Source organism: Pseudomonas sp. GL_090 (assembly GCF_057837765.1).
Map to the genome: position 1 here is coordinate 5,924,757 of NZ_CM174452.1, position 227,137 is coordinate 6,151,893.

The 227,137-nt window shown below is 60.7% G+C and carries 213 protein-coding genes, 1 other RNA gene, 2 pseudogenes and 1 riboswitch (2 of these 217 only partly in view); of the genes and pseudogenes, 91 read left to right on the plus strand and 125 right to left on the minus strand.

Features of this window, described 5'->3' with window-relative positions; all coding sequences use genetic code 11:
* Positions 1-434: the 5' portion of a substrate-binding periplasmic protein gene (locus AC3ITA_RS26800; protein WP_095944449.1), read on the minus strand. The gene continues 304 nt to the left of window position 1, outside the view; only the first 434 of its 738 coding nucleotides appear in the window; it begins with the start codon at positions 432-434; its stop codon lies off the left edge, out of view.
* Between the two features lie 257 nt (positions 435-691).
* Here AC3ITA_RS26800 and AC3ITA_RS26805 point away from each other — a divergent pair, with 257 nt between their 5' ends.
* Positions 692-1,144 carry a GNAT family N-acetyltransferase gene (locus AC3ITA_RS26805; protein ID WP_414929597.1) on the plus strand — a complete coding sequence of 151 codons (453 nt, stop codon included), beginning with the start codon at positions 692-694 and terminating at the stop codon, positions 1,142-1,144.
* Between the two features lie 108 nt (positions 1,145-1,252).
* Here the strand turns inward: AC3ITA_RS26805 and AC3ITA_RS26810 are convergent, their stop codons facing one another.
* From AC3ITA_RS26810 to AC3ITA_RS26820, 3 genes are read right to left on the minus strand one after another with little or no spacing between them, the layout of a single operon-like run.
* Positions 1,253-1,549, minus strand: coding sequence for a winged helix-turn-helix domain-containing protein (locus AC3ITA_RS26810; RefSeq protein ID WP_008050237.1), 297 nt, complete (start codon positions 1,547-1,549; stop codon positions 1,253-1,255).
* Positions 1,550-1,586: 37 nt separating this feature from the next.
* Complete coding sequence (locus AC3ITA_RS26815) at positions 1,587-2,075, minus strand: M48 metallopeptidase family protein (protein ID WP_046039320.1); 489 nt, start codon at positions 2,073-2,075, stop codon at positions 1,587-1,589.
* 45 nt (positions 2,076-2,120) lie between these two features.
* On the minus strand, positions 2,121-4,244 hold the full coding sequence (locus AC3ITA_RS26820) for a putative bifunctional diguanylate cyclase/phosphodiesterase (RefSeq protein WP_150672054.1): 2,124 nt from the start codon (positions 4,242-4,244) through the stop codon (positions 2,121-2,123).
* Positions 4,245-4,567: 323 nt separating this feature from the next.
* On the opposite strand from AC3ITA_RS26820, the gene AC3ITA_RS26825 reads away from it, so the two are divergent.
* The gene (locus AC3ITA_RS26825) at positions 4,568-5,233 is read left to right on the plus strand and encodes a polysaccharide lyase family 7 protein (protein WP_095944446.1); all 666 of its coding nucleotides are present in this window, start codon (positions 4,568-4,570) and stop codon (positions 5,231-5,233) included.
* 95 nt (positions 5,234-5,328) lie between these two features.
* On the opposite strand, the gene AC3ITA_RS26830 is transcribed toward AC3ITA_RS26825, so the two are convergent.
* The 7 genes from AC3ITA_RS26830 to tkt form a co-directional block, all read right to left on the minus strand.
* Positions 5,329-5,736 (minus strand): hypothetical protein, encoded by a 408-nt coding sequence (locus AC3ITA_RS26830; RefSeq protein ID WP_095944445.1) that lies wholly within the window; start codon positions 5,734-5,736, stop codon positions 5,329-5,331.
* Between the two features lie 228 nt (positions 5,737-5,964).
* Positions 5,965-7,029 (minus strand): class II fructose-bisphosphate aldolase, encoded by a 1,065-nt coding sequence (gene fba / locus AC3ITA_RS26835; protein ID WP_007981624.1) that lies wholly within the window; start codon positions 7,027-7,029, stop codon positions 5,965-5,967.
* Between the two features lie 261 nt (positions 7,030-7,290).
* Entirely contained in the window at positions 7,291-7,623 is a 333-nt protein-coding gene (locus tag AC3ITA_RS26840) for an MliC family protein (protein WP_095944444.1), read from the minus strand.
* Between the two features lie 56 nt (positions 7,624-7,679).
* The gene (locus AC3ITA_RS26845; protein ID WP_095944443.1) at positions 7,680-7,901 is read right to left on the minus strand and encodes a hypothetical protein; all 222 of its coding nucleotides are present in this window, start codon (positions 7,899-7,901) and stop codon (positions 7,680-7,682) included.
* 35 nt (positions 7,902-7,936) lie between these two features.
* Entirely contained in the window at positions 7,937-9,100 is a 1,164-nt protein-coding gene (locus tag AC3ITA_RS26850) for a phosphoglycerate kinase (protein WP_095944442.1), read from the minus strand.
* A 12-nt stretch (positions 9,101-9,112) separates the two neighbouring features.
* Complete coding sequence (gene epd / locus AC3ITA_RS26855) at positions 9,113-10,165, minus strand: erythrose-4-phosphate dehydrogenase (protein ID WP_095944441.1); 1,053 nt, start codon at positions 10,163-10,165, stop codon at positions 9,113-9,115.
* Positions 10,166-10,352: 187 nt separating this feature from the next.
* Positions 10,353-12,350 carry a transketolase gene (gene tkt / locus AC3ITA_RS26860; protein WP_095944440.1) on the minus strand — a complete coding sequence of 666 codons (1,998 nt, stop codon included), beginning with the start codon at positions 12,348-12,350 and terminating at the stop codon, positions 10,353-10,355.
* Between the two features lie 261 nt (positions 12,351-12,611).
* Here tkt and AC3ITA_RS26865 point away from each other — a divergent pair, with 261 nt between their 5' ends.
* The 4 genes from AC3ITA_RS26865 (at position 12,612) to AC3ITA_RS26880 (ending at position 17,267) form a co-directional block, all read left to right on the plus strand.
* Positions 12,612-13,607, plus strand: coding sequence for an ArsR/SmtB family transcription factor (locus tag AC3ITA_RS26865; protein WP_095944439.1), 996 nt, complete (start codon positions 12,612-12,614; stop codon positions 13,605-13,607).
* 18 nt (positions 13,608-13,625) lie between these two features.
* Positions 13,626-14,816, plus strand: a complete 1,191-nt coding sequence (metK, locus tag AC3ITA_RS26870; RefSeq protein WP_008050251.1) for a methionine adenosyltransferase — start codon at positions 13,626-13,628, stop codon at positions 14,814-14,816.
* A 279-nt stretch (positions 14,817-15,095) separates the two neighbouring features.
* Positions 15,096-16,775, plus strand: coding sequence for an NAD-dependent DNA ligase LigB (ligB, locus tag AC3ITA_RS26875; protein WP_095944438.1), 1,680 nt, complete (start codon positions 15,096-15,098; stop codon positions 16,773-16,775).
* Positions 16,776-16,871: 96 nt separating this feature from the next.
* Positions 16,872-17,267 (plus strand): DUF1090 domain-containing protein, encoded by a 396-nt coding sequence (locus tag AC3ITA_RS26880; RefSeq protein WP_095944437.1) that lies wholly within the window; start codon positions 16,872-16,874, stop codon positions 17,265-17,267.
* A gap of 62 nt (positions 17,268-17,329) precedes the next feature.
* Here the strand turns inward: AC3ITA_RS26880 and AC3ITA_RS26885 are convergent, their stop codons facing one another.
* Positions 17,330-17,779, minus strand: coding sequence for a c-type cytochrome (locus tag AC3ITA_RS26885; protein WP_489278835.1), 450 nt, complete (start codon positions 17,777-17,779; stop codon positions 17,330-17,332).
* 128 nt (positions 17,780-17,907) lie between these two features.
* Between AC3ITA_RS26885 and mltA the strand changes: the two genes are divergently transcribed.
* Entirely contained in the window at positions 17,908-19,092 is a 1,185-nt protein-coding gene (gene mltA / locus AC3ITA_RS26890) for a murein transglycosylase A (RefSeq protein ID WP_095944435.1), read from the plus strand.
* A gap of 116 nt (positions 19,093-19,208) precedes the next feature.
* Here the strand turns inward: mltA and AC3ITA_RS26895 are convergent, their stop codons facing one another.
* Both AC3ITA_RS26895 and AC3ITA_RS26900 read right to left on the minus strand, forming a co-directional pair.
* Positions 19,209-19,592, minus strand: coding sequence for an MAPEG family protein (locus AC3ITA_RS26895; protein ID WP_095944434.1), 384 nt, complete (start codon positions 19,590-19,592; stop codon positions 19,209-19,211).
* A gap of 31 nt (positions 19,593-19,623) precedes the next feature.
* A complete protein-coding gene (locus tag AC3ITA_RS26900; RefSeq protein ID WP_095944433.1) occupies positions 19,624-20,457 on the minus strand; it encodes an EamA family transporter in 834 nt (277 codons plus the stop codon).
* Between the two features lie 315 nt (positions 20,458-20,772).
* Between AC3ITA_RS26900 and AC3ITA_RS26905 the strand changes: the two genes are divergently transcribed.
* Entirely contained in the window at positions 20,773-21,942 is a 1,170-nt protein-coding gene (locus AC3ITA_RS26905) for an MFS transporter (protein ID WP_489278838.1), read from the plus strand.
* Between the two features lie 56 nt (positions 21,943-21,998).
* Here AC3ITA_RS26905 and AC3ITA_RS26910 read toward each other — a convergent pair whose 3' ends face one another.
* The 3 genes from AC3ITA_RS26910 to AC3ITA_RS26920 all read right to left on the minus strand — a co-directional run bounded on the left by AC3ITA_RS26910 (position 21,999) and on the right by AC3ITA_RS26920 (position 28,195).
* The gene (locus AC3ITA_RS26910; RefSeq protein WP_489278840.1) at positions 21,999-26,603 is read right to left on the minus strand and encodes a dermonecrotic toxin domain-containing protein; all 4,605 of its coding nucleotides are present in this window, start codon (positions 26,601-26,603) and stop codon (positions 21,999-22,001) included.
* A 141-nt stretch (positions 26,604-26,744) separates the two neighbouring features.
* Positions 26,745-27,614: a formate/nitrite transporter family protein gene (locus AC3ITA_RS26915; RefSeq protein WP_095944430.1), complete on the minus strand. Its 870-nt coding sequence runs from the start codon at positions 27,612-27,614 to the stop codon at positions 26,745-26,747.
* Positions 27,615-27,790: 176 nt separating this feature from the next.
* Positions 27,791-28,195, minus strand: a complete 405-nt coding sequence (locus AC3ITA_RS26920) for an acyl-CoA thioesterase (protein WP_095944429.1) — start codon at positions 28,193-28,195, stop codon at positions 27,791-27,793.
* A 198-nt stretch (positions 28,196-28,393) separates the two neighbouring features.
* A riboswitch (S-adenosyl-L-homocysteine riboswitch) is annotated at positions 28,394-28,496 on the plus strand.
* Positions 28,497-28,519: 23 nt separating this feature from the next.
* Here AC3ITA_RS26920 and ahcY point away from each other — a divergent pair.
* From ahcY to AC3ITA_RS26945, 5 genes and pseudogenes are all read left to right on the plus strand, one after another.
* Positions 28,520-29,929, plus strand: coding sequence for an adenosylhomocysteinase (ahcY, locus tag AC3ITA_RS26925; RefSeq protein WP_095944428.1), 1,410 nt, complete (start codon positions 28,520-28,522; stop codon positions 29,927-29,929).
* Positions 29,930-30,087: 158 nt separating this feature from the next.
* The gene (metF, locus tag AC3ITA_RS26930) at positions 30,088-30,933 is read left to right on the plus strand and encodes a methylenetetrahydrofolate reductase [NAD(P)H] (RefSeq protein ID WP_150672063.1); all 846 of its coding nucleotides are present in this window, start codon (positions 30,088-30,090) and stop codon (positions 30,931-30,933) included.
* 193 nt (positions 30,934-31,126) lie between these two features.
* On the plus strand, positions 31,127-31,942 hold the full coding sequence (locus AC3ITA_RS26935) for a substrate-binding periplasmic protein (protein ID WP_095944426.1): 816 nt from the start codon (positions 31,127-31,129) through the stop codon (positions 31,940-31,942).
* Between the two features lie 222 nt (positions 31,943-32,164).
* On the plus strand, positions 32,165-34,033 hold the full coding sequence (gene rhlE2 / locus AC3ITA_RS26940) for an RNA helicase RhlE2 (protein ID WP_095944425.1): 1,869 nt from the start codon (positions 32,165-32,167) through the stop codon (positions 34,031-34,033).
* Between the two features lie 91 nt (positions 34,034-34,124).
* Positions 34,125-34,217 (plus strand): annotated as a pseudogene (locus tag AC3ITA_RS26945) (outer membrane lipoprotein carrier protein LolA); the annotation flags it as partial.
* Here AC3ITA_RS26945 and AC3ITA_RS26950 read toward each other — a convergent pair.
* The 3 genes from AC3ITA_RS26950 to AC3ITA_RS26960 form a co-directional block, all read right to left on the minus strand.
* Positions 34,212-34,805, minus strand: a complete 594-nt coding sequence (locus tag AC3ITA_RS26950) for a YceI family protein (protein ID WP_150672064.1) — start codon at positions 34,803-34,805, stop codon at positions 34,212-34,214. The pseudogene AC3ITA_RS26945 and the gene AC3ITA_RS26950 sit on opposite strands and share 6 nt — an antisense overlap.
* 32 nt (positions 34,806-34,837) lie before the next feature.
* Complete coding sequence (locus tag AC3ITA_RS26955) at positions 34,838-35,389, minus strand: cytochrome b (RefSeq protein WP_095944423.1); 552 nt, start codon at positions 35,387-35,389, stop codon at positions 34,838-34,840.
* Positions 35,390-35,654: 265 nt separating this feature from the next.
* Positions 35,655-37,403, minus strand: a complete 1,749-nt coding sequence (locus AC3ITA_RS26960; RefSeq protein WP_095944422.1) for a flavin monoamine oxidase family protein — start codon at positions 37,401-37,403, stop codon at positions 35,655-35,657.
* 223 nt (positions 37,404-37,626) lie between these two features.
* Between AC3ITA_RS26960 and AC3ITA_RS26965 the strand changes: the two genes are divergently transcribed.
* Together AC3ITA_RS26965 and AC3ITA_RS26970 are read left to right on the plus strand one after the other, a co-directional pair.
* Complete coding sequence (locus AC3ITA_RS26965) at positions 37,627-39,033, plus strand: adenosylmethionine--8-amino-7-oxononanoate transaminase (RefSeq protein WP_095944421.1); 1,407 nt, start codon at positions 37,627-37,629, stop codon at positions 39,031-39,033.
* A gap of 149 nt (positions 39,034-39,182) precedes the next feature.
* Positions 39,183-39,902 (plus strand): 16S rRNA (uracil(1498)-N(3))-methyltransferase, encoded by a 720-nt coding sequence (locus AC3ITA_RS26970; RefSeq protein WP_489278845.1) that lies wholly within the window; start codon positions 39,183-39,185, stop codon positions 39,900-39,902.
* A gap of 122 nt (positions 39,903-40,024) precedes the next feature.
* Here AC3ITA_RS26970 and AC3ITA_RS26975 read toward each other — a convergent pair whose 3' ends face one another.
* From AC3ITA_RS26975 to AC3ITA_RS26985, 3 genes are read right to left on the minus strand one after another with little or no spacing between them, the layout of a single operon-like run.
* Complete coding sequence (locus tag AC3ITA_RS26975; RefSeq protein ID WP_095944419.1) at positions 40,025-40,927, minus strand: transporter substrate-binding domain-containing protein; 903 nt, start codon at positions 40,925-40,927, stop codon at positions 40,025-40,027.
* A 29-nt stretch (positions 40,928-40,956) separates the two neighbouring features.
* Positions 40,957-41,307, minus strand: coding sequence for a RidA family protein (locus AC3ITA_RS26980; RefSeq protein ID WP_095944418.1), 351 nt, complete (start codon positions 41,305-41,307; stop codon positions 40,957-40,959).
* A 27-nt stretch (positions 41,308-41,334) separates the two neighbouring features.
* Complete coding sequence (locus tag AC3ITA_RS26985) at positions 41,335-42,576, minus strand: D-amino acid dehydrogenase (RefSeq protein ID WP_095944417.1); 1,242 nt, start codon at positions 42,574-42,576, stop codon at positions 41,335-41,337.
* Positions 42,577-42,685: 109 nt separating this feature from the next.
* Here AC3ITA_RS26985 and AC3ITA_RS26990 point away from each other — a divergent pair, with 109 nt between their 5' ends.
* Positions 42,686-43,603 (plus strand): LysR family transcriptional regulator, encoded by a 918-nt coding sequence (locus tag AC3ITA_RS26990; RefSeq protein ID WP_150672068.1) that lies wholly within the window; start codon positions 42,686-42,688, stop codon positions 43,601-43,603.
* On the opposite strand, the gene trhA is transcribed toward AC3ITA_RS26990, so the two are convergent.
* Complete coding sequence (gene trhA / locus AC3ITA_RS26995; RefSeq protein ID WP_095944415.1) at positions 43,600-44,217, minus strand: PAQR family membrane homeostasis protein TrhA; 618 nt, start codon at positions 44,215-44,217, stop codon at positions 43,600-43,602. The genes AC3ITA_RS26990 and trhA overlap by 4 nt on opposite strands.
* Before the next feature lie 131 nt (positions 44,218-44,348).
* Here trhA and AC3ITA_RS27000 point away from each other — a divergent pair, with 131 nt between their 5' ends.
* Positions 44,349-45,263, plus strand: a complete 915-nt coding sequence (locus tag AC3ITA_RS27000) for a LysR family transcriptional regulator (protein ID WP_489278849.1) — start codon at positions 44,349-44,351, stop codon at positions 45,261-45,263.
* A 137-nt stretch (positions 45,264-45,400) separates the two neighbouring features.
* Here the strand turns inward: AC3ITA_RS27000 and madM are convergent, their stop codons facing one another.
* From madM to pilG, 15 genes are all read right to left on the minus strand, one after another.
* Positions 45,401-46,165 carry a malonate transporter subunit MadM gene (gene madM, locus AC3ITA_RS27005; protein WP_489278850.1) on the minus strand — a complete coding sequence of 255 codons (765 nt, stop codon included), beginning with the start codon at positions 46,163-46,165 and terminating at the stop codon, positions 45,401-45,403.
* A gap of 1 nt (position 46,166) precedes the next feature.
* Positions 46,167-46,583 carry a malonate transporter subunit MadL gene (gene madL / locus AC3ITA_RS27010; protein ID WP_095944412.1) on the minus strand — a complete coding sequence of 139 codons (417 nt, stop codon included), beginning with the start codon at positions 46,581-46,583 and terminating at the stop codon, positions 46,167-46,169.
* Between the two features lie 64 nt (positions 46,584-46,647).
* On the minus strand, positions 46,648-47,559 hold the full coding sequence (mdcH, locus tag AC3ITA_RS27015) for a malonate decarboxylase subunit epsilon (RefSeq protein WP_150672074.1): 912 nt from the start codon (positions 47,557-47,559) through the stop codon (positions 46,648-46,650).
* A complete protein-coding gene (locus AC3ITA_RS27020) occupies positions 47,556-48,176 on the minus strand; it encodes a malonate decarboxylase holo-ACP synthase (protein ID WP_489278853.1) in 621 nt (206 codons plus the stop codon). Before AC3ITA_RS27020 ends, mdcH begins: the two co-directional genes overlap by 4 nt.
* Positions 48,170-48,973: a biotin-independent malonate decarboxylase subunit gamma gene (gene mdcE, locus AC3ITA_RS27025; RefSeq protein WP_095944409.1), complete on the minus strand. Its 804-nt coding sequence runs from the start codon at positions 48,971-48,973 to the stop codon at positions 48,170-48,172. Before mdcE ends, AC3ITA_RS27020 begins: the two co-directional genes overlap by 7 nt.
* Positions 48,970-49,821 carry a biotin-independent malonate decarboxylase subunit beta gene (locus AC3ITA_RS27030; protein ID WP_489278855.1) on the minus strand — a complete coding sequence of 284 codons (852 nt, stop codon included), beginning with the start codon at positions 49,819-49,821 and terminating at the stop codon, positions 48,970-48,972. Before AC3ITA_RS27030 ends, mdcE begins: the two co-directional genes overlap by 4 nt.
* Complete coding sequence (locus AC3ITA_RS27035; protein ID WP_007975424.1) at positions 49,814-50,113, minus strand: malonate decarboxylase subunit delta; 300 nt, start codon at positions 50,111-50,113, stop codon at positions 49,814-49,816. Before AC3ITA_RS27035 ends, AC3ITA_RS27030 begins: the two co-directional genes overlap by 8 nt.
* Positions 50,113-50,988 (minus strand): triphosphoribosyl-dephospho-CoA synthase, encoded by an 876-nt coding sequence (locus AC3ITA_RS27040; protein ID WP_150672077.1) that lies wholly within the window; start codon positions 50,986-50,988, stop codon positions 50,113-50,115. Before AC3ITA_RS27040 ends, AC3ITA_RS27035 begins: the two co-directional genes overlap by 1 nt.
* Positions 50,988-52,658 (minus strand): malonate decarboxylase subunit alpha, encoded by a 1,671-nt coding sequence (gene mdcA, locus AC3ITA_RS27045; RefSeq protein WP_008001151.1) that lies wholly within the window; start codon positions 52,656-52,658, stop codon positions 50,988-50,990. The genes AC3ITA_RS27040 and mdcA overlap by 1 nt, the downstream gene beginning before the upstream one ends.
* Before the next feature lie 221 nt (positions 52,659-52,879).
* Positions 52,880-53,341, minus strand: a complete 462-nt coding sequence (locus AC3ITA_RS27050) for a chemotaxis protein CheW (RefSeq protein ID WP_489278857.1) — start codon at positions 53,339-53,341, stop codon at positions 52,880-52,882.
* Positions 53,334-59,369 carry an Hpt domain-containing protein gene (locus AC3ITA_RS27055; protein ID WP_489278859.1) on the minus strand — a complete coding sequence of 2,012 codons (6,036 nt, stop codon included), beginning with the start codon at positions 59,367-59,369 and terminating at the stop codon, positions 53,334-53,336. The genes AC3ITA_RS27050 and AC3ITA_RS27055 overlap by 8 nt, the downstream gene beginning before the upstream one ends.
* A gap of 37 nt (positions 59,370-59,406) precedes the next feature.
* Entirely contained in the window at positions 59,407-61,467 is a 2,061-nt protein-coding gene (locus tag AC3ITA_RS27060) for a methyl-accepting chemotaxis protein (protein WP_150672079.1), read from the minus strand.
* 154 nt (positions 61,468-61,621) lie between these two features.
* A complete protein-coding gene (locus AC3ITA_RS27065; RefSeq protein WP_095944403.1) occupies positions 61,622-62,161 on the minus strand; it encodes a chemotaxis protein CheW in 540 nt (179 codons plus the stop codon).
* 10 nt (positions 62,162-62,171) lie between these two features.
* Positions 62,172-62,537 carry a twitching motility response regulator PilH gene (gene pilH / locus AC3ITA_RS27070; protein WP_007897961.1) on the minus strand — a complete coding sequence of 122 codons (366 nt, stop codon included), beginning with the start codon at positions 62,535-62,537 and terminating at the stop codon, positions 62,172-62,174.
* A 57-nt stretch (positions 62,538-62,594) separates the two neighbouring features.
* Positions 62,595-62,999 carry a twitching motility response regulator PilG gene (pilG, locus tag AC3ITA_RS27075; RefSeq protein WP_095944402.1) on the minus strand — a complete coding sequence of 135 codons (405 nt, stop codon included), beginning with the start codon at positions 62,997-62,999 and terminating at the stop codon, positions 62,595-62,597.
* A gap of 359 nt (positions 63,000-63,358) precedes the next feature.
* On the opposite strand from pilG, the gene gshB reads away from it, so the two are divergent.
* The 7 genes from gshB (at position 63,359) to AC3ITA_RS27110 (ending at position 69,361) form a co-directional block, all read left to right on the plus strand.
* Positions 63,359-64,312, plus strand: coding sequence for a glutathione synthase (gene gshB / locus AC3ITA_RS27080; RefSeq protein ID WP_095944401.1), 954 nt, complete (start codon positions 63,359-63,361; stop codon positions 64,310-64,312).
* A 64-nt stretch (positions 64,313-64,376) separates the two neighbouring features.
* Complete coding sequence (locus AC3ITA_RS27085; protein ID WP_095944400.1) at positions 64,377-65,276, plus strand: energy transducer TonB; 900 nt, start codon at positions 64,377-64,379, stop codon at positions 65,274-65,276.
* A gap of 192 nt (positions 65,277-65,468) precedes the next feature.
* Positions 65,469-66,041, plus strand: coding sequence for a YqgE/AlgH family protein (locus AC3ITA_RS27090; protein WP_095944399.1), 573 nt, complete (start codon positions 65,469-65,471; stop codon positions 66,039-66,041).
* Positions 66,041-66,478, plus strand: a complete 438-nt coding sequence (gene ruvX, locus AC3ITA_RS27095; RefSeq protein WP_095944398.1) for a Holliday junction resolvase RuvX — start codon at positions 66,041-66,043, stop codon at positions 66,476-66,478. Before AC3ITA_RS27090 ends, ruvX begins: the two co-directional genes overlap by 1 nt.
* 79 nt (positions 66,479-66,557) lie before the next feature.
* On the plus strand, positions 66,558-67,061 hold the full coding sequence (gene pyrR, locus AC3ITA_RS27100; RefSeq protein WP_046039256.1) for a bifunctional pyr operon transcriptional regulator/uracil phosphoribosyltransferase PyrR: 504 nt from the start codon (positions 66,558-66,560) through the stop codon (positions 67,059-67,061).
* A 27-nt stretch (positions 67,062-67,088) separates the two neighbouring features.
* Positions 67,089-68,093 (plus strand): aspartate carbamoyltransferase catalytic subunit, encoded by a 1,005-nt coding sequence (locus AC3ITA_RS27105; protein WP_095944397.1) that lies wholly within the window; start codon positions 67,089-67,091, stop codon positions 68,091-68,093.
* Positions 68,090-69,361, plus strand: a complete 1,272-nt coding sequence (locus AC3ITA_RS27110) for a dihydroorotase (RefSeq protein WP_095944396.1) — start codon at positions 68,090-68,092, stop codon at positions 69,359-69,361. The genes AC3ITA_RS27105 and AC3ITA_RS27110 overlap by 4 nt, the downstream gene beginning before the upstream one ends.
* A 114-nt stretch (positions 69,362-69,475) precedes the next feature.
* On the opposite strand, the gene AC3ITA_RS27115 is transcribed toward AC3ITA_RS27110, so the two are convergent.
* Positions 69,476-69,904, minus strand: coding sequence for an NINE protein (locus AC3ITA_RS27115; RefSeq protein WP_095944395.1), 429 nt, complete (start codon positions 69,902-69,904; stop codon positions 69,476-69,478).
* A 251-nt stretch (positions 69,905-70,155) separates the two neighbouring features.
* On the opposite strand from AC3ITA_RS27115, the gene AC3ITA_RS27120 reads away from it, so the two are divergent.
* Positions 70,156-70,776 (plus strand): C40 family peptidase, encoded by a 621-nt coding sequence (locus tag AC3ITA_RS27120; protein ID WP_095944394.1) that lies wholly within the window; start codon positions 70,156-70,158, stop codon positions 70,774-70,776.
* 131 nt (positions 70,777-70,907) lie between these two features.
* On the opposite strand, the gene AC3ITA_RS27125 is transcribed toward AC3ITA_RS27120, so the two are convergent.
* A complete protein-coding gene (locus tag AC3ITA_RS27125) occupies positions 70,908-71,942 on the minus strand; it encodes a type IV pilus twitching motility protein PilT (RefSeq protein ID WP_150672082.1) in 1,035 nt (344 codons plus the stop codon).
* 56 nt (positions 71,943-71,998) lie between these two features.
* On the opposite strand from AC3ITA_RS27125, the gene AC3ITA_RS27130 reads away from it, so the two are divergent.
* The 10 genes from AC3ITA_RS27130 to AC3ITA_RS27175 all read left to right on the plus strand — a co-directional run bounded on the left by AC3ITA_RS27130 (position 71,999) and on the right by AC3ITA_RS27175 (position 78,978).
* Positions 71,999-72,685 carry a YggS family pyridoxal phosphate-dependent enzyme gene (locus tag AC3ITA_RS27130; RefSeq protein ID WP_150672083.1) on the plus strand — a complete coding sequence of 229 codons (687 nt, stop codon included), beginning with the start codon at positions 71,999-72,001 and terminating at the stop codon, positions 72,683-72,685.
* 34 nt (positions 72,686-72,719) lie between these two features.
* Positions 72,720-73,538, plus strand: coding sequence for a pyrroline-5-carboxylate reductase (gene proC, locus AC3ITA_RS27135; protein ID WP_489278865.1), 819 nt, complete (start codon positions 72,720-72,722; stop codon positions 73,536-73,538).
* A 10-nt stretch (positions 73,539-73,548) separates the two neighbouring features.
* Positions 73,549-74,139: a YggT family protein gene (locus AC3ITA_RS27140; RefSeq protein ID WP_056726488.1), complete on the plus strand. Its 591-nt coding sequence runs from the start codon at positions 73,549-73,551 to the stop codon at positions 74,137-74,139.
* A 4-nt stretch (positions 74,140-74,143) separates the two neighbouring features.
* Positions 74,144-74,440 carry a DUF167 domain-containing protein gene (locus AC3ITA_RS27145; RefSeq protein ID WP_008046477.1) on the plus strand — a complete coding sequence of 99 codons (297 nt, stop codon included), beginning with the start codon at positions 74,144-74,146 and terminating at the stop codon, positions 74,438-74,440.
* A gap of 181 nt (positions 74,441-74,621) precedes the next feature.
* Positions 74,622-75,761 carry a homoserine O-succinyltransferase MetX gene (gene metX / locus AC3ITA_RS27150; RefSeq protein ID WP_489278867.1) on the plus strand — a complete coding sequence of 380 codons (1,140 nt, stop codon included), beginning with the start codon at positions 74,622-74,624 and terminating at the stop codon, positions 75,759-75,761.
* A 7-nt stretch (positions 75,762-75,768) separates the two neighbouring features.
* Positions 75,769-76,389, plus strand: coding sequence for a methionine biosynthesis protein MetW (gene metW / locus AC3ITA_RS27155; RefSeq protein ID WP_095944388.1), 621 nt, complete (start codon positions 75,769-75,771; stop codon positions 76,387-76,389).
* A 26-nt stretch (positions 76,390-76,415) separates the two neighbouring features.
* On the plus strand, positions 76,416-76,850 hold the full coding sequence (locus AC3ITA_RS27160; protein ID WP_095944387.1) for a DUF4426 domain-containing protein: 435 nt from the start codon (positions 76,416-76,418) through the stop codon (positions 76,848-76,850).
* Positions 76,847-77,443 carry an RdgB/HAM1 family non-canonical purine NTP pyrophosphatase gene (rdgB, locus tag AC3ITA_RS27165; protein ID WP_008046485.1) on the plus strand — a complete coding sequence of 199 codons (597 nt, stop codon included), beginning with the start codon at positions 76,847-76,849 and terminating at the stop codon, positions 77,441-77,443. Before AC3ITA_RS27160 ends, rdgB begins: the two co-directional genes overlap by 4 nt.
* Positions 77,440-78,645 carry a radical SAM family heme chaperone HemW gene (gene hemW / locus AC3ITA_RS27170; RefSeq protein WP_095944386.1) on the plus strand — a complete coding sequence of 402 codons (1,206 nt, stop codon included), beginning with the start codon at positions 77,440-77,442 and terminating at the stop codon, positions 78,643-78,645. Before rdgB ends, hemW begins: the two co-directional genes overlap by 4 nt.
* Positions 78,646-78,654: 9 nt before the next feature.
* Positions 78,655-78,978 (plus strand): DUF3392 domain-containing protein, encoded by a 324-nt coding sequence (locus tag AC3ITA_RS27175; RefSeq protein ID WP_007987827.1) that lies wholly within the window; start codon positions 78,655-78,657, stop codon positions 78,976-78,978.
* Between the two features lie 133 nt (positions 78,979-79,111).
* Here the strand turns inward: AC3ITA_RS27175 and trmB are convergent, their stop codons facing one another.
* The 4 genes from trmB to AC3ITA_RS27195 form a co-directional block, all read right to left on the minus strand.
* A complete protein-coding gene (gene trmB, locus AC3ITA_RS27180) occupies positions 79,112-79,837 on the minus strand; it encodes a tRNA (guanosine(46)-N7)-methyltransferase TrmB (RefSeq protein ID WP_095944385.1) in 726 nt (241 codons plus the stop codon).
* 9 nt (positions 79,838-79,846) lie between these two features.
* A complete protein-coding gene (locus tag AC3ITA_RS27185) occupies positions 79,847-80,641 on the minus strand; it encodes a thiazole synthase (protein WP_007975390.1) in 795 nt (264 codons plus the stop codon).
* Positions 80,642-80,701: 60 nt separating this feature from the next.
* Entirely contained in the window at positions 80,702-80,902 is a 201-nt protein-coding gene (gene thiS, locus AC3ITA_RS27190; protein ID WP_167394879.1) for a sulfur carrier protein ThiS, read from the minus strand.
* Positions 80,903-80,992: 90 nt separating this feature from the next.
* Positions 80,993-81,364, minus strand: coding sequence for a DUF423 domain-containing protein (locus AC3ITA_RS27195; protein ID WP_095944384.1), 372 nt, complete (start codon positions 81,362-81,364; stop codon positions 80,993-80,995).
* Between the two features lie 74 nt (positions 81,365-81,438).
* On the opposite strand from AC3ITA_RS27195, the gene mtgA reads away from it, so the two are divergent.
* Positions 81,439-82,161: a monofunctional biosynthetic peptidoglycan transglycosylase gene (gene mtgA / locus AC3ITA_RS27200; RefSeq protein ID WP_095944383.1), complete on the plus strand. Its 723-nt coding sequence runs from the start codon at positions 81,439-81,441 to the stop codon at positions 82,159-82,161.
* Positions 82,162-82,350: 189 nt separating this feature from the next.
* On the opposite strand, the gene rpoH is transcribed toward mtgA, so the two are convergent.
* The 4 genes from rpoH to ftsY form a co-directional block, all read right to left on the minus strand.
* Positions 82,351-83,205, minus strand: coding sequence for an RNA polymerase sigma factor RpoH (rpoH, locus tag AC3ITA_RS27205; RefSeq protein ID WP_007975386.1), 855 nt, complete (start codon positions 83,203-83,205; stop codon positions 82,351-82,353).
* A 120-nt stretch (positions 83,206-83,325) separates the two neighbouring features.
* Positions 83,326-84,348, minus strand: a complete 1,023-nt coding sequence (gene ftsX / locus AC3ITA_RS27210) for a permease-like cell division protein FtsX (RefSeq protein WP_095945295.1) — start codon at positions 84,346-84,348, stop codon at positions 83,326-83,328.
* On the minus strand, positions 84,345-85,016 hold the full coding sequence (ftsE, locus tag AC3ITA_RS27215; RefSeq protein WP_007975383.1) for a cell division ATP-binding protein FtsE: 672 nt from the start codon (positions 85,014-85,016) through the stop codon (positions 84,345-84,347). The genes ftsX and ftsE overlap by 4 nt, the downstream gene beginning before the upstream one ends.
* A complete protein-coding gene (gene ftsY / locus AC3ITA_RS27220) occupies positions 85,013-86,515 on the minus strand; it encodes a signal recognition particle-docking protein FtsY (RefSeq protein ID WP_489278872.1) in 1,503 nt (500 codons plus the stop codon). Before ftsY ends, ftsE begins: the two co-directional genes overlap by 4 nt.
* 344 nt (positions 86,516-86,859) lie before the next feature.
* On the opposite strand from ftsY, the gene AC3ITA_RS27225 reads away from it, so the two are divergent.
* The 8 genes from AC3ITA_RS27225 to AC3ITA_RS27260 all read left to right on the plus strand — a co-directional run bounded on the left by AC3ITA_RS27225 (position 86,860) and on the right by AC3ITA_RS27260 (position 95,141).
* Positions 86,860-88,215, plus strand: coding sequence for a M16 family metallopeptidase (locus AC3ITA_RS27225; protein WP_489278873.1), 1,356 nt, complete (start codon positions 86,860-86,862; stop codon positions 88,213-88,215).
* Positions 88,208-89,698, plus strand: a complete 1,491-nt coding sequence (locus AC3ITA_RS27230) for a M16 family metallopeptidase (protein ID WP_489278875.1) — start codon at positions 88,208-88,210, stop codon at positions 89,696-89,698. The genes AC3ITA_RS27225 and AC3ITA_RS27230 overlap by 8 nt, the downstream gene beginning before the upstream one ends.
* The gene (rsmD, locus tag AC3ITA_RS27235) at positions 89,698-90,294 is read left to right on the plus strand and encodes a 16S rRNA (guanine(966)-N(2))-methyltransferase RsmD (protein WP_150672086.1); all 597 of its coding nucleotides are present in this window, start codon (positions 89,698-89,700) and stop codon (positions 90,292-90,294) included. The genes AC3ITA_RS27230 and rsmD overlap by 1 nt, the downstream gene beginning before the upstream one ends.
* Positions 90,295-90,419: 125 nt before the next feature.
* The gene (locus AC3ITA_RS27240) at positions 90,420-91,766 is read left to right on the plus strand and encodes a M16 family metallopeptidase (protein WP_489278876.1); all 1,347 of its coding nucleotides are present in this window, start codon (positions 90,420-90,422) and stop codon (positions 91,764-91,766) included.
* Positions 91,759-92,868 carry a M16 family metallopeptidase gene (locus AC3ITA_RS27245; RefSeq protein WP_489278878.1) on the plus strand — a complete coding sequence of 370 codons (1,110 nt, stop codon included), beginning with the start codon at positions 91,759-91,761 and terminating at the stop codon, positions 92,866-92,868. The genes AC3ITA_RS27240 and AC3ITA_RS27245 overlap by 8 nt, the downstream gene beginning before the upstream one ends.
* Positions 92,837-93,205 carry a hypothetical protein gene (locus AC3ITA_RS27250; protein WP_489278879.1) on the plus strand — a complete coding sequence of 123 codons (369 nt, stop codon included), beginning with the start codon at positions 92,837-92,839 and terminating at the stop codon, positions 93,203-93,205. Before AC3ITA_RS27245 ends, AC3ITA_RS27250 begins: the two co-directional genes overlap by 32 nt.
* Before the next feature lie 97 nt (positions 93,206-93,302).
* The gene (locus tag AC3ITA_RS27255) at positions 93,303-94,298 is read left to right on the plus strand and encodes a hydrolase (RefSeq protein ID WP_414929596.1); all 996 of its coding nucleotides are present in this window, start codon (positions 93,303-93,305) and stop codon (positions 94,296-94,298) included.
* Between the two features lie 3 nt (positions 94,299-94,301).
* Positions 94,302-95,141, plus strand: a complete 840-nt coding sequence (locus AC3ITA_RS27260) for a helix-turn-helix transcriptional regulator (protein ID WP_489278881.1) — start codon at positions 94,302-94,304, stop codon at positions 95,139-95,141.
* A 44-nt stretch (positions 95,142-95,185) separates the two neighbouring features.
* Here AC3ITA_RS27260 and AC3ITA_RS27265 read toward each other — a convergent pair whose 3' ends face one another.
* Both AC3ITA_RS27265 and AC3ITA_RS27270 read right to left on the minus strand, forming a co-directional pair.
* Positions 95,186-96,040 (minus strand): sulfurtransferase, encoded by an 855-nt coding sequence (locus tag AC3ITA_RS27265; protein WP_489278883.1) that lies wholly within the window; start codon positions 96,038-96,040, stop codon positions 95,186-95,188.
* Positions 96,041-96,072: 32 nt separating this feature from the next.
* Positions 96,073-96,744, minus strand: a complete 672-nt coding sequence (locus tag AC3ITA_RS27270) for a TetR/AcrR family transcriptional regulator (RefSeq protein ID WP_008048320.1) — start codon at positions 96,742-96,744, stop codon at positions 96,073-96,075.
* A 145-nt stretch (positions 96,745-96,889) separates the two neighbouring features.
* On the opposite strand from AC3ITA_RS27270, the gene AC3ITA_RS27275 reads away from it, so the two are divergent.
* The 5 genes from AC3ITA_RS27275 (at position 96,890) to AC3ITA_RS27295 (ending at position 101,674) form a co-directional block, all read left to right on the plus strand.
* Positions 96,890-98,320, plus strand: coding sequence for a coniferyl aldehyde dehydrogenase (locus AC3ITA_RS27275; protein ID WP_150672092.1), 1,431 nt, complete (start codon positions 96,890-96,892; stop codon positions 98,318-98,320).
* A 28-nt stretch (positions 98,321-98,348) separates the two neighbouring features.
* On the plus strand, positions 98,349-98,894 hold the full coding sequence (locus tag AC3ITA_RS27280) for a twin-arginine translocation pathway signal protein (protein WP_150672093.1): 546 nt from the start codon (positions 98,349-98,351) through the stop codon (positions 98,892-98,894).
* 140 nt (positions 98,895-99,034) lie between these two features.
* Positions 99,035-100,630: a GMC family oxidoreductase gene (locus AC3ITA_RS27285; RefSeq protein ID WP_150672094.1), complete on the plus strand. Its 1,596-nt coding sequence runs from the start codon at positions 99,035-99,037 to the stop codon at positions 100,628-100,630.
* Between the two features lie 115 nt (positions 100,631-100,745).
* Positions 100,746-101,225: a pantetheine-phosphate adenylyltransferase gene (gene coaD, locus AC3ITA_RS27290; RefSeq protein WP_046039203.1), complete on the plus strand. Its 480-nt coding sequence runs from the start codon at positions 100,746-100,748 to the stop codon at positions 101,223-101,225.
* Positions 101,226-101,422: 197 nt separating this feature from the next.
* Positions 101,423-101,674, plus strand: coding sequence for a YfhL family 4Fe-4S dicluster ferredoxin (locus AC3ITA_RS27295; RefSeq protein WP_003195146.1), 252 nt, complete (start codon positions 101,423-101,425; stop codon positions 101,672-101,674).
* Between the two features lie 149 nt (positions 101,675-101,823).
* Here AC3ITA_RS27295 and mutM read toward each other — a convergent pair whose 3' ends face one another.
* Entirely contained in the window at positions 101,824-102,636 is an 813-nt protein-coding gene (gene mutM / locus AC3ITA_RS27300; protein ID WP_223456647.1) for a bifunctional DNA-formamidopyrimidine glycosylase/DNA-(apurinic or apyrimidinic site) lyase, read from the minus strand.
* Positions 102,637-102,678: 42 nt separating this feature from the next.
* Positions 102,679-103,548 (minus strand): HDOD domain-containing protein, encoded by an 870-nt coding sequence (locus AC3ITA_RS27305; RefSeq protein ID WP_414929512.1) that lies wholly within the window; start codon positions 103,546-103,548, stop codon positions 102,679-102,681.
* A 153-nt stretch (positions 103,549-103,701) separates the two neighbouring features.
* Here AC3ITA_RS27305 and AC3ITA_RS27310 point away from each other — a divergent pair, with 153 nt between their 5' ends.
* From AC3ITA_RS27310 to ilvD, 4 genes are all read left to right on the plus strand, one after another.
* Complete coding sequence (locus tag AC3ITA_RS27310) at positions 103,702-104,898, plus strand: class I SAM-dependent rRNA methyltransferase (RefSeq protein WP_489278888.1); 1,197 nt, start codon at positions 103,702-103,704, stop codon at positions 104,896-104,898.
* A gap of 249 nt (positions 104,899-105,147) precedes the next feature.
* A complete protein-coding gene (locus AC3ITA_RS27315) occupies positions 105,148-106,344 on the plus strand; it encodes an MFS transporter (RefSeq protein ID WP_489278890.1) in 1,197 nt (398 codons plus the stop codon).
* A 196-nt stretch (positions 106,345-106,540) separates the two neighbouring features.
* A complete protein-coding gene (locus AC3ITA_RS27320) occupies positions 106,541-106,999 on the plus strand; it encodes an REP-associated tyrosine transposase (RefSeq protein WP_489278892.1) in 459 nt (152 codons plus the stop codon).
* Positions 107,000-107,361: 362 nt separating this feature from the next.
* Positions 107,362-109,203, plus strand: coding sequence for a dihydroxy-acid dehydratase (gene ilvD, locus AC3ITA_RS27325; protein WP_489278894.1), 1,842 nt, complete (start codon positions 107,362-107,364; stop codon positions 109,201-109,203).
* Between the two features lie 178 nt (positions 109,204-109,381).
* On the opposite strand, the gene AC3ITA_RS27330 is transcribed toward ilvD, so the two are convergent.
* Positions 109,382-110,437, minus strand: coding sequence for an HAD family hydrolase (locus tag AC3ITA_RS27330; protein ID WP_489278895.1), 1,056 nt, complete (start codon positions 110,435-110,437; stop codon positions 109,382-109,384).
* A gap of 242 nt (positions 110,438-110,679) precedes the next feature.
* Between AC3ITA_RS27330 and AC3ITA_RS27335 the strand changes: the two genes are divergently transcribed.
* On the plus strand, positions 110,680-112,071 hold the full coding sequence (locus tag AC3ITA_RS27335; RefSeq protein ID WP_150672101.1) for an L-cystine transporter: 1,392 nt from the start codon (positions 110,680-110,682) through the stop codon (positions 112,069-112,071).
* A 116-nt stretch (positions 112,072-112,187) separates the two neighbouring features.
* Here the strand turns inward: AC3ITA_RS27335 and AC3ITA_RS27340 are convergent, their stop codons facing one another.
* On the minus strand, positions 112,188-112,700 hold the full coding sequence (locus tag AC3ITA_RS27340; RefSeq protein WP_277532756.1) for a dihydrofolate reductase: 513 nt from the start codon (positions 112,698-112,700) through the stop codon (positions 112,188-112,190).
* An 85-nt stretch (positions 112,701-112,785) separates the two neighbouring features.
* On the opposite strand from AC3ITA_RS27340, the gene AC3ITA_RS27345 reads away from it, so the two are divergent.
* Positions 112,786-114,156: a DUF2868 domain-containing protein gene (locus AC3ITA_RS27345; RefSeq protein ID WP_489278897.1), complete on the plus strand. Its 1,371-nt coding sequence runs from the start codon at positions 112,786-112,788 to the stop codon at positions 114,154-114,156.
* Positions 114,149-115,513, plus strand: coding sequence for a GTPase/DUF3482 domain-containing protein (locus tag AC3ITA_RS27350; RefSeq protein WP_414929506.1), 1,365 nt, complete (start codon positions 114,149-114,151; stop codon positions 115,511-115,513). The genes AC3ITA_RS27345 and AC3ITA_RS27350 overlap by 8 nt, the downstream gene beginning before the upstream one ends.
* A 132-nt stretch (positions 115,514-115,645) precedes the next feature.
* Here AC3ITA_RS27350 and AC3ITA_RS27355 read toward each other — a convergent pair whose 3' ends face one another.
* The 7 genes from AC3ITA_RS27355 to AC3ITA_RS27385 form a co-directional block, all read right to left on the minus strand.
* Entirely contained in the window at positions 115,646-116,203 is a 558-nt protein-coding gene (locus tag AC3ITA_RS27355; RefSeq protein WP_414929505.1) for a phosphonate degradation HD-domain oxygenase, read from the minus strand.
* The gene (locus tag AC3ITA_RS27360) at positions 116,203-117,336 is read right to left on the minus strand and encodes a TIGR03364 family FAD-dependent oxidoreductase (protein ID WP_414929504.1); all 1,134 of its coding nucleotides are present in this window, start codon (positions 117,334-117,336) and stop codon (positions 116,203-116,205) included. The genes AC3ITA_RS27355 and AC3ITA_RS27360 overlap by 1 nt, the downstream gene beginning before the upstream one ends.
* A 113-nt stretch (positions 117,337-117,449) precedes the next feature.
* Entirely contained in the window at positions 117,450-118,475 is a 1,026-nt protein-coding gene (locus AC3ITA_RS27365) for a putative 2-aminoethylphosphonate ABC transporter substrate-binding protein (protein ID WP_095945321.1), read from the minus strand.
* Positions 118,476-118,514: 39 nt separating this feature from the next.
* Complete coding sequence (locus AC3ITA_RS27370; protein ID WP_095945322.1) at positions 118,515-120,239, minus strand: putative 2-aminoethylphosphonate ABC transporter permease subunit; 1,725 nt, start codon at positions 120,237-120,239, stop codon at positions 118,515-118,517.
* Positions 120,239-121,315, minus strand: coding sequence for a putative 2-aminoethylphosphonate ABC transporter ATP-binding protein (locus AC3ITA_RS27375; protein ID WP_489278900.1), 1,077 nt, complete (start codon positions 121,313-121,315; stop codon positions 120,239-120,241). The genes AC3ITA_RS27370 and AC3ITA_RS27375 overlap by 1 nt, the downstream gene beginning before the upstream one ends.
* A gap of 219 nt (positions 121,316-121,534) precedes the next feature.
* On the minus strand, positions 121,535-122,398 hold the full coding sequence (locus AC3ITA_RS27380) for a LysR family transcriptional regulator (protein WP_414929502.1): 864 nt from the start codon (positions 122,396-122,398) through the stop codon (positions 121,535-121,537).
* Between the two features lie 16 nt (positions 122,399-122,414).
* Positions 122,415-124,676, minus strand: coding sequence for a heavy metal translocating P-type ATPase (locus AC3ITA_RS27385; protein WP_489278902.1), 2,262 nt, complete (start codon positions 124,674-124,676; stop codon positions 122,415-122,417).
* A 93-nt stretch (positions 124,677-124,769) separates the two neighbouring features.
* On the opposite strand from AC3ITA_RS27385, the gene cadR reads away from it, so the two are divergent.
* On the plus strand, positions 124,770-125,219 hold the full coding sequence (gene cadR / locus AC3ITA_RS27390) for a Cd(II)/Pb(II)-responsive transcriptional regulator (protein ID WP_095945326.1): 450 nt from the start codon (positions 124,770-124,772) through the stop codon (positions 125,217-125,219).
* Positions 125,220-125,353: 134 nt separating this feature from the next.
* Here cadR and AC3ITA_RS27395 read toward each other — a convergent pair whose 3' ends face one another.
* The 3 genes from AC3ITA_RS27395 to AC3ITA_RS27405 all read right to left on the minus strand — a co-directional run bounded on the left by AC3ITA_RS27395 (position 125,354) and on the right by AC3ITA_RS27405 (position 128,061).
* Positions 125,354-126,325 carry a thymidylate synthase gene (locus AC3ITA_RS27395; RefSeq protein WP_095945327.1) on the minus strand — a complete coding sequence of 324 codons (972 nt, stop codon included), beginning with the start codon at positions 126,323-126,325 and terminating at the stop codon, positions 125,354-125,356.
* A 49-nt stretch (positions 126,326-126,374) separates the two neighbouring features.
* Positions 126,375-127,181, minus strand: coding sequence for a prolipoprotein diacylglyceryl transferase (gene lgt / locus AC3ITA_RS27400; RefSeq protein WP_095945328.1), 807 nt, complete (start codon positions 127,179-127,181; stop codon positions 126,375-126,377).
* A 97-nt stretch (positions 127,182-127,278) separates the two neighbouring features.
* The gene (locus AC3ITA_RS27405) at positions 127,279-128,061 is read right to left on the minus strand and encodes a sulfite exporter TauE/SafE family protein (RefSeq protein ID WP_095945329.1); all 783 of its coding nucleotides are present in this window, start codon (positions 128,059-128,061) and stop codon (positions 127,279-127,281) included.
* 133 nt (positions 128,062-128,194) lie between these two features.
* Here AC3ITA_RS27405 and AC3ITA_RS27410 point away from each other — a divergent pair, with 133 nt between their 5' ends.
* Entirely contained in the window at positions 128,195-128,941 is a 747-nt protein-coding gene (locus tag AC3ITA_RS27410; RefSeq protein WP_489278904.1) for an NRDE family protein, read from the plus strand.
* Between the two features lie 114 nt (positions 128,942-129,055).
* Here AC3ITA_RS27410 and ptsP read toward each other — a convergent pair whose 3' ends face one another.
* Positions 129,056-131,335 (minus strand): phosphoenolpyruvate--protein phosphotransferase, encoded by a 2,280-nt coding sequence (ptsP, locus tag AC3ITA_RS27415; RefSeq protein WP_095945331.1) that lies wholly within the window; start codon positions 131,333-131,335, stop codon positions 129,056-129,058.
* A gap of 22 nt (positions 131,336-131,357) precedes the next feature.
* Positions 131,358-131,837, minus strand: a complete 480-nt coding sequence (locus tag AC3ITA_RS27420) for an RNA pyrophosphohydrolase (protein WP_003229203.1) — start codon at positions 131,835-131,837, stop codon at positions 131,358-131,360.
* A gap of 143 nt (positions 131,838-131,980) precedes the next feature.
* Between AC3ITA_RS27420 and AC3ITA_RS27425 the strand changes: the two genes are divergently transcribed.
* Complete coding sequence (locus tag AC3ITA_RS27425; protein ID WP_095945332.1) at positions 131,981-132,637, plus strand: histidinol-phosphatase; 657 nt, start codon at positions 131,981-131,983, stop codon at positions 132,635-132,637.
* Between the two features lie 93 nt (positions 132,638-132,730).
* Here AC3ITA_RS27425 and AC3ITA_RS27430 read toward each other — a convergent pair whose 3' ends face one another.
* Together AC3ITA_RS27430 and ilvA are read right to left on the minus strand one after the other, a co-directional pair.
* Positions 132,731-133,156, minus strand: coding sequence for a DUF2269 domain-containing protein (locus tag AC3ITA_RS27430; RefSeq protein ID WP_095945333.1), 426 nt, complete (start codon positions 133,154-133,156; stop codon positions 132,731-132,733).
* Between the two features lie 41 nt (positions 133,157-133,197).
* Positions 133,198-134,712 (minus strand): threonine ammonia-lyase, biosynthetic, encoded by a 1,515-nt coding sequence (gene ilvA, locus AC3ITA_RS27435; protein WP_008048261.1) that lies wholly within the window; start codon positions 134,710-134,712, stop codon positions 133,198-133,200.
* Between the two features lie 267 nt (positions 134,713-134,979).
* Between ilvA and rpiA the strand changes: the two genes are divergently transcribed.
* Positions 134,980-135,654 carry a ribose-5-phosphate isomerase RpiA gene (gene rpiA / locus AC3ITA_RS27440; RefSeq protein WP_095945335.1) on the plus strand — a complete coding sequence of 225 codons (675 nt, stop codon included), beginning with the start codon at positions 134,980-134,982 and terminating at the stop codon, positions 135,652-135,654.
* Positions 135,655-135,801: 147 nt separating this feature from the next.
* Here the strand turns inward: rpiA and AC3ITA_RS27445 are convergent, their stop codons facing one another.
* From AC3ITA_RS27445 to AC3ITA_RS27460, 4 genes are all read right to left on the minus strand, one after another.
* Entirely contained in the window at positions 135,802-136,719 is a 918-nt protein-coding gene (locus AC3ITA_RS27445) for an SdiA-regulated domain-containing protein (protein ID WP_414929497.1), read from the minus strand.
* Between the two features lie 106 nt (positions 136,720-136,825).
* The gene (locus AC3ITA_RS27450; RefSeq protein WP_489278907.1) at positions 136,826-137,752 is read right to left on the minus strand and encodes an SdiA-regulated domain-containing protein; all 927 of its coding nucleotides are present in this window, start codon (positions 137,750-137,752) and stop codon (positions 136,826-136,828) included.
* A gap of 257 nt (positions 137,753-138,009) precedes the next feature.
* Positions 138,010-138,675: a fumarylacetoacetate hydrolase family protein gene (locus AC3ITA_RS27455; RefSeq protein WP_095945605.1), complete on the minus strand. Its 666-nt coding sequence runs from the start codon at positions 138,673-138,675 to the stop codon at positions 138,010-138,012.
* Between the two features lie 38 nt (positions 138,676-138,713).
* A complete protein-coding gene (locus AC3ITA_RS27460; RefSeq protein WP_095945604.1) occupies positions 138,714-140,108 on the minus strand; it encodes an FAD-binding oxidoreductase in 1,395 nt (464 codons plus the stop codon).
* A gap of 206 nt (positions 140,109-140,314) precedes the next feature.
* Between AC3ITA_RS27460 and serA the strand changes: the two genes are divergently transcribed.
* Positions 140,315-141,544, plus strand: a complete 1,230-nt coding sequence (serA, locus tag AC3ITA_RS27465; RefSeq protein WP_095945603.1) for a phosphoglycerate dehydrogenase — start codon at positions 140,315-140,317, stop codon at positions 141,542-141,544.
* 61 nt (positions 141,545-141,605) lie between these two features.
* Here serA and AC3ITA_RS27470 read toward each other — a convergent pair whose 3' ends face one another.
* Positions 141,606-142,031 (minus strand): DUF4399 domain-containing protein, encoded by a 426-nt coding sequence (locus tag AC3ITA_RS27470; RefSeq protein WP_095945602.1) that lies wholly within the window; start codon positions 142,029-142,031, stop codon positions 141,606-141,608.
* 135 nt (positions 142,032-142,166) lie between these two features.
* Between AC3ITA_RS27470 and AC3ITA_RS27475 the strand changes: the two genes are divergently transcribed.
* Positions 142,167-142,751 carry a transporter substrate-binding domain-containing protein gene (locus AC3ITA_RS27475; RefSeq protein WP_095945601.1) on the plus strand — a complete coding sequence of 195 codons (585 nt, stop codon included), beginning with the start codon at positions 142,167-142,169 and terminating at the stop codon, positions 142,749-142,751.
* A 142-nt stretch (positions 142,752-142,893) separates the two neighbouring features.
* On the opposite strand, the gene AC3ITA_RS27480 is transcribed toward AC3ITA_RS27475, so the two are convergent.
* Together AC3ITA_RS27480 and AC3ITA_RS27485 are read right to left on the minus strand one after the other, a co-directional pair.
* Positions 142,894-143,379, minus strand: coding sequence for a 2-thiouracil desulfurase family protein (locus AC3ITA_RS27480; RefSeq protein WP_095945600.1), 486 nt, complete (start codon positions 143,377-143,379; stop codon positions 142,894-142,896).
* Between the two features lie 2 nt (positions 143,380-143,381).
* Positions 143,382-144,014, minus strand: a complete 633-nt coding sequence (locus AC3ITA_RS27485; RefSeq protein ID WP_150672114.1) for a 2OG-Fe(II) oxygenase — start codon at positions 144,012-144,014, stop codon at positions 143,382-143,384.
* 108 nt (positions 144,015-144,122) lie between these two features.
* Here AC3ITA_RS27485 and AC3ITA_RS27490 point away from each other — a divergent pair, with 108 nt between their 5' ends.
* The gene (locus AC3ITA_RS27490; protein WP_150672115.1) at positions 144,123-144,875 is read left to right on the plus strand and encodes a DUF2059 domain-containing protein; all 753 of its coding nucleotides are present in this window, start codon (positions 144,123-144,125) and stop codon (positions 144,873-144,875) included.
* 49 nt (positions 144,876-144,924) lie between these two features.
* Here AC3ITA_RS27490 and bipL read toward each other — a convergent pair whose 3' ends face one another.
* Complete coding sequence (bipL, locus tag AC3ITA_RS27495) at positions 144,925-145,872, minus strand: phospholipase BipL (RefSeq protein WP_095945597.1); 948 nt, start codon at positions 145,870-145,872, stop codon at positions 144,925-144,927.
* Positions 145,873-145,968: 96 nt separating this feature from the next.
* On the opposite strand from bipL, the gene AC3ITA_RS27500 reads away from it, so the two are divergent.
* The gene (locus tag AC3ITA_RS27500) at positions 145,969-146,550 is read left to right on the plus strand and encodes a DUF6436 domain-containing protein (RefSeq protein ID WP_150672117.1); all 582 of its coding nucleotides are present in this window, start codon (positions 145,969-145,971) and stop codon (positions 146,548-146,550) included.
* Positions 146,551-146,660: 110 nt separating this feature from the next.
* The gene (locus AC3ITA_RS27505) at positions 146,661-149,060 is read left to right on the plus strand and encodes a penicillin acylase family protein (protein ID WP_414929493.1); all 2,400 of its coding nucleotides are present in this window, start codon (positions 146,661-146,663) and stop codon (positions 149,058-149,060) included.
* A gap of 126 nt (positions 149,061-149,186) precedes the next feature.
* On the opposite strand, the gene AC3ITA_RS27510 is transcribed toward AC3ITA_RS27505, so the two are convergent.
* A complete protein-coding gene (locus tag AC3ITA_RS27510) occupies positions 149,187-150,152 on the minus strand; it encodes a GlxA family transcriptional regulator (RefSeq protein WP_095945586.1) in 966 nt (321 codons plus the stop codon).
* A 290-nt stretch (positions 150,153-150,442) separates the two neighbouring features.
* Here AC3ITA_RS27510 and AC3ITA_RS27515 point away from each other — a divergent pair, with 290 nt between their 5' ends.
* Positions 150,443-151,084 (plus strand): HD domain-containing protein, encoded by a 642-nt coding sequence (locus AC3ITA_RS27515; protein WP_150672121.1) that lies wholly within the window; start codon positions 150,443-150,445, stop codon positions 151,082-151,084.
* A 142-nt stretch (positions 151,085-151,226) separates the two neighbouring features.
* On the opposite strand, the gene AC3ITA_RS27520 is transcribed toward AC3ITA_RS27515, so the two are convergent.
* The 7 genes from AC3ITA_RS27520 to AC3ITA_RS27550 form a co-directional block, all read right to left on the minus strand.
* The gene (locus AC3ITA_RS27520) at positions 151,227-152,117 is read right to left on the minus strand and encodes an ABC transporter permease subunit (protein ID WP_008048751.1); all 891 of its coding nucleotides are present in this window, start codon (positions 152,115-152,117) and stop codon (positions 151,227-151,229) included.
* Positions 152,114-152,995 (minus strand): ABC transporter permease subunit, encoded by an 882-nt coding sequence (locus tag AC3ITA_RS27525; protein ID WP_172435394.1) that lies wholly within the window; start codon positions 152,993-152,995, stop codon positions 152,114-152,116. The genes AC3ITA_RS27520 and AC3ITA_RS27525 overlap by 4 nt, the downstream gene beginning before the upstream one ends.
* Positions 152,996-153,030: 35 nt before the next feature.
* Positions 153,031-154,173, minus strand: a complete 1,143-nt coding sequence (locus tag AC3ITA_RS27530; RefSeq protein ID WP_150672122.1) for an ABC transporter ATP-binding protein — start codon at positions 154,171-154,173, stop codon at positions 153,031-153,033.
* A 73-nt stretch (positions 154,174-154,246) separates the two neighbouring features.
* Positions 154,247-155,344 (minus strand): polyamine ABC transporter substrate-binding protein, encoded by a 1,098-nt coding sequence (locus AC3ITA_RS27535; protein ID WP_095945583.1) that lies wholly within the window; start codon positions 155,342-155,344, stop codon positions 154,247-154,249.
* A 243-nt stretch (positions 155,345-155,587) separates the two neighbouring features.
* Complete coding sequence (locus AC3ITA_RS27540) at positions 155,588-156,700, minus strand: polyamine ABC transporter substrate-binding protein (RefSeq protein ID WP_056726423.1); 1,113 nt, start codon at positions 156,698-156,700, stop codon at positions 155,588-155,590.
* A 188-nt stretch (positions 156,701-156,888) separates the two neighbouring features.
* Positions 156,889-158,253, minus strand: coding sequence for an aspartate aminotransferase family protein (locus AC3ITA_RS27545; protein WP_095945580.1), 1,365 nt, complete (start codon positions 158,251-158,253; stop codon positions 156,889-156,891).
* Positions 158,254-158,312: 59 nt separating this feature from the next.
* Positions 158,313-159,671 (minus strand): glutamine synthetase family protein, encoded by a 1,359-nt coding sequence (locus AC3ITA_RS27550; protein WP_095945579.1) that lies wholly within the window; start codon positions 159,669-159,671, stop codon positions 158,313-158,315.
* Between the two features lie 667 nt (positions 159,672-160,338).
* On the opposite strand from AC3ITA_RS27550, the gene AC3ITA_RS27555 reads away from it, so the two are divergent.
* Entirely contained in the window at positions 160,339-161,715 is a 1,377-nt protein-coding gene (locus AC3ITA_RS27555) for a glutamine synthetase family protein (RefSeq protein ID WP_095081821.1), read from the plus strand.
* Positions 161,716-161,941: 226 nt separating this feature from the next.
* A complete protein-coding gene (locus tag AC3ITA_RS27560) occupies positions 161,942-162,580 on the plus strand; it encodes a TetR/AcrR family transcriptional regulator (protein ID WP_150672124.1) in 639 nt (212 codons plus the stop codon).
* Positions 162,581-162,757: 177 nt separating this feature from the next.
* On the opposite strand, the gene AC3ITA_RS27565 is transcribed toward AC3ITA_RS27560, so the two are convergent.
* The 9 genes from AC3ITA_RS27565 to AC3ITA_RS27605 form a co-directional block, all read right to left on the minus strand.
* Positions 162,758-162,973 carry a TOBE domain-containing protein gene (locus AC3ITA_RS27565; protein ID WP_007967989.1) on the minus strand — a complete coding sequence of 72 codons (216 nt, stop codon included), beginning with the start codon at positions 162,971-162,973 and terminating at the stop codon, positions 162,758-162,760.
* Positions 162,974-163,006: 33 nt separating this feature from the next.
* The gene (ssuB, locus tag AC3ITA_RS27570) at positions 163,007-163,813 is read right to left on the minus strand and encodes an aliphatic sulfonates ABC transporter ATP-binding protein (protein ID WP_414929492.1); all 807 of its coding nucleotides are present in this window, start codon (positions 163,811-163,813) and stop codon (positions 163,007-163,009) included.
* Positions 163,810-164,592, minus strand: coding sequence for an aliphatic sulfonate ABC transporter permease SsuC (gene ssuC / locus AC3ITA_RS27575; protein ID WP_489278915.1), 783 nt, complete (start codon positions 164,590-164,592; stop codon positions 163,810-163,812). Before ssuC ends, ssuB begins: the two co-directional genes overlap by 4 nt.
* 9 nt (positions 164,593-164,601) lie before the next feature.
* A complete protein-coding gene (ssuD, locus tag AC3ITA_RS27580) occupies positions 164,602-165,750 on the minus strand; it encodes an FMNH2-dependent alkanesulfonate monooxygenase (RefSeq protein ID WP_150671993.1) in 1,149 nt (382 codons plus the stop codon).
* 25 nt (positions 165,751-165,775) lie between these two features.
* Positions 165,776-166,756 (minus strand): sulfonate ABC transporter substrate-binding protein, encoded by a 981-nt coding sequence (locus tag AC3ITA_RS27585; protein WP_489278917.1) that lies wholly within the window; start codon positions 166,754-166,756, stop codon positions 165,776-165,778.
* 90 nt (positions 166,757-166,846) lie between these two features.
* Positions 166,847-167,440 carry an NADPH-dependent FMN reductase gene (gene ssuE / locus AC3ITA_RS27590; protein WP_007993145.1) on the minus strand — a complete coding sequence of 198 codons (594 nt, stop codon included), beginning with the start codon at positions 167,438-167,440 and terminating at the stop codon, positions 166,847-166,849.
* 326 nt (positions 167,441-167,766) lie between these two features.
* The gene (locus AC3ITA_RS27595; protein ID WP_095945572.1) at positions 167,767-168,405 is read right to left on the minus strand and encodes a peroxiredoxin; all 639 of its coding nucleotides are present in this window, start codon (positions 168,403-168,405) and stop codon (positions 167,767-167,769) included.
* 292 nt (positions 168,406-168,697) lie between these two features.
* Positions 168,698-170,041: an OprD family porin gene (locus AC3ITA_RS27600; protein ID WP_095945571.1), complete on the minus strand. Its 1,344-nt coding sequence runs from the start codon at positions 170,039-170,041 to the stop codon at positions 168,698-168,700.
* Positions 170,042-170,453: 412 nt separating this feature from the next.
* Entirely contained in the window at positions 170,454-171,785 is a 1,332-nt protein-coding gene (locus AC3ITA_RS27605; RefSeq protein WP_095945570.1) for an OprD family porin, read from the minus strand.
* A 364-nt stretch (positions 171,786-172,149) separates the two neighbouring features.
* Between AC3ITA_RS27605 and tauA the strand changes: the two genes are divergently transcribed.
* Complete coding sequence (gene tauA, locus AC3ITA_RS27610) at positions 172,150-173,139, plus strand: taurine ABC transporter substrate-binding protein (RefSeq protein ID WP_095945568.1); 990 nt, start codon at positions 172,150-172,152, stop codon at positions 173,137-173,139.
* A gap of 100 nt (positions 173,140-173,239) precedes the next feature.
* Here the strand turns inward: tauA and argA are convergent, their stop codons facing one another.
* Both argA and argE read right to left on the minus strand, forming a co-directional pair.
* Complete coding sequence (gene argA / locus AC3ITA_RS27615) at positions 173,240-174,538, minus strand: amino-acid N-acetyltransferase (protein WP_095945567.1); 1,299 nt, start codon at positions 174,536-174,538, stop codon at positions 173,240-173,242.
* Between the two features lie 245 nt (positions 174,539-174,783).
* The gene (argE, locus tag AC3ITA_RS27620; RefSeq protein WP_150671989.1) at positions 174,784-175,932 is read right to left on the minus strand and encodes an acetylornithine deacetylase; all 1,149 of its coding nucleotides are present in this window, start codon (positions 175,930-175,932) and stop codon (positions 174,784-174,786) included.
* 157 nt (positions 175,933-176,089) lie between these two features.
* Here argE and AC3ITA_RS27625 point away from each other — a divergent pair, with 157 nt between their 5' ends.
* Positions 176,090-177,457 carry a CYTH domain-containing protein gene (locus AC3ITA_RS27625; protein ID WP_489278921.1) on the plus strand — a complete coding sequence of 456 codons (1,368 nt, stop codon included), beginning with the start codon at positions 176,090-176,092 and terminating at the stop codon, positions 177,455-177,457.
* A gap of 111 nt (positions 177,458-177,568) precedes the next feature.
* On the opposite strand, the gene AC3ITA_RS27630 is transcribed toward AC3ITA_RS27625, so the two are convergent.
* Positions 177,569-178,033, minus strand: coding sequence for an Lrp/AsnC family transcriptional regulator (locus AC3ITA_RS27630; protein ID WP_095945564.1), 465 nt, complete (start codon positions 178,031-178,033; stop codon positions 177,569-177,571).
* A gap of 126 nt (positions 178,034-178,159) precedes the next feature.
* Here AC3ITA_RS27630 and AC3ITA_RS27635 point away from each other — a divergent pair, with 126 nt between their 5' ends.
* The 5 genes from AC3ITA_RS27635 to AC3ITA_RS27655 all read left to right on the plus strand — a co-directional run bounded on the left by AC3ITA_RS27635 (position 178,160) and on the right by AC3ITA_RS27655 (position 182,222).
* A complete protein-coding gene (locus AC3ITA_RS27635; RefSeq protein WP_095945563.1) occupies positions 178,160-178,498 on the plus strand; it encodes a hypothetical protein in 339 nt (112 codons plus the stop codon).
* A 90-nt stretch (positions 178,499-178,588) separates the two neighbouring features.
* The gene (gene tfpB / locus AC3ITA_RS27640) at positions 178,589-180,373 is read left to right on the plus strand and encodes a type IV pilus assembly ATPase TfpB (protein WP_095945562.1); all 1,785 of its coding nucleotides are present in this window, start codon (positions 178,589-178,591) and stop codon (positions 180,371-180,373) included.
* 84 nt (positions 180,374-180,457) lie between these two features.
* A complete protein-coding gene (locus tag AC3ITA_RS27645) occupies positions 180,458-181,378 on the plus strand; it encodes an SPFH domain-containing protein (RefSeq protein ID WP_007978923.1) in 921 nt (306 codons plus the stop codon).
* A gap of 8 nt (positions 181,379-181,386) precedes the next feature.
* A complete protein-coding gene (locus AC3ITA_RS27650; RefSeq protein WP_095945561.1) occupies positions 181,387-181,836 on the plus strand; it encodes an NfeD family protein in 450 nt (149 codons plus the stop codon).
* A gap of 68 nt (positions 181,837-181,904) precedes the next feature.
* Complete coding sequence (locus AC3ITA_RS27655) at positions 181,905-182,222, plus strand: DUF2388 domain-containing protein (RefSeq protein WP_056726402.1); 318 nt, start codon at positions 181,905-181,907, stop codon at positions 182,220-182,222.
* A 190-nt stretch (positions 182,223-182,412) separates the two neighbouring features.
* On the opposite strand, the gene gcvP is transcribed toward AC3ITA_RS27655, so the two are convergent.
* Complete coding sequence (gene gcvP / locus AC3ITA_RS27660) at positions 182,413-185,286, minus strand: aminomethyl-transferring glycine dehydrogenase (protein WP_095945560.1); 2,874 nt, start codon at positions 185,284-185,286, stop codon at positions 182,413-182,415.
* Between the two features lie 160 nt (positions 185,287-185,446).
* Here gcvP and AC3ITA_RS27665 point away from each other — a divergent pair, with 160 nt between their 5' ends.
* Positions 185,447-185,752: an IS3 family transposase gene (locus AC3ITA_RS27665; protein ID WP_008047186.1), complete on the plus strand. Its 306-nt coding sequence runs from the start codon at positions 185,447-185,449 to the stop codon at positions 185,750-185,752.
* Positions 185,749-186,585 (plus strand): IS3 family transposase, encoded by an 837-nt coding sequence (locus AC3ITA_RS27670; RefSeq protein ID WP_489277972.1) that lies wholly within the window; start codon positions 185,749-185,751, stop codon positions 186,583-186,585. The genes AC3ITA_RS27665 and AC3ITA_RS27670 overlap by 4 nt, the downstream gene beginning before the upstream one ends.
* Positions 186,586-186,777: 192 nt before the next feature.
* Here the strand turns inward: AC3ITA_RS27670 and gcvH are convergent, their stop codons facing one another.
* From gcvH to AC3ITA_RS27715, 9 genes and pseudogenes are all read right to left on the minus strand, one after another.
* Positions 186,778-187,161 carry a glycine cleavage system protein GcvH gene (gene gcvH / locus AC3ITA_RS27675; RefSeq protein ID WP_095945559.1) on the minus strand — a complete coding sequence of 128 codons (384 nt, stop codon included), beginning with the start codon at positions 187,159-187,161 and terminating at the stop codon, positions 186,778-186,780.
* Between the two features lie 49 nt (positions 187,162-187,210).
* Positions 187,211-188,293, minus strand: a complete 1,083-nt coding sequence (gene gcvT / locus AC3ITA_RS27680) for a glycine cleavage system aminomethyltransferase GcvT (RefSeq protein WP_414929705.1) — start codon at positions 188,291-188,293, stop codon at positions 187,211-187,213.
* 156 nt (positions 188,294-188,449) lie between these two features.
* Positions 188,450-190,066, minus strand: a complete 1,617-nt coding sequence (locus AC3ITA_RS27685) for an ABC transporter permease (protein WP_489278925.1) — start codon at positions 190,064-190,066, stop codon at positions 188,450-188,452.
* Positions 190,067-190,270: 204 nt separating this feature from the next.
* A complete protein-coding gene (locus tag AC3ITA_RS27690; protein ID WP_095945555.1) occupies positions 190,271-191,275 on the minus strand; it encodes an extracellular solute-binding protein in 1,005 nt (334 codons plus the stop codon).
* 221 nt (positions 191,276-191,496) lie between these two features.
* The gene (locus AC3ITA_RS27695; RefSeq protein ID WP_172435392.1) at positions 191,497-192,714 is read right to left on the minus strand and encodes a 2-octaprenyl-3-methyl-6-methoxy-1,4-benzoquinol hydroxylase; all 1,218 of its coding nucleotides are present in this window, start codon (positions 192,712-192,714) and stop codon (positions 191,497-191,499) included.
* 9 nt (positions 192,715-192,723) lie between these two features.
* Positions 192,724-192,810 (minus strand): annotated as a pseudogene (locus AC3ITA_RS27700) (tetrameric acyl-CoA thioesterase); the annotation flags it as partial.
* 58 nt (positions 192,811-192,868) lie between these two features.
* The gene (gene ubiH, locus AC3ITA_RS27705; RefSeq protein ID WP_095945553.1) at positions 192,869-194,056 is read right to left on the minus strand and encodes a 2-octaprenyl-6-methoxyphenyl hydroxylase; all 1,188 of its coding nucleotides are present in this window, start codon (positions 194,054-194,056) and stop codon (positions 192,869-192,871) included.
* Positions 194,053-195,387: a Xaa-Pro aminopeptidase gene (pepP, locus tag AC3ITA_RS27710; protein ID WP_489278928.1), complete on the minus strand. Its 1,335-nt coding sequence runs from the start codon at positions 195,385-195,387 to the stop codon at positions 194,053-194,055. Before pepP ends, ubiH begins: the two co-directional genes overlap by 4 nt.
* A 27-nt stretch (positions 195,388-195,414) precedes the next feature.
* Positions 195,415-195,972: a YecA/YgfB family protein gene (locus AC3ITA_RS27715; RefSeq protein WP_095945551.1), complete on the minus strand. Its 558-nt coding sequence runs from the start codon at positions 195,970-195,972 to the stop codon at positions 195,415-195,417.
* Positions 195,973-196,167: 195 nt separating this feature from the next.
* Here AC3ITA_RS27715 and AC3ITA_RS27720 point away from each other — a divergent pair, with 195 nt between their 5' ends.
* The 4 genes from AC3ITA_RS27720 to AC3ITA_RS27735 all read left to right on the plus strand — a co-directional run bounded on the left by AC3ITA_RS27720 (position 196,168) and on the right by AC3ITA_RS27735 (position 197,592).
* The gene (locus tag AC3ITA_RS27720; RefSeq protein ID WP_007982902.1) at positions 196,168-196,377 is read left to right on the plus strand and encodes a TIGR02449 family protein; all 210 of its coding nucleotides are present in this window, start codon (positions 196,168-196,170) and stop codon (positions 196,375-196,377) included.
* Positions 196,374-196,691 carry a cell division protein ZapA gene (locus AC3ITA_RS27725; RefSeq protein WP_007982900.1) on the plus strand — a complete coding sequence of 106 codons (318 nt, stop codon included), beginning with the start codon at positions 196,374-196,376 and terminating at the stop codon, positions 196,689-196,691. The genes AC3ITA_RS27720 and AC3ITA_RS27725 overlap by 4 nt, the downstream gene beginning before the upstream one ends.
* Before the next feature lie 30 nt (positions 196,692-196,721).
* Positions 196,722-196,900: non-coding RNA, 6S RNA (ssrS, locus tag AC3ITA_RS27730), on the plus strand.
* A gap of 86 nt (positions 196,901-196,986) precedes the next feature.
* Positions 196,987-197,592 carry a 5-formyltetrahydrofolate cyclo-ligase gene (locus AC3ITA_RS27735; RefSeq protein WP_008048703.1) on the plus strand — a complete coding sequence of 202 codons (606 nt, stop codon included), beginning with the start codon at positions 196,987-196,989 and terminating at the stop codon, positions 197,590-197,592.
* A gap of 35 nt (positions 197,593-197,627) precedes the next feature.
* Here AC3ITA_RS27735 and AC3ITA_RS27740 read toward each other — a convergent pair whose 3' ends face one another.
* A complete protein-coding gene (locus tag AC3ITA_RS27740) occupies positions 197,628-197,783 on the minus strand; it encodes a hypothetical protein (protein ID WP_007982896.1) in 156 nt (51 codons plus the stop codon).
* Positions 197,784-197,978: 195 nt separating this feature from the next.
* On the opposite strand from AC3ITA_RS27740, the gene AC3ITA_RS27745 reads away from it, so the two are divergent.
* A complete protein-coding gene (locus tag AC3ITA_RS27745; RefSeq protein ID WP_414929704.1) occupies positions 197,979-198,431 on the plus strand; it encodes an EVE domain-containing protein in 453 nt (150 codons plus the stop codon).
* A 124-nt stretch (positions 198,432-198,555) separates the two neighbouring features.
* Here AC3ITA_RS27745 and AC3ITA_RS27750 read toward each other — a convergent pair whose 3' ends face one another.
* Positions 198,556-198,963 carry a flagellar basal body-associated protein FliL gene (locus AC3ITA_RS27750; protein WP_414929703.1) on the minus strand — a complete coding sequence of 136 codons (408 nt, stop codon included), beginning with the start codon at positions 198,961-198,963 and terminating at the stop codon, positions 198,556-198,558.
* Between the two features lie 150 nt (positions 198,964-199,113).
* Between AC3ITA_RS27750 and AC3ITA_RS27755 the strand changes: the two genes are divergently transcribed.
* Positions 199,114-200,091: an NADPH:quinone oxidoreductase family protein gene (locus tag AC3ITA_RS27755; RefSeq protein WP_086792362.1), complete on the plus strand. Its 978-nt coding sequence runs from the start codon at positions 199,114-199,116 to the stop codon at positions 200,089-200,091.
* 47 nt (positions 200,092-200,138) lie between these two features.
* Here AC3ITA_RS27755 and AC3ITA_RS27760 read toward each other — a convergent pair whose 3' ends face one another.
* Positions 200,139-200,753, minus strand: a complete 615-nt coding sequence (locus AC3ITA_RS27760) for an energy transducer TonB (protein ID WP_414929702.1) — start codon at positions 200,751-200,753, stop codon at positions 200,139-200,141.
* A 326-nt stretch (positions 200,754-201,079) separates the two neighbouring features.
* On the opposite strand from AC3ITA_RS27760, the gene glpT reads away from it, so the two are divergent.
* Complete coding sequence (gene glpT / locus AC3ITA_RS27765) at positions 201,080-202,429, plus strand: glycerol-3-phosphate transporter (protein ID WP_150671981.1); 1,350 nt, start codon at positions 201,080-201,082, stop codon at positions 202,427-202,429.
* On the opposite strand, the gene AC3ITA_RS27770 is transcribed toward glpT, so the two are convergent.
* The 7 genes from AC3ITA_RS27770 to AC3ITA_RS27800 all read right to left on the minus strand — a co-directional run bounded on the left by AC3ITA_RS27770 (position 202,405) and on the right by AC3ITA_RS27800 (position 210,734).
* On the minus strand, positions 202,405-203,073 hold the full coding sequence (locus AC3ITA_RS27770; RefSeq protein ID WP_053163718.1) for a gamma-glutamylcyclotransferase: 669 nt from the start codon (positions 203,071-203,073) through the stop codon (positions 202,405-202,407). The genes glpT and AC3ITA_RS27770 overlap by 25 nt on opposite strands.
* Before the next feature lie 310 nt (positions 203,074-203,383).
* Positions 203,384-204,352: a CDP-6-deoxy-delta-3,4-glucoseen reductase gene (locus tag AC3ITA_RS27775; RefSeq protein ID WP_414929700.1), complete on the minus strand. Its 969-nt coding sequence runs from the start codon at positions 204,350-204,352 to the stop codon at positions 203,384-203,386.
* Positions 204,352-205,818, minus strand: a complete 1,467-nt coding sequence (gene ubiD, locus AC3ITA_RS27780; protein WP_008048693.1) for a 4-hydroxy-3-polyprenylbenzoate decarboxylase — start codon at positions 205,816-205,818, stop codon at positions 204,352-204,354. The genes AC3ITA_RS27775 and ubiD overlap by 1 nt, the downstream gene beginning before the upstream one ends.
* 69 nt (positions 205,819-205,887) lie before the next feature.
* Positions 205,888-207,873, minus strand: coding sequence for an acyltransferase family protein (locus AC3ITA_RS27785; protein ID WP_489278931.1), 1,986 nt, complete (start codon positions 207,871-207,873; stop codon positions 205,888-205,890).
* A gap of 196 nt (positions 207,874-208,069) precedes the next feature.
* On the minus strand, positions 208,070-209,329 hold the full coding sequence (gene rho / locus AC3ITA_RS27790) for a transcription termination factor Rho (protein WP_003206716.1): 1,260 nt from the start codon (positions 209,327-209,329) through the stop codon (positions 208,070-208,072).
* A 247-nt stretch (positions 209,330-209,576) separates the two neighbouring features.
* Positions 209,577-209,906 (minus strand): thioredoxin TrxA, encoded by a 330-nt coding sequence (trxA, locus tag AC3ITA_RS27795; protein ID WP_003206727.1) that lies wholly within the window; start codon positions 209,904-209,906, stop codon positions 209,577-209,579.
* A gap of 120 nt (positions 209,907-210,026) precedes the next feature.
* Positions 210,027-210,734 (minus strand): FadR/GntR family transcriptional regulator, encoded by a 708-nt coding sequence (locus tag AC3ITA_RS27800; RefSeq protein ID WP_150671978.1) that lies wholly within the window; start codon positions 210,732-210,734, stop codon positions 210,027-210,029.
* Between the two features lie 256 nt (positions 210,735-210,990).
* On the opposite strand from AC3ITA_RS27800, the gene AC3ITA_RS27805 reads away from it, so the two are divergent.
* From AC3ITA_RS27805 to ppx, 5 genes are all read left to right on the plus strand, one after another.
* Positions 210,991-211,776 (plus strand): transporter substrate-binding domain-containing protein, encoded by a 786-nt coding sequence (locus AC3ITA_RS27805; protein ID WP_095945541.1) that lies wholly within the window; start codon positions 210,991-210,993, stop codon positions 211,774-211,776.
* Positions 211,777-211,798: 22 nt separating this feature from the next.
* The gene (locus AC3ITA_RS27810) at positions 211,799-212,467 is read left to right on the plus strand and encodes an amino acid ABC transporter permease (RefSeq protein ID WP_095945540.1); all 669 of its coding nucleotides are present in this window, start codon (positions 211,799-211,801) and stop codon (positions 212,465-212,467) included.
* Positions 212,464-213,114, plus strand: coding sequence for an amino acid ABC transporter permease (locus AC3ITA_RS27815; RefSeq protein ID WP_095945539.1), 651 nt, complete (start codon positions 212,464-212,466; stop codon positions 213,112-213,114). The genes AC3ITA_RS27810 and AC3ITA_RS27815 overlap by 4 nt, the downstream gene beginning before the upstream one ends.
* Positions 213,101-213,838, plus strand: coding sequence for an amino acid ABC transporter ATP-binding protein (locus AC3ITA_RS27820; RefSeq protein WP_489278934.1), 738 nt, complete (start codon positions 213,101-213,103; stop codon positions 213,836-213,838). The genes AC3ITA_RS27815 and AC3ITA_RS27820 overlap by 14 nt, the downstream gene beginning before the upstream one ends.
* A gap of 126 nt (positions 213,839-213,964) precedes the next feature.
* Positions 213,965-215,467: an exopolyphosphatase gene (ppx, locus tag AC3ITA_RS27825; protein ID WP_095945537.1), complete on the plus strand. Its 1,503-nt coding sequence runs from the start codon at positions 213,965-213,967 to the stop codon at positions 215,465-215,467.
* Between the two features lie 155 nt (positions 215,468-215,622).
* On the opposite strand, the gene ppk1 is transcribed toward ppx, so the two are convergent.
* On the minus strand, positions 215,623-217,851 hold the full coding sequence (gene ppk1 / locus AC3ITA_RS27830; protein WP_150671974.1) for a polyphosphate kinase 1: 2,229 nt from the start codon (positions 217,849-217,851) through the stop codon (positions 215,623-215,625).
* An 18-nt stretch (positions 217,852-217,869) separates the two neighbouring features.
* Positions 217,870-218,883 carry a porphobilinogen synthase gene (gene hemB, locus AC3ITA_RS27835; RefSeq protein WP_414929697.1) on the minus strand — a complete coding sequence of 338 codons (1,014 nt, stop codon included), beginning with the start codon at positions 218,881-218,883 and terminating at the stop codon, positions 217,870-217,872.
* A 205-nt stretch (positions 218,884-219,088) separates the two neighbouring features.
* Between hemB and AC3ITA_RS27840 the strand changes: the two genes are divergently transcribed.
* A complete protein-coding gene (locus AC3ITA_RS27840; protein WP_095945534.1) occupies positions 219,089-219,721 on the plus strand; it encodes a DedA family protein in 633 nt (210 codons plus the stop codon).
* On the opposite strand, the gene AC3ITA_RS27845 is transcribed toward AC3ITA_RS27840, so the two are convergent.
* Complete coding sequence (locus tag AC3ITA_RS27845) at positions 219,702-220,937, minus strand: sterol desaturase family protein (RefSeq protein ID WP_095945533.1); 1,236 nt, start codon at positions 220,935-220,937, stop codon at positions 219,702-219,704. The genes AC3ITA_RS27840 and AC3ITA_RS27845 overlap by 20 nt on opposite strands.
* A 115-nt stretch (positions 220,938-221,052) precedes the next feature.
* Between AC3ITA_RS27845 and elbB the strand changes: the two genes are divergently transcribed.
* The gene (gene elbB, locus AC3ITA_RS27850; protein WP_095945532.1) at positions 221,053-221,721 is read left to right on the plus strand and encodes an isoprenoid biosynthesis glyoxalase ElbB; all 669 of its coding nucleotides are present in this window, start codon (positions 221,053-221,055) and stop codon (positions 221,719-221,721) included.
* Positions 221,722-221,829: 108 nt separating this feature from the next.
* Here elbB and AC3ITA_RS27855 read toward each other — a convergent pair whose 3' ends face one another.
* From AC3ITA_RS27855 to AC3ITA_RS27875, 5 genes are all read right to left on the minus strand, one after another.
* On the minus strand, positions 221,830-222,285 hold the full coding sequence (locus AC3ITA_RS27855) for a YaiI/YqxD family protein (protein WP_489278938.1): 456 nt from the start codon (positions 222,283-222,285) through the stop codon (positions 221,830-221,832).
* Between the two features lie 91 nt (positions 222,286-222,376).
* Positions 222,377-224,275, minus strand: a complete 1,899-nt coding sequence (locus AC3ITA_RS27860; protein WP_489278940.1) for an FTR1 family protein — start codon at positions 224,273-224,275, stop codon at positions 222,377-222,379.
* Between the two features lie 157 nt (positions 224,276-224,432).
* A complete protein-coding gene (gene rhtB / locus AC3ITA_RS27865; protein ID WP_489278942.1) occupies positions 224,433-225,065 on the minus strand; it encodes a homoserine/homoserine lactone efflux protein in 633 nt (210 codons plus the stop codon).
* Between the two features lie 225 nt (positions 225,066-225,290).
* Complete coding sequence (locus AC3ITA_RS27870) at positions 225,291-225,872, minus strand: mechanosensitive ion channel family protein (protein ID WP_008048654.1); 582 nt, start codon at positions 225,870-225,872, stop codon at positions 225,291-225,293.
* Positions 225,872-227,137: the 3' portion of an ATP-binding cassette domain-containing protein gene (locus AC3ITA_RS27875; protein ID WP_095946292.1), read on the minus strand. Its footprint extends 645 nt past the window's final position; 1,266 of the gene's 1,911 nt are visible here — the last part of the coding sequence; its start codon lies beyond the right edge, outside the window; its stop codon occupies positions 225,872-225,874. Before AC3ITA_RS27875 ends, AC3ITA_RS27870 begins: the two co-directional genes overlap by 1 nt.

A 227,137-nucleotide genomic window follows, 5' to 3' on the forward strand; every position in this document is an offset into this window, starting at 1 on the left:
TCGTTGTCGAACGGGGGCGAATAAGCGTATCCACGCACGACGGCAATCGGATAGGTGTGCAATTGCTGCAGGCTATTGAATTCGATGGGCGCGTCTTTGCGCTTGAGAAAGCGCACGCGATTGAGCAGGTACTCGCCGGAGAACTGGCCAAGCCGGGTCCGCTCCTCGGTGTACCAGGCGTTGACCAGCACGTCGTATCGGCCCTCGCCCAATCCCATCAAGGCCCGTGCCCAGGGCACCTGCTCGAAATCACTGGCATAACCGGCCCTGGCGAGCGCGGTACTGACAATGTCCGTGGCCAAACCACCGTTGACGAGCGTGGCATCGGTAAAGGGTGGCCAGGCATCAGCGACCAACCGCAGTTTTTCTGCCGCCGCTCCCTGAACCAGCAACAGCAACCCAATCAAGGCAAAAGCTCGATGCAACCGCGGCATGCCAGAAAATCCTTAGCGGGCGAGTTGCCCGGCGTGTTTTCAGCCAAAACCCCAAGGCCCCGTAACGGCAAGACCCGGGTACTCAACATCAGCTCATCGAAGCCATAGCACAGCGCTTCGATCCAGATTACACAAAGAAGACATCCACGCGAAAAATGAATGATGGCATTTTGGCCTTTGTCACAGATTCTTCCGCCATAAAGACTTCTGGCGTGAGTGCGCTTAGTATCGGAACGACGTTTTCAGGGAATCAAAACATGACAGTCGATTGGATCTGCAAACACCACAGCGACCTGGGCAAGGAGCAGCTGTACGCCATTTTGCAGTTGCGTGCGCAAGTGTTCGTCATCGAGCAAAAATGCATTTACCAGGATATTGATGGCCAGGACCTGGAAGGCGACACCTGCCACGTGATGGCTTGGGACGGTAACCAGCTGGTGGCCTATCTGCGCTTGCTTGACCCGCAATCACAGGGCGGCGACGTGGTGATCGGGCGGGTGATCACTGCCCCTCAGGCACGCGGCGCAGGCCTGGGGCACGAGTTGATGGAGCAGGCATTGAAACATATCGAAAAATACTGGCCCGGCCTGCCGGTCTACCTATCGGCCCAGGCGCATTTGCAGGGGTATTACAGGCGCTATGGCTTTGTCGTGGCGGGTGAGGAATATGTCGAGGATGGCATTCCACACATCGGGATGCGTCGTCCTTGAAGGCCCTATCGCGAGCAAGCTCGCTCCCACAGTTGATTTGAGTTGTGAACACAATCCAGTGTGGGAGCGAGCTTGCTCGCGATGGCGTCAGCTCAGGCAACGCAAATCTCAGGGATACTCCAACACCGCTTTGATCTGCCGCAGATTACGCTCGATCCAACCGCGATCAATCGCCCCCCACTCGCGAATCCGATAGCGCCCCGCATGGTTGCGCGCGCCTTCTTCCTGCTCGAACTCACAAATGATGTCCAGATCCGCCAACGCCGCGATGGTGTCCTGTGCCGTGCGTCGGGGCATGCCGGTGACCTCGGTCAGCGTCGGGACGCTGCTGGCCAGCCCGCTGTCGATCAGGTACGCCACGTACAACCGGCGGTAGAAGCTGCTCTTGGTCTTGCTCACGTCCATCTGATGCTCCATATAAAATCGCAGCCTGCGGCAGCGGCTACAGATCCCGCCACGTCAGGTACACCCGCACATCAAATTCCACCTGGTGATAACCCGGCAGCATGTGTTCGCACAGTTTGTAGAACGCCTTGTTGTGGTCCGATTCCTTGAAGTGCGCCAGCTCATGCACCACGATCATTTTCAGGAACTCGGAAGGTGCTTCCTTGAATAGTGAAGCAATGCGGATTTCCTTCTTGGACTTGAGCTTGCCGCCCTGCACCCGGGAAATCGTGGTGTGCAGGCCAAGGGCGCGGTGGGTCAGGTCCAGACGGTTGTCGAACAGCACCTTGTCGATGGCCGGAGCATTACGCAGGTACTCCTGCTTGAGGTCCAGGGCATAGGTGTACAGCGCCTTGTCGCTCTGCACCCCGTGCTTTTGCGGGTAACGCTGGCTCAGGTAATCGCCCAGCCGACCGTCGGCGATCAGCTGACGCACCTGATCCTGCAAGGTAGCGGGATAAGCCTGGAGATATTTCAACACGGTCATCGGGACGGCAATACAGGTCACTGAAAGGCCGCCAGTGTAGCGAATTCAGCGAGCCAGCGCGCTCCAGTCAAACGGCTGGACAAAGACCCCCGTGTCTTCGGCCATCATCGGCCGGGCCACCAGAAAACCTTGCACATACTCACAGCCGTTGGCTTGCAACCATTCATACTGCGCGAGGGTCTCCACCCCTTCGGCAATCACCAGCATCCCGAACTGCCTGCACAGGTCGATCACACTGCGCACCAGCGCCGCATCCTTTGCCGACTCCGGCAACCGGGCAATCAGATGGCGGTCGATCTTGAGGGTATCCAGCTCCAGGTCGCGCAAGTGGCTCAGGGAACAGGGGCCGGCCCCGAAATCATCCAATGCCACTCGTACGCCCAGATTGTGCAGCAGGCGCAATTGCTTGCGGGCTTCTTCGGGGTTGTGCATCAAGGCCTCTTCTGTGACCTCGACTTCCAGATGACGCGGTTGCAGGCCATGGCGCTCCAGCACCTGGCGCAACTCGGTGACCAGATTGGACAACCCGAACTGCGTACTGCTCAAGCTGACGCCGAGCACCAGGTCCTCGGCAAACAGGGACTCCCAGGCTTTGCGTTGCCCGGCGCCGCGATGGTAGATCCAACTGCCCAGGCGACTGATCAGCCGCGCCTCCTCCAGCAATGGCAAAAACAGTCCCGGAGGAACATCGCCGACGCTCGGGTGCTGCCAGCGCAACAAGGCTTCGAAGCCACGAATCCGCCCGTCGGCAATCGCAACCTGAGGCTGATACACCAGATTGAAATCCCGGTTCTCGATGGCCGTGCGCACACTTTCTTCCAGCATCAGCCGCGTGCGCGCCCGGCCATTCATTTCGTGATCGTAGAAGCGATATTGCTGGCGGCCGGCACGCTTGGCTTCATACATGGCGATATCGGCCGCCCGCAGCATTCCGTCGAGATTGGCGCCACAGTCAGGGAACGTGGCAATGCCGATGCTGGCACCCAGGACGATATCGAGGCCGTCGATCTGCTGACAGATCGACACTCGCTCGATCAGCTTCTCGGCAATCTTCGCCGCCTGCTCGGGGAACTCCAGATCCAGCAGCGCAGTGAATTCGTCACCGCCCATCCGCGCCAGGATGTCGAAGGGCCGCAGGCAGGCCTTCAACTGTTCGGAAACCCAGCGCAGCACCCGATCGCCGGCATCGTGCCCGAGGGAATCATTGACTCGCTTGAAGCCGTCGAGGTCCAGGTACATCAAGACCCAGGAGCTGTCCGAGCGCTCACCGCGCAACAGCAGGTTCTCTACGGTCTGGTAGAAACCCCGTCGATTGAGCAATCCGGTCAGCGGATCGGTGACCGCCTGAAATTCCAGTTGCTGATGCAGATGGCGCACCACCGACATGTCCAGTACGGTCACGACCATCGCATGTTGCTCGGCAGGCAATGGTGCGCAGGACAAGGCCACCGGCACCTGCTGGCCGGGCGCGGTTCGTAGCTGGGCATCGTGCAGGCGCAGGGTTTCGCCGCGTTTGTATCCGGCCAGTAACTCGGAATCGGCCCAGATCGGGATATGCGGTTTTTGCAGGTAGTCCAGAAACTCCTTGCCTTGCAGTTCCTGCACCGGGGCATTGAGCAACCGTGACATCGCCGGATTGGCAAAACGAATCAGGCCGTCCTCACCCAATACCAGAATGCCTTCGGCTGCGTTATCCAGCACCGACGCATTAAAGGCACGGGCGGCTTCCAGATCATGACTCAGGCGCTGCAAGGCCCGACGGTTACGCTGGTGCTCGAGCAACGCCTGGACCTTGGGCGTGAAGATCTGTGGGTCGAACGGCTTGAACAGGTAATCCACCGCACCACTGGCATAGCCCTTGATCACGGCGTCCTGGGACTGTTCGTTGGCGGTCAGGAAAATGATCGGCGTGAGACGGGTCCGCTGGCTACCGCGCATCAGGCGTGCCACTTCATAACCGTCCATGCCCGGCATCTGCACGTCCAGCAGCACCAGGTCGATATCGTGCTCAAGCAACAAGCCGAGGGCCTCGAAACCCGAGGTGGCAGTAATGACCCGCCAGCCTTGGCGCTGTAGCAACGCGCGCATGCTGATCAGGTTTTCAGGGTAATCGTCGACGACTAAAAGGGTTGAGCCGCCTTCTACTGGCGTTGATTGCGCGCATTCCATGCTGCTTCTCTAATTGCGGGGTGTCAGGCCGGTTTCTCGTGAAAACCGGACAAATACTGTGACTTCACTCTAGACCCGGTTCTGCGAAAGCAGAAGGTGTCAGTGAGCCATCAATTAATCATTGTGTCTTTTTACCGACTAACGGTCGAACGCTCAGTCCGATGAAAACCCGGAAGAAGGCATTTCGACAGGATGTTGACGTCAACCACCCGTCAGGCGGGCATTAACAAAATCCCCCGCTACGCTTATAAAGACCGCCCTAAAAGGTGCGGCCTAGAGCTTCTGGCACGCCCGTGCAGCATGACCCAAGTGGAAGAACCGACATGATCGAACTCGCAACCTGGAACCTCAGCGTTCCCGTTGGCAGCCCGCCGTACACCGTCGAAACCGCCAAGCTGGTGGACGGCTTCAAGGATCAATACTTCCACTCTGACACCGGCACATTGTTTTTCTGGGCGCCCGTGACCGGCTCCCGTACCGAAAACGCGATTTATCCGCGCACCGAATTACGTGAAACCTACAGCAACGGCACGTTGAAAAACTGGTACTACCCGGAGGCTGACAATTTGTTGTATGCCACTCTGGCAGTAAATCAGGTGCCGAGTTCCGGGAAGATCGTCATCGGCCAGATCCATGCCTATCAAAGCCAGAAACCTTTGGTGAAGGTCGAATACCAATACAAAACCAGCACAGGTACCGGCAATATCGTTGCCAAGGTCCGGATGCATCCCTATGACGATACAAGCCGGGTGATCATCGTGGCGACCGGGGTGAAACTCGACCAGGAGTTCAACTACCTCATTCACCTCAGCCCCGGTGGCGCCTTGGGCATCAGCGCCGCAGGTTATCAGTGGGATACGCAAATCAGCACAACCTGGCGCGACAAACCGCTGTACTTCAAGGCCGGGGTCTATGTGCAGGACAACACCGGGTACACCACTGAAGGCGGGAAAGTGACATTTAGCAAGCTGGATATTGATCACAACTAATAAAACGCGCGGTACGCAAACTCAAACTAACGAGTGATGCAAAAGCCAATAAACCGGCAGGCTCTATGAGTCTGCCGTACGGCATCAGACCAACATCATTCGCGAACCTTTAGGAATTCAAAATCACCCGAGGCCGAAAAAGCCCCTTCTTCAAAAAAACCGAATACTCCTTGAGGATACGGCTTGCCCCTCGTCAAACGAAACGTACCATCAGCATATTGATCACCAGGAATTTCATCAAACTCCAAATGCGCAAAAATAAGATCTCTGTTTCCTTTTAGTGGGTATTCTTTATTAATCTCAAGATTCCAGCTACCCACAGCCGCCATATAATACAAATGCCCGTCAATGGTCTTAGCCAATTTAATCCTGAAGGATTCTTCACCCATTGATAAATAGCTGTAGCCCGTAAGGCTCTCAAACTTTTCATCATGATCTGGATGTTTCAATTTAACATTCAGGTTACCCCAAGACTCGACACCATCTTTTTGTTCGATTTCCATTTTTTTCATCCGGTAAGTAAGCGAGCTCAAAGAGTAGGCTTCCACCAGCACTGGCACACCTGTAATATCTGACAGTTTTTTATATCAGTTTGAAATTACTATTACATCTTTAGCAACAAAACCCCACTCTCACCACAAACACTCGAGCGCAATAATTCCACAAGTAACACGCCCAAAAAAAAACCCGTCTCTCGACGGGCTTTTTTATGAAACTCAAACGCTAAAGGCTTAGTTGACCTTGGCGTTCAACTCACCTTTCAGATAACGCTGGTACATCCCTTCCAACGAGATCGCCTTGATCTTCGAAGCATTACCGGCAGTGCCGAAGGCTTCGTAGCGAGCGATGCACACGTCGCGCATGGCGGTGACGGTGGCGCCGAAGAATTTACGCGGGTCGAACTCGCTCGGGTTGGTGGCCATCAGGCGACGCATTGCGCCAGTGGATGCCAGGCGCAGGTCGGTGTCGATGTTGACCTTGCGCACGCCGTGCTTGATGCCTTCGACGATTTCTTCAACCGGTACGCCGTAGGTTTCCTTGATGTCGCCGCCGTACTGGTTGATGATCGCCAGCCACTCTTGCGGAACCGAAGACGAACCGTGCATTACCAGGTGAGTGTTCGGAATGCGCTTGTGGATTTCCTTGATGCGGTCGATGGCCAGCACGTCGCCGGTAGGCGGCTTGGTGAACTTGTAGGCGCCGTGGCTGGTGCCGATGGCGATGGCCAGGGCATCCACCTGAGTGCGCTTGACGAAGTCAGCGGCTTCTTCCGGGTCGGTCAGCATTTGGCTGTGATCCAGAACGCCTTCGGCGCCGATGCCGTCTTCTTCACCGGCCATGCCGGTTTCCAGCGAACCCAGGCAACCCAGTTCGCCTTCTACCGATACGCCGCAGGCGTGAGCCATGGCCACGGTCTGCTGGGTCACACGCACGTTGTAGTCGTAGTCGGTCGGGGTCTTGCCGTCTTCGCCCAGGGAACCGTCCATCATCACCGAGCTGAAGCCCAGTTGGATGGAGCGCTGGCAGACGTCAGGGCTGGTACCGTGGTCCTGGTGCATGCACACCGGGATGTGCGGGAACTCTTCGATGGCTGCCAGGATCAGGTGACGCAGGAACGGTGCGCCGGCGTATTTGCGAGCACCCGCCGAAGCCTGGACGATCACCGGGGAGTCAGTCTTGTCAGCGGCTTCCATGATGGCGCGCATCTGCTCAAGGTTGTTGACGTTGAAGGCTGGAACGCCGTAGCCGAACTCGGCTGCGTGGTCCAGCATCTGGCGCATGCTGATAAGTGCCATTGTGTATGTCTCTCCCGGTTGAGGGTCGTTAATCGTGCCAGCCTGCCGTAGCGGCGGCGGCTATTCAAGTTTTTGCAGATCGGGGGTTGGCCCGGGCTGCGGATTCGGGTGTTGCGAAAATCTCAAGAACTTACCCAGAACCCCTGTGGGAGCGAGCCTGCTCGCGATGGTGGCCCAGACAACGAGGACATTCAGGTACCCCGCGTTATCGTTAACGTCCATCGCGAGCAGGCTCGCTCCTACAGGTACGGCGTAGTCCGTTTATTGCGTCTTGCAACCACGGCCGATCAAATCATTGGTGGCGACCCAGTAAACCAGGCCTTCCTCACCTTTTATGTGAAACGCCAGCATGTCGTTGCTGTACAGCGAACCCGATGCACCCGGTTCCTGTTTCAAGCGGTAGACCTGATCGGCACCGCCCAGACGCACGTCGACTTCCCTGCGGCTGTCGTCGGTGTAGCGCCACAGCACTTTGGCCTGGCTGTCGCAGGTCCAGGTGGTCCAGTTATCCACAGGCGCGGACGACTGGAACAGGTCCAACTGAGCACAACCGGCCAACAACGCCAGCGCCGCAACGGCGATAAAACCTTTCATCCGTGTCCCTCGACTGACGGCGCACGCTGCCAGCCCTGAGTAATGAGTCAGACCCGTCAAGGGCAGCCATGTTCCTTGGCGGGTGCCTGAGTCTCGTATTTGTCCAGGCCTTCCGGCCCGGAACGCTTGTTGAGCACCGGGTTGGTTTCCGCCTGCCAGTCAGCCTGGTAGCAGCCTTTGTCCGACTCGGACGGCGCAGATTCCGGGGTGGCCTTCGGGCTACTCCCGCAAGCCACCAGCGAACCCGCGACGATCAACAGTGCTAACGTCTTGACCATTTCAACACTCCCTTGCCTGGTCGAACGGGCGACCCTCAGGCCTTGGCCCGGCTTTCCAGGACTTCAACGGCTGGCAGGACCTTGCCTTCGACGAATTCGAGGAACGCGCCACCGCCGGTAGAAATGTAGGAGATCTGCTCGGCCACGCCATACTTGTCGATGGCCGCCAGGGTGTCGCCACCGCCGGCAATGGAGAACGCGGCACTCTCCGCGATGGCCTGGGCCAACACTTTGGTGCCATTACCAAACTGATCGAATTCGAATACACCGACCGGACCGTTCCACAGGATGGTTTGCGACGACTTCAGCAGCTCGGCGAAATTCGCCGCGGTCTGCGGGCCGATATCCAGGATCATGTCGTCGGCGGCGACGTCAGCGATCAGCTTGACGGTCGCAGTGGCGCTTTCAGCGAATTCCTTGGCAACCACCACGTCCACTGGCAGCGGCACGCTGACCTTGGCGGCGATGGCGCGAGCGGTGTCCAGCAGGTCCGGCTCGTACAGGGATTTACCGACCGGGTGACCGGCAGCGGCCAGGAAGGTGTTGGCGATGCCGCCACCCACGATCAACTGGTTGCAGATCTGGCTCAGGCTGTTCAGCACGTCGAGTTTGGTCGACACCTTGGAGCCGGCAACAATGGCCGCCATTGGCTGGGCCGGGGCACCCAGGGCTTTGCCCAGTGCGTCCAGTTCAGCGGCCAGCAGCGGGCCGGCGGCAGCGACCTTGGCGAACTTGGCCACGCCGTGGGTCGAACCCTCGGCGCGGTGAGCGGTACCGAAGGCGTCCATCACGAACACGTCGCACAGGGCGGCGTATTGCTTGGCCAGCTCGTCAGCGTTCTTTTTCTCGCCCTTGTTGAAGCGCACGTTTTCGAACAGCACGATGTCGCCCGCTTTCACGTCGACGCCGCCCAGGTAGTCAGCTACCAGTGGCACTTCGCGGCCCAAGGCCTTGCTCAGGTAGTCAGCGACTGGCTTGAGGCTGTTCTCGGCCGAGAACTCGCCTTCGGTCGGACGGCCAAGGTGCGAGCAGACCATCACGGCCGCGCCTTTTTCCAGGGCCAGCTTGATGGTCGGCAGCGAGGCCAGGATACGCGCATCGCTGGTGACAACACCGTCCTTGACTGGGACGTTGAGGTCTTCGCGGATCAATACGCGCTTACCTTGCAGATCGAGGTCGGACATCTTCAACACGGTCATGGGTCGCACTTCCTACGGTTTTTTTGAAGTTGCTGTTTGCAGATAGTGTTCTGCAACGTCCAGCATTCGGTTGGCAAAACCCCATTCGTTGTCGAACCAGGCCAGGATGTTCACCAGCCGAGGGCCGGAAACGCGGGTCTGACTGGCATCGACGATCGCCGAATGTGGGTCATGGTTGAAATCACAGCTTGCGTGGGGTAGCTCGGTATAGGCCAGAAGGCCTTTGAGCGGGCCGCTGGTGGCGGCTTCGCGCAGTATCCGGTTGACCTCGGTGGCGTCGGTCGCGGTGGCGGTCTGCATCGTGATATCGAGGCAGGACACGTTGACCGTCGGCACCCGCACGGCTTTGGCCTGAATTCGGCCGGCAAGTTCCGGCAGCAGGCGCTCGATACCACGCGCCAGACCGGTGGACACCGGAATCACCGACTGGAACGCCGAGCGGGTGCGGCGCAGGTCTTCGTGGTGATAGGCATCGATGACCGGCTGATCGTTCATTGCCGAGTGAATGGTGGTGATCGACACGTAATCCAGACCAATGGCCTGATTCAGCAGGCGCAACAACGGCACGCCGCAGTTGGTGGTGCAGGACGCATTGGACACCAGTAACTCGTCGCCGGTCAGGCAATCCTGGTTCACGCCATAGACGATGGTCGCGTCGACGTCCGTCTCGCTGGCCATCGGCTGGGAAAAGAGCACGCGCGGGGCGCCAGCGTCGAGGAAACGCTGGCCGTCTGCGCGGGTGTGATAAGCGCCGGAACACTCCAGCACCAGATCGACGCCCAGGGACGCCCAATCGATGCCTTCGGGGGTGGCACTGCGCAGGACCTTCACGCAGTCGCCATTGATATGCAGACAATCGCCGTCGACTTTCACCTCACCGGGAAAACGCCCGTGGGTGGAGTCGAAACGTGTCAGGTATTCGATGCTGGCCATGTCCGCCAGATCGTTGATCGCGACAATCTCGAACCCGGCCTTCTCACCTCGCTCGAACAACGCACGCAAGACACAACGACCAATCCGGCCGTAGCCGTTGAGTGCAACTTTGTAGGGACGCGGTTGAGGCATGGGGTTCTCGATAGACGCAGGTAGATCGAAATCGCATTAACAACACAACCCTTGTAGGAGCGAGCCTGCTCGCGATTGCGGCTCAGGCAACGCGGGCATTCAGGCACCCCACGTTATCGTTGACGACCATCGCGAGCAGGCTCGCTCCTACAGGGGACAGCGGTGGTCGTGAGACCACCGCACGGTGCTAGTCTTCCAGCAGCTCTTCAGCCTGACCCAGGATGTTTTCCAGGGTGAAACCGAACTCTTCGAACAAGGCCGACGCAGGCGCCGACTCGCCGTAGGTGGTCATGCCGATCACGCGGCCTTCCAGGCCCACGTACTTGTACCAGTAGTCCGCGTGAGCGGCCTCGATGGCGATACGGGCGCTGACCTGCAACGGCAGTACCGATTGCTTGTAGCCGGCGTCCTGGGCATCGAACACGCTGGTGCACGGCATGGAAACCACGCGAACCTTGCGGCCCTGCTCGGTCAGCTTGTCGTAGGCTTGAACGGCCAGACCGACTTCCGAACCGGTAGCGATCAGGATCAGCTCAGGCTCGCCCGCGCAGTCCTTGAGTACATAACCACCACGGCTGATGTCGGCGATCTGGCCGGCATCACGGGTTTGGTGCTGCAGGTTCTGACGGGAGAAGATCAGGGCCGAAGGGCCGTCCTTGCGCTCCAGTGCGTACTTCCAGCTCACCGCCGATTCAACGGCGTCGGCTGGGCGCCAGGTATCGAGGTTCGGCGTGCAGCGCAGGCTGGCCAGTTGCTCGATTGGCTGGTGAGTCGGGCCGTCTTCGCCAAGACCGATGGAGTCGTGGGTGTAGACGTGGATCACACGCTGCTTCATCAGGGCCGACATGCGCACCGCGTTGCGGGCGTATTCCATGAACATCAGGAAGGTCGCGCCGTAAGGCACCAGGCCGCCGTGCAGGGCGACGCCGTTCATGATTGCAGTCATGCCGAACTCGCGCACGCCGTAATACATGTAGTTGCCGCTGGCGTCTTCGGCGGTGACGCCTTTGCAACCTTTCCACAGGGTCAGGTTGGAACCGGCCAGGTCAGCCGAACCGCCGAGGAACTCAGGCAGCAACGGGCCGAATGCGTTCAGGGCATTCTGGCTGGCTTTACGGCTGGCGATGGTTTCGCCCTTGGCGGCCACTTCGGCGATGTAGGCCGAGGCTTTTTCGCTGAAGTCAGCTGGCAGGTCACCGCTCAGACGACGCACCAGTTCGCTGGCTTCAGTCGGGAACGCAGCGGAGTAGGCAGCGAAACGCTGATCCCACTCGGCTTCCACGGCGCGACCTGCTTCCTTGGCGTCCCACTCGGCGTAGATATCGGCCGGAATTTCGAACGGGCCGTGGTTCCACTTCAGCGCCGCACGGGTCAGGGCGATTTCCGCGTCACCCAGTGGGGCGCCGTGGCAATCTTCCTTGCCTTGCTTGTTCGGCGAACCGAAACCGATGGTGGTCTTGCAGCAGATCAGGGTTGGCTGATCGCTTTTGCGTGCAGTGTCAATCGCAGTCTTGATCTCTTCCGGGTCGTGACCGTCGACATTGCGGATCACTTGCCAGTTGTAGGACTCAAAACGCTTCGGCGTGTCGTCGGTGAACCAGCCTTCGACTTCGCCATCGATGGAGATGCCGTTGTCATCGTAGAAGGCGATCAGCTTGCCCAGGCCCAAGGTACCGGCCAGGGAAGCGACTTCGTGGGAAATGCCTTCCATCATGCAGCCATCACCCAGGAACACATAGGTGTGGTGGTCGACGATGTTGTGGCCAGGACGGTTGAACTGCGCCGCCATGACTTTTTCAGCCAGGGCAAAACCCACGGCGTTGGCCAGGCCCTGGCCCAGTGGACCGGTGGTGGTTTCAACGCCCGGGGTGTAGCCGAGTTCCGGGTGGCCCGGCGTGCGGCTGTGCAGTTGACGGAACTGCTTGAGGTCGTCGATCGACAGGTCGTAGCCGGTCAGGTGCAGCAGCGAGTAGATCAACATCGAGCCGTGGCCGTTGGACAGCACGAAGCGGTCACGGTCGGCGAACGATGGATTGCTCGGGTTGTGCTTGAGGTAGTCGCGCCAAAGTACCTCGGCGATATCCGCCATACCCATCGGGGCACCGGGATGGCCGCTGTTGGCTTTTTGCACGGCATCCATGCTGAGGGCACGAATGGCGTTGGCACGCTCACGACGGCTAGGCATCGCTGTTCTCCTGGGGGCTTGAATAAAACGAAACGGAAAAAAGGCGAGCATTTTCCCTCACCGGGACGCCTCGGGGCAATGACAGATAGTCATCTGAAGGCGTTTTTCCAATGGATAACGACGGTTTCGCCTGGTGAAACCTTTCCGCCGTCCGTTTGTTGACTGAAGCTAACGTCCGGAAGTGCCATCTATCGAGCAATATCAAAACTTTTTGATATTGCTCTTGCGATGCCTTCGACCCGTGACTAGACTGCCGGCCTTATGAATTTACGCGTGCCATCCATTCAACATGACGATTGCGATGAGCTGGCAGCCTTGTGCAAGGCTGGCGGCGATCCCCTGCGGTTGAATGTCTTGCGCGCGCTGGCCAACGACTCGTTCGGTGTGCTGGAACTGGCGCAGATCTTCGGCATCGGCCAGTCAGGCATGAGCCACCACCTCAAGGTGCTGGCCCAGGCCGACCTGGTGGCGACGCGCCGCGAAGGCAATGCGATTTTCTACCGTCGCGCCCTGCCCCACACCGAACTGCTGGGCGGCAAACTGCACGCGGCCCTGCTCGAGGAAGTGGACAACCTGACGCTGCCGACTGACGTACAGTCGCGCATCGCACAGGTCCATGGGCAACGGGCGGCCGCCAGCCAGGACTTTTTCTCACGGGTGGCGGAGAAGTTTCGCGCCCAGCAAGACTTGATCGCCGGCCTGCCGCAATACCGCGAAAGCGTGGTGGCCCTGCTCGACAAGCTGAGCTTCGACAAAGACGCCACGGCCATTGAAGTGGGCCCCGGCGATGGCGCCTTCCTGCCGGAACTGGCGCGCCGCTTCGCGCAAGTCACGGCGCTGGATAACAGCAGCGCGATGCTCGAACTGGCACGCCAGGTCTGCGAACGCGACAAGCTGACTAACGTTAGCCTGCAATTGGCCGATGCATTGAACGGCGTCAGCCTCAAGGCCGATTGCGTTGTACTGAACATGGTGCTGCACCATTTTGCCGCGCCGGCCGATGCGCTCAAGCACATGGCCAATTTGCTGCAACCAGGCGGTAGCCTGTTAGTGACAGAGTTATGTAGCCACAACCAGAGTTGGGCCAAGGAGGCCTGCGGTGATCTCTGGCTGGGGTTTGAACAGGACGATCTGGCCCGTTGGGCCACCGCTGCGGGACTCGTTCCCGGGGAAAGCCTCTATGTAGGCTTACGTAATGGTTTCCAGATCCAGGTCCGCCACTTTCAGCGACCGGCTGGCGACACTCACCATCGGTAATTTCAGGAAAACATCGAGATGAGCGAATACTCCCTTTTCACCTCCGAGTCCGTGTCTGAAGGGCATCCGGACAAAATCGCCGACCAGATTTCTGATGCGGTGCTGGACGCCATCATTGCTGAAGACAAGTTCGCCCGTGTGGCGTGCGAGACTCTGGTGAAAACGGGCGTGGCGATCATCGCCGGCGAAGTCACCACTTCCGCCTGGGTTGATCTGGAGCAGATCGTTCGTGACGTGATCACCAACATCGGCTACACCAGCTCCGACGTCGGCTTCGACGGCGCGACCTGCGGCGTGATGAACATCATCGGCAAGCAGTCCCCCGACATCAACCAGGGTGTCGACCGTGCCAAGCCTGAAGATCAGGGCGCCGGCGACCAGGGCCTGATGTTCGGCTACGCCAGCAATGAAACCGACGTGCTGATGCCTGCACCGATCACTTTCTCGCACCAGCTTGTACAAAGGCAAGCCGAAGCCCGTAAATCCGGCCTGCTGCCTTGGCTGCGTCCGGACGCCAAGTCGCAAGTGACTTGCCGTTACGAAAACGGCAAGGTTGTCGGTATCGACGCCGTCGTTCTGTCGACCCAGCACAACCCCGAAGTGTCGTACAACGACCTGCGCGAAGGCGTGATGGAGCTGATCGTCAAGCACGTGCTGCCTGCCGAACTGCTGAGCAAGGACACCCAGTTCCACATCAACCCGACCGGCCAGTTCATTATCGGCGGCCCGGTGGGTGACTGCGGCCTGACCGGTCGCAAGATCATCGTCGACAGCTACGGCGGCATGGCCCGTCACGGCGGTGGCGCATTCTCCGGCAAGGATCCATCGAAGGTTGACCGTTCGGCGGCCTACGCCGGCCGTTACGTGGCCAAGAACATCGTCGCTGCCGGCCTGGCCGAGCGTTGCGAGATTCAGGTGTCCTACGCCATCGGCGTTGCCCAGCCGACGTCGATCTCGCTGAACACCTTCGGTACCGGCAAGATCAGCGACGACAAGATCGTCAAACTGGTCCGCGAAGTGTTCGACCTGCGTCCATACGCGATCACCACCATGCTCGACCTGCTGCACCCGATGTATCAGGAAACCGCTGCATACGGCCACTTCGGACGCACCCCGGCGACCAAGACCGTGGGTGACGACACCTTCACCACGTTCACCTGGGAAAAAACCGACCGCGCCGACGCCCTGCGTTCTGCTGCCGGCCTGTAAGACTTCCCCGCAACACCCGAAGCCCCGCACGGTTCGCGCCTTGCGGGGCTTTTTATTGCCTTGCTTGAGACCGCGTAGCTGCAATCGCGAGCAGGCTCGCTCCCACAGTTAATCTTTGGCGTGACTGATACCTGTGGGCAAACGCAAATCCCTGTGGGAGCGAGCCTGCTCGCGAAGAGGCCCGCCCAGTCACCAGAAACACTCGGTAAAAACCCCACCCGCTACGCCAACCGATACTGACCTAGCCTTCAAGCACCTCACCGAGCAAGGACGCTCAAGATGCTTCCCGACCTGCGCCTGTTTTTTGCCGCCCTACTGACCTTCGCCCTCCTGACCGCCAGCGCCGCCGAGTGCCCGGACTGGCCACCCGAACGCGCCCTGATTGAAGTCAACGAACTGCAAAAACAAATCGATCTCTGGGACGACAGCTATCACCGCCTGGGACGCTCACTGGTCGCCGACGAACTCTACGACCAGTCTCGCGCGCAACTCACCCAATGGCGCCACTGCTTCAACCTGAGCCCGTCCGCAGACCCCTTGCGCACTGCACGCGGCACCCTGCCCCACCCCATCGTCCACACTGGCCTGGGCAAACTGCACGATCGGCCCGCCGCGGAAAACTGGCTGCGTGGCCGGGTGGACGTCTGGGTCCAGCCTAAGATCGATGGCGTGGCGGTGACCCTGGTTTACCGCAATGGCCTGCTGGCCCAGGCCATCAGCCGCGGCGACGGCCAGAGCGGCCAGGACTGGACGGTTCCTGCACGGCAGATTCCGGCCATCCCGCAACGGCTATCGCAGGCCCGGGACTTGATCGTGCAAGGCGAACTGTATTGGCGCCTGGCCGATCATGTGCAGGCTCGGGCCGGTAGCCTCAATGCTCGTGGCTCGGTGGCCGGCCTGATGGCGCGCAAGGTCTTGAGCGCCGAGCAGGCCGCCAACATCGATTTGTTTGTATGGGACTGGCCCCAAGGGCCGGCGAGCGTGCCCGAGCGTGCCGCGGCGCTGACTGCGCTGGGCTTCCCGAGTACCACGGAATACAGCCAGCCAATCGCCTCCGTTATCGATGCCGAACACTGGCGCGAACACTGGTATCGCTCTCCTCTACCCTTTGCCAGCGACGGCGTGGTTCTGCGCCAGAACCAGCGCCCAGCCGCCGAACGCTGGCAGGCCAGGTCACCCTACTGGGCCATCGCCTGGAAGTACCCCTTCGCCCAGACACTGGCCGAAGTTCGCCAGGTTCACTTCAAAATCGGCCGGACCGGGCGGATCACTCCGGTACTTGAACTGACCCCGGTAAAGCTCGATGACCGGCAGATCAAACACGTCAGCGTCGGTTCGTTGCAGCGTTGGCAGGCGCTGGACATACGTCCGGGTGATCAGGTCGCCATCAGCCTGGCCGGGCTGACTATTCCCAGGCTCGATAGCGTTGTGTTGCGCAGCAGCGAACGCGCGGAGTTGAACGTGCCGCTGGCAGAGGACTTTCATTTATTGAGTTGCTGGCAACCGACTCCGGGCTGTGAAAGCCAGTTTCTCGCGCGCCTGACCTGGCTCAGTAGCAAGCAAGGCCTGGCGCTGCCCAATGTGGGTCCGGGGACTTGGGAAAAACTTCTTGCAACAGGTCGCCTGAACAGTCTGCTGGATTGGTTGACCCTCGATGCCCAAGAGCTTGCTACCATTGACGGTTTCGGCGAGCGCAGCGCGGCTCGTCTTGCCGACGGCTTCAACCAGGCCCGGCAACGACCGTTCGCGCACTGGCTCAAAGCCCTGGGATTACCGCCGACAGGCCAGGCGCATCTCGGCGACTCATGGCAGGTACTGGCGTTGCGAGACATCGAACAATGGCGGGCCGAGGCCGATATCGGGCCAGGGCGCGCGGCGCAACTGAACGCATTTTTCCGCGATCCACAGGTCCTGGCCTTGAGTGAAACGCTACGCGATGCGGGGATTGACGGCTTTTAGCTGTCGGCCCTGCGCCCACCGGGAACCCCAGGGGACCGCTGGGCTCCAACAAGCCATTGCCACACTGGCCTGCTTGATTTCCTACATGGAGCTTTTATGAAATTTCTTTCACCGCTCGCCCTGTTGAGCCTTTGCATCGCGCTGGCCACCCCGTTGATGGCGGACGAGGAAGCGCCAGGGCTGACCGGTTGCGCCGCCAAGAAGCAAGGCATCGTCAATCAGATCGAATTGGCCAAGGTCCACGGCAATGCCGAGCAGCAGGCCGGCCTGGAAAAGGCCCTGAGCGAAGTCGAAGCCAACTGCACCGACACCTCGCTGAAGAAGGAACGGGAAAACAAGGTGCTCGACGCCAAACACGAAGTCAGCAAGCGTCAGGCGGACCTCGACAAGGCCATGAGCAAAGGCGACCCCGACAAGATCAACAAGCGCAAAGACAAGCTCGCCGATGCCCGCAAGGAATTGCAGAACGCACTCGATGAGCTGGATAAGTAACGCAGCGGTTTTTTGTGGCGAGGGGGCTTGCCCCCTCGCCACAGGTCATGCGTAGCGCCGAATCAATGATCCCGAAACGCCTTATGACAAGCACTGCAAGCATCTTCGACTTTCTGCACCGCCGGCCCCAGGTTGCTGGCCTTGTAGGGTTGAACCTGGCTGGCGATCACCAATTCACCGGTGGCGCCTTCAAGGTCACGGGCCATTGCCTGAAAGCGTGCCTGTTGCTCCCAGACATCGCTCTTGGCGCTGGTGTGATCTTCCTCGCGCACTTGCGGAAAATGCTGCCACGGCTCACGGGACAACGCATCGAGCTTCACCGCGCCCTCGGCGAACTTCGGGCCATCGAACGCAATGCGTCCACGCAACATGCCGCCCAGGTCTTCGCCAGTCTTGAGCATCTGCTTGAAAATGGCCTTGCGCTGGCCGAGCGGCGAGTTGGGGTCGACACCGCCACAAGCGGACAACGTCAGGCAGGCCAGCAATACAACAGAAAGTCTTTTAAGAGTCATGGTGGCTTCAGGTCACGGGAAACGGCGGCCAGTATCCTCGCGTCATCGGCAAAGACCAATAGCCCTATTATCAACAAGGGTTGCTTGAGCACATGGAGCGCTCAGGCAACCGGCAAAGGAATCACTCCATGAACAGCCGTTTCAAGGCATGGCGTCACAGCCTGGCCTGGACCCTGCCGATGGTGGCCCTGCTCGCAGGCTGCACCGGTGGCGACAACCAACAACCGAAAACCCACGCCCTGGCCACCTATTCCAGTGCTACATGGGAAGCTCTGCCGACAGTATCCGACAGCGACCTGGTCGCCGGTTTCGGTTCGTGGCGCAGCGCCTGCACCCGGCTCAAGGCCGACCCGGTCTGGGGTGGCACCTGCGCAGCGGCTGCCAACGTGCCGCAAACCGCCAGCGACATTCGCGGTTTTCTCAGACAGAACCTGGATGTCTATGGCCTGCGCGCCGCCAACGACAACCCCAACGGCCTGATCACCGGCTACTACGAACCGGTCTATCCCGGAAGCCTGACCCAGACCGACGCTGCCAATGTCCCGGTCTATGGCGTCCCCGAGGACATGATCATCGTCGCCCTCGACAGCATTTACCCGGAACTCAAGGGCAAGCGCCTGCGCGGGCGACTCGAAGGTCGCGTGCTCAAGCCGTACGACGATGCGGCAGCCATCGAAACCAAAGGGGTCAAGGCGCCGGTCGTGGCCTGGCTGACCGATCCGATGAACCTGCAGTTCCTGCAAATCCAGGGTTCGGGTCGCATCCAGCTCGACAATGGTCGCCAGTTGCGCATTGCCTACGCCGATCAGAACGGCCATCCGTATCGACCGATCGGCCGCTGGCTGGTGGAACAGGGGGAGTTGAAAAAAGAAGACGTAACCATGGGCGCCATCAGCACCTGGGCCAAGGCCAATCCGTCGCGGATTCCCGAACTGCTCGGCAGCAACCCCAGCTATGTGTTCTTCACCCGCAACCCGGACAGCAACGAAGGTCCGCGCGGCTCGCTGAACGTACCGTTGACCGCCGGTTACAGCGCGGCGGTGGATCGCAAGGTGATTCCGCTGGGCAGTCTGTTGTGGCTGTCCACCACCAGACCGGATGGTACAGCCCTGGTTCGCCCCGTGGCAGCACAGGACACTGGCGGCGCCATTGCCGGCGAGGTTCGGGCGGATCTGTTCTGGGGCACCGGCGATGCGGCCGGGCAACTGGCCGGGGACATGAAACAGCAGGGCCAGATCTGGATGCTCTGGCCCAAAGGTGCTGCGCTACCGCAAGTGCCGCAGGTGGCGGATGCAGAGAAGACAAAACCCTGAGGACAGTGTTGTCCGTTAGATGGCTATCGCGAGCAGGCTCGCTCCTACATTGGAGCGCACACTCCTGTGGGAGCGAGCTTGCTCGCGAGGAGGCCGGCAAAGACACTGAAAACCTTTCAGACCGACACCACAAAAAAACTCACGATCAACGCCAGCCCCACGAACCACACCAGCGACCGCAGCGTCGCCCAGTCCGCCAGGTAGCAAATGATGTAGAGCAGGCGGCTGGTAATGAACAGCACGGCCAGTACATTGATCGTCACCAGTTCGGCATTGCCGGCCAGGTGCGCCACGATCACCGCCGCGGCGAACGCCGGGATCACTTCGAAACTATTCAACTGCGCCGCATGCGCCCGTCTGCCCAAGCCTTCCAGGGAGTCGAGAAAATCCCGAGGATCATGATTGTCTTTCAGTCTGAACCCGCCACTGATCTTCGCGACCCACGTACACACGTACGGCAGGAAAATCGCGATCAAAATGCACCATAGAGCAACCGTCATAAAGCAGTCCCTTCTTCAAGTTTCACAGCAGTCAGAATTTCATCACCAGTATGCCGATCAGCACCAGCCCACAGGCTAAGAGGCGCGGTCGGCCAAAAGGTTCTTTGAGGTAACGCATGCCAAACAGCACCACCAGAATCACGCTGATCTCGCGCAATGCCGCTGCCTCTGCAATCGAGCCCAATTGCATCGCCCACAGCACCAGAGCGTAGCTGAACAACACGCAGAACCCGACGGCCAGGCCCAGTCGCCACTGCTCACGCCAGAACAACATGAACGCGGGTCGTTTGCGCACCAATGCCAATAGCGGAAACGGCCAGGCGCTGAGCAAGGTGACCCAGACCAGGTAATCCAGTGGATGGGACCAGCGCCGCAATGCCTGACCGTCGATATAGGTGTAGCAACCGATGCACAGGCCGATCAGCGCCACCACCGGCAACATCGACCACGGCAAACGCGCACCGCCGCCGCCCTGCCAAAGCAAACAGAGCATGCCGAACGGAATCAGCAGGATGCCGAAAATCTGCTGATGGGTCAGCACTTCCCCGGCAAAGATCAGCGTCAGCGCCAGCACCACCAAGGGTGACAGGCCGCGCATCAATGGGTAGACCAGCCCGAGGTCGCCGACCCGATAAGCCTGGATCAGCAAATAGCGATAGAGCAACTCGAACGCCGCCGATGCCAGGATCCACGGCCAGATCTCCAGTGGCGGCACGCTCAGGAACGGCAGCATCAGCACGACAAAGAGCAGTGCCACGCTGTCCATGCAAGCCACCACCAACAGTCGCTCGGCACTGAACTTGATCAGGGTATTCCACGCCGCATGCAACAGCGCCGCCACCAACACCAACGCCGTCGCAAGCACGGCCGACTCCTTTTTTTGACCCCGCCCTTTGTAGGAGCGAGCTTGCTCGCGAAAAACGTGAGGACACCGCAGCCAACCAGTAAATACACGTCTTCGTTCACGTCCATCGCGAGCAAGCTCGCTCCTACAGGGGTCAGGTACAGAATTGATTCGCCATATTTCAGTGGCTGCTTATACTGCAAGCGACCACGCCGCACTCAGTTGCGCACAGACTAATTCCAATAAAAACTCTGCCCGGCCCGCTCTCCTCGAGAACGGTCGTCGGCCTGCGCATGCCTGATCACAGCGTCAAGACTACCGACAGAGACCTTGCGCATGCCACTCGCTTTGCTTGCCCTCGCTGTTGCCGCCTTCGGCATCGGCACAACCGAATTCGTCATCATGGGTCTTTTGCCCGATGTCGCCCGTGATCTCAGCGTGAGCATTCCCGATGCCGGATTGCTGATCACCGGCTACGCCCTGGGCGTGGTGTTCGGTGCACCGATCCTCGCGGTCGGCACCGCCAACATGCCGCGCAAGGCCACCCTGCTGGGCATGACGCTGATGTTCATCCTCGGCAACATGCTCTGCGCGCTGGCGCCGAACTATGCCACGCTGATGGCCGCGCGCCTGATCACGGCACTGTGCCACGGCGCATTTTTCGGCATCGGCTCGGTAGTGGCTGCCGGGTTGGTAGCCCCCAACAAACGGGCTCAAGCGATTGCCATGATGTTCACCGGCCTGACCCTGGCCAATGTGCTCGGCGTGCCACTGGGCACTGCACTCGGGCAGTACGCAGGCTGGCGCTCGACCTTCTGGGCGGTGTCGGTGATCGGGGTACTGGCGGCGATTGCGCAATGGGGCTGGCTGCCGAAAAACATTGCGATGGATAAGGCCAACCTCGCCAGCGAGTTCAAGGTACTGGGCAAGGCCAATGTACTGCTGGCCTTGGGCATGAGTGTGCTGGCCTCGACCAGCCTGTTCAGTGTGTTCACTTACATTGCGCCGATCCTGCAGGACATCACCGGCGTCAGCCCCCACGGCGTCACCATCATGCTGTTGTTGTTCGGCGTGGGCTTGACCGCCGGCAGCATGCTCGGTGGTCGCCTGGCGGACAGCCGCTTGCTGCCTTCGCTGGTGGGCATGGCGCTGGCGGTGATGGTGGTGCTGGCGGCGTTCACGCAAACCAGCCATTCGGTGATCCCGGCGGCAATCACACTGGTGCTTTGGGGGACGTTTGCCTTCGCGCTGTGCCCGATCCTGCAATTGCTGATCATCGATCAGGCCCACGAAGCGCCCAACCTGGGTTCGACCCTGAACCAGAGCGCCTTCAACCTGGGCAACGCGGCCGGCGCCTGGATCGGCGGGATGGTGGTAGCCAGCGGCGCCGACCTGGCGGACCTGCCCTGGACCGGCGCGCTGGTCAGCGGACTGACCGTACTGACCGCGCTGTATTTCATCTATCGACAACGCCGTGCGACCAGCCCGGTCAACGCACCCGGCTGAACCTGGTAACCCAGGCTCAGCCCCCGCGGGTCAAGACGACTACAGGATCGGGCTTTTCAGCTCACGGGGCCCTCAGTGAAAAACAGTTGTTGTGCCGATTTCGGGTCAAGGGTGGAGCGCATCAGGCTCAGCCGTCGTTCCAGATCACGGGCCTCGCCCAAACGTTGCTCGAAGCTAAGATAGGGATCGGCGTAACGGCGCAGATAGGCCCTGGAAAAGTCCACACCACTGCGGCTGACGGTGCCGACAGGATAGCGAAAGTGGGCGAACCAGATGATTTGCGGGGTCGTCACGGCGTCGCTGGAGGGGGCCACCTTGCTGATGTAGAAGCAGCGAAACAGTGGCGCCCTGCCTTCACCCGACACGATACCGGTGCCGGGTACTTCCTTGATTGATATGACGCCTTCGGCCAACAGGTCCTCGACCCCCGCCGCCGTCGGTTCACGGGCCAGCACCATACGTGCATATGCCTCACGGGCGAGGGTTTTCAGGTCGCTGGCCTGGTCAGTCATCTGCTGGTGCCACTGCTTGTCGATCGGGGCCTCGCCTGCAAAGTGCTCGCGCAATTGCAGCATGCTTTGCGCCAATGCCTCGAGCTCCCTCCTGATGGTGCGTGGCGCCAGGCGCAGATCGGCCTCCAGGGTCGGCAACCGCTCCCTGCAGCGCTCACCGAGTTGCTTGAGCTCGGCGGCCCTGAGGTAGTGCAAGGCACTCGATACGGGCGCCCCTGGTACACGCCGCAATGTCCAGTCCACCTGGCCGGACGTCGTGGTTTTTTCAAAGGTCGCGTAGACCCGCCGGCTGTAGGGATCGGTAAAGGTCAGAGCATCGCCAATGTCGGGATTGAGTGACTTTTCGCCGATTAACGCTCCCCATTCACGGCTTTGGACCCTGAGCGTTTGCCCGGCAAACTGCTTTTTCCGTGTTTCACCGGCACGCTGCGCATACTGCTTGAGGACATCCTTCAGGACATTTGCGCGCAGTTGCTGCAGGTATTTTCGAAAGTCATTGAATGCGGCCTGGTCAAAAAAATCGCCTGACGTTCCGCTCAGCCTGCCCAGCCGGACATCGGCCCATGCGAGTGCGTCGATCACGTCATTCATCACCCGAATCCGCGTCTCCAGTTCCGGGCGTTCTGCGCCCTGCAATCGCCGATAGGTCGAGAGTTTCACCTGGCAGAGCAGTGTGATCCGCGCCAACTGTTCCAGGGGTTGCCCTACCGTGGATTGCTTGAGGCAATACAACATTTTCGGGCGTAAACCGGCTTCCTGCCAGGCGACCATCGCCCTTTGGTCCACCCAGGGCGCGACGTCCAGTTCGCTGAGTTGAGCATCGCCGGTAACGGCCGTTCTGCGCATCTGCCCAAGCAGTAGATACGCTTGACGATGGAGACCGATGACCTGCTCATGAAGCTTGCCCAACTGAAACAAGGCGAGGCGGTTTTGTGAGGTGATGGATGTACGGGCAAAATCACTCAGGCTCAGGACGCTGATATCCTGTTGCGGCCCGCCCAACTCGGTATAACGCAATTGCCGTAACGCCGACTTGAGTACGATTTGCGCCCGCAGGCAACGGATCTGCCGGCCCAGGAATGCGCTGCGCATCGTCGAAAACCCGCTCACGACTTCAAACCGACGACGCTGTTCGAGCAACTCCGACAGTTGTTTCGCCCGGCCTCCCAAGGTTTCAACCCTGGCGAGCTCACTGCTGAGCTGCCTGATACCCGTTGCAGGGTTCTGAACTTTAGCGAGCGCTTCCTGCGTATTCACCTCCACCCAGGCCTGCCCGTCGAATTCGGCATAGAGCGCATCAAATCGCGTTTTCAGTTCAACGCCCGCCTGAGCCGTCGTCGACGCCTGCTCGCTCGAGCTTCCCCCGAGCAAACGCAGTCTCAGGTCCAGCATCCATCCCCCACGACCATTGGACTTGAGCCACGGACCTGGACGCCCATCGCTCTCTGCCGACGCAATCCGAACCCCTTCGGAGAACCTCGACACCTTGAACCAGTCATCCTCGACATGGACATACAACTGACCAAGGGCTTCATGCAACCCTGTGTTCAGGCCGCTGGTAATCGACTCGGCTCGTTGGGGTTCAGATACCGTAAAGGCGTTCAGGCTGGCCTCCTGAGAGGCCGTCAATCGACTGGAGGGCGTTATCCAGCCATAGTCGACCCGCGCGGTCGGCATGCACAAGGCGCGCGCGACGGACGTTTGCGGCGTCAGTACCTGGGGGTTGTCTGATGCGACGACGGGAACAACCGCTTCGCCCGGCACTACGTCTGCATCAATGATCCGGGCGCCCTGCGACGCTTCCTGAGTCTCGCTGGACGATGCTTCATCCAGAGCGCTTTCGATGTTGGTGCGCGAGTAATGCGCCATCACCAACGCCATGTTCATCAGGAAACCGGCCATGGCCACCTCCTTGCCTTCTGCCTTATTGCCGCGGACCACATTGATTTGCTGTTGAACATCCCAGGCCACCAACAACCAGCCCACCGCAGCTAGCGGCCCCGTGACAAACGGCATGACACTGTTCAGCCCCAGGTACAAACCCTCCTTGCGGCGCGCCCAGCGGTTTTCGCTGTTGGACACCGACTGCCGGTCCGCTTGCTCCATAAGCGCCTGGACCTGACTTTTATAAAGGTGATCACCGTAATCGCCTTCGACCTCCTCGCGTCCAAGCTGGGCCGGCTTGCTGGTCATGGCGTCGATCAACATCGTCAGGCCATCGATACTGTTGAAGTGAGGGTCCTGGAACCCGCCAGCCTGATAAGTCGCGCGACCGGTCTCGCTCATCCAGGCCAGAACCTGTTGCTGCAATTGGCCTGGTCGCTTGATGGCCTCGAACAATGCCTGATGACTGGCAAACGCCTGCAACTTCGTTGCGCTCATAGGGCAGTAGAGGATTTGCGGCCCCTGCTCGAAATCCCTGGGACCAATCACAAACATGTTGGTCACAGTGTCCGGTTCGCTCAGTGCACCCGCCTTGAAGGTCAACGGGCGCAACACGATAGCCTTCTGTGCCACGTTGCGATCCTCGGCCCGCTTGCTCATGACCGCTACCACCATCCGGTAAGCGGTGCGCGTAAAACCGGCCTGACCGCGAGCAAACAGTTCCAGGGCGAGCATGGGTAGCTCAATGCGCAATTGCTGGAGAAAGCGACGACGCCTCCAGCTCACTTCAATCTCGTCATCTTTGAGCGAGGAAGCAATAAGGGCGGGATAGTTCTGGCCGATGTCGACTTCGCTGATCCACTGCTTGATGGTCTCAGGCGTCATCCATGAGGGCACCGCACTGCCGTCCCTGCGCTTGAGGGTGATGGAGCTGCCCGGCAGCCCCCCCAGGTTTTCCAGGGCGACATTGAGCAAAGTGGTGATGATTCTCACCGGAAAACCGCCTGCCGCGGAAACACCCCTGACGGTATGAATAGTGACCACCACGTCATCGGGTTTCAGCGTCTCGGGCTGTGGATACTTGTCCATGAGCTTTTGCCGGGTGTAATCGAGAATCGATGGCAGGCCGTCGCTGAAGAACTTCCAGTCCGCCTGCTTGAACAGCGTGCCCAGCGCTTCGAAGTACTCGCTGAACAAGCCACGGACATCACGATTGGCCTGTTTCAGCCAAAGCGGCATGGCCGCGTACAGTCGTTGCAGGTCGCTATGTGGCTTGAGATCAAGGCTGTCAAAGTCACCGGTCGCCAACTCGTGAGCCCGGTCCAGCAAGGCTGCGCTCCAATAGGGCGAGCCACGGCCATGGGCGACCGCGTACTCCAGGTCGGCCAGTTGCTTGACCAGAAAGGTCAAGGCGAAACCGTCGAAAATGTTTGTATCGGGTTCAAACAGGCGCCATTGCATCAAGCTCTCGGGCGCCAGTCCGGTCATACGGTTGAATAACGCCGCTCCCAGCGCGGCCAGGGAAGCAAATACCTCGATACCCGCGGCCAGGGTAAACAGGACGACGTCGGTGGTGGCGCCCTGACTTGATACCAGCACCATGCCCCTGAGCAGCTCAAACTGCTTGCCGCCCTGCTCGCCCCAGTGATCGATCAGATAAGCACGGGTCGTTCCTGTGCGCAGGTTGTTATCCGGCGTTTGCAGGACGTCCGCTATCATCTGTTGCTGCTTGGCATCGAGCGTTGGTGTCTGGCGGGCCACGTCCCTGAGTGCATCCTTGAGCAGTGCAGCCAGAAGTTCGAAGCGAGTTTGCGCGGTTTCCGACAGTTCGCTCCAGTCCTCCAGCAACGCCTGCTGGCAAAGCTGGAGCAAACGGGCACCACAGTCATTGACGGCGGTCTGGGCATCGAAGTTCTTCAGGGCACCCGGCACCACAGGTTGCGCGTCGGGCTGATCCGTAATGACCTGGCCTTCACTGTAATCAACCAGCTTGTCATCGACGAAGCGGTTGATCAGTTCATCCGTCATGGAGGAGCGGCTGAACCGCGTTTTGCGGACCGCTTGATCGACATACTCGTATTGCGGTGACATCAATACCGGGGTGCTGTCGGTAATCACCAATTGCGGATAATTGCAGCGCAGAGTCTTCTGCAGATCTCGAGCGGCAACCACCTGCAATGAGGAGCGGGCGGCAAACAGCGTTTGAATCTTTCGAGCGACCGCCAACAGGGCAGTCAAATGTGGAGGGAGTGACGGTGTGGCCATTAATCGATTCCTTGATCGAGAAGCGGGCCCTGTACGCAGAGTGAAGAAAGTTCGCCAGTCAGCCCGTGCACCAGCGTGGCTCGCGCAGCAACTGCAAAGGTGGTAGCCGGTTACCACCCGTGCCGTACGAACATAGGCTCTTCATGGCGAATCAGTGCTTCGCTTCTTGTCCGAAGGGGCTGCTCCGCTTTCGCTGCGAATCTGCGCATGGCTGATCAGTGCGAAAATAAAACTGCCACCGATGATGTTCCCCGCCAGCGTCGGCCCGGCGAACACCAGCCAGAAATCACTCCACGGCAACTCGCCGGCAAACACCAGATACGACACCTCCAGCGAACCGACCACGATGTGGGTGAAATCCCCCAGCGCCATGAAGTAGGTGATGAGGATGATGATCCACATCTTGGCGCTCTCCATGGACGGGATCATCCAGACCATGGTGGCGATCATCCATCCGGAGATGATGCCCTTGGCGAACATCTGGCTGGCGTGGTTTTCCATGACCTTGCGGCCGATGTCGAGAAAGGCCACGTCAGTCTTGCTGTCGAAAATCGGCAGTTCCAGCATCACGTACGCCACCAGCAAGGTGCCGCAGAGGTTGCCGACCAATACCACCGTCCACAGCCGTAGCAACCGACCGAAGTTGGCCAGCGTCGGCCTGGTCATCACCGGCAGCACGGCGGTCAGGGTGTTTTCGGTGAACAGTTGCTGACGGGCGAGGATCACCGCGAGAAAACCGGCGCAATAACCGAAACTCGCGATCACCTTGAATCCTTCGCCATCCGGCAGGCGTGAATTGAGCAACCCCATGCCCATCAGCGACAGGCCCATGGTCAACCCCGCCGCCAGCGCCGACCACCATAACGCGGCAATGCTGCGGTCCAGCTCCTGATCGCCCTGTGTACGGATGATCTCGTGCAGCACCGCGGCGCGGGGCGGCTGGCTCTTTTCGACCTCGTGCTCTTCTTGCGCCGAAAGGTTCGGGGTCTTGCCGTCTTGTGCCGAGTTCATGGGATACGCAACCGGTGGCGGGCTATTTAGCTACGACACGCGGGGCTCACGGCTGTTCAGTACCCCAGACAAATCTTCGATGAATACAGAACCGCTTTCGCGAGCAGGCTCGCTCCCACAGGTAAAGCGCCGCCCATGTGGGAGCGAGCCTGCTCGCGATGGGGACACCACCGATCTCACTGACCGGCGTCATCATTCTTGAACTGGTCCTTGACGTACTTGATCTCGGTCCGGCCGTGAGGCGCCGGCAAGCCGTCTTCACCGAGGTTCACGAACACCATTTTTTCAACGGTGAGGATGCTCTTGCGGGTGATCTTGTTGCGCACTTCACACGTCAGGGTGATCGAGGTGCGGCCGAACTCGGTCGCCGTGATGCCCAGTTCGATGATGTCGCCCTGGCGCGAGGCGCTGACGAAGTTGATTTCGGAAATGTACTTGGTGACCACACGCTGGTTGCCCAACTGAACGATGGCGTAGATCGCCGCCTCTTCGTCGATCCAGCGCAGCAGGCTACCGCCGAACAGCGTGCCGTTGGGGTTGAGGTCTTCGGGTTTTACCCATTTGCGGGTGTGGAAATTCATGTTCACTCCTGAGCGTCTTGCCGAATGATGCTGACCATCATGGCAGAGCCCGCCCCAGAGCTCTATTGAGCATCATCTATGGTCTCGATTACCGTTCGGACATTGAACGACAGAAACGCTTTGGAAGATCAGCAGAGCCCGCTATAATCGCCACCGTTTCAAAACGGTCATCTTCAATTGCTACCGTTTTCCCGCCACCTGTCCGAGGGGCGCTGCAGCAGGTTTGACCTGTCAGGCTCGGATGGGGCGTTGCCTGGCCTTCACTGGCCGGACACTAAACGCACAACGGCGCCCATTCGCATACATTACGAATGGAGGCTCTTCATGAGCGCTGTTATCACGCCTGCAGATTTTACCGACTACAAAGTCGCCGACATGTCCCTGGCTGCCTGGGGCCGTCGCGAAACCATCATCGCCGAGTCCGAAATGCCGGCTCTGATGGGTCTGCGTCGCAAGTACTCCGAAGAGCAACCGCTCAAGGGCGCAAAAATCCTCGGCTGCATCCACATGACCATTCAGACTGCCGTGCTGATCGAAACCCTGGTTGCCCTGGGTGCCGAAGTGCGCTGGTCGTCCTGCAACATTTTCTCGACTCAGGACCAGGCTGCCGCTTCCATCGCCGCTGCCGGCATCCCGGTCTTCGCCTGGAAAGGCGAGACCGAGCAAGAGTACGAGTGGTGCCTGGAGCAGACCATCCTCAAGGATGGCCAGCCATGGGACGCCAACATGATCCTCGACGATGGCGGCGATCTGACCGAACTGCTGCACAAGAAATACCCAGCCGTTCTGGAACGCGTCCACGGCGTGACCGAAGAAACCACCACCGGCGTTCACCGCCTGCTGGACATGCTGGCCAAGGGCGAGCTGAAAATCCCGGCCATCAACGTCAACGACTCGGTGACCAAGAGCAAGAACGACAACAAGTACGGCTGCCGTCACAGCCTGAACGATGCGATCAAGCGCGGCACCGACCACCTGCTGTCCGGCAAGCAAGCGCTGGTCATCGGCTACGGCGACGTGGGCAAGGGTTCGGCCCAGTCCCTGCGTCAGGAAGGCATGATCGTTAAAGTGTCCGAAGTCGACCCGATCTGCGCCATGCAAGCCTGCATGGACGGTTTCGAACTGGTTTCGCCGTTCATCGATGGTATCAACACCGGTACCGAAGCGAGCATCGACAAAGCGCTGCTGGGCAAGATCGACCTGATCGTGACCACCACCGGCAACGTCAATGTTTGCGACGCGAACATGCTCAAGGCCCTGAAGAAGCGCGCTGTTGTCTGCAACATCGGTCACTTCGACAACGAAATCGACACCGCTTTCATGCGCAAGAACTGGGCATGGGAAGAAGTGAAGCCGCAGGTTCACAAGATCCACCGTACCGGCGCTGGCGATTTCGACCCACAGAATGACGACTACCTGATCCTGCTGGCCGAAGGCCGTCTGGTTAACCTGGGTAACGCCACCGGCCACCCGAGCCGCATCATGGACGGTTCGTTCGCCAACCAGGTTCTGGCGCAGATCTTCCTGTTCGGCCAGAAGTACGCCGACCTGTCGCCAGCCCAGAAAGCCGAGCGCCTGACTGTTGAAGTACTGCCGAAGAAACTCGACGAAGAAGTGGCCCTGGAAATGGTCCGCGGCTTCGGCGGCGTCGTGACTCAACTGACCAAGACCCAGGCCGACTACATCGGCGTGACCGTCGAAGGTCCGTTCAAGCCGCACGCTTACCGCTACTGATCGGCTGACGCCTCTCCTGTAGGAGCGAGCATGCTCGCGAGAAACGTCACGGCAACGCGTTTAACCAGAATGTACGCGTTATCGTTGACGTCCATCGCGAGCAGGCTCGCTCCTACAGGTGGTCGGCGCTTGCCTCACGCGTTTCCAAGGATATGACCATGTCCCAAGATCGTCGCTACAGCTTCGAGTTCTTCCCTACGAAGACCGATGCTGGGCAAGAAAAGCTGCTCGCCACTGCTCGCCAGCTGGCCGCCTACAACCCCGATTTCTTCTCCTGCACCTACGGCGCCGGCGGTTCGACCCGTGATCGCACGCTGAACACCGTGTTGCAGCTCGAAAGCGAAGTCAAAATCCCTGCCGCTCCGCACCTGTCTTGCGTGGGCGATAGCAAAGCTGACCTGCGCGGCCTGCTGGCCCAGTACAAAGCCGCCGGCATCACGCGTATCGTCGCCCTGCGCGGTGACCTGCCTTCAGGCATGGGCATGGCCAGTGGTGAAATGCGCCACGCCAATGACCTGGTTGAATTCATTCGCGAAGAAACCGGTGATCATTTCCACATCGAAGTCGCTGCTTACCCGGAAATGCATCCGCAAGCGCGCAATTTCGAAGACGATGTGGCCAACTTCGTGCGTAAGGCCAACGCTGGCGCCGACAGTGCGATCACCCAGTACTTCTTCAACGCCGACTGCTACTTCTACTTCGTCGAACGCGTGCGGGCGCTGGGCGTGAACATCCCGATCGTGCCGGGCATCATGCCGATCACCAACTACAGCAAGCTGGCGCGTTTCTCCGATGCCTGCGGTGCGGAAATCCCGCGCTGGATCCGCAAGCAACTGGAAGCCTACGGCGACGACACCCAAAGCATTCAGCGCTTTGGCGAACAGGTCATCACCGAGATGTGCGAACAACTGCTGCAGGGTGGCGCTCCAGGGCTGCACTTCTACACACTGAACCAGGCTGAAGCGAGCCTGGCGGTGTGGAATAACCTGAAGTTGCCGCGTTAAAAGTCGTTAAAGCACGATCAAAAGATCGCAGCCTGCGACAGCTCCTGCCACGGAATGTGTATTCCCTGCAGGAACTGTCGCAGGCTGCGATCTTTTGCTTTCAACGCACCATTAATGTGCGGCAATCCACGGAGTTAGAGCATCTGCGGTCAGTTTCTGGCTCTTTCCGGTTTCTCGTCGTAATCTCAAGCCCATGCCTTTGATCACGCAGTTAGTCGCCGTGCTTGTCTTCACTTGCCTGAGCTTCACCGCCCGGGGCGAGAAGCTGCGCATTGTCACGGAGCCGTGGGCGCCTTATGTGTACGAAGACAACGGCAAATCCCTGGGCCTGGACTACGAAACCACCGCCATTGTCTTCAAGCGCCTGGGCATCGAAGTGGAGTGGCAATTCCTGCCATGGAAACGCTGCCTGTCGATGCTTGAATCAGGCCAGGCCGACGGCGCGCTGGACATCTTTCACAGCGACGAACGCGAGGCGACCCTGCTCTACCCCAGCGAACCACTGTCTGAAGTCCAGTTCGTGATGTTCTACGCCAATGAACGGCCCCATCCGTTTCGCACCCTCGATGACCTGCAAGGCCTGACCATCGGCACCTCGCCGGGTTACCTGTACAGCAAGGATTTCAGCGATTCGACGCTGTTCACCCGCGAGCCGGCCCCCACCCATGAAGCCAACTTCGGAAAACTGGTACGCGGGCGGATTGACCTGCTGATCACCGACCGCCGGGTCGGCCAGCATTTGCTCGACGAGCTGGGAATCCGCGACAAGATCACCGAAAACCCCACGATCATCAGCCAGCAAAGCCAGTTTCTCGCGGTGCGACGCAATGCGGGCATGGACCTGCTGGTGCAGCGTTTCGGCGCCGAACTCAAGCGTTTCAAACGCGAGCCCGCCTACGCTGAACTGAGTGCCCGCTACGGCGCGGAACCGGCAGCCAGCGTGAAAACCGAAAAGGCCACGGCTGCCGCGGAAAAAACCGTTGAGCAGCAGGAAAGCGGCGCGCAGTGATTGCTCTGTTATACTCCGGCCTTCCCGCCAGGCTCACGCCCGGACGCTCGGAATCGTTATAGGCATCTCAACCCCGCTACTGCGCAGCTTTCAGCCCGCGCGAGCGCTTGTAGACGAGCCTTCGAGACCCAGCAGGACCGGACGGGATTGCGTCCTCTTAAACGCGATTCGCGCCAGGCAAGACTCCCATTGGGCCAAGCCCTAACTAGAACAGGATTACTCATGTCCTTTGCTTCCCTCGGTCTCTCCGAGGCTTTAGTCCGCGCCATCGAGGCAGCGGGCTATACCGAGCCTACTCCGGTGCAACAGCGGGCCATTCCCGCCGTGTTGCAAGGTCGCGACCTGATGGTCGCGGCGCAGACAGGTACTGGTAAAACCGGCGGTTTCGCCCTTCCGATCCTGGAGCGGTTGTTCCCCAACGGTCACCCGGACAAATCCCAGCGTCACGGCCCGCGCCAACCGCGCGTACTGGTCCTGACCCCGACTCGCGAACTCGCCGCGCAAGTGCATGAAAGCTTCAAGGTCTATGCCCGTGACCTGAAGTTCGTTAGCGCCTGCATCTTCGGCGGTGTCGGCATGAACCCGCAGGTTCAGGCCATGTCCCGTGGCGTAGATGTGCTGGTGGCCTGCCCTGGCCGCCTGCTCGACCTGGCCGGCCAAGGCAGTGTCGATCTGTCCCACGTGGAAATCCTCGTACTGGACGAAGCCGACCGCATGCTCGACATGGGCTTCGTCCATGACGTGAAGAAGGTCCTGGCCCGTCTGCCGGCCAAACGCCAGAACCTGCTGTTCTCGGCGACCTTCTCCAAGGACATCACCGACCTTGCCGGCAAGCTGCTGCACAACCCGGAACGCATCGAAGTCACGCCGCCGAACACCACGGTCGAGCGTATCGAACAGCGCGTATTCCGCCTGCCCGCCAGCCACAAGCGTGCCTTGCTGGCGCACCTGATCACAGCCGGCGCCTGGGAACAGGTACTGGTGTTCACCCGCACCAAGCACGGCGCCAATCGCCTGGCCGAGTACCTGGACAAGCACGGTCTGAGCGCCGTCGCGATCCACGGCAACAAGAGCCAGAACGCCCGCACCAAAGCCTTGGCCGACTTCAAGGCCGGTACCGTGCGCATCCTGGTGGCCACCGACATCGCCGCTCGCGGGCTGGACATCGACCAGTTGCCACACGTGGTCAACTTCGAGCTGCCGAACGTCGATGAAGACTACGTGCACCGCATCGGTCGTACCGGCCGTGCCGGTCGTTCGGGCGAGGCGATTTCGCTGGTAGCCCCGGACGAAGAAAAACTGCTGAAAAGCATCGAACGCATGACCAAGCAGAAAATCGCCGACGGCGACCTGATGGGCTTCGATGCCAGCACCATCGAGGCGGAAAAGCCTGAAGTGCGCGAGCGTCCGGACATGCGCAACCCGCGCAGTCCACGTGGCCCGCGCGGCGACGGTCCGAACGGCAGCGGTGGCGGCGGTGGTCGCAAGGACAAAGGCAAGGACAAGGGTAAGGAAAAACCGGCCGGCGAGCGTGGTGAGCGCCCTGCCCGTCAGCAAAAGCCACGTGAAGGCACTCCGGCTCGCGAACAGCGTCCGTCGCAACCTCCTCGTGCCGCCGCTGACCGTGCCCCGGACGAGTTCCTGGACGACGATATCGATAACTTCGGTAACCGCGTCGACTACGTGCCGCAGCAGAAACCGGCGCAAGGCCGTGGTCGCCGTCCGGGTGCTCCGGCACAAGGCACTGCGGCAGGTTCGGGCGCTCCACGCTCCGGCAAGCCACAAGGTCGCCAGAACGGTCCGCGCAACAGCGATGGCGCCAGCACCGGCACCCCACCGGCCAAACGTAGCGGTCCTCGCAGTGGCGCACCGCGCGACGGCCAGGCCCGCCGCGAAGATTCGCGCAATCGCCGGCCGGCCCGTGACGACCAGCCGCGTTCGGAACCTGCCGTGCAGAACCCGCGCGGTCCCGCACCGAAGATCATGCACAAGGAGTCGAAGGCTGACCGCTTCCCGACGCCTGAGCAACTGGATCAACTGCCAAGCCGTCCTCGTGGTGAAAAACCAGCACTGCTGACCCGCAATCGCTGAGTTATCGCTGAAATAAAAAATGCCCCTGATCGCGAGATCGGGGGCATTTTTTTATGGCTGATGAAATCCTGTAGGAGCGAGCCTGCTCGCGATGGTCGTCAACGATAACGCTGGAAGCCTGATGCTCCGCAGCGCTCTCAGGTTTTTCGCGAGCAGGCTCGCTCCTACAGTCTCAGCATTACTTCGCTTTAACACCTTCAAACGTGACGTATAGATCAACCGCGTCGGACTGTGGACCCAGGTCCATCATCTTGCCGAAGTCGGAACGCTTGATGCTGGTGGTGCCCTCGAAGCCTGCACGGTAGCCGCCCCATGGATCCTTGCCTTCACCCAGGAAAGTGGCCTTGACCACGACTGGCTTGGTTACGCCAGCAATCGTCAGGTCGCCACTCACGTCAGCAGTGTCTTTGCCAGCGGCGTTTTTGCCAGTGGATTTAACGCTGGTGGACTTGAAAGTAGCCTTGGGGAAATCAGCCACTTTCAGGAAGTCTTTGCTGGAAATGTGCTTGTCACGTTCAGCGTTGTTGGTGAAGACGCTGGCGGTGTTCACGTTGAACTCGATCTTGCTGTCTTCTGGCTTGGCAGCGTCGAAGCTGAACTTGCCGTCGAGGTCCTTGAAAGTACCGGTGATGTAGCTGTAGCCCAGGTGGCTGATCTTGAAGTTGACGAAGGCGTGCTGGCCTTCCTTGTCGACGGTGTAGTCAGCCGCCATCACATTGGCAGACAGAACAGCAGAACCGATTGCCAGAGCGGCGAGAGTCTTTTTCAACATGCTTTGTTTTCCTTGGGAGTCGAGGTTGAACTTCAGGCTTTGCGACCCAGCATTCGCTTGAGGGTCACATCATGGTCGATAAAGTGGTGCTTCAATGCTGCCAACGCATGGAGGCCGGAAAAAATTACCAGCACCCACGCCAGATAGAGGTGAATCGCACCGGCGTTATCTGCCTGGTCCGGCAGTCCGGAAACCAGGGCAGGCACTTCAAACCAGTCAAACACCGGAATCCCGGCACCTTCTGCGGTGGAAATCAGGTAACCGGCAATCATCACCGCGAACAGACAGAGATACAGAAAGGCATGGCCGAGCATGGCGCCCAGTCGCGTCATGCGGCTGTAGCTGGCCAGGGTTGGCGGCGGCGGGCTGATGAAGCGCCACAACACACGCAATACCATGACCCCCAGCAGGATCAAGCCAATGCTCTTGTGCAGATCCGGCCCGGCCTTGCGCCAAGGGTCGTAATAACCGAGGTCGACCATCCACAGCCCGAGGGCGAACAAACCGAACACGGCCACTGCCACGCCCCAGTGCATGAAGATGCTGACCCAGCCGTAGCGGGAGGTAGAGTTACGTAGCTGCATTGCCTAGATCCCTGTAAGTGCTGGCCCAAGACTATCGAGTTATCTATCGAATTAAAGCGGAAAATTTTGCTTTGAAATATCGAGAAATACGATCAAGAGTCTGAAACAGGCGAGTTAAGAAAAGATTAAAGGCCAATGTGTGTACAAAAATGTAGCCCAATTCAACAACACTTCTTACCAAAGGTTTATTCGTTTGTGTGCCCGGATTTCTCCGGGCATAAAAAAACGCGGCATTTACGCCGCGTTTTTTTGATCCCGGGGCTTACTACGCCTTGGTATCCGTTGCCGGGGTTGCAGCAGATTTGGCAGCCGGCTTCTTCGCCGGTTCGGCTTTTTTGGCCGGTGTCTTGGCCGGGGCTTTTTTCGCCTCGGTCCTGGCAGCCGGTTTCGCCGGAGCCTTCTTGGCCGGCTCGGCTTTTGCCGGGGTTGCTGGCTTCGGTGCTTCGACCGGAGCCGGTGCAACAGCCGGGGCGGGGGCCGGCACAGGAGCAGGTGCTACCGGCTCAGGTGCCTTGACTGGCTCTGGCTTCTTCTCGTCATCCGAGCCGCCGAACAGGTTGCTGAAGAAATTGCCTTTCTTCGCCACCACCGCGCCAGCGCCCGCCGCGGCGGCAGCCGGACCCACTTTCGCCGGTTCGAACGACTTGCCCGCCGCCAGGTCTTCAACCTGGCCGGCTGCACGTTGACCGGTACGCAGCGCGCCTTCCAGGGTGCCTGGGTACAGAGTGTCGGTGTGTTCCCCAGCGAAGGCTACGCGCTGAACAGGGCGTTCCCACAGGCGCCAGAACTTGCTGATCTGGCCCGGACCGAAGGCCAGGTAGGCGCCGCCAGTCGATGGGTCGGTGCTGTAGCGACGGATTTCATAACCAGTGAACGAGCCACGCGCCTGTGGATAGAACGCATGCAGGCGAATCAACACCTGATCGACCATCTGCTTGTCGCCGAATGCCTGCATCACCCGCGCGTTGTCGCCGGACAGGTTGATCACCACGTTGGCGCCACCCTTCAGGGCAGGCTCGATCCACAACATGCCCAGGCCGGTGTTGCTGTAGATCTCGCCAGACATGCGCGCCTTGGATTCCCATACCGGCGTCTTGAACTTCAGCATGATCTGGTCGCGCCAGCCGTAGTTGGTGCCCTTGATCGCCGCCAGGTGCTGGGCGTCCAGCGCCGGGGTCATCTGGATCTTGTTCAGAGCGCGCAGTGGCACGGCCAATACAACGTAGTCAGCCTTATAAGCGACACTGTCGACTTTGACGGTCACGCCGTCCTTGTCCTGAATGATCGACGAGACCGGGGAGCTGGTCTTGATGGTTTTCAGCTGTTTGACCAGGGCCTGGGCCAGTACCGGGCTGCCACCGACCAGGCGCGAAGCACGCAGGTCGCGATCGGAGACGCCACGGTAAACGCGGCTCTGCTGCGCGAAATACAGCAGCGACAAGCGCGAAGGTTCGTCGTAGCGGGTGCGGATCTGCTGGTTGATCAACTGGCGGGCAGTGGCCGGCAGGTTCTGCTTGTCGAGCCAGTTCGATACGTTCATCTGGTCCAGTGCGTGCAGCGTATTGTTGGCGGCTGGATTCTGCGGGTCGTCGATCGAGCGCGCCAGGTCGTCCACGGTCTTGTCGAAGCGTTTGAGCGCCTCGGCGGTGGCTGGCTGCTTGGTCGCCAGGTCGGCGGCGGAGAAATACTCGCCATCGATCAGGTAGCCTGGGGTCCGCACGAATTCAGGGGCCGGCGTGGTGCTCAGCTTGAAGGTCGATACGTACTTGTTCAGCACCGGCTGGGCCTTGTCGTTGCCGATCCACTCGCTGGTGGCCATGCCGGAACGGCCGCCCAGGCTCGACTTGGCTTCCAGCAGGGTGACCTGCCAGCCCTTGTTCTGCAGCTCATACGCGGCAGTCAGGCCCGACAGGCCACCGCCGATCACGATCGCGGTTTTATCCTTGGCCAGCGCAGACACGCTGAACAGCCCCAACATCACCAGCGCACAGGCGCGCAGCCAACCGACAGACATTCAGCGAACTCCGGAATCACACGAGGAAAACAACAGTTTTTGCGAGCCAGACGGCTCAAGAGCCGCGAAGGATACGTCAGCCTTCAGACACCTGCCAGCAACGTCTATCGGCCTGTACAAAGTAGCTCATTCGACACAATGGGTTGTCCCCGTGGCACGCATTGCATAGGCTTGCGCGATTGTTTGTCCGCGCAGTTCACGGACCGCCTCCAGGAGAGTGAAAATGGGCCTGAATAATCAGTGGATGCAACGCGATCTCGCCGTGTTGTGGCATCCCTGCACCCAGATGAAAGATCACGAACAACTGCCGCTGATCCCGATCAAGCGCGGGGAAGGCGTGTGGCTGGAAGACTTCGAAGGCAAGCGCTACCTCGATGCGGTCAGCTCCTGGTGGGTCAACGTGTTCGGCCATGCCAACCCGCGGATCAACCAGCGCATCAAGGACCAGGTCGACCAGCTCGAACATGTGATCCTTGCCGGCTTCAGTCATCAACCGGTGATCGAGTTATCCGAGCGCCTGGTGAAGATGACACCGGAAGGCCTGACCCGGTGCTTCTACGCCGATAACGGCTCGTCCTGCATCGAAGTCGCGCTGAAAATGAGCTTTCACTACTGGCTCAATCGCGGCACGCCTGCCAAGAAGCGCTTCGTCACCCTGACCAACAGCTACCACGGCGAAACCATGGCGGCGATGTCGGTGGGCGACGTGCCGCTGTTCACCGAGACCTACAAAGCGCTGTTGATGGACACCATCAAGGTGCCGAGCCCGGACTGCTACCTGCGCCCCGAGGGCATGAGCTGGGAAGAACATTCGCGCAACATGTTCGCCGCCATGGAGCAGACCCTGGCCGAAAACCACGACACGGTCGCGGCAGTGATCGTCGAGCCGCTGATCCAGGGCGCCGGCGGCATGCGCATGTACCACCCGGTATACCTCAAGCTGCTGCGAGAGGCCTGTGACCGCTATGGTGTGCACCTGATCCACGACGAAATCGCCGTCGGCTTCGGCCGCACCGGGACGATGTTCGCCTGCGAACAGGCCGGCATCCGCCCTGATTTCCTGTGCCTGTCCAAGGCCCTGACCGGTGGCTATCTGCCACTGGCGGCGTGCATGACCACAGACGAAGTCTATAGCGCGTTCTACGACGACTACCCGACCCTGCGCGCCTTCCTGCACTCCCACAGCTACACCGGCAACCCGCTGGCGTGCGCGGCGGCCCTGGCGACCCTGGATATTTTCGAAGAAGACAACGTCATCGAGAACAACAGGGCCTTGGCCCAGCGCATGGCTTCGTCCACGGCGCATCTGGTCGATCACCCGAATGTTTCCGAAGTGCGGCAGACCGGCATGGTGCTGGCCATCGAGATGGTCAAGGACAAGGCCACCAAGGAAGCTTACCCATGGCAGGAACGTCGTGGCCTGAAGGTGTTTCAGCACGCACTGGAGCGCGGTGCTTTACTGCGTCCATTGGGTAGCGTGGTGTATTTCCTGCCGCCGTATGTGATTACCCCGGAGCAGATCGACTTCCTCGCCGAAGTGGCCAGCGAAGGGATCGACATTGCGACCCGTGACAGTGTCAGCGTGGCAGTGCCGAAGGACTTCCATCCAGGCTTCCGTGATCCGGGCTGATGATGCGGTCAATGTGGGAGCGAGCTTGCTCGCGATAGCGGTCTTTCAGCCACCATCAATGGTGAATGTCAGATCGTCATCGCGAGCAAGCTCGCTCCCACAGAAGTCCCCACCGATCCATGACCAACACCCTTTTTCAGAGACCCAGCATGAGACTGTCCCGCTTCTTCATCGACGCCCCCCTGAGCATCGGCGAGCACGAGTTGCCCGAAGCCCAGGCCCATTACATCAGCCGCGTACTGCGCATGGTCGAGGGCGATGCGTTGCAGTTGTTCGACGGCTCGGGCCAGGAGTTTCGCGCCACACTGGTCGAGGTCGGCAAAAAGCGCGTCGTGGTGCAGATCGATGAAAGCTTCGCCGGGCAGGTCGAGTCGCCGCTGCAAATCCACCTCGGCCAGGGCCTGTCCCGGGGCGAACGCATGGACTGGGCGATCCAGAAAGCCACGGAGCTGGGCGTCACTGAAATCACCCCGATCTTCACCGAGCGCTGCGAAGTCCGGCTCAAGGACGAGCGCGCCGATAAACGCCTGCTGCACTGGCGCCAAGTGGCGATCAGCGCTTGCGAACAGTGCGGCCGCTCGCAAGTGCCGGTGATTCATCCGCCGCTGTTACTGGCTGACTGGCTGAAGCAAACACAAGCCGAGTTGAAGCTGGTGCTGCATCCGGTGGCTGAACCGCTGGTGAGCCATGCCAAACCTTCAAGTCTGGCATTCCTGATCGGTCCGGAGGGTGGTTTGTCCGATGCCGAAGTCGATCAGGCCAAGGCCAGCGGCTTCCACGCCGCCCGCCTCGGTCCACGGGTGCTGCGCACCGAAACCGCGCCGGTTGTTGCACTGGCCGTGGCCCAGCAGCTTTGGGGTGATTTCTAGGGCCTCATCGCGAGCAGGCTCGCTCCCACAGTAGATCTCCAGTGATCACAAAATTTGTGAGCACCACAGGTCCAATGTGGGAGCGAGCCTGCTCGCGAATGGCCACGACACGGTCTGGATGACTACTGCACCGGATCACTCACCGGTTTGGCAATGATCGCCTTGAGTTCGCTGGTCATCGGGAACTCAAGGTTCAAACCCTTCGGCGGGATCGGCTGCTCGAACCAGCGTTTGTAGATGCCATTGATCTCGCCCGAGCTGTACAGATCCGCCAACGCGCTGTTGACCAGCGCCAGGAACTGCGGATCGTCCTTGCGCACCATGCAGCTGTAGATCTCCCGCGATTGCTCCTCCCCGACCACCACCCACTTGTGCGGGTCATTGGCCTTGGCGCGCTCGCCGTAGAGCAGCGCGTCGTCCATGTAGAACGCCACCGCCCGGCCCGATTGCAGCATCTGGAAGGCTTCGCCGTGGTCCTTGGCGCTGATCACGAACATGTCGATCTTGTGATCGACGTTGTAGCTTTTCAGGAAGCGCTCGTTGGTGGTGCCGGCGGTGGTCACCACGTTCTTGCCGCGCAGGTCGGCAAAGCTCTTGATCCCGCTGTCCTTCGCGGTCAGCAACTGGCCTTTGACGTAGATGAAGCCATAGGAGAACGCCACCTGCTTCTGCCGTTCGGCGGTCACGCCGGTGGAGCCGCACTCCAGGTCCACGGTGCCGTTCTGCACCAGTGGAATGCGGGTCTGCGAGGTCACCAGGTTGTAGTTCACCTTCAAGTCTGGCAGCGCCAGTTGCTGCCGGATGCGCTCGACGATCTTGCCCGCCAGATCCACCGAGTAACCCATCGGCTTGCCGCTGTGATCACCCACGTAGGAGAACGGCACCGAAGCATCGCGATAACCCAGGGTGATGCTGTTGGCGCTGGCGATCTTGCTCAGGGTGCCGGTCAGCGGCGCCTCATTGGCCTGAACCTGGCTGCCGAGCAACAGGCCAAGCGTACAAGCGAGCAACGTGATTTTTTGCATTGTTATTCTCCGTTGTGGGTGTTGGTTTATCAGACGCGTGCAGCGATGACGGTGATTTCCACCAGCACTTGCGGGCGGGCCAGTTCGGCCTGCACGGTGGTGCGGCTCGGCGCCTGCCCGGGCGACAACCAGGCCGACCAGACCTCGTTCATCGCGTCGAAATCCTCGGTGATGTTTTTCAGATAAATGGTCGCACTGAGCAGATGATCCTTGTCGCTGCCCGCCTCGGCCAGCAAGGTATCGATTTTCGCCAGCACTTCGCGGGTCTGGCCGTCGGCATCCCGGGCATCGCCGGGCACCTGCCCGGAGAGAAACACCAGGTCGCCAAAGGTCACGGCGCCGGACAGGCGCGGGTTGCTATGCAGTCGGGTAATGGTCATTGCAGTGTCCTCTTCTGAAAACGGTGTTCAGGCGGCCCGGTGGTTGAAACCACGCAGGTCGATGGAAGGCCGGCGCTCGCCGATCAGCTCGCTGAGCAGGCGCCCGCTGCCGCATGCCAGGGTGAAACCCAGCGCGCCGTGGCCGAGGTTGAGCCACAGGTTGCGATACGCCGTCGCGCCCAGTAATGGCACGCCGCTGGGGGTGGCCGGGCGCATGCCGGCCCACTCGACGGCTTCGTCATAGGCGCCGGCATTTGGAAAGGTGTCATGGGCCTGACGCTTGATCAGCGCCAGGCGTTTGGGGTCCAGCGCAGGGTCGAAGCCGACAATGTCGACCATCGCCGCCACGCGCAATTGCTTGCCGATGCGCGCGTAGACGATCTTGCGATCGTAGTCGGTGATGCTCACGTCCGGCGCGCGGTGACCAGCGCCGATTGGTACGGTCAGGCTGTAGCCTTTGAGCGGATAAAGCGGCAGTTGCAGCCCGGGCAGCGCCAACAGCGGACTGCGGTGACCGGCAGCGATCACCAGCTGATCGACTGGCAGCACTTGCTCGCCCAGTTCGATGGCATTGACGCTGCCGTTGCCGTGGCGAATGCCGGTCACCGCTTGCCCGAGACGAAATTCGCAACGGCCAGACGCCTTCAGTCGTGCGGCCAATTGCTGGCAGAAACCGTGGCAATCGCCGACCTCTTCGTCCGGGGTGTAGATCGCCCCGACAAAGGGCGCATCGATCAGCGCCGGTTCCAGTTGCGCGCATTCGGCCGGCGACAACACCTGCTGTTGCTGCGGGTCGGCCAAGCCCTGGCGTGCATGCTCGAAGCTGCTGTTCTGGCGGAAAGTCACCAGTTTGCCATTGCGCCGCCACTGGAATCCCGCCAGTCCATCGTCCTCGCGCCAGGACCTCAAGGTGTCCTGGCTCAACAGCGCCAGGCGCAACAAGTGCGCGGCGTTCTCGCGGTTGACCGAGCGGCGGCAGGCGCCGAGGAACGACGCCATCCAGCGCCACTGGGCCGGGTCGAAGCGCGGGCGCAGCTTCAACGGTGAGTCGCCGCGCAGCATCCAGCCGATGGCTTGCAAAGGCACACCGGCGTCGGCCAGGGGCGCGACATAGCGATAGGACAACTGGCCGCCGTTGGCGAAGCTGGTTTCGCTGCCCAGCGAGTCCCGAGCCTCGACCACCGTCACCTCGAAGCCGTCGCGCACCAGCGCATAGGCCGTTGCCAGGCCAATCACGCCGCCACCGATGATGCACACACGCTGAGCCATGTCCGTCCCTAAAACCGTTGTGAAGACGAGGCCAAGGTTAGAACCAGGTGACAGACCTTGAACAATGCATAAAGATGGCAAACCCATAAACAAAGGTTATGGACTTGCCATGCGCCTTCGCCATATCGAGATTTTCCAGGCCATCCGCCAGACCGGTTCGATCAGCGCTGCCGCGCAATTGCTCCACGTCTCGCAGCCGGCGGTGAGCAAGGTGTTGCAGCACGCCGAGCAACAATTGGGTTTTCCGCTGTTCCTGCGGGTACGCGGCAAGTTGCAGGCGACGCCGGAAGCGCTGGAACTGGAGCGCGAAGTAGACAAGGTCAGCGAAAGCCTGCAAGGCGTGCGACGCCTGGCGCAGAGCCTGCGCCGCGAACCTGGCCACAGCCTGCGCATCGGTGCCACCCCGGCGCTGGCCCTGTCATTGCTGCCGCCGGCCATTCACGAATGGACCGGGCGTTACCCGGACATCGTTTGCGAACTCTCCAGCGCCCACAGTCGCGAACTGGTGCAGAACCTGTTGATGCGCGAAGTGGACGTCGCCCTGACCCTGCAATGCCCGGATCACCCGGGGCTCAAGGCCCAGGCGCTGGCGTCCGGCGTGCTGGTGGCGCTGGCGCCGAGGGGTTACTGGCCTCAGGAAGAGGTGGGTAAACCGTTGCCGCTGATGGCGCTGGCGGATGCGCCGCTGATCGGTTTATCCAGCGCCGATCCACTGGCCGCGCGGCTCGACAGTTACCTGGAAGCGGTCGAACCGCCACCCCGGGTACGCATCGCCGTGCAAACCTACTCACTGGCACGGGCGATGGTGGAATCCGGCGCCGGCCTGGCGGTGATCGATCCGTTCACCGCCCTTGGCGCCTCTCCCGCCACCACAACGATCCGCCCTCTGGCACCGCCGCTACCCATCACCCTGTACGCAGTGACCCGCGCCGCCGAACCACCGCCCCACACCTTGAACGACCTGTTGCAGGTGTTCAGCCGTCGAGCCCGGGAGCAGTTGGATCGCCTGGTCCCGGTACAGCCTTAAAGCACATAAAAGAATATCGCCACAAAGTGCAGCAAGCTCCCGGCGATCACGAACAGATGCCAGATCCCGTGGGCATGGCGCAGGCGATGATCGAGGGCAAAAAAGATAATCCCCACGGTGTACAACACCCCGCCCGATGCCAGCCAGGCAAACCCGGCGCCGCCCAGCGCCGCGAGCAACGGCTTGACCGCCACCAGCACAATCCAGCCCATCACCGCATAAATCACGATCGACAGAATCCGCGCTTCCGAACGCGGCTTGATCTCCTGCAGGATGCCGATCAGCGCCAGCCCCCAGACAATCCCGAACAACGTCCAGCCCCACGGCCCGCGCAGGGTCACCAGGCAGAACGGCGTGTAGCTGCCGGCGATCAACAGATAGATCGAAAAGTGATCGACCTTCTGCATGATCGCTTTCTTGCGCCCACGCACGCTGTGGTAAACGGTCGATGCGCTGTAAAGCACCAGCAAGGTAAAGGCGTAGATCGCCATGCTGACGATCTTCCACGGACTGCCGTCAAGACTGGCCAGCACAATCAGCCACACCCCGCCGATAAACGCCGCCACTGCCCCGACCAGATGCGTCCAGGCATTCAGTTTTTCCCCGTGATACATGCGTTGCTCACCTCGAATTTCATTGCCGCAGAGCGCAAGGCTCGGGCTTGAAGCGTAAAAGCGCAATGTTTCTGTACGACGGGCCCGGTGTAATTGGGCACAATCGAGTCATTCCAAAAAGAGTCCGCCCCATGCTGATCGATGAAGAGTTGACCCTGAAAAAACTCGAGGTGTTCCTGGCTTTCATGCGCACCGGCAACCTGGCGCGGGCCGCTGCCGAGTTGCAGACCAGCAACGTCAGCGTGCATCGGGCGATCCATTCCCTGGAAAGCGCCCTGCGCTGCCCGTTGTTCAAGCACGAAGGCCGCAGCCTGACGCCACTGGAAAGCGCTTATGTGCTGGAAGAGCGGGCGCAGAAGCTGATTCAGGATGTCGTCGAAAGCGTGCGCCTGACCCGTGAAGCCGCCGGGTTCTCCGCCGAGCGCTTCAAGCTGGGTTCACTCTATTCGCTGACAGTGAAGACCGTGCCACAGCTGATCATGGGTTTGAAGATCCGCCGCAGCGAACTCAACATCGACCTGATTCTGGGCTCCAATATCGACCTGCTCTACAAGCTCAAGAACATGGAAGTCGATGCGGCCCTGGTGTCGCTGGACGACAGCGTCGATGACCCGGATTTTGAGCAGATCCCGCTGTTTTCCGACGACATCTTCCTCGCCACACCCGCCGACTCGAAGTTTGCCCAGCGAACCGAAGTCGACCTGGCCGAGGTCCGCGACGAAACCTTCATCACCCTGACCCAGGGCTTCGCCACCCATCAGGACGGCAAACGGGTATTCGAGCAGGCAGGGTTCGAACCGAAGGTGGCGATGCAGGTCAACGACATCTTCACTTTGCTGAGCATGGTCAGTTCGGGTGTGGGTTATGCGTTGCTGCCGGGGCGGATTGCGGCGGTGTACGAGAACCGGGTGAAGCTGATCCCGTTGCAGGAAAAGTACCGCTTGCAGCAGCACATTGGCGTGGTGTTCCTGAAGGCCAAAGAGCGTGATCCGAATCTGCTGGCGTTGCTGGCGGAGTGTCGGATGTATGCCAATCGGCAGGTTTGAAACCGTGTCGCCGCCAATCGCCAGCAGGCTGGCTCCCACAGATGTTGTGTTGAACACAATATCTGTTCCAACAGATCACCCTGTGGGAGCTAGCCTGCTAGCGATGGCGTCAGTTCAGACAATTCAGAGTTTGAAACCTAGCCAACAATCCCGCGAACAATGAAGTACAACAACGAAGGCCCGAGCAAGCACCCAAGCCCGGTGTGGAAGGTCGCAGTCAGTGCGCCATAAGGCACCAAGCGTCTATCCGTCGCCGCCAAACCGGCGGTCACGCCACTCACGGTGCCGGCCAGCCCACCGAACACCATCGCCGAGCGCGGGTTGTCCAGGCCCATCCAGCGCGCCGCCATCGGCGTGCCGACCATCACCAGAATCGCCTTGATCAGGCCGGTGGCAATCGACAGCGCCATCACATCCGAGGTTGCACCGATTGCCGCACCAGTCACCGGGCCGACGATATAAGTCACGGCTCCCGCGCCAATGGTGGTCATGCTCACCGCATCGCGATAACCGAAAGCCCAGGCCATGCACGCGCCGACAATAAACGGCAGCACCGTGCCCAACAGCAGCGCGATCACACCGATCAAGCCGGCCTTTTTCGCTTCCGTGGCCTGCACCTCGAATGCCGTGGCGACGATGGCGAAGTCGCGCAGCATGGCGCCGCCCATCAACCCGATGCCGGAAAACAGCGTCAAGTCCGCCAGGCCTTTTTGCCCGCCGGTCATCGTGCCGCCGACCCAGGCCAGTACCAGGCCGATGACGATGGCGATTGCCGAACCGTGGATACGCCCGAAGGTCAGGCGTTTGGAGATCACCACTGACACCCACATGATCACGCCAACGAAGGCGAATGCAGTGACCAGACCGTTGTGTTCCAGACCGTTCTTGATGAGATCCCACATATCAGCGACCTCCTGCCGGTGCGACAACCGGTGTTACATCCACCGGTTCATCGGGCAAAGGTTCGCCTTTGTGGGTCCGGCTGATCAGGGCAATGGTGCAGCCGCAGAGCACCACCGAACCGATCGCCGCCAACACCGCCACCGGACCACCGTGCAGCGCCGTGACCACGTTCTGTTGCGCCGCCATCGCCACCACCACCGGGATGTACATCGCGCCCCAGAAGCCGACGCCCAGCTCGCAATCCCTGGTCATGCCGCCATGCTTGTGCATCCACAACCGTGCGCAGATCAACAGGATCATCGCGATCCCGACACCGCCGACGTTTGACTTCACTCCCAGTAACACACCGAGCATGTCGCCCATGATCACCCCTGCCAGCGTACAGATCGCCAACAGCGCCACACCGTAAATAATCATTGTTGTAGTCCTCAAAGTGCATCGTCGAATGTTGTTTTTGTTGTTCGAAGCCTGAGTCGGTCATTTAGGAGTGACGGCTTCCCTCCTCACGCATCAGCGCCTGCAAGGTATCGAGCCGGGCACCGTCGAAGGCAATCACGGTGCCCTGCTCGAACACCCGGCGCGCCAGCCCGGTCAGCACCGCACCGGGCGGCAGTTCGATCTGTAGACGTACGCCACGCTCGTAGGCGCTTTGTACCGTGCCGCGCCAATCGACGATGCGGCACATGTTGAAGGCCAGGTCGTCACGCAAGGCTTCAGGCTTGATCAGCGGACGCGCGCGACTGCCGCTCAGGTAGCCCATCTTTGGAGTGTGCAGCGGCACCTTGGCGAAGGCGTCGGCCAGTCGTTGCGCAGAGGCCTCAAGCAATGGGCAGTGGGAAGGCACGCTCACTGTCAGACGCTTGGCCAAGCCAGCTCCGCAACCCTTCGCCAACTCGGCCACCGCTTTCATCGCCGCGTCGCTACCGGCAATCACCAGCTGGTTATCGGCGTTGATATTGGCCAGATAAACCGGCATTTGCGCGCAGTGCACCCGGGCCAGCAATCCTTCCACCGTGGCCAGGTCCAGACCGATGATCGCGGTCATGCCGTAGCCCTGTGGATAAGCCTGTTGCATCAACTCACCGCGCAGGCTGACCAGATGCAACGCATCGCCGAAACCCAGCGCGCCAGCCACCACCGCTGCCGGATAAGCGCCGATCGACAAGCCGGCCACGTAGTCCGGGGCCATGGCCAGCTGGCGTGCAGCGGCGACGCCGGCGATCAGCAGGCAAAGCTGCACCGCCCTCGTCGACCGCAACGCCTCGGCAGAATCCAGCTGCGTCACATCTTCACTGAGCAGGTCGCTCGCCTCGATCAACGTTTCCCGAGGCAAACGCGCCAGCATTCCGGGTTGTTGCGCGCCCTGGCCGGGGAACACCAGCAAGCTGCTCACGCTGCTTGCTCCTGTGGATTCCACGGATCAGTAACCAGAGTGGCTTGAATGGCGTTTTTCAGCAGGACCCGCGACGAAGCACCGGCCCATTCGCGCAAGGCAACGGCGCCCGATGGTGTCTGCAATTGCAGGTCCACGCGACACACGGCTGTGTCGAGAACGGCCACCAACGCCTGGGCGTCGACACGACTCAACGGACGTGGCGTACGCAGGATCAGGTCGAGGTCGCTACCCTCGTGCAAAGCGTAAAACCCACTGGCCAGCTCGAACCCGGCGCTGCCGCTGACACCCCAGTTCCAACCACAGTCATCGAGGTGCGAGCGCAGTTGCGCCAAGGCCCGCAGCGCCGGGAAATCGCGCTGGCCTTGAACATGGCGGAGCTCTTCCGGCCGCACCCGCCGCGTGACGGCAGCGACTTCCATCACCGCCGCAAATCGCTGCTCGCGCAACGGCCCGCGCACGCCGACCGCCACCTGCCCCACCGCGCTCAAGGCGCGACGGACCACCACCGGCTGGCCGGCAATGATCGACTCGATCACCCAGGCCGGCGCGTCCGCAGGCAACTGCTGCGGGTTCATGCCCCACAGCAGGTCGTGAGCCAGAAACGTATTCACCACTGCGCTCTCAGCAATTGGCGAACCTTGCTCGACGCCGCACGATTGGCCGCCCCCAGGCGACCGCTTAGATCAGGGCCAGCGGCGGCCACATCGTCAATCGCCTGATGCAGGCACTCGATCACACGCGCCAGATCCGCCGCCGTCGGCTGCTCGATCCGGTCCACCGACAAGGTTTCCCACAGCAGCCCGAGGCTGGCGTAGCTGTCGATGTCATAGGCCATCGGCGGCACGCTGGCCGCCAGGGCTTCGAGCTCTTCGACGCTGCGCAAGGTCACCCGCGCCGCCGACGCCTTGCCCATGGCATGCACCATCACCCCCGGATCGCGCAGGGCGATCAAGCGGTTGGCCTGATAGCCGTGGGCCAGAAACGCCCCGGACATCGCCTTGCCCACCAGCAGTCCGATCACCGCATGGCCAGCGAGACGGGCACGGGCATAACTGTCCGCCGCAGCGGCCAGCGCCTGATGAATGCCGAGGGCTTCCTCCCGTCGACCGTAAGCCTGGCTCGGCACGTCGACGATGGCGACCAGGGCGCGTTTTTGTGCCTTGTTCTGATCGGCGGCGATGACTTCATCCACGGCCTTGGCCAGGCCCCAGCCTTCGAGCAAACCCACCTCGCCGTTGCGGGCACGGACGAAGCGGTTTTCCGGGTCGGCCACCACCGCGATGAATCGCACAGGCTGATCGCCCAGCGAACCGTCGGCGACCTTCAGCGAAGCCGGCAAACCCTCGACCGCTTTCGCCCCGGTACTCAAGGCGTTGAACCAGTTCAAGCCTCGCAGGGAATACGAACTCATGGGCGTTCTCCTTGGTACAGATCACGAACCACGGACGGCTCGATTTGCGGCTCGGCATCCAGACGCGCCAGGTGTTGCAGGAACAACTCTGCCTGACGGCTGCGCGGTTGTTCAGGCAAACCTTGCTGGAGTAACTCGCCGACTTGCTGGCGAATCTGCGCCACGTCGTCGGCAACATAGCGATCCACCAGGCCACTGGCGAAACGCTGCTCGCCACCGGTCAGGCCCCAGATGAAGGGCCGGTCGCGGGAGTCGTACTCCTCGAGTCCGGCTTCCTGTTCGATCACCTGTGGACCGTTCAGGCCCAGTCGTGCTTCCTGAGTCACCAACAGATAGCTGCACAACCCGGCGGCGATCGACATGCCGCCAAAGCAACCGACGCTGCCCGCCACCACACCGACCACGGGTTGGTACTGCTGCAAATCGACAATCGCCGCGTGGATGTCGGCAATGGCCGCCAGGCCGAGGTTGGCTTCCTGCAAGCGCACGCCGCCGGTTTCCAGCAGCAGCACGGCGCGGGTCGGGATGCCGTTGCGGTTGTCTTCGGCGGCCAGTTCCAGTGCGCCGGCAATTTTTGCTCCGCCGACTTCACCGAGGCTGCCGCCCTGGAACGCACCTTCGATGGCCGCGATCACCACCGGCAAACCATCGAGTTTGCCTTTGGCGATCACCACGCCGTCGTCGGCTTGTGGCACCACGCCCTGGCGCGACAGCCACGGCGACATGATCCGTTGAAAGGGGTCAAGCAGCTCGCGGAAGGTGCCGGCGTCGAGCAGGGCCTTGGCCCGTTGCCGGGCACCGAGTTCGACGAAGCTGTGCTTGTTGAGCAGGGATGCGCTGTCAGTCATGGCCGATCTCCTCGAAGCCCTGTTCCAGACGCAGGCGCACCACGCCGGGCGTCGCGCCGAAATCGTGGATATCGATATCCATGGCCGGTGGCGTCTGGCCGTCGAACATCCGCGCGAACAGATGCTGCCAGCGTTGTTCACTGCCATTGACCGAGGTCTGCACGTTGATCGTCAGCTTGCCGGCCTGACCCGGTTCGATCAGCACTTCCAGATCGCCCGAGCCGACACAACCCACCAGGGTGCGACCGCGTGGCGGCTGCCCGGCGGGGAATTCAAAGGATAAGGTTTCCATCAAAAAGCTCCCTGGATGAGGCCGTCGCCCGACGCGATACGGTCGATGAACAGACAGGCTGCGAGCAGGTCGGCAGCGCCGCCGGGCGAGGCATTCAACGCGATGAGTTGTTGGTCCAGCTCATGCAGGCGGCGACGTCCGCCGAGGCTGGCACTGCCACCTGCATCGAGCACCGCCCGGGCACCCAGTTGCATGGTGTTCAGGCCCTCTTCACCGGCGCGGTAAAGCACACAGGTGTCGGCCAGATTCGTCATGATCGCCAACAGCGCATCGAGCCGGGCGTTCTGTTCGCCATGGCCGGCGGCGCGGCTGCGCAGCAGTTGGGGCAGAGCACGTTGGGTCACCGCCGGAAAACCCAGTTGCGCTTCTTCACGGGCACCGCGAGCGCCGTAGCGCTGGGCGACTTGCGCACCGTGACTGAGCGGACGTGGCGCAAAACGGTCGTCGAGCAGGGCCAACCGCGCAGCACGTAACGCCACGCTATTGGCACTGCAGGATTGAGGTTCCAGTGCAGCGGCAGTGACCAACAGGCCCAAGGCCCAGATCGCCCCGCGATGGGTGTTCACCCCGCCAGTGGTGTCGAGCATCGCTTGCTCGCCTTCGCGACCGATGCGGCCCACGGCTTCGCGCAGGGGCAAGCCGATTTCGCCGAACTCGATGGCGGCTTCCGCCATTTCTTTAAAGGCCGGCCACAAGGACAGCGCTGAAGCGTGCATCAGCCCCAGGTGCAAATCGGTGTGGGCGCCATTGCCGCGACGGTCGACCAGTGCCGGTTTTGGCGACAGATCAGCCTCATCGATCAGTGCGTCCACCGCCAGGTCCGCCAGCCGTTCGGCCAGGCTCAGGCTTTTTGGTTGCAGGTTAAGTGCGTGCATTACCAGCTCCTGAACTTGGCGGGCGGGTTGTAGAGGCCACCGGACCACTCCACCAGATCGGCCACGCTTTTCGCCGCGAGCAACTCGCGAGTGGCGTCGGTGCGGCGGATGCCGAGGTCTTCGGGTAAGGCGATCAGGCCTTCGCGGCGCATGCGCGCGGTGTCTTTGGGGTTGTGGCGCAGGCCGATGGCGGTCACTCCGGCGACGGCGGCGATCATCGCTTGGCGTTCTTCCAGCGAGCGCGCCTTGTACAGGTAGGCGATGCCTTCTTCGGTCAACAGGTGGGTCACGTCGTCGCCGTAGACCATGATCGGCGCCAGTGGCATGCCGCTTTTCTTCGCCACATCAACCGCATCGAGGGTTTCAACAAACGTCGGTTTGCCGCCCTCCTGGAAGGTTTCGACCATCTGCACCACGAGTTTCTTGCCGCGTTCGAGCATCGGCTCTGCCACGTCGGTGTTGCGCATGTCCAGCCAGGCCGGTGTGCCGTGACGACGACCGCGCGGGTCGTGGCCCATGTTCGGTGCCCCGCCGAAACCGGCCAGTCGTCCGCGAGTCACGGTGGAAGAATGACCGTCGCCATCGACTTGCAGGGTGGCGCCGATGAACAGGTCCACCGCGTACTGCCCGGCCAGCTGGCTGAACATTCGGTTCGAACGCAGGGAGCCGTCGCGCCCGGTAAAGAACACATCCGGACGCGCCGCAATGTAGTTTTCCATCCCCAGCTCGGTGCCGAAGCAATGCACACTTTCGACCCAACCGCTTTCGATGGCGGGGATCAGGGTCGGGTGCGGGTTGAGCGTCCAGTTGCGGCAGATCTTGCCTTTGAGACCGAGAGACTCGCCGTAGGTCGGCAGGATCAGTTCGATGGCAGCGGTATTGAAACCGATGCCGTGATTGAGGGATTGCACGTTGTGTTTTTCGTAGATGCCGCGGATCGCCATCATTGCCATCAGTACGTGCACGGGCTTGATGTGCCGAGGATCGCGGGTGAACAGCGGTTCGATATAGAACGGCTTGTCGGCCACCACCACGAAATCGACCCAGGAGGCGGGAATGTCGACACGCGGCAGGTCGCTGACGTCGTCCACCAACTGGTTGACCTGAACGATGACGATGCCGTCGCTGAAGGCCGCCGGTTCGATCAGCGCCGGGGTGTCTTCGGTGCTCGGCCCGGTGTAGATGTTGCCGGCGCGGTCGGCCATGAACCCGGCCGATAGCACGACGTTGGGAATCAGGTCCACCACCAGCCGTGCGTAGAGTTCGATGTAGGTGTGGATCGCGCCGACTTCCAGCAGGCCGTCTTCGAGCAACTGGCTGATGCGCAGGCTCTGGGTACCGGCAAAAGAGAAGTCGAGCTTGCGGGCGATGCCGCGTTCGAACAGGTCCAGGTGCTCGGAGCGCCCGACGCTGGGCATGATCATGTGCAGGTCATGCAACTTCGCGGGGTCGGCCTTGGCCAGGGAGCGCGAAAGAAAATCCGCCTGCTTCTGGTTGTTGCCTTCGAGCACCACGCGGTCGCCAGGCAGGATCAACGCCTCCAGCGCCGCCACGATGTTGTCGGTGGGCAGTACCACACCGTCGGCCAGGCCTCGCACCAGCTCGAGACGCCGCTGCTTTTCGCTGCGCCGCCGCGTCCATCGCGAGTCGGGGGATATTGTTGTTGTCATGACCACTCCACGGGTTCGCTGTCGTGGAGCTACCTTAGGAGTGTTGGGTGTGGCGTATCAATCAAGCAGAGTGATGGATCGTTACGCTCAGGGTAATGGTTGTCAGAACTGACGCCTTCGCGAGCAGGCTCGCTCCCACAATGGATCTGTGTCGCACACAAAAACCCTGTGGGAGCGAGCCTGCTCGCGAAGGGGGCAGTGTAGTCACAGCAAAACCAGAGTCATTCGACTAACCCGGCATCTACCAACAACCCCTCCAGCGCCAACAGATCCGGCACCTTGGCCACCTGCTCGCCCACCTGTACCGCCGCCTGCTCCAGCGAACACAACGGCACATCCACGTAACTCAACTGACTATCGAGCTTGCAGGAGCGCGGAATCCCCTGCACCAGCAGCGCGATGAATTTCAGTTCGGGGCGCCCGCCCAGGGCGTTGAGAATGACGATCCGCGCGCGTTCGCCGATGACGATTTTCTGCCCGCAGGCCGACTCGAAACTCAGCAGCGGAATCTGCCGGTCGCGCCACGTCACCAGGCCCAGGTACCACGGCGGTGTGTCGAGGTCGAACGTCCCCGGCTGCTGGTAATCGATCAGCTCGGCAACGGCGACGTTGGGCAGGATCAGGTTGCGGTCGGCCAACGGCAGCAGCAGGCCGGTGAGGTTACTGGTGCGGTGCTCAAGCATGGGTCTTGCTCCACAAGGCAATGCTTTCGAGCAGCACCGATTCCTGGTACGGCTTGCCCAGGTAGTCGTTGACGCCGATGGCCATGGCGCGGTCGCGGTGTTTCTGCCCGGTGCGGGAAGTGATCATGATGATCGGCAGGTGTCGCAGACGTTCATCGTTGCGCACCTGGGTCGCGACTTCGAAGCCATCCATGCGCGGCATCTCGATGTCCAGCAGCATCAGGTCGGGCATGTGTTCTTCCAGCAGTAGCATGGCATCGACCCCGTCCTTGGCGGTCAGCACGTTCATGCCGTGGCGTTCGAGCAAGCGGCTGGTGACCTTGCGCACGGTGACCGAGTCGTCGACCACCATCACCAGCAGCGGCCGATGCGGTTCGGCCTCGACTTCTTGCCCCGCCGGACGCTGGGGTACACGGGCCTGCATGGCGCGGATCGGCGCCAGCAAATCCAGAATCAGCACCACCCGGCCGTCGCCGAGAATCGTCGCCCCGGACACCCCTTGTACCGCCGCGAACTGCGGCCCCAGGCTCTTGACCACGATCTCGCGGGTGCCGGCCATGGCATCCACCTGCACCGCGATGTGCCGTTCGTTGCACTGCACCAGCAGCACCGGCAACGGCAGGCTCTGCCCCAACAGTTTCGGGCGCGGGCTGGTTTTCAGCAACTCACCCAGATAGCACAGCTCGTAACGTTGTCCGGCGTATTCGTAGGTCGGCGAATCGAAACGGAAATACCCTTCGAGTTCATTGGGCAGGACGCGCACGATGCCGTCGATGGTATTGAGCGGGATCGCGTATTGGTCCTCACCGCACTGCACCATCAACGCCCGGTTGACCGATACGGTAAACGGAAGGCGAATGCGGAAATGCACGCCCTGCCCCGGCACCGAGTCGATGCTCATGGTGCCGCCCAGCTGCCGCACCTCTTCATGCACCACGTCCATACCGACGCCGCGCCCGGAGATCTGGGTGATTTTTTCAGCGGTGGAAAACCCCGGTTGCAGGATGAACTGCAACACGTCGTGATCACTGATGACGCTGTCAGGGGCGAGCAGGCCGCGCTTGATCGCCTTGCGCCGCACCACATCCAGCGGCACACCGGCTCCGTCGTCGCGGATGTCGAAGATGATGTCGCCCCCTTCGCGCAGCAGATCGAGGGTGATCTTGCCCTTGGCCGGTTTCCCCGCCGCCAGCCGCACCTCGACGGACTCCAGGCCATGGTCGACGGCGTTGCGCAGCATGTGTTCCAGCGGCGCGGCCATGCGTTCGAGAACGTTGCGATCCATCTCGCCTTCGGCGTTGTCGACGATGAAATCCACGTCCTTGCCCAGTTCGCCGGCCACCTGCCGGACGATGCGCTGCAAACGCGGGAGCATGCGTTCGAAGGGCACCATGCGCGTGCGCATCAGGCCTTCCTGCAGTTCGGTGTTGATGCGGCCCTGCTGTTGCAGCAGGTTTTCTGTGTCGTGATTGCGTCGCTCAAGGGTTTCCTTGAGGTCGAGCAAGTCAGAGGCCGATTCGAACAGCGCCCGGGACAATTGCTGCAACTGTGAGTGTCGGTCCATTTCCAACGGGTCGAATTCCTCGTAGTCCAGGCGTTCGGCATCGACTTGCTGGCGGCTGAGGATCCGCCCCTGGGTCTCGGTATCGAGGCGGCGCAACTGGTCGCGCATCCGCTCGATGGTGGTCTCCATCTCGTTCAGGGCGATGTGCGCATCGTTGACCTGCTGTTCGATCCGGCCACGGAAGATCGATGTTTCACCGGCCAGGTTGACCAGATCGTCGAGCAGCTCTGCCGAGACCTTGACCATGTCGGCACCGGCACCGGCATCGGAAGGCGGCGTCAGCGGCTCGGCCTTGGGCATGGCCGGCGCCGCAACCGGCGCGGGTGCTTCAGGCACGACCGGGTGGCTGAAGTTCTTGATCGCATAGATCAAACGGTCGGCCGGCGGCATCGGCTCACCGGCGCGGGCCGCATCGAGCATCTGCGCCAAGCGGTCATGGCTGCGCTGCAACAGCGCGAACAACGCCTCCGTCGGTTGCAGCACACCGGTGGACAGGCCTTCGTAGAGAAACTCCAGTTCATGGGCCAGATCGCCAATCGCGGCGATTTCCACCATGCGCGCACCGCCCTTGAGGGTGTGCAGGTCGCGCAGCAGGGTTTCCACTTCCTGACGACTCGACGGCTGGACCTGCCAGCGCTCCAGCGCCGCCCCGGAGCTTTCGATGATGTCAAAACCTTCCTCGAGGAAGATCTCCAGCAATTCCGGATCATGCGCAGCCGAATCGTTGTCGGTCGCCTGCCGGACGGACTCGGCGATACCCGCATGACCTTGACGGTAGGCACGAATGGCTTCGATCAGCTCACGGGAGTGGTCCAGCGGCTGGTTGAGCTGCAACTGTTCGAGGTACAACGCCAGTCGCTCATGGCACTGTTTGAGCAGCACCGCCAGTGAATCACTGAAGGCATAACGACGATCCACCAGGCCCTGGTAAAGGCTTTCCAGTTCATGGGCCAGATCGCCGACCGGCCCGACCTCGGCCATGCGCGCGCCACCTTCGAGGGTGTGCAAATCCCGTTGCAGGGACGACAGTGGCGCGGCGTTGTCCGAGTCGCGCAACCAGCGCTGCAAGGCCTGACCGGCGCTTTCAAGGATATCCACCGCTTCCTCAAGGAAGATCGCGACTATTTCATCGTCCAGCCCGCGCCCCTCTCCTGTAGGAGCGAGCTCGTCTCCGGGCGGCGTTCCGACGATGGTCTCACCGGCGCCGCGTTTATCCGATGACAACGCGTCATCGTTAACGTCCATCGCGAGCGAGCTCGCTCCTACAGGGGGTAGCGTGCGCTCAAGCTCTGCGGTGGCGCTACCCAATTCACGGATGCTCAGGCTGCGGCTGCCATCGCTGCGGATCAGGCCCATGGCCGACGGGTCGAGGCTCTCGTCGAGCAGCTCGCGCAAGGCCCTGATCCGCTGCGGCTGCGGGCTGACTTCCTGGCCGGCGGCCAGTTCGTCGAGCATGTTGATCAGCGCTTCATGGGCAGCCTGTGCCTCGTGGAAAAACCGCTCGCTGACCGCAAGGCTGCTTTCCTCCACGGCACCGTACAGATCGAGCAATGCTTCGCACAATTCATCCACCGGGTGCAGGTCGGCCAGATGGGCGCCTTCGCCGAGGGTGGTCAACTCGTCCAACAGCGCGCTGAGTTCCTGACGTTCGCCGGGGTGTTGCTGCCAACGCAGCAACAGGCTTTCGATGTCCAGCAGGATGTCCATGCCCTGGGCGAGGAAGTTGTTGATCAGTTGCGGATCGCGCTTGATCCGCAGCCCGGTGTTCGGTGTGCTCAGGAGATTTTCCAGGCGCTCGGCCAGCAGCGCCCTGGCGCGTTCGGTCAAACCCCGGGCACCGGGAACTTCCGCCAGTGGATCTTTCTTGAGCTGACGCAAGCCGAGGCGAAACAGCCCTTCTGCTTCCAGCAGCAATTCGACTTCATCCAGATCCAGCGCAATCAGGTGCGCCTTATATTCCCGGGCCAGTTGATCCAGCGGTGCGGCCAGCTCGGCAATCGGCAACACACCGGCCATATAAGCGCTGCCCTTGAGGGTGTGCAAGGCGCGCTGCAATTCGTCGCTGGCCTGCAACGGCACATGTTCGGCAGCCTGATCGAGGAAACGATTGAGGCTGCCCAAGTGGGTTTCGGCTTCTTTGCGGAAGATCTCCAGCAACAGCGGGTCAAGCGCCGCGACATCTTGCGTATCCTCATCGGACACAGGTTCATCGCCCTTGGCCAGGGCATGGGCGCGGGCGGCCAACTGATCGACATCGTTGCGTTGACGCTGGGCATTGGCGGCGTATTCAGCCACCAGCTCCGGCAGCAGATGCAGCACATCGCCGATCAGTTGCTGCACCGTAGCGCCCGGTTCCACGCTGCCTTCCAGAACACGATTGAGCAGGTTTTCCACGGCCCAGGCCAGCTCGCCCAGCACCAGAGCGCGCACCATGCGACCACTGCCCTTGAGGGTATGAAAGGCACGGCGCAGCTCACTCAGGGCCGAGTGGTTGTCAGGGTTGACCGACCAGCGCGGCAAGTACTCGCGCAGGATCTCCAGGACTTCTTCGGTCTCTTCGAGGAACACCTCGCGCAGTTCCTCGTCCACCGGCTCTTCGCCTGCCGGCGGCGGCAGCAGGCTGCCCGGGGTGTTCTGCGCGGGCGGGTTCAGGCTCGAAACCGGGCTGGCGAGCACATCGGCCAGGGTCTGGACGACCTGTGGATCATCCAGCTCCTGCATCATCTGCATGACCTGCGCTTCGCTCGGGTTGAGCACATCCTCCAGCACGGGCACATGCTGCTCACGGGGGAAAAACCCGAGGCTCGCCAGGCTTTTCTCCGCGACATCGAGCAGGTTTTCGCCCAGGGCCTGCGGGTCATCGCTGAGGCGCTCGAGGTAGTACTCGATGCTGGTGATCACGTCGGCCAGGCTGTCCAGTTCCTGCCAGCCCGGTTGACCCGGCTCGAGCAACAGGTGCTCGCGAATAAAGTGATTGCAGGTTTCGACCAGGCTCGCCGCCCGGCTCAAGGGAATCATCGCCAGCGCCCCGCGCACCTGGGTCAGCAAGGCCGGCAGCGCCTGCAAATGCTGGCGATCCCAATCGGCGTCGATGTAGTCGACGATCATGTCCTTGGCCTGCTGCAGACAGATGCGGGCCTCCTTGATCACGATCTGATGGATCTGCGTCAGGTCGGTGGTCGGCAGGCGGTTGTCGTCCTGGCTTTCCGGTTCAACAGTTCCGACCATGCCGGCCAGTGTCGCTTCGACGTACAACAGGGCCCCGGCAACGTCCATGAGGATCGCATCATTGGGTTCGCGCTGGCCCTGAGCGAGGCTGAGCACCACCGCCAGTTGATCGATGATCACCTTGCGCGGCTGGCCGAAACCCAGCACCGCCAAGGTGTCGGCGATTTGCCGCAGCGGCGCCAGCAGGCTGTCGAGGTCGGAGGTGTGCTGGCGGTCACTGCGCACGAACAGGTCCAGGCGCTCCTTGACCCGCACCAGTTCTTCGCACAGGGCAGCCAGCACCGAGCGCATGGCGTCACGGTCGGGACCGGCCAGCCGCGCGCGTTCTTCATCGACCATCGCGCTGTCGGGCAGCGCGTCGTCCAGTGAGTAGCGTTCTTTCATGGTCAGCATCTGCCCGGTGGGATGTTCGGCCTTTGCAATGTAGAACAGCAAACTCTTGAGCAGCTCCGGCGGGGCCGGTTGATTGATGCCGGGCATGCCCTGTTCGAGCAGGCGCTTGAGTTCCTTGTCGGCCTCCTTGAACAGGCTGCGCAAGGCCGGGCTGTTGGCGATCGCACCGTCCTGCATGCCTTCGACCAGCGCCGATGCCACCTGCCATAACGGGTTCAGGGGGGCGTTGGCGCACAGTGCTTCGAGGCGGGTAAAGACCTTGGCCAGGTAATCGAGGTTGGTGTCGTTGTTCTGTTCACGCAGGAACCCGACCAGCGCCATTTGCAGCATCTGCCGCAGCTTGCGCAGCACACTTGGCAATTCGGCCGGTTCCAGTTGCGCCAGCGTATGTGCGTCCAGCGCTGGCAACTCGGGCAATTGCGGGCTGAACAGGCTGGTTTCCGACAATAGGCTTTCGCCACGGGCGCTGCGCAGGTCGTTGATCAGTGGCAACACCACCAGTGGCAAGTCGCGGCGCGCGCCTTGCACCCGGTCGAGGTAGATCGGTAACTGCCCAAGGGCCTGCATCAACAGGTGCAACGCCTCGTCGCGATGGCTGACACGGTTGCCCTGCAGGGCCATGGCCAGTTGTTCCATTTCTTCGGCGAGCAGCGCCGCGCCGTAGAACTCGACCATCTGCAAACTGCCGTGGACCTGATGGATGCATGCCAGGCAATCATCCAGCGCTTGGGTCGCCTGCGGGTCATCGAGCAGGTTTTCAATCGCGTGATGAGCCTGTTTCAGCGTTTCGGCAATCTCGCCCTTGACCCACTCGAGGGCCACGTAGTCGTGCCGATCACCCATAACCACTCCAATCACAATTCAGATACCCATGGGCGGTTCAAGCCTTGTCCACAACCTGCGCCTTGGCATCCGGCAAGGTGAAACCGGACACCGAACGACGCAACTGACTGGCCATTTTCGCCAGGTTACCGATGCTGTCGGCCGTGGCGGTGGAACCCGACGACGTCTGCGAGGTGATCTGCTGGATCACGTTCATCGTCAGGGAAATCTGACCGGCCGACGACGTCTGCTGTTGCGCCGCATTGGAAATGCTCTGGATCAACGCCGCCAGTGTCTTGGACACGCCTTCGATTTCTTCCAGGGCCACACCGGCATCCTGCGCCAGACGAGCGCCGCGCACCACTTCGGTCGTCGTCTGTTCCATGGAAATGACTGCTTCGTTGGTGTCGGTCTGGATCGCCCGCACCAGGGTTTCGATCTGCCGGGTGGCGGCGGATGAGCGCTCGGCCAGGCGCTGCACTTCATCGGCGACCACGGCGAAACCGCGACCGGCATCACCGGCCATGGACGCCTGGATGGCCGCGTTGAGAGCCAGGATGTTGGTCTGATCGGCAATGTCATCGATCAGGCTGACAATGTCGCCGATTTCCTGTGAGGACTCGCCCAGGCGCTTGATGCGTTTGGCGGTGTCCTGAATCTGTTCGCGAATGTTGTCCATGCCGTGGATGGTGTTGTGCACCACCTCGTTGCCCTTGTTGGCGATCTCCACCGAGCGCTCGGCAACCGCCGAAGACTCCGCCGCGTTGGCCGATACCTGGTCGATGGACTCGGCCATGTCGTTGATCGCCATGGAGGCCTCGGAAATCTGCTGAGCCTGATGTTCCGACGCCTGGGCCAGGTGCATGGCGGTGGCCTGGGTTTCCTGCACGGCGGCGGCCACCTGGCCGGCGGTGAGGTTGATGGTCGCGACCAGATCGCGTAGTTGGTCGACGGAGTAATTGATCGAGTCGGCGATGGTGCCGGTAAAGTCTTCGGTCACCGAGGCGGTCACCGTGAGATCGCCGTCGGCCAGGTCTTCGATCTCGTCGAGCAGGCGCATGATAGCGTTCTGGTTACGCTCGTTTTTCTCCGCGGTTTCGCGCAACTGACGATTGGTTTCACGCACCATCACCATGCCGATCAGGATGATCGAAGTCAGCGCCAACAACCCCAGCACGTAACCGCCTATGGTGTCGGTGGTACGCCCGCCGACCATGTTTTCGAAACCGCTGGCCAGGTGTGAGGCTTCGTCGAGCAGGGTTTGCGACAGGCTGAAAATGTTCGAGGCCGATTCGCGGACCTTGAACAGCTCAGGCGAAGTTTCGAGGATCTCGTCCACCGAACCCGAGACGAACTCGAACAGCTCGGAGATTTCTGCGAGTCGCGCACGGGCATCGCGGTCTTCGACCTGGCTGACCTTGAGCGCAGGGTCGCCCTGGAGCATGCCGTTGAGCACCTTGCCGAACTGCGTCGCGTCACGTCCGAACGCATCGGCGGCCTGCTGTGAATTTTCGTCGCCGGCCAACACCGTGTTGACCGCACCGAGGATCCGTTCGGCCAGCAACGACTGGCGCTGGGCCATCGCCACCTGGGCCGCCGGGGCGCCCCGTTGCAGGAGTATCTCGACGACTTTCTCGTACTCGACCTGCAACTGCGGCACGGTTTCGGCCAGGGTCGCGGCGACTTGATGTAGCGACAGTACGGTTTGCTCGCTGGAAAGAATCGCATCGGTGTTTTTCAGCAGGCGTTCCCAGTCCTGTTGCACCGCGCGCATCTCCGGACGCACGGTGGCGGGGGCCGACGGCAGGCCGGTGGCCGGGTCGCCCTTCTTCAGATAACCCCAGCGCCGGGCAAAATCGTTGCGCGCATCGCTGAGCAACTTGAACGCGGCAGCCTTGCCGGCAGCGGCTTCGGTGGCGTTCTTGGCGATACGCTGGGACAGCACGCGCAGTTCGCCGGCGTGGCCGATGTACTGTTTGTCGTAGATAGCCTGAGTGTTGAGGTACGCGAAGTTGGCGAACAGCAGCATGATGAAGACGATCAGCGCGATGAACAGCACGATAATCTGCGACCGGCTGCGCGACCCTTCCATTGGCTTGCCTGCTTTTGCTTTTATCATCGGTCCTCGCCTGTTAACCAACACCCTGTAAAGCATACCAAGCCCCTTGTGGGAGCGAGCCTGCTCGCGATTCAGGCGCCGCGGTGTTTCAGGAATACCGCGTTATCGTTCAATCGCGAGCAGGCTCGCTCCCACAGGGTTCTCTGTTGTCCGGTTACACCGCCACATGCATGAAGCTTTGAGACTGCGTCAACGCAAACGGGCTGAACACCTGCCAGCACTGCTCGCGCTGAAACCGGCCTTTGACGAACGCCGCCACCGGCCCCTTCAACTCGTCTGCCGGCACCGGCTCCAGGCTGTCCTGGGCAAAGTGCTGGAGGCCGAAGACTTCATCGACCAGCAACCCGGCAAACACTTCTTCATGTTCCACCACCAACACCCGTCGCTGCCGGCGTGCCGCCGAAAGCTCGTACCCGAAGAAACCGCACAGGTCCATGACCGGCAGCAAACGCCCGCGCAGGTTGGCGACACCCTTGACCCAGGGCTTGACCCCCGGCAGCTGAGTGGAGCGCGGCTCGTGCAGGATTTCGCTCACTTCGCTCATGGGCGCGACATACCACTGTTCACCCAGGCGGAAACCGATGCCGCTCCAGCTGTCCCGCCGGGCCGGCTGGGACGGCAAGTCTGCCGCCAGCAACCGACAGCGCCGGTCGATTTGCAGCAGCAGTTCGAAAGCCGTCAGCGACTCGTTCATGGCCTGACGATCAACCGGCCAGCACGTTATTCAAGGTCTTGATCAGGGTGTCTTCATCGACCGGCTTGGTCAGGTAGTCCTTGGCGCCCTGGCGCGTACCCCAGACCTTGTCGGTTTCCTGATCCTTGGTGGTGATGATGATCACCGGGATGTGCCCGGTTTCCGGGTCCTTGGTCAGCTGGCGGGTGGCCTGGAAGCCGTTGAGGCCGGGCATGACGATGTCCATCAGCACCGCATCGGGCTTTTCCTGGCGGGCCAGGGCCACGCCGTCGGCACCGTTTTCAGCTTTCAACACTTCATGACCGTGCTTTTCCAGCATGCCAGTCAGTTTGTACATTTCGGTCGGCGAATCATCGACGATCAGAATACGTGCCATGGTCTTCCCCATTTTTGTCGACGCCGGGCCCGATGGCCGAGCGTCACTGTGCGTGTCCTACTGCGGCAAAACGGCGGCGAAGCCAGGAACATGGGCCTGGATCGCATCAAGCAATTCTTCCTTGCTGAACGGCTTGGTCAAAAACTGGTCGGAGCCGACGATGCGCCCCTTGGCCTTGTCGAACAGCCCGTCCTTGGACGACAGCAAAATCACCGGCGTGGACTTGAACGCGCTGTTGTTCTTGATCAGGGCGCAGGTCTGATAGCCATCCAGGCGCGGCATCATGATGTCGACAAAGATGATGCCGGGATGATTGTCGGCAATCTTGGCCAGGGCATCAAAACCGTCAATGGCCGTGATGACCTCACAACCCACGTTCTTGAGCAGCGTTTCGGCGGTGCGACGGATCGTCTTCGAGTCGTCGATCACCATGACCTTCAAGGCGCTGGGGTGCTGTTCCATAAAATGCTCTACCGTCGCCTTTGCGAAACAAATTGTCCGTTTGCCGGTTAACGCGGCTCGAAACCCTTGATGCTCAAGGGCCGGCACGACATGGCAGCCTTTTTAGCACAGTCTCCAGAACCAATCTATCGGACGACCTGCAAGGTGGTTTTTCCTTGACCGGGAACACACTCAGCGCCACTCTGACGCCACTTTTATACGGCACTGCTTCTATTAACTGTAGGAGCGAGCATGCTCGCGATGGACGTCAACGATGACGCGGGAAACCTGACACCCCGCGGTGCCCTTGAGTTCATCGCGAGCATGCTCGCTCCTACAGAAAAGCGGTTCTCGCTCCCCCAAATTTCGAGGAAAACCCAATGAGCGTTCGCGTCGGGATTGTCATGGACCCTATCGCCAGCATTTCCTATAAAAAGGATAGCTCGCTGGCCATGCTGCTGGCCGCGCAGAAGCGTGGCTGGGAGCTGTTCTACATGGAACAGCGCGACCTGTATCAGGGCGAAGGCCAGGCCCGGGCCCGGATGCGTCCGCTGCAGGTTTTCGCCAACCCGGAAAAGTGGTTCGAACTGGGCGCCGAAAGCGACGCGCTGCTGAGCGATCTGGACGTGATCCTGATGCGCAAGGATCCGCCATTCGACATGGAGTTCGTCTACTCCACCTATTTGCTGGAACAGGCCGAGCGCGCCGGCGTGCTGGTGGTCAACAAGCCGCAAAGCCTGCGTGACTGCAACGAGAAGCTGTTCGCCACGCTGTTCCCGCAGTGCACGCCGCCGACCATCGTCAGCCGCCGCCCGGACGTACTGCGCGAATTCGCCGACCACCATGGCGATGTGATTCTCAAGCCGCTGGACGGCATGGGCGGCTCTTCGATTTTCCGCCACACCGCCGGCCACCCGAACCTCTCGGTGATTCTCGAAACACTGACCTTGCATGGCCAGCAGCAAATAATGATCCAGGGCTACTTGCCGGCCATCGTCGATGGCGACAAGCGCATCCTGATGATTGACGGCGAGCCTGTGGATTATTGCCTGGCGCGGATTCCGGCCAAGGGCGAAACCCGCGGCAACCTCGCCGCCGGCGGCCGTGGCGAAGCCCGCCCGCTGACCGACAAGGACCGCTGGATCGCCGCGCAAGTCGGCCCGACCCTGCGTGAAAAAGGCCTGTTGTTCGTTGGCCTGGACGTGATCGGCGAGCACCTGACCGAAATCAACGTCACCAGCCCGACCTGCATTCGCGAGATCGATAATGCATTTGGCACCGACATCGGCGGCATGCTGATGGATGCCATCGATCAGAAGCTCAAGGCACGTTGATTAGCCAAACCAACATTGCGTTATCATGCGCGGCCTGTGAAAACGCGATGTTGGTTTCCTTGTCATGACCCTCCCGTCCGATCTGCCTGTCGAACTCGCCCACCGTGGCGTGCGCCCGGTCGATCGCCTCGGTTTTACCCTGTTTCTGGCAGCGCTGATCCACCTGGCCTTGCTGTTGGGTGTCGGATTTGCAGTGGTCGAGCCCAAGCAGATCAGCAAAACCCTGGAAATCACCCTCGCCACCTTCAAGAGCGAAAAGAAGCCCGAGAAAGCCGATTTCCTGGCTCAGGAGAATCAGCAAGGCAGCGGCACCCTGGATAAAAAGGCGATTCCCAAGACCACCGAGGTCGCGCCGTTCCAGGACAACAAGGTGCAAAAGGTCACGCCACCGCCGGCCGCCAAGCCTGAAACTCAGGAGGCCCCGCCCAAGGCTGCCGTGACCACCGTGGCACCGAAACCGAAAAAAGCCCCCGCCAAGACCGAGGAGCCCAAGACCGAGGTCAAGCCCCAGGTCCAGGCGCCGACCTTCGACAGTGAGCAACTGTCCAGCGACATTGCCAGCCTCGAAGCGGAACTGGCCGCCGAACAACAGCTGTACGCCAAGCGCCCGCGCATCCACCGCTTGAGCGCGGCATCGACCATGCGCGACAAGGGCGCCTGGTACAAGGACGAATGGCGCAAGAAAGTCGAGCGCATCGGCAACCTCAACTACCCCGACGAAGCGCGGCGCAAACAGATCTACGGCAACTTGCGCCTGATGGTGTCGATCAACCGCGACGGTTCGCTGTATGAAGTGCTGGTGCTGGAGTCTTCCGGGCAACCGCTGCTGGATCAGGCAGCGCAACGGATCGTCCGGCTGGCGGCGCCGTTTGCGCCGTTTACCGGAGACTTGTCGGATATCGACCGGCTGGAGATCATCCGCACCTGGAAATTTGCCCGCGGGGATCGACTCTCAAGCAATTGATTCACCGCAAATCCCCTGTGGGAGCGAGCCTGCTCGCGATTGAGATCTGTCTGACACTTGAATGCTGGATGTTCCGCCATCATCGCGAGCAGGCTCGCTCCCACATTTAATCTATGTCGTTGCTGATATTCGGGACACTTCCTGTGCATCCCCAGCTTGTCAGTTCGCCCCTCGAACGCCACACTAGCGGTCATGAAAAACGTCAGCCCCAGCTACCTCAAGCATCAATTCCTGATCGCCATGCCGCACATGGCCGACCCGAACTTTGCGCACACCTTGACCTACATCGTCGAGCACACGGCCAATGGCGCCATGGGGCTGGTGGTCAACCGTCCGCAAGATCTGAACCTGGCCGATATCCTTGAGCAATTGCGCCCGGAAATCGAACCGCCAGCGCTCTGCCAGCATGTGCCGATCTTCATCGGTGGTCCGGTGCAGACCGATCGCGGTTTCGTTCTTCACCCCAAAGGCCTGAGCTTCCAGGCGACCGTTGATCTGGAAGACGAGTTAGCCCTGTCGACTTCCCAGGACGTGCTGTTCGCCATCGCTGACGGCGTCGGCCCGGCAAAAAGCCTGATTGCCCTCGGCTACGCCGGTTGGGAGCCCGGCCAACTGGAGGCCGAACTGGCGCAGAACGCCTGGTTGAACTGCCCGTTCGACGCCGACATCCTGTTCAATACCAGCAGTGAGTTGCGCCTGGAAGCGGCAGCCAGGCACCTGGGCGTCAACCTCAGCCTGCTGACCAGCCAGGCGGGGCACGCCTGATGGCCCTGAAACTGATTCTGGGGTTTGACTACGGCACCAAACAGATCGGCGTTGCGGTCGGCCAGGTGATTACCGGTCAGGCCCGCGAGCTGTGCACCCTGAAGGCGCAGAACGGCATTCCCGACTGGAACCAGGTCGAAGCCCTCATCAAGGAGTGGAAACCCGATGCCGTGGTGGTCGGCCTGCCATTGAACATGGACGGGACGCCCAGCGACATGTGCGCCCGCGCGGAAAAGTTCGCCAGGCGCCTGAACGGCCGCTACAACCTGCCCTTCTATACCCACGATGAACGCCTGACCACCTTCGAGGCCAAGGGCGAACGCCTGGCTCGTGGCGGCCAGAAAGGCAGTTACCGCGATAACCCGGTCGATGCCATCGCCGCCGCCCTGCTGCTGCAAGGCTGGCTCGATGAAAACACCGCACTGTTTGAATCCTGAAGAGTCGCTGTGCGTCTCTCTTAGCTACAACCCGAGCCACTGCGCGCACAAGCCGGCTCGGGCCCAAGAAGGAGCAACCATGAGCCTGCCCAATCCCGCCGAACTGATCAGCCAGATGGCGACCCGACTTGACGCCTATCTGGTCAAACGAGGCATCAGCGACCCGCGCTTCATCGGCATCCGTACCGGCGGCGTCTGGGTGGCCCAGGCCCTGCTCAAGGAACTGGGTAGCAATGAGCCCCTCGGCACTCTCGACGTGTCCTTCTACCGCGACGATTTCAGCCAGAACGGCCTGCACCCGCAGGTTCGCCCTTCGGCGCTGCCGTTCGAGATCGAAGGCCAGCACCTGGTGCTGATCGACGACGTGCTGATGAGCGGCCGGACCATCCGCGCCGCCATGAACGAACTGTTCGACTACGGCCGCCCGGCCAGCGTGACGCTGGTGTGCCTGCTGGACCTGGACGCCGGCGAGCTGCCGATCCGCCCGAACGTGGTGGGCGCGACCCTGTCCCTGGCTGCCCATGAACGGGTGAAGCTGTCCGGCCCCGAGCTCGCGCTCGAACTGCAAGACCTCGCCCTTTAATTCGCCCTATTGAGAGTCCCCCTCGCGATGACGCCTCTAGAAACCAAGCGCCCGCTGCAGCTCAATGATCAGGGCCAGCTGCGCCATTTCCTCTCGCTCGACGGTTTGCGCCGCGAGCTGCTGACGGAAATCCTCGACACCGCCGACTCCTTCCTTGAAGTCGGTGCCCGGGCCGTGAAGAAAGTCCCGTTGCTGCGCGGCAAGACCGTGTGCAACGTGTTCTTCGAGAACTCGACACGCACCCGCACCACCTTCGAACTGGCGGCCCAGCGGCTCTCGGCGGACGTGATCACCCTCAATGTGTCGACATCGTCGGCGAGCAAGGGCGAAACCCTGCTCGACACCCTGCGCAACCTGGAAGCCATGGCCGCCGACATGTTCGTCGTGCGCCACGGTGATTCGGGTGCCGCACACTTCATCGCCGAGCATGTTTGCCCACAAGTGGCGATCATCAACGGCGGTGACGGCCGGCACGCGCACCCGACCCAGGGCATGCTCGACATGTTGACCATCCGCCGGCACAAGGGCGGTTTCGAAAACCTTTCGGTGGCCATCGTCGGCGACATCCTGCACTCGCGGGTCGCGCGCTCGAACATGCTGGCCCTGAAAACCCTCGGTTGCCCGGATATCCGCGTGATTGCGCCGAAAACCCTGCTGCCGATCGGTATCGAGCAATACGGCGTGAAGGTCTATACCGACATGACCGAAGGCCTGAAAGACGTAGACGTGGTGATCATGTTGCGCTTGCAGCGTGAACGCATGACCGGCGGCCTGTTGCCGAGCGAGGGCGAGTTCTACCGCCTGTTCGGCCTGACCACCGCGCGGCTGGCCGGCGCCAAGCCCGATGCCATCGTGATGCACCCGGGGCCGATCAACCGTGGAGTGGAAATCGAGTCTGCGGTGGCTGACGGCCCGCAATCGGTGATCCTCAACCAGGTGACCTACGGGATCGCCATTCGTATGGCGGTACTGTCCATGGCCATGAGCGGGCAGACTGCCCAGCGCCAATTCGAGCAGGAGAACGCCCAGTGAAGCTCAGCATTCTCGGCGCCCGCGTAATCGATCCGGCCAGCGGTCTGGATCAAGTGACCGATATCCACATTGAAGCCTGCAAAGTCGTCGCCCTTGGCGCGGCGCCAGCCGGTTTTGTCGCCGTCGACACCATCGACGCCAAAGGCCTGGTGGCCGCTCCCGGCCTGGTCGACCTCAACGTTGCCCTGCGCGAGCCGGGCTACAGCCGCAAAGGCTCGATTGTCAGCGAAACCCGCGCGGCGGCGGCTGGCGGCGTGACGAGCCTGTGCTGCCCGCCGAAGACCAAACCGGTGCTGGACACCTCGGCGGTGGCCGAACTGATCCTCGACCGCGCCCGCGAGGCCGGCAACACCAAAGTCTTCCCGATTGGCGCCCTGAGCAAAGGCCTGGACGGCGAACAGCTCGCCGAACTCGTGGCACTGCGCGATGCCGGTTGCGTGGCCTTCGGCAATGGTCTGGAGAGTTTCCGTAACACCCGCACCCTGTGCCGGGCGCTGGACTACGCAGCGACTTTCGACCTGACGGTGATTTTCAACTCCCAGGATCACGACCTGGCCGAGGGTGGCCTGGCTCACGAAGGGCCGACCGCCAGCTTCCTGGGCTTGCCGGGCATTCCGGAAAGTGCCGAGACCGTCGCCCTGGCCCGGGATCTGCTGCTGGTTGAACAGACCGGCGTGCGCGCGCACTTCAGCCAGCTCACCAGCGCACGCGGTGTGGAGCTGATCGCCCAGGCCCAGGCCCGGGGCCTGAAGGTGACCGCGGATGTCGCCCTGTACCAGTTGATCCTGACCGACGAAGCCCTGATCGACTTCAGTAGCCTGTATCACGTCCAGCCGCCGCTGCGCACCCGCGCCGACCGCGACGGCCTGCGCGCTGCGGTGAAATCCGGCGTGATCTCGGCCATTTCCAGCCATCACCAACCCCATGAGCGTGACGCCAAACTGGCACCGTTCGGCGCAACCGAGCCGGGCATCAGCAGTGTCGAACTGCTATTGCCGCTGGCAATGACCCTGGTCGAAGACGGCTTGCTGGACCTGCCGACACTGCTCCAGCGCCTGAGCGCCGGCCCTGCCGAGGCCTTGCGCCTGCCGGCAGGCAAACTGGCGGTGGGTGGCGCGGCGGATATCGTACTGTTCGACCCGGCGGCCTCGACCGTGGCGGGTGAAAGCTGGCTGTCCAAGGGCGAAAACTGCCCGTTCATTGGCCACAGCTTGCCGGGTGTGGTGCGTTACACCCTGGTGGATGGGCGCATTAGCCACCAGGCGTAAAACCGCATCGCCTGCCTTCGCGAGCAGGCTCGCTCCCACAGTGGATTTGTGGTGATTCACAAATCCATGGCTACACACCAACCCTGTGGGAGCGAGCCTGCTCGCGAAGGCGATTTAGAAGGCGCCTCTATTCTGAGCATTACGCACAGAAACCTGGTCATTCAACGTCCAGAAGTCATACAGCACCCCGAGAAAGAACAATCCGCCCGTCAGCAGGTACAGCAACCCGCTGATCCATTTCCCCTGATACATCCGGTGCACACCGAACACCCCGAGAAACGTCAGCAGGATCCACGCCACGTTGTATTCGATCGGGCCCGCGGTAAACCGCAGGTCAGCCTCGCGATCCATCGCAGGGATCAGGAAAAGGTCGATCAGCCAACCGATCCCCAGCAAGCCGAAGGTGAAAAACCAGATCGTCCCGGTCACCGGTTTGCCGTAATAGAAGCGGTGAGCGCCGGTAAAACCGAAAATCCACAGCAGGTAACCGATCACTTTGCTGTGGGTGTCTTGCTGCTGGACAGTCTGTTGATAGGGGTTCATGAATGACCTCGATTCGCACGATAGATAAATATTCTTTAAATCTTTGTGACTTTTTTACAGGCACCCGACGTATGGCAAGTGCTACCTTCACGCCTGTCAAAGCCTTGTAACACAAGACTCCTGTCCGACAATTGCGCCATTTTGCCGCTTTTTTGCCACCATTGCCCCCCTGATTGAATCGACCAACGGCCTCGGAAGCGACAAAAAAGCTGTTATAAAGTTGCGCGCTAACTTATTAAGAGCCTTGCCTAATGCGTTCATTTTTCAAGACATGGCTAACCATTTGCCTTTTGATGCCACTGGCCGCCCACGCCACCAATCGTGAGCAACGTCTTCCAAACGTTAATGGTTACACCCCGAAATCCCATGCCTCTGCTCCTTCGAGCAAAGACAAGAAATCCGCTAAATATGCTCCAAGCCTGGCCAGCAGCAAAAGCGGCCTGGTTCCGCCGATGGGCACCAAGGAAAGCAGCGACGTGCTGAGCCGCGCCGTGAACGTCCTTGGCACTCCCTATCGTTGGGGTGGCAGCAGCCCAAGCAAAGGCTTCGATTGCAGCGGCCTGGTGAAATACGCGTTCAACGACGCCACGTTCGACCTGCCACGCACCTCCAACGCCATGGCCAGCGGTCATGGGGAGAAAGTCGATCGCGACGATCTGAAGCCGGGCGACCTGATTTTCTTCAACATCAAGAGCCGTCGGGTCAATCACGTTGCCATTTACCTGGGCAACGACCGCTTCATCCACGCGCCACGCCGCGGCAAGTCGGTGTCCATCGACACCTTGAAGAAACCGTACTGGGAAAACCACTACGTGGTTGCCAAGCGGGTTCTGCCGAAAGAGCCGAATCAATTGCGGGTTGTTCAGCGCTGATTTAAGTGCCCTGAATCTGTATCGAACATGATGGCCCCATCGCGAGCAAGCTCGCTCCCACAGGATTGATGCAGTCCATATGGGAGCGGGCTTGCTCGCGAAAAGGCCCTTGAAAGCACCACAAATTCTCCTCAAAACCCATCCGGCGACCGCGCCTTCTCCCGCGCATGGTCACGACTGACCAACCCCTTGGTCACCAGGTCCTTCAAGCTCATATCCAGCGTCTGCATCCCCAACGACCCTCCCGACTGAATCGCCGAGTACATCTGCGCCACCTTGTCCTCGCGGATCAGATTGCGGATCGCCGATGTGCCCAGCATGATCTCGTGGGCGGCGATGCGTCCGCCGCCGATTTTCTTCACCAGGGTCTGGGACACCACCGCCAGCAGCGACTCGGAGAGCATCGAGCGCACCATCGACTTCTCGTCCCCCGGAAACACGTCGACTACCCGGTCGATGGTTTTTGCCGCCGACGTGGTGTGCAGCGTACCGAACACCAGATGGCCGGTTTCGGCCGCGGTCAATGCCAGGCGAATGGTCTCCAGGTCGCGCATCTCCCCCACAAGGATCACATCCGGGTCTTCCCGCAGTGCCGAACGCAAGGCGGTGGCGAAACTTCGGGTATCGCGATGGACTTCACGCTGATTGATCAGGCATTTGCGCGACTCGTGAACGAACTCGATGGGGTCTTCGATGGTAAGGATATGGTGATGACGATGGGTATTGAGGTAATCGATCATCGCCGCCAGCGTGGTGGATTTGCCGGAACCGGTCGGGCCGGTCACCAGCACGAGGCCACGAGGGGCGTCGGTCATCTTGCGGAACACATCCCCCATACCCAGCTCGTCCATGCTCTGCACTTTCGCCGGAATGGTGCGAAACACCGCACCCGCGCCACGGCTCTGGGTGAACACATTGACCCGAAAGCGCGCTACGCCGGGCACTTCAAAGGAAAAGTCGGTTTCCAGATGCTTTTCGAAATCCACCCGCTGGGTGTCATTCATGATGGCATGGATCAGCGCCTGCACCTGTCGGTGATCCAGGGCCGGCAGATTGATGCGCCGCACATCACCGTCGACGCGAATCATCGGTGGCAGGCCGGCGGACAGGTGCAGGTCGGACGCCCCCTGTTTGGCGCTGAATGCCAGCAGCTCAGTGATATCCATAGCGCCTCTCAATTCCAGTAGAATGCCGCGAACCTTCAGACCGCTGGCGCCTCTTGATGTCCACCATAGCAGACAACATTCTTCAGGTTAGTTCGCGCATACATGCCGCAACGCTTGCCGCTAACCGCGCCGAAAACAGCGTCCGGTTGCTGGCGGTGAGCAAGACCAAACCCGCTCAGGACCTGCGTGAAGCCTACGCTGCCGGCCTGCGCGACTTTGGCGAGAACTACCTGCAGGAAGCGCTGGGCAAACAGCTGGAACTGGCCGACCTGCCCTTGATCTGGCACTTCATCGGCCCCATTCAATCGAACAAGACTCGCGCTATCGCCGAGCACTTCGACTGGGTGCATTCCGTGGATCGTCTGAAAATCGCACAACGCCTGTCCGAACAACGTCCCGCCGATCTGCCGCCCCTGAACATTTGCATTCAGGTCAATGTCAGCGGTGAAGCCAGCAAATCCGGCTGCACCCCGGCCGACCTGCCGGCCCTGGCCAACGCCATCAGTAACCTGCCGCGCCTGAAACTGCGCGGGTTGATGGCAATCCCGGAGCCGACTGAAGACCGCGCCGCCCAGGATGCCGCTTTCGCGGCCGTGCAAAGCCTGCAAGCCAGCCTGAATCTGCCACTCGACACACTTTCCATGGGCATGAGCCACGACCTTGAGTCGGCCATTGCCCAAGGCGCCACTTGGGTCCGTATTGGTACAGCCCTGTTTGGCGCCCGTGACTACAGCCAGCCGTAAACATGGCTGACACACTTCTGAATAAGGACCTGACATGAGCAAGACACGTATTGCCTTTATCGGTGCCGGCAACATGGCCGCCAGCCTGATCGGCGGCCTGCGGGCCAAGGGTCTGGAAGCCGCGCAGATCCGCGCCAGCGATCCGGGCGAAGAAACCCGCGCCCGTGTGAGCGCTGAACACGGCATCGAAACCTTTGCCGACAACGCCCAGGCCATCGACGGTGCCGACGTGGTCGTCCTGGCGGTCAAACCCCAGGCGATGAAAGCCGTGTGCGAAGCCATTCGCCCAAGCCTCAAGCCCAATCAACTGGTGGTGTCGATTGCCGCGGGCATCACCTGCGCCAGCATGAACAACTGGCTCGGCGCCCAGCCGATCGTGCGCTGCATGCCCAACACCCCGGCGCTGGTGCGTCAGGGCGCGAGCGGCCTGTTCGCGACAGCCGAAGTGACCGCCGAACAGCGCCAGCAGGCCCAGGAGCTGCTGTCCGCGGTCGGCATCGCCCTTTGGCTGAATGAAGAGCAGCAACTGGATGCCGTCACCGCCGTTTCCGGCTCGGGCCCGGCGTATTTCTTCCTGCTGATCGAAGCCATGACCGCCGCTGGCGTGAAGCTCGGCCTGCCGGCGGACATCGCCGCGCAACTGACCTTGCAAACCGCCCTGGGCGCCGCCCACATGGCGGTCTCCAGCGACGTCGACGCCGCCGAGCTGCGCCGCCGCGTCACCTCGCCTGCGGGCACCACGGAAGCTGCAATCAAATCGTTCCAGGCCAATGGCTTTGAAGCCCTGGTCGAAAAGGCACTCGGCGCTGCCGCGCATCGCTCGGCCGAGATGGCCGAACAACTGGGTCAATAAGGAGCTTTTCATGATTGGATTGAACACCGCAGCGGTCTACGTGCTGCAAACCCTCGGCAGCCTGTACCTGCTGATCGTGCTGATGCGCTTCGTGCTGCAACTGGTGCGAGCGAACTTCTACAACCCGATCTGCCAGTTCATCGTCAAGGCCACTCAGCCACTGCTCAAGCCACTGCGCCGGATCATCCCGAGCGTGTTCGGCCTGGACATGTCCTCGCTGGTGCTCGCGATCCTGGTACAACTGGCGCTGATGGCCCTGACCCTGCTACTGACCTACGGCACCACCGGGAACCCGCTGCAACTGCTGATCTGGTCGATCATCGGCGTGACCGCGCTGTTCATGAAGATTTTCTTCTTTGCCCTGATCATCAGCGTGATCCTGTCCTGGGTCGCCCCGGGCAGCCATAACCCGGGCGCCGAGCTGGTGAACGACGTCTGCGAGCCGGCCCTGGCGCCGTTCCGCAAGTTCCTGCCGAACCTGGGCGGCCTGGATCTGTCGCCGATCTTTGCATTCCTGGCACTCAAGCTGTTCGACATGCTGGTGATCAACAACCTCGCCGCCATGACCATGATGCCGGAAATCCTCCGCGTGTTGATCTGACCCGGTGAGCTGGTTTCGCTGGGACGGTGACGACCTGATTCTGGAATGTCACCTGCAACCGGCAGCCCGTAGCGATGACTTCTGCGGGCTGCACGGCGATCGCCTGAAGATCCGCCTGACCGCGCCGCCGGTCGAGGGCAAGGCCAACGCGTATCTGATGGCGTTCCTGGCCAAGGCCTTCGGCGTGTCCAAGAGCCAGGTCAGTTTGATCAGCGGCGAGTTGAACCGGCAGAAACGGGTGCGAATCTGCTCGCCGAAGAAGCTGCCGGACTTGCCAGATCTGGTGCGTCCGGCAGGCTGATCGCGTCATCGTTCATCGCGAGCAGGCTCGCTCCCACATGGACCGCATCGATCCTGTGGGAGCGAGCCTGCTCGCGAATGGCGCACCTCGATCTTATTGAATGAAATCAGGCCCGGCCTTTGCTTGCCGCTAACCCCAGCGGTCTTTAGACTTACGCCTCATTTCAATGAGAGCAGGGTCGATGCCAGCTGCCTTTCCCCCCGATTCTGTTGGTCTGGTGACGCCGCAAGTGGCGCACTTCAGCGAACCCCTGGCGTTGGCCTGCGGTCGTTCGCTCCCGGCCTATGACCTGATTTACGAAACCTACGGCACCCTCAACGCCATGGCGAGCAACGCCGTGCTGATCTGCCACGCCCTGTCCGGCCACCACCACGCCGCCGGCTACCACAGCGTCGACGACCGCAAACCCGGTTGGTGGGACAGTTGCATCGGCCCCGGCAAGCCGATCGACACCAGCAAGTTCTTCGTGGTCAGCCTGAACAACCTCGGAGGCTGCAACGGCTCCACCGGCCCGAGCAGCATCAACCCGGACACCGGCAAGCCGTTCGGCGCCGACTTCCCGGTGTTGACCGTCGAGGATTGGGTGCACAGCCAGGCGCGTCTGGCGGATCGTCTCGGCATCGCCCGGTTCGCGGCCGTGATCGGCGGCAGCCTCGGCGGCATGCAGGCGATGCAATGGAGCATCACCTACCCCGACCGCATTCGTCACTGCCTGGCCATCGCTTCGGCGCCCAAGCTGTCGGCACAGAACATCGCGTTCAACGAAGTGGCGCGCCAGGCGATCCTCACCGACCCGGAATTCCACGGCGGTTCGTTCCAGGAACACAACGTGATTCCCAAGCGCGGCCTGATGCTGGCGCGGATGGTCGGGCACATCACCTACCTGTCCGACGATTCCATGGGCGAAAAATTCGGCCGCGGGCTCAAGAGCGAGAAGCTCAACTACGACTTCCACAGCGTCGAATTCCAGGTGGAAAGCTACCTGCGCTATCAGGGCGAAGAGTTCTCCGGGCGCTTCGATGCCAACACGTACCTGTTGATGACCAAAGCGCTCGACTACTTCGATCCGGCAGCGAACTTCGACGATAACCTGGCAAAAACCTTTGAAGGTGCAAAAGCCAAGTTCTGCGTAATGTCGTTCACCACCGACTGGCGCTTCTCCCCGGTCCGCTCGCGAGAACTGGTGGACGCACTGATGGCCGCACGCAAGGACGTCTGCTACCTCGAGATCGACGCCCCGCAAGGCCACGACGCCTTCCTGATTCCGATCCCGCGCTACCTGCAGGCATTCGGCAATTACATGAACCGCATTACGTTGTGAGAAAGCCATGAGAGCTGATCTGGAAATCATCCAGGAATGGATCCCCGCCGGCAGCCGCGTGCTCGACCTCGGGTGCGGCGATGGCGAACTGCTGACCTGGCTGCGCGACAACAAGCAAGTCACCGGTTATGGCCTGGAAAACGACGCCGACAACATCGCCGAGTGCGTGGCCAAGGGCATCAACGTCATCGAACAGGACCTGGACAAGGGCCTGGGCAACTTTGCCAGCAACAGTTTCGATGTCGTGGTCATGACCCAGGCGCTGCAAGCGGTGCACTACCCGGACAGGATCCTCGAGGAAATGCTGCGCGTCGGTCGCCAGTGCATCATCACTTTCCCGAATTTCGGTCACTGGCGCTGCCGCTGGTACCTGGCGAGCAAGGGCCGCATGCCGGTTTCCGAGTTTCTGCCGTACACCTGGTACAACACGCCGAACATTCACTTCTGTACCTTCGCCGACTTTGAAGCCTTGTGTCGCGAACGTGAAGCGAAGGTCATTGATCGGCTGGCCGTGGATCAACAACATCGGCACGGGTGGGCCAGCAAGCTATGGCCTAATCTGTTAGGTGAGATCGGCATCTACCGGGTCAGCAGCCCGGGACTTGCCGACCACAGGGTCGCAGTCTGATCCACCCTATTTCAAGGAGAACGATCATGGGTCGTCTAGCGTTGTTTCTACTCACTGCCTGCCTGAGCGTCACCGCCATGGCCGCCGACGCCATCAAGAGCGAACGCAAGGAAACCTTCGGTGACGTAACGGTGCACTACAACACCTTCAACTCCACCTATTTGCTACCGGACGTTGCCAAGGCCGCCCAACTGACCCGCAGCAAGGATCAGGGCGTGATCAACATTTCGGTGATCAAGGCCGGCACGCCGATGGCGGCCGAGGTCAGCGGCACCGTCAAAGACCTGACCAGCCAAAGCTACACACTGAACTTCAAACAGGTCACCGAGCAAGGAGCGATCTACTACATCGCCCAATACCCGGTACCCCAGCAGGAAATCCGCACCTTCGACATCAAGGTGCAGACCGGCGACAAGATCAACACCATCAATTTCAACCAAGAGCTCTTCCCTGGCCAATGATCAACTTCACGCAACTCGTATTGGCCAGCCATAACGCCGGCAAACTCAAGGAACTCCAGGCCATGCTCGGCGAGTCGGTGCATCTGCGCTCGATCGGCGAGTTCAGCAGCGTCGAGCCCGAGGAGACCGGCCTGTCGTTCGTCGAGAACGCCATCCTCAAGGCCCGCAATGCCGCGCGCATCTCCGGCCTGCCGGCGCTGGCCGACGATTCCGGGCTGGCGGTGGATTTCCTTGGCGGTGCGCCGGGCATCTACTCGGCGCGTTATGCCGATGGCAAGGGCGATGCGGCGAATAACGCCAAGCTGCTCGACGTGTTGAAAGACGTGCCTGAAGCCGAACGCGGCGCGCAGTTCGTATGCGTGCTGGCACTGGTGCGCCACGCCGATGATCCACTGCCGATCCTCTGCGAAGGTTTGTGGCACGGGCGAATCCTGACCCAGGCCAGCGGCGAGCACGGTTTTGGCTACGACCCGCTGTTCTGGGTGCCGGAGCGTAATTGCTCCAGCGCCGAGCTGAGCCCGAGCGACAAGAACCAGATCAGCCACCGCGCACGTGCAATGGATCTGCTGCGCCAGCGTCTGGGCTTGAAATGACCCGTGAATCATCCGCGTCGCCGCTGATCTTCGGCGGCGATGCTCAATCGCCTCGGGCGGCCCTGCCCGTGCTGCCGCCGCTGGCGCTGTATATCCACATCCCGTGGTGCGTGCGCAAATGCCCTTATTGCGACTTCAATTCTCACACTGCCAGCCCCGTGCTGCCTGAAGAAGAGTACGTCGACGCATTGCTGGCCGATCTCGATCAGGACCTGCACGCCGTTTATGGTCGTGAGCTGAGCTCGATTTTCTTTGGCGGCGGCACGCCAAGCCTGTTCAGCGCTGATTCGCTGGGTCGCTTGCTCAAAGGCGTCGAACAGCGCATTCCGTTTGCCAGCGACATCGAAATCACCTTGGAAGCCAATCCGGGGACGTTCGAGCAAGACAAGTTCGTGGCATACCGGAAACTGGGGATCAATCGCCTGTCGATCGGCATCCAGAGCTTCCAGCAAGAAAAGCTCGAGGCCCTGGGCCGCATCCACAATGGTGACGAAGCCGTACGTGCCGCCGGCATGGCGCGGCAGGCCGGGTTCGATAACTTCAACCTAGACTTGATGCATGGCTTGCCGAATCAGTCCCTGGACGATGCCTTGGCCGACCTGCGCACCGCCATCGCCCTGAAGCCGACACACCTGTCGTGGTATCAACTGACTCTGGAACCGAACACCGTGTTCTGGAACCAGCCGCCGACGCTGCCCGAAGACGACACGCTGTGGGATATTCAGGAGGCCGGGCAAGCGCTGCTGGCCGAACACGGTTACGTGCAATACGAAGTCTCGGCCTATGCCCTGCCCGGTCGCCCGGCGCGCCACAACCTCAATTACTGGAGTTTTGGCGACTTCATCGGCATCGGCGCCGGCGCCCACGGCAAGCTCAGCCATCCGGACGGGCGCATCATTCGCACCTGGAAGACCCGCCTGCCGAAGGATTACCTGAATCCGGCGAAGAGCTTCCAGGCTGGCGAGAAAGCGCTAACCAATGATGAAATGCCGTTCGAATTCCTGATGAACGCGCTGCGCCTGACTGAAGGCGTCGAATCGCGGCTGTACCCGGAACGTACCGGCATGACGCTGGAAAGCCTTGCTCAAGGCCGCCGTGAAGCCGAACAAAGCGGCCTGTTGCAGGTCGAACCGTCACGTCTGGTAGCCACCGAGCGCGGACAACTCTTTCTCAACGACTTGCTGCAGAAATTTCTGACATAAGGAAATCGAATGGATTTGGTACTCGACCTGCTTGCCACCGTGTCTCGCTGGAGCCGCAGCAACCTCTCGGAAATCGCCCTGGCCCTGGTGGGCTGCCTGCTGGTGCTGTTTGGTGCGGATTTCAAAGGCTGGGTCGAGCAGCGCCTGGGCAGCATCGCCGGCGCGTTGCGCGTGCCGCTGATGTCCCTGCTGTGCATGATCGGCAGCGGCGCGGCACTGATCTACGCCACACCGTGGGTTGTGCGCGGCTTGAGCCAGTTCAATAACTACAGCCTGGCGCCGGTGTTGCTGGTGGTGCTGGTGTTGATTGGCGTGGTCGCTGACCGCCGCTGATTTTTTTGCCGAATACAAAACAACTGTAGGAGCGAGCCTGCTCGCGATAGCGGTCTGACAGTCAACTCAGATGTTGAATGTCATGGCCTCATCGCGAGCAGGCTCGCTCCTACAGTTTTTACAGCATTACGGCTTAGGACTGTTTCTCGAACTTCAAATCCCACACGCCATGCCCAAGACGTTCGCCACGGCGCTCGAACTTGGTGATCGGCCGCTCGGCCGGGCGCGGTACGCACTTGCCGTCTTCAGCGAGGTTGCGGTAACCCGGCGCGACGCTCATCACTTCCAGCATGTACTCGGCGTAAGGTTCCCAGTCGGTGGCCATGTGCAGAATGCCACCAACCTTCAACTTGCTGCGCACCAACTCGGCGAAGGACGCCTGAACGATACGGCGCTTGTGGTGACGGCTCTTGTGCCACGGATCCGGGAAAAACAGCATCAGGCGATCAAGGCTATTGTCCGCCACGCAACGGTTGAGCACTTCGATGGCGTCACAATCGTAGACACGCAGGTTGGTCAAACCCTGGGTCAGCACGCCATTGAGCAGCGCGCCGACACCCGGACGGTGCACTTCGACGCCAATGAAATCCTGCTCGGGCGAGGCCGCTGCCATTTCCAGCAGCGAATGGCCCATGCCGAAACCGATTTCCAGCGAGCGCGGTGCCGAGCGACCGAACACCTGGTCGAAATCCACCGGCGCGTCGGCCAATGGCAGCACGAACAGCGGAGTGCCCTGCTCCAGACCCTTTTGCTGGCCTTCGGTCATGCGCCCGGCACGCATCACGAAACTCTTGATGCGGCGGTGTTGGCGCTCGTCGCCTTCTTCCGTCTGGATTGGCGTGTCGTTCGATTCAGTCATCAATGGCTCTTACTTGATCAGACCATCCAGCGGCGAAGAGGCGCTGGCATAGAGTTTTTTCGGCATACGGCCGGCGAGGTAGGCCAGGCGGCCTGCGACGATCGCATGTTTCATGGCTTCAGCCATCATGACCGGCTGCTGGGCGTGGGCAATGGCCGAGTTCATCAGCACTGCATCACACCCCAGTTCCATGGCGATGGTGGCGTCGGAAGCAGTACCGACACCGGCATCCACCAATACTGGAATCTTGGCTTCTTCGAGGATGATCTGCAGGTTGTACGGGTTGCAGATTCCCAGGCCGGAGCCGATCAGACCGGCCAGTGGCATCACCGCGATACAGCCGATTTCCGCCAATTGACGGGCGATGATCGGGTCATCACTGGTGTAGACCATCACGTCGAAGCCTTCCTTGACCAACGTTTCAGCGGCCTTGAGGGTTTCGATCACGTTGGGGAACAGGGTTTTCTGGTCGGCCAGCACTTCCAGCTTCACCAGGTTGTGGCCGTCGAGCAGTTCACGGGCCAGGCGGCAGGTGCGCACAGCTTCGATGGCGTCGTAGCAACCGGCGGTGTTCGGCAGGAAGGTGTAGCGATCCGGCGACAGCACTTCGAGCAGGTTCGGCTCGCCCTCGATCTGGCCAAGGTTGGTGCGGCGCACGGCGAAGGTGACGATCTCGGCGCCCGAGGCTTCGATGGCCAGGCGGGTTTCTTCCATGTCACGGTACTTGCCGGTACCGACCAGCAAACGCGACTGGTAAGTACGACCGGCCAGGACGAAAGGCTTGTCGCTGCGAACGATGCTCATGGGAAATCCTCTGTAGGGGTGAGGTACTTGCAGAATTGTGTGGCCACTGGGCCGAGGCTGCTAGCCGCCGCCGATGGCGTGCACCACTTCGACGTTGTCGCCGTCGTTCAACGTGGTATCTGCATGCTGACTACGCGGGACGATATCCAGATTGAGTTCGACCGCCACCCGGCGTCCGGTCAGATCCAGACGGGTCAGCAGGGCCGCAACGGTTTCACCGTCGGGCAGTTCAAGGGATTCGCCGTTCAACTGAATGCGCATGCCGGATGCCGCCATCATTTTTAGGGGCTGGCATTCTAGCCCGATCAGTCAGGCCGACCCAAGCCATTCGTCATGAAATGGACCGTTAAGTCAGCTCAGGCGCCAGGCGGCAAGTCCGAGGCAAAACCAGCCCACCAGGAAGGCCAGGCCACCGAACGGGGTGATGATGCCGAGCTTACTGATGCCCGTCAGCGTCAATACATACAGGCTACCGGAGAACAGCAGGATACCGATGGCAAACGATGCAGCGGCCCAAGTGGCGAGTCGACCGGGAATTTGCGTGGCCAGCGCTGCAACGCCGAGCAACGCCAGGGCATGCACCAGTTGATAGGTGACGCCTGTATGGAAGATCGCCAGATACTCGGCGCTCAGGCGGCTCTTCAGGCCATGGGCGGCAAAGGCCCCGAGGCCGACACCGGTGAAGCCGAAAAAAGCGGCCAGCATCAGAAAGCCACGCAGCATGCGGAACTCCAGTCAGTTTCGATCCAAAGGGTCTGTATAATGGCCCGCTCAACGGGTTCGGCCAAGCCATCTCTATGCTGCGTATCTATTTCCGTCATTTCTCCAAGGCCGTGCTCTGGTTCATGGGTGGCAGCGTATTGCTGGTGCTGATCTTTCGCGTGGTGCCGCCGCCAGGGACGACGCTGATGGTCGAGCGCAAGATCGAATCCTGGTTTGACGGCGAACCCATTGACCTGCAACGGACCTGGAAACCCTGGGACGAGATCTCCGACGACCTGAAAGTCGCGGTGATTGCCGGCGAAGACCAGAAATTCCCGGAGCACTGGGGCTTCGATATCGGCGCGATTCAGGCGGCGTTTGCCCATAACGAGCGCGGCGGCTCGATCCGTGGCGCCAGCACCCTCAGCCAGCAAGTCTCGAAAAACCTGTTCCTGTGGTCTGGCCGCAGCTGGCTGCGCAAAGGCCTTGAAGCCTGGTTCACCGGACTGATCGAAGTGCTCTGGCCCAAGCAGCGGATTCTTGAGGTGTACCTCAACAGTGTCGAGTGGGATGACGGCGTGTTTGGCGCTGAAGCGGCGGCCCGGCATCACTTTGGTGTGAGCGCCAGGAACCTCAGCCGTCAGCAATCGAGCTTGTTGGCCGCCGTGCTGCCCAACCCTCGTGTGTGGAGTGCGAGCCATCCGACCGCTTACGTGGCGCGACGTGCAGGCTGGATTCGGCGACAAATGAGCCAACTGGGTGGCGACAGCTATCTGGTCGGGCTGAACGATTCGCGCCGGGCGCCTTGGGCCCAATAGCACCTCAAATCCCCTGTGGGAGCGAGCCTGCTCGCGAATGCGGTGCATCAGACAGCATTAATGTCGACTGACACTCCCTCTTCGCGAGCAGGCTCGCTCCCACAGTAAATCGGGTACAACCGACAAACCGTACACAAACAAAAATGCCCCGATCAATGATCGGGGCATTTTTTATTGCCAGGTCGCCAGTTACGCAGCAATCGACAACTTGAGCTTGTTCATCGCGCTCTTCTCGAGTTGGCGAATACGCTCGGCCGACACGTTGTACTTCTGCGCCAGGTCGTGCAGCGTGGCTTTTTCTTCCGCCAGCCAACGCTGGTAGAGGATGTCACGGCTGCGGTCGTCCAGCACTTCCAGCGCTTCGTGCAGGTTGTGGTTGGAGTTGTCGCTCCAGTCGGCATCTTCCAGTTGACGGGCCGGGTCGTACCGGTGGTCTTCCAGATAGTTGGCCGGCGACTGGAATGCACTGTCGTCGTCCGCTTCGGCAGCCGGGTCGAAGGCCATGTCATGGCCGGTCAGGCGGCTTTCCATCTCGCGCACTTCCCGAGGCTCTACACCCAGGCTTTCCGCCACACGGTGGACTTCCTCGTTGTTCAGCCAGGCCAGACGCTTCTTCTGGCTGCGCAGGTTGAAGAACAACTTGCGCTGGGCCTTGGTGGTCGCGACTTTCACGATGCGCCAGTTGCGCAGGATGAACTCGTGGATTTCCGCCTTGATCCAGTGCACGGCAAAGGACACCAGGCGCACGCCCATTTCCGGGTTGAAGCGCTTCACGGCCTTCATCAGGCCGACGTTGCCTTCCTGGATCAGGTCTGCCTGGGCCAGGCCGTAGCCGGAATAGCTACGGGCGATATGTACGACAAAACGCAGGTGGGCGAGCACCATCTGCCGAGCCGCCCCCAAATCCTGCTCATAATAGAGACTCTCGGCCAGTTCACGCTCCTGCTCCGGCGACAGCAATGGGATGCTGTTGACGGTGTGCACATAGGCCTCCAGGTTCGCACCCGGGACCAGAGCATATGCAGGTTGCAAAGAATTGGTCATACGAAAAAACCTCCGACTTACAAACTCGTGCAGTTCAGCACTGCGAAAATTGACCGGAAACCGAAAGACAAGTTCCCTAAACCCCAAAAACGCTGAAAGGTCAATACGAGCAAAATGATACTACTTAGGCGCAAGCTCCCTCAGGTGGCGTGCGACTGCAATCCATGCACCGATATACCCCAACAGCACCGCGCCAAGCAAGAGAGACAGACCGTCGGCAACTGGCACTCCAGCCAGTGCAAAATCACTGCCGTACAAACCGGCCAGCCCCACCACCGCGTCGTTCAGCCAATCAAGGCCGAACGCCAGTACCCCCCAGGACAGAATCCCCGCACCGAAGCCATACAACGCGCCCATATACAGAAAGGGCCTGCGTACATAGCTGTCAGTGCCGCCGACCAGTTTAATCACTTCTATCTCTGTGCGGCGGTTTTCAATATGAAGACGAATGGTATTGCCTATCACCAAAAGTAATGCAGAAACCAGAAGCACGGTCAGACCGAAGACAAAACGGTCACCCAGCTTGAGGATGGCTGCCAGACGCTCAACCCAGACTAAATCAAGTTGCGCCTGTTGTACCTTCGGCAGCTCGGATAGTTTTTGTCTTAATGCTTCAAGGGCCGGCTTGTCGACTTCGGTCGGCGTTACCAGCACCACGCCCGGCAGCGGGTTCTCCGGCAATTCCTTGAGCGCCTCGCCCAGCCCGGACTGTTGCTGGAACTCTTCCAGCGCCTGATCCCGGCCAACGTATTCAGCCTCGGCGACACCAGGCATGCCCTTGATCTGATCGCGCAGCGATTCGCCTTCGGCCGGCTTGGCCTCAAGATCCAGATACAGGGAAATCTGCGCCGCGCGCTGCCAGGAGCCGCCCAGGCGCTCGACGTTACTTAGCAAAAGTGACAGTCCCATGGGCAAGCTCAGGGCCACCGCCATCACCATGCAGGTGAAAAAACTGCCGATGGGCTGCTTGCCCAGGCGGCGCAGGCTGTCGACCATGCTGGCGCGATGGCTTTCGATCCAGGCGCGGAACAACGTGGCAAAGTCCGGCCCGTCGTCATCGTCGCGTTTTTTCTTTTGCGGCTGCGGATCGGCGGCCTTCGGGGCCACACGCTCGGAAACCTTGGGGCTACGTGTTGCACTCATACCGCGGCCTCCCCGTCACCGATCAATCGACCGCGTTGCAGCGTCAGCATGCGATGGCGCATGCGGGCGATCAGGGCCAGGTCGTGACTGGCGATCAGCACGCTGGTACCCAGGCGATTGATGTCTTCGAACACACCCATGATCTCGGCGGCCAGACGCGGGTCGAGATTACCGGTCGGCTCATCCGCCAGCAGCAAGGCCGGACGGTGAACGATGGCGCGTGCGATGCCGACGCGCTGCTGCTGACCGGTGGACAGGTCGCCCGGGTACAGATCGGTTTTATCCGACAGCGCCACGCGCTCCAGTGCCGAGTCCACGCGCTTGGCGATCTCGGCCTTGGACAGGCCCAGGATCTGCAAAGGCAACGCGACGTTATTGAACACCGTGCGATCGAACAGCAACTGGTGATTCTGGAACACCACGCCGATCTGCCGACGCAAGAAAGGAATCTGCGCGTTGCTGATGGTGCTCAGGTCTTGCCCGGCGAGCAGCAACTTGCCGCTGGTCGGGCGTTCCATGGCCAGCAACAGCCGCAACAAGGTGCTTTTACCGGCGCCGGAATGGCCGGTGACAAACAAGAACTCGCCACGACGGACTCGAAAGCTCAGCTCATGCAAGCCGACGTGACCGTTCGGGTAGCGCTTACCGACCTGTTCGAAACGAATCATGAACGCTCCCGCTCGGCAAACAATGCCTGGACAAAGGGTTCTGCTTCAAAGGTACGCAAATCGTCGATGCCTTCGCCGACGCCAATGTAGCGAATCGGCAGACCGAATTGCTTGGCCAGGGCGAAAATCACCCCACCCTTGGCGGTGCCGTCGAGCTTGGTCAGCGCCAGGCCGGTCAATTCGACGGTCTGGTTGAATTGCTTCGCCTGGTTGATGGCGTTCTGGCCGGTGCCGGCGTCAAGTACCAGCAGCACTTCGTGAGGTGCGTCAGCGTCGAGCTTGCCGATCACCCGGCGAACTTTTTTCAGTTCTTCCATCAGGTTGTCTTTGGTGTGCAGACGGCCGGCCGTGTCGGCGATCAACACGTCGATGCCACGGGCCTTGGCGGCCTGCACGGCATCAAAGATCACCGAGGCCGAGTCGGCGCCAGTGTGCTGCGCGATCACCGGGATCTTGTTGCGCTCACCCCAGACCTGCAATTGCTCCACCGCCGCGGCGCGGAAGGTATCGCCGGCGGCGAGCATGACTTTCTTGCCTTCCAGTTGCAGTTTCTTCGCCAGCTTGCCGATGGTAGTAGTCTTGCCGGCACCGTTGACGCCGACGACCAGAATCACGAACGGTTTGCTCTGCGAGGTGATTTTCAGCGGCTGCTCGACAGGTTTGAGCATCGCGGCCAGCTCGGCTTGCAGGGATTTGTACAGGGCATCGGCGTCAGCCAACTCCTTGCGCGCAACCTTCTGCGTCAAACGCTGAATGATCACCGAGGTGGCTTCGACACCAACGTCGGCGGTCAGCAAGCGGGTTTCGAGGTCTTCGAGCAGCTCGTCATCAATGACCTTTTTGCCCAGGAACAGGCTGGCCATGCCTTCGCCGATACTGGCGCTGGTCTTGGACAGACCCTGCTTGAGGCGAGCGAAGAAACCGGCTTTGGTTTCTTCGGTGCGCACGGGTTCTACCGGGGTTTCGACGGGCGCTGCGATCGGTTCGGGAGTCGGAGCGGGCGCAGGTGCTTGAGCAATCGGAGCAACGAATACCGGAACCTCTGGCTGGCTGACAACGGGCACAGGCTCGGCCACGACGATTGGCTCAACAAACGGTTCGACTACAGACGCGTGAGCCGGTGCAGACGTAAACGCTGCCGGAGCCGGAATCGGTGGTGTCACGTGAGGGGCCAGGTCATTTTCGACCAATGCCACCGGCTCCTCAGCCACGGGCAAGGCCAGCCATGGCTCGGCAGTCGGGGTCAGCGGCGCTTCGATAACTTCGCTGACAGGCTCAACAACAGTTTCAGCCTGCGACTGCAGTACCGGCTCGGCAACCGGCAGAACAACCGGCGCGGGCGCTTCTTCTATTACCGGGACCGGCGTTGGCGCTGGTTCAGGAATGGCTTGTGGCTGTTCGACGACGGGTTCCTGCGGCTTTTTGCGCAGCCATCCGAACAGGCTTTTCTTCTCGCCAGCCGCAGCTGGGGTCTTCTTGTCGTCGTTGGAACCAAACATGGAGGACGGCTATCTCACGGTAGCGACGCGCCAATGGCGCCCCGGCAAATAAATATTCGATGCAGAACAGACTGTGTTTCACCCAGCTTGTTCACGCGCAACATTTTGTCGAGGTGTTCAATGGCACCTCAAAGCTCGACTAATACGAAGGACTGGAACGGCATCGTCGGCGAAAACGCAGAGTTTAGCTGACAAACTCAAAGTTTCTGCCGGTAACCCATACAACCCGCAGGCCAATCAAAGGCCTGATAGGCGTGGCCGCCAGTAAAACGGATCAGTATCCTAGCACCTCCTCGCCCGCCTAGGCTAAGACCAAGCGGGCAGCCCCAAAGGTTTGAAAACGAATGAATGCTCTTGCCCGCCGCGCCGCTGGCCTGCTGCTCAGCACAGTTTGCCTGCCCCTTTCGGCCCTGGCTGCCGACCCGCAACCCACCCACGAATTCACCCTCGACAACGGTCTGAAGGTGGTCGTGCGTGAAGACCACCGAGCGCCTGTTGTGGTTTCCCAGGTCTGGTACAAGGTCGGTTCCAGCTACGAGACGCCGGGCAATACCGGCCTGTCCCACGCCCTGGAACACATGATGTTCAAGGGCAGCGAGAAGGTCGGTCCCGGTGAAGCCTCGCTGATCCTGCGCGACCTCGGCGCCGAAGAGAACGCCTTCACCAGCGATGATTTCACCGCGTACTACCAGGTACTGGCCCAGGATCGCCTGGGTGTGGCCTTCGAACTGGAAGCCGACCGCATGGCCAGCCTGCGCCTGCCGCCGGACGAGTTCGCCAAGGAAATCGAGGTCATCAAGGAAGAACGTCGCCTGCGTACCGACGACAAGCCTATGGCCAAGGCCTACGAGCGCTTCAAGGCCATGGCTTACCCGGCCAGCGGTTACCACACGCCGACCATCGGCTGGATGGCCGACCTTGAGCGGATGAAAGTCGAAGAACTGCGCCACTGGTACGAAACCTGGTACGTGCCCAACAACGCCACGCTGGTGGTGGTTGGCGATGTCACCCCGGACGAAGTCAAAACCCTGGCCCAACGCTATTTCGGCCCGATCGCCAAACGTGAAGTGCCCGCCGCGAAAAAGCCGCTGGAACTGGCCGAGCCGGGCGAGCGCCAGATCACCCTGCACGTGCAGACCCAGCTGCCTAGCCTGATGCTGGCCTTCAACGTGCCGAGCATCGCCACCGCCGAAGACAAGCGCCTGGTCAATGCCCTGCGCCTGATTTCGGCATTGCTCGACGGCGGCTACAGCGGACGGATCCCGACGCAACTGGAGCGTGGCGAAGAACTGGTGTCCGGCGGCTCGTCGAGTTACGACGCCTACACCCGTGGCGACAGCCTCTTCACCCTGTCGGCATCGCCAAACTCGCAGAAACACAAGACCATCGCCCAGGCGCAAGCCGGTTTGTGGAAGCTGCTCGACCAGCTGAAAACCACGGCGCCAACCGCTGAAGAACTGGAACGCGTACGCGCACAAGTCATCGCCGGCCTGGTCTTCGAGCGCGACTCGATCACCAGTCAGGCCACGGCCATCGGCCAACTGGAAACCGTCGGCCTGTCATGGAAACTGATGGACACCGAACTGGCCGATCTGGAAAGCGTCACGCCGCAAGATATCCAGAAAGCCGCCAAGCTGTATTTCACCCGCGAACGTCTCAGCGTCGCCCATGTACTGCCTCTGGAGACGACTCATGAGTGAGCGTAAACCCTCCCGCCTGGCCCTGATCGGCCTGGTCGCCGTCGCTGTTATCGGTTCCGTCGCGTTTTATTTGTCACGCCCAGGCCAAACCAATGCCAGCGAAGCCCTGGACAAGGCCAAGGCCAGCCAGAAACTGCAATCGCTGACCGAGCTCAACGGCAAGGCACCGGAACACCGCAAGCTGGACGTGCAGACCTGGAACACCGCCGAAGGCACCAAGGTGCTGTTCGTCGAAGCCCATGAGCTGCCGATGTTCGACATGCGCCTGATCTTCGCTGCCGGCAGCAGCCAGGACGGCAATGCACCGGGCGTGGCGGTGTTGACCAACGCCATGCTCAACGAAGGCGTGGCCGGCAAAGACGTCGGCGCCATTGCCCAAGGCTTCGAAGGCCTGGGCGCCGATTTCGGCAATGGCGCTTATAAGGACATGGCAATCGCTACGCTGCGCAGCCTGAGTGCCAAGGACAAGCGCGAGCCGGCCCTGAAGCTGTTCGCCGAAGTCATCGGCAAGCCGACTTTCCCTGCCGATTCGCTGGCCCGCATCAAGAACCAGATGCTCGCCGGTTTCGAATACCAGAAACAGAACCCGGGCAAACTGGCGAGCCTGGAACTGATGAACCGTTTGTACGGTGATCACCCATACGCACACGCCAGCGACGGCACGGCGAAAACCGTACCGGCGATCACCCAGGTACAACTGCGTGCTTTCCACGAGAAAGCCTACGCCGCCGGTAACGTAGTGATCGCGCTGGTCGGCGACCTGTCCCGCGCGGAAGCCGAGGCGATTGCCGCCCAGGTATCCGGCGCCCTGCCCAAAGGTCCGGCCTTGGCGAAAATCGCGCAACCCGTCGAGCCCAAGGCCAGCGTCGGCCATATCGAGTTCCCGTCCAAGCAGACTAACCTGATGCTCGCGCAACTGGGCATCGACCGCGACGACCCGGACTACGCGGCGTTGTCCATGGGTAACCAAATTCTCGGTGGCGGCGGCTTCGGCACCCGCTTGATGAGCGAAGTGCGCGAGAAGCGTGGCCTGACGTACGGCGTGTATTCGGGTTTCACCCCGATGCAGGTGCGCGGCCCGTTCATGATCAACCTGCAAACCCGCGCCGAGATGAGCGAGGGCACCCTGAAACTGGTGCAGGATGTGCTGGCCGACTACCTTAAAACCGGCCCGACCGAAAAAGAGCTCGACGATGCCAAGCGCGAACTGGCCGGCAGCTTCCCGCTGTCCACCGCCAGCAACGCCGATATCGTCGGCCAACTGGGCGCCATCGGTTTTTACAACTTGCCGTTGAGCCACCTGGAAGACTTCATGCAACAATCCCAGGCCTTGACCGTCGAGCAGGTCAAAGCCGCCATGAACAAACACCTGAGCACGGACAAGATGGTCATCGTCAGCGCTGGCCCGACCGTGCCGCAAAAGCCGTTACCGGCCCCTACTGATAAACCTTCCGAGCAGCCGCTCGGGGTTCCGGAGCATTAATGGCCCACCCTAAAAAACCCGCCAAAAACGTCCATAACGGCGTGAACCAGCTGCGCATCATCGGTGGCGAATGGCGCAGCCGGAAGCTGAGCTTCCCTGACGCCCCGGGCCTGCGCCCGACGCCGGACCGCGTGCGTGAAACCCTGTTCAACTGGCTCGCGCCGTACGTGCCGGGCGCCAAAGTGCTCGACCCGTTCACCGGCAGTGGCGCGCTGTTCCTCGAAGCCCTGTCCCGCGGCGCGGCCATGGGCCAGGCGCTGGACGCCAGCAGCATCGCGGTGTCCAGCCTGAAGGAACACCTGGGCACGCTGCGCTGCACCACCGGCCAGGTCCAGACCGCCGACGCCCTGCGCTACCTGGAAACCCAGACCGCCACCGCCTACGACCTGGTGTTCCTCGACCCGCCGTTCAACCAGAACCTGCTACCCGCCGTGTGCAAGTTGCTTGAAGAGCGCCAATGGCTGGCCGAGGACGCGTGGGTGTACACCGAAAGCGAGTCCGCACCTTCGACCCTGGGCCTGCCGGAGAACTGGCGCTTGCACCGGGAGCAGAAATCCGGGCGGGTGTATTACTCGTTGTGGCAGCGCGGCGCCTGACATTTCGGCGAGACGACTGCCCCAAACCGGTTGTGCAGTGCACTACATAGTTACCGCCTGACGTCCTTTCGGATCATCCACAGTGGTTTGCGCAATTAACTGCAAACCACTGAGGATGAACACGGATGAACATCTCCAGCAGCACTTTTATGCTGCCCTTTATCGCCTGTCTGCCACTCATGGCCAGCGCGGCGGCACCCCCTGCGACACAAGACTTCGTACTGGATAACGGCCTCAAGGTTGTCGTGCGCGAGGACCACCGCTCCCCCATCGTCACCGCCCAACTCTGGATCAAGACCGGCTCAAGCCACGAACCACCCGGCCAGTCGGGCCTGTCCCACGCCCTCGAACATATGGTCTACAAAGGCAGCAGCAAGGCCTGCGCCGGAGAGTTCATGACGGTACTGGATAAGCTTGGCGCCAGTCATAACGCATCCACCAGCGCTGACTACACAGTTTTTTACCAGACCCTGCCTTCCAGCCGCACTGGCGTCGCGTTCGAAATACTGGCCGACCTGATGAGTACGGCCGAGCTGAATGAACAGGACTTCACACCGGAGCTCAAGGTCATTCAGGAGGAGCGTCGGATGCGCGTTGATGATGAGATCACCGCGTCGGTTCACGAAAGACTGAACAGCATTGCCTACCCGGCCAGCAGCTACCGCACCCCGACGATTGGCTGGATGCACGATCTGCAACGCATGAACACCGTGCAATTGCAGCAGTGGTATCAGGCCTGGTATTCGCCGGACAATGCGACGCTGGTGGTCGTTGGCGATGTTGCACCTGAGCGGATCAAGGCCCTGGCACAGCAGTACTTCGGCCACCTTGAGCAACGTGCGACACCTGTGACGCCTACCCCCGTCGAACTGGCGTCTGCCGGTGAACGGTCACTGACCCTGCATGCACCGATAGCATCCCCACGCCTGATCATGAGCTTCAACGCGCCCAGCCTGGCCACGGCACCGGATCGTCGGACCGCCCATGCCCTGCGCTTGCTCGATATGTTACTGGCCGGATCCAGTAGCGCGCGGATCAAACAGCAGCTGCAACGGAGCGACACGATATTCACCGAGGCCGACTCAGAGTACGACGCCTTCAAACGCGGCGATTCGTTGCTGACCATCACCACACAGCTCAACCCGGACAAGCTCAATGACGCTGACGAGGCCCTCGTCCGTCTGTGGCAAGTGATCGAATCATTGAAGAGCAAGGCGCCGGAACCGGCAGAACTGGAGCGCGCGAAAAACCTTGTGATCGCTAACACGGTTTATGCCCAGGATGATCTGGAAGGGCAGGCCCACACCTTGGGTCTGCTGGATACCATCGGCCTCGACTGGCGGCTGGCCGATCGGGATACGGATGAGCTGAACACGGTCACACCCCTGGATATTCAACAGGTCGCAAAGACTTACCTGACGCGCGAGCGCCTGAGTACCGCGAAAATCCTGCCGGAGAAAAACAATGGATAAGCTCAAAGGCCTCATCAACGGATTGATCCTGGTCGGCATGCTGTCGAGTGCACAGTCCCCTGCCACTGCAACCACGGCGCCCCAGAAACCAGTGCTGCAATCGCTCAATGAACCACAGACTCCGGCGACCCACCGCACGCTGTCGATCAAGGGTTACAAAACGCTCAGCGGAACGAAGATCCTGTTCATCCGCACCCCTGGCCTGCCGATGTTCGATGCCCTTGTGAGCTTTGCCGCCGGCAGCGCCCACACGCCGCATAACCCCGGCCTGGCCGCTGTCACCTATAGCCTTTTGAATGAGGGTGTGGCTGGCAAAGACGTCAATGCCATACAGGCGACTTTCGATAATCTGGGTGCAAGGATGGATATGGGCATCAGCCAGGACCGGATCTGGATATCCCTGCGAAGTCTGAGTGACGAATCACGGCGCACTCCAGCCCTGGAACTGTTTGCCCAGGTACTCGGCAAGCCGCTGTTACCGCAAGAGTCCCTGCCTACGGTGAAATCCCAACTGCAGTACTTTCTGGACCATGAAGAGCAGTCCCATGCAGCTCAAGCCCAAATAGCCAATCTCGGCCAGCTGTTTCCCGACCACGGTTATGCCCAGTCCCTCTACGGAACCAGGGCCGGACTGACCGCCATCACCCGCACCCAGGTGCAAGACTTTCATCGCGAGGCTTATGCCGCGGGCAATGCCCAGATCACACTGGTCGGCGACCTCACCGAGGAAGAAGCCCAACGCATCGGTGCGCAGATATCCGCGGCCTTGCCCCTGGGACCGGCCACTGCGGCGATCCAGCCAGTGACAAGTCCAGCCGCTCCAGGTCTGCTGCGCATTGAGCGACCATCGACCCAGGCTTACCTGCGCCTTGCCCAGCCAAGCGTCCTGCAAAACAGTCCGGACTACGTCGGGCTACAGATGTCCATGCGGATTTTCACCAACCGACTGACCCATGAACTGCGTGAACGCCGAGGTCTGACCTATCACGTTGACGCCGACCTCTCAGCCCTTCAGGCACAAGGGTTGCTGACTATTAAATTGCAGACCCGACCGGAGCAGAGCCGATGCCGTGCTGGCCCATATCAAGACGATGTTCAGTGACTTCCTCACTCAAGGACCTACCCAACAGGAACTCGAGGACAGCCAACAGCGATTGGCCGGTAGCGCGCCTTTGAACAGCGCTACCAATATGCAGATTCTGAGACAGTTGCACGCCATCAGCGCTCACAATCTGCCGCTGGACCTCGACTTTGCCACGCAAGCAGCCTTGAAGCTGAACCTGATATCAATCAAAACAGCACTCAACCGGCATTACCACGCCGACCAATGGCGCGCTGTCATCCTGGGGCCGAAGACCGATCAACAACCGCTGCCAGCTCCAGGCGAAAGCGCAACCAATGCCATGTGTCGCGTGCCTGGCGAGATTGTGGCAAGTTAGACAACCATGATGACGCGGTTGTGGCACTGTCGCGCCGCGTCTTCGGGCAGACTCATGAACACTCCCACCGAGAATGACTGTGCAACCGCACCCCGCACTGGCCGTACCGCCGTCCTTCACCCCTGCCTTCGGCATCGGCAATCCGCACTTGCAAACCTTGTGGGGGCCGCTGTGGCGTAAAACCGTGCACATCGGCCGTGAACGCGAACGCCTGTGGCTTGAAGACGGCGATTTTCTCGACCTTGACTGGCACGGCCCGCACATTGCCGATGCACCGTTGGTGCTGGTGCTGCACGGGCTCACCGGTTCGTCGAATTCGCCTTACGTGGCGGGCATGCAAAAAGCTCTGGGCGACCGTGGCTGGGCCAGCGTCGCGCTGAACTGGCGCGGCTGTTCGGGCGAACCCAACCTGTTGCCGCGCAGCTACCATTCCGGCGCCAGCGAAGACCTGGCCGAAACCATCAGACACTTGCGGGCCAAACGGCCTCTGGCGCCACTGTATGCGGTGGGCTACTCCCTTGGCGGTAATGTCCTGCTCAAGCATTTGGGCGAAACCGGCAGCGACAGCGACTTGACGGGCGCCGTGGCGGTGTCGGTACCGTTCCGCCTGGACCAGTGCGCCGACCGTATCGGCCAGGGCTTTTCCAAGGTTTACCAGGCGCATTTCATGCGCGAGATGGTCGCCTACATCAAGAACAAACAGCGACAGTTCCAGCACGACGGACGCGAGGACGGCCTGGCAGCCCTGGCGGCCCTCGGATCCCTGGAAAACATGCGCACGTTCTGGGACTTCGATGGACGCGTCACCGCGCCACTGCACGGTTTCGCCGACGCCGAGGATTATTATCGCCGCGCCTCCAGCCGCTATTTCCTTGGCGAAATTCGTACGCCGACCTTGATGATTCAGGCCGCCGACGACCCCTTCGTGTTTCCCCACAGCCTGCCGCACGTCGATGAACTGTCCGCTTGCACGCAATTCGAACTGCAAGCCAAGGGCGGGCATGTCGGTTTCGTCGATGGCTCGCTCAAGCAACCGGGTTACTACCTGGAACGGCGCATCCCCGAGTGGCTGGCCGCCATAGGGTGCGCTTGAATCATGGACGCTGACCAAGGCGAGTCGATCCACTTCTGGCAAACTCCGCCGCTGGCTGGGGTCGAGTTGTTGTCCGCCCGCTACATCGACCATCGTTTTGCCCCCCATGTGCATGACGGCTATGTGATCGGCATGATCATGGCCGGCGCCCAGCGTTATCGCTATCGCGGCGCCGAACACCTGGCAGGCAGCGGCACGCTGGTGCTGATCAACCCCGATGAATTGCACACCGGCCACAAAGGCACCGAGGATGGCTGGCTGTATCGGGCGTTTTATCCGGACAGCGGGCAGATAACTTCGCTGCTGGCCGAACTCGAGTTGCCAACCCGTCACTTGCCGACCTTCGGTGCCACGCTGTATCGCGATCAGGATCTGGTGAACGGTTTCTGCCAGCTTCACCGTTTACTGGAGAGCCCCGCCACCGCTTTGCAGCAACAAACGATCTGGCGCGAACTGGTGCTGTCACTGTTGCAGCGTCATGCGGCGGTGCCCGATGCCGGTAAACCCGGCAAGGAGCACAGGGCCGTGAGCCTGGCCAAGGAGTTGCTGCTCGTGCAACTGGCAGCACCACCTTCACTGGAGGCACTGGCGGCGACGGTCAATCTCTCGCCATTCCATTTCGCCCGGGTGTTCCGCCGGGTCACCGGCATGCCGCCGCACACCTGGCTGATGCAACAGCGTATCGCCCGGGCGCGGGCGTTGCTGCAAAGTGGTTGTCTGCCGCTGGAAGTCGCGATGCAACTGGGGTTTGCCGACCAGAGCCATCTGAGCCGGCAGTTCAAGCAGGTGTATGGGGTTGGACCGGGGGCGTATCGCAGTGCAAAACGGGGACTTGAGGCTTAACGAGATCTCAAAAACACCATCCATCCCACAGGTATTAGTGGTGTTTACTCGCCGGTGGCGATGCCCCGCGCAGGCTCGTTGATCCACTCGCTCCATGACCCGGCATACAATGAACCCAACGGATAACCGGCAAGACACAACGCAAACAGGTTGTGGCACGCCGTCACGCCGGAGCCGCAGTACGCCACCAGATCATTCGGCGAACGATCGCCCAGTTTCGCGGCGAAACGCTGCTTGAGCTGATCAGCCGGCAGGAAGCGCCCGTCACTGCCAAGGTTCTCGGTAAACGCCGCACACTGGGCGCCAGGGATGTGCCCGGCAATCGGATCGATCGGTTCCACTTCACCCTTGAAACGCGGCAATGCGCGAGCATCGAGCAGGGTCAGTTCCGGCCGCGCAAGGCGCTTTTGCAGCCGCTCGGCACTGATCAGCAACGCCATGTCAGGACTACCGGTGAAGGAGCCACGGGCGATCGCCGGCGCATCCAGGCTCAGCGGCAAACCGGCCGCGTGCCAGGCCTTGAGGCCGCCATCGAGGATGAAAACACCGTCGCGTTTGCCCAACCACGCCAGCAACCACCAGGCCCGCGCCGCATAGGCCCCCGGACCGTCGTCATACAAAACCACTTCGCTATCGGCGTTGATGCCCCAGGCTCGCAGGCGCTCGATCAGTTGCGCCGGCTCGGGCAACGGATGACGCCCGGTCACGCCCTTGACCACGGCTCCACTCAGGTCACGCTCGAGGTCGGCATAGCTCGAACCGGCGATATGCCCTTCGGCATAGCTGCGCTGACCGTAATCCGGGTCTTCGAGGGCAAAACGACAATCCAGAATCACCAGCCCCGGCTGGTCCTTTTTCAGGTCCAGTGCTTGCGGGCTGATCAATTGCGCAATGGGCATAGCGGGCTCCTGTGCTTAAGTCGGTCTTGATCCTACTGTACTTCTTCCAATGCCTGGGCCAGGGGCACGTAAAACTCTTCGAACAAGGCACTGACCGCATCGCGGGCCTCATCCGTGACAAACCCGGCTTCCAGCACCAGCACCTGATACACCCCACGTTTAATGGCTTGCTCGCTGAGGTGGCTGGAATTCTCCCGCGTGGTGCACAGAAAGCGCACCCAGGACGTGAGGATGATCCAGGCATTGAGCGTCAGGGATTCGATCTGCACCTTGTCCATCTTCAGGATGCCGGCGGCGACGAAACCTTCGTAGATCGCCGAACCCTGGATCAGGCAGCGCTGGGAGAAGCGTCGATAGCGGTCGGCCAGGTCCGGATCGCTGTCGAGCAAATGTTCGAGATCACGATGCAGAAATCGGTAGCGCCACATCGCCGACAACAGCTCCTTGAGGTAGAAGCGCTTGTCTTCCACCGTGGCGGCACGGCCCTGGGGCGGACGCAGGAAGCTGTCCACCAGGCTTTCGTACTCGCTGAACAGCACGGCGATGATCGCCTGCTTGTTCGGGAAGTGGTAGTACAGGTTGCCCGGGGAAATTTCCATATGGGCAGCAATGTGGTTGGTGCTGATGCTGCGCTCGCCCTGCTGGTTGAACAGCTCCAGGCTGTTCTGCACGATGCGCTCGCTGGTTTTGATCCGTGGGGCCATGGCTTGAGCTTTAATTCAGAGTGCGTTGACGGGCATCTTAGATCTATCCGCGAGCGGATAAAACCAAGCTGTTCCAGGATGTCATTTGACTTTTTAGAGTATAGGCTCTAAAAAGTGCTTCATTACAATAAATCCGGAGCCGACCATGACTGCTGAAATTTCCTACCTTCAGAACCTACAGCAGCCGTTGGAAGAGCTTCAGGCCCTGTTCGACGCCCAGCGTGCCGCCTACGCCGCCAACCCGATGCCACCGGCTGCGCAGCGCCAGCAATGGCTCAAGGCGCTAAAGGATTTGTTGAACAATGAACGCCAGGCCCTGATCGATGCGATCAGCCAGGACTTCAGTCATCGCAGCGCCGATGAAACTCTGCTCGCCGAACTGATGCCCAGCCTGCACGGCATCCATTACGCCAGCAAACACCTCAAGGGCTGGATGCGAGCCTCGCGACGCAAAGTGGGCGCAGCCTTCCAGCCCGCCTCGGCCAAAGTGGTTTATCAACCACTGGGCGTGGTCGGGGTCATCGTGCCGTGGAACTACCCGCTGTACCTGGCCATCGGCCCGTTGGTCGGCGCGCTGTCGGCGGGCAATCGGGTGATGCTCAAGCTCAGTGAGTCGACTCCCGCGACCGGCCTGCTGATGAAGCAACTGCTGGCGCGAATCTTCCCCGAAGACCTGGTTTGCGTGGTCCTGGGCGAGGCGGACATGGGCGTGGCGTTTTCACGCCTGCCGTTCGATCACCTGCTGTTCACCGGCGCCACCAGCATCGGCAAACACGTGATGCGCGCCGCCGCGGAAAACCTGACCCCGGTGACTCTGGAGCTTGGCGGCAAGTCCCCGGCCATTGTTTCCCGCGACGTGCCGCTCAAGGACGCCGCCGAGCGCATCGCCTTCGGCAAGACCCTGAACGCCGGCCAGACCTGCGTGGCCCCGGACTATGTGCTGGTGCCGGAGGATCGCGTCGGAGGTTTCGTCGAAGCCTATCGCACAGCCGTCCGCGGGTTTTATCCGACGCTGGCTGACAACCCGGACTACACCGCGATCATCAATGAGCGACAACTGGCACGTCTCAACGGCTACGTCAGCGACGCCACCAGCAAGGGTGCGCTGCTGATGCCGCTGTTCGAACAGGGCCAGGGCCGCCGCATGGGCCATAGCCTGCTGCTCAACGTCACGGACGAGATGACGGTGATGCAGGACGAAATCTTCGGTCCGCTGCTGCCGATCGTGCCGTACAAGGATCTGGACCAGGCATTTGCCTACATCAACCAGCGCCCTCGCCCACTGGCGCTGTATTACTTCGGCTACGACAAGCGCGAACAACAGCGCGTGCTGCACGAAACCCATTCCGGCGGCGTGTGCCTGAACGACACCCTGCTGCACGTTGCCCAGGACGACATGCCGTTCGGCGGCATCGGTGCCTCGGGCATGGGCCACTACCACGGCCATGAAGGGTTCCTGACCTTCAGCAAAGCCAAGGGGGTGCTGATCAAACAACGGTTCAACGCGGCGAAACTGATCTATCCGCCGTATGGAAAATCGATTCAGAAGCTGATCCAGAAGCTGTTCATCCGCTAACGATCTTCACCGTCGGGTAATAACAATAATGAACCCCAGCCTGTCCGATACACCCGCGCTGTCACGGCGCGGGCTGCTTAAATTCAGCCTCGGCGCCACGGCTTTCCTCGCCACCACCGGACTCGGAGCCAGCCTCAGCGGTTGTTCGTCGAGCGCGCCGGCCAATGGTTTCGTCACGTTACGCAGCGGCGACCTGCTGTTCTTGCGGGCATTGATTCCGGTCATGCTCGAGGGTGCCGTGACCGCTGAACGGATGCCCGAGGCTGTCGAGGGCACACTGAAAAGCCTGGACTACAGCCTCGCCCACCTGTCGCCGGAAATGCTCAAGCTGACCCAACAACTGTTCGATGTGCTGGGCATGGCCGTGACCCGCGGACCGTTGACCGGGATCTGGGGCAGCTGGGAAAACGCCAGCGCCAACGACATCCGAGCCTTTCTCGATCGTTGGGAAAACAGCTCGTTGAGCCTGTTGCGCATGGGCCACAGCTCCTTGCTGCAACTGGTCATGATGGCCTGGTACGGGCGCAAGGAATCGTGGGCGCATTGCGGGTATCCCGGGCCGCCTACGGTCTGAAACCGAGTCCCCCCTATCGCGAGCAGGCTCGCTCCCACAGGGGATTTGTGAACGATGCAGAACCAGTGTGGGAGCGAGCTTGCTCGCGATGGGGCCAGCCGCTTCACCGCCCACCCCAACAATAAAAAGAGAACCCGAAGATGCCCGTACCCGATCCGTTCCGCGAAGGCATGGCCCGAGGCTGGAAAACCTACAACGGCTCGCTACTGACCCAGGACCTGACACTCGAAGCGGACGTGGCGATCATCGGCAGCGGTGCCGGCGGCGGCACTACCGCCGAAATCCTTAGCGCGGCCGGCTACAAGGTGCTGCTGATCGAGGAAGGCCCGCTCAAGACCAGCAGCGACTTCAAGCTGCTCGAGGACCAGGCCTACGCCAGTCTGTATCAGGAAGGCATCGGCCGCATGAGCAAAGACGGCGCGATCACCATCCTCCAGGGCCGGGCGGTGGGCGGCACCACGCTGATCAACTGGACCTCCAGTTTCCGTACGCCGGAGCCGACCCTGGAACACTGGGCCAAGGAGCACAACGTCAAGGGCCACAGCCCGGCGGAAATGGCGCCATGGTTCGAGAAAATGGAGCAACGCCTGGGCGTCGCGCCGTGGATGGTGCCACCCAACGCCAACAATGATGTGATCCGCAAGGGCTGCGAAGCACTGAATTACTCGTGGCACGTCATCCCGCGCAACGTTCGCGGCTGCTGGAACCTCGGATACTGCGGCATGGGCTGCCCGACCAACGCCAAGCAATCGATGATGGTCACCACCATTCCAGCGACCCTGGAAAAAGGCGGCGAGTTGCTTTACCTGGCCCGCGCCGAAAAACTTAACATCAGCGGCGACAAGGTCACCGGCCTGCAATGTTCTGCGATGGATGAACGCTGCGTCGCACCGACCGGGCGCACCATCACGGTCAAGGCGCGGCATTTCGTGCTGGCCGGTGGCGGCATCAACAGCCCGGCCTTGCTGATGCGTTCCGGGGCACCCGACCCGCACGAGCGCCTGGGCAAACGCACGTTCCTGCACCCGGTGAACATGTCCGCCGCGCTGTTCGATGAAGTGGTCAACCCCTTCTACGGCGCGCCGCAGTCGATCTATTCCGACCATTTCCAATGGCAGGACGGCACCACGGGCAAGATGTCCTACAAACTGGAAGTCCCGCCCCTGCACCCGGCGCTGGCCACGACGCTGCTCGGTGGTTTCGGCCAGGAAAATTCGCAGCACATGGCCAATCTGGCCCATACCCACGCCATGCTGGCGTTGCTGCGGGACGGTTTTCACCCTGACAGCCCCGGTGGCAGCGTCGAATTGCGCAGCGATGACACGCCGGTGCTGGATTACCAGCTATCACCCTACGCCTGGGATGGATTGCGCCGGGCGTTCCATACCATGGCCGAGATCCAGTTTGCCGGTGGCGCCAAGGCCGTGATGCCGATGCACGCCGACGCCCGCTACGTGAAGACCCTCGCCGAAGCGCGCACGCTGATCGACGGCCTGAGCCTGGAGTTGTATCGCACACGCCTGGGCAGCGCCCATGTGATGGGCGGTTGCGCCATGGGCGAGGACCCGACAATCGCGGTGACCGACAGTCTCGGCCGGCATCATCAACTGGGTAATCTGTCGATTCACGACGGCTCGCTGTTCCCCACCAGCATTGGCGCCAATCCGCAGCTGTCGGTCTACGGACTGACGGCGCAACTGGCGACTTCCCTGGCCGAACGTTTAAAAAACCCGTGAAAATGACGATAATTCCCATCGTCTATAGTGCTTTCTTACCCAACAGGCGACTTGGCCGACCGGGAAGGCTGCGATACCATCCGACTCCCCAACGGATTCCCGCCAGGACGACGCGATGAACCGAGTGTTGTACCCAGGTACCTTCGACCCTATTACCAAGGGCCATGGCGATCTGGTCGAACGCGCCTCGCGCCTGTTCGATCACGTGATCATCGCCGTCGCCGCGAGCCCCAAGAAAAACCCGCTGTTTCCTCTGGAACAACGGGTAGAACTGGCGCGCGAGGTCACTAAACATCTGCCGAACGTTGAAGTCGTCGGCTTCTCGACGCTGCTGGCGCACTTCGCCAAAGAGAAGAACGCCAACGTGTTCCTGCGTGGATTGCGCGCAGTATCGGACTTCGAATACGAGTTCCAGCTGGCCAACATGAACCGCCAACTGGCACCGGATGTGGAAAGCCTGTTCCTTACCCCGTCCGAACGCTACTCGTTCATTTCCTCGACGCTGGTCCGTGAAATCGCAGCCTTGGGCGGCGATATCACCAAGTTCGTGCACCCTGTGGTGGCGGACGCACTGACCGAACGTTTCAAGAAGTAATATGTAGGAGCGAGCCTGCTCGCGATGGACGTCAACGATAGCGCGGGAAACCTGACACCCCGCGGCGTTCTCGGGTTCATCGCCAGCCGGCTGGCTCCTACAGTACGTCGCACCTGCGTGCATCGCAGGCGCCAATGCGGCACAATTGTGTGCATTGGTTTATTGCGCCCGGGCTTGCCGCCCCGGCTGGAGTTAGCATGTCCCTGATCATCACCGACGATTGCATCAACTGCGACGTCTGCGAACCCGAGTGCCCGAACGCCGCCATTTCCCAAGGCGAAGAGATCTACGTGATCGACCCGAACCTGTGCACCCAGTGTGTCGGCCACTACGACGAACCGCAGTGCCAGCAGGTCTGCCCGGTGGATTGCATTCCACTGGACGAAGCTCATCCGGAGACTGAAGAACAGTTGATGGAGAAGTACCGGAAAATTACCGGCAAGGCTTGAATGATGTAGCGCTCTTTCGGACCTCATCGTCGGAACGCCGCCCGGAGCAAGCTCGCTCCCACACTGGATCTGCGTTGCTCACAAATCCCCTGTGGGAGCGAGCTTGCTCGCGATGACGTCATCAGCCTCACTGAAGATCCAACTGACTTTCAGCTCTGACAACGCGGGCAAAAAACGCTGGCGCGCTGCCCGAGCTTCACTTCCCGCAGGCCCGTGCCACAGACCTTGCAGTGCTCACCGCCACGGCCGTACACGAACAGTTCCTGCTGGAAATAACCGGGCTGACCATCGCCACCGATAAAGTCCCGCAACGTGGTACCGCCACACTCGATGGCAGCCGCCAGGATGCGTTTGATCTCGATGGCCAGTTTCAAGTAACGCGCACGGGAAATGCTCCTGGCTTCGCGGCGCGGGTCGATCCCGGCGGCGAACAACGCTTCGGTCGCGTAGATATTGCCCACACCCACCACCACCGCGTTATCCATGATGAACGGCTTGACCGCTATCGAGCGGCCACGGGACTGCTGGAACAGACGCTCACCATCGAACAGGTCGGTCAGCGGCTCAGGCCCCAGGCGGATCAGCAATTCATGATTGAGCGGATCGAGACTCCAGAGCATTGCGCCGAAGCGCCGCGGGTCGGTGTAACGCAGCGCCAGGCCTGACTCCAGTTCGATGTCCACATGCTCATGCTTGGCCGCCGGCAGCCCGACCTCCACCAGACGCAAATTGCCTGACATGCCCAAATGACTGATCAAGGTGCCGACTTCGGCATTGATCAGCAGGTACTTGGCGCGCCGCTCCACCAATACGATGCGCTGCCCGGACAGGCGCACATCGAGGTCTTCGGGAATCGGCCAGCGCAGGCGCCGATCACGCACGATCACCCGGCTGACGCGCTGGCCTTCCAGGTACGGCGCGATGCCGCGACGGGTGGTTTCGACTTCTGGCAATTCAGGCATGGTGCTCTCGGCTCAGGCGCATGGCCTGGAAGGTTCCGACACTCAGCGATGAGTGCCGAGGTCGCGAATCGTCTGCTTGAGGGTCTCGAAGTCGTAGTCCGAGAGGCCGACATAATCGAGCACCAGCGGCGCGATGCTGTTCCACTCGTGATCTTCGGTCTGATTGCCCAGCACCCGGTACGACGCGCAAATATGCTCGGCCATCTTCAGGATTGCCAGCAGGTTCTTCATCGAACTGTTACGCGACGACTCATCGCTGAAGATCGCCAGGGCATTGTGGTGATTGGCAATCGCCGCGCTCACGTGCTCCGGCAGACGCCAGGATTTGGCCGTGTAATACCCGACCACCGAGTGATTGGTATTGAACACCTGGTTCTCCGTATCCACCACCCGGCATTCGGCACTGGCGTTGGCATAGGCCTGCTCCAGAACGCCCATGTAGTCGGGGAAACGCTGGAGCATCAGGGGCACGCCGCAGTCGTGGAACAGGCCCAGGGCATAGGCTTCGTCGCCATTTTCAACGCCGATGCGCTTGGCCAGGGTCAGGCAGGTCATGGCCACGTCCTGGGCGGTGTCCCAGAAACGGTTCAGGGTGACAATGGTGTCGTCATTCATCTCGCCCTTGATCGACTGCGCATTGATCAGGTTGATGACCGAGCGGCTGCCCAGCAGATTTACCGCGCGCTGGATCGAAGCAATCTTGTTGCTCAGCCCGTAATACGGCGAATTGACGATCTTCAGCAGGGAACCGGAAAGGCCCGGGTCCTGGGAGATCAGCCTGGCAATGACTTCCAGATCCGGGTCGGGCATGTACTGCTCCATCTGCAAATCCACCATGATTTGCGGCTGGGCCGGTACGCTGATGCCCTGCAGGGCTTGTTGGATCTGTTCGCAAGTCAGCTCTTGGGACATTTGTGCACACTCTGGGTCAGACGATGATTCTAACCTTTATGAAGTTGGATCCGACATACCAAATCGCAAGACAACCCTCGCCACATGTCCACTTGCAGGCCAATCCGGGGTCTCAACACGCTATACTCCCGCTCTTTTTTCCGGAGCGACGACATGTCCCTGCCTAGCCTGCGCCTCAAAGCCAACGCCGACCGTCGTCTGCGCAACGGTCACTTGTGGGTCTACAGCAACGAAATCGATGTAGCCGCTACACCTTTGCACGGTTTCAAGGCCGGCGACCAGGCGATCCTCGAAGCCGCCGGCGGCAAGCCGCTGGGTATCGTTGCCATGAGCCCGAACAACCTGATCTGCGCCCGACTGCTGTCGCGCGACATCAAGTTGCCGCTGGACAAATCGCTGCTGGTGCATCGCCTGAACGTGGCCCTGTCCCTGCGCGATCGCCTGTTCGACAAGCCGTTCTATCGCCTGGTCTACGGCGACTCCGACCTGCTGCCAGGCCTGGTGGTCGACCGTTTCGGCGACATCCTGGTGGTGCAGATCGCTTCGGCCACCATGGAAGCCCATAAAGACGACGTGATTGCAGCGCTGACCCAAGTACTCAAGCCAAGCGGTATCCTGTTCAAGAACGACTCCGCCGCCCGTGACGCCGAAGGCCTCACCCGCTACGTCGAAACCGTATTCGGCCTGGTGCCGGAGTGGGTTGCCCTCGAAGAGAACGGCGTGAAATTCGAAGCACCGGTCATCCAGGGTCAGAAAACCGGCTGGTTCTACGACCACCGCATGAACCGCGCACGCCTGGCACCCTATGCCAAAGGCAAACGCGTGCTCGACCTCTACAGCTACATCGGCGGCTGGGGCGTGCAGGCTGCCGCGTTCGGCGCCAGTGAAGTGTTCTGCGTCGACGCATCGGCCTTCGCCCTCGACGGCGTCGAGCGCAACGCCGCGCTGAACGGCTTTGCCGAGAAAATGACCTGCATCGAAGGCGACGTGTTCGAAGCCCTCAAAGAACTGAAAGCCAGCGAAGAGCGTTTCGACGTGATCGTGGTCGACCCGCCGGCGTTCATCAAACGCAAGAAAGACATGAAGAACGGCGAAGGCGCCTACCGCCGCCTGAACGAGCAAGCCATGCGCCTGCTCACCAAGGATGGCATCCTGGTCAGCGCCTCCTGCTCGATGCACCTGCCGGAAGACGACCTGCAGAACATCCTGCTGACCAGCGCCCGCCACCTGGACCGCAACATCCAGATGCTTGAGCGTGGCGGTCAGGGTCCGGATCATCCGGTGCATCCGGCGATTGCCGAGACTCGGTATATCAAGAGCATTACTTGCCGGTTGTTGCCTAACAGCTAAAACGCAAACCACTGTAGGAGCGAGCTCGCTCGCGATGGTCGTCAATGATAACGCTGGGGGCCTGACACCCAGCGGTGTTCTCGAATTCATCGCGAGCAATCGAGCGTCGACCGGCTGCTCCTACAGAGGTTTCCGGCATCAAAACAGGAAGCCTCCTACAGCGCTTTTGATTGAACTCCCCGCGCCCCAGACTAGTATCGGTTTCTGGTTTCAAGCATGAACACTTGATCACTCCGGAAAACAAAAACAATGTCTGAGTCCTCTTACCCAGCTCTAAGTGGCGACCTGAAACGCCAACGAATCTCCCGCTTTATCCTGATTACCAATATCTCGCTAATCAGTTTTTTCCCGCTGAACATCCTACTGCCTTCTTTTCCTGCCTTGGCCTCGAAGTTCGACAGCTCAACCGCTGACATCGCCCTTTCCATCAGCCTGTTCACGCTGGTTTTTGCGCTTTCTCAATTAATAACCGGCCCGCTTTCAGATAAGTGGGGGCGCAAGGAAGTTCTTCTTGGGTGCATCTTTGTTTCTACCCTCGGCTCGATAGGCTGCGCGCTGGCGACGGACTTCCCAAGCTTCCTGGCGTTTCGTGCAGTCCAAGCCATCGGGTGTGGTTTTTTTGTGCTGGGTCATGCACTGGTGGAGGATTTGTTCGATGAACAGGACAGGGCCCGGGTGCGCATTTATTACATGACGCTGAGCGGTTCCTTTGTTGCACTGGCACCGCTGTTAGGCTCTTGGCTACAAACCACTTTCGATTGGCAGGGTAGTTTTTATGGTTTTGCGCTCATGGCGCTCGGCATGCTGATCCATGCCCAACTGATACTGCCTTCCAAGGCAGCCCTCCCAGAAAAAACATCCGTTTCAGTCGTCCGTACGCTGAAATCCATCGCTGGGAATCAAGACTTCATCCGCTATTGGTGGATAGCCGCGTTAGTGTTCGCTTGTTATTTCGCGTTGATCAGCGTGACACCGCTGATTTTCATGGATGAGTTGAAACTGTCCGAGTACCAGTACGCGTGGGTACTCGTGGTGTATGGGGTCGCCTATTTCCTGGGTGGAGTCGTTGCTACCGCCGTGCAGAAACATATCTCCCTCTCTGTGCAAATCAACATCGGCCTCGGACTACTGGGTGCCGCCGGCCTGTTGTTGATGTTAATCATCCTTAATGAGGCGATGACAACCATCACCCTGCTCATACCGATGGCGATCAGCGCTCTGGCGGTCACCCTGGTACGGCCTGCCGCCATTTCCGCAGCCATGTTGCTGTTCTCAGACAGCGCAGGGACGGCAGCATCCGCAGGCAACAGCATCATGTTCATTACCGCCGCCGTCAGTAGCGCCGCCCTCGCACAAACCGGGGAAAATTTGCTGATGACCATTGCTGTCAGCTTCATCGCTTTCAGCTTCTGGGGCTTACTAACAAATGCTCGGATCGGATACTGACTGTAGGAGCGAGCTTGCTCGCGAAGACCGAATAGACACCGCGGATAACCAAACGCACCCGCGTTATCGTTGACGTTTTTCGCGAGCAGGCTCGCTCCTACAGGGGGCAGCGATACATTCAGAACCATTGTCGCCAGTACGTTCTATCCCTCTGCACCTAACGTTGTCTCTTCCAGCCATAGAAGAGGACAACGGAATGTCCAACACCCCGCATGCCCATCATTTACGCACCGGTCGCTACTCGGAAACCGGCCGGGTTTATTTGCTCACTGCTGTCACCCACCAGCGACAACCCATCTTCAAGGAGTGGCATATGGGTCGTATGGTGGTAAGCGAATTCAGGAAGGCATCCGAGGACGGCCAAGCCTCCTCTATTGCCTGGGTGGTCATGCCGGATCATTTTCACTGGCTGGTCGAGTTGCATAGCGGTGATTTACCGAAACTGATGCAAGCCACAAAATCTCGAAGCGCCCGCGCTATCAACAAGGCGAGAGGTTGTCACGAGACGCTATGGCAAAAAGGTTATTTTGACCGGGCGTTGCGTCGCGAGGACGATCTGAAAGCGATGGCCCGATACATCGTTGCCAACCCATTGCGAGCAGGGCTAGTCGACCATATCGGCGAATATCCGTTATGGGACGCCATCTGGCTCTGAAACGCAGCCAACTGTAGGAGCGAGCTTGCTCGCGATGGTCGTCAACGATAACGCTGGCGGCCTGACACCCCGCGGCGTTCTCTGGTTCATCGCGAGCTAGCTCGCTCCTACAAGGATTGCGCCCGCACGTCTTGTGAATGCTGCCTTCACGCTTGCAGCCATTCCCTCCAGCCGCCAGCCGTGTAGAATCGCGAACATTCATCGCCAGTCATCCCCGGCGGGTTTATGAGCTCAAGCTGAAGCGCGCGGCGATCCCGCAAAGTTATCGGCAACTTCCGGACACGCGGCCATTTCTGGGTGTTCCAGACGTCAATAGAAGCTCACTTCCCTTTTGATACCTGATTAGCCGCCCGGAGTGCTTCATGCCTGATTACCGCTCGAAAACATCCACCCACGGCCGCAACATGGCCGGTGCCCGCGCACTGTGGCGCGCCACGGGGATGAAAGATGACGACTTCAAGAAACCGATCATCGCCATTGCCAACTCGTTCACCCAGTTCGTACCGGGCCACGTCCACCTCAAGGACCTGGGCCAACTGGTCGCCCGCGAGATCGAACGCGCCGGCGGCGTGGCGAAGGAATTCAACACCATCGCTGTCGATGACGGCATCGCCATGGGCCACGACGGTATGCTCTATTCGCTGCCGAGCCGCGAGATCATCGCCGACTCCGTCGAGTACATGGTCAACGCCCACTGCGCCGACGCCATCGTGTGCATCTCCAACTGCGACAAGATCACCCCTGGCATGCTGATGGCCGCCCTGCGCCTGAACATCCCGGTGATCTTCGTTTCCGGCGGCCCGATGGAAGCCGGCAAGACCAAACTCGCCTCCCACGGCCTCGACCTGGTCGACGCCATGGTGATCGCCGCCGACTCCAGCGCTTCTGACGAGAAAGTCGCCGAGTACGAGCGTAGTGCCTGCCCGACCTGCGGTTCGTGCTCCGGCATGTTCACCGCCAACTCGATGAACTGCCTGGTCGAAGCACTGGGCCTGGCATTGCCGGGCAACGGTTCGACCCTGGCCACCCACAGTGACCGCGAACAGCTGTTCCTGCAGGTCGGCCGCACCATCGTCGAACTGTGCAAGCGTTACTACGGCGAGAACGATGAGTCGGTACTGCCGCGCAACATCGCCAACTTCCAGGCGTTCGAAAACGCCATGACCCTGGACATCGCCATGGGCGGTTCCACCAACACCATCCTGCACTTGCTGGCCGCCGCCCAGGAAGCCGAGATCGATTTCGACCTGCGCGACATCGACCGTCTGTCCCGTCACGTGCCGCAACTGTGCAAGGTCGCGCCGAACATCCAGAAGTACCACATGGAAGACGTGCACCGCGCCGGCGGGATCTTCAGCATCCTCGGTTCGCTGGCCCGTGGTGGTTTGTTGCACACCCAGCTGCCGACCGTGCACAGCCGCAGCATGGAAGAAGCCATTGCCAAGTGGGACATCACCCAGACCACCGACGAAGCCGTGCATCACTTCTTCAAGGCCGGTCCTGCGGGCATCCCGACGCAAACCGCGTTCAGCCAGTCGACCCGTTGGGAAACCCTGGACGACGACCGTGAAAACGGCTGCATCCGCAGTGTCGAGCACGCGTACTCGCAAGAAGGCGGCCTGGCCGTGCTCTACGGCAACATCGCCCTGGACGGTTGCGTGGTGAAAACCGCCGGCGTCGACGAGTCGATCCACGTGTTCGAAGGCAACGCCAAGATCTTCGAAAGCCAGGACAGCGCCGTACGCGGCATCCTTGCTGACGAAGTGAAAGAAGGCGACATCGTCATCATTCGCTACGAAGGCCCGAAAGGCGGCCCGGGCATGCAGGAAATGCTCTACCCGACTTCGTACCTGAAATCCAAAGGCCTGGGCAAAGCCTGCGCCCTGCTCACCGACGGCCGTTTCTCCGGCGGCACCTCGGGCCTGTCCATCGGCCACGCTTCGCCTGAAGCCGCTGCCGGTGGCGCGATTGGTCTGGTGCAGGACGGCGACAAAGTGCTGATCGACATTCCGAACCGCTCGATCAACCTGTTGGTCAGCGACGAAGAACTGGCTGCACGCCGGGTCGAGCAGGACAAGAAAGGCTGGAAACCGGTGGAAGTGCGTCCACGCAAAGTGACCACCGCGCTGAAAGCCTACGCCCTGCTGGCCACCAGTGCCGACAAGGGTGCGGTGCGTAACAAGGCGATGCTTGACGGGCTGTAAGGCTTAACCGTCGAACAAAAAATGCCCCGCCAAAGTGCGGGGCATTTTTATTTACGAAGCTTTCTGTAGGAGCGCGCTTGCTCGCGATGAACGCAAAGACACCGCGCTAAATCAGAAAGCACGCGTCATCGTTAACGACCATCGCGAGCAAGCTCGCTCCTACAGTAGTAATCCGGTCTTACTGGATGTCTTCAGGCTTGACGATCACCCAGTTCTTGTCAGCCGTCACCGTCAACCCTTCCTTGGCCTGGGCCGCGGCGTTCTTGGCCATCATGCCGTTGATCTGGGTCATGTACTTGTCCTTGCGGTTGACCCACAGGTGGATGCCGCCCTTGGCCACGTCAACGCTGTGAAACAGCATGTAACCATCGCTGCTCGGAGTGTCGCCGCCGACCAGTACCGGTTTTTTCCACTCGTCGATGTAGGTCAGGATTGCCGCGTGCTTGCCGGCCATCCAGGTTGCCGGGGTCCACAGGTACGGGGTCAGTTCGAGGCCGAGGTTGGCCTTCTCGTCATATTTGCCGGCGGTGACCTGCTTGCGCGCGGTGGTCAGTTCGCCAGTCTTCGGATCCTTGAGCAGCAGCGACACGCCGATCACGTTCTGCGGTTTGACGTTGTAGCCATACTTCGGATCGGCCGCGACCATGCGCACCAGCTCTTCGGAGGCGGCGGTCATCACGTAGACCTCGATGCCATTCTCCATCAGTTTGTTGTACAGCTCTTGCTGGCCGGTGAAGATCTTCGGCGGGTTGACGTCGAGTTTCTTGACCACGTCGCCTTCGTAATAAGTGGCCGGCACAGGTTTGCCCGACGCCATCATCTCGTCGACGTAGCCCTTGAGTTCCTTGAGCGTAAAGCCGGAGAACACTTGGGCGACCCATGGATAGCAAACCATGTCGTCGACTTCGCAGAGGCGGTAGTAGTAGCTGAACAGGCTTTCCTTGTGGTCGGCGGTGTCCTTGAACGGCATCAGTTTCAGGGAGGGATCGAGCTTGTCGCGGGTGATCAGGCCCTTGTTCTCCATGAACGGCAGCAACGACTCTTCGAGGTCGTAGCGGTAACTGGTGTTGTCCATGTCGAACACCGCGTAGTTACCCTTATTGGCGTTGGCGGCGATCATCGCGTCCAGCGCCTTGGCCTGATCGGCGGGCCAGTGTTTCAGATCCGTTGCGAGAACCTGGCCGGCGAGGCCGAGGCAAAGTGCTACAGCCAGCAATTTCGGTGCGAACTTCATTGGCTTTCTCCCTGAATATGAAAGAGATCGACGCTAACAAATAAGTGTGACAGTCCCCGCCTGTCAGCGACCGCGCACGTCCCTTTCGCGCCAGCTGCATTTCTGACAGCGACATCCGCTTATTCCAAAAGCGACGGAAACCATGCGTTTTTGATATTAATTCATTAGTTTTCAAGCTGTTAGGCTTACCGGTCCGCAGCTACCCCGGATGGTAGCTGGCACAAGTCTCACTCGGAGCTCTCATGAATCTGCCGCTGATTCTCAATCTGCTGGTGTTCCTCGCCCTGCTCTTCGGTCTGGCGCAAACCCGCCACACCACTTGGAGCCTGGCGAAAAAAGTCCTGCTCGCACTGGTGCTGGGCGTGGCGTTCGGTGTGGCGCTGCACACTGTCTACGGTGCCGGCAACCCGGTACTCAAAGCCTCGATCGGCTGGTTCGATCTGGTAGGCAACGGTTATGTGCAACTGCTGCAAATGATCGTGATCCCGCTGGTGTTCGCCTCGATCCTCAGCGCCGTGGCCCGCCTGCACAATGCCTCGTCGCTGGGCAAGATCAGCTTCCTGACCATCGGCACGCTGCTGCTCACCACGGCCATCGCGGCGCTGATCGGCATTAGCCTGACCAACCTGTTCGGCCTGACCGCCGAAGGCCTGGTGGCTGGCACCCAGGAAATGGCGCGCCTGCAAACCATCCAGTCCGACTATGCCGGCAAGGTCGCGGATTTGAATGTGCCGCAGCTGTTGCTGTCGTTCATTCCGCAAAACCCGTTCGCCGATCTGGCGCGGGCCAAGCCGACGTCGATCATCAGCGTGGTGATTTTCGCGGCGTTCCTGGGTGTCGCGGCGCTGCAATTGCTCAAGGATGATGTCGAAAAAGGTCAGAAAGTGATCAACGCCATCGACACCCTGCAAGCCTGGGTGATGCGCCTGGTGCGCCTGGTGATGAAGCTGACCCCGTACGGCGTATTGGCGCTGATGACCAAAGTGGTCGCCGGTTCCAACCTGCAAGACATCATCAAGCTCGGCAGTTTCGTGGTGGTGTCCTACATGGGCCTGGGCCTGATGTTTGTGGTGCATGGCTTGCTGGTGTCGGCCGCCGGGATCAATCCGCTGCGCTTCTTCCGCAAGATCTGGCCGGTGCTGACGTTTGCCTTCACCAGCCGCTCCAGCGCTGCGACGATTCCGTTGAGCATCGAGGCGCAGACCAGTCGCCTGGGCATTCCGCAGTCCATCGCCAGTTTCGCTGCGTCGTTTGGCGCAACCATTGGCCAGAACGGTTGCGCCGGCCTGTACCCGGCGATGCTGGCAGTGATGGTGGCGCCGACCGTGGGCATCAACCCGCTGGACCCGCTGTGGATCGCGACACTGGTGGCGATTGTCACGCTGAGTTCGGCCGGTGTGGCTGGTGTCGGTGGCGGCGCGACCTTTGCCGCGTTGATCGTGCTGCCGGCGATGGGCTTGCCGGTGTCACTGGTGGCGCTGCTGATTTCGGTCGAGCCGTTGATTGATATGGGGCGTACGGCGTTGAACGTCAGTGGGTCGATGACGGCGGGGGCGATTACCAGTCAGGTGATGCAGCAGACGGATAAAGAGTTGCTGGATGCGGATGAGCATTCGGCGTTGGCGCAGGCTTAAGCGGCACCGATAGACCGCTATCGCCAGCAGGCTGGCTCCCACAGGGATTTTGGGTGTTCACACAATCTGTGTTTCACCTCTAACCCACTGTGGGAGCCAGCCTGCTGGCGATGCTTTTAAGCCTTTTCCCAGACTTCGAAGTTGTACGCCGGCTTGTCGCCTTCCGCCGGATTCGGCACATCCGACACCAGCTTCCACTGGTTCAAATCAAACTCCGGAAACCACGCATCCCCTTCCGGGCTCAGCGCCACGCGGGTCAGGTACAACCGATCGGCCTGCGCCAGCCCTTGCGCATACAACTGCGCACCACCGATTAGCATCAACTCATCAACGCCCTGTTCCTTCGCCCATGCTTCGGCGCGAACGACGGCGGCCTCCAGCGACGGATAAACCTCCGCGCCTTCCAGCACCAGATCCGCCTGACGGCTGACCACGATGTTCAAGCGGCCGGGCAACGGACGACCGAGGGAATCCCAGGTCTTGCGCCCCATGATGATCGGCTTGCCGAGCGTGGTGGCCTTGAAATATTTGAAGTCCCCCGGCAGGTGCCAGGGCATGCTGTTGTCGACGCCGATCACACGGTTTTCACCGAGGGCTGCGATCAGGCTGAGGGGGAGTGATTTAGTCATGCCGGCGAGGATACCAGAGCCTCGCTTTCGCCGATAAGCGCCACAACGGTTATGCTCACAGCTCATTTAAGCGACGGGATGCCGCGTGACTGAACTGAATAACCTCTGGCTGACAGAAACCATCCGCCTGCGCGAAGAACACGCAGGCCCTCTGGAGGATCTCGAAGCCAACCGACTGGCCCGCAGCGCCGGCGGCGATTTGCCGTCGCGCATTCAACGCCGGGCCCTGTGGCTGGCCGAGCGCGATGGCCTGGCCGATGCCCTCAAGCACTGGCTGCAAGGCGCGCGACTGGCGCTGATCGTCATGGCGGTGCTGGCGGTGGTCAGCGGCGCCGGCCTGGCCTTTGCTGCAATGGGCGACGGCCTGCACCCGGTGAATGTGTTCTGGGCCTTGGGCAGCCTGCTCGGGCTCAATCTGATCCTGCTGCTGAGCTGGGCCCTGGGCCTGGTGTTTGCCGGCGAACACGGCGCCAGCCTCGGGCGACTGTGGCTGTGGCTAAGTGAAAAACTCGCCCGGGATGCCAAGGCCGCGCAACTGGCGCCGGCCCTGCTGCTGTTGCTGCAACGGCAGAAACTCAATCGCTGGACCATCGGCGTGCTGGTCAACAGCCTGTGGTTGCTGGCGATGCTCAGCGCCTTGGTGATCCTGCTGACGTTGATGGCGACCCGACGCTACGGCTTCGTCTGGGAAACCACGATCCTCAGTGCCGACACCTTTATCGCCGTCACTCAAGCGCTGGGTGCGCTTCCGACCCTGCTCGGTTTCAGCGTGCCGACCGAGGAAATGATCCGTGCCAGCGGCGATGCGGCATTGAACATCGAAAGCGCCCGTCAGGCCTGGGCCGCATGGCTGGTGGGGGTGCTGCTGGTCTACGGCGTATTGCCGCGCCTGCTGCTCGCGCTGTTTTGCCTGTGGCGCTGGAAGACCGGGCAAACAGCACTGCGTCTGGACTTGAACCTGCCCGGCTACGCGCAACTGCGCGAACGCTTGATGCCCACCAGCGAACGTCTCGGCATCAGCGATGCGGCGCCTGAGCAACTGCATCGCGTGGAAAGCGGTGTCACCGAGCAGCAAAGCGACGGCGCGCTGTTGGTCGCCATCGAGCTGGACGACGACCGCCCGTGGCCACCGCAATTACCGAACAACGTCAGCAACGCGGGCATTCTCGACAGCCGCGAATCACGGCACAAACTCCTCGAACAACTGAGCCGCTTTCCCCCCGCGCGCCTGGCCATTGCGTGCGATCCACGGCGCTCGCCGGATCGCGGCAGCCTGGCCTTGATTGCCGAACTGGCCCGCAGCGCCAGCGCCACCCGTGTGTGGTTGTTGCAGGCGCCCCCCGGTGAAGCGCTGGACGCAGAACGTCTGGGCGACTGGCACGTGGCGCTGCAACAGCATGAGTTGTCGTTTGCCGATTGTGCACCGATGAACTGGCTGGAGACGGGTCATGACTAACCCCCTGAAACTCGCCATCGTCGGCCACACCAACGTCGGCAAAACCTCGTTGTTGCGCACCCTGACCCGCGACGTCGGCTTCGGTGAGGTGTCCCATCGCCCCAGCACCACGCGGCATGTCGAGGGCGCACGGTTGTCGGTGGACGGCGAGCCCTTGCTCGATCTCTACGACACCCCCGGCCTGGAAGACGCCATCGCCCTGCTCGACTACCTCGAACGCCTGGAACGTCCCGGCGAACGGCTCGACGGCCCGGCGCGGCTGGCGCGTTTTCTGGAGGGCAGCGAAGCCCGACAACGCTTCGAACAGGAAGCCAAGGTGCTGCGCCAGTTGCTGGCATCGGATGCCGGGCTCTATGTGATCGACGCCCGGGAGCCGGTGCTGGCCAAGTATCGCGACGAGCTGGAAGTGCTGGCCAGTTGCGGCAAACCCTTGCTGCCGGTGCTGAATTTTGTCAGCAGCGCCAACCATCGCGAACCGGCATGGCGTGAAGCGCTGGCGCGGCTGGGCTTGCATGCCCTGGTGCGCTTCGACAGTGTCGCGCCGCCGGAGGATGGCGAGCGTCGACTCTATGAAAGCCTCGCCCTGCTGCTGGAGTCAGCCCGGCCGCAACTCGAACGCCTGATCGCCGATCAGCAAGCCCAGCGTCTGGCCCGCCAACAAAGCGCAGAGCGATTGATTGCCGAATTGTTGATCGATTGCGCGGCTTGCCGACGCAGCGTGGCCAGTGAAGCAGAGCAGGAACAACAGGCGATCAGCGAACTGCGCAAAGCCGTGCGCCAGCGTGAGCAGCGTTGCGTCGAGGCCCTGCTCAAGCTTTACGCCTTCCGCTCGAAGGATGCCGCCGCCAGTGATTTGCCACTGCTAGATGGCCGTTGGGGCGATGACCTGTTCAACCCGGAAACCCTCAAGCAACTGGGCGTGCGCGTCGGTGGAGGGATCGCTGCCGGCGCGGCTGCCGGGGCCGGGGTCGATTTGCTGGTGGGTGGCATCACCCTGGGCGCAGCGGCATTGGCCGGAGCGATTGCCGGCGGCGCCCTGCAAACCGCCCGCAGCTATGGCAGTCGCTTGCTCGGCAAGCTCAAGGGCCAGCGCGAACTGACGGTGGATGACAACGTGCTGCGGCTGTTGGCTCTGCGCCAGCGGCAGTTGCTGCAAGCACTCAATGCCCGTGGGCATGCGGCGATGGACAGCATTCAAGTGGCCACTCCACAGGATAAGACCTGGCGCGAAGGCAAACTGCCTGAGGTGCTGATCAAGGCGCGGGCGCATCCGCAGTGGTCATCGCTCAATCCGCATCCGAAGTTGAATCAGGGGGAGCGGCAGGAGCAGGTTGAGGTGTTGGCGCAGCAGCTTTAGTGGCCTGACCGGCCTCTTCGCGAGCAGGCTCGCTCCTACAGTGGTTTCGCAGTGAACACAGAATCTGTGGTCGCCACAGCTCCTTTGTGGGAGCGAGCCTGCTCGCGAAGGCCGCACCTCGGTTCAAAGGCTTTACGCCGCCAACAACCGCACCGCCTTGCCCTTCAACACCGCCAGATCAATCACCGGCACATGCATCTCTTTCGCCAGTTCATCCCACTGGCGCATGCGCAGACTCACCGCACACAGCGGGTCCTGCTCGAACACCTGCGCCTCTTCAGCCGTCATCACCCCGCCCTGATACTCCAGGGTACGACGACTGGCTTCGCTCAAGCGCTCGTAGTACCCGGGTTCTTTGAACGTCAGGTAACGCTTGGCTTGCACGTGGTATTCGACCAGCCGTGCCATGCGCTCGCTGAAGCCGGCGCGGCGCAGGTAGTCGGCGCCGAGCCGCTCATGGCTGACCACACCGAAGCCGCCCATGTTCTCCGCACTTTCGGCGCAGATATGCCCGATATCATGAAAGAACGCCGCCAGCACCACTTCATCGTCGAAGCCTTCGGCCATGGCCAATTGCGCCGCCTGGGACATGTGCTCGATCTGCGATACCGGTTCGCCGATGTAATCGCTGTCACCAAAACGCTCGTACAAACCGAACACCTCGGCAATCACTTGCTCGTTACGCGCCATCAGATTTCCCCCAATAAGGTGGCAACGTTGCGTTCAGCCATCGCCGGCCCGACGCTCATGCCGACACCGGTGTGCATCAACGCCACACCCAGGCCCTTTGCCGGGCGCAGGAACGAGAACGGTCCCGGCCCCCGTGAACCATAGACGCCCTGCCAGCGTTCGACCACTTGCACCTTGCAGCCCAGGGTCTGCTCGGCCAGCTCGATCATCCAGTCGTCGACCTGCTCGGCATTGAAGGGTGACGGATCGCTGCCGTAATGGTGCGAATCACCGATGATCAATTCGCCATGGGGTGTCGGGCTGATCAGCAGGTGGATGCCGTTTTCATGCAGGTGCGGCGCGTACTGCAGGATTTCTGCCTGTACCGCCGCGGCCTCCGGCAAGTCGGCGAAGGCGCCGTAGTGCACGCAGCTCAAACCGGTGAGCAACGCGTGTTGTAGGTTGAGATTGATGTGCGAGCGGGCGCGGAGCATTTGCAGGCGGCAGATTTGCGGCTCGAGTTCGGCGATCTGCTCGGCCAGCAACGTCTGATAATCGTGGCCGGAGCAGACGATGATCTGCTCTGCACTGAAGCTGCCGGCGGTGCTGTGCAGACGGCCCGGTTCGATATCACGGACCAGGGTGGAAAAGTGAAACTTGACGCCCAGGTCGCGGCGCAGGAAATCGATCAGCGCCGGAACCGCTTCGCGGGAATACAGCTGCTGGTCGTCCATGCCGTGCAACGCCGCACGGTGATGGCGGAACTGACCGCCGTACAAATCGCGTAACGCGGCGCCGCGCAGCAGGTCGACGCGGTAACCGTGCTCCACCGCGCGACCTTCGCAGAAGGCTTCCAGCAACTGTTCTTCCGCCTCGGTGCGGGCGAACAGATACGAGCCATTGCGTTTGAGTTGCAGACCGGCGAGCTGCGCCCAGTCGCCCCAGATTGCGCGACTGGCGCGGGCCAGCTCCAGCATCGGACCGGGTGGTTGGCCGGTGACCAGTGCCTGGCCGAAGTTGCGCACCGAAGCGCCGACAGGCGTTTCGCTGCGCTCGAAAACCGTGACCTTCAAACCGCGTTTTGCGGCGGCATACGCGTGGGACAAACCCAGGATCCCGGCGCCGACGATCAGCATGTCGTTGTGTTGTGTCATGGAGTCTTGTCCTGAATTCGATACCGCTTTCGCGAGCAGGCTCGCTCCCACAGGAAAATGCATTCCAATGTGGGAGCCTGCTCGCGATGAGGCCCTGTCAGCCGATAAAGACCTTACTTGGCCGCCACTTTCTCGGACTTGCCGTCATAGCGCTTGCGCCATTCGGTCAGGATCTCGTCGCGGTTCTTCGAAGCCCAGGCGAAGTCGTTCTTGATCAGGCGCTGCTCGTAGTCGGCCGGAAGTTCGGTCTGCGGCTTGGCGATGCCAGGCTGAGCGAGCACGGCGAAGTTTTCCTTGTAGAGTTCCATCGCCTCGGGGCTGGCGGAGAAGTCAGCCAGTTTCTTCGCCGCTTCTTCGTGGGCAGTACCCTTGATCACGGCAGTCGCTTCGATCTCCCAGCCCAAACCTTCCTTCGGCAGGATGATGTCCAGCGGTGCGCCCTGGCGTTTCAGCTGAACGGCCGGGTATTCGAAAGAGATACCGATCGGGAATTCGCCAGCCGCCGCCAGTTTGCAAGGCTTGGAACCGGAGTGAACGTACTGGCCGATGTTCTGGTGCAGGCCGTCCATGTACGCCCAGCCCTGCTTCTCGCCGAAGGTTTGCAGCCAGGCGCTGACGTCGAGGAAACCGGTGCCGGACGAGGCCGGGTTCGGCATGACGATCTTGCCTTTGTACTCAGGCTTGGTCAGGTCCTGCCAGCTCACGGGCTTGGTCAGGCCCTGCTTTTCGGCTTCGACGGTGTTGAAGCAAATGGTCGCGGCCCAAACGTCCATGCCGACCCAGGCTGGCGGGCTGGCGGCGTCACGGTAGTTGGTGCCGATCTTGCCCAGGTCTTTCGGTGCGTAGCTTTGCAGCATGCCTTGCTGGTCGAGAATCGCCAGGCTGGAAGCGGCCAGGCCCCACACGGCGTCAGCCTGCGGACGGGCTTTTTCGGCCAGCAGTTTGGCGGTGATGATGCCGGTGGAGTCACGCACCCATTTGATTTCAACGTCCGGGTTGGCTTTTTCGAACGCTTCTTTATAGGTCTTCAGTTGTTCGGCTTCGAGGGCGGTGTACACCGTCAACTCGGTTTTCGCCGCAAAGGCGTTCAGGCTGAAAGCGGTGAGGACAGCAGCGGCCAGGGCCATAGGCTTGAACATGATCTTTTCCTGTTTTTTGAGTTGAGGGGTTGTGCAAATTCAATGACCGGGCGCGGTCTGCCGCCAGGCCTGGGAGCGGCGCAGCAAACCGCGCGAGGCCCAGGCCAGCAGCAGGGACACGCCCGCCGAGGTAATCAGGATCAGGGTCGACATCGCTGCCGCACCGCCGACGTTGCCGGCGTCGTCCATGTTCAGCACCGCCACCGCCGCGAGGATGGTGTCGGGGCTGTAGAGGAAGATCGCCGCCGAAACGGTGGTCATGGCCGAGACGAACAGGTAGCGCACGATGTCCAGCAGCGCCGGCAGGCAGATCGGCACGGTGACCCGCAGGTAGTGGCGGTAGAGCGGCGCCTTGAGCGACAGCGCGGCGGCTTCGAACTCGGCGTCGAGTTGACGCAGCGCGGTGGTGGCGGTCATTTGTGCGGTGGTCAAATAGTGAGCAATGGTGCAGACGATCAGCAGCGTCATGGTCCCGTAGAGCACATGCAGCGGGTTGCCGGAGAGATTGAAGAAGAAGACGTAACCCAAACCCAGCACCAGGCCCGGCACCGCCATCGGTACGAAACTGAGCATGCGCAGCGTCAGATTCAGGCCGCGCTGGCCCTTGGTCTTTTCCATCAGGTAGGCGCCAGTGAAGATCAGAATGCTGCCGATCAACGCCGTGCCCAGGGCCATCTTCAGGCTATTGCCGTAGGCCAGCCAGCCACCGCCGGCGGTTTCGTTGAACTGGTAATGGTTGAGCGACAGCGACAGGTTGTACGGCCAGAACTTCACCAGGGACGAGAACACCGCCATGCCGAACACCAGCAGCAACGCGGCGCAGATCAGCAGGACGATGGCCAGGTAGCAACCGTCGCGCAGCTTCGACGGCGCGGGTTTGAACACTTGGGCGCGACCGCTCATGGAATCGCCGTGGCGTCGACGCAACCAGGCATCGACCCCGAAACTGAAGAGTGCCGGCAGCAACAGCACCATGCCGATCAGCGCCCCGCGACCGAACTGTTGCTGACCCACCACCGCCTTGTAGGCCTCCAGCGCCAGCACTTGATAGTCGCCACCGACCACCACCGGCACACCGAAGTCAGTGATGGTCAGGGTGAACACCAGGCAGAACGCAGCGAACACAGCCTGACGGGTCGCCGGCCAGGTGATGCTGCGGAAAGCTTTCGCAGGACTCGCGCCCATGCTGGAGGCGGCATCGAAAAGTCGCGCATCCGCCAGGGACAGGGCCGACAGAAGAATCATCAAGGCATGCGGGAAGGTGTAGATGACTTCGCCGAGCACAATGCCCCAGAAGCCGTAGATGTTGTCCGAGAGCAGGCCACGCAGCATGCCCTGGTTGCCGAACAGGTAAACCAGCGCGATACCGGGCAGCATTGATGGCGCCATCAATGGCAGCAGCGAGATGCCTCGCCAGATACCTTTGGCCGGAATCAAGGTGCGTTGCAGCGCGTAGGCAAACAGGTAGGCCAGCGGTACGACAATGGCCGCTACGCTGAGGGAAACCTTCAGGCTGTTGCCGAGCAACCAATGGAAGTTCTCGCTGGTCACCAGCTCTTTCGCCGCGACCCAGCCACCGCCCTGCCCGGCTTCGGCGCTGAAGCCGCGCCAGAAAATCGCCAGCAACGGCATCAATACGGCAACACCCAACAACACCAGCATGAGGACTTTGCCGCCGACCACGAACAACCGGTCACCGACTTCGGCGCGAGAGGTCTGCCGAACCTGCTTGTGCGGAATCGGCAGCGCAATGTTCGCGCTCATCAGGCAAACACCTGCAGGCTGCGCGGCGGCAAGGCGACCATGATCTGCTGGCCGCCAAGGCGCGGCATGGCTTCCGGCGCCAATTCAGCCAGCAAGGCGTGGCCCGGCAAATGATCGAGTTCAAAGCTCATGCGGCAGCGGTTGCCGAGGAAAGTGATTTCACGAACCTTGGCCGGGAACAGGTTTTCCTCGTGCACCAGCGGGTTAACGTTGATCGCTTCCGGACGGCAGAATAAACGGCCCGACGCGGTCTTGGCGCTGCCTTCGGCCAGACGCATGTTCATCCCGCCGACCTGGGCGTGGCTGTCGCTGCTGCGCTGGAACGGCAACCAGTTGCCCTGGCCGACGAACTCCGCCACGAATGGCGTGGCCGGACGGTTGTAGATTTCCTGCGGCGTGGCGTACTGTTCGACCTTGCCGTTGTTCATCACGGCGATGCGGTCGGCCATCAGCATGGCCTCGTCCTGATTGTGGGTCACCATCAAGGTGGTGATGCCGAGGTTGCGTTGCAGTTGGCGCAATTCGGTGCACAGATGCTCACGCACCCGGGCATCGAGGGCCGACATCGGTTCGTCGAGCAGCAACAACGAAGGCGCCGGAGCCAAGGCACGAGCCAGGGCCACGCGTTGTTGCTGACCGCCGGACAACTGACCGGGGTACTTTTTCTCGCTGCCGGTCAGGCCAACCAGTTCCAGCATTTGACCGACCCGGCGACGCACTTCGTCACGACCGCTGCCGGCGAGGCCGTAGGCAATGTTCGCTTCGACGGTGAGATTGGGGAACAACGCGTAGGACTGAAACAGAATGCCGTAGTCCCGCGCCTGGGGCGCCAAGTGTGAAACGTCGCGATCACCCAGGTACAACTCGCCGCTGTCCTGCTTCTCCAGACCGGCGATGCAGCGCAGCAGGGTGGTTTTGCCACAGCCCGACGGGCCCAGCAGACACACCAGCTCACCGGCCGCCACGTCGAGGGAAACGTTGTCCAGCGCCGTGAATGCGCCGAAGCGTTTCTGTACGCCGCGCACCTTCATTGGTGCGCCGGGGTTGGTCAGGGCAGTTGCGATCGGGTTGTTCATGGACGGACCTCATCTGGCAGATGGGGCCATCCTAGGGTTGTAATGAGTCCGTCATGTGGCAGTAAGGCAAAAACTGCCGATAGTGGTATTCGGGATTTTTGGTTATTCCTGTGCTGGCGGGTCTACCGCCATCGCGAGCAGGCTCGCTCCTACAGGGGAATGCGGTCAACTGTAGGAGCGAGCCTGCTCGCGATGAGGCCGGGACAGGCAAAGAAGATCTCAGGCCGGAGCCATTTCCTGCGCCAACCCCAGAAACGCCGCCGGCAGTCGCGCGTTTTTGCGCTCCTTGAGGCAGTACAGGTACTCGGGAATCTGTGGCGCATTCTCGATGGTCAGCACCCGCAGCTGCGGATCATGGGGCACTTCCTGACGGGCAATGATGCTGATGCCGATGTTGCGCAGCACTGCTTCGCGGATCGATTCGCGGCTGCCGATTTCCAGCAGCGGGCCGAAACACACTCCGGCGCTGGCCAGCAACTCTTCGGTCAAGCGACGGGTGGTCGAGCCCGGTTCGCGCATCAGCAGGGTATGCCCGGCCAAGGCGCCGAGCGGCACGTGATCGTGAATCGCCAGTGGATGATTGCGATGCACCGCCAGCACCAGCGGATCGCTGCCGAGCACCCGGCGAACCAGTCGTGCGTCATCGAGCAATTGCGACGACGCCGCGACATCGACCCGGTAATCCTCCAGCGCTTCGAGCACCTGTTGGGAGTTGCCGATTTCCACCGAAACCTCAACCTGCGGCAGACGTTCGCGGAAGGTTTTCACCAGGTCGAGGATGTAATACGGTGCCGTGGCGGCTATTCGTAACGTGCCCTGGACCTGGCCGCAGTTACGCAGGAAAAACTCGATGTCGGCTTCCTGCTGCATCAGCGCCTTGACCATCGGCAGCAACCGCGCGCCCTCCTCGCTGACGCTGAGACGCCGGCCGCCACGGTAGAACAGTTCGACCGAGTACTGACTTTCGAGGTTGCGGATCTGCGTCGTCACCGTCGGCTGGCTCAGGCCGAGCTTTTTGGCCGCCTGGGTAATGCTGCCCAGGCGGGCCACCATGTAAAACGCCTTAAGCTCCGCACTCAGCACAACCGTCCCTCATCCTTTACTTGCGCAGCAGGCGCAAACCGTTGAACACCACCAGCAGACTCACGCCCATGTCGGCGAACACTGCCATCCACATGGTAGCGACCCCGGCGAAGGTTACCCCAAGAAAGATCGCCTTGATGACCAAAGCCAGGGCGATGTTCTGTTTGAGGATGCTCGACGTCTGCCGAGACAGGCGAATGAATGCCGGGATTTTGCGCAGATCGTCGTCCATCAGGGCGACATCGGCGGTTTCGATCGCGGTATCGGTGCCCGCGGCGGCCATGGCGAAACCGATCTCGGAACGCGCCAGCGCCGGGGCGTCGTTGATGCCATCGCCGACCATGCCGACCCGATGCCCTTGGGTATAAAGAGCCTCGACAGCCTGCAGCTTGTCGCCGGGCAAAAGGTCACCCCTGGCCTCGTCGATACCGACTTGCGCGGCAATGGCCTGCGCGGTGTGGACGTTATCGCCGGTGAGCATCAGGGTCTTGATGCCCAGGTCATGCAACTGCCGGATAGCCTCGCGGCTCGACTCCTTTACCGTGTCCGCCACGGCAAACAGCGCCAACGGGCCAGACGAATCAAGCAGCAGCACCACCGACTTGCCCTGCTTTTCCAGAGCAAACAGCTTTTCTTCCAGCGCCGGCGAACACAGGCCCAGATCCTCCACCAGTCGATGGTTGCCCAGATGGTAGAGCTGGCCGTTGATCTCGCCGCGCACCCCGCGCCCGCCCAGCGCTTCGAAGTTATCCACAACCAGCGTCGCGGTCTGGTTATCCACAGCCGCTTTGGCGATGGCCAGAGAAACCGGGTGATCCGAGCGCCCGGCCAACGCGGCGGCAATGGCGGGCGCCGAGTCGTCGGCGGTCGGGTCCAGTGACAGGTAATCGGTCTGCACCGGTTTGCCGTGAGTGATGGTGCCGGTTTTGTCCAGGGCCAGGTAGTCGAGCTTGTAACCGCCCTCCAGGTAGACACCGCCCTTGACCAGAATGCCTTTGCGCGCCGCCGCCGCGAGGCCGCTGACGATCGTCACCGGCGTGGAAATCACCAGCGCACATGGGCAGGCCACCACCAGCAGCACCAGCGCCCGGTAGATCCAGTCGAACCACAGCTCGCCCATCAACAATGGCGGAATCACCGCCACGGCCAGGGCCAGGACGAACACCGCCGGGGTGTAGATTTTCGAGAAACTGTCGACGAAGCGCTGGGTCGGCGCCCGCGCGCCCTGAGCCTGCTCGACGGCGTGGATGATGCGGGCCAGGGTTGAGTTGTCGGCCGCAGCGGTCACCCCGTACTCCAGGGAGCCGGCCTGATTGATGGTGCCGGCGAAGACTTTGTCGCCGACAGTTTTTTCCACTGGCAAGCTCTCACCAGTGATTGGCGCCTGGTCGATGGTCGAGCGACCGGACAGCACTTCACCGTCCAGGCCGATACGCTCGCCGGGGCGCACCCGTACCCGCGCACCGAGCCCGATGTTTTTGACATCCTGCGCAAGCCAGCTCCCGTCAGCCTGTAACACCGTTGCCGTGTCCGGGGTCATCTGCATCAAGCCGCTGATGGCATTGCGTGCACGATCAAGTGACTTGGCCTCGATCAACTCGGCCACGGTGAACAGGAACATCACCATTGCCGCTTCCGGCCACTGGCCGATCAGCACCGCGCCGGTCACGGCAATGCTCATCAGGGCGTTGATGTTCAGGTTGCGGTTTTTAAGGGCGATCCAGCCTTTTTTGTAAGTGCCGAGGCCACCACTGAGGATCGAGACCAGCGCGACAACCGCCACCACCCAGTTCGGCGCGAAACCGGTGAAGTGGATAACTTCTGCCAGTAAGGCACCAACACCGGACAGTGCCAAGGGCCACCACGGCTTTTTCCGGGGCGCCGGCGTCGGAGTTTCAGCACCCTGGTCCAGCGGTTCGGCCTGCATGCCCAAGGACTTGATGGCCTCGACGATCGGCTCGACTCCGGGCAAATCGTGGGTCACGCCGAGCACCCGATTAATCAGATTGAACTCCAACTGGTGCACGCCGGTCAGTTTGCTTAGCTTGTTCTGGATCAGCGTCTGTTCGGTTGGACAGTCCATCGCCTCGATGCGAAAACTGCTCAGTCGGGCCCCGGGCGTCGGCGATCCGCTCAGTTTCACCAGTGCAGGCGCTGCCGCTTCAGATGAGCAACAGGCGTCGCCGTGACTGCCATGGTCATGTTTTTGCACGGGTTTGAGCTTGTGGCCGTGCTCGTGTTCAGCCCCGGGTTTGTGGGAGTGCAGGGAATCGCTCATTGGTTGCGTCCATAAGAGTGCCTGTTGCCAAGTAAAGACCCTGTAGCCACTATAGGGTCAAGCACCCTTTCTGGAGTTTTGGAGATTGGCGTCATGAAAATTGGAGAGTTGGCAAAACTCACGGACTGCGCCGTGGAAACGATCCGCTACTACGAGCGCGAGAGCCTTCTGCCGGAACCGGCCCGCAGTGACGGCAATTATCGCGTCTATACCCAGGCCCACGCCGAGCGCCTGACCTTCATCCGCAACTGTCGCACCCTCGACATGACGCTCGAAGAAATCCGCAGCCTGCTGGCGTTTCGCGACAGTCCGCAGGACCAGTGCGAAAGCGTCAACGCTTTGATCGACGAACACATCCACCATGTCAAGGCGCGGATCGACGGCTTGCTGGCCTTGCAGACGCAGCTGCTCGACCTGCGCCAACGCTGCGGCGAGGGGCCGGGGGTCGATCAATGCGGGATTTTGCAGCGGCTGGAAGTGAGCGGCGGGGTGGTGGCGACGGAGGTGGAACATTCACATGTGGGCCGTAGTCACGGCCACTAAGAACACCACCTACCCCTGTAGGAGCGAGCCTGCTCGCGATGAACTCAAAGGCGACGCGTTTTTTAAGACAATACGCGTCATCGTTCATGTCCATCGCGAGCAGGCTCGCTCCTACAGGGGGGCAGCGTTGTGCTTCAGACCGCCATCGGCGCGGTCATCGGTGCGTGGTGTTCGTAGCCTTCCAACGAGAAATCGCCCGGCTCCACCAGCTCCAGCCATTCCGGCTGATAAACACCCGTCTTGGCAAACTCCGGCACACGCTCGGAAATCACCAGTTTCGGCATCGGGAACGGCTCGCGCTTGAGTTGTTCGTTGAGCATGTCCAGGTGGTTTTCGTAGACATGGGCATCACCGATAAAATAGGTGAACCAGCGCGGCGTGTAGCCCGTCAGGCGACCGATCAGGCTCAGCAGCGCAGCACCTTCGGTGAGGTTGAACGGCGTGCCCAGGCCCAGATCGTTGGAGCGGATGTAGAGGGTCAAGGAAATCTCCCTGGTCTCGACATTCGGGTGGAACTGGTACAGCAGGTGGCATGGCGGCAGGGCCATTTCATCGAGCTGGGCGCAGTTCCAGCCGTGGAACAGGATTCGGCGGCTGCCCGGGTCCTTGATGATGGTATCGACGCACTGACGGACCTGGTCGATGGCCTTGTACAGCACCACGTAGGCCTGACCGTCCTCCTCGCCTTCGGCAATCTGGCGGTAGCCTTGTTTCAGGGTCTGCTCGATGGCAGCCGGGTTGCTCAGCGGGATCTGCTTGTACGCCGGCCATTTGCGCCATTGCACGCCGTAGATTTCGCCGAGGTCGTCTTCGCCCTGGCGGAATGGGTTGGCCAGCCACTGGGCGTTTTCGTTGGCGTTCTGGTCCCAGACCTTGCAGCCCAACGCCCGGAACTCGGCGGCGTTGTTCACGCCACGCAGGAATCCACACATTTCGCCGATAGCCGATTTGAACGCCATCTTGCGCGTGGTGATCGCCGGGAAACCTTCCTGCAGGTCATAACGCAGCATCGCACCGGGAAAACTGATGGTGTTCACGCCGGTACGGTTGGCCTGTTTGGTGCCGTTCTTGATGACGTGGGCGACCAGTTCGAGATATTGCTTCATGAATTACCTGTGTCCTTGAACCCGGGACCGAAGCTCCGGGGTTCGAATTTTATACGGCTGCCGCTGGAGCCGCCGGGGCGCGGTGATACGCCAGCCAGATCAGGAACAGCCCGCCGACGATCATCGGCACGCACAGCACCTGGCCCATGGTCAGCCAGTTCCAGGCCAGATAGCCCAGTTGCGCGTCCGGTACACGGACGAACTCGACGATGAAACGGAAGATGCCATAGAACAGCGCGAACATCCCCGATACCGCCATGGTCGGCCGCGGCTTGCGCGAGAACAGCCACAGGATCAGGAACAACGCCACGCCTTCGAGGGCGAACTGGTACAGCTGCGACGGATGACGCGCCAGTTGCGCCGGATCGGTCGGAAAGACCATCGCCCACGGCACATCGGTTGCCTTGCCCCACAACTCGGCGTTGATGAAGTTGCCGATACGCCCGGCGCCCAGGCCGATCGGCACCATCGGCGCAACGAAATCCATCAGCTGGAAGAACGACTTGTTGTTCTTCTTGCCGAACCACAACGCCGCCAGCATCACGCCGATGAAACCGCCGTGGAATGACATGCCGCCCTTCCACACTTCGAAAATCAGCGTCGGGTTGGCCAGGTAAGCGCCCAGATCGTAGAACAGCACATATCCCAGACGTCCGCCGACGATCACCCCCATCGACATCCAGAACACCATGTCGGAGAGTTTCTCCTTGGTCCAGGTCGGGTCGAAGCGGTTCAAGCGGCGGGACGCCAGCAGCCAGGCGCCGCCGATGCCGATCAGGTACATCAGACCGTACCAGTGGATTTTCAGCGGACCGATGGCCAGGGCCACCGGGTCGATCTGCGGGTAAGGCAGCATTGCGACTCCTCGTTAGAGTTCAAATCTTAAAAATTCCCGGGCGACGCTGCCACCTCAGGATTAAGCCAGGATTGCGCTGCCCGTCAGAGCAGATGCTTCAGACTAGAAAGTTCAGGCCAACGCAGAACAGCAAAGCGGCAAACAGCCGTTTCAGCAACTTCGGCGACAATCTGTGGGCCAACCGCGCGCCCAAGCGGGCGAACACCATGCTGGTCAGGGCAATGCCCAGCAACGCCGGCAAATAAATGAAACCGAGACTATGGGCCGGGAGCAACGGATCGTGCCAGCCCAGAATCATGAAACTTAGTGCACTGGCCAAAGCAATCGGCAGACCGCAGGCCGATGAAGTGGCCACCGCTTGCTGCATCGGCACACTGCGCCAGGTCAGGAATGGCACGGTCAACGAACCACCGCCAATGCCGAAAATTGCCGAAGCCCAGCCAATCACGCTGCCGGCCACGGTCAGACCGAGTTTGCCCGGCACGGTTCGGCTGGCCTTGGGTTTGACCTCCAGCGCCAGCTGAGCGGCAATCACCAGGGCGAATACACCAATGAGCTTCTGCAGGTTGGGGCCGGAAATCGCTTCAGCCGTCAGCGCGCCAAACCCGGCACCGACCAGAATGCCGACGGTCATCCACATGAAGATCGGCCAACGCACGGCGCCACGGCGGTGATGCTCGCGTACCGCGTTGACCGAGGTAAAGATGATCGTCGCCAGGGAGGTGCCTACTGCCAGGTGCGTGAGGATCGACGGATCGAACCCCTGGGCCTTGAAGCTGAACACCAGCACCGGGACGATGATGATCCCGCCGCCCACGCCAAACAGCCCGGCGAGTACACCTGCACAGGCGCCGAGCGCCAGATAGAGCAGAAATTCCATGGTTGTCCCGCCCGCATCCCAAAACCGGAGCGGCATGGTAACGGATGCACGGCCTCAAGCTCCACTGCGCAAGGCGATGGATCGATGAGCGATGTCTGCGTAGAGTGAGCAAAAAACACACAAGGACAGCCTGATGTGCCTGATTGTTTTTGCCTGGCGACCGGGTCATGCCCAACCGCTGGTCGTGGCGGCCAATCGCGATGAATTCTACGCCCGCCCCAGCCTGCCGCTGGCGCCATGGCCCGAAGCGCCGCATGTGCATGCGGGGCGCGACCTCGAGGCCGGTGGCACCTGGCTCGGTGTCGGCGCCAACGGACGTTTTGCGGCGCTGACCAACATCCGCGATCCCCATCGACCGCCGGGGCGCAAGTCTCGTGGGGAGCTGGTCGCGCGATTCCTTGAGGGGGATTGCTCGATTGATGACTATTTGGCCGACGTTGTCAGACGTTCGCCTGAATATGGCGGGTTCAATCTGTTGGTTGGCAATAGGAACGAGCTTTGGCACTTCAATGCCCGGGAGACGCAAGCAGTGATGCTGCAACCGGGCATCTACGGCGTGTCGAACGCCGGGCTGGATACGCCGTGGCCGAAGCTGCTCAAGGCCAAGGCTGCATTGAGCGAGGTACTGGATGATCCGCAGCCTCAGGCACTGCTGGCGTTATTGAGCGATGCGCAGACCGCGCCGTTTGCCGAGTTGCCGGATACCGGTGTCGGGCTGGCCACCGAAACGTTGCTGTCGAGCGTGTTCATTGCCAGCCAAAGTTATGGAACCCGGGCGAGTACGGCGTTGATTGTGCAGACGGATGGGGCGCTGCATATGGTCGAGCGCAGTTTCGGGCCGTATGGCGGGCATCTTGGGGAAGTGGAGATCAGGCTTTAGTCTTGTGTTGCCAGGTCCGGCCTCATCGCGAGCAGGCTCGCTCCCACAGGGGATTTGCGTCGTTCACAGATCCAATGTGGGAGCGAGCCTGCTCGCGAATGGGGCGCCGCAACTCTAGAGGGGCTTGATTGCTGCCGGATTGATCATCCGCGCCAACCCGAGGTTCTTCAGCGCCAGTTGCAGCGAGCTGTGAATCACTTGCGGGTTGTCGATGGTCATCAGTTCCGCCAGCAACTCCCTGGCCTTGCTCAGGTTGATCTGGCGCAGCATCCACTTCACTTTCGGCAGGTTGGTGGCGTTCATCGACAGGCTGTCGAAACCCATTGCCATCAACAGCACCGCCGCCGCCGGATCACCGGCCATTTCACCGCAGATACTCACTGGCTTGCCTTCGGCATGGGCATCGCGCACAACAGTTTGCAACGCTTGCAGCACCGCCGGGTGCAGGTAGTCGTAGAGGTCGGCCACCCGCGGGTTGTTGCGGTCCACGGCCAACAGGTACTGGGTCAGGTCGTTGGAACCGACCGACAGGAAGTCCACTTGCCGCGCCAGTTCCTTGGTCTGGTACACCGCCGCCGGAATCTCGATCATCACGCCAATCGGCGGCATCGGTACGTCGCAGCCCTCGTCACGGACTTCGCCCCAGGCGCGGTGGATCAGGTGCAAGGCTTCTTCCAGCTCGTGGGTGCCGGAGATCATCGGCAGCAGGATGCGCAGGTTGTTCAGGCCTTCACTGGCCTTGAGCATGGCGCGGGTCTGCACCAGGAAGATTTCCGGATGGTCGAGAGTGACGCGAATGCCGCGCCAGCCGAGGAACGGGTTGTCTTCCTTGATCGGGAAGTACGACAGCGATTTGTCGCCGCCGATGTCCAGGGTTCGCATGGTCACCGGTTGCGGATGGAACGCGGCCAGTTGTTCGCGGTAGATCGCCAGTTGTTCCTTTTCGCTCGGGAAGCGCTGGTTGATCATGAACGGCACTTCGGTGCGGTACAGGCCCACGCCTTCGGCACCGCGCTTCTGCGCGCGCGCCACATCCGCCAGCAGGCCGGTGTTGACCCACAGCGGCATGCGGTGGCCATCGACCGTTACGCACGGCAGATCGCGCAGCGCATCCAGCCCCAGGGCCAGTTGCTTCTCTTCCTCGACCACCTCGGCGAACTGCTTGCGCAGCACTTCACTCGGGTTGGTGTAGACCTCGCCGTGGTAACCGTCGACGATCATCTGGATGCCGTCGACCTTGGAGTACGGCAGGTCGACCAGGCCCATCACGGTCGGGATGCCCATGGCGCGGGCGAGGATGGCGACGTGGGAGTTACCGGAGCCAAGCACCGACACCAGGCCGGCCAGCTTGCCTTCCGGCACCTCGCCGAGCATCGCCGGCGTCAGTTCTTCGCTGACCAGAATAGTGTTGTCGGGGTAGACCAGGGTTTGCTGGCGCTCTTCCTGCAAGTAAGCCAGCAAGCGACGGCCGAGATCCTTCACGTCCGAGGCACGCTCGCGCAGGTAAGCGTCGTCCATCAATTCGAAACGGTTGACGTGATCGGTGACCACCTGGCGCAACGCACCCTGGGCCCACTGGCCGGTCTTGATCACGGTGGTGACTTCGCTGCCCAGCGCTGCATCGTCGAGCATCATCAAGTAGACGTCGAACAAGGCCCGCTCTTCCGGGCGCAACTGCGTTGCTAGCTTGGCGGACAGCGCGCGCATGTCGGCGCGTACGCCTTCGATGGCGGTCTTGAACAGCTTGAGCTCGGCTTCGATGTCGCTGATGGCTTTGTCCGGCACCACGTCCAGATCGGCCGGTGGCAGCATGACCACCGCCGTACCGACCGCCGCACCTGGCGAACCCGGCACGCCAATGAACTTGGCTTCCTGAATGCCCTTGCCCTGACGACCGAGGCCACGGATCGAACCAGTGGCTTCGGCGTGGGCGATAACACCGGCGAGCTGCGCGCTCATGGTCACGAGGAAGGCTTCTTCCCCTTCATCGAACTGGCGACGTTCTTTTTGCTGGATGACCAACACGCCGACGACGCGGCGGTGGTGAATGATCGGCGCACCGAGGAACGAGGCGTAGCGCTCTTCACCGGTTTCGGCGAAGTAGCGGTAGCGCGGGTGGTCCGCGGCGTTTTCGAGGTTCAGGGGTTCTTCACGCGTGCCGACCAGACCCACCAGACCTTCGTTGGGGGCCATGCTGACCTTGCCGATCGAGCGCTTGTTCAAGCCCTCGGTGGCCATCAGCACGAACCGGTTGGTCTCCGGATCAAGCAGGTAGACCGAGCAGACCTGGCTGCCCATGGCCTCTTTGACGCGCAACACAATAATCCCCAACGCCGCCTTGAGATCCTTGGCGGAGTTAACTTCCTGGACGATCTTGCGCAGCGTATTGAGCATGGCTCGGGGTCGAACTCCGTCGTCAGTCGCGCGCTAAAAGGCGCGGGGCAAGCTCTTTGAGAGCGCGTCGATACACCTCGCGCTTGAATGTCACCACCTGGCCCAACGGATACCAATAGCTGACCCAGCGCCAGCCATCGAACTCCGGTTTACCGGTCAAATCCATCCGCACCCGCTGCTCGTTGGAGATCAGGCGCAGGAGAAACCATTTCTGTTTCTGGCCGATGCACAGCGGTTGGCTGTGGGTACGTACCAGACGTTGCGGCAAACGATAGCGCAACCAGCCCCGGGTGCAGGCGAGAATTTCAACATCTTCGCGCTCAAGGCCAACTTCTTCGTTCAGCTCGCGGTACAAGGCGTCTTCCGGCGTCTCCTCGGGGTTGATCCCCCCCTGCGGAAATTGCCAGGCATCTTGATTGATTCGGCGAGCCCATAGCACCTGGCCGGCGTCATTCGTCAGAATGATCCCGACATTGGGGCGAAAACCATCGGGGTCGATCACGGCAACAACCTCGCAAACGCATGTCGCCGCATTGTTCCACAAAGGTTGTGAAGGCGGCAACGAAGGTTCCTACCTTATGTGCACTCTTGTGAAAAGACCGTATTCTTGTCGCCTTTTTACTGACTTTTCAGCGGGTAACTGTAATGCGCCTGGCTTTATTCGATTTGGACAACACCCTTCTGGGCGGTGACAGCGATCACGCCTGGGGCGATTACCTGTGCGAGCGCGGCTTTCTCGACGCCGTCGCCTACAAGGCACGCAACGATGAGTTCTACCAGGATTACCTGGCCGGCAAACTGGATAACGCTGCTTACCTGAACTTCTGCCTGGAAGTCCTCGGCCGCACCGAAATGGCCACGCTGGATCAGTGGCACAGCGATTACATGCGCGACTGCATCGAACCGATCCTCCTGCCCAAGGCCATCGAGTTGCTGGCCAAGCACCGCGCGGCCGGGGACAAACTGGTCATCATCACCGCCACCAACCGCTTCGTCACCGGGCCGATTGCCGAGCGCCTGGGCGTCGAAACCCTGATCGCCACCGAATGCGAAATGCTCGACGGCCGCTACACCGGGCGCAGCACCGACGTGCCGTGCTTCCGCGAAGGCAAGGTGACGCGATTGAATCGCTGGCTGGAGGAGACCGGGTTTACGCTGGAAGACAGCTACTTCTATAGCGACTCGATGAATGATTTGCCATTGCTGGAGCAGGTGACTCATGCGGTGGCGGTTGATCCGGACCCGAATCTGCGGGCCGAGGCCGAGAAGCGGGGTTGGCCGGTGATTTCGTTGCGCGACTAAAATTGCTATCGCGAGCAGGCTCACTCCTACATTGGAATGCGTTCCCCTGTAGGAGTGAGCCTGCTCGCGATTGGGTCGATACAGTCTTCAGCCTTAAACAGGCTTGGCCCCCATCAACCCGGCAATGGCGATAAAGCAGACAAAACTGAACAACGCCAAGGCAAAGGTGAATTTCCCCACGCCACCCGGCGTCTTGCGCAGTTTGTTCAGCCGCACCAGCAGCCAGAACCACGCCAGTGTCGCCACGGTGTACAGCACGCTCGACGCCAGCAGCCAGGTCTGCCCCAGTGGCCAACCCACCAGATGCACCATCCACCAGCCGGTAAACGGCATGCTCAGCAGCGCCAGGCCCATCAGCAGCCAGACAAACCCCCTTGGCCGCTGCAATGTACGACTACCCGCCGTCGCGTCACCCTTGCGCCGCGCAAGCAAAACCCAGATTCCCAGCCCCAGCGCACAAGCCAGCAGTACAACCGTTGCCACCATGTGCGCCGCTTTCAGGGCCGTTAACGTTTCCATTGTCAGATTTCCTTAATTGCCTTGCCCGTCAGCATAGCCGTTCAGCCAAGAAACAGCTGATAGGCCGGGTTGTCGCTTTCATCCCAGTACGGGTAACCGATTTCTTCCAGTGCCGCCGGCACCAGGTGGCGCTCGTCGTGGGGCACTTGCAGGCCCGCGACGACACGGCCATCGGCCGCGCCATGGTTGCGGTAGTGGAACATCGAAATGTTCCAGCGCCCGCCCAGCTTGTTGAGGAAGTTGAACAGCGCGCCCGGACGCTCCGGGAATTCGAAACGCAGGATCACTTCATCGACCACGTGCGCCGCACGTCCGCCCACCATGTGGCGGATGTGCAGCTTGGCCAGTTCGTTGTCGGTCAGGTCCAGCACCGGGAAACCCTGTTCGCTCAGGCTGGCGATCAACGCGCTGCGCGGGTCGTTTTCCGGGTGAGTCTGTACGCCGACGAAGATGTGCGCTTCGCTGCCGGTGTTGTAGCGGTAGTTGAATTCGGTGATCTGGCGCTTGCCAATGGCCTCGCAGAACGCCTTGAAGCTGCCTGGCTTCTCGGGAATGGTCACGGCGATGATCGCTTCGCGGCCTTCACCCAGCTCCGCACGCTCGGCGACGTGGCGCAGGCGATCGAAGTTGACGTTGGCCCCGGAGTCGATGGCCACGAAGGTCTGGCCGCTGACGCCACGCTGCTCGACATATTTCTTGATCCCGGCCACGCCCAAGGCGCCGGCAGGTTCGGTGATCGAGCGGGTATCGTCGTAGATATCCTTGATGGCGGCGCAGATTTCGTCGGTGCTGACGGTGATCACTTCGTCGACATGGTCTTTGCAGATGTCGAAGGTGTGCTGACCGATCTGGGCCACCGCAACGCCGTCAGCGAAAAGGCCCACGGTCGGCAGCACCACGCGTTCGCCAGCCGCCATGGCGGCTTGCAGGCAATTGGAATCATCCGGCTCGACACCAATGACCTTGATGTCCGGGCGCAGGTACTTCACATAAGCCGCGATGCCGGCGATCAGGCCGCCGCCGCCCACCGGGACGAAAATCGCATCCAGTGGCTGCGGGTGCTGGCGCAGAATCTCCATCGCCACGGTGCCCTGCCCGGCAATGGTGTGGGGGTCGTCGTACGGGTGAATGTAGACGTAGCCTTTTTCGTCGACCAGTTTCAGCGAGTAGGCCAGGGCTTCCGGGAACGAATCGCCGTGCAGCACCACTTTGCCGCCACGGGAGCGCACGCCTTCGACCTTGATCTCCGGGGTGGTCTTGGGCATGACGATGGTCGCTTTCACGCCCAACACCTTCGCCGCCAGGGCCAGGCCCTGGGCATGGTTGCCCGCCGACGCGGTGACCACACCGCGAGCGCGCTCTTCGTCGCTCAACTGGGTCAACTTGTTGTAGGCGCCGCGAATCTTGAAGGAGAACACCGGCTGCAAGTCTTCGCGCTTGAGCCAAATGCTGTTGCCCAGCCGCTCGGAGAGCTGACGGGCGGTCTGCAACGGAGTTTCTACGGCAACGTCATAAACGCGCGAGGTGAGGATCTTTTTGACGTACTGTTCAAGCATCGGAAAGCATCACTGAGCGGGTTGGGCGGGACCACGGAGTCTAACCCGCATTTTGGCCGCACGACCACCTGTTGTAGGAGCGAGCTTGCTCGCGAAAAACGCAATGGCACCGCTGCACATCTATTTTCACGCGTTATCGTTCACGACCATCGCGAGCACGCTCGCTCCTACAAGGAACGGTCGACCTGCCAATCGGACAATGACCTTCCCTGCCTCGAAGCCTATAATGCCGGCCTTTCGTCCCCTCCTCGGCACTCCGGAGCCCGCATGAACCAGGATCAACTCAAACAGGCAGTGGCTCAGGCCGCCGTCGACTTCATCCTTCCGAAACTCGACGACAAGAGCATCGTCGGGGTCGGCACCGGCTCCACCGCCAACTGTTTCATCGACGCGCTGGCCAGGCACAAGGGCGCATTCGACGGTGCCGTCGCCAGCTCCGAAGCCACCGCCGCGCGCCTCAAGGGCCACGGGATTCCGGTGTACGAACTGAACACCGTCAGCGACCTGGAGTTCTATGTCGACGGCGCCGATGAAAGCGACGAGCACCTGAACCTGATCAAGGGCGGCGGCGCTGCCCTGACCCGTGAGAAGATTGTCGCGGCCGTGGCCAAGACCTTCATCTGTATCGCCGATGCCAGCAAGCTGGTGCCGGTCCTCGGTGCTTTCCCGCTGCCGGTGGAAGTGATCCCGATGGCCCGCAGCCATGTGGCTCGCGAACTGGTGAAGCTCGGCGGCGACCCGGTTTACCGCGAAGGCGTGCTGACCGACAACGGCAACATCATCCTCGACGTGTTCAACATGCAGATCACCAATCCGGTGGAACTGGAGACGCAGATCAATGCGATCGTCGGCGTAGTCACCAATGGTCTGTTCGCGGCGCGTCCGGCGGATCTGTTGTTGCTGGGTACGAGCGAAGGCGTGAAGACACTGCGCGCCGAGTAAGCCAATCTGCCCACCTGATTTGAGGGCAGACGAAATACCTGTGGGAGCGAGCCAGCTCGCGATAACGGACTGTCAGTTGAAATCAATCTCGACTGATACACCGCTTTCGCGAGCAAGCTCGCTCCCACATTGGTATGGGGTGTTGGTTTAGAGTTGCGCGGGTTTCTTGAACACGTAGAACAGATTCGGCTCGCTGACGATATACAACGCACCGTCGTCGTCCACGGCGATCCCCTCCGCTTGCGGCACGGTTTTTTGCAGGCCATGGCGTCCCTTGCTCAATGACATTGTGCTCAATGGCCGCCCATCCACATCCAGTTCCAGAATCAATCGCGACTCATCCGACAGCGCCAGCAAATGCCCGCTGCGCTCGTCGTATTGCAGGCTCGACAGATCCCGCACGAACATCCCGGCATCACGCTTGGGGTCGTTGATCACATGCACCGAGTAGGATTCTTCAGGATTGAAGCGCGGAAAACCGTGCACCTCGTAGATCAGCATCGGGTTGCGCTCCTTGGCGACGAACAGGCGCTTGCCCACAGAATCGTAAGCCAGCCCCTCGAAGCCCTTGTTGCCGCCCATGTGTACGCCAATGGTCATCTGCTCGGCGTCTGCCGCATCGACGAAAGTGGTGTCCTGCTCCAGACGAATCTTGATCAGCCGCTGCTGGCTTTCGTCAGTGACCACGTAGATGTCCTCGCTGATGAACTCCACCGCCTCCGGATCGCCGAAACCGACCAGCGCCACACGACGCAAGATCCTGCCGTCGAGGGACAACTCGACCAGCTCGCTCCGTTTGTTGGTGACGGTGAACAGGCTTTTGCGCACCGGGTCGTAGGTCAGCGCTGAAACGTTGTCGGCCAGGCCATCGATCACCTGCGCCTCGGTCACGACCTGATATTGGTCCAGGCCCATGGACCGGGAACTCACCGGCTGCCACAGCGCATGCAGATTGAACCAGGTGCGCTCGAACAGGCGCATGTACTGGGCGATCGCTATCAACGCGATCAGCATGACCACCGACAAGATCAGAATCAGGGATTTGGGGCGGGCAAATCGACGCATTCGGGCGGGCTCGGGTCAAAACAGGCGGATGAAATATCACGCCCGTCTGAACTGAAGCTTAATGGCCGCTGGCCTTTTACGTACAGGCAATCAGCGCAGGCGTTGGTTACTTCTGTTTTTCGAAGCGATAAAACAGATTCGGTTCACTCACCATGTACAGCGTACCCGCTTCATCCATGGTTACGCCTTCGGCACGGGGAATGGTATTTTTCAGGCCGTTGAAGCCACGCAGCAGGGTGATGAAACTGACCTGCTCACCCTTCTTGTCCAGCTCCAGCAACAGGTGCGAGTCGGCGGACAACACCAGCATGTGGCCGGTCCGTGGATCGACGGCCAGGGCAGACAAGTTGCGCATGTCCAGTGCATGGCTGGCCAGTTTCAGCTTGTCGCCGGTCAGGACCTTGCCATCGCCTTTCCAGGCAAACAATGCCGGCGGGCGCTCTTCGCCCAGCAACAGTTGCTGATTGCTCGGGTCCCAGGTGACAGCCTCAAAGGCCTTGTTCTGGTCCTTGGAAGGCCCGAGGTCGTACTTCGGGAAATCGGCGATGTTCAGTTCGCGGGTGTCGGCATCGACCTTGACGATAGCGATCAGATGCTCGCGCTCATCGACAATGGCCAGCCGACCGTCACCCAGCACCGTGACGCCCTCAGGGTTGCTCCAGCCGACCAACGGCATTTTGCGCAACACATCGCCCTGCAAGTTCAATTCGACCAGGAACGGGTTCTTGCCCATGACCGAAAACAGCGTCTTGGTCTGTGGGTCGTAGGCCACGTCCGATGCTTCATCCTTCTCCATGCCCGGCAACGGCTTGGCATCGATCACCGCCCGATAGTCGGGGAGCCAGATACTGGACTGACGCTCGGCCGGGCTCTTGAATTGCTCTTTCACCCAGAGCACGCCCCGGGAATCCCAGTGCATGGCGAATGCAACACCGTAGGCGACAACAGCCACCAACAGCAGCCAGGTGTGCCAACGCAGGGCGAAGCGCGAGCGGCGGGCAGGTTCAAGCATGGAAAGCGGAGGAGTGGCCATCGGGGAATGCGTTCCAGAAATTCAGGCTAGGGGTAATAGCACAGTTTGGGGCCGGCTCAGAGGCCAATAGCCCTGAAATTATCCAGACCGGATGTGAAAAAAACGGGAAATGACAGGGCGGGCAATCTACATGCCACGGCAAAACCAATGTGGGAGCGAGCCTGCTCGCGATGGGGGCGTGTCAGCCAACAAAGATATTGGATGACACACCGCTATCGCGAGCAAGCTCGCTCCCACAGGGTACAGCGGTGTTACAACTAGCGAACGCTGCTGGTGAAACTGCTGGCGCCCGGCAATTCCAGAACGATCTCGTCACCGACATTCAGCGGACCAACGCCCACCGGCGTGCCGGTGAGGATCACGTCCCCGGCCTGTAACGAGAAGCAGCCGGCCATGTGCTGGATCATTGGCACGATCGGGTTGAGCATTGCGCTGCTGTTGCCGTCCTGGCGCACTTCACCGTTGATGGTCAGGCGGATGCCGATGTCGGTCAGGTCGGCAAAGGTGCTGCCGGACACGAACGGAGCCAGCACTGCCGCACCATCGAAGGACTTGGCGATTTCCCAGGGCAAGCCCTTGGATTTCAGTTCGGCCTGCTTGTCGCGCAGGGTCAGGTCCAGGGCAGGAGCGAAACCGGAGATGGCGTCGAGCACTTCTTCACGGCTCGGCTTGGTCGACAATGGCTTGCCGATCAATACCGCGATTTCCGCTTCGTAATGCACCGAACCGCGGTCGGTCGGAATGCTGAAACCGCCTTCCAGCGGCACCACGCAACTGCCCGGCTTGATGAACAGCAGTGGCTCGGTCGGCACCGGGTTATCCAGTTCCTTGGCGTGTTCGGCGTAGTTACGGCCGATGCACACCACTTTCCCCAGCGGGAAGTGAATGCGCGTACCGTCGACATACTGGTGCTGATAGCTCATTACCGACTCCTGCTTCTTTGGCTCTTAAAGTTCGAAAATCAAACAGCGAAAATCTTGCCCGGGTTCATGATGCCGTTCGGGTCGAACACCGCCTTGACCGCTTTCATGTACTCGATCTCGACCGGCGAGCGGCTGTAGGTCAGATAGTCACGCTTGGTCATGCCCACGCCGTGCTCGGCAGAGATCGAACCGTTGTACTTCTCGACGGTTTCGAACACCCACTTGTTGACGGTGGCGCACTTGGCGAAGAACTCATCCTTGCTCAGGTCATCCGGCTTGAGGATGTTCAAGTGCAGGTTGCCGTCGCCGATGTGGCCGAACCAGACAATTTCGAAGTCCGGGTAGTGTTCGCCGACGATCGCGTCGATTTCCTTCAGGAATGCCGGAACTTTCGATACGGTGACCGAGATGTCGTTCTTGTACGGCGTCCAGTGGGAAATGGTTTCGGAGATGTATTCGCGCAGCTTCCACAGGTTCTGCAGTTGGGTTTCGCTCTGGCTCATCACGCCGTCCAGCACCCAGCCTTGCTCGACGCAGTGCTCGAAGGTTTCCAGGGCGTGGTTGGCCACTTCTTCGGTGGTCGCTTCGAATTCCAGCAGCGCGTAGAACGGGCAATCGGTTTCGAATGGCGCCGGTACATCGCCACGAGCCATGACTTTGGCCAGGGCTTTGTCGGAGAAGAATTCGAAGGCGGTCAGGTCAAGCTTGCTCTGGAAAGCGTGCAGCACCGGCATGATCGAGTCGAAATCGGTGGTGCCGAGAACCATCGCGGTGAGGTTTTTCGGCGCGCGGTCCAGGCGCATGGTCGCTTCGACCACAAACCCCAGGGTGCCTTCGGCGCCAATGAACAGCTGGCGCATGTCGTAGCCGGTAGCGTTCTTGATCAGGTCACGGTTCAGTTCCAGCACGTCACCCTTGCCGGTGACCACTTTCATGCCAGCGACCCAGTTACGGGTCATGCCATAGCGAATCACCTTGATCCCGCCGGCATTGGTGCCGATATTGCCACCAATCTGGCTCGAGCCGGACGATGCGAAGTCCACCGGGTAGTACAGGCCTTTTTCTTCAGCGACGTTCTGCAATTGCTTGGTGACCACGCCCGGCTGACAAACAGCGGTGCGGTCGGTGAGGTTCACGTCGAGGACCTGGTTCATATAGTCGAAGGACACGACCACTTCGCCACTGGCTGCCACCGCAGCGGCAGACAACCCGGTACGACCGCCGGACGGCACCAGCGCCACCTTGTGTTTATTGGCCCACAGGACAATGGCCTGGACCTGCTCGGTAGTCTTGGGGAACACGATGGCAGTCGGGGCCGGGGCGAAATGCTTGGTCCAATCCTTTCCGTAAGCATTCAGGGAGTCGGCATCGGTCAGCACCTTGCCAGGCTCAACCAGGGTCTTCAGCTCTTCAATCAGGGCAGGATTGGTCATCGACAGAACTCTCGAACAATTCATGGTCATCCTGAGAACGCTTCACGTCGCAGGAATGAGTGTTTAGCGGGGTGCATATGCTAGCATAACGACCCCGCAGGATAGTGCCCAAGGGCTGTTCTGCGGTGACGGCTTTCCTGCCGTGCGGGTCAGCTCCGGGCTGCTCCCTTTCCTGCCATTTTTCTCCGGGATACAGGTTTACGCAGATGAGCAAGACTTCTCTCGATAAGAGCAAGATCAAGTTCCTTCTTCTCGAAGGCGTCCACCAATCGGCTGTCGACGTCCTCAAGGCGGCGGGCTACACCAGCATCGAGTACCTCACTGGTTCTCTGCCGGAAGCCCAGCTCAAGGAAAAGATCGCCGATGCTCACTTCATCGGCATTCGCTCCCGCACTCAACTGACCGAAGAGATCTTCGATCACGCGAAGAAGCTCGTGGCTGTAGGGTGTTTCTGCATCGGTACCAACCAGGTCGACCTGGACGCTGCCCGCGAACGCGGCATCGCGGTGTTCAACGCACCGTACTCCAACACCCGTTCCGTAGCGGAGCTGGTGCTGGCCGAAGCGATCCTGCTGCTGCGCGGCATCCCTGAGAAGAATGCTTCCTGCCACCGTGGCGGCTGGATCAAGAGCGCGGCCAACTCCTTCGAGATCCGCGGCAAGAAGCTGGGCATCGTCGGTTACGGCTCGATCGGTACTCAACTGTCGGTCCTGGCGGAAGGCCTGGGGATGCAGGTGTACTTCTACGACACCATCACCAAGCTGCCACTGGGTAACGCCACTCAGGTAGGCAACCTGCACGAACTGCTGGCGATGTCCGACATCGTTTCGCTGCACGTACCGGAAACCGCCGCCACCCAGTGGATGATGGGCGAGAAGGAAATCCGCGCCATCAAGAAAGGCGGCATCCTGATCAACGCCGCCCGTGGCACCGTGGTCGAACTGGACCACCTGGCGGACGCGATCAAGGACAAGCACCTGATCGGCGCGGCCATCGACGTATTCCCGGTGGAGCCACGCTCCAACGACGAAGAGTTCGAAAGCCCGCTGCGTGGCCTGGACAACGTGATCCTGACCCCGCACATCGGTGGCTCCACCGCTGAAGCCCAGGCCAACATCGGTCTGGAGGTGGCGGAAAAGCTGGTCAAGTACAGCGACAACGGTACTTCGGTATCGTCCGTGAACTTCCCGGAAGTGGCCCTGCCGGCTCACCCTGGCAAGCACCGCCTGCTGCACATCCACGAAAACATTCCGGGCGTGCTTAGCGAGATCAACAAGGTCTTCGCCGAAAACGGCATCAACATCTCCGGTCAGTTCCTGCAGACCAACGAGAAAGTCGGCTACGTGGTAATCGACGTCGACGCCGAGTACTCGGACCTGGCGCAAGAGAAGCTGCAACACGTCAACGGCACCATCCGTAGCCGTGTGTTGTTCTGATCACGACCTGAGCGACAAAAAAGGGAGCCTTCGGGCTCCCTTTTTCATTCACGCAACAACGTTACTTGACGTTGACGGTGATCTTCTCGGAAACGATCGGTGGATCGAACGGCATGTGGTTGCTATCGCCCAGTTCAAGCTGCAAGGTGTGTTTGCCCGGCGTGAGCGTTATTTCAGCCTGGGTCTGCGCACCGCCGAAATGCAGGTGGTTGGCATCCTTGGGGATCGGCGCACCGGCGGCCGGCAGCTCATCGACGTCAATCAGCACGTGGTGATGACCGGTGTTCTTGGTGGTATCGCCCGCCGGTGCCAGGGCAATGTTCTCGACCGCGAACTTGACGACGACTGTCTGCGGAATCGTCGCACCGTCCTCGGGAGACACGATGGACACTTCGGCACCTTTCGGAGCCGGGGTTGCAGCACTGGCCAGCACCGAAACACCCATCAACACGCCAGCCAAAGCAGCACGTGACATAAAGGTTTTCATTCTCTTCTCCAGTTTTTCCGTAAAATCCGCGTGACCATGACAACTTCATGGCCATTTGTTGTCGAAGGCACTCGACAACCATAGCAAAGCGAGCCTGAATCAGAGGGTCGCGATAATAAATTCAAAGGAGTGACCATGCGCTTTCTGCCTGGCCTGATCTGCCTGCTACCCCTTTTGAGCCCTTTGGCTCATGCCGAACTGATAGATGACGTCAACGACCGGGGCGAATTGCGCATTGCCGTTGAAGCCAACACTCCCCCATTCAATTTCAAGGATGACGACAGGCTCACCGGCTTCGAAGTCGAACTGGGCCAACTGCTGGCAAGTGAACTCGATGTCCGGGCCGACTTTGTCGTCACCGACGGCAGCGATCTGTTGACCGGCGTCGAAAGCGGCAAATACGACATCGCTATCAACCACATAGCAGTGACCCCGGATCTCAAGGATCGTTTCGACTTCAGCGAGCCTTACATTCAAACCCATGCGCAATTGATCGCGCAGAAAGAAGAGCCGCGCTCCATTTTGCTGGTGCAGTCGCTGACGCAAGAGAAGCCCAAATCCGACCCGGCCGTGAGCCTGGCGATTCCGTTTCAGAAGGGTAATCCGGCGTTCCATGCCAGCCTGGAGAACGCGCTGCAGCGGATCAAGGATGACGGGCGACTGCAAGCGTTGGAGCAGAAGTGGTTGGGGGCGGAAGCGGGTGTGGTACCCAAACCTTGAAGTTGTTGCAGGTCTGGACTGAAAGCTGATCCTGTAGGAGCGAGCCTGCTCGCGATGGCGGCCTGACATTCAAACATCCATGTTTGCTGGACTGGCCTCATCGCGCGAGCAGGCTCGCTCCCACAGTGTCTTGTGTCGCTCGTTAATCGAGTGTTGCCAATGCCCGCGCCGCTTGCGGCAACTCCAGCTCACTGAACACCTGCACCCCGTGGCGCTTGAGTAGCGCCGCCGTCACGCCCTCGCCACTGACCTTCACGCCGCTGAACGTCCCGTCATAGGTCAGCAGATTGCCGCAGGACGGGCTGTTGGCCTTGAGGACGGCGATGCGGATGCCATACTTCTGCACCAACTCCAGTGCCTGATACGCCCCCGACAGAAACTGCGCACTGACGTCCTCGCCCTCGGTGGTGATCACCAACGCCTGGCCATCGAGGACTTGCGTGCCCTGCCCGCCTGGAATTTCCGCCGCCGCCCGAGGCGTTGGCAAACCGCCGGCCACTTCCGGGCACAACGGCACGACCCTGCCCTCGTCAAGCCACTGCTGAAGTTGATCGAACGGCCCGCTGGCCCCGCCGTCGTAACGAACCCGATGGCCCAACAGGCAACGGCTGACGAGAATTTTCCGCATGATCAGAACGGCTCGTTGCCGCGCCGGCGGAACCAGCCGGTCAGCGACAGGCGATCCCGGGTCGCGGGCAGGACTTCGTGGGGAACCTCGCCGGAGAGAAACACCACCAGGCAGCCACCGATAGGTTGCACGTCCTGGACGCGATCATTGTCGAGGTACATGCGCAACTGGCCACCGTGTTCAGGAAGCCAGCCGTCATTGAGGTAAACCACTGCCGAAATCATGCGCCGGTCGTCATCGCGAAAGCGGTCGACGTGCTTCAGATAGAAGGCTCCGGGCGGGTACATCGCAAAATGGCTTTCGAAATCCTCCAGGCCGAGAAACAGACCACGATTGATCGCCTCGCGAAGGCTGTTCATCAAACCCAGGTAGCTGTCGCACGCCTCGGCCTGGCCGGGGTCGATCCACTGGATATGGTCGCCACGAATCCCCTCGCGGATTTCCGAAAACGGTCCACGGCCCACGGCGGCCGGAGCCAGCTCACCCTCGGCGGCACGCTTGCGACACTCGGCCGCCAGCGCCCGGGTCAGATCCAGAGGCAGGAAAATATTCTGCTGCGACCAGCCGTGCTCGGCCAGGTCGTCGACAATTCGTAGCAGCAGCGGGTGATCAGAGGATATTTGCATGGCGCGCATAGTATTCCTGTGCCCGGAAATCCGACAGAGCCGCGCAGCGGGTTGATACGAATTCTCGACAAGCAGGGGTGCCGCACGGAGAATAGTCGCCTGCTGACAGGAGTCCCTATGCGCCGTTTGCTTTTATCACTGCTGATGTTCTGCGTTTTGCCCGCCTGGGCAGACGGCCACGACCAGTTGTACAAGGTCGCCGGCTGGCCGGAACAACGCGCGCATTTCAGCGACGCCCTCTCGGCCGCTCAGCAACGCTACCAGGGTAGCCTGCCACCGGCGGTGTTTCAGGCACTGGTCAATAACAGCAATCAGCGTTTTTCCGCCAAGGCGATGGACCAGCGTGCCGAAGCGCAATTGCGCAAGAACCTCGCCGACCCCAAACCTGCGTTGACGTTTTTCCAGTCGCCTTTGGGCAAGAAGGTCGTCGCCGCCGAACTGCTGGCGACCCGTCGCGACCAACTGGCGAAAAACGCCAAGGGTCTGCCGAAGATGCAGGCCAGCGACAGCCGCCTGCTGATCATCGGCCACTTGGCACAAGCCCTGCCCGCACGCGAGGCCGGCGCGGAAGTCAGCCTGGCGATTGCCGGCGTCGCCGCCGACAGCTTGAGTTCGATGATCCCGGGGTTGCTCGGTGCCGGTCAGGCCCAGGGCATGCTCAACGGCCAGCGCCAGCGCCTGATGGACCAGATTGGCAGCGACCTGAACAACACGCTGCTGTATGTCTATCGCGACCTGTCGGACAACGAACTGGAAGAGTTCGCGACCTTTGCCGAATCGACGGAAGGCCAGGCTTATTATCAGGCCGCATTGGCTGCGATTCGGGCGGGGTTGGCGGTGGGGCAGAGCAATTCGAATCTGACCCAGTGATCTTCGGCAGCCTCTAGATAGCTTGCTCGCGATGGGGCCGGAACTGGCGCTAAGGATTTCGGCCCTTGATCCGCCTGGTCAAAAACCCGAAATACTCCTCCCGCATCACCAGTGTTTCATTCGCCAGATGATGCCGCGCCTCGGGCAGCATCAGCACCTGCGGCCGATCAAACTTGCCCCGCAACACTTCCAGGTTGTGCTCCCAATCCACCGTCATGTCAGCCTGCCCCTGCACGATCAGCGGCCGGCGGGTACTCATGGGGGCGGCCTCGATACGTTTTATCCAGCGTGCCAATGCGCCCACCCAGGCTGTCGGCAGGCGCAGCGGCTGCAACGGATCGGCTTGCAGGAACGGCAGAAAGGCCGGGTCGTTGGAGTTCTCGCTAAAACGCCGGGCAATGGCTTTGACGAAAGGCTTGAGCACGTAATAACTCAGCTGCGACCAACCCCACGCCCGCGGCCGCACCAGCGGCGACAGCAGAATCACCTGGCCTTGGGCCGGGCTGCTCGCCCCCGCATTCAACACATGATCGATCACGATCGCCCCGCCGGTGCTCTGCCCGCAGAGGTGCCACGGTTGCGGCAAATCAAGGGATTGCGCCTCGCCGAACAAGCCTTGCAATGCGTCCTGATACTCGGCGAAATCCTTGATGCTCGCCCGTTCGCCGCTGGACAAGCCATGCCCCGGCAAGTCGCAGGCGATCACCGCAAAGTCCTGGTCCAACGCCCATTCGATCACATGCCGGTAGAGCCCGGTGTGGTCGTAGAAACCGTGGATGACAAACAGCGTCGCCTTCGCCCGCTCGGGCCACCAGAACTGGCTGACCAGCTCATAACCGTCGACCTCGAATCGCCCAAGGCCGCTGCGCACCTGACGCGGAGCAAAATCCAGCCCGTAGAATCGCTGGTAAGCCTGCGCCTGCGCCGACAACGGCTGCCCGGCCGCCAATGGCAGCAGACTTGCACGTAGAAGATCGGGGTCGAAAGTGGCCGGCATGGACGATTCCAGAACGTGAAACGGACTTTATAGGCCTGCGATATTCATCTGTCGCGGCAAGCATGGCAAGCTAGCCGACCTTCGAGGACTGAACCGATGCGCTCGCCCTTTCGCGCCACCCTGTTTGCCTGCCTGCTCGCCGTGGTGTGTGCCGGCATGTTGTGGGCGGCCTACAACTGGTTCCAGGGGCGTTACCTGCGGGCGTTCAGCGAGCACACCGCGATGTTTTCCGGCGATCCGCTACGCCTTCCCGAATCCCTCGCCGGCCCCGGCGCCATCCGCCTGGTGCACTTCTGGGACCCGGCCTGCCCGTGCAATGTCGGCAATCAACAACACCTGACCGAACTGGTCGAGCGCTACGTTCCCCATGGCGTGGAATTCTATGCCGTGCAAAAACCCGGCAGCCACGGCCAGTTGCCGGGCACCTTGAGCAACCTGAAAACCATCGACGTCCTGCCCGGTTCCGAACAGATCCCCGCCAGCCCGGCGGTGGCGATCTGGGATCGCAGCGGCAAACTGGCGTACTTCGGCCCCTACAGCGAAGGCCTGACCTGCAACTCGAGCAACAGCTTTATCGAACCGATCCTGCAAGCGCTGGATGAGGGGCGTGCGGTGAGTGCCACGCACACACTGGCCGTGGGGTGTTACTGCCCGTGGCCTGTCGAGCCAACTAAATAGGGAAAGACTCGCCAATACGAATCCCTCCTACGGGCGATGCATCCAACGCAGGGGCCGTGTTAAACAGTGGCACCAGGAATTGCCGTCACTCATAACAACAAGGAGTCCCCATGAAACACAGCCTGACCGCTCTCGCTCTGTTGATCGTCATGCTGGCCGCCGGAGCCGGCGGGTACCTCTACAGCAAGCAGCCGTCACGCCAGGGCATGGTGGAACTGCAACACCTGCAAGGCTCCGTCACCGTGCGCTACGACGAGCGCGGCGTCCCGCATATCCGAGCCGACAACGAAACCGACCTGTACCGCGCCCTCGGCTATGTGCAAGCCCAGGACCGCCTGTTCCAGATGGAAGTCCTGCGTCGCCTGGCCCGTGGCGAACTGGCTGAAGTGCTCGGGCCGAAACTGCTCGATACCGACAAACTGATGCGCAGCCTGCGCATCCGCGAACGCGCCGAAACCTACCTGGCGAACCTCGACAAGCAGTCGCCCTCCTTCATCGCCATGCAGGCCTACCTGGATGGCATCAACCAGTATCAGGGCAGCCACGCCAAACCCGTGGAGTTCGATGTGCTGGGCATTCCAAAACGCCCGTTCACGGCCCAGGACACCATCAGCATCGCCGGCTACATGGCCTACAGCTTTGCCGCCGCGTTTCGTACCGAACCCTTGCTGACATTCGTTCGCGATCAACTGGGACCTGAATACCTGAGCGTCTTCGATCTCGACTGGCAGCCCAAGGGCGTGCTCAACGGGACCGGCACCACTCTGGCCAGCGTCGACTGGAAGGACCTCAACGCCCTCGCCCGCCTGAGCGAACAAGCCCTGGCTGACAACGGCCTGCCACAGTTCGAGGGCAGCAATGCCTGGGTCGTCGCGGGCAGCCGCACCCAAAGCGGCAAGCCGCTGCTGGCGGGTGATCCGCATATCCGCTTTTCCGCGCCGTCGGTGTGGTACGAAGCGCAACTCTCTGCGCCGGGCTTCGAACTCTACGGCCACTATCAGGCCCTGATGCCGTTCGCTTCGCTGGGCATGAACCACGACTTCGGCTGGAGCATCACCATGTTCCAGAACGACGACCTTGACCTGATCGCCGAGAAGGTCAACCCGGACAACCCCAATCAGGTCTGGTATCGCGACAAGTGGGTGGACATGACGACCAGCGAGCAGCAGATCGCGGTCAAGGGCCAGGCACCGGTGACGCTGGTGCTGCGCCAATCGCCCCACGGCCCGATCGTCAACGATGCCTTGAGCAGCGGCGCCGGAAAAACGCCGATTGCCATGTGGTGGGCGTTTCTCGAAAGCCAGAACCCGATCCTGGAAGGTTTCTACCAGCTCAATCGCGCCGACACCCTGGCCAAGGCCCGCGGTGCCGCGTCGAAAATCCAGGCCCCGGGCCTTAACGTTGTCTGGGCCAATGCCAAGGGTGACATCGGCTGGTGGGCGGCGGCGCAATTGCCTAAACGCCCGGCGGGTGTACGCCCGTGGTTCATCCTCGACGGCAGCACCACCGAGGCGGACAAGGACGGCTTCTACCCGTTCACGGCCAACCCCCAGGAAGAAAACCCGGCGCGGGGCTACATTGTCTCGGCCAACTTCCAACCAGTGTCGCCGACCGGCATGGAGATTCCCGGCTACTACAACCTTGCCGACCGTGGCCAACAGCTCAATCGTCAGCTCAGCGACAAAGCGGTCAAGTGGAATCTGGAAAACAGCCAGAAGCTGCAACTGGGCACCACTACCGCTTACGGCCCACGCTTGTTGGCACCGCTGTTGCCGGTATTGCACGAAGTGGTGAGCGATCCCGCCGAACTCAAACTGGTGGAGCAACTGGCCCAGTGGCAAGGCGATTACCCGATCGACTCGACCAGCGCCACGCTGTTCAACCAGTTTCTGTTCAACCTGGCTGACGCGACGATGCACGATGAGCTGGGTAACGACTTCTTCGAAACACTGCTCTCGACCCGGGTGATCGACGCCACGCTCCCCCGCTTGGCCGCCAGCGCCGATTCACCGTGGTGGGACAACCGCACCACCCAGGGCAAGGAAACCCGGGGCGATACGGTGAAGACCGCCTGGCAAGCCAGCCTCGCGCACCTCAAGAGCACCCTCGGCGCAGACGCCTCGCAATGGCAGTGGAGCAGCGCGCACACATTGACCCATGGCCATCCGTTGGGGCAGAAAAAGCCGCTGGACCTGTTCTTCAATGTCGGCCCCTTCGCCGCACCGGGCAGCCATGAAGTGCCGAACAACCTCTCGGCGAAGATCGGCCCGGCTCCGTGGCCTGTCACCTACGGCCCTTCGACCCGGCGCCTGATCGACTTCGCCGACCCGGCCCACAGCCTGACCGTCAACCCGGTCGGCCAGAGCGGCGTCCTGTTCGACAGTCACTATGATGATCAGGCCGAGGCCTACATCGAGGGGATGTACTTCCAGGCGCATCTCAATGATGAAGAAGTCACGGCCAATGCCCGCAGTACCTTGAAGCTGTTGCCGGCGCGGGCTGCGCCATAATTCGGTGTCGACAGGACTGGCCTCATCGCTAGCAGGCTAGCTCCCACATTGGTCCGGTGCATGCAGATCCATTGTGGGAGCTAGCCTGCTAGCGATGGGGCCCGCAAGACCAACGCAACTCCTGGCTCAAACCATCGCCGCAAAATGCAACCTGAACTGCTGCGGCGTCACTCCCAATCGGCGATTGAACACGCTGCGCATGTGCTGAGCATCACGAAAACCGCATTGATAGGCCACGGTCTTGAGCGGCGCGCGGGTGCTTTCCAGCAGCGTCCGTGCCGCATCGACCCGTGCGCGCTCAACGAACTCGGCCGGGGTGATTTTCGCTTCCCTGGCGAACACCCGGGAGAAGTTGCGCGCACTCATGTTGGCGGCATTGGCCAGGTCAGCGATCGTCAGGTCGCCCGTCAGATTGGCCAGCACGTAATGCTGGACCATTGCCACCGCAGAAGTAGGTTCGGCGTGGGGCGTAAGGAACGGGCTGAATTGCGACTGCCCGCCCGAACGCTGGGTGAACACTACCAGTCGCTTTGCGACGCTCAGTGCAACTTCCGGCCCGTGATCCCGGCCCAACAGATACAACGACAGATCGATCCCCGCAGTGACACCGGCCGAGGTGAACAGCTCACCGTCCTCGACATACAGCCGATCCGCTTCCACCCGGGACGAGGGACACAGCGCCGCCAGATCCGAGGCGTCCTGCCAGTGCGTGGTGACCGTGCGCCCCTCCAGCAACCCCGCCCGAGCGAGCATGAACGCGCCGTTGCAAATCGAGCCAAAGCGTTTGGCCCGCGCACAGGCATCGCGCAACCAGCCATCGAATGTCATGCCGAAATCCATGAACGGCAACTGCGGCCCGCCAGCCACCAGCAACAGGTCATACGGCTCCAGCGCTTCGCTGAAATGCCGATGGGCATTGAGTGCCAAACCGTTGGAGCACGCCATCACCCCGCGCTCGACGCCGATCACCTCAAGACGATAGTGATCTTGCGCAGCAAGAAAACGATTGGCCTCGGAAAACACATCCATGGGGCCGGTGACGTCCAGCGACTGGACGCCAGCGAACACCACGATGGCTACGGTTTTACTCATGGTTCGAAACGCCTCTCATGGCACTGAATGCAACGCTCACCTGTAGGAGCGAGCCTGCTCGCGATGGACGTCAACGATGACGGGGGCTGTCTGGATGTACGCGGTGCCCTCACGTGCATCGCGAGCACGCTCGCTCCTACAGGGTCTGCGTGCACCCTAGCCAATCCACGCCCAACAAGCGAGGTTGGCGCGATATGCATGCTCATTGGCCGGGATCGCAGCCATGGATCGATTGTCCGGTTTCGGGGACCGGAACAGACTGAAACCCTCATCACGACGAGGAAAATTCCATGAGCACCACCATCGCCGGCATCAGGATCCCCGACAGCGCACTGGCCAAGGCCACCACCGAATACATCCGTGACATCGAGTCCGACCTGCTCTACCACCACTCGCGTCGGGTCTTCCTGTTCGGCGCACTGAGCGGCGAGCGCAAGCAACTGGCCTACAACCCGGAGTTACTGTACGTCGGCGCGATGTTCCATGACCTGGGCCTGGTGCAAGGTCATCGCAGCGACAACGAGCGCTTCGAAGTCGACGGTGCCAACGCCGCAGCGGCGTTCCTCAAGCCCTACGGGTTGAGCGATGACGACATCGAACAGGTCTGGCTATCGATTGCCCTGCACACCACCCCGGGCGTGCCCCGGCACTTGCGGCCTACCGTGGCGCTGGTCACGGCGGGCGTCGAGATGGACGTGCTGGGCATGGACTACGCAGCATTTTCCAGCGCGCAGCGCGAAGCAGTGGTGCATGCGCATCCACGGGGCGAGGGATTCAAGGAGTGCATCATCTGCGCGTTTGCCGACGGCTTGCGTCATCGCCCCCAGACCACGTTCGGCAATGTGAAGACTGATGTGCTGGTGGATCAGGAGCCGGGGTTCAAGCCGATGAACTTCGTCGAGGTCATCCGCAAATCTCCCTGGATTGCCTAAAACCACTGTAGGAGCGAGCCTGCTCGCGATAGCGCTGTGTCAGGCAACAATTCAGTCGACTGACACTCCGTCATCGCGAGCAGGCTCGCTCCTACAGGGGGATTGGGTAGACCACAAAGCCGTGGCCAACCCGACTTCAGGCTCAAGCCGCTTCCGGCGCCTGTGCGCGACGCACATCCGGTTGCTTCCACGAATCGGCTGCTGCCTCTTCGATTGCTTGCTGGATCGCACGTTTGCGGCTTTCTTCGGCACGACGGCTGAAGAACCAGACCATGAAAGTCACGATGGACACCGCCAACAGGATCAGACTGGCCACGGCGTTGATCTCGGGCTTGACCCCCAGACGTACCGCCGAGAAAACTTCCATCGGCAGGGTCGTGGAACCCGGGCCCGACACGAAGCTCGCCAGCACAAGGTCATCGAGGGACAACGCGAAGGACATCATGCCGCCCGCCGCCAGCGAAGGCGCGATCATCGGGATGGTGATCAGGAAAAACACCTTCCACGGCCGCGCACCCAGATCCATGGCCGCCTCTTCGATGGACAGGTCCAGCTCGCGCAAGCGCGCCGACACCACCACCGCCACATAGGCCGCACAGAACGTGGTGTGGGCGATCCAGATGGTGACGATGCCGCGCTCCTGCGGCCAGCCGATCATCTGCGCCATGGCCACGAACAGCAGCAACAGCGACAGACCGGTGATCACCTCAGGCATGACCAGCGGCGCAGTCACCAGGCCACCGAACAGCGTGCGGCCCTTGAAGCGCGTAATGCGCGTCAGGACGAACGCCGCCAATGTACCCAGTGCCACCGCCGCCACCGCCGTGTAGCAGGCGATTTCCAGCGAGCGCACCACCGAGCCCATCAGTTGGCTGTTGTCGAGCAGGCCGACGTACCACTTGATCGACCAGCCACCCCACACCGTTACCAGTTTGGAGGCGTTGAACGAGTAGATCACCAGGATCAGCATCGGCAGGTAGATGAACAACAGACCCAGTACCAGCATCAGGCTGGAGAAACGGAAGCGCTTCATTCTTTACCCTCCATTTCCTTGGCCTGACTGCGGTTGAACAGGATGATCGGCACAATCAGGATCGCCAGCATCACTACCGCCAGGGCAGACGCCACCGGCCAGTCACGGTTGTTGAAGAACTCTTGCCAGAGCACTTTACCGATCATCAGGGTTTCCGGACCGCCGAGCAGTTCCGGGATCACGAACTCGCCCACCACCGGGATGAACACCAGCATGCAGCCGGCGATGATGCCGTTTTTCGACAGCGGCACGGTGATTTTCCAGAAGCTGTTGAAGGTGCTCGAACCCAGGTCCGACGCAGCTTCCAGCAGGCTCTGGTCGTGCTTCACCAGGTTGGCGTACAGCGGCAGGATCATGAACGGCAGGTAGGAATAAACCACGCCGATGTAGACCGCCAGGTTGGTGTTGAGGATCTGCAGCGGTTCGTCGATCCAGCCCATGCTCATCAGGAAACCGTTGAGCAGGCCATTGTTGCTGAGGATGCCCATCCACGCGTAAACGCGGATCAGGATCGCGGTCCAGGTCGGCATCATGATCAGCAGCACCAGTACCGTTTGCACTTCCTTGCGCGCAACGGAGATACCGTAGGCCATCGGGTAGCCGATCACCAGGCAGAGGATGGTGCTGAAAAGCGCCATCTTCAACGAGCCGAGGTAAGCGGCGATGTACAACTCGTCACCGGCCAGCATCGCGTAGTTGCCCAGGTTGAGCAGCAACTGCAGCTTCTGCTCGGCGTAGCTGTAGATTTCGGTGTAGGGCGGAATGGCCACGTCCGCTTCGGCGAAGCTGATCTTCAATACGATGAAGAACGGCAGCATGAAGAACAGGAACAGCCAGATGAAGGGAACCCCGATGACCATCTGACGGCCACCGGGAATTATTCGATTGAGTCGACGCTTGAGTTTGCGCATGTTCATGAGCGCAGCACCACGCCGCTGTCGTCTTCCCAATACACGTAGACCTGATCACCCCAGGTCGGACGCTGCCCGCGACGCTCGGCGTTGGCCACGAACGACTGCACCAGCTTGCCGCTTGGCAGTTCGACGTAAAACACCGAGTGCCCGCCCAGGTAGGCGATGTCGTGCACCTTGCCACTGGACCAGTTGTATTCGCAGGTCGGCACGGTCGGGGTCACGAGCAGTTTTTCCGGACGGATCGCGTAGGTCACGGATTTGTCTTGCACCGAGGTGCTGATGCCGTGGCCCACGTAGATCTTCCGGTCGAGGTCCTTGCAGGTGATGATCGCGTGGCCTTCGGCATCGTCAATCACTTCACCGTCGAAGATGTTCACGTTACCGATGAATTCGCAGACCAGACGGCTGGTCGGGGTTTCGTAGATGTCGATCGGGCTGCCGATCTGGGCGATCCAACCCAGGTGCATGATCGCGATGCGCTCGGCCATGGTCATGGCCTCTTCCTGGTCGTGGGTCACCATGACGCAGGTTACGCCGACGCGCTCGATGATCTCCACCAGCTCCAGTTGCATTTGCGAACGCAGCTTTTTATCCAGTGCACCCATCGGCTCGTCGAGCAGCAGCAGCTTCGGACGCTTGGCCAGGGAACGGGCCAGGGCCACACGCTGACGCTGGCCACCGGACAACTGATGCGGCTTGCGCTTGGCGTACTGGCTCATCTGTACCAGCTTGAGCATGTCGGCCACCCGCGCATCGACTTCAGCGGCGGGCAGCTTGTCCTGCTTGAGGCCGAAGGCAATGTTCTGCGCCACGGTCATGTGCGGGAACAAGGCGTAGGACTGGAACATCATGTTGATCGGCCGCTCGTAGGGCGGCATGTCAGTGATGTCTACGCCATCGAGGAAAATGCGCCCCTCCGTGGGCCGTTCGAAACCTGCGAGCATGCGCAGCAAAGTGGATTTGCCCGATCCCGAACCGCCGAGCAGGGCGAAAATCTCGCCTTTCTTGATTTCCAGGGACACATCGTCCACGGCAATCGTCTCGTCGAACTTCTTCGTGACCCGGTCGATTTTGACCAGCACCTGTTTAGGTTGCTGGTCGCCCTCGAGGGCTTTCTTATAGGCGCCGGAGGCAACTGCCATTTACGAAACTCCCAGAAAAAAAGAGTGCAGTTCGCTCAAGGTGAGCCAACCTTGGATAGTTTGAGCCTTGAAGCTATTTACCCGACTTGACCTTGGTCCAGCTGCGGGTCATCAAACGTTGAATGTTCGGTGGTAACTCGACCGACACGTAGGTCTTGTCGAGCACCGCTTGCGGTGGATAAACCGCTTCGTCGGTGCGAATGGACTGTTCCATCAGTTTGTCCGACCCCGGGTTAGGGTTGGCATAGCCGACGTAATCGCTGACCTGGGCAATCACCTCAGGCTTGAGCAAATAATTGATGAAAGCGTTGGCCTGCTTGACGTTGGCCGAGTCCTTCGGAATCGCCAGCATGTCGAACCAGAGTGCACCGCCTTCTTTCGGAATCGAGTAGGCGATGTTCACGCCTTTCTTGGCTTCTTCGGCGCGGTTCTTGGCCTGGAAGATGTCGCCGGAGAAACCGATCGCCACGCAGATGTCGCCGTTGGCCAGATCCGCGATGTACTTGGAGGAGTGGAAGTAGGTCACGTAAGGGCGCACTGCAAGCAACTTGGAGGTGGCCTTTTCATAGTCCTTGGGATCAGTGCTGTTAGCGTTCAGGCCCATGTAGTTGAGCACTGTCGGCATCATTTCATCGGCGGAATCGAGGAAGGCTACACCACAGCTTTGCAGCTTCTTGATGTTCTCCGGCTCGAACAGTACGCCCCACGAATCAATCGTATCGACACCCAGCACAGCCTTGACCTTGTCGACGTTGTAACCGATGCCGTTGGTGCCCCACAGGTACGGCACGGCGTACAGGTTGCCCGGATCGTTCTGCTCCAGGCGCTTGAGCAGCACCGGGTCGAGGTTGGAATAGTTCGGCAGTTGCGACTTGTCGAGCTTCTGGAATGCCCCGGCCTTTATCTGTTTGCCGAGGAAGTGGTTCGACGGCACGACCACGTCGTAGCCGGTACGCCCGGCCAGCAATTTACCTTCCAGGGTTTCGTTGGAATCAAAGACGTCATAAACCGGCTTGATACCGGTCTCTTTCTGGAAATCGGCCAGGGTGGTCTCGCCGATGTAGTCCGACCAGTTATAAATATGCACGGTACCGGCGGCCTGAACACTGACAGCAACTGTCAGCCCGGCACCCACCAGCAAGGCATTACGCAACATAGAAAAAATAGGCAAGTGGAGGTCCTCTGAAATTAGTTGGGCCAAAGTTGCCCCGCGTTACATGACAACCGTGGTTGTCCGGCAACAAAACCGGCGCGCAACTTACCCTCGAAAAACCGTTCCAGCAAAACTTTTATGCAGTTGCACCTGTGGGAGCGAGCCTGCTCGCGATGGTCGTCAACGATAACGATGGGTGCCTGACACCCCGCGGCGCTCTCAGGTTCATCGCGAGCAGGCTCGCTCCTACAAGTTAATTACTTATTTACCGGATTTGATCTTGGTCCAGCTGCGGGTCATGATCCGCTGGGTCGCGGCCGGCAAGTCGGCAATCGCGTACAGCTTGGCCAGCACGTCCGCCGGTGGGTAAACACCCGGGTCGCTGGTGATGTCTTTATCGACCAACGCAGTTGCAGCCGCGTTACCGTTCGGGAAACGCACGGCGTTGGTGATTTCAGCCATGATTTCCGGCTTCTGCAGGAAGGTCATGAACTTGTAGGCGCCTTCGACGTTTTCGGCATCTTTAGGGATGGCGACCATGTCGTAGAAGCTGCCGGCACCTTCTTTGGGAATGTTGTAGCTGACTTTCACCTTGCCACCGGCTTCTTCCGCGCGGGACTTGGCCTGGTAAATGTCACCCGAGTAACCCACGGCCACGCAGATGTTGCCGTTGGCCAGGTCGGAGATGTACTTGGACGAGTGGAAGTAACCTACCGAAGGACGGATTTTCAGGAACAGCGCTTCGGCTTCGGCCAGTTGTTTCTTGTCCTGGCTGTCGGTTGGATAGCCCAGATAGTGCAGCGCCACCGGAATCATCTCGGTTGGCGAATCGAGGAAACTGATACCGCACGACTTCAACTTCGCGGCGTTTTCAGGTTTGAACAGCAGGTCCCAGGAGTTGGTCGGCGCGTCGGCACCCAGTGCAGCCTTGACCTTCTCCGGGTTGAAACCGATACCGATCGAACCCCACATGTACGGGAAGGCGTGCTCGTTGCCCGGGTCGCTCACGGAAACGGCCTTGAGCAGGTCGGTGTTCAGGTTCTTCCAGTTAGGCAGCTTGGACTTGTCCAGCTTCTGGTAGACGCCAGCCTTGATCTGTTTGGCCAGGAAGTTGTTCGACGGTACAACGATGTCGTAACCGGACTTGCCTGCCAGCAACTTGGCTTCCAGGGTTTCGTTACTGTCGAAGACGTCATAGACAACCTTGATGCCCGACTCGTCTTCAAACTTCTTGACGGTGTCCGGTGCGATGTAGTCGGACCAGTTGTACACGTGCAGTACTTTGTCATCGGCCTGAACCGCGCCCGCCATCAAACCCATCACGGACATGGCAAGCAGAGTCTTGCCAGCGAGCTTTTTACCTAGTGCCTTCATGCGTAATGCTCCAAATTTTTCTTTTTTGAACCACTTGTTCAGCAACCGAACCCGGGCAGCTGGAACCGCGGCTAGTCTGGCAAGATCCACATCGGTCTTTCAAGGAAACGGCCACGCTTTCTGACGGTTCCGAGCGAAAGTTCCTACTTCATATGCAGAACTTTGGACTTCCGCTCAGAGCCTAGCACTTAGCCCTGCAATGCACTCAGGGTCAGGTCAAGACACTTGCGAGCCTTGGTCACCAGCTCATCGATTTCCGCCGGTGTAATCACCAGTGGCGGAGCGATGATCATGGTGTCGCCGACGGCGCGCATGATCAGGCCGTTATCGAAGCAGAACTGGCGGCAGATCATGCCGACGCCCTTGCCTTCGTAACGCTTGCGCGTGGCCTTGTCCTGGACCAGTTCGATGGCCCCCAACAGACCCACCCCACGAACCTCACCCACCAGCGGGTGATCGTTCAGTTCCCGCAGACGCTTTTGCAAATACGGTGCCGTTTCTGCATGTACGCGCTCGATAATCTTCTCGTCGCGCATGATGCGGATGTTTTCCAGAGCCACCGCAGCCGCTACGGGGTGACCTGAGTAAGTGAAGCCGTGGTTGAAATCGCCGCCTTCGTTGAGCACGTCCACCACTTCATCACGCACGATCAGGCCACCCATCGGGATGTAGCCCGAGGTCAGGCCCTTGGCGATGGTCATCATGTCTGGCTTGAGGTCGTAGAAGTCGGCACCGAACCACTCGCCGGTACGACCGAAACCGCAAATCACTTCGTCCGCCACGAACAGGATGTCGTACTTGGCGAGGATTTCCTTGATGCGCGGCCAGTAGGTCTCTGGCGGAATGATCACACCACCCGCGCCCTGGATCGGCTCGGCAATAAAGGCACCGACGTTGTCGACGCCGACTTCCAGAATCTTTTCTTCCAGCTGGTTGGCCGCCCATACACCGAACTCTTCCGGGGTCATGTCGCCGCCTTCGGCGAACCAGTACGGCTGGGCAATGTGAACGATGCCCGGGATCGGCAAGTCGCCCTGTTCGTGCATGTACGTCATGCCACCCAGGCTCGCGCCGGCCACGGTGGAACCGTGATAGCCGTTCTTGCGGCTGATGATGACTTTCTTGTTCGGCTGGCCCTTGATCGCCCAGTAGTGACGAACCATACGCAGCATGGTGTCGTTGCCTTCGGAGCCGGAACCGGTGAAGAACACGTGGTTCATGCCTTCTGGCGCGATATCGGCGATAGCCTTGGCCAGTTCCAGTACCGGCGGGTGCGCAGTCTGGAAGAACAGGTTGTAGTAAGGCAGTTCGCGCATCTGTTTACTGGCGGCGTCGGCCAGTTCATCGCGACCATAACCAATCGCGACACACCACAGGCCGGCCATGCCATCGAGAATCTTGTTGCCTTCGCTGTCCCAGAGGTAAACGCCCTTGGCGTTGGTGATGATTCGCGGGCCTTTCTCTTTCAGCTGCTTGAAGTCGCTGAACGGAGCCAGGTGGTGATCATTGCTCAGGGTTTGCCATTCACGGGTTTGCGGATTGTTGCTGGTCATACGAATCTCCTAAAAAAATCAGGTGAAGGCGCCGCCAGACAGCGGCGGCGCCCGGCGCATCAGACGGCAAAGAGCAGGAATTCCCTTTCCCACGAACTGATCACGCGCTTGAAGTTTTCATGCTCGGCCCGCTTGACCGCAACGTAGCCAGTGATGAAATTTTTGCCCAGGTACCGCTCGATGGTCGCGCTGTTTTCCATGCGTTCCAGCGCGTCTTCGATGGTCAGCGGCAGGCGCAGGTTGCGGCGTTCATAACCACGACCCACCACCGGTGCACTCGGGTTCAGGCCTTCGACCATGCCGATGTAACCGCAGAGCAGGCTCGCGGCAATCGCCAGGTACGGGTTGGCGTCGGCGCCCGGCAGGCGGTTTTCCACCCGACGGTTTTGCGGCCCGGCATCCGGAACCCGCAGGCCCACGGTACGGTTCTCTTCGCCCCACTCCACGTTCACCGGCGCCGAGGTATCCGGCAGGAAGCGGCGGAACGAGTTGACGTTGGGGGCGAACAGCGGCAACAGCTCGGGAATGAGTTTCTGCAGGCCACCGATGTGGTGCAGGAACAACTGGCTCATGGTCCCGTCGTCGTTGGAGAAGATGTTCTTGCCGGTCTCGATGTCGATGATGCTCTGGTGCAAGTGCATGGCACTGCCCGGCTCGCCGGTCATCGGCTTGGCCATGAAGGTAGCGGCCACGTCGTGCTTGAGCGCGGCTTCGCGCATGGTGCGCTTGAACACCAGGATCTGGTCGGCCAGGGACAGGGCATCACCGTGACGGAAGTTGATTTCCATCTGCGCCGTGCCGTCCTCGTGGATCAGCGTATCGAGGTCCAGGTCCTGCAGTTCGCACCAGTCGTAGACGTCTTCGAACAGCGGATCGAATTCGTTCGCCGCTTCAATGGAGAACGACTGGCGACCGATTTCCGGACGACCGGAACGACCGATCGGCGGTTGCAATGGGTAGTCCGGGTCGTCACTGCGCTTGGTCAGGTAAAACTCCATTTCCGGCGCCACGATCGGCTGCCAGCCTTTGTCGGTATAGAGCTTCAGGACTTTCTTGAGCACGTTGCGCGGCGACAGCTCGATCGGGTTGCCTTGTTTGTCGTAGGTATCGTGGATGACGATGGCGGTCGGCTCGATGGCCCACGGCACCAGGTACACCGCGCTCTGGTCGGGACGGCAGATCATGTCGATGTCGGCCGGGTCGAGCAGTTCGTAATAGATGTCGTCTTCGACGTAATCGCCGGTCACTGTCTGCAACAGCACACTTTCTGGCAGGCGCATGCCTTTTTCGGCGATGAATTTGTTGGTCGGCGAAATCTTGCCCCGGGTAATCCCGGTCAAGTCGGCGATCATGCATTCGACTTCTGTGATCTTGTGGTTTTTCAACCAATCGGTGAGCTGGTCGAGGTTGTTACTCATAAATGCCTCTAGGCTTGAGTTGTCTGGCCCTTTTAAGGTCAGGCGTTGTTTGACGCATCGGCGTCGCGTTGTAGAGCGTTTGCGCGGCAGATTATCGTGCTTGCCGACACGGCTGCAGAGGCCGGACGTGCAGAATCGCGAGCGGTGCCCTGAACGATGGTCAGGCCGCTATTGTGAATCGGTTCTATATTGAATGGAGTAACCGTAATGGGGGTGCCATCTCGACCGTCCAGAATATCGGACGGGGACGGTCGAACCGTCACGGATGGGAGGATCACCGGAACCGCTGAGGCCACGGAACGGACGGACGTGTCATCACTGATGTGATAAACATGCCGACCGATCTGTCTTGAGCAGTCGGTGACGCCGATTATCGGCAGGCGAGACATGAAGCACCCCGGTATTATTGCTGTTATGGGTTTGATTCGAGCTTAGCCTTGTTCATTTTTTTACACAACACCCCCGTAAAAAATACAACACGGCCCGCTCAAGCCTGCGGGCGCCATGGAGGCCAAGGGCATAAAAACGCCCCAAAGTGCCTCAAAAAAGCCACACGAGCGCTTTTTTAGGGCAAAAAAGGCCTCGCTTGACTTCGGCATGCCGTTCGGGTTGACTGGAATCTGAAAAGATCAATGATTGATATTTTTAACAACAAAGGTGTTGCATCATGTCGGTACCCCCGCGTGCCGTTCAGCTTAACGAAGCGAACGCGTTCCTTAAGGAACATCCTGAGGTTCTGTACGTTGACCTTCTGATTGCGGATATGAATGGTGTGGTGCGCGGCAAGCGCATTGAACGCACCAGCCTCCACAAGGTTTACGAGAAAGGCATCAACCTGCCGGCCTCTTTATTTGCTCTGGATATCAATGGCTCGACGGTGGAAAGCACCGGCCTGGGCCTGGACATCGGTGATGCTGACCGAATCTGCTATCCAATCCCCGATACCCTGTGCAACGAGCCATGGCAGAAGCGCCCGACCGCGCAACTGTTGATGACCATGCACGAACTCGAAGGCGAGCCATTCTTCGCCGACCCGCGTGAAGTGCTGGCCAATGTCGTGCGCAAGTTCGACGAAATGGGCCTGACCATCTGCGCCGCGTTCGAACTGGAGTTCTACCTGATCGACCAGGAGAACGTGAACGGTCGTCCGCAACCCCCTCGCTCGCCGGTTTCCGGCAAACGTCCGCACTCGACTCAGGTCTACCTGATCGACGACCTCGACGAATACGTCGACTGCCTCCAGGACATTCTGGAAGGTGCAAAAGAGCAAGGCATTCCGGCCGACGCCATCGTCAAGGAAAGTGCCCCGGCGCAGTTCGAAGTGAACCTGCACCACGTGGCCGACCCGATCAAGGCCTGCGACTACGCGGTCTTGCTCAAGCGCCTGATCAAGAACATCGCCTACGACCATGAAATGGACACTACCTTCATGGCCAAGCCTTACCCAGGCCAGGCGGGTAATGGTCTGCACGTCCACATCTCGATTCTCGACAAGGACGGCAAGAACATTTTTGCCAGCGAGGATCCCGAGCAGAACGCCGCACTGCGTCACGCGATCGGCGGTGTGCTCGAGACCCTACCGGCACAGATGGCTTTCCTCTGCCCGAACGTCAACTCCTACCGTCGTTTCGGCGCACAGTTCTACGTGCCGAACTCGCCGTGCTGGGGCCTGGATAACCGTACCGTTGCGATTCGCGTACCGACCGGTTCTTCCGACGCCGTGCGCATCGAGCATCGTGTAGCCGGCGCCGATGCCAATCCGTACCTGCTGATGGCTTCGGTCCTGGCAGGCGTGCACCACGGTCTGGTCAACAAGATCGAGCCTGGCGCCCCGGTCGAAGGCAACAGCTACGAGCAGAACGAGCAGAGCCTGCCGAACAACCTGCGTGATGCACTGCGCGAGCTGGACGACAGCGAAGTCATGGCCAAGTACATCGATCCGAAATACATCGATATCTTCGTGGCCTGTAAAGAGAGCGAGCTGGAGGAGTTCGAACACTCCATCTCCGACCTTGAGTACAACTGGTACCTGCATACCGTTTAAGTGGTTGCTGTAAAAAACAACGCCGCAGGCCTCACAGCCTGCGGCGTTTTTTTATGGCCGCCTGCGGCGGATCGCTAGCAGGCTAGCTCCCACAGTTGATCTCCAGTGAACATAAATTCTGTGTACACCGGAAATCCCTGTGGGAGCTAGCCTGTTAGCGATAGCGTCCTGGCAGACAACACACAACCCTGCTCGTACAATGCCCGCTGCCCCGCAGGAGACTCCAATGACACGCGTAGCCACCCCCCGCAAACCCCGCGCACGCAGCCAGGCCCGGATCGATTCGATACTCGATGCCGCCCGCACGCTGTTGGCCGCCGAGGGTGTGGCCAGTCTGTCGATCTACAGCGTCGCCGAGCGCGCGGAGATTCCGCCCTCCTCGGTCTACCACTTCTTCGCCAGCGTGCCGGCGTTGCTCGAAGCCTTGACCGCCGACGTCCATGCGGCCTTCCGCGCCTGCCTGCAAGCCCCCATCGATCACCTCGCCTTGAATGGCTGGCGCGATCTGTCGCGACTGGTGGAACAACGCATGCTCGACATCTATGCAGAGGACGCCGCCGCCCGCCAACTCATTCTGGCCCAGCACGGCCTGACCGAAGTCACCCAGGCTGACCGTCAGCACGACATCGAACTCGGCGACCTGATGCACAAGCTGTTCGACCATCACTTCGAGCTGCCGAGATTGCCGAGCGATGTCGATGTGTTCGCCCTGGCCATGGAGCTCGGCGACCGGGTGTATGCACGCTCGGTCCAACAGCACGGGCAGATTACGCCGCGCATGGCCGAGGAAGGGATGCGGGTGTTTGATGCTTATGTGGGGTTGTATTTGCCGCCGTATCTGCCCAAACGCAGCGTTCCAGCCTGATTTCTTGATTGGCCTTACCGGCCTCTTCGCGAGCAGGCTCGCTCCCACATTTGAAATGCATTCCCCTGTGGGAGCAAGCCTGCTCGCGAAGGCCGCACCACTTACCCCAAGACAAGCACACATAAAAAAACCCCGAAGGGCTCAAACCCTTCGGGGGTTGTCGTTTGCGCATGCGGCTTACAACTTGGCGATCGACACCTCGGTGGACTTCACAAACGCGATTACTTCACTGCCAACCGCCAGTTCCAGCTCTTTCACCGAGCGCGTGGTGATCACCGAAGTGACAATGCCGGAAGCGGTCTGCACGTCGATTTCCGAGAGCACGTCGCCGAGGACGATTTCCTTGATGGAGCCTTTGAACTGGTTACGAACGTTGATGGCCTTGATAGTCATGATGTTGATTCCTGTCGTTGAGTAAGACTTGAGTTATTGAGCCCAGCGTAATTGCGTAGGCAAGGGTGAAACAGGTTCCGGTTCCGCCGGTTGGCCGGGCAGCGCCAGCACGCGATTGAGCACCTCGGTTTCCAGCGCAGCCAGCCGATGGGAGCCACGAACCCGAGGGCGCGGCAGTTCCACATGCAGGTCGAGGCCGACTTCTCCGTCTTCGATCAGGATCACCCGATCGGCAATCGCCACGGCTTCACTGACGTCATGGGTCACCAGCAACACCGTGAAGTCGTGCTGCTGCCAGAGCCGCTCGATCAGTTGCTGCATTTCAATTCGGGTCAGGGCATCCAGCGCGCCCAAGGGTTCGTCGAGCAACAGCAGGCGCGGCTGATGAATCAACGCACGGGCCAAAGCCACGCGTTGCTTCTGCCCACCAGACAGCGCGGCCGGCCACTCGTGGGCGCGATCGGCCAGGCCCACCGCTTCCAAAGCCTCAAGGGCTTGCGGCCGCCAGTTGCCCTTAAGGCCGAGACCAACGTTGTCGATGATCTTTTTCCAAGGCAGCAAACGCGCGTCCTGGAACATCAGCCGCGTGTCCTCCCCCGCGTTGCTCAATGGCGCGGCACCGGCGAGCAACTCGCCGCCGGTTGGCTGATCGAGACCGGCGAGCAAGCGCAGCAAGGTACTTTTGCCGCAGCCGCTACGACCGACCACTGCGACAAACTGGCCCGCCGGAATGTGCAGGTCGATCTCGCGCAACACCTGCCGTGCACTGAAGGTTTTTTGCAACTTGCGCACCACCAGCGGAGTCCCGCGCAGCAGGCGTGGAGGTTGTTGGGCGGTCATACCGAACCTCCCTTGGCAACCTGATACGCCGGGTGCCAACGCAGCCACGCTCGTTCAAGTCCACGGGCGGCGAGGTCGGCCAGTTTGCCGAGCACCGCGTACAGCAGAATCGCCAGCACCACCACGTCAGTCTGCAAGAATTCCCGGGCATTCATCGCCAGATAGCCGATGCCGGAACTCGCGGAAATGGTTTCCGCCACGATCAACGTCAGCCACATGAAGCCCAGAGCGAAGCGCACGCCGACCAGAATCGAAGGCAGCGCCCCCGGCAGAATCACCTGCCAGAACAGGCTGAAACCGCTCAGGCCATAGCTGCGCGCCATCTCCACCAGCGCCGGGTCGACGTTGCGGATGCCGTGATAGGTGTTGAGGTAGATCGGGAACAACGTGCCCAGCGCCACCAGGAAAATCTTCGCCGACTCGTCGATGCCGAACCACAGGATCACCAGTGGAATCAGCGCCAGATGCGGCACGTTGCGAATCATTTGCACCGAACTGTCGAGCAAGCGCTCACCCCACTTCGACAGGCCGGTGATGAAGCCGAGTGTCAGGCCGATGCCACCACCGATGGTGAAGCCCAGCGCGGCGCGCCAACCACTGATCGCCAGGTGCGTCCAGATTTCGCCGCTGCGCACCAGGCTCACGCCGGCCTCGATGACGGCGATGGGGGTCGGCAGGATCCGTGTCGACAACCAACCCGCCGACACGCTCAACTGCCACACCGCCAGCAACAACACCGGAAACGCCCAGGGCGCCAGGCTGTGGATGATTTTCTTCATGACCGTGCCTCAGCTCTGGGATGCGGCTTTGGGCAGAATGTCGTTGGCGACCATCTCGCCGAACGGGCTGACGTAGCCAGCACTTTTCGGCAGTTCTGGACGCTCGACATCGAGGTGCGGAAACAGCAACTCGGCCACCCGGTACGACTCCTCCAGGTGTGGATAACCGGAGAAGATGAAGGTATCGATGCCCAGGTCCGCGTACTCCTTCACGCGGGCCGCCACGGTCAGTCCATCGCCCACCAGCGCCGTACCGGCACCGCCGCGCACCAGACCGACACCGGCCCACAGGTTAGGACTGACCTCCAGATTGTCGCGGTTGCCGCCATGCAAGGCGGCCATGCGTTGCTGACCGACCGAATCGAAACGCGCCAGCGAAGCCTGGGCACGAGCGATGGTCTCGTTGTCGAGATGGGAAATCAGCCGATCCGCGGCTTGCCAGGCTTCATCGTTCGTTTCGCGTACGATCACATGCAGGCGAATGCCGAAGCGCACGGTACGTCCGAGCTTGGCGGCCTTGGCTCGGACCTGTTCGATTTTTTCCGCGACGGCGGCCGGTGGCTCGCCCCAGGTCAGGACCATTTCCACCTGTTCGGCGGCCAGGTCCTGCGCAGCTTCCGATGAACCGCCGAAGTACAGCGGCGGACGCGGCTGCTGGATCGGCGGATAGAGCAATTTCGCCCCCTTCACGCTGATGTGCTGGCCGTCGTAATCGACGGTTTCGCCTTCCAGCACCCGACGCCAGATACGGGTGAATTCCACCGAGGCCTGATAGCGTTCTTCGTGGCTGAGGAACAGACCATCGCCGGCCAACTCTTCCGGATCACCCCCCGTCACCAGATTGAACAACGCACGACCACCGGACAGTCGATCCAGGGTTGCCGCCTGACGCGCCGCCACCGTCGGGGAAATGATCCCGGGGCGCAGGGCAACCAGGAACTTCAAGCGCTGGGTCACCGGAATCAGCGATGCCGCCACCAGCCACGAGTCTTCGCAGGAACGCCCGGTAGGGATCAGTACCCCGCCAAAACCCAGGCGGTCAGCGGCTTGCGCGACTTGTTGCAGATAACCGTGATCGACCGCGCGTGCGCCTTCGGCGGTGCCAAGGTAATGGCCGTCACCGTGGGTAGGCAGGAACCAGAAAATATTGAGGCTCATGGAGTGGTCTCCTTGGGGAATCGATTTATTGGGCTTTGGTTGCCGAGCTTTGGGCAACGGCAACCGGCGGCGTCCAGATCACGTCTTTGATGCTCAACTGTTTGGGAATCAGCTTGAGCTGATAGAAGCTGTCGGCGATTTTCTGCTGTGCAGCGACCACTTCCGGGGTGAGGAACAGCGCGCCATAGCCCTGGCGTTTCACTGAGGTCAGGGTGATGTCCGCTGGCAGGCCGAGTAGCGGTGAAACCTGTTGGGTCACCTCTTGCGGGTTAGCCTTGGACCACTCGCCCACCGCGCGCACTTCTTCCACCAGGGTCTTGATCACCTCGGGATTGTTCTGCGCAAAAGGCTTGGTCGCCAGGTAGAACTGATGGTTGTCGACGATGCCCTGGCCATCGCGCAGGGTGCGGGCTTGCAGCTGTTGTTCGGCGGCGGCCTGGTATGGGTCCCAGATGACCCAAGCGTCGACGCTGCCACGCTCGAACGCGGCGCGGGCATCGGCCGGCGGCAGGAATACGGTCTGGATGTCGGTGTATTTGAGGCCGGCGTCTTCCAGCGCGCGCACCAGCAGGTAGTGCACATTGGAGCCCTTGTTGAGCACGACTTTCTTGCCCTTGAGGTCCGCCACCGATTTGACCGGCGAATCCTTCGGCACCAGGATCGCCTCACTGTGCGGCGCTGGCGGTTCATAGGCGACGTAGAGCAAATCGGCGCCGGCCGCTTGAGCGAACACGGGCGGTGTTTCGCCGGTGACGCCGAAGTCGATGGAGCCGACGTTCAGGCCTTCGAGCAGTTGCGGGCCACCAGGAAATTCAGTCCATTGCACGTCCACGCCTTGGGCGGCGAGGCGTTTTTCCAGGGTGCCTTTGGCTTTGAGCAGCACCAGGGTGCCGTATTTCTGATAGCCGATTCTTAATGTCTCGGCCTGAGCTTGAGTAATGGCGCCGAAGGTGACAGCCGCAGCAAACAGAGCGACCAGACCACGACGCAAAATGACAGGGCGCATGGCGCTCTCCTTTTTGCAGTAGGGTTTTGGCTGCACCTGCTTGCCCGTTGGCGGGCGAGTAAGGCCAGTACTTCAATTTTTCGGTGAGGCTCAAATGCTCCAGCGAGCACTCAACAAACGATCATTCAACAGGTTAGGATCGAGCGGCTTGGGCCGTCGCGCCATGGCGCTGAAAAACAGCTCAAGTGATTCATTCAGGCGTTGTTCCAGCTCCGGCGCCAACTGCGCCAGGGCGCTGCCTTCGCCGTAGGCGATCTGGCTGTCGACGGCGAAAATCCCTTGCAGCATTTCCTGGGCCTTCAATGCCGACAGTACCGGCTTGAGCGCGTAATCCACCGCCAGCATGTGGGCGATGCTGCCGCCAGTGGCCATCGGCAGAACCACCTTGTGGCTCAAGGCGCGTTCGGGCAGCAGATCCAACACGACTTTCAGTGCCCCGGAAAACGATGCCTTGTAAACCGGTGTGGCGATCAGCAGGCCATCGGCGTTTTCAATCTGTTGCAGCAGGTCGATCACCTTGGGGCTGTCGAAGCGTGCGTGCAGCAAGTCCTCGGCCGGGAAGTCCCGCACCTGATAACTCACCACCTCCACGCCCTGCCCTTGCAACCAACGCTGGGAGCGATCCAGCAGCACCCCGGAACGAGAGCGCTGACTGGGACTGCCACCGAGTGAGACAACCAACATTCAGACGATTCCTTGCACGGTGTTGGCGATTCGCGACTTGCGATCTCGCTTCGATGGAGTGACCTTAACAGCTGATTTATATATCTATAAATCATATTTATTCATTTGGTTATTCGTTATAGAAATATACAAACCGGTTTCTTCCAGGCAAAAAAACAGGCCGTCGAAACGGCCCGAAATCCCCTGCTTTGTGGATTAACTATGACGTCTGTAGTGCCTGGACTATCGCCTTCGCGAGCAGGCTCGCTCCCACAGGGGTACGCGATCAACTGTGGGAGCGAGCCTGCTCGCGAAGGCTTTTCAGTCACACCACAAAAAAGACTGGCTCACCGGTTCGGCTGCGGCGTCAGGCGCAGGTAAGGCTTGACCGCCCGATAGCCCTTGGGAAAGCGCTGCTTGATTTCATTCTCATCCTTGAGCGACGGCACGATCACCACCTCATCACCATCCTGCCAGTTGGCTGGCGTGGCCACCTTGTAGTTATCGGTCAGTTGCAGCGAGTCGATCACCCGCAGGATTTCATTGAAGTTGCGGCCGGTGCTCGCCGGGTAGGTAATCGTCAACCGGACCTTTTTGTTCGGGTCGATCACGAACAGCGAACGCACGGTCAGAGTGTCGTTGGCATTGGGATGGATCAGGTCGTAGAGGTCCGAGACCTTGCGGTCGGCGTCATCCAGGATCGGAAAGTTGACCACCGTGTTCTGCGTCTCGTTGATGTCTTCAATCCATTTGTGATGCGACTCGACAGGGTCCACTGACAACGCGATGGCCTTGACGCCGCGCGCTGCGAACTCATCCTTGAGCCTGGCGGTGAAGCCCAGTTCCGTGGTGCACACTGGCGTGAAGTCCGCCGGATGGGAAAACAGCACGCCCCAACTATCGCCCAGCCACTGATGGAAACGGATAGTGCCGGCGCTGGAGTTCTGTTCGAAGTCGGGGGCGATATCGCCAAGTCTGAGACCCATGGTGCTGCTCCTTGTGAGTGCTTGATGGGTTGAACTGTGCCTGTGTTTTTTATCTATTAAAAAGAATAAATATCGATTTATTTAGATCATAAGGAAATATTAAATATCTGTTCACTGGACGTGCCCGCACAACCGGCCGAACATCGGCCCCAAGGTTCGAGAAGGCCTTGAGTTGCTGCAAAGAGGGAAATTCAAGGCGGGATTACGGGGGTGAACCCGTCTTGAAAATGTAAAAGCCCCGCCCGGCGCAATACCGGGCGGGGCTTTTTTTGTCTCGGTTACGCGAGCGCTATTACAACAGCGGGATCGAGTAGCTGACGACCAGGCGGTTTTCGTCCTGGGAACGAGTGTTCGGCAGATCGGTACGCCACGTGGCGTTTTTCCACATCAGGCCGAGGTTCTTCAGCGCGCCGGACTGAACGACGTAACCCACGGTCAGGTCGCGTTCCCACTCGGAAGCACCATTGGCCGCCTCGCCACCCTTGGCGTTAACGGTATCGATATTGTCGCCGTGCAGGTACACCAGACCCGCGGTCAGGCCGGGTACGCCGACCTTGGCGAAGTCATAGGAATAGCGTGCTAGCCAGGTACGCTCGCCGGCACGGCCGAACTTCTGGATTTGCGAGTCGGTGATGGTGTAGTTCGACGAACCGTCGCCCTGGTTCAGCCAAGGGAAGTCACTGCTGCCGTTGCTGACCTGATAACCGCCACCGAAGGTATGACCGGCAACGGAGTACAGGAACAAACCGCTGTACAGGTTGTTGTCGACCTTGCCCTTGCCGTTGACTGCACCGCTGTAGTTGCCAGTGGTGAAGTACAGTGGGTCGTGACCGTTGGCACCGTCGTCGGAGCTGTTGAAGTAACGCAAGTCCGACTTCAACACGCCCGGGCCGATGGCCCAGTTGTGCACCAGACCGAGGAAGTGTTGCTTGTAGAACTCTTCCAGGTTGCCGTAATAGTACTGGGCAGTCAGGTCCTTGGTGAGCTTGTAGTCACCGCCGGCATAAATGAATTTGTTGCTGTCGCGGCCTGTAGCGGATCGGCTGTTGGCGCCGGAGATAGACAGTTGCTCGTTGTTGCTCGAGTTACGACCTTTTACCTGCTCGATCTGACCGCCGATCAAGGTCAGGTCCTTGATGTCGTTCGAGCTGATCTGGCCACCCTGCCAGGTTTGCGGCAACAGACGACCGTCGTTGGTCACGATCACCGGCAGCTTTGGTTGCAAGGTACCCAGCTTCAGCTCGGTCTGGGAGATCTTGGCTTTGGCAGTCAAACCCAGGCTGGAGAAGTCATCAACCGCTTCGCCGTTGGACTTGCTCGGGAACACGGTGCCGCCGTACGAGTTGTTGCTCGCGCCGTTGGTGCCGCCACCGGAGTCCAGTTTGACGCCCAACAGGCCGATCGCATCGATGCCGAAGCCGACGGTGCCCTGGGTGTAACCCGAGATGAATCGCAGGTCGAAGCCTTGGCCCCATTCTTCGTTTTTGTTCGGGCCAGCGCCGTCACGGTAATCGGTGTTGATGTAGAAGTTACGCAGCCCCAATGTTGCCTTGCTGTCTTCGATAAAACCCGCGGCGCTTGCCTGCTGGGTCAAAACCCCAACGGCCACAGCCATGGCCAAGGTGGACCTGTTCATGTTTCGCTCCTCTCGTTTCTAATTCTGATGTGCCTGGTCCCGAATCGATTGCCCGGGATCCTGAATGCGTAAATTCGCGGCAAACCGTCTAGGCCGGTCATTTGGCGGGCCGCAGGATACATGGCCTTAAAGCCAAAAAGAACTTTTTGATGCTTTTTAATACCACTTAGGAATATGACTTCCCACGACAGATCCGAGGTATCAGCGGCGAGGCCGACTCCTGAACATGATCGATTGTCGAGGGACGAAATGGCTAAATCCGAGTTCAGAGATGAGTGTCGGACAGACGCACTTTAAGCGAGACGGACAAAAACCAAAAAGAATAATAAATAGTAACTAAAGATCATTATGGAATATAAAAAACGACTCAAAAAAAACCCCGTCAATAGACGAGGTTTTTTCACAGGCCTTGTTACAGGAGGCTGTAGGTGTAGTTGAAGATCAGACGGGTCTGATCAATATCGGGGCTGTTGGAGACTTCACTGCCACGGTAGACACCATTACGCAACGTCACGCCAAAACCTTTGAGGGCGCCTTGCTGGACGGTGTAGTCGATCCGCATATCGCGTTCCCACTCGGACGCATCCGGGCCAACGCCGCTCGTGGCTTTGATGTTGTCGCCGTGCAGGTAGGCGATCGAGGTTTTCAGGCCCGGTACACCCAGTGCCGCGAAGTCATAGGAGTACTGACCGAAGGTGGTGTTTTCACCAGCACGGATGAAGCTGTTGACCATTGCGTCAGTAAACGAGTAGAAGCTGGCACCGCCGTTTCCTTCCGGACGACCATTGCCATCAACAACGTTGCCCTGGTTCAGGAAAACAAAACCACCATCATCGTTGACCCGCTGATGGCCGAGCAGGAAGGCGTTGCCACCCAGGGTGTAGGTGAACATGGCGCTCCAGGTCTTGTTATCGACCTCGCCCGGATTCTTGGCGAAACCGTTGTTGTTGTTGAAGCGAAAGCCCGGATCACCGTTCTTGCCATCGGAGCTGCTGTCGAAGTAGCGGATATCAGTCTTGAAGGACTGGTTGGCATCAATCTGGAAGACGTGGATCAAGCCCAGGAAGTCCTGCTTGTAGTAGTCCTTCAGGTTCGAGTGGTAGTACTGCAGGGTCAGGTCCTTGGTGACCTTCCAGTCAGCACCACCGTAGTAGAACTTGTTGCTGTCCTCGGTACCGCCAGCCACGGCGAGGCCGGTGGAGTTCGAAGAAGCACGACCTGCCGAGTGTTCCAACTGACCGGCGTTAATGGTCACGTTGTCGATTTCCTTCGAGGTGATGGTGCCACCGTCAAAGGTCTGAGGCAGCAGACGACTGTCGTTCGCGACCAGGATCGGCAGGTTGGGTGCCAGAGCGCCACCCAGGTGGGCCTCGGTCTTCGAGAAGCGCGCCTTGACGTTGGCGGCTGCACGACTCCATTCGTGTACGGCCGAACCATCGGTGTCGCTTGGGAAAAAGGTGTTGGCATCCGGATGGTGCCCCTTGCCGCCGTCCAGGTGGATACCCAGCAGTGCCTGGGCGTCGATACCGAAGCCGACAGTGCCTTGGGTGAAACCGGACAGATAATCGAATTTCAGGCCTTCCGCGGACTCTTTCTGATCCGCACCGCCTTCACGGTTATCGTTGTTGTAATACATGGTTCGGGAACTGATGGACGCCTTGCTGTCTTCCAGGAAACCTGCGGCGCCTGCCTGCTGCGCCAAAACCCCTACGGCCACGGCCAAAGCCAAGGTGGACTTGTTCATTGTGTAGCTCCTCTCGATTCTAATTCTTGTATTCCTGGTCTCAAGTCGTCGCCCGAGATCCTAAGATTCGCGATTAGCGCCAGACCGTGACCCACAAGTCAATCGTAACCATGTGTGTCTACGACCATAGTCTAATCCCCAACTTTTTGGTCCCTGCCGGTTCATGAATTCGTCATGAACCTGAAAAGAATTACCCAGTTCTTTTCTAATACCGTTTAGGAATTTAGCTCCCCATTGCGCATTCACCCCAGAATAGAAGGTTCGGCTCATAAGCTAATTCCTAAACGGTATTTATTTTCTATTTTTTAGATCGATTAGTTTCTGACGCAATTCGGAAACAAATCCTTTACCGAAAGGCAGCCCCATGACGACCAAACGCGCACTATCCGGACCATTTGTTACAGTTTGTGTATTGCTCGCATTTTCTTTCACCGCCCAGGCGACGAACCTCACCGTCGGTTATCAAACCGGAATCGACCCCAGCAAAGTCCCCCAGGCCGATGGCCTTTATGAAAAAACCATCGGCCAGCCCATCGACTGGCGGCGCTTCAACAGCGGCCCGGAAGTGGTCACGGCGATTGCCTCCGGCGATGTGCAAATCGGCAATCTCGGCTCCAGTCCGCTGGCCGCTGCCGCCTCGCGCAACCTGCCAATAGTCGCGTTCATCGTCTCGGCCCAGATAAACGCGGCCGAAGCGCTGGTGGTACGCAACGGCAGCGGCATTGAAAAACCGCAAGATCTGATCGGAAAGACCATCGCCACACCTTTCGTTTCAACCTCCCACTACAGCCTGCTTGGTGCGCTGAAGCACTGGGGCCTGGACAGTTCGAAAGTCAAAGTGGTGAACCTGCAGCCAGCAGAAATCGCGGCAGCCTGGAAGCGTGGAGACATTGACGGCGCGTTCGTCTGGTCGCCTGCCCTGGGGGAAATCCGCAAGAGTGGCAAGACCCTGACCGACGCTGCGCAAGTGGGCCAATGGGGCGCACCGACCTTTGAGGTATGGGTGGCGCGTAAGGATTACGCCGAAAAGCATCCGGAGGTCGTGGCGAAATTCGCCAGGGTCACCCTGGACTCATTCGCTGACTACGCCGCCCATAAAGACCAATGGACCGTTGATTCGGTGCCTGTCCAGAAAATCGCCAAACTGACTGGTGCCAACGCCGTCGATGTACCGGAGCTATTGGCCGGTTCCACCTTCCCGGATGCCAAGGCGCAACAAAGCACCGCGCTGCTGGATGGCGGCACGGCCAAGGCCATTGGTGAAACGGCGAAATTTTTGAAGGAGCAGGGGAAGGTGGAGACGGTGTTGCCGGATTATTCGCCGTATGTCAGCGCGAAGTTTGTCACTGAATAATTGCTGAAGGCTGCTGTGCAGCCATTGCGAGCAAGCTCGCTCCCACAGGGATACTCGGTCAATTGTGGGAGCGAGCTTGCTCGCGATGAAAGCGACGCGGTCAGAGGGCTTTTTCGAAGATCTTCGAATTACGCTGATAGTTGTACAGCGACGCCCGCGCCGACGGCAGACGGTCAACGCTGCTCGGCACAAAACCGCGCTCGCGGAACCAGTGCGCAGTGCGGGTGGTGAGCACGAACAAGGTTTTCAATCCCTGAGCCCGTGCGCGGTTTTCAATGCGTTCCAGTAGCTCATCACCGCGACCGCCATGGCGATATTCCGGATTCACCGCCAGGCATGCCAGCTCACCCGCGTCCGACTCAGCGATCTGATACAGCGCCGCACAGGCGATGATCATGCCTTCGCGCTCGACCACGCTGAACTGTTCGATCTCGCGCTCCAGCACCTCGCGGGAACGGCGCACCAGGATGCCCTGCTCTTCCAGCGGGCTGATCAAGTCCAGCAAACCACCGACGTCTTCAATGGCCGCTTCGCGTACGACTTCGAACTGCTCCTGGGCCACCAGCGTACCGCCACCGTCGCGGGTGAACAGCTCGGTCAGCAGTGCACCGTTTTCGGCGTAGCTGACGATATGGCTGCGAGCCACACCGCCACGGCAAGCTTCGGCCGCGGCATCGAGCAATTCAGCCTGATAGTTACTGCCCAACCGCTGCAGATGCGCCGGCACTTGCTGCGGACGCAGTTCACGCACCAGGCGCCCATGCTCGTCGATCAGGCCCAGGTCGGCGCCGAACAGCAGCAGTTTGTCCGCGCCCAGGTCGATGGCCGCACGCGTGGCGACGTCTTCGCAGGCGAGGTTGAAAATCTCCCCGGTCGGCGAATAGCCCAGCGGCGACAGAAGCACGATGGAGCGCTCGTCCAGCAGACGGTTGATGCCTTTGCGGTCGACCCGGCGCACTTCGCCGGTGTGGTGATAGTCGACGCCTTCAAGCACGCCGATCGGCCGTGCCGTCACCAGGTTGCCGCTGGCCACCCGCAGGCGCGAGCCCTGCATCGGTGAGGAAGCCATGTCCATCGACAGGCGAGCCTCAATGGCAATGCGCAACTGGCCAACCGCGTCGATCACGCACTCCAGGGTCGCCGCATCGGTGATGCGCATGCCGTGGTGGTAATGCGGGGTCAGGCCACGGGCCGCAAGGCGCGCTTCGATTTGCGGGCGAGAACCGTGAACCAGCACCAGCCGCACGCCCAGGCTGTGCAACAGCACCAGGTCGTGGACGATATTGCCGAAGTTGGGGTGTTCAACGCCGTCGCCGGGCAGCATGACGACAAAGGTGCAATCGCGGTGGGCGTTGATGTAAGGCGAAGCGTGACGAAGCCAATTGACGTATTCGGGCATGAACCTGGGCCTGTAATAAATAGCAGCCGAAAAAAGGGCGAAACTGAAAACGCACAGCGGGCTGATGGTTATCGTCGGAACAGGCTTGGCGACACGCGCGTTCTCCTCATGAATACGGGTTGGAACATCGGCAATTTAACTGCAAAACCCTGTAGGAGCGAGCTTGCTCGCGATGGATAGGAGGGCACCGCGTTTATCCAGGCTGCCCTCGTCATCGTTAACGTCCATCGCGAGCAGGCTCGCTCCTACACGGGGGTCAGGCAATAGTGTTCGATGAGTTGCCTTAATAGATGCACCGTAGGCTGCAAACGTGACATTTCGAGGTATTCCCCCGGTTGGTGGGCGCAGGCGATATCACCCGGGCCAAGCACCAGCGTTTCACAGCCAAGGCGCTGAAGATAAGGTGCTTCGGTGCCGAACGCCACTGCTTCGGCGCTGTGACCGGTGAGCTTTTCGGCAAGGCGCACCAACTCGGCGTCCTCGGCCTGCTCGAACGGCGGCACTTCAGGGAACAGCGGCGCGTAATCGATCTTGACCTGATGCCGCTCGGCAACCGGCTTGAGCTTCTGCAGGATCTCGGCGCGCAGGACCTTGGGGTCCATGCCGGGCAGCGGCCGCAAATCGAATTCCAGCGAACACTGACCGCAGATGCGGTTAGGGTTGTCGCCGCCATGGATGCAGCCGAAATTCATCGTCGGCATCGGCACGCCAAACTGCGGATTGCGGAATTCGCGCTGCCACAACAGGCGCAGGCCGCGCAGTTCACCGATGGCATCGTGCATGGCCTCCAGGGCGCTGTGGCCCAGGCGCGGGTCGGAGGAATGGCCGCTCTGCCCGAGAATGTCGATGCGCTCCATCATGATGCCTTTGTGCATGCGGATCGGCTTGAGCCCGGTCGGCTCGCCGATCACCGCGGCACGCCCCAGCGGTCGCCCCGCTTCGGCCAGCGCGCGGGCGCCGGACATCGAGCTTTCCTCGTCGCAAGTGGCGAGAATCAGCAAAGGCTGTTTGAACGGCTGATCGAGCAGCGGTTTGACCGCCTCGATGGCGAGGGCGAAAAAGCCCTTCATGTCGCAACTGCCCAGGCCAATCCAACGACCGTCGGCTTCAGTCAGCTTCAGCGGGTCGGTTTGCCACAGCGCGCCGTCGAACGGCACGGTGTCGCTGTGCCCGGCCAGCACCAGGCCGCCGGGGCCGGAGCCGAAACTGGCCAGCAGGTTGAACTTGCCGGGGCTGACCTGTTGGATCTCGCAGGTAAAACCCAGCTCACCGAGCCACGTTGCCAGCAGATCGATGACCGGGCGGTTGGTTTGATCGAGATTGGGCTGAGTGCAACTGACCGACGGTGCGGCGATCAACGCAGCGAATTGTTCTTTCATCGATGGCAATGGCATCGCTGACTCCCGGCACCCGAATTGAGGTCCATCATAGAACCAACCGATGACAGGAATAAACCGTCTCGGCGCGTACTAACCTTGAGTCCTGTACACTGCACGACCTTGGCAGCCACACATTCCCCCGGCTGCGCTCCCGATCCTGGATTTTCCGGCCATGCAGAAAGAAACCGAAATCAAACTCCGCGTCAGCCGCGAAACCCTCGCCGCCCTGCGCGAGCACCCGTTACTGAAGAAACGCAACAAAAGTGGCTGGGAACGCCGTGAGTTGATGAACCAGTACTTCGACACGCCCGAGCGCGACCTGGCCCAGGCCAAAGTCGCCCTGCGCCTGCGCAAGGATGGCGAAGAAGTGATTCAGACCCTCAAGACCCGCGGCCAAAGCGTTGCCGGCCTGTCCGTGCGTAACGAGTACGACTGGAACCTGCCCAAAGCCAAGCTCGACCTGAAGAAACTCGACGGCGAATGCTGGCCCGAGGAACTGGCCGAGCTGGACAAGAAGACCCTGAAGCCGATCTTCACCACCGACTTCGTCCGCGAACGCGCGGAAATCGCCTGGGGTCGCGGCAAGACCAAAGTGGTCATCGAAGCCGCGCTGGACCTGGGTCACGTCGTGGTCGGCAAGCAGAAAGAAGAAATCTGCGAGCTGGAACTGGAACTGCGCGAAGGCGAGCCGGCAGCCCTGCTGGAACTGGCCGCCGAGCTGGCCGAGAAACTGGCCTTGATGCCTTGCGACATCAGCAAGGCCGAGCGCGGTTATCGCCTGTACGACGCTCACAGTTATTCGTTGAGCCTGCCCGCGCCGCAGATCACCGCCGAAACGCCGCTGGACGACGCGTTCGTCGCGCTGAGCTGGCATTTGCTCGGCAGCAGCCAGCGTCTGGCCGAGCAGTATCGCTTCAACGGTCACTGGCGCCTGTTGCAGGACTGGGTCGAAAACCTCGCGGAAATGCGCGCGCTGATCAGCAGCCTGGGCCAGGCCGCACCACGTCAGTCGACCCACGATCTGCGTATCGCCCTCGATGCCTTGCTGGAAGACTGGCGTCCGCTGGTCCAGGCCGACCTGGAAGATGAAGACGTGCGCAAAGCCGCGCCCGAGCAGTTCCTCGAAGAACTCGAAGACCCGCGCTGGGGCCTGTTCTCCCTGACTACCTCGCGCTGGCTGCTGGCCCGCACCTGGGCCGCCGACCGCAACACCCGTGGCAATCGCCAGGGCGCTGCGCAACTGGGCAGCTGGTTGCCGCGCCTGCTGGGCGAAGAAGCCACTTCGTTGCAACTGCAACGTTACCAGCAACAACCGGAAGACCTGGCCGAGCAACTGCCGCGCATCGAACGCATCCAGGTCTGGCTGCACCATGCGCGCAACGTGCTGGAGATCCCGGAAATGGATCGCCTGTACGGCGAGCTGAACAAATTGGCGCAACTGGCCAACGAATCGATCACCGACGAAGTCCTGGATGCGCGCAAGCAGCAGGCGATTGCGGTGTATCAGAACCGTGCCTGGAAAATGCTCTTGCGTCTGTAATTCCGCCATCGCCAGCAGGCTGGCTCCCACAGGGGATTTGTGGCGTACACAAAACCAATGTGGGAGCCAGCCTGCTGGCGATGGGGCCCGCACAATTACTACCGCAAAATCTCAGACCGGCAAACTGGTAGTCGACTTGATCTCCGACAACGCCACGATCGAATTCACCTCCTGAATCCCCGGCACCATCGACAGTTTCTCGAAGAAAAAGCGCTCATAAGCCTCGATGTCCGCCGTGACAATCCGCAGCAAGAAGTCCACCGCCCCCATCAGCACATAACACTCCAGCACCTCCGGAAAGCCGCGAATCGCCTCGGTGAATTCGGTGAAGTTCGAACGCCCGTGGGCATTGAGTTTCACCTCCGCGAAGATCTGCGTGTTCAGGCCGATTTTCTTGCGGTCGAGCAAGGTCACCTGCCCGCGAATGATGCCCTCCTCTTTCATCCGCTGAATCCGCCGCCAGCACGGCGATTGCGAGAGACCCACCCGCTCGGCGATCTGTGCGCTGGAAAGCGAAGCATCCTCTTGCAGCAAGGCGAGGATCTTGCGGTCGTAGCTGTCCAGTTCGCTTTGCATAAAAAAACCCTTAACCGAGTAACAACTGAATTGATTGATTCTTCATTTGTGCAATACAGCCAATCATAGAGAAGAAATACCCCGCACAGGATGTAAACATTTCTCCAATGATTTTGGAGCCTGACCATGCCGCATCTCGAAGCCGTGAACACCCCACCTGCCCGCGCCGATGTCTGGAACGTCGGCAACACCCATTGCCGGGTTCGCTATCAAATGCTGGCCGAGGCAGAACCGGATCTGCTGTGTCGCGCTCTCAATTTGTTCGCTTTGCAATTGCTCACGCCGGAACAAGTCAACGCGCACCGCCAGGACGACTGGCTGAGCATCGAGATCGTCATCGACGGTTTGAGCTGGCACCGCGCGCAAGTGATTGCGGAAAAACTTCGTAACCTGATCAGCGTCTGCTCGGTGGAGCTGCAAGAAGCTGATTCCCCATGGGCCGAAGCGGCTCAAGCGGCGGGCTGAAAAACTCCGAAACGGCTTCATCGGGTAGTGGCCCAGCGGTCAGCCGGGTCACGGCTATCCTTTGCGCACTGTCGTTCAAAAGGAGCCCGCATGTCCGTACAACTCGCCTTTCAGGACCGCTGGCTGGATCTCAATGACCTGCTGCGCGAACTGGTCGCTCAGGGCTTTATCAGTCAGGATTCGGCCGAACACGCGCTCAATGCCCGCCGCCGCAATGCTTCCCTTGGCCAGATGCATCCGCTGGAGTTCATTGCCAGCCAACAGCTGGACGATCTCAGCCGTCCCGGCAAACCGCTGGACCTCGAGAGCCTGACCCTGTGGCTGTCCCGGCAGGCCGGCCAGCCTTACCTGCGCATCGACCCGTTGAAAATCAATGTCGCGGCCGTGACCCCGCTGATGTCCTATGCCTTCGCCCAGCGCCACAAGATCCTCGCGGTAGCGATCGACCGCGATGCGGTCACCGTGGCCAGCGCCCAGCCTTATGTCAGTGGCTGGGAGGCTGACCTGACCCACGTGCTCAAATTACCGATCAAGCGTGTGGTGGCCAACCCGGTAGACATCCAGCGCTTCAGCGTCGAATTTTTCCGCCTGGCCAAATCGGTCACCGGGGCGAACAGCGCCGACCCGCAAGTCAGTACCCTCGGCAATTTCGAACAGTTGCTCAACCTCGGCGCCAGCGACCAGGAGCCGGACGCCAACGACGCACACATCGTCAATATCGTCGACTGGCTGTTCCAGTATGCGTTCCAGCAGCGCGCCAGCGACATCCACATCGAACCCCGGCGCGAGCAAGGCACGGTGCGCTTTCGCATCGACGGCGTGCTGCACAACGTCTATCAATTCCCGCCCCAGGTCACCATGGCCATCGTCAGTCGCCTGAAAACCCTTGGACGCATGAACGTCGCGGAGAAACGCAAACCCCAGGACGGCCGGGTCAAAACCAAGACCCCGGACGGCGGCGAAGTCGAACTGCGCTTGTCGACGCTGCCCACGGCCTTCGGCGAAAAAATGGTCATGCGGATTTTCGATCCGGAAGTATTGCTCAAGGACTTCGACCAGCTTGGTTTCTCCGCCGACGACCTGCGCCGCTGGCAAGACATGACCCGCCAGCCCCACGGCATCATCCTCGTCACCGGGCCGACGGGTTCGGGCAAGACCACCACCCTCTACACCACCCTGAAAAAACTGGCGACGCCCGAGGTCAACCTCTGCACCATCGAAGACCCGATTGAAATGGTCGAGCCGGCGTTCAACCAGATGCAGGTCCAGCACAACATCGATCTGACCTTCGCCGCCGGCGTACGCGCGCTGATGCGGCAAGACCCGGACATCATCATGATCGGCGAGATCCGCGACCTCGAAACCGCGGAGATGGCGATCCAGGCCGCGCTCACCGGGCACCTGGTGCTGTCGACCCTGCACACCAACGACGCCCCCAGCGCCATCAGCCGCCTGCTGGAACTCGGCGTGCCGCACTACCTGATCAAGGCCACGGTGCTCGGCGTCATGGCCCAGCGACTGGTGCGGACCCTGTGCCCGCACTGCAAGGCAACCCTGACGCTGGGCGAAGACGACTGGCAAACCCTGACCCGCCCCTGGCAAGCACCCTTGCCGACCAATGCCCAGCGAGCCACCGGTTGCGTGGAGTGCCGCGACACTGGTTATCGCGGCCGTGCCGGGGTCTACGAAATCATGCAACTGAGCGAAGGCATCAAGGCGCTGATCAGTCCCGACACCGATCTGCTGGCCGTGCGGCGCCAGGCATTCAAGGAAGGCATGCGCAGCCTGCGGTTGTCAGGAGCGCAAAAGGTCGCTGCCGGGCTGACGACCATCGAGGAGGTACTGCGAGTGACACCCCAGAGCGAACAGAACTGAGCCCGGCGGTACTTATCCAGCATCGGCACAGCTACACTCCAGCGATTGCAACTCAACAGATCCACACATCAACAAGGAATCGTTATGCAGATCGGTAGTGTGCTTTTGCTTTTTGTCGGCCTGGTGGTCGCCATTCTGTTCATGGGTTTCAAGGTGGTGCCCCAGGGCTTTGAATGGACCGTCGAGCGTTTCGGGCGCTACACCAACACGCTCAAGCCAGGGCTGAACGTCATCGTTCCGGTCATGGACCGCATCGGACGCAAGATGAATGTGATGGAAAGCGTGCTGGATATTCCGCCGCAGGAAGTCATCACCGCCGACAACGCCACGGTGCAAATCGACGCCGTGTGCTTCTTCCAGGTGGTCAACACGGCCCAGGCGGCCTACGAGGTCAACAACCTCGAACACGCCATCCGCAACCTGCTGCAAACCAACATCCGCACCGTGCTCGGCTCGATGGAACTCGACGCCATGCTCAGCCAGCGTGACGGCATCAACGAAAAACTGCTGCGCACTGTCGATGAAGCGACCGCACCGTGGGGCATCAAGATCACCCGGATCGAAATCAAGGACATCAGCCCACCCGCCGACCTGATGGCTGCGATGTCGGGGCAGATGAAAGCCGAACGGATCAAGCGCGCCCAAATCCTCGAAGCCGAAGGTCTGCGTGCCGCAGCGATCCTGACCGCCGAAGGCAAGAAGCAGGCGCAGATCCTCGAAGCCGAAGGCAGTCGCCAGGCCGCCTTCCTGGAGTCCGAAGCCCGCGAGCGGCAAGCCGCGGCAGAAGCACAGGCGACCAAAGTGGTGTCCGAAGCCATCGCCAGCGGCAACGTGCAGGCGGTCAACTACTTCGTGGCGCAGAAGTACATCGATGCGCTGGGCAAGCTGGCTTCGGCCAACAACAGCAAGGTGATCCTGATGCCGCTGGAGGCCAGTTCGATGATCGGCGCGGTGGGCGGCATTGGCGAAATCGTCAAGGCCACATTCGATAACAAGAAAGCCTGAGGCGCACCATGTGGGCATTTTTGCAGCACCTTTCGTTCTGGGACTGGTTGGCGTTGGGCACGGTGCTGTTGATTCTTGAAGTGTTCGGCGCCGGCGGCTACCTGTTGTGGATCGGCATGGCGGCAGCAGCCGTGGGTGTCTTGACCTTTCTCCTGCCGGGCCTGCCCTGGGAATGGCAGTTTCTGTTGTTCGGCCTGCTGTCGATCGCCACCGCGTTGTACTGGTGGCGGCGTCAGCGCACGGCGAGGCGTCCGAGCGAACAGCCGCACCTGAATCTGCGCGGCCAGGAACTGATCGGCAAAACCTTTCTGGTCCATGAAGCGATTGTCGACGGTCGCGGCAAGATCAAGGTGGCCGACGGTGTGTGGATGGCCCGCGGGCCGGATGCCGCCATTGGCAGCCGCGTACGGGTGGTCGGCCAGCAAGGCGCGATCCTGCTGGTCGAAGCGACGGATTAGGCGACCACGGAACTCGATTGGGGGTTGGCAATCCAACCGCGTAGTCAACCCAGTGGAGTCACCCTGTCATGCGTTTCAAACTTGCTGTCGCTACCGTCGCGCTGTTGTCTTTGCCTGTCGGTTCGGCGATGGCCGATACTTTTTGGCGTAACGTTCTTACCTCCGGTGCAACCACCGGTTCGAGCTATCTGACATCCAAGGATAACAAGCTGGTCGTCGCGGCTCAGGACGATGCCAGCAGCTTCGTTGCCAGTGATGGCAGTATCCGCGGTCCATACCTGGAAGCGGCCATGCAGAAAGTCCGCGCCGACAACCCGGGCCTGCAAGCCACGGACATGGAACTGGCGAATGCGATCCTGGCGAAGAATGCCGTGGCTTCGGAGTAAGCGTTGCGAATGAAAAATGCCGCTCACATGAGCGGCATTTTTTTGCCTTGCGAATACAAATCCCATGTTCACCGAGCCTCCCTGTAGGAGCGAGCCTGCTCGCGATTGCGGTGGATCAGTGAAATCTTCAGTGACTGTCACACCGCAATCGCGAGCAGGCTCCCACAGGAGTCATGAGTTGCCTGGGGTGTCAGCGGTAATCATCCACCGGCACACACGCACAAAACAGGTTCCGGTCCCCGTACACATTGTCCACCCGGTTCACCACCGGCCAGTATTTATGCGCCTTGGTGTGCGCGTCCGGCGTGACCGCTTGCACGATGCTGTACGGCCGCTCCCACACGCCAGTGATATCGGCCAACGTATGTGGCGCACCTTTCAACGGGTTTTCTTCAGCTGGCCAGTTACCGTTCTGCACCTCGTTGATTTCCGCGCGGATGCTCAGCATCGCCCCGATGAACCGGTCAAGTTCCGCCTTCGATTCGCTTTCGGTCGGTTCGACCATCAGCGTCCCCGGCACCGGAAACGACATGGTCGGGGCATGGAAGCCGTAGTCCATCAGGCGCTTGGCCACATCCTCTTCGGTGATGCCGGTCAACGCCTTGAGCGGTCGCAGGTCGAGGATGCATTCGTGGGCCACCCGCTCGTTGCGCCCGGTGTAGAGCACAGGGAAGGCACCGGACAAATGCCGCGCCAGGTAATTCGCGGCCAGGATAGCCACTTCACTGGCGTCCGCCAGTTGCGGCCCCATCATCGCGATGTACATCCAGCTGATCGGCAGAATGCTTGCGCTTCCCCAGGGCGCTGCGCTGACGGCGCCATTTTGCGGGTGCGGCCCGTCGATCGGCACCACCGGATGGTTGGCCACGAATGGCGCCAGATGTGCCCGAACACCAATCGGCCCCATGCCCGGCCCACCGCCACCATGGGGAATGCAGAAGGTCTTGTGCAGGTTCATGTGCGAGACATCGGCGCCAATATCGGCTGGCCGCGCCAACCCGACCTGAGCATTGAGGTTGGCGCCATCCATGTACACCTGACCGCCATGCCGGTGGATCACTTCACAGATTTCGCTGATGCCTTCCTCATACACCCCATGGGTCGAAGGATAGGTCGCCATCAGGCAGGCGAGTTTGTCTGCCGCCTGCGCGGCTTTTTCCTTGAGATCATCCAGGTCGACATTGCCCGCCTCGTCGCACTCGACGATCACCACGCGCATCCCGGCCATTTGCGCCGACGCGGGATTGGTGCCATGAGCCGACGAAGGAATCAGGCAGATATCGCGGCCACCCTGTTGACGGCTCTCATGGTATTTGCGGATTGCCAGCAGCCCGGCGTATTCGCCCTGGGCACCGGAATTGGGCTGCATGCAGATCGCGTCGAAACCGGTGATCGCGCACAACCAGCGCTCCAGCTCTTCGATCATCAGCCCATAACCGGCGGCCTGCTCCTTGGGCACGAACGGGTGCAGGTTGGCGAACTGCGGCCAGGTAATCGGGATCATCTCGCTGGTGGCGTTGAGCTTCATGGTGCAGGAGCCCAGCGGAATCATCGATTGATTGAGCGCCAGGTCCTTGTTTTCCAGTTGCTTGAGGTAGCGCAGCATCTCGGTTTCGCTGTGATGGGCGCTGAACACGGGATGGCGCAGATAAGGCGAAGTTCGCGCCAACCTTTCGGGAATTCCGCCAGGCAGGACCTCGGCATCCAGGTCATCGATGCTCAGCCCGTGATCGGCCCCCAGGAACACATCGAACAGCTTCGCCACGGTGCCTTCGTCGCAAGTCTCGTCGAGGCTCAGGCCCAGTTGGCCGCGCCCGAGAATACGCAGGTTGATCTGCGCGGCCCGGGCACTGTCGATGATCGCGGTCTGAGCTCCGCCGACTTCCAGGGTCAGGGTGTCGAAGAAGTGCCGGTTGACCCGCGTGATACCGTTGCGCTCAAGCCCGGCGGCCAGGATGCAGGTCAGCCGGTGAACCCGCTGGGCGATCCGCTTGAGCCCTTCGGGGCCGTGGTAGACCGCATAGAAACTGGCGATATTGGCCAGCAGCACCTGGGCCGTGCAGATGTTGGAGTTGGCCTTCTCCCGGCGGATGTGTTGCTCGCGGGTTTGCAGGGCCATGCGCAGGGCGGTGTTGCCCCGCGCATCTTTCGAAACACCGATGATCCTCCCGGGAATCGCTCGCTTGTATTCATCGCGGCTGGCAAAAAATGCCGCGTGAGGCCCGCCGTAGCCCATGGGCACGCCAAATCGCTGGGACGAGCCGAACACCACATCGGCACCCAGTTCACCCGGTGGGGTCAGCAACAACAGGCTCAGCAAATCCGTGGCGACACAGGCCAGGGCCTGTTGCGCATGCAGGTGATCGATCAGCGGCCGCAGGTCGTGGATTTCACCGTGAGTGTCGGGGTATTGCAGCAACGCGCCGAACACCTGGTGCTGCTTCAAGTTATCCACAGCGTCGACGATCAGGTCGAAACCGAAACCCTCAGCGCGGGTCTGCACCACGGAAATGGTTTGCGGGTGGCAGTTTTCGTCGACAAAGAACAGGTTGCTTTTGGACTTGGCGACCCGCTTGGCCAGGGCCATGGCTTCCGCCGCGGCGGTGGCTTCATCGAGCAGCGAGGCATTGGCCAGCTCCAGGCCGGTCAGGTCGATGGTCAGTTGCTGGAAGTTCAGCAGCGCTTCGAGCCGCCCTTGGGCGATCTCTGGCTGATAGGGGGTGTACGCGGTGTACCAGCCGGGATTTTCCAGCACATTACGCACAATGACCGCCGGTGTAAGGGTGCCGTGGTAGCCCATGCCGATCAGGCTGGTCCAGACCTGGTTCTGCTCGGCATAACCGCGCAGTTTGGCCAGCGCGGCCTCTTCATCGAGTGCCGGGGGCAGGTCCAGCGCCCGGTTGAGGCGGATGCCCGGCGGCACCGTTTGCTCGATCAATTCGACCCGACTGCCCAGGCCGAGGCTGTCGAGCATCGCCTGTTGCTCGGCGGCATCGGGCCCGAGGTGGCGGCGCAGAAAGGCATTGGGGTCGCGTAACTGGCTCAGGGACGGCAATTGGGACATGACGGGCTCTCTCTTGACTGGCGCTCAGCGTCGATGCAACACGGTCAAACCAGCATAGCAGCCAGTACCGGACGCGAATCCTGTAGGAGCGAGCCTGAACTGGCCTAATAATTCCGGACACCTCTTAAGGGCGATATGATTTCGCCAACTTGGAGGTTCCATGAACGAAAGAAAGGTCTATACCCGCGAATTCAAGCTGCATGCTGCCAGCATGGTGCTTGATGATAACTGCCCGGTTCCAGACGTGTGTGCATCGCTGGACATCGGGCCCACCGCTTTACGGCGCTGGGTCGATCAGGTTCGCAAGGAACGCGAGGGACAGCCCGTCAAGGGCACCAAGGCGATTACCGAAGATCAACGGCAGATCCAGGAACTAAAGGCCAAGATCAAGCGCATGGAGATGGAAGCCGAGATCTTAAAAAAGGCTACCGCTCTCTTGATGTCGGATCCCGATCGTTTTCGATGATTGCGGAACTAAGAGAGTCATTCCCGACTGCCATTGTGTGTCGTGTTTTCGAGGTGAAGCGCAGCAGCTTTTATGAGTGGCTTCAGCGGCGAGCCAAACCGCGGATCAGACGCGAAGAGCTCAAGCTGAAAGTGGTTGAACTGCACAGCGAAAGCCGGGAAGCCATGGGTTCCAGAATGATCAGCAAGAACCTGAAGTCCCAAAACATCGCGATCGGAAGAGGCCTTGTCAGAGTGCTGATGAGGGAGGCCAACATTGTCAGTAAACAACGTCAGCCTCACCCATTCAGATCCAAAGGCGTTGAAGCATTTGTCGCGCCCAATCGGCTCAAGCGCAATTTCAAGCCGGCTGCAGTCGATCAGGTTTGGTGTGGCGACGTTACCAGCTTGATGGTGGGCAAACGCTGGGTTCATCTGGCCATCGTGATCGACTTGTTTGCTCGCCGCGTCATTGGCTGGGCGTTTTCGCTGGTCAATGACGCCCACTTGGTCAGCAAGGCGCTACGCATGGCAGCAGAGGTTCGAACGTGTCCTCCGGGACTGATGTTCCATTCGGATCAGGGCTGTCAGTACACCAGCCGCAAGTTTCAAGAAGAACTGAAGCGTCGTGACATATTGCAAAGCATGAGTCATCGCGGGCAGTGCTGGGACAACGCTCCAACAGAGCGGTTTTTCGGCACGCTGAAATCAGAATGGGTGCCTCGCAGTGGTTACAGCAAGATCGAGGAAGCAAAAACCGATATGGTGCGCTTCTTCATGTACTACAACCGCACCAGGCTCCACAGCTACAACAACTATCTGTCGCCAATAGCCATGGAGCAAAAAGCGGCATAAACACCGTAACCGGTGTCCGGGATTACTTGACCAGTTCAGCCTGCTCGCGATGAACCTAAGAACACCGCGCGGTGTCAGGCTTCCAGCGCCATCGTTGACGACCATCGCGAGCAGGCTCGCTCCTACAGGTAAGGATTTGTCAGGCAAAAAAAAGCCCCGACGGGTCGGGGCTTTGGGGGTGACGCTTGAAGCTTATTCGCCGATGGCGGCCTTGTAGCCGGCGGCATCCAGCAGTTTTTCCAGCTCGGCGGTATCGCTTGGCTTGAGCTTGAAGATCCACGCGCCGTACGGATCGGAGTTGAGCAGCTCAGGCTCGCCGCTCAGCGCTTCGTTGACCGCGATCACTTCACCGCTGATCGGTGCATAAATGTCGGAAGCTGCTTTAACCGACTCAACGACACCCGACTGATCACCGGCGGCAAACACGTTGCCGACTTCAGTCAGCTCGACAAACACCACGTCACCCAGCGCTTCCTGCGCGTGATCGCTGATGCCCACGGTGACGGTGCCATCGGCTTCCAGACGTGCCCATTCGTGACTTTCGGCAAAACGCAGGTCGGCAGGGATATTGCTCATGTTCTGTGTCCTCAGGAAAAGGGTCGGCGGTCATGCCCGCCAGAAAAGGTTAGATCAAGGTTTTGCCGTGACGTACGAAGGTCGGTTTGACCACCCGGACCGGGTACCACTTGCCACGGATTTCCACTTCAGCGCGGTCGGCTGTTGCCATCGGCACGCGCGCCAGTGCAATCGACTTGCTAAGCGTAGGAGAGAAACTACCACTGGTGATCTCCCCTTCGCCAACATCGGCGATGCGGACCACTTGATGAGCGCGCAAAACACCACGTTCTTCAAGGACCAGACCGACCAGTTTGTGCTGTACACCGGCGGCCTTTTCGGCTTCCAGGGCCTTGCGCCCGATGAACTGCCGGGTGGCGGGTTCCCAGGCGATGGTCCAGGCCATATTGGAGGCCAACGGTGAAATGTCTTGCTGGATGTCCTGGCCGTAAAGGTTCATGCCGGCTTCGACCCGCAAGGTATCCCGCGCGCCGAGGCCGATGGGAGAAATCCCGGCTCCGACCAGATCGTTGAAGAAGCCTGGCGCCTGATCGGCCGGCAGAATGATTTCCAGGCCGTCTTCGCCGGTATAACCGGTGCGCGCGATGAACCAGTCACCATCGGACAGGCCTTCGAAGGGCTTGAGGAGCTGGATCAGGTTGCCGCGGGACTGGCTGACCAGTTCGGCAATTTTCTGCCGGGCGTGGGGGCCCTGGATGGCCAGCATCGCCAACTCGGAACGCTCGCGAAGTTGCACGTCGAAACCGTTGAGATGGGCTTGCATCCACGCCATGTCCTGGTCGCGGGTGGAGGCATTCACCACCAGACGATAACCCTCATCGAGACGATAGACGATCATGTCGTCGACGATGCCGCCCTGCTCGTTGAGCATGGTGCTGTACAACGCACGGCCGGGGCTGTGCAGGCGTTCGACATCATTGGCCAGCAAATGCTGAAGCCAGGCTTTGGCCTGGGCGCCGCCGACGTCGATTACGGTCATGTGGGATACATCGAAGACACCGCAATCGCGGCGCACCTGATGGTGCTCCTCGACCTGCGATCCATAATGCAGAGGCATGTCCCAACCGCCAAAATCGACCATCTTCGCGCCGAGTGCGAGATGAAGGTCGTACAGAGGCGTACGCTGTCCCATGGGTTTCTCCTTCCGGGCGTGGCGAAGGTGCGGACAAGCGCTGCACGGACTGAATGCCTTGATACAAAGGGCCTTCAACCGATTTCAGCCACCTGATCTGTCAGACGGACCGCACCGAATGCCGCGCATTGTAGCCGCAAGGTGTAGGACTGACACCTAGCTGTTTCGATGTGCTGAGCGCCGGATCAATCCGATGACCGGTAACAGCCCGACCAGCACCAGGGTCAATGCCGGCAAAGACGCCCGGGCCCATTCGCCTTCGCTGGTCATTTCGAAGATTCGCACCGCCAGCGTGTCCCAACCAAACGGGCGCATCAGCAGGGTCGCGGGCATTTCCTTGAGCACATCGACGAACACCAGCAGCGCGGCGCTCAACGTGCCGGGTAGCAATAATGGCAGATACACTTTGAAAAACAGTCGTGGCCCACTGACGCCAAGGCTACGTGCCGCTTCGGGCAAAGATGGCCGTATACGCGCCAGACTGCTTTCCAGCGGCCCGTAGGCCACTGCAATGAAGCGCACCAGATAGGCCAGCAGCAACGCCGACAGACTGCCCAGCAGCAGCGGCTTGCCCGCGCCACCGAGCCAGCCCGAGAGCGGGATCACCAGCTCGCGATCCAGGTAACTGAACGCCAGCATGATCGACACCGCCAGCACCGAACCAGGCAAGGCGTAGCCCAGGTTGGCCAGGCTGATCCCGGAACGAATGACCCGGGTGGGTGCCAGTCGTCGGGCAAACGCCAGTAACAAGGCGACGCTGACGGTGATCAACGCCGCCATCGCCCCCAGGTACAAGGTGTGGACGATCAACCCGGTGTAGCGCTCGTCGAGATCGAAGCGCCCGCGCAGCCAGAACCACACTGCCAACTGCAGCATCGGGATAACAAAAGCGCAGGCGAACACCAGACCGCACCAAGTCGTCGCCGCCAATGCCTTGAGGCCTCGCAAGTGATACAGCGCCTTGACCCGTGGTCGCTCGTTGCTCGCCCGGTTGACCCCACGGGCACGCCGTTCGCCGTAGAGCATGAGCATCACCACCAGCAGCAACAGACTGGCCAGTTGCGCGGCGGACGACAGGCTGAAAAAACCGTACCAGGTCTTGTAGATGGCAGTGGTGAAGGTATCGAAGTTGAACACCGACACGGCGCCGAAGTCCGCCAGGGTTTCCATCAGCGCCAATGCCACGCCCGCGCCAATGGCTGGTCGTGCCATGGGCAACGCCACCCGCCAGAACGCTTGCCAGGGCGATTGGCCAAGGACCCGCGCGGCTTCCATCAGGCCTTTGCCCTGGGCGAGGAAAGCCGTGCGCGCCAGCAGATAGACATAGGGATAGAAAACCAGCACCAGCACCACAATCACACCGCCCGTGGAACGCACGCGCGGCAGCCGCAGACCACTGCCAAACCACTCTCGTAGCAAGGTCTGCACGGGCCCGGCGAAATCCAGCAGGCCGACGAAAACAAAGGCCAGCACATAGGCCGGGATCGCGAAGGGCAGCATCAGAGCCCAGTCCAGCCAGCGCCGGCCGGGGAATTCGCAAAGGCTGGTGAGCCATGCCAGGCTGACACCCAGGACTGTCACGCCGACACCGACGCCTAGCACCAGGGTCAAGGTATTGCCCAGCAAACGCGGCATCTGTGTGTCCCAGAGATGGGACCAGATCTGTTGATCGACGGTTTGCCAGGAAAGCAGCAGAACGCTCAGGGGCAACAGGACCAGCGCAGCGATGGCGAAGACGACTGGATACCAGCGGCGTTGGGCGGGATGGGCCAAAGGCTTGGTTCTCTACTATCTAATGGATGAGATCGACACTGTAGGAGCGAGCTTGCTCGCGAAAAACGTCAACGATAACGCGGGGAACCTGACGGTCCGCGGTGCCCTGACGCTCATCGCGAGCAAGCTCGCTCCTACATCGTCAGAGGCGCGCAACGCAAAAACAAACGCCCCGCATAGGCGGGGCGCAGTATATAGGGCGACTTAGTTCCAGCCAGCCTTGTCCATCAGGCGAATCGCCTCGGCCTGGCGCTTGCCGGCGATTTCCACAGGCAAGGTATCAGCGATGAACTTGCCCCATGCGGCGACTTCAGCCGATGGCTGCACGGCCGGGTTCGCCGGGAACTCCTGGTTCACGTCGGCAAAGATTTTCTGCGCTTCAGGGGTGGTCATCCACTCCACCAGGGCCTTGGCCGCTTCCGGGTGTGGCGCGTGCTGGGTCAGGCCGATACCCGACAGGTTGATGTGTACGCCACGGTCAGCCTGGTTCGGCCAGAACAGTTTCACCGGCAGGTCTGGCCTCTGCTTGTGCAGGCGGCCGTAGTAGTAGGTGTTGACGATACCAACGTCGCACTGACCGGCGTTGATCGCTTCCAGCACGGCGGTGTCGTCGGAGAACACGTCAGTGGAGAGGTTCTTGACCCAGCCCTTGAGGATTTCCTCGGTCTTATCAGCGCCGTGCACTTCGATCATGGTCGCGGTCAGGGACTGGTTATAGACCTTCTTCGCCGTGCGCAGGCACAGCCGGCCTTCCCATTGCTTGTCGGCCAGCGCTTCGTAGGTGGTCAGTTCACCCGGCTTCACCCGATCAGTGGAGTAGGCAATGGTCCGCGCCCGCAGGCTCAGGCCGGTCCAGGCATGGGAGGCGGCCCGGTACTGCAGCGGAATGTTGGCGTCGATGGTTTTCGAGGTGAACGGCTGGAGGATGCCCATCTGCTCGGCTTGCCAGAGGTTGCCGGCATCGACGGTGAGCAGCAGGTCGGCCGGCGTGTTCGCGCCTTCGGCCTTGAGCCGCTGCATCAGCGGCGCTTCCTTGTCGGTGATGAACTTCACCTTCACGCCAGTCTTGGCGGTGTAGGCATCGAATACTGGCTTGATCAGCTCGTCGATTCGCGAGGAGTAGACCACCACCTCGTCAGCGGCCTGGGCGGCGGTGCTGCCGATCAGGGTCAAGGCCAGTGCAGTCAGTAGACGCTTCGGTGCCAACATGGGAGCGGTCTCTCGATTGAAAAATGAGGGCAAATGATAAGGACTCACATTTAGCTTCTCAATCGAAGCTGGCAGCGGAGGAGTTACCGGATGTTGCACAAGCAGAAATTGAGGGCGAATGTGCCGCCGTCTTCGCGAGCAGGCTCGCTCCCACATTTGAAATGCATTCCAGGGTGGGAGCGAGCCTGCTCGCGAAGAGGCCATCAGCCTCAATATAGAAGTCAGGCTTTGGCAAGCGCCGGCAAATCCCCGGTCAACCCCAGCGCTTCCCGCACGAACAACGCCTTGGCTTCCGGCATTTTCTCGACCATTTTCAACCCGGTATTACGCAACCAACGCACCGGCAACGGATCGGCCTGGAACAAGCGCTCAAAGCCTTCCATTGCGGCCATCAGCGCCAGGTTGTGGGGCATGCGTCGACGCTCGTAACGGCTAAGGACTTTCACATCAGCCAGGCGTTCGCCACGCGTTGCCGCTTGCAGCAACACTTCTGCCAATACGGCGGCATCGAGGAATCCGAGATTCACCCCCTGCCCGGCCAACGGGTGAATGGTGTGGGCCGCGTCGCCGATCAATGCCAGGCCTTCAGCCACATAACGCTTGGCATGCCGCTGGCGCAGAGGCACACACAGGCGCGGGTCGGCGCTGAGCACCTCGCCGAGCCGACCTTCGAAGGCCCGCTCCAGTTCCTTGCAGAAACCTTGTTCATCCATCGCCATCAAACGTTCGGCTTCGCCGGGTGTGGTCGACCAGACGATCGAACACCAATCTTGTTGGCCGTCTCGCTCCAGCGGCAGAAACGCCAACGGACCGTTATCGGTGAAGCGTTGCCAGGCCGTCATCTGATGCGGCTTGGCACAACGCACACTGGTGACGATGGCATGGTGCAGATAATCCCATTCGCGGGTCGCCACACCGGCCAGGCGTCGCACCGCCGAGTTGGCGCCATCCGCCGCGATCACCAGCGGTGCACGCAAGGTGCGGCCGTCGGCCAGGGTCAGCAGCCAGTCGTCGCCGGAGCGGCGCATCTGCTCCAGCCGCGCATTGGCCAGCAGCCCCAGGTCGCAATCGTGCAAGCGCTCGAGCAAGGCATCCTGGACCACGCGGTTTTCGACGATATGCCCCAGCACTTCGGCATGCACGCTGGCCGCCGAGAAGTGGATTTGCCCGGTGCCGCTGCCATCCCAGACCTGCATGTCGGTATAGGGGCTGCTGCGTCGCCCGGCGATGCCTTCCCACACGCCAAGGCGCTCGAGAATCCGCTGGCTGGCGGCCGACAAGGCGCTCACCCGCGGCTCAAACGCAGCCTGCGCGTTGAACGGTTTGACGCTCATGGGGCTGCCGTCCAGCAGCAGGACTTCCAGCCCGCTGTCCTGCAACGCCAGCGCCAGGGCGCTGCCGACCATTCCGGCCCCGACAATCAGCAGATCTGCGCGCATTTCCATGCTTTAAGCCTGTCTCTCTTGCGGCTTGAGCCGCACGTAAAGGGTTTTCCCGACACACGCCACCAAGTGGCAGGAGCCGTCATGAATGTCGAACCTGCAGGCAGGTATTTTTATCAATCGCGCCTTGCCGAGTCCGCGGATCAGCCAGTCACGCATCCGGTCGCGTACCCAGCCCCATCGCCTGCCGGGCAAACCAGCGTTTGGCCGGTGGCAGCAGATCCAGGCCGAGCAAGCCGATGTTGCGACCCAGGGACACCAACGGCTGGGTGCTGCCGAACAGGCGCGTAACCTGATCGGAGAAACCCACGGTGAGGTCCTGATCGAGACGCTGGCGTTCGCGATAGGCCTGTAACGTGGCGAAGTCGCCCAAAGGTTTCTCACTGGCGAGCAAGGCATCGGCCAGGGCCTGGGCATCGCGCAGGGACAGGTTGAACCCCTGGCCGGCAATCGGATGCAGGCTGTGCGCCGCGTTGCCGAGAATGGCCAGATGCGGGCGCACCTGTTCTTCGGCCTCGACCAGTGTCAGCGGATACAGATGCCGCGCACCGACCTGCTTCAATGTGCCTAGGCGATAACCGAACACACCCTGCAACTCGCTGAGGAAACTGCGCTCATCGAGGGCCGCCAGCCGTTGCGCGTCCATGCCCAGGCGGGTCCAGACCAGTGCGCAGCGATTATCCGGGAGCGGCAGCAACGCCATCGGGCCTTCGTCGGTGAAACGCTCGAAGGCCATGCCGTTGTGGGCTTCGCTCGGGGTGATGTTGGCGATCAGCGCGCTCTGGTTGTACGGACGCTTGCGGATGCCGATCCCCAGTTGCTCGCGCAAGCCGGAGCGCCCGCCATCGGCGAGCACCGCAAGGTCGCATTCCAGGGTGGTTTCATCGTTGAGGGTCAGGCGGTAGCCGTCGGTCAGCGGCTCCATGCGGGTGACTTCCGCCGGGCAACGCCAACTGATCACGTCCTTGTCCAGGCCTTGCCACAGGCATTGGCCGAGCCAGGCATTTTCAACGACATAACCCAGCGCTGGAACACCCTCTTCCATCGCCGACAAACGGGCGGTGGAGAAGCGCCCACGGTCGGAAACATGAATCTGCTTGATCGGCTCGGCGCGGCGCGAGACTTCTTGCCAGACGCTCAGCCGTTGATAGATTTGCCGCGAGCCGAAGGACAACGCCGAGGAACGGGCATCGTAACTCGGTTGATAGCTGTCGCCAGGGGCGAACGGCTCGATCAACACGATCTTCCAACCCCGGGCCTTGGCCCCGGCCTGAAGCGCCAGTGCCAGGCTTGCACCGACCAGCCCGCCACCGATAATTGCCAGGTTGACGCGACTCATGCTGCCTGTGTCCGCGCGGCGGCCATCAGGGCCTCGATCTCGGCGACAGTTTTCGGCACGCCGCTCGTCAATATTTCACAGCCGGTTTTGGTGACCACTACGTCGTCCTCGATGCGCACGCCAATGCCGCGCCATTTCTTCGCAACATTCTGGTTGTCCGGGGCAATATAGATCCCCGGCTCCACAGTCAGCGCCATGCCGACTTCCAGCACGCGCCACTCACCGCCGACCTTGTATTCGCCGACGTCATGCACATCCATGCCCAGCCAATGGCCGGCGCGGTGCATGTAAAATGCCTTGTAGGCTTCGCTGGCGATCAGTTCGTCAACGTCGCCCCGCAGCAACCCCAGCTTGACCAGCCCGGCGGTGATGACCCGAACCGTGGCCTCGTGCGCCTGGTTCCAGTGCTTGTTCGGGGCGATTTCGGCAAAGGCGGCTTCCTGGGAGGCCAGCACCAATTCGTAAATCGCTTTCTGTTCCGCTGAATACTTGCCGCTGACCGGAAAGGTTCGGGTGATGTCGCTGGCGTAGCAGTCGATCTCGCATCCGGCGTCGATCAGCACCAGATCACCCTCCTTGAGCACCGCGTCATTCTGCTGGTAATGCAGGATGCAGCTGTTGCGCCCCGCCGCGACGATCGACCCGTAGGCCGGCATCTTCGCCCCGCCCTTGCGGAATTCGTAATCGAGCTCGGCTTCCAGGCTGAATTCGTGCAACCCGGCGCGACAGGCCTGCATGGCCCGTACATGCGCCTGGGCGGAAATCCGCGCCGCTTCGCGCATCACTTTCACTTCTGCCGCCGATTTATACAGGCGCATGTCGTGCAGCAGATGATCCAGGGCAACGAATTCGTTCGGCGGCTGGGCACCGAGGTTGGCCTTGGAGCGGATCACGTTGATCCACTCCATCAGGTGGCGGTCGAATTCGGGGTTGCTGCCCATGGCCGAATACACCCGGTCACGGCCTTCGATCAGGCCCGGCAGGATGTCGTCGATATCAGTGATCGGAAAGGCGTCATCGGCGCCGAAGTCGCGAATAGCGCCCTCTTGCCCGGCACGCAGGCCATCCCACAGCTCGCGCTCGGCGTTACGTTCGCGGCAGAACAGGATGTATTCGCCATGCACGCGCCCCGGCATCAGCACCAGTACGGCCTGGGGCTCGGGAAAACCGCTGAGGTACTGGAAGTCGCTGTCCTGGCGGTAGACGTGCTCGACATCGCGGTTACGAATGGCCACCGCGGCAGCGGGCAGGATGGCGATGCTGTTGGGTTCCATCTGCGCCATCAGGGCCTTGCGGCGACGGCTGTATTCCGATTTCGGGATATGGATCATGGGCAGATGGTTTTCCCTTTCTTACGATTAATGCAAAGACGGTTTGGCGGCGGCCGGCACGTCTTTTTTGGTCTCGGAGAACAGCAGCAGCGGTGCGACGCGCAGGTACTCCATGACTTCCATATAGTCGTTTTCACCGTCGTCGGACTCTTCCAGGGCATCTTGCACCTGGGAAATGGCCGCCAGATCCTGCAGCACCTCGGTGGCCTCGGTGCTCAGGGCGCTGCTGTCACGGCAGTTCAGGCCGAAGCCGCTGAGGAAACCCTGGCACCACTGGCCCAGTGCGGCGGCACGGTCGGCTAGCGGCGCATCGTCGGTCGGCAGCAGCAGAACGACGGTCACGTCATCGCCGGTGAGCTCGCCTTTTACCATCTCTTGCAGGCCGATCAGGGCGTTGCGAACGTTGTCCTGAGGCTCGCTTTCGAGCAGTTCGGCGGCGTCGATCAACCAGCCTTCGGCGTCGAAACCGGCGCCGGCGCAGCTGCGGCCGAGCAACAGGCCGTGCAGTTCGGCAGGCGAGACGTTGTGACCGCTGGAAGTCAGCAGGGTGGCGAAGGCTTGGTACGGGGAATTCTGAATGGTCATGGGCAGCTAGGCGCCAGACGGCGCTATGTCTAGAATGAAGGCCTTGTATCCTACATCGACTACCCCTGTAGGAGCGAGCTTGCTCGCGATGGTCGCCAACGATAACGCTGGGTACCTGACGCCCCGCGGTGCTCCCAGGTTCATCGCGAGCAAGCTCGCTCCTACAAGTCCAACACCCATCAGACAGTGAAGACAATGGAAGACACCGACCTGCAAGCGCTGATGGCCAGACTCGAGCTGCTGATTACACGAGTCGAGCAACTTAAGAGTCAAAACGGACTCTTACTAGCTCAGGAAAAGACCTGGCGCGAGGAACGCGCGCACCTCATTGAAAAAAACGAAATCGCCCGGCGTAAGGTCGAATCGATGATTTCGCGCCTCAAGGCCCTGGAGCAAGACTCATGAGTTCAAGCAATAGCGTCACCGTGCAGATCCTCGACAAAGAGTATTCGATCATCTGCCCTCAGGAAGAGCGCAGCAATCTGGTCAGCGCCGCCCGTTATCTGGACGGCAAGATGCGCGAGATCCGCAGCAGCGGAAAAGTCATCGGTGCCGACCGTATCGCCGTGATGGCCGCGCTGAACATCACCCATGACCTGCTGCACAAGGAAGAACGCCCGGATATCCAGGCCAGCGGTTCGACCCGCGAACAGGTGCGTGACCTGCTCGATCGCGTCGATCTGGCACTCGCCACCGATCCGGACGTCACCAAAGGCTGATTCGCGCCGCCGCTTGCGGTATAATCCCCTCACTCCCTGGGGTGCTTGCCAGTTGGCGATGTCCCTGAGCCGATTTGCTATACCCTGGAGGTTGCACGTTGGGCTGGTGTGCATGTCCGCTAGACGGAAAGCCTTAAAGCCTACTGCATCTTCCACCTTGAACTTTCGGGTTCAAGGGCTAAGTCGACAGCGGCACATTCGGGGAGCCTGATTTCAGTCCAATGCCGGTTTTGATACCGGCATTGGCGTTTTTACGGGTACGCTTCACGTATCCGCACTGTTGAAGCCCGAATACATGACCGAACCTGCGCTGCTCCCCCGCCCGCAACTTCGACGCATGCTGCGCAAGGCCCGCCGCGCACTGACTCCCAGTCAGCAGCGCCAGGCCGCTCGCGGGCTGTACAAGCAATTGGCCCAGCAACCGCTGTTCCGTCGCGCCCGGCACATCTCCCTCTACTTGCCCACCGACGGTGAAATCGATCCGCGCCTGTTGCTGCGCGCCGCACAACGCCGGGGCAAAGCCACCTATCTACCGGTGCTGAGCGCCTGGCCACGAACCAAAATGGTGTTCCAGCGCATCCGTCCCGGGGAAAAACTCAAACCCAACCGCTTCCGCATTCTCGAACCTCGGGCCAACCTCGCCCGGCAGCGCAAAATCTGGGCACTGGATCTGGTGCTGTTGCCATTGGTGGGTTTTGACGATGTCGGCGGACGCCTGGGGATGGGCGGTGGCTTCTACGACCGGAGCCTGGCCTACCTGGCGCGACGAAACGACTGGCGCAAGCCGACGCTGCTGGGGCTGGCCCATGAATGTCAGAAGGTGGCGCGATTGGCTCAGGCGAGCTGGGATGTGCCGCTGCAAGGAACGGTGACGGACAAGGCCTGGTATTACGCAGGCTAGGCGCCACTTCGATCAGCGGCGCCGAGGCAACAGGATCAGCGCTTGAAGGCTGTCGACTGTTGCTGCAATTGGGCGAGCTCGACCGGTGCATCGGTCTTGTTGGCCCACAGGCTTTGGGCATAGCCAGTGGTCACGACGCCAAGGCCAAACAAAATGACCAAAATCCATAGTAAATCCGGTTTGCGTTTCATCGATTGCCCCCCAAAGGCACATCAACACGATGACAGCAGCGGTTTCCGTTTGTAGGCCGTGCAGCAGCGTCAAGCTTTAAAGGCCGGCATTTTGCGACAACGTGAACCGCTGCGCAAATGCTGACGCCAACCGACTGTCGGTTTGTCATAAAATCGCCGACAAGCTGCTCAATCACCACGCAAGGAGCAAAAGACATGGCCTATTGGCTGATGAAATCCGAGCCCGACGAACTCTCGATCAAAGGGCTGGAAAAGCTCGGCAAAGCGCGCTGGGACGGGGTTCGCAACTATCAGGCACGCAATTTCCTGCGGGCCATGGCGGTGGGGGATGAGTTCTTTTTCTATCATTCCAGCTGCCCTGAGCCGGGCATCGCCGGAATCGGCAGGATTGTCGAAGCCGCGTATCCGGACCCGACGGCGCTGGAGCCGGAAAGTCATTACTACGACCCCAAGGCAACTGCGGACAAAAACGCCTGGAGCGCGATTGATGTCGCGCATGTCGAGACCTTTGCCCGGGTGCTGAAACTGGATTATCTGAAGCAGCAGACAGCGCTGGCTGAGTTGCCGCTGGTGCAGAAAGGCTCGCGGTTATCGGTGATGCCGGTGACGACGGAGCAGTGGGCGGCGGTGATTGCCCTAAAACCGTAGGATTTGCAGCATCTTTAGAATGCTATCGCGAGCAGGCTCGCTCCCACACTGGATCTACATTCACTGAAGATCCCCTGTGGGAGCGAGCCTGCTCGCGAAGACGGCGGCACAGGCAATAAAAGAGTTACTGAATGATCAGGTTGTTGAACAACAGATCCTCAACCACCGGCTTACCGGTTTCATCGTTCATCACCTGCTGGGCCTGCTTCAGCGCTTCCTGACGCAGTTTCTCCTTGGCCTCGACGTTGTTCATCGTTTCGGTGGTCTGCTGGGCGAACAGCGCGACCAATTGATTGCGGATCAACGGCTCATTGGCCTTCACCGCTTTGGCGGCCTCGTCACCGGTCACTCGTAACGCCACATCAGCCTTGTAGACCTTCAGTTTCGGCGTGCCGTCCAACCCGTAGTTACCCACGAACGGCGGGCTCAGGGTGATGTAGCTGACCTTCGGAGCAGCATCTTCTTTGGCTTCTTCGGCCACCGCTGCCACAGGCAGAAACAGGGCCAGCATCAACATGATCCACGCTTTCAAAATTCGCTCCTTATCCGGTTTGCGGCCTAGCATAACGACCCGCCGCGCAAGCACAAGCTTATGGCTGACTATCAGGGCCGGGCATGCTCGTTGACCCGTCGACCCACACACCTACACTTATCGGCCATCACTCCCAAAGGAATAGCCCTGATGAAAGCCGTGCTGTGCAAAGCCTTCGGCCCTGCCGAATCGCTGGTGCTGGAAGACGTCGCCAGTCCTGTCGCGAAGAAAAATGAAATCCTGCTGGAGGTGCACGCCGCCGGGGTCAACTTCCCCGACACGTTGATCATCGAGGGCAAATACCAGTTCAAGCCGCCCTTCCCGTTTTCACCGGGTGGTGAAGCGGCCGGCGTGGTCAGCGCAGTGGGTGAAAAAGTCAGTCACTTGAAAGTCGGTGACCGGGTCATGGCCCTGACCGGCTGGGGCAGCTTTGCCGAGCAGGTCGCCGTGCCGGGCTACAACGTGCTGCCGATCCCGCCATCGATGGACTTCAACACCGCCGCTGCCTTCAGCATGACTTATGGCACCTCGATGCACGCGCTCAAGCAACGCGGCAACCTGCAACCGGGTGAAACCCTGCTGGTGCTCGGTGCTTCTGGTGGCGTCGGCCTCGCGGCAGTAGAGATCGGCAAAGCCATGGGCGCCAGGGTGATCGCCGCGGCCAGCAGCGCAGAGAAACTCGCCGTGGCCAAGGCCGCCGGCGCCGACGAACTGATCAACTACAGCGAAACCAGCCTGAAGGACGAAATCAAGCGCCTGACCGACGGCCAGGGCGCCGACGTGATCTACGACCCGGTCGGCGGCGACCTGTTCGACCAGGCCATCCGCGCCATCGCCTGGAACGGCCGACTGCTGGTGGTCGGCTTCGCCAGCGGGCGCATTCCCGAATTGCCGGTCAACCTGGCTCTGCTCAAAGGCGCGGCAGTGCTCGGCGTGTTCTGGGGTTCGTTCGCCCAACGCCAACCGCAGGACAACGCGGCGAACTTCCAGCAACTGTTTGGCTGGTTTGCCGAAGGCAAGCTCAAGCCGCTGGTGTCCCAGGTGTATCCGCTGAGCAATGCGGCGCAGGCGATCAATGACCTTGGCCAGCGTAAAGCGGTCGGGAAAGTGGTGGTGCAGGTTCGCTGAATCTCTCTGTAAAAAAGCGCGGCCATTTAGCCGCGCTCTTTTTGCCGTCAAAGCAACACCCGAATCTCCTCCGGCAAAAACCGCACATACCGACTCGCCGGATGTGCGTTACACCGCTGCACAATCGAACGCACGCTGGCGTTGAGCTTGGCAATCAGAGCCAGACGTTTCTCTTCCGGCAATTGCGTCGGTGAAAGCGAGTGAGTCAGGTAACTACGGGTCCAGCTGAAAACCGGCAGGTCCACCCATGAGGAAGTGGCAATGTTCAACGATGCCCCTGCAATAGCACTGCATTTCAGCCGCTCCAATTCCTTGTTGACGTGGAAGGAATGTTCTCTGTCCAGCCTGTATTCCATGGGGGCGACCACAATGATTTGCGCAGGCTGATCCTCGGTAATTGTCCACGGCTTGAATCGCCATTGGTTGACTGCGGCCAATGACGCCTCTTCGAGTTCGGGATGTGCACTTTGCACAATAACGGCATTACTGACTGATCCATCGGCCTTCACCGTCATACTGACACGCACCATGCCGGTGACACCCGCCCGATGCAGCGCCACCGGATAGACCGGCTTCGGATTATTCTCGGGTATCAGGAACACCTCCCCGGCCCTGACATCCATGGACGCCACCAACAACAGCACGCATACCCACCACCGCATGTCCCTCTCCCTTCGCCTGCAACGCCAGACCTGGCAACAGCAAAAAGGTTAAAGCGCCGGGGCATTCGGCATAACGCCATGACTTCCGCTTTAAACGAAGGACGTTTCCTAAAGACCCGCCCTAATTCAGGTACATCAAGCGCCCGCTAACTAAACAGGTAACGCTTCCTACAACGCCCCTCACTTACATCTGAGCGACATGTTCATAAAGGAACGCGCGATATCCAACATTTCCGCTGTTTTGCCGATGAGAACCGGTGCTATTTTCGGTAACGAAACTGTAACATTCGTATCCGCAGTCAAAACAAGAAATCTGGAGCTCTTGAATGTTTGCTTTCTTTCGTCCTGCCGCACATCAGGCTCCATTGCCTGAAGAAAAAATAGACAGCACCTACCGACGCCTGCGCTGGCAGATTTTCGCCGGCATTTTCATTGGCTATGCCGGTTACTACCTGCTGCGCAAGAACTTCTCCCTGGCCATGCCGTACCTGATCGACGAGGGCTACTCCCGTGGTCAGTTGGGTCTGGCGATGTCCGCCATTGCGATTGCCTACGGCCTGTCGAAGTTCCTGATGGGCCTGGTGTCCGACCGCTCCAACCCGCGCTTCTTCCTGCCGTTCGGCCTGTTAGTGTCGGCCGGGGTGATGTTCGTTTTCGGTTTCGCGCCGTGGGCGACGTCCAGCGTGACCATGATGTTCATTCTGCTGTTCATCAACGGCTGGGCGCAGGGCATGGGTTGGCCGCCGAGTGGCCGGACCATGGTGCACTGGTGGTCGCAGAAGGAACGTGGCGGCGTGGTGTCCGTGTGGAACGTGGCGCATAACGTCGGCGGTGGCCTGATCGGCCCGCTGTTCCTGATCGGCATGGGCCTGTTCAATGACTGGCACGCCGCGTTCTACGTACCGGCAGCCGTGGCGCTGGCGGTAGCGGTGTTTGCCTTTGTGACCATGCGCGACACCCCTCAATCGGTTGGCCTGCCGCCGATCGAGCAGTACAAGAACGACTACCCGGAAGGCTACGACGCCAGCCACGAAGAGGAATTCAGCGCCAAGGAAATCTTCGTCAAATACGTGCTGCGCAACAAAATGCTCTGGTACATCGCCCTGGCCAACGTCTTTGTCTATCTGCTGCGCTACGGCGTACTGGACTGGGCGCCGACCTACCTCAAGGAAGCCAAGGGTTTCACGGTGGATAAGACCTCGTGGGCGTACTTCTTCTACGAGTGGGCAGGTATTCCGGGCACGCTGCTGTGCGGCTGGATGTCGGACAAGATCTTCCGTGGCAACCGTGGCCTGACCGGCATGGTGTTCATGGCATTGGTGACGGTCGCGACGCTGGTTTACTGGCTCAACCCGGCCGGCAATCCGATGGTCGACATGATCGCGCTGCTTTCCATTGGCTTCCTGATCTACGGCCCGGTAATGCTGATCGGCCTGCAGGCACTGGAACTGGCACCGAAGAAAGCGGCCGGTACGGCGGCGGGCTTTACCGGTCTGTTCGGTTACTTGGGCGGTTCGGTCGCGGCCAGTGCAGCAATGGGCTACACCGTGGACCATTTCGGTTGGGACGGCGGCTTCGTGCTGCTGGTCGGCGCCTGCCTGTTGGCGATGGCCTTCCTGGCCCCGACACTACGGCACAAACAAATCGCCAGTCAGGGCCGCGAAGCACTCGCTTGATCGGCCTTTGATTTACAGCGCTTGAGCCGCGCCTCCAGATTCCGGTCTGGCATGGCGTGGCTGCGCAGGGCGTGCGCGGTCTGCTCGACATAATCGCGAGTGGTGCCGTAGCGCCCGCAGGCGTTTTCGAACACATGGCTCAGCACATGGTCCGGCAAGTTGCCAGCATAGCTGGGCAGGTGTCGCTCCAGCACAAAACCCAATGCCTGTACCTGGCTGCCATCTTCGAGACGGCAGTTGAGCCAGTGCGGGCGGTAGGACGGGAAAGGCATCTCGCGCTGCCAAAGTGCATAGAGCGAGGCTTCGAGTTGCTCCTCTGGCAAGCGATAGGCGAAACCGCTGCAAGAACCGCCACGGTCCAGGCCAAACACCAGGCCGGGCATTTCCGGCGTGCCGCGATGTTCGTGGGACCACAGGTACAACCCGCGATGATAGCCATGCACTCGGCCGCGAACCCGCTCAACCGCCGTGCATTCAGGGCGCCAGATCAGCGAACCATACGCAAACAACCAGACCGGCCCACCCTTGTGGCGCGCCATGGTCGATTGCATCGAGCCGAGCAATTGTTCGTGAGTGAGCTGCGGTCCCAGATCGAGCCGCGGAGGGTAAGCCAGATTCAAAAAAGCAGATTCAATGGCGCTCATGGCGAATAGCGTTCAGCTCCCCGCGGGTGAAGAATTACTTAATAGAACGCACAGCTGTAACAATAAGGCACATAAGTTTTAAGGCAATTTGAATGCCATGGCACCGCACTTATTTAAATGCCTGAATGAGATATAACCTACCGAGATTTATAAAAGATTATAAATACCGATAGGCTATATAGAGAGTTATAACCTGTAGGAGCGAGCTTGCTCGCGATGATCGTTAACGATTACGCGGGGAGTCAGGCTGTCCGCGGCGCTCTTGAGTCCATCGCGAGCAGTCTCGCTCCTACAGTGTGGAGGGGCAATATCAGGATCTGGGGGCATACGCAAAAACGTCGGCGCGCATCTGGTGAGCGTCCATCCCCGCTTCCACCAGCGCATCCAGCGTGCCGTAGACCATGGCCGGAGAGCCACTGGCGTATACGTGCAGCGGCTTGAGGTCAGGGAAGTCTTCACAGACCGCTTCATGCAACATGCCGCACCGCCCTTCCCAACCGCATTGATCACTGACGACCTTGTGCAGGAACAGGTTGGGCAACTTCAGCCATTCGTCCCAATGCTCGATTTGATAAAAATCTTCAGGACGACGCACGCCCCAATACAGATGCACCGGATGCTTGAAACCCGAGGCCCGGCAATGTTCGATCAGGCCATGGACCTGGCCCATGCCGGTACCCGCGGCGATCAGCACGAGAGGACCGTCCGGCAACTCCTCCAGGTGGGTATCACCAAACGGCAATTCGACCCGCACCATGTTGTTGCGCTGCAGCTGTTCAATCAGATTCAACGCACTGGATTCGCGCGCCAGTACGTGGATTTCCAGGTCGCGCCCCGCATGCGGGGCCGAGGCGAGAGAGAAGGCGGATTTTTCGCCGTTCTCGCGTTCGATCATCAGGTACTGACCGGCGTGGTAGCGCGGCGGTTTGCCGGCCGGAGCCCGCAGACGCACGCGCCAGGTGTCGCCGCCCACCTCCTTGCACTCAATGACCTGACACGACACGCTGCGCACCGGCAGTTCTCCCAGCGCGAGCACGCCATCCCACAGCACGATGCAGTCTTCCAGCGGCTCCGCTATGCAAGTGTAGAACTCGCCATGGTCGCGCACATCGCCGGCCTGCTCGACCCGTCCTTCCACCAGCAGCGCCGCGCACACGTGGCAATTGCCGTTGCGGCAGCTTTGCGGGCATTCGTAGCCCAGACGTCGCGCGCCATCGAGAATCCGCTCGCCGGGCAATGTCTCAAGCACTGCTCCGGAGGGCTGCAAGGTTACACGCATCAATCTATTCCTAACTGATTCCAGATGGCATCGATCCGCTGGGTCACGGCATCGTCCTTGACGATGACCCGCCCCCATTCACGGGTAGTTTCGCCCGGCCATTTATGCGTGGCATCGAGGCCCATTTTCGACCCCAGGCCGGACACCGGCGAGGCGAAGTCCAAGTAGTCGATCGGCGTGTTGTCGATCATCACCGTGTCGCGCTTGGGGTCCATGCGCGTGGTGATGGCCCAGATCACGTCGTTCCAGTCCCGGGCGTTGATATCGTCGTCGGTGACGATAACGAACTTGGTGTACATGAACTGTCGCAAAAACGACCAGACACCCAGCATTACCCGCTTGGCATGGCCCGGATACGACTTCTTCATGGTCACGATGGCCATGCGGTACGAGCAGCCTTCGGGCGGCAGGTAGAAGTCGGTGATCTCCGGGAACTGCTTCTGCAGGATCGGCACGAACACTTCGTTCAATGCCACGCCGAGGATTGCCGGCTCATCCGGCGGACGGCCGGTGTAGGTGCTGTGGTAGATCGGCTTGATCCGGTGGGTGATGCGTTCGACGGTGAATACCGGGAAGCTGTCGACTTCATTGTAGTAACCGGTATGGTCGCCGTACGGGCCTTCATCGGCCATCTCGCCCGGATGGATCACGCCCTCGAGGATGATTTCGGCGGTGGCCGGCACTTGCAGATCGTTGCCACGGCACTTCACCAGCTCAGTGCGGTTACCGCGCAGCAGGCCTGCGAAGGCGTATTCGGAAAGGCTGTCGGGCACCGGGGTCACGGCACCGAGGATGGTCGCCGGGTCAGCGCCCAGGGCCACGGAAACCGGGAACGGCTGGCCCGGGTGCTTTTCGCACCACTCGCGGTAATCCAGCGCGCCGCCACGGTGGCTCAGCCAGCGCATGATGACCTTGTTACGGCCAATCACCTGCTGACGATAGATGCCGAGGTTCTGGCGATCCTTGTTCGGGCCTTTGGTGACGGTCAGGCCCCAGGTGATCAACGGACCGACGTCGCCCGGCCAGCAGGTCTGCACCGGCAGCATGGCCAGATCGACGTCGTCGCCTTCGATGACCACTTCCTGACACACCGCGTCCTTGACGACTTTGGGCGCCATCGAAATGATCTTGCGGAAGATCGGCAGCTTGGACCAGGCATCCTTCAGGCCTTTCGGCGGCTCGGGTTCCTTGAGGAACGCCAGCAGCTTGCCGATCTCGCGCAGCTCGCTGACCGACTCGGCCCCCATGCCCATGGCGACCCGCTCGGGGGTGCCGAACAGGTTGCCGAGCACCGGGATGTCATAGCCTGTCGGCTTTTCGAACAACAGCGCCGGGCCTTTGGCACGCAGCGTGCGATCACACACCTCGGTCATCTCCAGCACTGGAGAGACGGGAATCTGGATGCGTTTCAACTCTCCGCGCTGCTCAAGCTGCTGCACGAAATCCCGAAGATCCTTGAATTTCATTGATGATGGCACTCGAAAAATAGGCGTACATCCTACCTGCTCTGCCGGCCGCTGGCAGCTTATCGCTGCTTATCTGGATGCATTTCCCGGGTTTACCTCGGCTTGCAGACTGACAAACAGCGGTTCGAGGATCGGCGCCACCCACCGCGCACCGACTTCCGAGAGATGATTGTCATCGGTGTACAACGAGTAGCCGCCGCGTTCGGCGCGGCACAGGCCGTTTGCATCACATAACCTCGGCGCCGGGTCCACCACCTGTACCGCCGGGTCTTGCGCCAGTTGTGCGAACAATTGACTGATGAATGCCTGGCGCGTGTGGTGCTCTGCGAGTGCCAGCCCGACATCGTCGACAGGACGGGCCAGCATTGCCAGACGGGTGAGACGATACGGTGGACTGAAGGCCTGCAACGGCACCTCTTTTACCAGCCAGACCCGATGCCCGCCGGCACGCAATTGCGCGACTCGTGCACGCAAGCCATCGGCCAGACGTTGTTCGGCACGGGCGCGGTCGTAATGCCCATCAGTGTTTTTCAGCGCGTGGCCCAGATCACCTTTGCCGTCGCCGTAGAGGTACAGGCTCCAGTGCGCGACCAACACCACATCGGCGACAGCTTGCGGCTTCAAGGCCTGTTCAACGCGTCGATTGAACCGCGCACAACGCGCATCATGCTCCAGGCCTTCGACAGGCAAACAACCAGCAGAACTGGCGAGCATCACGTTGACACCATGGATCTTGGCCCCCTCGTTGAAAACCGGAATCAACGCCGTGGCATGGCTATCGCCCCAGACAAGCGCTGGGGGCAGGCGGTTTTGCGCGCCATAACGGCAGAACAATTTGTCATCCGGCGTCTTGTCATCGGCCAGGCAGGCCATGAGCTCTGGCCGCCATTCGCGCCCCTTGGCGTATTGCAGGGCCTGGTCAGACAGACGCCACGGCATGCCGTCGGTCCATCGCAAGGTCTGCCCGGCCAGGCCGAGTACCAGGACACCGCAGGCGCCGGCGAGCAGAATCTGCCGGCGTCCAGCGAACAGGCGACGCTCACGAAACGGGGTTTCGACGAACTTCCACGACAGATAACCCAGCACCAGCGTCAGCAGAATCAACCCGGCACTGTCGAAAGCACCCGGTTCACTGACGCTGGCATAGCGGGAGAATACGAACACCGGCCAGTGCCACAGGTACCAGGAATAAGAAATCAGGCCGAGGCCTACCATTATCCGACTGCTCAAAAACTGACCAATCCAGGTTTCACGATGACCGTTGGTCAAAATCATCAGCACCACGCCAAGCACCGGCAGCAACGCCGCGACGCCAGGAAATGGCGTGGCCTTGTCATAACCGAACACCGCCAACAGGATCAGCACCATGCCAAACAGGCTCAGCCACTGCGCCGCCATCGGCTTGAGACGCCATGCAGACTTGGGCACTACCGCCAGCATCGCACCGGCCAATAGCTCCCACGCACGCATCGGCAGCAGGAAGAAGGCTTTTTCCGGATGATGGGCGACGGCCCACACGCTCAAGCCAAAAGACAGCAGCAATACGCCGAACAGCGCCGGCCGCCAATGTTTCAGACGACTCGACAGCAGTGTCAGCAGCAACGGGAAGACGATGTAAAACTGCTCCTCCACCGCCAGCGACCAGGTGTGCAGCAGAGGTTTGAGATCGGAGGCGACATCGAAATAGCCGTCCTGGCGCATGAACAGGATGTTGGACACGAACATCACCTGGTAACGCACCGACCGCCCCAGTTCCTCGTAATCCTTCGGTGCCAGCAAATACCAGCCGACCGCCAGCACCGCGACGATCATCGCGAACAACGCCGGCAAAATCCGCCGCGCACGCCGGGCCCAGAAATCGACGAAGCTGAATTGCCCGGTCTGGCGCTGATTCCAGATGATCGACGTGATCAGGTAACCGGAAATCACGAAAAACACGTCCACGCCGACAAAGCCGCCGGTAAACCCCGGAACGCCAAAATGAAACAGCACGACAGCGATCACCGCCACTGCGCGCAAGCCGTCGATATCCCTTCGATAAGCCAGTGAGCTCATAAAAATTAAACCAGTCAGATCGTTGTTTCAGCGCGCTTGAGCATCGTCCCCGGAGATGACTGCTGACGCGGCTGGTTGAAGTGCTAACCAACTGACCCTGGCCAATCAAAAACCTCCCATGGTCCGGGCAAAAAATTGCAGGCAAAAAAAATGGCGCCCCACCGGGGCGCCATTCTCTTGAACTCAACGGGCGATGTTACTTGCGTTTCATCGACAGGAAGAATTCATCGTTGGTCTTGGTCGTTTTCAGCTTGTCGACCAGGAACTCGATGGCAGCGACTTCATCCATCGGATGCAGCAGCTTGCGCAGGATCCACATGCGCTGCAGCTCGTCGTCGGCAGTCAGCAACTCTTCGCGGCGGGTACCGGAACGGTTGATGTTGATGGCCGGGAAGACGCGCTTTTCAGCGATACGGCGATCCAGCGGCAACTCCATGTTGCCGGTGCCTTTGAATTCCTCGTAGATCACTTCGTCCATCTTCGAGCCGGTTTCAACCAACGCGGTGGCGATGATGGTTAGCGAGCCGCCTTCTTCGATGTTCCGCGCCGCGCCGAAGAAACGCTTCGGTTTCTCCAGGGCGTGGGCATCGACACCACCGGTCAGTACCTTGCCGGAGCTCGGGATCACGGTGTTGTAGGCGCGAGCCAGACGGGTGATGGAGTCGAGCAGGATCACCACGTCTTTCTTGTGCTCGACCAGGCGCTTGGCCTTCTCGATCACCATTTCGGCAACCTGCACGTGGCGGGTTGGCGGCTCGTCGAACGTCGAGGCAACCACTTCGCCGCGCACGGTGCGCTGCATTTCGGTTACTTCTTCCGGACGTTCGTCGATCAGCAGCACGATCAGGTGAACTTCTGGGTTGTTACGCGCGATGTTCGCGGCGATGTTCTGCAGCATGATCGTCTTGCCCGCTTTCGGCGGTGCAACGATCAGACCGCGCTGGCCTTTACCGATCGGGGCGCACAGGTCGATGACACGACCGGTCAAGTCTTCGGTGGAACCGTTACCGGCCTCCATCTTCATGCGCACGGTCGGGAACAGCGGAGTCAGGTTCTCGAAGAGAATCTTGTTTTTCGCGTTTTCCGGACGGTCGAAGTTGATCGTGTCGACCTTGAGCAGCGCGAAATAACGCTCGCCTTCCTTTGGAGGACGGATCTTGCCAACGATGGTGTCACCGGTGCGCAAGTTGAAACGACGGATCTGGCTCGGCGAGACGTAGATATCGTCTGGACCGGCGAGATAGGAAGCGTCAGCGGAGCGCAGGAAGCCGAAGCCGTCCTGGAGAATCTCCAGCACGCCATCACCGGAGATTTCCTCGCCGCTTTTAGCGTGCTTTTTGAGCAGGGAGAAAATCACGTCCTGCTTGCGCGAACGGGCCATATTTTCTATGCCCATCTGTTCGGCCAATTCGAGCAGTTCGGTAATCGGCTTTTGCTTGAGTTCAGTCAGATTCATATAGGAATGACGTAATCATTTATGGAGGGGGGAAATTAAGCTTTTGGCTTAATGAGGCCGCGCCGCAGAGAAGGCGACAGGATCGCGTACTTATTCGAAAAGGAGTGCGTCGGCGACGGCTAGCAGGGGGCAGTGGAGAAACCAGTGCGGGGCCGAATGTACCACCTGAGTTTAGGAGCGTCTAGCCCTGAATACGCAAAAAGCCCCGCTATTTGCGGGGCTTTTTCAGGATACTTTGCAGCGACGCTTAGATGTTGGCGTCGAGGAAGGCAGCCAGTTGCGACTTCGACAGTGCGCCGACCTTGGTCGCTTCAACGTTGCCGTTCTTGAACAGCATCAGGGTCGGGATACCACGTACGCCGTGCTTGGCCGGGGTTTCCTGGTTTTCGTCGATGTTCAGCTTGGCAACGGTCAGCTTGCCTTTGTAAGTCTCGGCAATTTCGTCCAGAACCGGAGCGATCATTTTGCAAGGGCCGCACCATTCAGCCCAGTAGTCGACCAGTACAGCGCCTTCGGCCTTGAGTACGTCGGCCTCGAAGCTAGCGTCGCTAACGTGTTTGATAAGATCGCTGCTCATGGAATTCTCCAGGTTGTAAGCAAAAAAACGTGGCCCATCATAGCTGCCCTTCCCTCGTTCAGGAAGGTGCAGATGATTGAGTCTCGCTATGGTGATTCATGAGTTTGGGTATAGCTCAGGTCATGAAGTGACGGGAGCGATGAACGCGATTCCGGTGCGCAACGCGGCATTGCGTACGTGCTCCTGCATGGCCTTTTGCGCGGCGCCAGACGCTCGGCGGGCCAGCGCACGAAGGATTTTGCGGTGCTCCTGCCAGGTTTCCATGGCCCGCTCGACCCGGATGAACGGTAGCTTCTGGCTTTCCAGGAAGATGTCGGCGCTGGCGGTCAGGATGCTCAGCATCGCCTGATTGCCGCTGGCCCGCAGGATGCGGCGGTGGAATTCGAAATCCAGGCGGGCCGCGGCTTCGAAGTCGCCGGACTTCAACTCGTTGCGCATGGCGGCGACATTGTCTTCCAGTGCATCGAGTTCGTCGGTGCTCAAGGTTACGGCCGCCAACCCCGCCGCAAAACCTTCCAGCGCATAGCGCAACTGAAAGATGTCCAGCGGCGAAGCCTGTGCCGCGAACGGCCAGCCCGGCACCGCATCGCCGCGCGGCAACTCCACCGGCGACTGCACGAACACGCCTTTGCCCGGCTGGATGCTGATGACGCCCAGTGCGCTCAGCGATGACAACGCCTCGCGCAACGACGCCCGACTGACCCCCAATTGCACCGCCAGGCCCCGTTGCGAGGGCAAGGCATCCCCCGGCCCGAAGCCCTGTTCGGTAATCAGTTTGCGGATGGCTTGCAGCGCCACTTCAGGTACGGCGCGAGAGATCGAGTTCATGGTTTTCCAGACGAACCAGGCCAAGGTGGCCCCAGTTGTAAAGCTATTCACGACGCCCGGCAAGTCGTGCCCCATGGGGGTTCGGCAATTTTCCTGGCTGCGCTATCGGAGTGCGAAATACAACCTGACTGTTCAGACCAGTAAGACCGTTCGGCACCAGCAAAACCGCGCTCTGGCGCCCCCAAAACCCTAAGTTGGCATGGCCCATGCTCTGTCGATCCGCAGAAATCACTTCTTGCCGATCCGGAGATTTTCCATGACCCAGCGTTACAGCGCCCTCATCAAAGCCCTGTTTGCCAGCCTGATGCTGAGCCAGGCACCCGCCCACGCCGACGGCCTGGAGGATGTGGTCAAGCGCGGCGTCCTCAAGGTGGCCGTGCCCCAGGACTTCCCGCCCTTCGGTTCGGTCGGCCCGGACATGAAACCCCGCGGCCTCGACATCGATACAGCCAAACTGCTGGCCGACCAGCTCAAGGTCAAACTCGAACTGACCCCGGTCAACAGCACCAACCGCATCCCGTTCCTCACCACCGGCAAGGTCGACCTGGTGATCTCCAGCCTCGGCAAGAACCCGGAGCGTGAAAAGGTCATCGACTTCTCCCGTGCCTACGCGCCGTTCTACCTCGCCGTGTTCGGTCCGCCAGACGCCGACATCAAGAGCCTGGACGACCTCAAGGGCAAGACCATCAGCGTCACCCGTGGCGCCATCGAAGACATCGAGCTGACCAAGGTCGCCCCCGAAGGCGTGACCATCAAGCGTTTCGAAGACAACAACTCGACCATTGCCGCGTACCTGGCCGGGCAAGTCGACCTGATCGCCAGCGGCAACGTGGTGATGGTCGCCATCAGCGAGAAAAGCCCGAAACGCGTGCCGGCGCTGAAACTGAAGCTCAAGGATTCGCCGGTCTACGTCGGCGTCAACAAGAACGAGCCGGCGCTGCTGGGCAAGGTCAACCAGATCCTCGTGACCGCCAAGAGCGACGGCGCGCTGGAAAAGAACGCCCTGACCTGGCTGAAAGAACCGTTGCCGGCCGATCTCTGATTCGGCGCGCTGGAGACGTTTTATGGCTTATCAGTTCGATTTCCTGCCGGTGGTGAACAACACCGACCTGTTGCTGCGCGGTGCGCTGTTCACCCTTGAGCTGACCGCCATCGGCGCTTTGCTCGGCGTGGGGCTGGGCATCGTCGGGGCGTTGGTGCGGGCGTGGAACATCCGGCCTTTCGCGGGGATTTTCGCGGTCTACGTCGAGTTGATCCGCAACACGCCATTCCTGGTGCAGTTGTTTTTCATCTTCTTCGGCTTGCCGTCCCTGGGCGTGCAGATTTCCGAATGGCAGGCGGCGGTGCTGGCAATGGTCATCAACCTCGGCGCTTATTCCACCGAGATCATCCGCGCCGGCATCCAGGCGATTCCCCGGGGTCAGCTGGAAGCCGCCGCGGCACTGGCGATGACACGCTTCGAAGCGTTCCGTCATGTGGTGCTGCTGCCGGCACTGGGCAAAGTCTGGCCGGCGCTGAGCAGCCAGATCATCATCGTCATGCTCGGCTCGGCAGTCTGCTCGCAGATCGCCACCGAAGAGCTGAGCTTCGCCGCCAACTTCATTCAATCGCGCAACTTCCGCGCCTTTGAAACCTACGCACTCACCACGCTGCTGTACCTGTGCATGGCGCTACTGATCCGCCAGCTATTGAACTGGATCGGCCACCGCTTCATTGCAAGGAGCAGCCGATGAGCGACTTCACCTTCTGGGACATCGTGCGCAACCTGCTCATGGGTCTGCAATGGACGCTGGCGCTGTCGCTGGTGGCGTTCATTGGCGGCGGGCTGATCGGCTTGTTGATCATGATCATGCGCATCTCGAAAAAATCCCTGCCGCGCAGTTTCGCCCGCACTTACATCGAACTGTTCCAGGGCACACCGCTATTGATGCAGTTGTTCCTGGTGTTTTTCGGCGTCGCGCTGGCCGGGATAGAGATTTCGCCGTGGATGGCGGCGGCGATTGCACTGACGTTGTTCACCAGCGCTTATCTGGCGGAGATCTGGCGCGGTTGCGTCGATTCGATTCCAAACGGCCAATGGGAAGCCTCATCGAGCCTGGCGCTGACCCCGCTGGAACAATTGCGCCATGTGATCCTGCCTCAGGCGTTGCGCATCGCCGTGGCGCCGACCGTGGGGTTTTCGGTGCAAGTGGTCAAAGGCACTGCCGTCACCTCGATCATCGGCTTCACCGAGCTGACCAAGACCGGCGGCATGCTCGCCAACGCCACCTTCGAACCGTTCATGGTCTACGGCCTCGTCGCCCTCGGCTACTTCCTGCTCTGCTACCCCTTGTCGCTCAGTGCGCGCTATCTGGAAAGGAGACTGCATGCCTCTGCTTAGAATTTCCGCCCTGCATAAATACTACGGCGATCACCATGTGCTCAAAGGCATCGACCTGAGCATCGAGGAAGGCCAGGTGGTGGCGATCATCGGCCGCAGCGGCTCGGGCAAGTCCACCCTGCTGCGCACCCTCAACGGCCTGGAATCGATCAACGACGGCGTGATCGAAGTCGACGGCGAGTACCTCGACGCCGCCCGCGCCGACCTGCGCAGCCTGCGGCAGAAAGTCGGCATGGTGTTCCAGCAGTTCAACCTGTTCCCGCACCTGACCGTCGGCGAGAACGTCATGCTCGCGCCGCAAGTGGTGCAGAAAGTACCGAAAGCCAAGGCCGCCGAACTGGCGCGGCAGATGCTGGAAAGGGTCGGACTGGGGGAAAAGTTCGATGCTTTCCCGGATCGCTTGTCCGGCGGGCAGCAACAGCGTGTAGCGATTGCCCGGGCACTGGCGATGTCGCCGAAGGTTTTGCTCTGCGACGAAATTACCTCGGCGCTGGACCCGGAACTGGTCAATGAAGTGCTGAGCGTGGTCCGGCAACTGGCCAGGGAAGGCATGACACTGATCATGGTCACCCACGAAATGCGGTTCGCCCGGGAGGTTGGGGATAAGTTGGTGTTCATGCACATGGGCAAGGTGCATGAGATGGGCGACCCGAAAGTGTTGTTTGCCAATCCGCAGACGGCGGAGCTGGCGAACTTCATTGGGACGGTTGAGGCGGCGGGCTGACAGATCTTCGGTGTCTGGAAGGCCGCCATCGCGAGCATGCACTGGATCAAGGCTTTGAACACTGCGCGTTGGCGCCAGCCTTTGATCGTGGCACGATGTCGAGGTTATCGACCGAGACCCCTGACCATGCCGCAATCCAAAGCCAAGAATCTGTCCCTGATCGCAGCAATCGACCTGGGCTCCAACAGCTTTCACATGGTCGTGGCCAAAGCCCAGAACGGCGAGATCCGTATTCTCGAGCGTCTCGGGGAGAAGGTTCAGCTGGCCGCCGGCATCGACGAAGAGCGCCATCTCAGCGAAGAATCGATGCAGCGCGGGCTCGATTGCCTCAAGCGCTTCGCCCAACTGATCAGCGGTATGCCTACCGGCGCCGTTCGCATCGTCGGCACCAACGCCTTGCGTGAAGCCCGCAACCGCGCCGAATTCATCCATCGCGCCGAAGAAATCCTCGGCCACCCGGTGGAAGTCATTTCCGGCCGTGAAGAAGCGCGCCTGATCTATCTCGGCGTGTCCCACACCCTCGCCGATACCCCGGGCAAACGCCTGGTGGCCGACATCGGTGGCGGCAGTACCGAATTCATCATTGGCCAGCGCTTCGAACCGCTGCTGCGCGAAAGCCTGCAAATGGGCTGCGTCAGCTACACCCAACGCTATTTCAAGGACGGCAAGATCACCCCGGCCCGTTACGCTCAGGCGTACACCGCGGCGCGGCTGGAGATCATGAGCATCGAGCACGCCCTGCACCGCCTGACCTGGGATGAAGCCATCGGCTCCTCGGGCACCATCCGCGCCATCGGTCTGGCGCTGAAGGCTGGCGGTCATGGTACCGGCGAGGTCAACGCCGAAGGCCTGGCCTGGCTCAAGCGCAAACTGATCAAGATGGGCGACGTCGAGAAAATCGATTTCGAAGGTATCAAACCGGATCGCCGGGCGATCTTCCCGGCGGGCCTGGCGATCCTCGAAGCAATCTTCGACTCCCTCGAACTGCAACGCATGGATCACTGCGAAGGTGCCCTGCGCGAAGGTGTGCTTTATGACCTGCTGGGCCGCCATCATCACGAAGACGTGCGCGAACGCACCCTCACTTCGCTGATGGAGCGCTACCACGTCGATCAGGAACAGGCGGTACGGGTCGAGCGCAAGGCACTGCATGCGTTCGATCAGGTGGCCGAGGACTGGGATCTGGAAGACGGCGTCTGGCGCGAACTGCTCGGCTGGGCAGCCAAGGTCCATGAGGTGGGCCTGGACATCGCTCACTACCAGTACCACAAGCACGGCGCCTACCTGATCGAGCACTCGGACCTCGCCGGGTTCTCCCGCGAAGACCAGTTGATGCTCGCGCTGCTGGTACGCGGCCACCGACGCAACATTCCCAAGGACAAGTTCGCCGATTTCGGCGATGACGGCATCAAGCTGATTCGCCTGTGCGTGCTGCTGCGCTTTGCGATCCTGTTCCACCACATCCGTGGCACCCAGCAAATGCCTCAGGTGGAACTGAACGCCCATGGCAACAGCCTGGAAGTGGTGTTCCCGGAAAACTGGCTGGACGAAAACCAGCTGACCCAGGCCGACTTCGAAATCGAAGCGCAATGGCTGACCCGGGTCGATATCGTGTTGAGCGCTCGCTAATCCCCCTGTAGGAGCGAGCTTGCTCGCGATGGAGGCTAACGATAACGCGTGTTATCTGGATACGCGTTGCCCTCACGTTTTTCGCGAGCAAGCTCGCTCCTACAGCAAAAAGGGCGATCCACATGGATCGCCCTTTTTTCACCCGCTGACTCCCGTTACCGCACAGCCAGAATCGGACTACCCAAACGCTCCAGCAACGTCGCCTGGGCGCTGCGCGGGTTCTGGTTGCCGGTCGGTGTGTTACGGATGTAACGGCCGTCCGACTGCAGGCTCCAGCTGTGGGTGTTATCGGTCAGATACAACTCCAGCTCTTTCTTGACCCGCATGATCAGCTTCTTGCCTTCCACCGGGAAGCAAGTCTCAACGCGCTTGTCGAGGTTGCGTTCCATCCAGTCGGCACTGGACAGGAACATCTGCTCATCGCCACCGTTGAGGAAGTAGAAGACCCGGGTGTGTTCCAGGAAGCGGCCGATGATCGAGCGCACGTGGATGTTGTGGGAAACCCCGGCGATGCCCGGCCGCAGGCAGCACATGCCACGCACCACCAGATCGATGCGCACGCCTGACTGGCTGGCCTTGTACAGCGCGCGGATGATCTTCGGATCGGTCAGCGAGTTGAACTTGGCAATGATGTGCGCCGGTTTGCCGTCGAGGGCGAACTGGGTCTCCCGGGCAATCATGTCGAGCATGCCCTTCTTCAGGGTGAACGGCGCGTGCAGCAGTTTCTTCATGCGCAGCGTCTTACCCATGCCGATCAACTGGCTGAACAGTTTGCCGACGTCTTCGCACAAGGCGTCGTCGGAGGTCAGCAGGCTGTAGTCGGTATACAGGCGGGCGTTGCCGGCGTGGTAGTTACCCGTACCGAGGTGCGCGTAACGCACGATTTCACCCGCTTCGCGCCGTAAAATAAGCATCATCTTGGCGTGGGTCTTGAAGCCGACCACACCGTAGATCACCACCGCACCGGCCGCTTGCAGACGGCTGGCCAGCTGCAGGTTGGACTCTTCGTCGAACCGCGCGCGCAATTCGATAACCGCCGTGACTTCTTTGCCGTTACGCGCCGCATCCACCAGCGCATCGACGATTTCCGAGTTGGCGCCGGAGCGGTACAGGGTCTGGCGCACCGCCAGCACGTGCGGGTCCTTGGCGGCCTGGCGCAGCAGGTCGACCACCGGGGTAAACGACTCGAACGGGTGCAGCAGCAGGATGTCCTGCTTGCTGACCACGCTGAAAATGTTCTCGCTGTTCTGCAGCAGTTTCGGAATCTGCGGGGTGAACGGCAGGTATTGCAGCTCGCGCTGACTGTCCAGGCCGGTGATGCTGAATAGCCGCGTCAGGTTCACCGGACCGTTGACCTGATACAACTCCGACTCACTCAGGTTGAATTGCTTGAGCAGGTAGTCAGACAGGTGTTTCGGGCACGTGTCGGCCACTTCCAGACGCACCGCATCGCCGTAGCGACGGGAGAACAGCTCGCCGCGCAAGGCGCGGGCCAGGTCTTCGACGTCTTCGGAGTCCAGCGCCAGGTCGGCGTTACGGGTCAGGCGGAACTGGTAGCAACCCTTGACCTTCATACCCTGGAACAGGTCATCGGCGTGGGCGTGAATCATCGACGACAGGAATACATAGTTGTCGCCAGCGCCGCCGACTTCCTCCGGCACCTTGATGATGCGCGGCAGCAGGCGTGGCGCCGGGATGATCGCCAGACCGGAATCGCGACCAAAGGCGTCGACGCCTTCGAGCTCGACGATGAAGTTCAGGCTCTTGTTCACCAGCAACGGGAACGGGTGAGTCGGGTCGAGGCCGATCGGGGTGATGATCGGTGCGATCTCGTCACGGAAATAGCGGCGGACCCAGGTCTTGAGCTTGGTCGTCCAGTTACGGCGACGGATGAAGCGGACCTGATGCTTTTCCAGTTCCGGCAACAGAATATCGTTGAGGATCGCGTACTGGCGATCGACGTGACCGTGGACCAGCTCGCTGATGCGTGCAAGGGCCTGATGCGGTTGCAGACCATCGGCACCGGCCTGTTCACGGGCAAAGGTGATCTGCTTCTTGAGGCCGGCGACGCGAATTTCGAAGAACTCGTCCAGGTTGCTGGAGAAGATCAACAGAAACTTCAGCCGCTCCAGCAATGGATAGGACTCGTCCAGCGCCTGCTCCAGCACGCGGATGTTGAACTGCAGTTGCGAGAGCTCGCGGTGGATGTACAGGCTGCTGTCATCCAGGCCGGGAATGGCCAGCACCGGCGCTGGCGCTGTCACGGCGGTTTCGACGACCGCCGCGGGCGGAGCTGGCTCCAGCACCGGCGGGGTCTCGTCGACTTGCTCCACCACAGGTTGAGCGTCTTTTACGGCAACTTCAGTGAGTACTTCGGTATTCATCGAATGTTCCTGGGAGGGCTATTTTTGCTCTCGTAACAATTGAGCGGCACGAACGGCAAAGTACGTCAGGATGCCATCAGCCCCTGCACGTTTGAAAGCAGTCAGGGACTCGAGGATAACCCCTTCGCTCAACCAGCCATTCTGGATCGCCGCCATGTGCATGGCGTATTCGCCGCTGACTTGATAAACAAACGTCGGCACTTTGAATTCTTCTTTTACCCGGCACAGGATGTCCAGGTACGGCATGCCCGGCTTGACCATGACCATGTCTGCACCTTCTGACAAGTCCGCGGCCACTTCGTGCAGCGCTTCGTTGCTGTTGGCCGGGTCCATCTGATAGGAGGCCTTGTTGGCCTTGCCCAGGTTCAGCGCCGAACCGACCGCATCGCGGAACGGACCGTAATAGGCACTGGCGTACTTGGCCGAGTAGGCCATGATCCGCACGTTGACGTGACCGGCCACTTCGAGGGCTTCGCGGATCGCCTGGATGCGACCGTCCATCATGTCCGATGGGGCCACGACCTGAGCGCCGGCTTCGGCGTGGGACAGGGCTTGCCGGACCAGTGCGTCGACGGTGATGTCGTTCTGCACGTAGCCTTCTTCATCCAGGATGCCGTCCTGGCCATGGGTGGTGAACGGGTCCAGGGCGACGTCGGTGATCACCCCCAGCTCAGGGAATCGCACACGCAACGCACGGGTCGCGCGTTGGGCGATGCCTTCGGGGTTCCACGCTTCGGCGGCGTCCAGCGACTTGAGTTCCGAGGGCGTCACCGGGAACAGTGCCAGCGCCGGAATCCCCAGCTCGACCCACTTGGCCGCTTCCTCCAGCAACAGGTCGATGGTCAGGCGTTCGACGCCCGGCATCGAAGCCACCGCTTCGCGACGGTTTTCACCATCCAGCACGAACACCGGCAGGATCAGATCATCGACGGTCAGGACGTTTTCCCGCACCAGACGACGCGAGAAGTCGTCACGGCGATTACGGCGCAGGCGGGTTGCTGGGAACAAACGGTTGGCGGGGGTAAAGCTCACGGCAGACTCCTGAGCCCGCAGACGTGCGAGCGTGACAGTTATAAGCGGCCATTATGACGAACGCGTGATAGTTATGTGCACGCTGCGACAGGTAGCCGCATTCCATTGTCGTTGTAGGAAATGTTCACGTCGAGACACATTTGGACACTTTCCTGAATGTGTCCGAAGGGTTAGGCTGCGCGTTCATTTCGCCAGCACCCAGACAATGCTCCAACAATTTCTGCATGACTTCGGCTACTTTGCCCTTTTTCTAGGCACGTTCTTCGAAGGCGAAACCATCCTGGTGCTCGCGGGCTTCCTCGCGTTCCGTGGATACATGGACATCAACCTGGTAGTGGTCGTGGCCTTCTTCGGCAGTTATGCCGGCGACCAACTGTGGTATTTCCTGGGACGCAAGCACGGCCGCAAACTGCTGGCGCGCAAACCCCGCTGGCAGATGATGGGCGACCGGGCGCTGGAACACATTCGCAAGCACCCGGACATCTGGGTACTGAGTTTTCGCTTCGTCTACGGTTTGCGCACGGTCATGCCGGTGGCCATCGGGCTGTCGGGCTATCCGCCGGGCCGTTACCTGCTGCTCAACGGGATTGGCGCGGCGATCTGGGCCGCTGCCCTCGCTGCTGCCGCTTACCATTTCGGCGCGGTGCTCGAAGGTATGCTCGGCAGTGTGAAGAAGTATGAACTCTGGGTGCTTGGCGCGCTGCTGGTCCTGGGCTTCGTGCTGTGGCTGCGTCGGCGCTTCAAGAATGCCCGCCTGGCCAGGCAGGTCTACGCCGACGAACAAGCCCTGAAAGCTGCGCGGACCAACACTGAAGGTCCTACGACGCCAGCCGAGTGATGCGGTTCCTGCAACAGTAGAGACCGACGCCGCTCAACAGGCTGTAACTGAACAGGCCGACCCAGCCCACGACGCTGGCCGGCCACAGCCCCACCATCGGGGCCAGCCATGCCAATGGCAGGTTCGACGCCAGCCGCACCAGCTCCAGCTTCAACGCCCACGGGCGATTCTCCAGGGCCACGCCCAGTACAAACAGACCGAACGCCACCGTCCCCCAGCCCAACACCAGGGCGGCGACTGGCAGCTTCGCTTCAAGATTCATCAAGTAACTGCCCAGCGCAATATAGACGCAGAACTGCAAGAAGACGTAGAGCTGCTGACGCCCGTCCAGCGCCACCTCGAATTTGCGAAACTGGCTCAGGTCCGGCTTGTTCATCGGGTATCTGGCCGCCACGTCAGCCGGGCGCCAGCCGGTGCGCATGAACCAGATCCGCAGCTTGTCCCAGGTGCTTTCGGTACGCCACGCGTCTGCCCACAACTGCGCGTAGAACTGCACGTTCGCCCACACGGGGTTCCAGCTCGCCAGCGGTGTGGTCACGCCGAAGACCACCGGCTCGTTGTCGTCTTCTTCCTGGAACGAGCCGAACAGGCGGTCCCAAATAATGAACACGCCGCCGTAGTTGCGATCCATGTAGAGAGCGTTCTGCGCATGGTGAGCCCGATGATTGGACGGCGTGACAAAGAACCATTCGAACCAGCCAAGCTTGGGAATGTGCCGCGTGTGCACCCAGAACTGGTACAGCAGGTTCAGCGCCGCGACGCTGACGAATACCGGCAGCGGCACGCCGGACACCGCCATCGGCAGATAGAAGATCCAGCTCAACAGGAATCCGGTACTGGTCTGGCGCAACGCCGTGGACAGGTTGTAGTCCTCGCTCTGGTGATGCACCGAATGGGCGGCCCAGAGGATGTTGCGCTCGTGGCCCATGCGATGCAGCCAGTAGTAGCAGAAATCGTAGAAGACAAAGGCAAACACCCAGGTCCAGACGCTGTCGGCCGACAGCTCGAACAGCGCCAGGTGCTTGAGGGCAAAGGCGTAGATCACCAGCCCCACACCCTTGGTCAACAGACCCGTGGTGGTCGACAGCACGCCGGTGCTGATGCTGTTGATCGCGTCCGCCACCCGATAATTGCTTACCCCGCGCCAACGGTCGGCCAGCAACTCGAAGACGATCAGCACAAAGAAAAACGGCACCGCATACAGAATGAAGTCCATGACGCGCCCTGATCGGAATCTTGAGGACAGATGCTATGTGCAGCCGTGAATTAACCCTATGGCAACGCAGGACAAATTAGTGGACATTTAACGCCATGAATCTGGAGAAAAGCCCATGAGCAAAAAAGTTGCAGTGATCCTTTCCGGTTGTGGCGTGTACGACGGCGCCGAGCTCCACGAGAGCGTCATCACCCTGCTGCGCCTGGACCAGCGCGGTGCCCAAGTGCAGTGTTTTGCACCAGACATCGCGCAGTTGCATGTGATCAACCACCTGACCGGCGAAGAAATGCCCGAATCGCGCAACGTGCTGGTGGAGTCGGCGCGGATTGCCCGGGGCAACATCAAGGATATCCGTGACGCGAACGTCGATGAGTTCGATGCGCTGATCGTGCCCGGCGGCTTCGGCTCGGCCAAGAACCTGTCCAGCTTCGCCATCGAAGGCGCCGGTTGCACCGTTCAACCGGATGTCCTGGCACTGACCGAAGCCTTTGCCGAGGCCGGCAAACCGGTGGGGTTGATGTGCATCTCCCCTGCCCTGGCGGCAAAGATCTACGGCCCGGGCGTCACCTGCACCATTGGCAACGATACCGACACGGCTGCCGCGATGAACAAGATGGGCGCGACCCATACCGATTGCGCGGTCACTGAGATCGTCGAGGACAAGGCACGCAAACTGGTGAGCACCCCGGCCTACATGCTGGCGCAATCGATCAGTGAAGCGGCGTCAGGCATCAATAAACTGGTCGACCGCGTGCTCGAACTGACCCACGAAAACGACGCCTGACACGGTTCAGGACTGTAGGAGCGAGCTTGCTCGCGAAAGACGTTAGAGCGCCGCGTTCATCCAGCCAACACTCGTCATCGTTAACGTCCATCGCGAGCAAGCTCGCTCCTACAGTTTTCGGGTAAGCCTGGTCAATATCCGGTCCAGCGCATTGGCGAACGCCTGCTTCTCACGGTCGCCAAACGGCGCCGGTCCACCGCCCATTTGCCCCTGTTCGCGCAAGTCAGTGAACAGGTTGCGAACCGCCAGCCGCTCACCCATGTTCTGCGCATCGAACTCCTTGCCCCGTGGGTCGAGCGCTGCCACGCCCTTCTTCACCAGGCGATCGGCCAGCGGCACATCGCTGCAGATCACCAGCTCACCAGGCACCGCGTGCTCCACCAGGTAGTCATCGGCCGCATCCGGGCCGCTCGGCACCACGATCAGCTTGACCAGTGCCAGCCCCGGCTTGATCTGCGGCTGCCCGGCCACCAGCACCACTTCGAACTGGCGCTTGAGGGCGAACTTCACCACCAGATCCTTGGCAGCCCGCGGACAGGCGTCGGCATCGATCCACACACGCATTGGTTTTTCCTCAACCATAGAATCTCCCACAGGTTATACCCAATCCTGTGGGAGCGAGCCTGCTCGCGAATATGAGCGAAGCGAATGCCGTTTAAGAAACCTGCACCCGCTGCCTCTCAACCACCCGGCTACGACCGTACAACACGACAATCGCAATGATCGCCACAGCCTGGGCGCTCAACGAATACGCATCGGCATGGATCCCCAACCATTCAAAGTCAAAGAACGGCACCGGCCGCGTGCCGAAAATCCCGGCTTCCTGCAGCGCTTTCACGCCATGCCCGGCAAACACCACCGACAAGGCGCACAAAAGACCGGCATTGATGCTGAAGAACAGCGCCAGCGGCAACTTCGCCGAACCGCGCAAAATCACCCAGGCCAGGCCGACCAGCAGCACAAGTGCCGTGGCCCCACCGGCTAGCACGGCGTTGTGCCCCGCGGGGCCTGCCTGCAACCACAGGGTTTCGTAGAACAGAATCACTTCGAACAATTCGCGATACACCGAGAAGAACGCCAGGGTCGCAAAACCGAAGCGCCCGCCGCCGCCCACCAGGCTGGTCTTGATGTAGTCCTGCCAGGCCGCCGCGTGACGACGATCGTGCATCCACACACCCAGCCACAGCACCATGACGCTGGCGAACAACGCCGTCGCGCCTTCCAGCAATTCGCGTTGTGAACCGCTGACGTCAATCACATAGGCTGCCAGCGCCCAAGTGCCCAGCCCCGCCACAAACGCCAGGCCCCAGCCGAGGTTAACGCTGCGCACCGCCGCCTGTTGATCTGTGTTTCGCAGGAAAGCGAGGATCGCCGCCAGCACCAGAATCGCTTCCAGACCTTCGCGCAGCAGAATCAGCAGGCCGGAAATGTAACTCAGCGACCAGCTCAAACCCTCGTTGCCCAACAGACCCGCCGATGCCTTCAACTTGTCCTTGGCCACGTCCAGGCGCTGCTCGACCTCGCTCACCGGCAGGCCGTCCTGCAACGACTGACGGTAGGCCATCAGGGATTTTTCAGTGTCTTTGCGCACGTTGGCGTCGATGTTGTCCAGCGAGCTCTCAACCAGTTCGAAGCCCTCCAGATACGCTGCTACCGATAAGTCGTAAGCCTGATCATGTTCACCCGAACGATACGCCGCGATGCTCTTGTCCAGAGTGGCCGCGGTGTAGTCGAGCAGTTGCGCCGGGCCACGCTTGACCTGCGGCGGTTGCGCCCGCTGGGCACGGAAGGTCGCGGCGGCTTGCGGGCCTTCGACGGCCTGTATTTCGGCCGGGGTCTGACGAGCCAGATCGGCGATGTTGTAGGTCTTTTCAGCCTTGCCCGTCGCCGGGTCAACACTGAAGCTGGCGATATAGGTGGCCAGGTCCCAACGCTGACGATCATCCAGTTGATCGGCAAAGGCCGGCATGTCGGTGCCTTCAATGCCCAGGCCCAAGGTGCTGTAGATCGCGTAGAGGCTCAGTCGATCCAGTCGTGTGGTATCACGCAGATTGGAGGGCGCAGGCGTCATGCCGACACCCGCCGGGCCGTCGCCGCCCCCTGTATCGCCATGGCAGACCGAGCAATGCTGAGCGTACAGCGGCGCGCCACGCGCCGGGTCCGGTGTAATCACCGGGGCCTGGCTGACTTCATAGGCCACGGCCAGCTTCGCACTCAGTTGCCGAGCCTGGCGAGTGACCCCGGTACCCTCCTGACGGGCACCGATGGAATTTCCCAGCGCAGCCAGGCTTTGCTCCAGCGCGGCTTTTTCCGGCTTGGCCGGCATGGCTGCAATCAGACTCCCCAGCGTCTTGAGCGATTCTTGCTGCGCGCGAAATCCGGCCTGGTCCGTGATGCTGCCCGCCTGCACCGTGTCCGGGTAATCCGCGCCGATGTAATCGAGCAAGTGCAGCGCCTGCGGTGCACCTTCGGCGGGGGCGGCCAGCAGTTGAAAGCTGCACGCAGCCAACAGCGGCAGCAACAGCCAGGCCAGGAAACGGGAGGGGGCAATCATGAATGAATCTCAATTGGAAATACGAAGTTACATATTGTTAACGCCAGAGGGGTTTCGCTCAAGCTTTGTTGATACTTCTTCGTAATTGCATCGGATTCCGGAACTGCTCCCCCAACAAAAAAGGCGACCAGGGTCGCCTTTTTTGCCAGTCGCCGTTTTAAACGGCGGCCTTGCGCAACGTCGCCATGAACGCCGCCGCCCCGATGAACAGCCCGGCAAAGGTGCGGTTCATGCGTTTTTGCTGTTTCGGTGTGCGCAACAGACGCAGCACTTTGGACGCCAGACCGGTGTAGCCGGCCATGACGATCAGGTCGACGCAGACCATGGTCACGCCGATTACCAGATACTGAACCAGCAGTGGAGCATGGGGGTCGATGAACTGCGGCAGCACCGCCAGCATGAACACCAGCGCCTTGGGGTTGCTGATGTTCACCAGGAAACCACGGAACACCAGGGACATCGGCTTGCCGATCTGTCGCAGCGCCGCGTCATCGCTCATATCGTTGGGCAGCGCGCGCCATTGTTTGATCGCGAGGTATACCAGATACGCCACGCCAAACCATTTGATGGCGTAGAACGCCGTGGCCGACGCCGTGAGAATGGCGCCGACACCGGCACCGACGATGGCGATCTGCAAGGCCAGGCCCAGTTGCAGGCCTAGGGCGTTCCAGTAGCCGCGCCAGAAGCCGTATTGCAGGCCGCTGGACATCGACGCAATGGCGCCGGCACCGGGGGACAGGCTGATCACCCAGCAGGCGGCAAAAAACGCCAGCCATGTTTGAAGCTCCATTGCACACCTCGACTCAGACTCGTGACAGACGTCTAAGCTAATGCGGCTTTGGCTGGATGACTACCGATTTTTTGTAGGACAGGGCGACTGCTGACTTGAGGCCCCCATCGCGAGCAAGCTCGCTCCCACAGGAAGGTCTCTGCTGCTCACAAGAATTGTGTTCGCTGAAGATCAACTGTGGGAGCGAGCCTGCTCGCGAAAGCAATCTGTCAGGCAACAGAGTCCTTACTTCTCAAACCCGCTGGAAGGAAACACATCCGTCCCGCGCCAGCGCCGCACCGAACGCTGGAAGAACAAACTGTTGGGCACCTGCACCATGGCGCTGCCAGTGCCGAGTTCTTCGGCCTCGATCAGCGTGGTGTAAAGAAGGTTGATCGCCACCACCCTGCCTTTGACGCCGGGTTTGTCGGTGGTGTCCACCAACTCGACCACGTCACCTATGCGAAACGGGCCGACGGTAAAGATCAGGATCGCGCACAGCAGGTTCGAGAGCACGCTCCATATGGCGAAAAACGCCACCGCCGCAACCGCGACGAAACCGGACAACGCGGTCCAGAGCACTGTTGCCGAGACCCCGAGTCGCTCCAGGACGAATATCAACGCACTGCCCATGATCAGCCAGCGCAATCCGCCCCGCAACGGCATCATCAGTTGCGGCGGGAACGGATAACGCTCACCGAGGCGGCTCAGGCCTTTGGCGACGAAGCGCTGGGTGAAGTAGCCGGCGAGCAGGATCAGCAGGATTTGCACGCCAAGCCAGATCGGCTCGGCCCACACCGCAGGCAGCGGGAGTTTGAAGGCATCCATCAGGACAGTGCCTCCAGCTCCGCCTGCATGCCTTCCAGCAACTCCAGGGCTTCCATCCACGCTTCTTCCAGCTCCGCCTCACGCACCTTCAGCCTGGCCTGTTCGGCCAGCAGATCACGCAATTCGTTCTTGCGCGCCGGTTCGTAGATGTCGCTGTCGCCGAGGCTGGTATCGACCTTCGCCAGTTTTTCGTGGAGCTTGCCGAGTTCGGCTTCAAGCTTGTCGGCTTCGCGCTTGTGCGGCGCCAGTTGCTGGCGCAGCGCCGCAGCGGCCTGTCGCTGGGCTTTCTTGTCGGTCTTGTCCGGGTTGACCGGCGTGTTGCTGACCGGGGCGTTGCGCTGGCGATACTCCACCAGCCAACGGGTGTAGTCCTCCAGGTCGCCGTCGAATTCCTCGACCTTGCCGTCCGCCACCAGATAGAAATTGTCGGTGGTGCTTTTGAGCAAGTGCCGATCGTGAGAAACCACCAGTACCGCACCACTGAATTCCTGCAGGGCCATGGTCAGTGCCAGGCGCATTTCCAGGTCCAGATGGTTGGTCGGTTCGTCGAGCAGCAACAGGTTCGGTCGGTCCCAGGCGATCAAGGCCAACGCCAGGCGCGCTTTCTCGCCACCGGAGAAATTCAGCACCGGCTCGTCGATTCGCGCACCACGGAAGTCGAAACCGCCGAGGAAGTCGCGCAGGGTCTGTTCGCGCTCGGTCGGTGCCAGGCGCTGCAAGTGCAGCAACGGGCTGGCCTTGGAGTCCAGAGAATCAAGTTGATGCTGGGCGAAGTAACCGACCACGGTGTTCTCACCACGGGTCAAGCGGCCGGCCAATGGCGAGAGCTCACCGGCAAGGTTCTTGATCAGGGTCGATTTACCGGCACCGTTCGGGCCGAGCAGACCGATTCGCGCACCCGGGGTCAGTTGCAGCTTGACCTTTTCCAGCACGGCTTTGTCGCCGTAACCCAGACGGGCATCGGACAGGTCGATCAGCGGGCTGGAAATCTTCTGCGATTCACGGAAGACAAAGTCGAACGGCGAATCGACGTGGGCAGCGGTCAGCTCCTCCATCCGCTCCAGTGCCTTGATCCGGCTCTGGGCCTGACGGGCCTTGGTGGCCTGGGCCTTGAAGCGGGCGATGTAGCTTTCCATGTGCGCACGTTGCACCTGCTGCTTCTCGTACGCCTGCTGTTGCTGGGCCAGGCGTTCGGCACGGGCGCGCTCGAAGGCGCTGTAGCCACCGCGGTACAGGGTGATCTTGCGCTGATCGACGTGGGCCAC

Coding starts and splice junctions, on each gene's coding strand:
- AC3ITA_RS27195 (WP_095944384.1), bottom strand. CDS start 81,364: ATGCTGCGTGGCTTTCTGATGCTGGCCGCTTTTTTCGGCTTCACCGGT.
- AC3ITA_RS27475 (WP_095945601.1), top strand. CDS start 142,167: ATGCGCTTTCTGCCTGGCCTGATCTGCCTGCTACCCCTTTTGAGCCCT.
- AC3ITA_RS27425 (WP_095945332.1), top strand. CDS start 131,981: ATGCGCCTGGCTTTATTCGATTTGGACAACACCCTTCTGGGCGGTGAC.
- AC3ITA_RS27295 (WP_003195146.1), top strand. CDS start 101,423: ATGTCCCTGATCATCACCGACGATTGCATCAACTGCGACGTCTGCGAA.
- AC3ITA_RS27605 (WP_095945570.1), bottom strand. CDS start 171,785: ATGAACAAGTCCACCTTGGCTTTGGCCGTGGCCGTAGGGGTTTTGGCG.
- AC3ITA_RS27625 (WP_489278921.1), top strand. CDS start 176,090: ATGCAGAAAGAAACCGAAATCAAACTCCGCGTCAGCCGCGAAACCCTC.
- AC3ITA_RS27515 (WP_150672121.1), top strand. CDS start 150,443: ATGAGCACCACCATCGCCGGCATCAGGATCCCCGACAGCGCACTGGCC.
- AC3ITA_RS27490 (WP_150672115.1), top strand. CDS start 144,123: ATGCGCCGTTTGCTTTTATCACTGCTGATGTTCTGCGTTTTGCCCGCC.
- AC3ITA_RS27370 (WP_095945322.1), bottom strand. CDS start 120,239: ATGAGCGCGAACATTGCGCTGCCGATTCCGCACAAGCAGGTTCGGCAG.
- AC3ITA_RS27385 (WP_489278902.1), bottom strand. CDS start 124,676: ATGAGCGATTCCCTGCACTCCCACAAACCCGGGGCTGAACACGAGCAC.
- AC3ITA_RS27690 (WP_095945555.1), bottom strand. CDS start 191,275: ATGTTGGCACCGAAGCGTCTACTGACTGCACTGGCCTTGACCCTGATC.
- rsmD (WP_150672086.1), top strand. CDS start 89,698: ATGGCCCACCCTAAAAAACCCGCCAAAAACGTCCATAACGGCGTGAAC.
- AC3ITA_RS27520 (WP_008048751.1), bottom strand. CDS start 152,117: ATGAAGCGCTTCCGTTTCTCCAGCCTGATGCTGGTACTGGGTCTGTTG.
- gshB (WP_095944401.1), top strand. CDS start 63,359: ATGAGCGTTCGCGTCGGGATTGTCATGGACCCTATCGCCAGCATTTCC.
- AC3ITA_RS27585 (WP_489278917.1), bottom strand. CDS start 166,756: ATGCGCCCTGTCATTTTGCGTCGTGGTCTGGTCGCTCTGTTTGCTGCG.
- AC3ITA_RS26975 (WP_095944419.1), bottom strand. CDS start 40,927: ATGCAAAAAATCACGTTGCTCGCTTGTACGCTTGGCCTGTTGCTCGGC.
- AC3ITA_RS27565 (WP_007967989.1), bottom strand. CDS start 162,973: ATGACTATCAAGGCCATCAACGTTCGTAACCAGTTCAAAGGCTCCATC.
- tfpB (WP_095945562.1), top strand. CDS start 178,589: ATGTCCGTACAACTCGCCTTTCAGGACCGCTGGCTGGATCTCAATGAC.
- ftsY (WP_489278872.1), bottom strand. CDS start 86,515: ATGTTTGGTTCCAACGACGACAAGAAGACCCCAGCTGCGGCTGGCGAG.
- ruvX (WP_095944398.1), top strand. CDS start 66,041: ATGGCCCTGAAACTGATTCTGGGGTTTGACTACGGCACCAAACAGATC.
- serA (WP_095945603.1), top strand. CDS start 140,315: ATGAGCAAGACTTCTCTCGATAAGAGCAAGATCAAGTTCCTTCTTCTC.
- AC3ITA_RS27500 (WP_150672117.1), top strand. CDS start 145,969: ATGCGCTCGCCCTTTCGCGCCACCCTGTTTGCCTGCCTGCTCGCCGTG.
- AC3ITA_RS26840 (WP_095944444.1), bottom strand. CDS start 7,623: ATGAAAGGTTTTATCGCCGTTGCGGCGCTGGCGTTGTTGGCCGGTTGT.
- AC3ITA_RS26960 (WP_095944422.1), bottom strand. CDS start 37,403: ATGTCTGTCGGTTGGCTGCGCGCCTGTGCGCTGGTGATGTTGGGGCTG.
- AC3ITA_RS27820 (WP_489278934.1), top strand. CDS start 213,101: ATGCCTCTGCTTAGAATTTCCGCCCTGCATAAATACTACGGCGATCAC.
- AC3ITA_RS27060 (WP_150672079.1), bottom strand. CDS start 61,467: ATGATAAAAGCAAAAGCAGGCAAGCCAATGGAAGGGTCGCGCAGCCGG.
- AC3ITA_RS27040 (WP_150672077.1), bottom strand. CDS start 50,988: ATGCACGCACTTAACCTGCAACCAAAAAGCCTGAGCCTGGCCGAACGG.
- AC3ITA_RS27285 (WP_150672094.1), top strand. CDS start 99,035: ATGCCCGTACCCGATCCGTTCCGCGAAGGCATGGCCCGAGGCTGGAAA.
- AC3ITA_RS27365 (WP_095945321.1), bottom strand. CDS start 118,475: ATGTTCAAGCCTATGGCCCTGGCCGCTGCTGTCCTCACCGCTTTCAGC.
- AC3ITA_RS27270 (WP_008048320.1), bottom strand. CDS start 96,744: ATGGCCCCACGGATCAAAACCAGCGAGCGCATCGTGCAGAACAGCCTG.
- AC3ITA_RS27280 (WP_150672093.1), top strand. CDS start 98,349: ATGAACCCCAGCCTGTCCGATACACCCGCGCTGTCACGGCGCGGGCTG.
- AC3ITA_RS27460 (WP_095945604.1), bottom strand. CDS start 140,108: ATGACCAATCCTGCCCTGATTGAAGAGCTGAAGACCCTGGTTGAGCCT.
- tauA (WP_095945568.1), top strand. CDS start 172,150: ATGACGACCAAACGCGCACTATCCGGACCATTTGTTACAGTTTGTGTA.
- AC3ITA_RS27645 (WP_007978923.1), top strand. CDS start 180,458: ATGCAGATCGGTAGTGTGCTTTTGCTTTTTGTCGGCCTGGTGGTCGCC.
- tkt (WP_095944440.1), bottom strand. CDS start 12,350: ATGCCTAGCCGTCGTGAGCGTGCCAACGCCATTCGTGCCCTCAGCATG.
- AC3ITA_RS26935 (WP_095944426.1), top strand. CDS start 31,127: ATGCCTTTGATCACGCAGTTAGTCGCCGTGCTTGTCTTCACTTGCCTG.
- AC3ITA_RS27555 (WP_095081821.1), top strand. CDS start 160,339: ATGTCGGTACCCCCGCGTGCCGTTCAGCTTAACGAAGCGAACGCGTTC.
- AC3ITA_RS27720 (WP_007982902.1), top strand. CDS start 196,168: ATGGAAGACACCGACCTGCAAGCGCTGATGGCCAGACTCGAGCTGCTG.
- AC3ITA_RS27845 (WP_095945533.1), bottom strand. CDS start 220,937: ATGGACTTCATTCTGTATGCGGTGCCGTTTTTCTTTGTGCTGATCGTC.
- AC3ITA_RS27550 (WP_095945579.1), bottom strand. CDS start 159,671: ATGAGTAACAACCTCGACCAGCTCACCGATTGGTTGAAAAACCACAAG.
- gcvT (WP_414929705.1), bottom strand. CDS start 188,293: ATGGGACAGCGTACGCCTCTGTACGACCTTCATCTCGCACTCGGCGCG.
- AC3ITA_RS27545 (WP_095945580.1), bottom strand. CDS start 158,253: ATGACCAGCAACAATCCGCAAACCCGTGAATGGCAAACCCTGAGCAAT.
- AC3ITA_RS27160 (WP_095944387.1), top strand. CDS start 76,416: ATGGGTCGTCTAGCGTTGTTTCTACTCACTGCCTGCCTGAGCGTCACC.
- AC3ITA_RS27305 (WP_414929512.1), bottom strand. CDS start 103,548: ATGTCCCAAGAGCTGACTTGCGAACAGATCCAACAAGCCCTGCAGGGC.
- AC3ITA_RS27340 (WP_277532756.1), bottom strand. CDS start 112,700: ATGACTAAATCACTCCCCCTCAGCCTGATCGCAGCCCTCGGTGAAAAC.
- AC3ITA_RS26965 (WP_095944421.1), top strand. CDS start 37,627: ATGGGCCTGAATAATCAGTGGATGCAACGCGATCTCGCCGTGTTGTGG.
- proC (WP_489278865.1), top strand. CDS start 72,720: ATGAGCAAGACACGTATTGCCTTTATCGGTGCCGGCAACATGGCCGCC.
- AC3ITA_RS27470 (WP_095945602.1), bottom strand. CDS start 142,031: ATGAAAACCTTTATGTCACGTGCTGCTTTGGCTGGCGTGTTGATGGGT.
- AC3ITA_RS27815 (WP_095945539.1), top strand. CDS start 212,464: ATGAGCGACTTCACCTTCTGGGACATCGTGCGCAACCTGCTCATGGGT.
- AC3ITA_RS26970 (WP_489278845.1), top strand. CDS start 39,183: ATGAGACTGTCCCGCTTCTTCATCGACGCCCCCCTGAGCATCGGCGAG.
- ssuD (WP_150671993.1), bottom strand. CDS start 165,750: ATGAGCCTCAATATTTTCTGGTTCCTGCCTACCCACGGTGACGGCCAT.
- hemW (WP_095944386.1), top strand. CDS start 77,440: ATGACCCGTGAATCATCCGCGTCGCCGCTGATCTTCGGCGGCGATGCT.
- ligB (WP_095944438.1), top strand. CDS start 15,096: ATGCTTCCCGACCTGCGCCTGTTTTTTGCCGCCCTACTGACCTTCGCC.
- AC3ITA_RS26845 (WP_095944443.1), bottom strand. CDS start 7,901: ATGGTCAAGACGTTAGCACTGTTGATCGTCGCGGGTTCGCTGGTGGCT.
- lgt (WP_095945328.1), bottom strand. CDS start 127,181: ATGCTGCCTTACCCGCAGATCGACCCGGTGGCCCTGGCCATCGGTCCG.
- mtgA (WP_095944383.1), top strand. CDS start 81,439: ATGCTGCGTATCTATTTCCGTCATTTCTCCAAGGCCGTGCTCTGGTTC.
- AC3ITA_RS27595 (WP_095945572.1), bottom strand. CDS start 168,405: ATGGGTCTCAGACTTGGCGATATCGCCCCCGACTTCGAACAGAACTCC.
- argA (WP_095945567.1), bottom strand. CDS start 174,538: ATGCCCGAATACGTCAATTGGCTTCGTCACGCTTCGCCTTACATCAAC.
- AC3ITA_RS27855 (WP_489278938.1), bottom strand. CDS start 222,285: ATGCGTGTGTGGATCGATGCCGACGCCTGTCCGCGGGCTGCCAAGGAT.
- AC3ITA_RS27630 (WP_095945564.1), bottom strand. CDS start 178,033: ATGCAAAGCGAACTGGACAGCTACGACCGCAAGATCCTCGCCTTGCTG.
- AC3ITA_RS27540 (WP_056726423.1), bottom strand. CDS start 156,700: ATGAAGGCACTAGGTAAAAAGCTCGCTGGCAAGACTCTGCTTGCCATG.
- AC3ITA_RS27055 (WP_489278859.1), bottom strand. CDS start 59,369: ATGGGTGATCGGCACGACTACGTGGCCCTCGAGTGGGTCAAGGGCGAG.
- AC3ITA_RS27840 (WP_095945534.1), top strand. CDS start 219,089: ATGCTCCAACAATTTCTGCATGACTTCGGCTACTTTGCCCTTTTTCTA.
- AC3ITA_RS27510 (WP_095945586.1), bottom strand. CDS start 150,152: ATGAGTAAAACCGTAGCCATCGTGGTGTTCGCTGGCGTCCAGTCGCTG.
- metW (WP_095944388.1), top strand. CDS start 75,769: ATGAGAGCTGATCTGGAAATCATCCAGGAATGGATCCCCGCCGGCAGC.
- AC3ITA_RS27715 (WP_095945551.1), bottom strand. CDS start 195,972: ATGACCATTCAGAATTCCCCGTACCAAGCCTTCGCCACCCTGCTGACT.
- AC3ITA_RS26895 (WP_095944434.1), bottom strand. CDS start 19,592: ATGACGGTTGCTCTATGGTGCATTTTGATCGCGATTTTCCTGCCGTAC.
- rhtB (WP_489278942.1), bottom strand. CDS start 225,065: ATGGAGCTTCAAACATGGCTGGCGTTTTTTGCCGCCTGCTGGGTGATC.
- mdcA (WP_008001151.1), bottom strand. CDS start 52,658: ATGACAACAACAATATCCCCCGACTCGCGATGGACGCGGCGGCGCAGC.
- AC3ITA_RS27430 (WP_095945333.1), bottom strand. CDS start 133,156: ATGGAAACGTTAACGGCCCTGAAAGCGGCGCACATGGTGGCAACGGTT.
- AC3ITA_RS27505 (WP_414929493.1), top strand. CDS start 146,661: ATGAAACACAGCCTGACCGCTCTCGCTCTGTTGATCGTCATGCTGGCC.
- AC3ITA_RS27450 (WP_489278907.1), bottom strand. CDS start 137,752: ATGGCCACTCCTCCGCTTTCCATGCTTGAACCTGCCCGCCGCTCGCGC.
- AC3ITA_RS27635 (WP_095945563.1), top strand. CDS start 178,160: ATGCCGCATCTCGAAGCCGTGAACACCCCACCTGCCCGCGCCGATGTC.
- AC3ITA_RS27000 (WP_489278849.1), top strand. CDS start 44,349: ATGCTGATCGATGAAGAGTTGACCCTGAAAAAACTCGAGGTGTTCCTG.
- AC3ITA_RS27745 (WP_414929704.1), top strand. CDS start 197,979: ATGGCCTATTGGCTGATGAAATCCGAGCCCGACGAACTCTCGATCAAA.
- glpT (WP_150671981.1), top strand. CDS start 201,080: ATGTTTGCTTTCTTTCGTCCTGCCGCACATCAGGCTCCATTGCCTGAA.
- ptsP (WP_095945331.1), bottom strand. CDS start 131,335: ATGCTCAATACGCTGCGCAAGATCGTCCAGGAAGTTAACTCCGCCAAG.
- AC3ITA_RS26985 (WP_095944417.1), bottom strand. CDS start 42,576: ATGGCTCAGCGTGTGTGCATCATCGGTGGCGGCGTGATTGGCCTGGCA.
- AC3ITA_RS26810 (WP_008050237.1), bottom strand. CDS start 1,549: ATGGACGTGAGCAAGACCAAGAGCAGCTTCTACCGCCGGTTGTACGTG.
- AC3ITA_RS26920 (WP_095944429.1), bottom strand. CDS start 28,195: ATGAATTTCCACACCCGCAAATGGGTAAAACCCGAAGACCTCAACCCC.
- AC3ITA_RS27140 (WP_056726488.1), top strand. CDS start 73,549: ATGATTGGATTGAACACCGCAGCGGTCTACGTGCTGCAAACCCTCGGC.
- ahcY (WP_095944428.1), top strand. CDS start 28,520: ATGAGCGCTGTTATCACGCCTGCAGATTTTACCGACTACAAAGTCGCC.
- AC3ITA_RS27650 (WP_095945561.1), top strand. CDS start 181,387: ATGTGGGCATTTTTGCAGCACCTTTCGTTCTGGGACTGGTTGGCGTTG.
- AC3ITA_RS27485 (WP_150672114.1), bottom strand. CDS start 144,014: ATGCGCGCCATGCAAATATCCTCTGATCACCCGCTGCTGCTACGAATT.
- AC3ITA_RS27185 (WP_007975390.1), bottom strand. CDS start 80,641: ATGAGCATCGTTCGCAGCGACAAGCCTTTCGTCCTGGCCGGTCGTACT.
- AC3ITA_RS27105 (WP_095944397.1), top strand. CDS start 67,089: ATGACGCCTCTAGAAACCAAGCGCCCGCTGCAGCTCAATGATCAGGGC.
- AC3ITA_RS27805 (WP_095945541.1), top strand. CDS start 210,991: ATGACCCAGCGTTACAGCGCCCTCATCAAAGCCCTGTTTGCCAGCCTG.
- ftsX (WP_095945295.1), bottom strand. CDS start 84,348: ATGAGTGCAACACGTAGCCCCAAGGTTTCCGAGCGTGTGGCCCCGAAG.
- AC3ITA_RS27530 (WP_150672122.1), bottom strand. CDS start 154,173: ATGGCAGTTGCCTCCGGCGCCTATAAGAAAGCCCTCGAGGGCGACCAG.
- AC3ITA_RS27245 (WP_489278878.1), top strand. CDS start 91,759: ATGGATAAGCTCAAAGGCCTCATCAACGGATTGATCCTGGTCGGCATG.
- rho (WP_003206716.1), bottom strand. CDS start 209,329: ATGAATCTGACTGAACTCAAGCAAAAGCCGATTACCGAACTGCTCGAA.
- AC3ITA_RS27230 (WP_489278875.1), top strand. CDS start 88,208: ATGAGTGAGCGTAAACCCTCCCGCCTGGCCCTGATCGGCCTGGTCGCC.
- AC3ITA_RS27860 (WP_489278940.1), bottom strand. CDS start 224,275: ATGATTGCCCCCTCCCGTTTCCTGGCCTGGCTGTTGCTGCCGCTGTTG.
- AC3ITA_RS27085 (WP_095944400.1), top strand. CDS start 64,377: ATGACCCTCCCGTCCGATCTGCCTGTCGAACTCGCCCACCGTGGCGTG.
- elbB (WP_095945532.1), top strand. CDS start 221,053: ATGAGCAAAAAAGTTGCAGTGATCCTTTCCGGTTGTGGCGTGTACGAC.
- rpiA (WP_095945335.1), top strand. CDS start 134,980: ATGAACCAGGATCAACTCAAACAGGCAGTGGCTCAGGCCGCCGTCGAC.
- AC3ITA_RS27175 (WP_007987827.1), top strand. CDS start 78,655: ATGGATTTGGTACTCGACCTGCTTGCCACCGTGTCTCGCTGGAGCCGC.
- AC3ITA_RS26865 (WP_095944439.1), top strand. CDS start 12,612: ATGAATTTACGCGTGCCATCCATTCAACATGACGATTGCGATGAGCTG.
- AC3ITA_RS27120 (WP_095944394.1), top strand. CDS start 70,156: ATGCGTTCATTTTTCAAGACATGGCTAACCATTTGCCTTTTGATGCCA.
- AC3ITA_RS27275 (WP_150672092.1), top strand. CDS start 96,890: ATGACTGCTGAAATTTCCTACCTTCAGAACCTACAGCAGCCGTTGGAA.
- AC3ITA_RS26950 (WP_150672064.1), bottom strand. CDS start 34,805: ATGTTGAAAAAGACTCTCGCCGCTCTGGCAATCGGTTCTGCTGTTCTG.
- AC3ITA_RS27115 (WP_095944395.1), bottom strand. CDS start 69,904: ATGAACCCCTATCAACAGACTGTCCAGCAGCAAGACACCCACAGCAAA.
- ppx (WP_095945537.1), top strand. CDS start 213,965: ATGCCGCAATCCAAAGCCAAGAATCTGTCCCTGATCGCAGCAATCGAC.
- AC3ITA_RS26915 (WP_095944430.1), bottom strand. CDS start 27,614: ATGAACTCGGCACAAGACGGCAAGACCCCGAACCTTTCGGCGCAAGAA.
- pilH (WP_007897961.1), bottom strand. CDS start 62,537: ATGGCACGTATTCTGATCGTCGATGATTCGCCGACCGAAATGTACAAA.
- metX (WP_489278867.1), top strand. CDS start 74,622: ATGCCAGCTGCCTTTCCCCCCGATTCTGTTGGTCTGGTGACGCCGCAA.
- AC3ITA_RS27665 (WP_008047186.1), top strand. CDS start 185,447: ATGAACGAAAGAAAGGTCTATACCCGCGAATTCAAGCTGCATGCTGCC.
- AC3ITA_RS27350 (WP_414929506.1), top strand. CDS start 114,149: ATGACTAACCCCCTGAAACTCGCCATCGTCGGCCACACCAACGTCGGC.
- AC3ITA_RS26850 (WP_095944442.1), bottom strand. CDS start 9,100: ATGACCGTGTTGAAGATGTCCGACCTCGATCTGCAAGGTAAGCGCGTA.
- rpoH (WP_007975386.1), bottom strand. CDS start 83,205: ATGACCAATTCTTTGCAACCTGCATATGCTCTGGTCCCGGGTGCGAAC.
- AC3ITA_RS26880 (WP_095944437.1), top strand. CDS start 16,872: ATGAAATTTCTTTCACCGCTCGCCCTGTTGAGCCTTTGCATCGCGCTG.
- madM (WP_489278850.1), bottom strand. CDS start 46,165: ATGTGGGATCTCATCAAGAACGGTCTGGAACACAACGGTCTGGTCACT.
- trxA (WP_003206727.1), bottom strand. CDS start 209,906: ATGAGCAGCGATCTTATCAAACACGTTAGCGACGCTAGCTTCGAGGCC.
- mdcE (WP_095944409.1), bottom strand. CDS start 48,973: ATGAGTTCGTATTCCCTGCGAGGCTTGAACTGGTTCAACGCCTTGAGT.
- ssuC (WP_489278915.1), bottom strand. CDS start 164,592: ATGAAGAAAATCATCCACAGCCTGGCGCCCTGGGCGTTTCCGGTGTTG.
- AC3ITA_RS26805 (WP_414929597.1), top strand. CDS start 692: ATGACAGTCGATTGGATCTGCAAACACCACAGCGACCTGGGCAAGGAG.
- AC3ITA_RS27480 (WP_095945600.1), bottom strand. CDS start 143,379: ATGCGGAAAATTCTCGTCAGCCGTTGCCTGTTGGGCCATCGGGTTCGT.
- AC3ITA_RS27445 (WP_414929497.1), bottom strand. CDS start 136,719: ATGCGTCGATTTGCCCGCCCCAAATCCCTGATTCTGATCTTGTCGGTG.
- AC3ITA_RS27225 (WP_489278873.1), top strand. CDS start 86,860: ATGAATGCTCTTGCCCGCCGCGCCGCTGGCCTGCTGCTCAGCACAGTT.
- trhA (WP_095944415.1), bottom strand. CDS start 44,217: ATGTATCACGGGGAAAAACTGAATGCCTGGACGCATCTGGTCGGGGCA.
- AC3ITA_RS27405 (WP_095945329.1), bottom strand. CDS start 128,061: ATGGAATTTCTGCTCTATCTGGCGCTCGGCGCCTGTGCAGGTGTACTC.
- AC3ITA_RS27755 (WP_086792362.1), top strand. CDS start 199,114: ATGAAAGCCGTGCTGTGCAAAGCCTTCGGCCCTGCCGAATCGCTGGTG.
- AC3ITA_RS27065 (WP_095944403.1), bottom strand. CDS start 62,161: ATGAACGAGTCGCTGACGGCTTTCGAACTGCTGCTGCAAATCGACCGG.
- AC3ITA_RS26980 (WP_095944418.1), bottom strand. CDS start 41,307: ATGACCATTACCCGACTGCATAGCAACCCGCGCCTGTCCGGCGCCGTG.
- AC3ITA_RS26820 (WP_150672054.1), bottom strand. CDS start 4,244: ATGGAATGCGCGCAATCAACGCCAGTAGAAGGCGGCTCAACCCTTTTA.
- mltA (WP_095944435.1), top strand. CDS start 17,908: ATGAACAGCCGTTTCAAGGCATGGCGTCACAGCCTGGCCTGGACCCTG.
- argE (WP_150671989.1), bottom strand. CDS start 175,932: ATGCCATTGCCATCGATGAAAGAACAATTCGCTGCGTTGATCGCCGCA.
- AC3ITA_RS27810 (WP_095945540.1), top strand. CDS start 211,799: ATGGCTTATCAGTTCGATTTCCTGCCGGTGGTGAACAACACCGACCTG.
- AC3ITA_RS27375 (WP_489278900.1), bottom strand. CDS start 121,315: ATGAACAACCCGATCGCAACTGCCCTGACCAACCCCGGCGCACCAATG.
- AC3ITA_RS27035 (WP_007975424.1), bottom strand. CDS start 50,113: ATGGAAACCTTATCCTTTGAATTCCCCGCCGGGCAGCCGCCACGCGGT.
- AC3ITA_RS27770 (WP_053163718.1), bottom strand. CDS start 203,073: ATGAGCGCCATTGAATCTGCTTTTTTGAATCTGGCTTACCCTCCGCGG.
- AC3ITA_RS27030 (WP_489278855.1), bottom strand. CDS start 49,821: ATGACTGACAGCGCATCCCTGCTCAACAAGCACAGCTTCGTCGAACTC.
- madL (WP_095944412.1), bottom strand. CDS start 46,583: ATGATTATTTACGGTGTGGCGCTGTTGGCGATCTGTACGCTGGCAGGG.
- AC3ITA_RS26815 (WP_046039320.1), bottom strand. CDS start 2,075: ATGACCGTGTTGAAATATCTCCAGGCTTATCCCGCTACCTTGCAGGAT.
- AC3ITA_RS26910 (WP_489278840.1), bottom strand. CDS start 26,603: ATGGCCACACCGTCACTCCCTCCACATTTGACTGCCCTGTTGGCGGTC.
- gcvP (WP_095945560.1), bottom strand. CDS start 185,286: ATGTCCCAATTGCCGTCCCTGAGCCAGTTACGCGACCCCAATGCCTTT.
- AC3ITA_RS27800 (WP_150671978.1), bottom strand. CDS start 210,734: ATGAACTCGATCTCTCGCGCCGTACCTGAAGTGGCGCTGCAAGCCATC.
- AC3ITA_RS27395 (WP_095945327.1), bottom strand. CDS start 126,325: ATGAAGCAATATCTCGAACTGGTCGCCCACGTCATCAAGAACGGCACC.
- AC3ITA_RS27240 (WP_489278876.1), top strand. CDS start 90,420: ATGAACATCTCCAGCAGCACTTTTATGCTGCCCTTTATCGCCTGTCTG.
- AC3ITA_RS26885 (WP_489278835.1), bottom strand. CDS start 17,779: ATGACTCTTAAAAGACTTTCTGTTGTATTGCTGGCCTGCCTGACGTTG.
- AC3ITA_RS27455 (WP_095945605.1), bottom strand. CDS start 138,675: ATGAGCTATCAGCACCAGTATGTCGACGGTACGCGCATTCACTTCCCG.
- ilvD (WP_489278894.1), top strand. CDS start 107,362: ATGCCTGATTACCGCTCGAAAACATCCACCCACGGCCGCAACATGGCC.
- AC3ITA_RS26990 (WP_150672068.1), top strand. CDS start 42,686: ATGCGCCTTCGCCATATCGAGATTTTCCAGGCCATCCGCCAGACCGGT.
- mutM (WP_223456647.1), bottom strand. CDS start 102,636: ATGCCTGAATTGCCAGAAGTCGAAACCACCCGTCGCGGCATCGCGCCG.
- rdgB (WP_008046485.1), top strand. CDS start 76,847: ATGATCAACTTCACGCAACTCGTATTGGCCAGCCATAACGCCGGCAAA.
- pilG (WP_095944402.1), bottom strand. CDS start 62,999: ATGGAACAGCACCCCAGCGCCTTGAAGGTCATGGTGATCGACGACTCG.
- AC3ITA_RS27870 (WP_008048654.1), bottom strand. CDS start 225,872: ATGGATGCCTTCAAACTCCCGCTGCCTGCGGTGTGGGCCGAGCCGATC.
- ftsE (WP_007975383.1), bottom strand. CDS start 85,016: ATGATTCGTTTCGAACAGGTCGGTAAGCGCTACCCGAACGGTCACGTC.
- AC3ITA_RS27760 (WP_414929702.1), bottom strand. CDS start 200,753: ATGCGGTGGTGGGTATGCGTGCTGTTGTTGGTGGCGTCCATGGATGTC.
- pyrR (WP_046039256.1), top strand. CDS start 66,558: ATGAGCCTGCCCAATCCCGCCGAACTGATCAGCCAGATGGCGACCCGA.
- AC3ITA_RS27775 (WP_414929700.1), bottom strand. CDS start 204,352: ATGCGTGTAACCTTGCAGCCCTCCGGAGCAGTGCTTGAGACATTGCCC.
- AC3ITA_RS27410 (WP_489278904.1), top strand. CDS start 128,195: ATGTGCCTGATTGTTTTTGCCTGGCGACCGGGTCATGCCCAACCGCTG.
- AC3ITA_RS27330 (WP_489278895.1), bottom strand. CDS start 110,437: ATGAAGTTCGCACCGAAATTGCTGGCTGTAGCACTTTGCCTCGGCCTC.
- rhlE2 (WP_095944425.1), top strand. CDS start 32,165: ATGTCCTTTGCTTCCCTCGGTCTCTCCGAGGCTTTAGTCCGCGCCATC.
- AC3ITA_RS27260 (WP_489278881.1), top strand. CDS start 94,302: ATGGACGCTGACCAAGGCGAGTCGATCCACTTCTGGCAAACTCCGCCG.
- AC3ITA_RS27560 (WP_150672124.1), top strand. CDS start 161,942: ATGACACGCGTAGCCACCCCCCGCAAACCCCGCGCACGCAGCCAGGCC.
- AC3ITA_RS27725 (WP_007982900.1), top strand. CDS start 196,374: ATGAGTTCAAGCAATAGCGTCACCGTGCAGATCCTCGACAAAGAGTAT.
- AC3ITA_RS27130 (WP_150672083.1), top strand. CDS start 71,999: ATGTCCACCATAGCAGACAACATTCTTCAGGTTAGTTCGCGCATACAT.
- epd (WP_095944441.1), bottom strand. CDS start 10,165: ATGCCTCAACCGCGTCCCTACAAAGTTGCACTCAACGGCTACGGCCGG.
- AC3ITA_RS27090 (WP_095944399.1), top strand. CDS start 65,469: ATGAAAAACGTCAGCCCCAGCTACCTCAAGCATCAATTCCTGATCGCC.
- thiS (WP_167394879.1), bottom strand. CDS start 80,902: ATGCGCATTCAGTTGAACGGCGAATCCCTTGAACTGCCCGACGGTGAA.
- AC3ITA_RS27785 (WP_489278931.1), bottom strand. CDS start 207,873: ATGAGCTCACTGGCTTATCGAAGGGATATCGACGGCTTGCGCGCAGTG.
- fba (WP_007981624.1), bottom strand. CDS start 7,029: ATGGCACTTATCAGCATGCGCCAGATGCTGGACCACGCAGCCGAGTTC.
- AC3ITA_RS27355 (WP_414929505.1), bottom strand. CDS start 116,203: ATGGCGCGTAACGAGCAAGTGATTGCCGAGGTGTTCGGTTTGTACGAG.
- AC3ITA_RS27670 (WP_489277972.1), top strand. CDS start 185,749: ATGATTGCGGAACTAAGAGAGTCATTCCCGACTGCCATTGTGTGTCGT.
- AC3ITA_RS27320 (WP_489278892.1), top strand. CDS start 106,541: ATGTCCAACACCCCGCATGCCCATCATTTACGCACCGGTCGCTACTCG.
- AC3ITA_RS27735 (WP_008048703.1), top strand. CDS start 196,987: ATGACCGAACCTGCGCTGCTCCCCCGCCCGCAACTTCGACGCATGCTG.
- AC3ITA_RS27125 (WP_150672082.1), bottom strand. CDS start 71,942: ATGGATATCACTGAGCTGCTGGCATTCAGCGCCAAACAGGGGGCGTCC.
- ssuB (WP_414929492.1), bottom strand. CDS start 163,813: ATGACCGCCCAACAACCTCCACGCCTGCTGCGCGGGACTCCGCTGGTG.
- AC3ITA_RS27740 (WP_007982896.1), bottom strand. CDS start 197,783: ATGAAACGCAAACCGGATTTACTATGGATTTTGGTCATTTTGTTTGGC.
- bipL (WP_095945597.1), bottom strand. CDS start 145,872: ATGCCGGCCACTTTCGACCCCGATCTTCTACGTGCAAGTCTGCTGCCA.
- AC3ITA_RS27655 (WP_056726402.1), top strand. CDS start 181,905: ATGCGTTTCAAACTTGCTGTCGCTACCGTCGCGCTGTTGTCTTTGCCT.
- ilvA (WP_008048261.1), bottom strand. CDS start 134,712: ATGCTTGAACAGTACGTCAAAAAGATCCTCACCTCGCGCGTTTATGAC.
- AC3ITA_RS26825 (WP_095944446.1), top strand. CDS start 4,568: ATGATCGAACTCGCAACCTGGAACCTCAGCGTTCCCGTTGGCAGCCCG.
- AC3ITA_RS27360 (WP_414929504.1), bottom strand. CDS start 117,336: ATGACACAACACAACGACATGCTGATCGTCGGCGCCGGGATCCTGGGT.
- metK (WP_008050251.1), top strand. CDS start 13,626: ATGAGCGAATACTCCCTTTTCACCTCCGAGTCCGTGTCTGAAGGGCAT.
- ssuE (WP_007993145.1), bottom strand. CDS start 167,440: ATGTTGGTTGTCTCACTCGGTGGCAGTCCCAGTCAGCGCTCTCGTTCC.
- AC3ITA_RS26830 (WP_095944445.1), bottom strand. CDS start 5,736: ATGGAAATCGAACAAAAAGATGGTGTCGAGTCTTGGGGTAACCTGAAT.
- pepP (WP_489278928.1), bottom strand. CDS start 195,387: ATGATCCATATCCCGAAATCGGAATACAGCCGTCGCCGCAAGGCCCTG.
- cadR (WP_095945326.1), top strand. CDS start 124,770: ATGAAAATTGGAGAGTTGGCAAAACTCACGGACTGCGCCGTGGAAACG.
- metF (WP_150672063.1), top strand. CDS start 30,088: ATGTCCCAAGATCGTCGCTACAGCTTCGAGTTCTTCCCTACGAAGACC.
- AC3ITA_RS27315 (WP_489278890.1), top strand. CDS start 105,148: ATGTCTGAGTCCTCTTACCCAGCTCTAAGTGGCGACCTGAAACGCCAA.
- ubiD (WP_008048693.1), bottom strand. CDS start 205,818: ATGAAATTCAAGGATCTTCGGGATTTCGTGCAGCAGCTTGAGCAGCGC.
- AC3ITA_RS26905 (WP_489278838.1), top strand. CDS start 20,773: ATGCCACTCGCTTTGCTTGCCCTCGCTGTTGCCGCCTTCGGCATCGGC.
- AC3ITA_RS26955 (WP_095944423.1), bottom strand. CDS start 35,389: ATGCAGCTACGTAACTCTACCTCCCGCTACGGCTGGGTCAGCATCTTC.
- AC3ITA_RS27265 (WP_489278883.1), bottom strand. CDS start 96,040: ATGCCCATTGCGCAATTGATCAGCCCGCAAGCACTGGACCTGAAAAAG.
- gcvH (WP_095945559.1), bottom strand. CDS start 187,161: ATGAGCAATATCCCTGCCGACCTGCGTTTTGCCGAAAGTCACGAATGG.
- AC3ITA_RS27050 (WP_489278857.1), bottom strand. CDS start 53,341: ATGCTTGAGCACCGCACCAGTAACCTCACCGGCCTGCTGCTGCCGTTG.
- ppk1 (WP_150671974.1), bottom strand. CDS start 217,851: ATGAATACCGAAGTACTCACTGAAGTTGCCGTAAAAGACGCTCAACCT.
- AC3ITA_RS27335 (WP_150672101.1), top strand. CDS start 110,680: ATGAATCTGCCGCTGATTCTCAATCTGCTGGTGTTCCTCGCCCTGCTC.
- ubiH (WP_095945553.1), bottom strand. CDS start 194,056: ATGAGTCGCGTCAACCTGGCAATTATCGGTGGCGGGCTGGTCGGTGCA.
- AC3ITA_RS27695 (WP_172435392.1), bottom strand. CDS start 192,714: ATGCGCGCAGATCTGCTGATTGTCGGGGCCGGAATGGTCGGCAGCGCC.
- AC3ITA_RS27310 (WP_489278888.1), top strand. CDS start 103,702: ATGTCCCTGCCTAGCCTGCGCCTCAAAGCCAACGCCGACCGTCGTCTG.
- coaD (WP_046039203.1), top strand. CDS start 100,746: ATGAACCGAGTGTTGTACCCAGGTACCTTCGACCCTATTACCAAGGGC.
- AC3ITA_RS27600 (WP_095945571.1), bottom strand. CDS start 170,041: ATGAACAGGTCCACCTTGGCCATGGCTGTGGCCGTTGGGGTTTTGACC.
- trmB (WP_095944385.1), bottom strand. CDS start 79,837: ATGACTGAATCGAACGACACGCCAATCCAGACGGAAGAAGGCGACGAG.